The 201441-nt window shown below is 55.7% G+C and carries 201 protein-coding genes and 5 pseudogenes (1 of these 206 only partly in view); 77 read left to right on the forward strand and 129 right to left on the reverse strand.

Annotated elements, in window-relative coordinates:
• From IM317_RS16450 to IM317_RS16650, 41 genes and pseudogenes are all read right to left on the reverse strand, one after another.
• Window positions 1-532, reverse strand: partial view of an Ig-like domain-containing protein gene (locus IM317_RS16450; RefSeq protein WP_193362492.1) — the 5' portion only. It extends 230 nt beyond the left edge of the window; only the first 532 of its 762 coding nucleotides appear in the window; the start codon lies at window positions 530-532; its stop codon lies beyond the left edge, outside the window.
• 58 nt (window positions 533-590) lie between these two features.
• Window positions 591-974, reverse strand: coding sequence for a hypothetical protein (locus tag IM317_RS16455; protein WP_193362493.1), 384 nt, complete (start codon window positions 972-974; stop codon window positions 591-593).
• Window positions 971-1339 carry a hypothetical protein gene (locus tag IM317_RS16460; protein WP_032671069.1) on the reverse strand — a complete coding sequence of 123 codons (369 nt, stop codon included), beginning with the start codon at window positions 1337-1339 and terminating at the stop codon, window positions 971-973. Before IM317_RS16460 ends, IM317_RS16455 begins: the two co-directional genes overlap by 4 nt.
• Window positions 1340-1341: 2 nt before the next feature.
• Entirely contained in the window at window positions 1342-1701 is a 360-nt protein-coding gene (locus IM317_RS16465; RefSeq protein ID WP_193362494.1) for a hypothetical protein, read from the reverse strand.
• Entirely contained in the window at window positions 1701-1874 is a 174-nt protein-coding gene (locus tag IM317_RS16470) for a hypothetical protein (RefSeq protein WP_006820518.1), read from the reverse strand. Before IM317_RS16470 ends, IM317_RS16465 begins: the two co-directional genes overlap by 1 nt.
• The gene (locus IM317_RS16475; RefSeq protein ID WP_193362495.1) at window positions 1874-2254 is read right to left on the reverse strand and encodes a hypothetical protein; all 381 of its coding nucleotides are present in this window, start codon (window positions 2252-2254) and stop codon (window positions 1874-1876) included. The genes IM317_RS16470 and IM317_RS16475 overlap by 1 nt, the downstream gene beginning before the upstream one ends.
• 2 nt (window positions 2255-2256) lie before the next feature.
• Window positions 2257-2544 (reverse strand): hypothetical protein, encoded by a 288-nt coding sequence (locus IM317_RS16480; RefSeq protein WP_193362496.1) that lies wholly within the window; start codon window positions 2542-2544, stop codon window positions 2257-2259.
• A gap of 39 nt (window positions 2545-2583) precedes the next feature.
• Window positions 2584-3615: a major capsid protein gene (locus IM317_RS16485; protein ID WP_193362497.1), complete on the reverse strand. Its 1032-nt coding sequence runs from the start codon at window positions 3613-3615 to the stop codon at window positions 2584-2586.
• A gap of 11 nt (window positions 3616-3626) precedes the next feature.
• Window positions 3627-4061: a hypothetical protein gene (locus tag IM317_RS16490; RefSeq protein WP_047633508.1), complete on the reverse strand. Its 435-nt coding sequence runs from the start codon at window positions 4059-4061 to the stop codon at window positions 3627-3629.
• The gene (locus tag IM317_RS16495) at window positions 4061-5443 is read right to left on the reverse strand and encodes a DUF2213 domain-containing protein (RefSeq protein ID WP_193362498.1); all 1383 of its coding nucleotides are present in this window, start codon (window positions 5441-5443) and stop codon (window positions 4061-4063) included. The genes IM317_RS16490 and IM317_RS16495 overlap by 1 nt, the downstream gene beginning before the upstream one ends.
• 15 nt (window positions 5444-5458) lie before the next feature.
• Window positions 5459-6451 (reverse strand): phage minor head protein, encoded by a 993-nt coding sequence (locus tag IM317_RS16500; RefSeq protein WP_370650853.1) that lies wholly within the window; start codon window positions 6449-6451, stop codon window positions 5459-5461.
• Window positions 6387-7628: an anti-CBASS protein Acb1 family protein gene (locus tag IM317_RS16505; protein ID WP_227010937.1), complete on the reverse strand. Its 1242-nt coding sequence runs from the start codon at window positions 7626-7628 to the stop codon at window positions 6387-6389. Before IM317_RS16505 ends, IM317_RS16500 begins: the two co-directional genes overlap by 65 nt.
• A 221-nt stretch (window positions 7629-7849) precedes the next feature.
• Window positions 7850-9418 (reverse strand): terminase, encoded by a 1569-nt coding sequence (locus tag IM317_RS16510; RefSeq protein WP_126802476.1) that lies wholly within the window; start codon window positions 9416-9418, stop codon window positions 7850-7852.
• Window positions 9415-9903, reverse strand: coding sequence for a DUF2280 domain-containing protein (locus IM317_RS16515; protein ID WP_126327761.1), 489 nt, complete (start codon window positions 9901-9903; stop codon window positions 9415-9417). Before IM317_RS16515 ends, IM317_RS16510 begins: the two co-directional genes overlap by 4 nt.
• Window positions 9904-9934: 31 nt before the next feature.
• Window positions 9935-10573, reverse strand: coding sequence for a putative metallopeptidase (locus IM317_RS16520; protein WP_126327760.1), 639 nt, complete (start codon window positions 10571-10573; stop codon window positions 9935-9937).
• Window positions 10574-10739: 166 nt separating this feature from the next.
• A complete protein-coding gene (locus IM317_RS16525; protein ID WP_126327758.1) occupies window positions 10740-10958 on the reverse strand; it encodes a hypothetical protein in 219 nt (72 codons plus the stop codon).
• 93 nt (window positions 10959-11051) lie between these two features.
• The gene (locus tag IM317_RS16530) at window positions 11052-11243 is read right to left on the reverse strand and encodes a hypothetical protein (protein WP_126327757.1); all 192 of its coding nucleotides are present in this window, start codon (window positions 11241-11243) and stop codon (window positions 11052-11054) included.
• Window positions 11244-11355: 112 nt separating this feature from the next.
• On the reverse strand, window positions 11356-11880 hold the full coding sequence (locus IM317_RS16535; protein WP_090138278.1) for a Rha family transcriptional regulator: 525 nt from the start codon (window positions 11878-11880) through the stop codon (window positions 11356-11358).
• A 165-nt stretch (window positions 11881-12045) separates the two neighbouring features.
• Window positions 12046-12597: a hypothetical protein gene (locus IM317_RS16540; protein WP_075202197.1), complete on the reverse strand. Its 552-nt coding sequence runs from the start codon at window positions 12595-12597 to the stop codon at window positions 12046-12048.
• Entirely contained in the window at window positions 12594-13037 is a 444-nt protein-coding gene (locus IM317_RS16545; RefSeq protein WP_193362499.1) for a lysozyme, read from the reverse strand. Before IM317_RS16545 ends, IM317_RS16540 begins: the two co-directional genes overlap by 4 nt.
• Window positions 13021-13362: a phage holin, lambda family gene (locus IM317_RS16550; RefSeq protein ID WP_023311421.1), complete on the reverse strand. Its 342-nt coding sequence runs from the start codon at window positions 13360-13362 to the stop codon at window positions 13021-13023. Before IM317_RS16550 ends, IM317_RS16545 begins: the two co-directional genes overlap by 17 nt.
• A gap of 103 nt (window positions 13363-13465) precedes the next feature.
• Window positions 13466-14089 carry a hypothetical protein gene (locus IM317_RS16555; RefSeq protein ID WP_052697505.1) on the reverse strand — a complete coding sequence of 208 codons (624 nt, stop codon included), beginning with the start codon at window positions 14087-14089 and terminating at the stop codon, window positions 13466-13468.
• 335 nt (window positions 14090-14424) lie between these two features.
• Complete coding sequence (locus tag IM317_RS16560; protein ID WP_172421332.1) at window positions 14425-15114, reverse strand: bacteriophage antitermination protein Q; 690 nt, start codon at window positions 15112-15114, stop codon at window positions 14425-14427.
• Window positions 15111-15227 carry a hypothetical protein gene (locus IM317_RS16565; RefSeq protein WP_154816981.1) on the reverse strand — a complete coding sequence of 39 codons (117 nt, stop codon included), beginning with the start codon at window positions 15225-15227 and terminating at the stop codon, window positions 15111-15113. Before IM317_RS16565 ends, IM317_RS16560 begins: the two co-directional genes overlap by 4 nt.
• Window positions 15224-15583, reverse strand: a complete 360-nt coding sequence (locus tag IM317_RS16570; RefSeq protein WP_032665721.1) for a RusA family crossover junction endodeoxyribonuclease — start codon at window positions 15581-15583, stop codon at window positions 15224-15226. The genes IM317_RS16565 and IM317_RS16570 overlap by 4 nt, the downstream gene beginning before the upstream one ends.
• The gene (locus tag IM317_RS16575; protein WP_000048136.1) at window positions 15580-15864 is read right to left on the reverse strand and encodes a hypothetical protein; all 285 of its coding nucleotides are present in this window, start codon (window positions 15862-15864) and stop codon (window positions 15580-15582) included. Before IM317_RS16575 ends, IM317_RS16570 begins: the two co-directional genes overlap by 4 nt.
• Entirely contained in the window at window positions 15857-16525 is a 669-nt protein-coding gene (locus IM317_RS16580) for a serine/threonine protein phosphatase (protein WP_054829860.1), read from the reverse strand. Before IM317_RS16580 ends, IM317_RS16575 begins: the two co-directional genes overlap by 8 nt.
• A complete protein-coding gene (locus IM317_RS16585; protein ID WP_193362500.1) occupies window positions 16522-16692 on the reverse strand; it encodes a NinE family protein in 171 nt (56 codons plus the stop codon). Before IM317_RS16585 ends, IM317_RS16580 begins: the two co-directional genes overlap by 4 nt.
• Entirely contained in the window at window positions 16692-17129 is a 438-nt protein-coding gene (locus tag IM317_RS16590) for a recombination protein NinB (protein ID WP_032180568.1), read from the reverse strand. Before IM317_RS16590 ends, IM317_RS16585 begins: the two co-directional genes overlap by 1 nt.
• 212 nt (window positions 17130-17341) lie before the next feature.
• On the reverse strand, window positions 17342-18202 hold the full coding sequence (locus tag IM317_RS16595; RefSeq protein WP_172421327.1) for a hypothetical protein: 861 nt from the start codon (window positions 18200-18202) through the stop codon (window positions 17342-17344).
• Window positions 18202-18876, reverse strand: a complete 675-nt coding sequence (locus tag IM317_RS16600; RefSeq protein WP_227010931.1) for a DUF551 domain-containing protein — start codon at window positions 18874-18876, stop codon at window positions 18202-18204. Before IM317_RS16600 ends, IM317_RS16595 begins: the two co-directional genes overlap by 1 nt.
• Complete coding sequence (locus IM317_RS23985; protein ID WP_227010932.1) at window positions 18873-19334, reverse strand: ead/Ea22-like family protein; 462 nt, start codon at window positions 19332-19334, stop codon at window positions 18873-18875. Before IM317_RS23985 ends, IM317_RS16600 begins: the two co-directional genes overlap by 4 nt.
• Window positions 19331-19552 (reverse strand): hypothetical protein, encoded by a 222-nt coding sequence (locus IM317_RS16610; protein ID WP_172421324.1) that lies wholly within the window; start codon window positions 19550-19552, stop codon window positions 19331-19333. Before IM317_RS16610 ends, IM317_RS23985 begins: the two co-directional genes overlap by 4 nt.
• Entirely contained in the window at window positions 19549-20070 is a 522-nt protein-coding gene (locus tag IM317_RS16615; protein ID WP_193362501.1) for a hypothetical protein, read from the reverse strand. Before IM317_RS16615 ends, IM317_RS16610 begins: the two co-directional genes overlap by 4 nt.
• Window positions 20067-20366 carry a protein ren gene (locus IM317_RS16620; RefSeq protein WP_193362515.1) on the reverse strand — a complete coding sequence of 100 codons (300 nt, stop codon included), beginning with the start codon at window positions 20364-20366 and terminating at the stop codon, window positions 20067-20069. The genes IM317_RS16615 and IM317_RS16620 overlap by 4 nt, the downstream gene beginning before the upstream one ends.
• 4 nt (window positions 20367-20370) lie before the next feature.
• A complete protein-coding gene (locus tag IM317_RS16625) occupies window positions 20371-21744 on the reverse strand; it encodes a replicative DNA helicase (RefSeq protein WP_193362502.1) in 1374 nt (457 codons plus the stop codon).
• Window positions 21741-22766: a replication protein gene (locus IM317_RS16630; RefSeq protein WP_375336434.1), complete on the reverse strand. Its 1026-nt coding sequence runs from the start codon at window positions 22764-22766 to the stop codon at window positions 21741-21743. The genes IM317_RS16625 and IM317_RS16630 overlap by 4 nt, the downstream gene beginning before the upstream one ends.
• A gap of 52 nt (window positions 22767-22818) precedes the next feature.
• Window positions 22819-22965: a hypothetical protein gene (locus IM317_RS16635; RefSeq protein ID WP_015571544.1), complete on the reverse strand. Its 147-nt coding sequence runs from the start codon at window positions 22963-22965 to the stop codon at window positions 22819-22821.
• A pseudogene (locus IM317_RS16640) lies at window positions 22960-23052 on the reverse strand (replication protein); the annotation flags it as partial. The gene IM317_RS16635 and the pseudogene IM317_RS16640, both read right to left, overlap by 6 nt.
• Window positions 23049-23612, reverse strand: a complete 564-nt coding sequence (locus IM317_RS16645; protein WP_193362504.1) for a toxin YdaT family protein — start codon at window positions 23610-23612, stop codon at window positions 23049-23051. The gene IM317_RS16645 and the pseudogene IM317_RS16640, both read right to left, overlap by 4 nt.
• A 30-nt stretch (window positions 23613-23642) precedes the next feature.
• Window positions 23643-23864 carry a helix-turn-helix domain-containing protein gene (locus IM317_RS16650; protein ID WP_193362505.1) on the reverse strand — a complete coding sequence of 74 codons (222 nt, stop codon included), beginning with the start codon at window positions 23862-23864 and terminating at the stop codon, window positions 23643-23645.
• Between the two features lie 117 nt (window positions 23865-23981).
• Here IM317_RS16650 and IM317_RS16655 point away from each other — a divergent pair, with 117 nt between their 5' ends.
• Window positions 23982-24692, forward strand: a complete 711-nt coding sequence (locus tag IM317_RS16655; protein WP_193362506.1) for a helix-turn-helix transcriptional regulator — start codon at window positions 23982-23984, stop codon at window positions 24690-24692.
• Between the two features lie 73 nt (window positions 24693-24765).
• The gene (locus IM317_RS16660; protein WP_193362507.1) at window positions 24766-25146 is read left to right on the forward strand and encodes a hypothetical protein; all 381 of its coding nucleotides are present in this window, start codon (window positions 24766-24768) and stop codon (window positions 25144-25146) included.
• A 41-nt stretch (window positions 25147-25187) separates the two neighbouring features.
• Here IM317_RS16660 and IM317_RS16665 read toward each other — a convergent pair whose 3' ends face one another.
• Window positions 25188-25397 carry a hypothetical protein gene (locus IM317_RS16665; protein WP_193362508.1) on the reverse strand — a complete coding sequence of 70 codons (210 nt, stop codon included), beginning with the start codon at window positions 25395-25397 and terminating at the stop codon, window positions 25188-25190.
• 424 nt (window positions 25398-25821) lie between these two features.
• On the opposite strand from IM317_RS16665, the gene IM317_RS16670 reads away from it, so the two are divergent.
• The 24 genes and pseudogenes from IM317_RS16670 (at window position 25822) to aspC (ending at window position 41265) form a co-directional block, all read left to right on the forward strand.
• Complete coding sequence (locus tag IM317_RS16670) at window positions 25822-26163, forward strand: hypothetical protein (protein WP_172421319.1); 342 nt, start codon at window positions 25822-25824, stop codon at window positions 26161-26163.
• Between the two features lie 128 nt (window positions 26164-26291).
• Complete coding sequence (locus IM317_RS24305; protein ID WP_075202194.1) at window positions 26292-26513, forward strand: DUF551 domain-containing protein; 222 nt, start codon at window positions 26292-26294, stop codon at window positions 26511-26513.
• 162 nt (window positions 26514-26675) lie between these two features.
• Window positions 26676-27185, forward strand: a complete 510-nt coding sequence (locus IM317_RS16680) for a hypothetical protein (protein ID WP_047642407.1) — start codon at window positions 26676-26678, stop codon at window positions 27183-27185.
• On the forward strand, window positions 27182-27340 hold the full coding sequence (locus tag IM317_RS16685; protein ID WP_193362509.1) for a hypothetical protein: 159 nt from the start codon (window positions 27182-27184) through the stop codon (window positions 27338-27340). The genes IM317_RS16680 and IM317_RS16685 overlap by 4 nt, the downstream gene beginning before the upstream one ends.
• Window positions 27337-27843, forward strand: a complete 507-nt coding sequence (locus IM317_RS16690; protein WP_181530438.1) for an HNH endonuclease — start codon at window positions 27337-27339, stop codon at window positions 27841-27843. The genes IM317_RS16685 and IM317_RS16690 overlap by 4 nt, the downstream gene beginning before the upstream one ends.
• Complete coding sequence (locus IM317_RS16695) at window positions 27821-28075, forward strand: cell division protein FtsZ (protein ID WP_049015640.1); 255 nt, start codon at window positions 27821-27823, stop codon at window positions 28073-28075. Before IM317_RS16690 ends, IM317_RS16695 begins: the two co-directional genes overlap by 23 nt.
• Window positions 28062-28508: a hypothetical protein gene (locus tag IM317_RS16700; RefSeq protein ID WP_139152886.1), complete on the forward strand. Its 447-nt coding sequence runs from the start codon at window positions 28062-28064 to the stop codon at window positions 28506-28508. The genes IM317_RS16695 and IM317_RS16700 overlap by 14 nt, the downstream gene beginning before the upstream one ends.
• Before the next feature lie 70 nt (window positions 28509-28578).
• Window positions 28579-29496 carry a hypothetical protein gene (locus IM317_RS16705; protein WP_193362510.1) on the forward strand — a complete coding sequence of 306 codons (918 nt, stop codon included), beginning with the start codon at window positions 28579-28581 and terminating at the stop codon, window positions 29494-29496.
• 8 nt (window positions 29497-29504) lie between these two features.
• Window positions 29505-29702 carry a hypothetical protein gene (locus IM317_RS16710; protein WP_001303341.1) on the forward strand — a complete coding sequence of 66 codons (198 nt, stop codon included), beginning with the start codon at window positions 29505-29507 and terminating at the stop codon, window positions 29700-29702.
• Window positions 29699-29857, forward strand: coding sequence for a hypothetical protein (locus IM317_RS16715; RefSeq protein WP_000122968.1), 159 nt, complete (start codon window positions 29699-29701; stop codon window positions 29855-29857). The genes IM317_RS16710 and IM317_RS16715 overlap by 4 nt, the downstream gene beginning before the upstream one ends.
• Window positions 29854-30579 (forward strand): Rad52/Rad22 family DNA repair protein, encoded by a 726-nt coding sequence (locus IM317_RS16720; protein ID WP_049015610.1) that lies wholly within the window; start codon window positions 29854-29856, stop codon window positions 30577-30579. The genes IM317_RS16715 and IM317_RS16720 overlap by 4 nt, the downstream gene beginning before the upstream one ends.
• Entirely contained in the window at window positions 30580-31074 is a 495-nt protein-coding gene (locus tag IM317_RS16725; RefSeq protein WP_063448427.1) for a single-stranded DNA-binding protein, read from the forward strand.
• A gap of 686 nt (window positions 31075-31760) precedes the next feature.
• Entirely contained in the window at window positions 31761-31913 is a 153-nt protein-coding gene (locus IM317_RS16730) for a DUF1317 family protein (protein WP_172421309.1), read from the forward strand.
• The gene (locus IM317_RS16735) at window positions 31910-32461 is read left to right on the forward strand and encodes a phage N-6-adenine-methyltransferase (RefSeq protein ID WP_172421307.1); all 552 of its coding nucleotides are present in this window, start codon (window positions 31910-31912) and stop codon (window positions 32459-32461) included. The genes IM317_RS16730 and IM317_RS16735 overlap by 4 nt, the downstream gene beginning before the upstream one ends.
• The gene (locus IM317_RS16740) at window positions 32458-32676 is read left to right on the forward strand and encodes a hypothetical protein (protein ID WP_023300422.1); all 219 of its coding nucleotides are present in this window, start codon (window positions 32458-32460) and stop codon (window positions 32674-32676) included. The genes IM317_RS16735 and IM317_RS16740 overlap by 4 nt, the downstream gene beginning before the upstream one ends.
• Window positions 32673-33020 carry a hypothetical protein gene (locus tag IM317_RS16745; RefSeq protein WP_172421305.1) on the forward strand — a complete coding sequence of 116 codons (348 nt, stop codon included), beginning with the start codon at window positions 32673-32675 and terminating at the stop codon, window positions 33018-33020. Before IM317_RS16740 ends, IM317_RS16745 begins: the two co-directional genes overlap by 4 nt.
• A gap of 91 nt (window positions 33021-33111) precedes the next feature.
• Window positions 33112-33228: pseudogene (locus IM317_RS23990) on the forward strand (TraR/DksA family transcriptional regulator); the annotation flags it as partial.
• Window positions 33229-33433: 205 nt separating this feature from the next.
• Window positions 33434-33634: a hypothetical protein gene (locus IM317_RS16755; protein ID WP_193362512.1), complete on the forward strand. Its 201-nt coding sequence runs from the start codon at window positions 33434-33436 to the stop codon at window positions 33632-33634.
• An 8-nt stretch (window positions 33635-33642) separates the two neighbouring features.
• Complete coding sequence (locus IM317_RS16760; RefSeq protein ID WP_045328197.1) at window positions 33643-33888, forward strand: excisionase family protein; 246 nt, start codon at window positions 33643-33645, stop codon at window positions 33886-33888.
• A 45-nt stretch (window positions 33889-33933) separates the two neighbouring features.
• Window positions 33934-35226: a site-specific integrase gene (locus IM317_RS16765; protein WP_172421299.1), complete on the forward strand. Its 1293-nt coding sequence runs from the start codon at window positions 33934-33936 to the stop codon at window positions 35224-35226.
• A 184-nt stretch (window positions 35227-35410) separates the two neighbouring features.
• On the forward strand, window positions 35411-36613 hold the full coding sequence (gene pncB, locus IM317_RS16770) for a nicotinate phosphoribosyltransferase (RefSeq protein ID WP_033145108.1): 1203 nt from the start codon (window positions 35411-35413) through the stop codon (window positions 36611-36613).
• A 166-nt stretch (window positions 36614-36779) separates the two neighbouring features.
• Window positions 36780-38180 (forward strand): asparagine--tRNA ligase, encoded by a 1401-nt coding sequence (gene asnS, locus IM317_RS16775; protein WP_033145107.1) that lies wholly within the window; start codon window positions 36780-36782, stop codon window positions 38178-38180.
• Window positions 38181-38786: 606 nt separating this feature from the next.
• Window positions 38787-39890: a porin gene (locus IM317_RS16780; RefSeq protein ID WP_047651295.1), complete on the forward strand. Its 1104-nt coding sequence runs from the start codon at window positions 38787-38789 to the stop codon at window positions 39888-39890.
• A gap of 184 nt (window positions 39891-40074) precedes the next feature.
• Complete coding sequence (aspC, locus tag IM317_RS16785) at window positions 40075-41265, forward strand: aspartate transaminase (protein ID WP_033145106.1); 1191 nt, start codon at window positions 40075-40077, stop codon at window positions 41263-41265.
• A gap of 49 nt (window positions 41266-41314) precedes the next feature.
• On the opposite strand, the gene IM317_RS16790 is transcribed toward aspC, so the two are convergent.
• The 7 genes from IM317_RS16790 to cmoM all read right to left on the reverse strand — a co-directional run bounded on the left by IM317_RS16790 (window position 41315) and on the right by cmoM (window position 51952).
• The gene (locus IM317_RS16790) at window positions 41315-41962 is read right to left on the reverse strand and encodes an MBL fold metallo-hydrolase (protein WP_033145105.1); all 648 of its coding nucleotides are present in this window, start codon (window positions 41960-41962) and stop codon (window positions 41315-41317) included.
• Between the two features lie 20 nt (window positions 41963-41982).
• Window positions 41983-42534, reverse strand: coding sequence for a YcbK family protein (locus IM317_RS16795; protein ID WP_033145104.1), 552 nt, complete (start codon window positions 42532-42534; stop codon window positions 41983-41985).
• 174 nt (window positions 42535-42708) lie between these two features.
• Window positions 42709-44532 (reverse strand): L,D-transpeptidase, encoded by a 1824-nt coding sequence (gene ldtD / locus IM317_RS16800; protein WP_033145103.1) that lies wholly within the window; start codon window positions 44530-44532, stop codon window positions 42709-42711.
• Between the two features lie 178 nt (window positions 44533-44710).
• The gene (gene mukB, locus IM317_RS16805) at window positions 44711-49162 is read right to left on the reverse strand and encodes a chromosome partition protein MukB (RefSeq protein WP_033145102.1); all 4452 of its coding nucleotides are present in this window, start codon (window positions 49160-49162) and stop codon (window positions 44711-44713) included.
• Window positions 49162-49866 (reverse strand): chromosome partition protein MukE, encoded by a 705-nt coding sequence (mukE, locus tag IM317_RS16810; RefSeq protein WP_008499954.1) that lies wholly within the window; start codon window positions 49864-49866, stop codon window positions 49162-49164. Before mukE ends, mukB begins: the two co-directional genes overlap by 1 nt.
• Window positions 49847-51169 carry a chromosome partition protein MukF gene (gene mukF, locus IM317_RS16815; RefSeq protein ID WP_033145101.1) on the reverse strand — a complete coding sequence of 441 codons (1323 nt, stop codon included), beginning with the start codon at window positions 51167-51169 and terminating at the stop codon, window positions 49847-49849. The genes mukE and mukF overlap by 20 nt, the downstream gene beginning before the upstream one ends.
• 3 nt (window positions 51170-51172) lie before the next feature.
• Complete coding sequence (gene cmoM, locus IM317_RS16820; protein WP_033145100.1) at window positions 51173-51952, reverse strand: tRNA uridine 5-oxyacetic acid(34) methyltransferase CmoM; 780 nt, start codon at window positions 51950-51952, stop codon at window positions 51173-51175.
• 124 nt (window positions 51953-52076) lie between these two features.
• Between cmoM and elyC the strand changes: the two genes are divergently transcribed.
• The gene (elyC, locus tag IM317_RS16825; protein ID WP_033145099.1) at window positions 52077-52856 is read left to right on the forward strand and encodes an envelope biogenesis factor ElyC; all 780 of its coding nucleotides are present in this window, start codon (window positions 52077-52079) and stop codon (window positions 52854-52856) included.
• On the opposite strand, the gene IM317_RS16830 is transcribed toward elyC, so the two are convergent.
• The 13 genes from IM317_RS16830 to IM317_RS16890 form a co-directional block, all read right to left on the reverse strand.
• Window positions 52833-53726: a YcbJ family phosphotransferase gene (locus IM317_RS16830; protein WP_033145098.1), complete on the reverse strand. Its 894-nt coding sequence runs from the start codon at window positions 53724-53726 to the stop codon at window positions 52833-52835. The genes elyC and IM317_RS16830 overlap by 24 nt on opposite strands.
• 142 nt (window positions 53727-53868) lie before the next feature.
• Window positions 53869-54615, reverse strand: coding sequence for a 3-deoxy-manno-octulosonate cytidylyltransferase (gene kdsB, locus IM317_RS16835; protein WP_033145097.1), 747 nt, complete (start codon window positions 54613-54615; stop codon window positions 53869-53871).
• Window positions 54612-54794 carry a protein YcaR gene (gene ycaR, locus IM317_RS16840; protein ID WP_006174474.1) on the reverse strand — a complete coding sequence of 61 codons (183 nt, stop codon included), beginning with the start codon at window positions 54792-54794 and terminating at the stop codon, window positions 54612-54614. The genes kdsB and ycaR overlap by 4 nt, the downstream gene beginning before the upstream one ends.
• Window positions 54795-54839: 45 nt before the next feature.
• Window positions 54840-56069, reverse strand: a complete 1230-nt coding sequence (locus IM317_RS16845) for a winged helix-turn-helix domain-containing protein (RefSeq protein WP_033145096.1) — start codon at window positions 56067-56069, stop codon at window positions 54840-54842.
• Between the two features lie 44 nt (window positions 56070-56113).
• On the reverse strand, window positions 56114-57091 hold the full coding sequence (gene lpxK, locus IM317_RS16850; RefSeq protein WP_033145095.1) for a tetraacyldisaccharide 4'-kinase: 978 nt from the start codon (window positions 57089-57091) through the stop codon (window positions 56114-56116).
• The gene (gene msbA, locus IM317_RS16855; protein ID WP_033145094.1) at window positions 57088-58836 is read right to left on the reverse strand and encodes a lipid A ABC transporter ATP-binding protein/permease MsbA; all 1749 of its coding nucleotides are present in this window, start codon (window positions 58834-58836) and stop codon (window positions 57088-57090) included. The genes lpxK and msbA overlap by 4 nt, the downstream gene beginning before the upstream one ends.
• Window positions 58837-58872: 36 nt before the next feature.
• On the reverse strand, window positions 58873-61137 hold the full coding sequence (locus tag IM317_RS16860; protein WP_033145093.1) for a ComEC family protein: 2265 nt from the start codon (window positions 61135-61137) through the stop codon (window positions 58873-58875).
• Between the two features lie 214 nt (window positions 61138-61351).
• Complete coding sequence (gene ihfB / locus IM317_RS16865; RefSeq protein WP_008499965.1) at window positions 61352-61639, reverse strand: integration host factor subunit beta; 288 nt, start codon at window positions 61637-61639, stop codon at window positions 61352-61354.
• Window positions 61640-61809: 170 nt separating this feature from the next.
• On the reverse strand, window positions 61810-63483 hold the full coding sequence (rpsA, locus tag IM317_RS16870; protein ID WP_014169387.1) for a 30S ribosomal protein S1: 1674 nt from the start codon (window positions 63481-63483) through the stop codon (window positions 61810-61812).
• 111 nt (window positions 63484-63594) lie between these two features.
• A complete protein-coding gene (gene cmk / locus IM317_RS16875) occupies window positions 63595-64278 on the reverse strand; it encodes a (d)CMP kinase (protein WP_013097305.1) in 684 nt (227 codons plus the stop codon).
• A 185-nt stretch (window positions 64279-64463) separates the two neighbouring features.
• The gene (gene aroA, locus IM317_RS16880) at window positions 64464-65747 is read right to left on the reverse strand and encodes a 3-phosphoshikimate 1-carboxyvinyltransferase (protein WP_033145092.1); all 1284 of its coding nucleotides are present in this window, start codon (window positions 65745-65747) and stop codon (window positions 64464-64466) included.
• A 69-nt stretch (window positions 65748-65816) separates the two neighbouring features.
• Window positions 65817-66905: a 3-phosphoserine/phosphohydroxythreonine transaminase gene (serC, locus tag IM317_RS16885; RefSeq protein WP_033145091.1), complete on the reverse strand. Its 1089-nt coding sequence runs from the start codon at window positions 66903-66905 to the stop codon at window positions 65817-65819.
• A 162-nt stretch (window positions 66906-67067) separates the two neighbouring features.
• Window positions 67068-67760: a DUF421 domain-containing protein gene (locus IM317_RS16890; RefSeq protein WP_033145090.1), complete on the reverse strand. Its 693-nt coding sequence runs from the start codon at window positions 67758-67760 to the stop codon at window positions 67068-67070.
• A gap of 127 nt (window positions 67761-67887) precedes the next feature.
• Between IM317_RS16890 and ycaO the strand changes: the two genes are divergently transcribed.
• The 4 genes from ycaO to pflA all read left to right on the forward strand — a co-directional run bounded on the left by ycaO (window position 67888) and on the right by pflA (window position 74191).
• Entirely contained in the window at window positions 67888-69648 is a 1761-nt protein-coding gene (gene ycaO, locus IM317_RS16895) for a 30S ribosomal protein S12 methylthiotransferase accessory factor YcaO (RefSeq protein ID WP_033145089.1), read from the forward strand.
• 406 nt (window positions 69649-70054) lie between these two features.
• The gene (gene focA / locus IM317_RS16900; protein ID WP_008499974.1) at window positions 70055-70912 is read left to right on the forward strand and encodes a formate transporter FocA; all 858 of its coding nucleotides are present in this window, start codon (window positions 70055-70057) and stop codon (window positions 70910-70912) included.
• A gap of 51 nt (window positions 70913-70963) precedes the next feature.
• Window positions 70964-73246, forward strand: coding sequence for a formate C-acetyltransferase (gene pflB, locus IM317_RS16905; RefSeq protein WP_060568788.1), 2283 nt, complete (start codon window positions 70964-70966; stop codon window positions 73244-73246).
• Window positions 73247-73450: 204 nt separating this feature from the next.
• Window positions 73451-74191, forward strand: coding sequence for a pyruvate formate lyase 1-activating protein (gene pflA / locus IM317_RS16910; protein WP_023310991.1), 741 nt, complete (start codon window positions 73451-73453; stop codon window positions 74189-74191).
• Window positions 74192-74226: 35 nt separating this feature from the next.
• Here pflA and IM317_RS16915 read toward each other — a convergent pair whose 3' ends face one another.
• From IM317_RS16915 to lrp, 10 genes and pseudogenes are all read right to left on the reverse strand, one after another.
• A complete protein-coding gene (locus IM317_RS16915; protein ID WP_023310990.1) occupies window positions 74227-74748 on the reverse strand; it encodes an anti-virulence regulator CigR family protein in 522 nt (173 codons plus the stop codon).
• A 123-nt stretch (window positions 74749-74871) separates the two neighbouring features.
• On the reverse strand, window positions 74872-76020 hold the full coding sequence (locus IM317_RS16920) for an MFS transporter (RefSeq protein ID WP_033145087.1): 1149 nt from the start codon (window positions 76018-76020) through the stop codon (window positions 74872-74874).
• Between the two features lie 275 nt (window positions 76021-76295).
• Window positions 76296-77159: a dimethyl sulfoxide reductase anchor subunit family protein gene (locus tag IM317_RS16925; protein ID WP_033145086.1), complete on the reverse strand. Its 864-nt coding sequence runs from the start codon at window positions 77157-77159 to the stop codon at window positions 76296-76298.
• A gap of 1 nt (window position 77160) precedes the next feature.
• A pseudogene (locus tag IM317_RS16930) lies at window positions 77161-77779 on the reverse strand (DMSO/selenate family reductase complex B subunit).
• Between the two features lie 10 nt (window positions 77780-77789).
• Complete coding sequence (gene dmsA, locus IM317_RS16935) at window positions 77790-80234, reverse strand: dimethylsulfoxide reductase subunit A (RefSeq protein ID WP_033145085.1); 2445 nt, start codon at window positions 80232-80234, stop codon at window positions 77790-77792.
• A 211-nt stretch (window positions 80235-80445) separates the two neighbouring features.
• Window positions 80446-81738 (reverse strand): serine--tRNA ligase, encoded by a 1293-nt coding sequence (serS, locus tag IM317_RS16940; protein ID WP_008499983.1) that lies wholly within the window; start codon window positions 81736-81738, stop codon window positions 80446-80448.
• A gap of 92 nt (window positions 81739-81830) precedes the next feature.
• The gene (rarA, locus tag IM317_RS16945) at window positions 81831-83174 is read right to left on the reverse strand and encodes a replication-associated recombination protein RarA (RefSeq protein WP_033145084.1); all 1344 of its coding nucleotides are present in this window, start codon (window positions 83172-83174) and stop codon (window positions 81831-81833) included.
• A gap of 9 nt (window positions 83175-83183) precedes the next feature.
• Window positions 83184-83798: an outer membrane lipoprotein chaperone LolA gene (lolA, locus tag IM317_RS16950; RefSeq protein WP_023310983.1), complete on the reverse strand. Its 615-nt coding sequence runs from the start codon at window positions 83796-83798 to the stop codon at window positions 83184-83186.
• 128 nt (window positions 83799-83926) lie between these two features.
• Entirely contained in the window at window positions 83927-87628 is a 3702-nt protein-coding gene (locus IM317_RS16955; RefSeq protein ID WP_033145083.1) for a DNA translocase FtsK 4TM domain-containing protein, read from the reverse strand.
• A gap of 135 nt (window positions 87629-87763) precedes the next feature.
• Complete coding sequence (gene lrp / locus IM317_RS16960) at window positions 87764-88258, reverse strand: leucine-responsive transcriptional regulator Lrp (protein ID WP_000228469.1); 495 nt, start codon at window positions 88256-88258, stop codon at window positions 87764-87766.
• A 544-nt stretch (window positions 88259-88802) separates the two neighbouring features.
• On the opposite strand from lrp, the gene trxB reads away from it, so the two are divergent.
• From trxB to infA, 5 genes are all read left to right on the forward strand, one after another.
• The gene (gene trxB, locus IM317_RS16965) at window positions 88803-89771 is read left to right on the forward strand and encodes a thioredoxin-disulfide reductase (protein WP_023616696.1); all 969 of its coding nucleotides are present in this window, start codon (window positions 88803-88805) and stop codon (window positions 89769-89771) included.
• Between the two features lie 114 nt (window positions 89772-89885).
• Entirely contained in the window at window positions 89886-91652 is a 1767-nt protein-coding gene (gene cydD / locus IM317_RS16970; protein WP_033145082.1) for a cysteine/glutathione ABC transporter permease/ATP-binding protein CydD, read from the forward strand.
• Window positions 91652-93373, forward strand: a complete 1722-nt coding sequence (gene cydC / locus IM317_RS16975; protein WP_033145081.1) for a cysteine/glutathione ABC transporter ATP-binding protein/permease CydC — start codon at window positions 91652-91654, stop codon at window positions 93371-93373. Before cydD ends, cydC begins: the two co-directional genes overlap by 1 nt.
• 45 nt (window positions 93374-93418) lie before the next feature.
• A complete protein-coding gene (aat, locus tag IM317_RS16980; RefSeq protein ID WP_033145080.1) occupies window positions 93419-94123 on the forward strand; it encodes a leucyl/phenylalanyl-tRNA--protein transferase in 705 nt (234 codons plus the stop codon).
• A 284-nt stretch (window positions 94124-94407) separates the two neighbouring features.
• Window positions 94408-94626 carry a translation initiation factor IF-1 gene (infA, locus tag IM317_RS16985; protein WP_002211347.1) on the forward strand — a complete coding sequence of 73 codons (219 nt, stop codon included), beginning with the start codon at window positions 94408-94410 and terminating at the stop codon, window positions 94624-94626.
• A gap of 170 nt (window positions 94627-94796) precedes the next feature.
• Here infA and IM317_RS16990 read toward each other — a convergent pair whose 3' ends face one another.
• Window positions 94797-96323, reverse strand: coding sequence for an aryl-sulfate sulfotransferase (locus IM317_RS16990; RefSeq protein WP_033145079.1), 1527 nt, complete (start codon window positions 96321-96323; stop codon window positions 94797-94799).
• 22 nt (window positions 96324-96345) lie between these two features.
• Window positions 96346-97899 (reverse strand): bifunctional UDP-sugar hydrolase/5'-nucleotidase, encoded by a 1554-nt coding sequence (locus tag IM317_RS16995; protein ID WP_033145078.1) that lies wholly within the window; start codon window positions 97897-97899, stop codon window positions 96346-96348.
• A gap of 122 nt (window positions 97900-98021) precedes the next feature.
• On the opposite strand from IM317_RS16995, the gene IM317_RS17000 reads away from it, so the two are divergent.
• On the forward strand, window positions 98022-99296 hold the full coding sequence (locus IM317_RS17000) for an IS1 family transposase (RefSeq protein WP_126327549.1): 1275 nt from the start codon (window positions 98022-98024) through the stop codon (window positions 99294-99296).
• 157 nt (window positions 99297-99453) lie between these two features.
• On the opposite strand, the pseudogene IM317_RS17005 reads toward IM317_RS17000, so the two are convergent.
• The 3 genes and pseudogenes from IM317_RS17005 to clpS all read right to left on the reverse strand — a co-directional run bounded on the left by IM317_RS17005 (window position 99454) and on the right by clpS (window position 103000).
• A pseudogene (locus IM317_RS17005) lies at window positions 99454-99891 on the reverse strand (hypothetical protein).
• 481 nt (window positions 99892-100372) lie between these two features.
• Window positions 100373-102652 carry an ATP-dependent Clp protease ATP-binding subunit ClpA gene (gene clpA, locus IM317_RS17010; protein WP_008499992.1) on the reverse strand — a complete coding sequence of 760 codons (2280 nt, stop codon included), beginning with the start codon at window positions 102650-102652 and terminating at the stop codon, window positions 100373-100375.
• Window positions 102653-102679: 27 nt separating this feature from the next.
• Entirely contained in the window at window positions 102680-103000 is a 321-nt protein-coding gene (gene clpS / locus IM317_RS17015; RefSeq protein WP_006174393.1) for an ATP-dependent Clp protease adapter ClpS, read from the reverse strand.
• 267 nt (window positions 103001-103267) lie between these two features.
• Between clpS and cspD the strand changes: the two genes are divergently transcribed.
• Window positions 103268-103489 (forward strand): cold shock-like protein CspD, encoded by a 222-nt coding sequence (cspD, locus tag IM317_RS17020; RefSeq protein WP_006809408.1) that lies wholly within the window; start codon window positions 103268-103270, stop codon window positions 103487-103489.
• Between the two features lie 70 nt (window positions 103490-103559).
• Here the strand turns inward: cspD and macB are convergent, their stop codons facing one another.
• Both macB and macA read right to left on the reverse strand, forming a co-directional pair.
• On the reverse strand, window positions 103560-105500 hold the full coding sequence (macB, locus tag IM317_RS17025) for a macrolide ABC transporter ATP-binding protein/permease MacB (protein WP_033145077.1): 1941 nt from the start codon (window positions 105498-105500) through the stop codon (window positions 103560-103562).
• On the reverse strand, window positions 105497-106612 hold the full coding sequence (gene macA / locus IM317_RS17030; protein ID WP_033145076.1) for a macrolide transporter subunit MacA: 1116 nt from the start codon (window positions 106610-106612) through the stop codon (window positions 105497-105499). The genes macB and macA overlap by 4 nt, the downstream gene beginning before the upstream one ends.
• Before the next feature lie 159 nt (window positions 106613-106771).
• Between macA and IM317_RS17035 the strand changes: the two genes are divergently transcribed.
• Window positions 106772-107728 (forward strand): VirK/YbjX family protein, encoded by a 957-nt coding sequence (locus IM317_RS17035; RefSeq protein ID WP_033145075.1) that lies wholly within the window; start codon window positions 106772-106774, stop codon window positions 107726-107728.
• Here IM317_RS17035 and IM317_RS17040 read toward each other — a convergent pair.
• On the reverse strand, window positions 107725-109383 hold the full coding sequence (locus IM317_RS17040) for an ATP-dependent endonuclease (protein WP_033145074.1): 1659 nt from the start codon (window positions 109381-109383) through the stop codon (window positions 107725-107727). The genes IM317_RS17035 and IM317_RS17040 overlap by 4 nt on opposite strands.
• 372 nt (window positions 109384-109755) lie before the next feature.
• Between IM317_RS17040 and aqpZ the strand changes: the two genes are divergently transcribed.
• From aqpZ to hcr, 4 genes are all read left to right on the forward strand, one after another.
• A complete protein-coding gene (gene aqpZ, locus IM317_RS17045) occupies window positions 109756-110451 on the forward strand; it encodes an aquaporin Z (RefSeq protein WP_033145073.1) in 696 nt (231 codons plus the stop codon).
• Between the two features lie 178 nt (window positions 110452-110629).
• The gene (locus IM317_RS17050; protein ID WP_033145072.1) at window positions 110630-111529 is read left to right on the forward strand and encodes a lysine exporter LysO family protein; all 900 of its coding nucleotides are present in this window, start codon (window positions 110630-110632) and stop codon (window positions 111527-111529) included.
• 144 nt (window positions 111530-111673) lie between these two features.
• The gene (gene hcp / locus IM317_RS17055) at window positions 111674-113326 is read left to right on the forward strand and encodes a hydroxylamine reductase (protein WP_033145071.1); all 1653 of its coding nucleotides are present in this window, start codon (window positions 111674-111676) and stop codon (window positions 113324-113326) included.
• Between the two features lie 10 nt (window positions 113327-113336).
• Window positions 113337-114305, forward strand: a complete 969-nt coding sequence (gene hcr / locus IM317_RS17060) for an NADH oxidoreductase (RefSeq protein ID WP_033145070.1) — start codon at window positions 113337-113339, stop codon at window positions 114303-114305.
• A 90-nt stretch (window positions 114306-114395) separates the two neighbouring features.
• On the opposite strand, the gene IM317_RS17065 is transcribed toward hcr, so the two are convergent.
• A complete protein-coding gene (locus IM317_RS17065; RefSeq protein WP_033145069.1) occupies window positions 114396-114830 on the reverse strand; it encodes a DoxX family protein in 435 nt (144 codons plus the stop codon).
• A 151-nt stretch (window positions 114831-114981) separates the two neighbouring features.
• Between IM317_RS17065 and poxB the strand changes: the two genes are divergently transcribed.
• The 4 genes from poxB (at window position 114982) to IM317_RS17085 (ending at window position 120293) form a co-directional block, all read left to right on the forward strand.
• Window positions 114982-116700: a ubiquinone-dependent pyruvate dehydrogenase gene (poxB, locus tag IM317_RS17070; protein ID WP_033145068.1), complete on the forward strand. Its 1719-nt coding sequence runs from the start codon at window positions 114982-114984 to the stop codon at window positions 116698-116700.
• A 38-nt stretch (window positions 116701-116738) separates the two neighbouring features.
• Window positions 116739-117740 (forward strand): low-specificity L-threonine aldolase, encoded by a 1002-nt coding sequence (ltaE, locus tag IM317_RS17075; RefSeq protein WP_033145067.1) that lies wholly within the window; start codon window positions 116739-116741, stop codon window positions 117738-117740.
• A 10-nt stretch (window positions 117741-117750) separates the two neighbouring features.
• On the forward strand, window positions 117751-119187 hold the full coding sequence (locus tag IM317_RS17080; RefSeq protein ID WP_033145066.1) for an SDR family oxidoreductase: 1437 nt from the start codon (window positions 117751-117753) through the stop codon (window positions 119185-119187).
• A gap of 92 nt (window positions 119188-119279) precedes the next feature.
• On the forward strand, window positions 119280-120293 hold the full coding sequence (locus tag IM317_RS17085) for an NAD(P)-dependent oxidoreductase (RefSeq protein WP_033146514.1): 1014 nt from the start codon (window positions 119280-119282) through the stop codon (window positions 120291-120293).
• A gap of 77 nt (window positions 120294-120370) precedes the next feature.
• Here the strand turns inward: IM317_RS17085 and IM317_RS17090 are convergent, their stop codons facing one another.
• The 15 genes from IM317_RS17090 to gspC form a co-directional block, all read right to left on the reverse strand.
• Entirely contained in the window at window positions 120371-122206 is a 1836-nt protein-coding gene (locus IM317_RS17090) for a chitinase (protein ID WP_033145065.1), read from the reverse strand.
• A 142-nt stretch (window positions 122207-122348) separates the two neighbouring features.
• Complete coding sequence (gene iagB / locus IM317_RS17095; protein WP_029739471.1) at window positions 122349-122801, reverse strand: type III secretion system invasion protein IagB; 453 nt, start codon at window positions 122799-122801, stop codon at window positions 122349-122351.
• A gap of 133 nt (window positions 122802-122934) precedes the next feature.
• Window positions 122935-125703: a glycosyl hydrolase family 18 protein gene (locus IM317_RS17100; RefSeq protein ID WP_033145064.1), complete on the reverse strand. Its 2769-nt coding sequence runs from the start codon at window positions 125701-125703 to the stop codon at window positions 122935-122937.
• 259 nt (window positions 125704-125962) lie between these two features.
• Window positions 125963-126751, reverse strand: coding sequence for an A24 family peptidase (locus IM317_RS17105; protein ID WP_033145063.1), 789 nt, complete (start codon window positions 126749-126751; stop codon window positions 125963-125965).
• Window positions 126748-127233 carry a type II secretion system protein GspM gene (gene gspM / locus IM317_RS17110; RefSeq protein WP_033145062.1) on the reverse strand — a complete coding sequence of 162 codons (486 nt, stop codon included), beginning with the start codon at window positions 127231-127233 and terminating at the stop codon, window positions 126748-126750. Before gspM ends, IM317_RS17105 begins: the two co-directional genes overlap by 4 nt.
• Window positions 127230-128375 (reverse strand): type II secretion system protein GspL, encoded by a 1146-nt coding sequence (gene gspL / locus IM317_RS17115; RefSeq protein ID WP_033146513.1) that lies wholly within the window; start codon window positions 128373-128375, stop codon window positions 127230-127232. The genes gspM and gspL overlap by 4 nt, the downstream gene beginning before the upstream one ends.
• Before the next feature lie 15 nt (window positions 128376-128390).
• Window positions 128391-129410, reverse strand: a complete 1020-nt coding sequence (gene gspK / locus IM317_RS17120) for a type II secretion system minor pseudopilin GspK (protein WP_033145061.1) — start codon at window positions 129408-129410, stop codon at window positions 128391-128393.
• On the reverse strand, window positions 129407-130087 hold the full coding sequence (gspJ, locus tag IM317_RS17125) for a type II secretion system minor pseudopilin GspJ (RefSeq protein ID WP_033145060.1): 681 nt from the start codon (window positions 130085-130087) through the stop codon (window positions 129407-129409). Before gspJ ends, gspK begins: the two co-directional genes overlap by 4 nt.
• On the reverse strand, window positions 130080-130463 hold the full coding sequence (gene gspI, locus IM317_RS17130) for a type II secretion system minor pseudopilin GspI (RefSeq protein ID WP_023310955.1): 384 nt from the start codon (window positions 130461-130463) through the stop codon (window positions 130080-130082). Before gspI ends, gspJ begins: the two co-directional genes overlap by 8 nt.
• Complete coding sequence (gene gspH / locus IM317_RS17135; protein WP_023310954.1) at window positions 130456-130941, reverse strand: type II secretion system minor pseudopilin GspH; 486 nt, start codon at window positions 130939-130941, stop codon at window positions 130456-130458. Before gspH ends, gspI begins: the two co-directional genes overlap by 8 nt.
• On the reverse strand, window positions 130941-131390 hold the full coding sequence (gene gspG, locus IM317_RS17140; RefSeq protein ID WP_072196680.1) for a type II secretion system major pseudopilin GspG: 450 nt from the start codon (window positions 131388-131390) through the stop codon (window positions 130941-130943). The genes gspH and gspG overlap by 1 nt, the downstream gene beginning before the upstream one ends.
• 2 nt (window positions 131391-131392) lie before the next feature.
• Complete coding sequence (gene gspF, locus IM317_RS17145; protein ID WP_033145058.1) at window positions 131393-132601, reverse strand: type II secretion system inner membrane protein GspF; 1209 nt, start codon at window positions 132599-132601, stop codon at window positions 131393-131395.
• The gene (gene gspE, locus IM317_RS17150; RefSeq protein ID WP_033145057.1) at window positions 132601-134079 is read right to left on the reverse strand and encodes a type II secretion system ATPase GspE; all 1479 of its coding nucleotides are present in this window, start codon (window positions 134077-134079) and stop codon (window positions 132601-132603) included. Before gspE ends, gspF begins: the two co-directional genes overlap by 1 nt.
• A 12-nt stretch (window positions 134080-134091) precedes the next feature.
• A complete protein-coding gene (gspD, locus tag IM317_RS17155; protein ID WP_033145056.1) occupies window positions 134092-136017 on the reverse strand; it encodes a type II secretion system secretin GspD in 1926 nt (641 codons plus the stop codon).
• A gap of 13 nt (window positions 136018-136030) precedes the next feature.
• On the reverse strand, window positions 136031-136762 hold the full coding sequence (gene gspC / locus IM317_RS17160; protein WP_033145055.1) for a type II secretion system protein GspC: 732 nt from the start codon (window positions 136760-136762) through the stop codon (window positions 136031-136033).
• A gap of 300 nt (window positions 136763-137062) precedes the next feature.
• Between gspC and IM317_RS17165 the strand changes: the two genes are divergently transcribed.
• Window positions 137063-138637: an ExeA family protein gene (locus tag IM317_RS17165; RefSeq protein WP_033145054.1), complete on the forward strand. Its 1575-nt coding sequence runs from the start codon at window positions 137063-137065 to the stop codon at window positions 138635-138637.
• Window positions 138637-139251 (forward strand): hypothetical protein, encoded by a 615-nt coding sequence (locus IM317_RS17170; protein WP_033145053.1) that lies wholly within the window; start codon window positions 138637-138639, stop codon window positions 139249-139251. The genes IM317_RS17165 and IM317_RS17170 overlap by 1 nt, the downstream gene beginning before the upstream one ends.
• 18 nt (window positions 139252-139269) lie before the next feature.
• Here the strand turns inward: IM317_RS17170 and IM317_RS17175 are convergent, their stop codons facing one another.
• The 3 genes from IM317_RS17175 to IM317_RS17185 all read right to left on the reverse strand — a co-directional run bounded on the left by IM317_RS17175 (window position 139270) and on the right by IM317_RS17185 (window position 141304).
• Complete coding sequence (locus IM317_RS17175) at window positions 139270-139893, reverse strand: helix-turn-helix domain-containing protein (RefSeq protein ID WP_033145052.1); 624 nt, start codon at window positions 139891-139893, stop codon at window positions 139270-139272.
• A 260-nt stretch (window positions 139894-140153) separates the two neighbouring features.
• Window positions 140154-140984, reverse strand: coding sequence for an N-acetylmuramoyl-L-alanine amidase (locus IM317_RS17180; protein WP_033145051.1), 831 nt, complete (start codon window positions 140982-140984; stop codon window positions 140154-140156).
• Window positions 140981-141304 (reverse strand): heavy metal-binding domain-containing protein, encoded by a 324-nt coding sequence (locus IM317_RS17185; RefSeq protein ID WP_023310944.1) that lies wholly within the window; start codon window positions 141302-141304, stop codon window positions 140981-140983. The genes IM317_RS17180 and IM317_RS17185 overlap by 4 nt, the downstream gene beginning before the upstream one ends.
• A gap of 97 nt (window positions 141305-141401) precedes the next feature.
• Here IM317_RS17185 and IM317_RS17190 point away from each other — a divergent pair, with 97 nt between their 5' ends.
• The 6 genes from IM317_RS17190 to artJ all read left to right on the forward strand — a co-directional run bounded on the left by IM317_RS17190 (window position 141402) and on the right by artJ (window position 145944).
• A complete protein-coding gene (locus tag IM317_RS17190; RefSeq protein ID WP_033145050.1) occupies window positions 141402-141920 on the forward strand; it encodes a lipoprotein in 519 nt (172 codons plus the stop codon).
• 226 nt (window positions 141921-142146) lie between these two features.
• Window positions 142147-142875: an arginine ABC transporter ATP-binding protein ArtP gene (gene artP, locus IM317_RS17195; RefSeq protein ID WP_023310942.1), complete on the forward strand. Its 729-nt coding sequence runs from the start codon at window positions 142147-142149 to the stop codon at window positions 142873-142875.
• A gap of 19 nt (window positions 142876-142894) precedes the next feature.
• Window positions 142895-143626: an arginine ABC transporter substrate-binding protein ArtI gene (gene artI / locus IM317_RS17200; protein WP_033145049.1), complete on the forward strand. Its 732-nt coding sequence runs from the start codon at window positions 142895-142897 to the stop codon at window positions 143624-143626.
• 6 nt (window positions 143627-143632) lie between these two features.
• Window positions 143633-144349, forward strand: a complete 717-nt coding sequence (gene artQ, locus IM317_RS17205; RefSeq protein WP_023310941.1) for an arginine ABC transporter permease ArtQ — start codon at window positions 143633-143635, stop codon at window positions 144347-144349.
• Window positions 144349-145017, forward strand: coding sequence for an arginine ABC transporter permease ArtM (artM, locus tag IM317_RS17210; protein WP_033145048.1), 669 nt, complete (start codon window positions 144349-144351; stop codon window positions 145015-145017). Before artQ ends, artM begins: the two co-directional genes overlap by 1 nt.
• 195 nt (window positions 145018-145212) lie before the next feature.
• Window positions 145213-145944 carry an arginine ABC transporter substrate-binding protein ArtJ gene (artJ, locus tag IM317_RS17215; RefSeq protein WP_033145047.1) on the forward strand — a complete coding sequence of 244 codons (732 nt, stop codon included), beginning with the start codon at window positions 145213-145215 and terminating at the stop codon, window positions 145942-145944.
• 80 nt (window positions 145945-146024) lie between these two features.
• On the opposite strand, the gene IM317_RS17220 is transcribed toward artJ, so the two are convergent.
• The 11 genes from IM317_RS17220 to nfsA all read right to left on the reverse strand — a co-directional run bounded on the left by IM317_RS17220 (window position 146025) and on the right by nfsA (window position 156871).
• Window positions 146025-147494, reverse strand: coding sequence for an ATP-binding protein (locus IM317_RS17220; RefSeq protein ID WP_033145046.1), 1470 nt, complete (start codon window positions 147492-147494; stop codon window positions 146025-146027).
• On the reverse strand, window positions 147478-148185 hold the full coding sequence (locus IM317_RS17225) for a response regulator transcription factor (RefSeq protein ID WP_033145045.1): 708 nt from the start codon (window positions 148183-148185) through the stop codon (window positions 147478-147480). The genes IM317_RS17220 and IM317_RS17225 overlap by 17 nt, the downstream gene beginning before the upstream one ends.
• A 72-nt stretch (window positions 148186-148257) precedes the next feature.
• Complete coding sequence (gene rlmC / locus IM317_RS17230; RefSeq protein ID WP_033145044.1) at window positions 148258-149385, reverse strand: 23S rRNA (uracil(747)-C(5))-methyltransferase RlmC; 1128 nt, start codon at window positions 149383-149385, stop codon at window positions 148258-148260.
• A 40-nt stretch (window positions 149386-149425) separates the two neighbouring features.
• The gene (locus IM317_RS17235; RefSeq protein ID WP_023310935.1) at window positions 149426-149899 is read right to left on the reverse strand and encodes a YbjO family protein; all 474 of its coding nucleotides are present in this window, start codon (window positions 149897-149899) and stop codon (window positions 149426-149428) included.
• A 65-nt stretch (window positions 149900-149964) separates the two neighbouring features.
• Entirely contained in the window at window positions 149965-150810 is an 846-nt protein-coding gene (potI, locus tag IM317_RS17240; RefSeq protein ID WP_029739447.1) for a putrescine ABC transporter permease PotI, read from the reverse strand.
• Entirely contained in the window at window positions 150807-151760 is a 954-nt protein-coding gene (gene potH / locus IM317_RS17245) for a putrescine ABC transporter permease PotH (RefSeq protein WP_033145043.1), read from the reverse strand. The genes potI and potH overlap by 4 nt, the downstream gene beginning before the upstream one ends.
• Window positions 151761-151770: 10 nt before the next feature.
• A complete protein-coding gene (gene potG, locus IM317_RS17250; protein ID WP_024907855.1) occupies window positions 151771-152904 on the reverse strand; it encodes a putrescine ABC transporter ATP-binding subunit PotG in 1134 nt (377 codons plus the stop codon).
• A gap of 143 nt (window positions 152905-153047) precedes the next feature.
• Entirely contained in the window at window positions 153048-154160 is a 1113-nt protein-coding gene (gene potF, locus IM317_RS17255; RefSeq protein WP_023335062.1) for a spermidine/putrescine ABC transporter substrate-binding protein PotF, read from the reverse strand.
• A gap of 351 nt (window positions 154161-154511) precedes the next feature.
• Window positions 154512-154988, reverse strand: a complete 477-nt coding sequence (locus tag IM317_RS17260; protein ID WP_014169308.1) for a YbjN domain-containing protein — start codon at window positions 154986-154988, stop codon at window positions 154512-154514.
• Between the two features lie 188 nt (window positions 154989-155176).
• On the reverse strand, window positions 155177-156079 hold the full coding sequence (gene rimK, locus IM317_RS17265; protein WP_033145042.1) for a 30S ribosomal protein S6--L-glutamate ligase: 903 nt from the start codon (window positions 156077-156079) through the stop codon (window positions 155177-155179).
• A gap of 69 nt (window positions 156080-156148) precedes the next feature.
• On the reverse strand, window positions 156149-156871 hold the full coding sequence (nfsA, locus tag IM317_RS17270) for a nitroreductase NfsA (RefSeq protein ID WP_033145041.1): 723 nt from the start codon (window positions 156869-156871) through the stop codon (window positions 156149-156151).
• Between the two features lie 184 nt (window positions 156872-157055).
• On the opposite strand from nfsA, the gene IM317_RS17275 reads away from it, so the two are divergent.
• Entirely contained in the window at window positions 157056-157325 is a 270-nt protein-coding gene (locus IM317_RS17275) for a GrxA family glutaredoxin (protein ID WP_006809455.1), read from the forward strand.
• 30 nt (window positions 157326-157355) lie between these two features.
• Here the strand turns inward: IM317_RS17275 and IM317_RS17280 are convergent, their stop codons facing one another.
• Window positions 157356-157730 (reverse strand): inner membrane protein YbjM, encoded by a 375-nt coding sequence (locus tag IM317_RS17280; protein WP_033145040.1) that lies wholly within the window; start codon window positions 157728-157730, stop codon window positions 157356-157358.
• A 273-nt stretch (window positions 157731-158003) separates the two neighbouring features.
• On the opposite strand from IM317_RS17280, the gene IM317_RS17285 reads away from it, so the two are divergent.
• The 5 genes from IM317_RS17285 to IM317_RS17305 all read left to right on the forward strand — a co-directional run bounded on the left by IM317_RS17285 (window position 158004) and on the right by IM317_RS17305 (window position 162927).
• Complete coding sequence (locus IM317_RS17285; RefSeq protein WP_014169303.1) at window positions 158004-159689, forward strand: aspartate:alanine antiporter; 1686 nt, start codon at window positions 158004-158006, stop codon at window positions 159687-159689.
• A gap of 254 nt (window positions 159690-159943) precedes the next feature.
• Window positions 159944-160264, forward strand: coding sequence for a metalloregulator ArsR/SmtB family transcription factor (locus IM317_RS17290; protein WP_033145039.1), 321 nt, complete (start codon window positions 159944-159946; stop codon window positions 160262-160264).
• Between the two features lie 40 nt (window positions 160265-160304).
• Window positions 160305-161594 (forward strand): arsenic transporter, encoded by a 1290-nt coding sequence (locus tag IM317_RS17295; protein WP_033145038.1) that lies wholly within the window; start codon window positions 160305-160307, stop codon window positions 161592-161594.
• Between the two features lie 12 nt (window positions 161595-161606).
• Entirely contained in the window at window positions 161607-162038 is a 432-nt protein-coding gene (gene arsC / locus IM317_RS17300; RefSeq protein WP_033145037.1) for a glutaredoxin-dependent arsenate reductase, read from the forward strand.
• A 118-nt stretch (window positions 162039-162156) separates the two neighbouring features.
• Window positions 162157-162927 carry an SDR family NAD(P)-dependent oxidoreductase gene (locus IM317_RS17305; protein ID WP_033145036.1) on the forward strand — a complete coding sequence of 257 codons (771 nt, stop codon included), beginning with the start codon at window positions 162157-162159 and terminating at the stop codon, window positions 162925-162927.
• Here IM317_RS17305 and IM317_RS17310 read toward each other — a convergent pair.
• A complete protein-coding gene (locus IM317_RS17310; RefSeq protein ID WP_033145035.1) occupies window positions 162924-163475 on the reverse strand; it encodes a TetR/AcrR family transcriptional regulator in 552 nt (183 codons plus the stop codon). The genes IM317_RS17305 and IM317_RS17310 overlap by 4 nt on opposite strands.
• A gap of 81 nt (window positions 163476-163556) precedes the next feature.
• Between IM317_RS17310 and IM317_RS17315 the strand changes: the two genes are divergently transcribed.
• Both IM317_RS17315 and IM317_RS17320 read left to right on the forward strand, forming a co-directional pair.
• Window positions 163557-164771, forward strand: coding sequence for an MFS transporter (locus tag IM317_RS17315; RefSeq protein WP_033145034.1), 1215 nt, complete (start codon window positions 163557-163559; stop codon window positions 164769-164771).
• Window positions 164761-165573 carry a Cof-type HAD-IIB family hydrolase gene (locus IM317_RS17320; RefSeq protein ID WP_033145033.1) on the forward strand — a complete coding sequence of 271 codons (813 nt, stop codon included), beginning with the start codon at window positions 164761-164763 and terminating at the stop codon, window positions 165571-165573. The genes IM317_RS17315 and IM317_RS17320 overlap by 11 nt, the downstream gene beginning before the upstream one ends.
• Window positions 165574-165640: 67 nt before the next feature.
• Here the strand turns inward: IM317_RS17320 and IM317_RS17325 are convergent, their stop codons facing one another.
• Window positions 165641-166873, reverse strand: coding sequence for an MFS transporter (locus tag IM317_RS17325; protein WP_029739435.1), 1233 nt, complete (start codon window positions 166871-166873; stop codon window positions 165641-165643).
• A 168-nt stretch (window positions 166874-167041) separates the two neighbouring features.
• Here IM317_RS17325 and IM317_RS17330 point away from each other — a divergent pair, with 168 nt between their 5' ends.
• From IM317_RS17330 to deoR, 3 genes are all read left to right on the forward strand, one after another.
• Entirely contained in the window at window positions 167042-167770 is a 729-nt protein-coding gene (locus tag IM317_RS17330) for a phosphatase PAP2 family protein (protein ID WP_033145032.1), read from the forward strand.
• Between the two features lie 7 nt (window positions 167771-167777).
• Window positions 167778-168386, forward strand: a complete 609-nt coding sequence (ybjG, locus tag IM317_RS17335; RefSeq protein WP_033145031.1) for an undecaprenyl-diphosphate phosphatase — start codon at window positions 167778-167780, stop codon at window positions 168384-168386.
• Window positions 168387-168453: 67 nt separating this feature from the next.
• On the forward strand, window positions 168454-169212 hold the full coding sequence (deoR, locus tag IM317_RS17340) for a DNA-binding transcriptional repressor DeoR (protein WP_033145030.1): 759 nt from the start codon (window positions 168454-168456) through the stop codon (window positions 169210-169212).
• A 96-nt stretch (window positions 169213-169308) separates the two neighbouring features.
• On the opposite strand, the gene dacC is transcribed toward deoR, so the two are convergent.
• Window positions 169309-170514, reverse strand: coding sequence for a serine-type D-Ala-D-Ala carboxypeptidase (dacC, locus tag IM317_RS17345; protein WP_032661393.1), 1206 nt, complete (start codon window positions 170512-170514; stop codon window positions 169309-169311).
• Window positions 170515-170754: 240 nt separating this feature from the next.
• Between dacC and IM317_RS17350 the strand changes: the two genes are divergently transcribed.
• The gene (locus IM317_RS17350) at window positions 170755-171381 is read left to right on the forward strand and encodes a glutathione S-transferase family protein (RefSeq protein WP_033145029.1); all 627 of its coding nucleotides are present in this window, start codon (window positions 170755-170757) and stop codon (window positions 171379-171381) included.
• Here the strand turns inward: IM317_RS17350 and IM317_RS17355 are convergent, their stop codons facing one another.
• The 5 genes and pseudogenes from IM317_RS17355 to IM317_RS17375 all read right to left on the reverse strand — a co-directional run bounded on the left by IM317_RS17355 (window position 171382) and on the right by IM317_RS17375 (window position 175384).
• Window positions 171382-172500, reverse strand: a complete 1119-nt coding sequence (locus tag IM317_RS17355) for a PQQ-dependent sugar dehydrogenase (RefSeq protein WP_033145028.1) — start codon at window positions 172498-172500, stop codon at window positions 171382-171384.
• A gap of 106 nt (window positions 172501-172606) precedes the next feature.
• Window positions 172607-172990, reverse strand: coding sequence for a biofilm formation regulator BssR (gene bssR, locus IM317_RS17360; RefSeq protein WP_023310914.1), 384 nt, complete (start codon window positions 172988-172990; stop codon window positions 172607-172609).
• A gap of 391 nt (window positions 172991-173381) precedes the next feature.
• A pseudogene (locus IM317_RS17365) lies at window positions 173382-173637 on the reverse strand (bacteriocin immunity protein).
• Complete coding sequence (locus IM317_RS17370) at window positions 173631-173888, reverse strand: hypothetical protein (protein ID WP_126802266.1); 258 nt, start codon at window positions 173886-173888, stop codon at window positions 173631-173633. Before IM317_RS17370 ends, IM317_RS17365 begins: the two are co-directional and overlap by 7 nt.
• Window positions 173885-175384 carry an S-type pyocin domain-containing protein gene (locus tag IM317_RS17375; protein WP_033145026.1) on the reverse strand — a complete coding sequence of 500 codons (1500 nt, stop codon included), beginning with the start codon at window positions 175382-175384 and terminating at the stop codon, window positions 173885-173887. Before IM317_RS17375 ends, IM317_RS17370 begins: the two co-directional genes overlap by 4 nt.
• A 265-nt stretch (window positions 175385-175649) precedes the next feature.
• On the opposite strand from IM317_RS17375, the gene rimO reads away from it, so the two are divergent.
• Window positions 175650-176975 carry a 30S ribosomal protein S12 methylthiotransferase RimO gene (rimO, locus tag IM317_RS17380; protein WP_033145025.1) on the forward strand — a complete coding sequence of 442 codons (1326 nt, stop codon included), beginning with the start codon at window positions 175650-175652 and terminating at the stop codon, window positions 176973-176975.
• Between the two features lie 63 nt (window positions 176976-177038).
• On the opposite strand, the gene gsiD is transcribed toward rimO, so the two are convergent.
• The 5 genes from gsiD to iaaA are packed head-to-tail and all read right to left on the reverse strand — an operon-like array spanning window position 177039 to window position 183261.
• The gene (gene gsiD / locus IM317_RS17385; protein ID WP_024908682.1) at window positions 177039-177950 is read right to left on the reverse strand and encodes a glutathione ABC transporter permease GsiD; all 912 of its coding nucleotides are present in this window, start codon (window positions 177948-177950) and stop codon (window positions 177039-177041) included.
• A 1-nt stretch (window position 177951) separates the two neighbouring features.
• Complete coding sequence (gene gsiC / locus IM317_RS17390) at window positions 177952-178872, reverse strand: glutathione ABC transporter permease GsiC (RefSeq protein WP_023310911.1); 921 nt, start codon at window positions 178870-178872, stop codon at window positions 177952-177954.
• 5 nt (window positions 178873-178877) lie between these two features.
• Window positions 178878-180416, reverse strand: a complete 1539-nt coding sequence (gsiB, locus tag IM317_RS17395) for a glutathione ABC transporter substrate-binding protein GsiB (protein ID WP_033145024.1) — start codon at window positions 180414-180416, stop codon at window positions 178878-178880.
• Between the two features lie 23 nt (window positions 180417-180439).
• Entirely contained in the window at window positions 180440-182311 is a 1872-nt protein-coding gene (gene gsiA, locus IM317_RS17400) for a glutathione ABC transporter ATP-binding protein GsiA (RefSeq protein WP_033145023.1), read from the reverse strand.
• 11 nt (window positions 182312-182322) lie between these two features.
• Entirely contained in the window at window positions 182323-183261 is a 939-nt protein-coding gene (iaaA, locus tag IM317_RS17405) for a beta-aspartyl-peptidase (RefSeq protein WP_033145022.1), read from the reverse strand.
• Between the two features lie 188 nt (window positions 183262-183449).
• Between iaaA and moeA the strand changes: the two genes are divergently transcribed.
• Window positions 183450-184682, forward strand: a complete 1233-nt coding sequence (gene moeA, locus IM317_RS17410) for a molybdopterin molybdotransferase MoeA (RefSeq protein WP_033145021.1) — start codon at window positions 183450-183452, stop codon at window positions 184680-184682.
• Window position 184683: 1 nt separating this feature from the next.
• Complete coding sequence (gene moeB / locus IM317_RS17415) at window positions 184684-185436, forward strand: molybdopterin-synthase adenylyltransferase MoeB (RefSeq protein ID WP_033145020.1); 753 nt, start codon at window positions 184684-184686, stop codon at window positions 185434-185436.
• A gap of 89 nt (window positions 185437-185525) precedes the next feature.
• Here the strand turns inward: moeB and fsa are convergent, their stop codons facing one another.
• The gene (fsa, locus tag IM317_RS17420; RefSeq protein WP_033145019.1) at window positions 185526-186188 is read right to left on the reverse strand and encodes a fructose-6-phosphate aldolase; all 663 of its coding nucleotides are present in this window, start codon (window positions 186186-186188) and stop codon (window positions 185526-185528) included.
• Between the two features lie 128 nt (window positions 186189-186316).
• On the opposite strand from fsa, the gene IM317_RS17425 reads away from it, so the two are divergent.
• From IM317_RS17425 to IM317_RS17440, 4 genes are all read left to right on the forward strand, one after another.
• Complete coding sequence (locus tag IM317_RS17425) at window positions 186317-187216, forward strand: glycyl-radical enzyme activating protein (protein ID WP_033145018.1); 900 nt, start codon at window positions 186317-186319, stop codon at window positions 187214-187216.
• A gap of 4 nt (window positions 187217-187220) precedes the next feature.
• Entirely contained in the window at window positions 187221-189653 is a 2433-nt protein-coding gene (locus IM317_RS17430; RefSeq protein ID WP_033145017.1) for a formate C-acetyltransferase/glycerol dehydratase family glycyl radical enzyme, read from the forward strand.
• A gap of 166 nt (window positions 189654-189819) precedes the next feature.
• A complete protein-coding gene (locus IM317_RS17435) occupies window positions 189820-190635 on the forward strand; it encodes a Cof-type HAD-IIB family hydrolase (protein WP_033145016.1) in 816 nt (271 codons plus the stop codon).
• Window positions 190636-190784: 149 nt separating this feature from the next.
• Window positions 190785-192041 (forward strand): DUF1479 domain-containing protein, encoded by a 1257-nt coding sequence (locus tag IM317_RS17440; RefSeq protein ID WP_033145015.1) that lies wholly within the window; start codon window positions 190785-190787, stop codon window positions 192039-192041.
• Here the strand turns inward: IM317_RS17440 and IM317_RS17445 are convergent.
• Window positions 192038-193111, reverse strand: a complete 1074-nt coding sequence (locus tag IM317_RS17445; RefSeq protein ID WP_033145014.1) for a LacI family DNA-binding transcriptional regulator — start codon at window positions 193109-193111, stop codon at window positions 192038-192040. The two genes, IM317_RS17440 and IM317_RS17445, sit on opposite strands and share 4 nt — an antisense overlap.
• A 288-nt stretch (window positions 193112-193399) precedes the next feature.
• Here IM317_RS17445 and IM317_RS17450 point away from each other — a divergent pair, with 288 nt between their 5' ends.
• Together IM317_RS17450 and IM317_RS17455 are read left to right on the forward strand one after the other, a co-directional pair.
• Window positions 193400-194701: an MFS transporter gene (locus IM317_RS17450; RefSeq protein ID WP_023335029.1), complete on the forward strand. Its 1302-nt coding sequence runs from the start codon at window positions 193400-193402 to the stop codon at window positions 194699-194701.
• A 17-nt stretch (window positions 194702-194718) separates the two neighbouring features.
• Entirely contained in the window at window positions 194719-197082 is a 2364-nt protein-coding gene (locus tag IM317_RS17455) for a glycoside hydrolase family 31 protein (protein WP_033145012.1), read from the forward strand.
• A 91-nt stretch (window positions 197083-197173) separates the two neighbouring features.
• Here IM317_RS17455 and IM317_RS17460 read toward each other — a convergent pair whose 3' ends face one another.
• Entirely contained in the window at window positions 197174-198769 is a 1596-nt protein-coding gene (locus IM317_RS17460) for an ABC-F family ATPase (RefSeq protein ID WP_060568790.1), read from the reverse strand.
• 222 nt (window positions 198770-198991) lie between these two features.
• On the opposite strand from IM317_RS17460, the gene ldtB reads away from it, so the two are divergent.
• Complete coding sequence (gene ldtB, locus IM317_RS17465; RefSeq protein ID WP_023310896.1) at window positions 198992-199912, forward strand: L,D-transpeptidase; 921 nt, start codon at window positions 198992-198994, stop codon at window positions 199910-199912.
• Window positions 199913-199954: 42 nt separating this feature from the next.
• Here ldtB and IM317_RS17470 read toward each other — a convergent pair whose 3' ends face one another.
• Both IM317_RS17470 and IM317_RS17475 read right to left on the reverse strand, forming a co-directional pair.
• On the reverse strand, window positions 199955-200671 hold the full coding sequence (locus IM317_RS17470; RefSeq protein WP_033145008.1) for a GntR family transcriptional regulator: 717 nt from the start codon (window positions 200669-200671) through the stop codon (window positions 199955-199957).
• A gap of 15 nt (window positions 200672-200686) precedes the next feature.
• Window positions 200687-201441, reverse strand: a 755-nt coding sequence (locus IM317_RS17475) for a PTS sugar transporter subunit IIC (RefSeq protein ID WP_193362513.1), incomplete at its 5' end; no start/stop codon positions are given.

Genomic DNA, 201441 nt, shown 5'->3' on the forward strand with positions numbered 1-201441 from the left:
CAGATGCACTGGTAGGCGTGACGCTGACGCCAGTAGCGGGCACTTCATCATCGGTGTCAATAATCTGTATAGTGTCAGCAGCAGCCACTTTGAATTCAGTGGAAAATGTGACGATATCATTACTTCCGCCATCTGAGCTGAGCGCATTAATCAGCATGTAGCCGATGAAGGTGATCGGCCCGAACTCCATACGTACCCACAGTGTCGGCTGGCGGGCAGCCTGGATTTCAGTATTGAAATATTTGATCAGGCGCCCGACACCGTATTGGTCGAGTTTATCGTTACGTCGCACCTCACCCTCAAATGAAATGGTGAAGTCGGCATTCGTCACGATATTTTCGACATACCCTTTGGTATCGTCGGCGTCCGAAGTAACGCTGTTCGGCGAGAAATCGAAGCCTTTGCTGGTTCCGGCGGCCAGCGCCTTCCAGTCCTGTTCATCCGGTAACTCATCGGCACAACCATCTGCAACTTCCAGCACGATAGCGCGACCAAACAGCTTTGTATTGTCCGTAGGGCAATTTGCTGCCATGGGGGAACTCCTCTCTGTAAATAAAAAAGGCCGCCGAATGGCAGCCTGTTGATTTTGCTTACTCCCCGTAGAGGCAAGCGAATTGAAGTCGAAACACGATCCTTCCCTCTTCGGTTAATACTGGCGGCGGGATGCCCCCCATATTCTCGATATGGCCGACACAGCTATCACTGATGGGATTGTCCTGGACGTAATCAACGATATGCTGAACAGCATCCAGTGCGGCCTTACGCTTATCTTTCGCGCCGATGACATCAACCAGAACGTGATACTCCGATCCAAGCTGATTACGGATATTAGCCCCACCGTTTGGCCTGAAGACCATAATCGCCTTCGACAGGTCTTTCGGGTCGTCGTACATCAGTTGCTGAACGGTGAAGCCAGCCGTTAGTCCTGCATTAACGAACAGGTTTCGGACCCGCTCGTACATCATGGGCGTCATAGCGAGAGCTCCTTACGAACAACATCATCAATAGCTCCGCGCTCTTCCTCAAAACCAGCAGTGAGGAATTCTTTTTTAGCAGTTGAACGACGGAAAATCTGTGGGTTGGCCGGGTCATGAACATAAACGGCATAGTTGGTCGAGTAACCAACCCTGCCTGTGATTACAGCTCCGTCAGTTACGATTTCGCGAAACTGGCTATTCAAAAGTGCTGAGGTATCGATCGGCGTGTAAAGTGCCGCTCTAGCCGCCCCAAGAATCATCGCAGACTGGAGCGCTCGAATGATTTTCCTACCCTGAATATCATTCAGAATTCTGTCAATATTGCGCTCAACACGTGCCGCGCCACGAATTTTTATGCCCATAATTACACTCTGCTTGAGGCCGTTATAATGGCGTAATCATCCGTCAGTCGCTCGAACGTATCGGCGTAACGGATAACCTGACGCACCTCGTCAGCACCTGCCGCAACCGGGTTTGCTTCATTCGATACGCCAATCATGATGTAATCACCAGCGGCCGCCAACGCGAACTCCGTCCAGACAGTGTTCTTCACGACGATTTCAGCGCCCAGGCTGGCTAACTTCTTGCTGAGCCCGCCCTCGTAATCGCAGAGGATTTGCTCAGGTTCGGAATAGCCCAGCGGATCGCCGTATTCGTCATTTCCTTCCAGCTTTCGCCAGATGGTCGCCGTCGCGGTGTAAGACCAGTTCGCTACCGATGACATCAGCCCTCCTTCCAGCGCAGCACCTTCGCGCCGGTCGCCCGGATGCGCGGGCAGTTGATGAACCACTCTCCGTCCGATTTCACATAGCCGGTAGTCTCCCGCCCGGTGTCGGTCATCACCCAGACGCGGGTGAATGAGCGCGGCAGGCCGTGCTTAACTGATTTGTACGTCATCAGCAGCCTCCGACCACCATGAACAGGCCGACGCTGTTACCGGCGCTGATCGGTAGCTCGCCGGTGCAGCCGCTGGTATCAAGCCGGGCCAGCGAGTCGCGCAGCCAGGTAATGCTGTCATCGCCATATTCAAATGAACGGGAGGCGCCAGACGGCGCCCCCTGCGATTTGATGCGGCGCGCGCCTGACGACGTAGCCATAAGCGCGGCGGCATACATCAGGATCAGCTTCGCGGTGCAGTCGTCATACCCAGAACCATCGAGGCACGGGATAATCTTGTTCACCGCACAGAGGACCGGCTCCAGCAAGGCGCCCGGGATGGAATAACCCAATTCACCGAGGTATGCCTGCACTTCTGCCGCTGTGATTGGGTCAGCCATGGTTATTTCGCCTTTTTCTTCAGCTCGTCGATTTGCTTCTGAGCCTCGTCGAGGTCAGCCTGCAGCTTAGCGTTGTCAGCGGTCAGCGACTCCACTTTGCTATTGGCCTCGTCGAGGTCAGCCTGCAGCTTTTGAACGTCGGCGGGTGTCGCCACTTCCAGGACCTGGTCGCTGACCTGGATAGCTTTTCCTGCCAGCCACAGTGGAAGAGTCTCGCCTTTGTAGACTTCACCCTTTTTCAGCTCGTGGCTGTCGTGGGTGAGCAGCCATTTTTGTTCTTTACCAGCCATACGGCCTCCGTAAAAAAGATGGGGCCTGAGCCCCATGAGTTATGCTTTGGTCAGCTGGGCGTAACCGGCCTGGCCATTCGCGTCGTGTTTGAACTGCGGCGCCGCAGCAGCCAGTACTGAGAAGACATAATCGTCTTCCGGATTCTGGCGAGCTTTCGGGCGCATGGTCATCGGCATGCCGTTGAGGATCTGCACGACGTCAGGGCGCTTAACCACGCCCAGCAGTTCGTTTTGCGGTACCTTCGAACCCGGAACCAGCGCCGCAACACCAGGGATTTCCATGATGCGGGACAGGATGGTCTTCGGATAGTTTGCCGCGTAGTCGTTCACAGACGCGTAGAACCAGTCTTTGTAGTTCACATAGATGGTTACCGGGCCGTAGAAATTCTTGGACTGCAGCAGACCAATCAGCGCGGAAATTGCGCCGACCCACTGAGCGCCGGTAGCGCCGTTCAGGTCAAGACCATGCGTGCCGGTTGCGCGGTTTGGCGCAGTGCGCAGGCCGTAAATGGTCGCGCCCCCGACGTTGATGTTTGGATCGCCGTTCAGCACCATGTCTTCCAGCTTCTCAGCCACTTTGCGCTGATGGTTGGAGATGGCGTCGCTGTCCAGAGAGTAGCCTTCAGTCTGCGCTGCCAGCATCTGCCGCCAGCCAAAAGTCAGCTCACTGTCGATGATAGGCAGTGGCGTACCTTCGTAATCCATGACAGGCTGATCGCCCTTCGCCTTGCCGCGGCCATCCAGGCTGATGTTTACATCACCGGAATCTGACAGAGTCATGAAGTAGTGAACGATCTTACCGAGTGCCATCGGGCGGGAAACGCTGGCGGCCAGGTCGTTAAACACTGACAGCACGTCGCGCTGAACGGTAATCGCAGAGCGGTCCCATTCGCCCCAGACATCTTTCGGCAGCACAGAGGCGTTACCGACGAGATCATCAAACGCAATGAACTGACCGCCAGCTTCGTTGACTGCAAAGCCATGCTGTGCAGCCATATTGCGCTGCATCATGTCCCAGCGACGGCGGGCATTGAGAATCAGCTTCTGCTGCTGTGGAGTAAACTTTAACATTCTTGTTTTCCTTATGCCTTGGCGTACGGAGTGGAGAGGATCACCACGTCGGCGAAACCTTCCGCCGCCAGAGTGCGCCCTGCTTTTTCGTCGAACGTTGCGACTACCTGGTTGCCGGTTGCAGCCGCTTTGAATACGCCGCCGGTACCGATGGTCAGCTCCTGACCTACCGTATAGGCCGCTGCAGCCAGGCGAACGTTGTATTCCTGCTCACCTTCAACGCGGTACGCCACGCCGGTTTCATTGGCTGCGTATGCGGTGGTGATTGCCTGTCCGATGAAACGACGGTTGCCGAGGATGAGCCAGCGGCCGGTAGTATCAGCGGCTGCTGCCAACTTGCCTGATGCAATCTTCACTGCCACGCCTGGATTAAGCGCCGCAGCAACTGGCAGGTTGATGGTTTCCGGCTCACGCTCGACCGGGCCACGATAGATGACGTTAGCCATTATTTTTTCTCCTGATCGATGCCAGCGTTGAGGTCGTAGTCTTTCCACTGGTCGTTTTCAGAGTTGACCAACTGGAATGATGGGTTCAGCGGAGTGCTGGTCTGGCACTGTGAGTACATGTCGTTCAGCGCTTCGCCGGAAAGCGAGTTGATCGCTGCTTCGGTCATGAACGAGAATTTCGCTTTAACCGCGTCACGTTTGGTTTTCAGGTCGCTCTCAGCATTCGCCTGCAGTTGGGTTTCCAGCTTGCCAAGCTTTTCATTCAGCGGGGTAAGCGCCGCATTAACAGCCGCAGTGATCACATCAGAGTTAATCTGAGCCTGGCCCGGGCCGCCGCCATCTTTCTTCTGCATCTGCTGGTTGTAGGCATCCCAGACCTGATCGTCGGTCAGCCCCTCGGTTTTAACGCCTGCGGCATTGAGCGCGGCGATCATCTTCTCTTTCATCGGGTTTGTTTCTCCGTTGGTTTTGACTTCGTACTCAGTTGGTTTGCGCACGACTTCTACAGGCTCGCCGACCAGCGTCACTTCGCTGTCATCGATGAGATATTTTTGCTGGAAGAGTTTGTTGCCCTCTTCGTAGATGAATTTGTCCGGCCAGACTGTCACTACGTAGCGATAGACATCACTGCCGGATTGCGCGCGGATAGCCTCGCGCAGCATCTGGTAGATTTCGTCGAATGAGGCGTCGGAGTTGTGGGCGAAGAAGAACTTCACCTTGTTCAGCAGGCCGTCTTTCATGCTGTTTGCAGCATCGATGAGGCTCGTCGCTTCAACATCAGCCTCTTGTCCGTCAGCGTTGACGAACATGCCGACGCCTTCATCCGGAGTTCCGGCGCCAGGCTCATCAAGCAGGATCGCGATGTGGTCGAACTGCATGTTGTGAGCGACCCAGGAGTATTTCTTCTGCTTCGACTCCCCGGCCTTTTGCTCTTTGTTCAGCAGCAGACCGGTAGAGACATGAATCGGGTCGGCGTTATTGCCGGAAATCATTTCGTCCAGGCGCTGAATGAGGCGCTTACCGTCAGGTTTGGTGTCTGCCACGGCCTTATTGACGTAAACGTCCATCACGACTTTGTCGTTGGCCTTGCTGACGTTCTGAGCCCATGCCCCGGCGTAGTAATCGTTGACCGCCTGCGGGTCGTTGGCGCTGACGTATTTGCCGTTCACCATCGGGTGGCCGATCGGCATTAACTTGCGCTCCATCGTCTGGTAGCTGTTGTTAATCTCCTCCGCCGGGTACAGCCCACCATTCATCACGATGTCATCGACGATCGGGACCGCACCACGAATGACGTAGTGTTCCTGGCCGTTGATGGTGGTCGTTGAGATGTTGGAGGCGTTGATGGCGAGGGATTTAACGTGGATGCTGGATAGCTTCACGTTGCGTCCTCTGGTTTAGGCCGCTTTAGGCCACTGTTTGCGTTCTTTCGCCAGCTTATCAGCCAGCCCTTCGTTGAAAATGCTGCCGTCGTCGTTGAGCAGCACCGGAATCTGGCTGCAGTAGCAGTGGTATTTGTTACCATCTACTGCATACCAGTCGCGCACCTCTTGCACGGTTCTGACCTTTCCATGCCAGAATGCGTGCGTTGTCCTGGTGGTAGGCTTCAGCGCAGAAAGATGGAGAAGACCAGTATTCAGCCCGAGCCTCTCGGAAGCCCAGTCCGTCTCATTCCATTGGGCTTCGCGCAGCGCGCCGACCTGCTCGGTCTGAGCGATGTTCTTCGCCTTCGACATCGACACATCAAGGCGCTTGCTGATGACGCTGGCCGTCTCGCGAGGGTTTACCCCGCGCGCTACCGCATCGGTGATGATGTTGGTCAGGTCGCCACGGGCTGTATCGCTGATGACCTTCCAGTCGCTGAACGTTGTCAGCCTGGCGGCTGCTATCTGGTTTTGATAACCGGGACTGCTTAAAAGCTGCTGAAGCGTTGTCTGGCTGGCGTACACCTGCGACTGCTGCGAGAGATTATTGAATGCCTCCAGCGTGCCGCGCTGCGCTTCGGCGACGACGTAATCCATCGCCCAGAGGTTTTGCTCGCCACCTTCAAGCAGGTAATCATCCAGAATCGACTGCACCGCTTCCAGCAAATCAGCCAGTTCCTGCGCCGACATGTCGTAGATGAACTTGCCAGCGTTAACCTGGTAGAGCCGCATATCCGCGCCGTTATCGTGGCACAGGAAATGCCAGTTATGGCTGTTTCCTTCTCGCTCTCTCCCGGTCAGGCGCTGGTCAAACAGGGCTTTCAGCGCCACCTTTATCGCGTAATACCGATCCTCAATGTCGCGTCCCATCCTGCTTACGGACTTTCTCGACATCGTGGGATCAACTTTCGACCGTGGTATCACCGGACTTTTCGGCTTCTGACTGAGGGTCGGCCAGAGGATCAGGTTTTGGTTTGTTGCCATCAGGCGGAACCTCATCATCAAGCTCAGGTAGTGGTTGCAGTTCACCAGCTGCGCGGATCTCGTTCTCTTCGATAGCCGAACGGCCAAACGCGTTTGTCGACTTAACGGCCACGTCTGCGAGTTTGTCCATGTTGGCAATCTTCTCTGCCTGGCTTGGTGCCAGCAGATCAGACCAGCCTACGGTGATTTCTTCATTCTGAGCCGGTGGAATAATGCCAAGCGTCCAGAATCGCGAAACCACATCGTTGATCACGTCGGTAAGAAAGCCTTTCCGGCGGCTCATCCTGGTGCGCCCCCAGCCTTTGGCATCCTCGGTGCTGGCGCGCTCACCCGTCTGCATCCCAACGAGCTCTTTCACAGGGATAGGAACGGTCGCGCAGAACTCGCTCAGCGCGGTACGCCAGGTCGGCTCTGGGTCAGCAGCTGCAACACTCAACACCTCAGCGGTACCAGCCTGCATAAAGCTGGCGCTGTCAGTGCTGTCGTTAAGGCGACGGACCTGCTGATCAAGCGCTTCAGCAAGCTGCCCCTCAGCAACACCAAGGGCTTTGGCAAGTGCGGAGAAGTTCGTCTTCTCACTGAACGAGTAGTTGAGCTGGCGACTGGCGTTTTTCAGGAAGCCCTCAGACGCGCCACCGCTAACCTTCTCGATGTCCAGCAGCTTGTTGAAGCCAGCCTCAAGCAGCGACTTGCCCGACGTCATCACGCCATCATCAGATCCCTCGGCCAGGATGATTACGCGATCTGGGTGGACGTTGATGATTCGGCCCGGGCGGGCGTCATGGTTTCCGTCAACTGGCAGCTCTGTGAACGAGTACATCGTCACTTCGCCGAATGTTTCACTGTCAGGGTTATCATCCCAGTTAACCGGGTCGATTTGCGCTTCCCATGCAGGAATTAGCTTAACGAGTGCCTTTTCCTGAAGCCTGCCTACGATGGTGGTGTCAACAGGTTCAGACCACTTCTTGCTGTCCTTAATCTGAAGAAGAATCGCCGAGTAACGGCCAACCAGATTTCGGCGGTCAGCGCCTTTAATCTGCTCCCAGCAGCGCTTCAGGAGCTTGTTGACGCGCTTGTCCCACTCTGTTTGCTTCGATGCGTCCTTTGTCTGGTCGCCTTCGTAGACATCAGGGTAGTCTTCCCAGCACCCGTCTAGCATGCGCGTCACAGCGGCACCAGCCACCGCATTACGCCGGTACGCCCGGTAGAAGTCATCAAACGTGAGTTGCAGCGGGTAACCGAACTCCTGATAGAGTCTCTGGCGTTTGGTATTACTGGTGCCGTTAAACAGCATTGATAGGTTTTTATTCCGCTCCCTCTCAACACTGGAGTTACTGGCGCGCTGTTGTTTCATTTCGCTTTCGGTCACGATGTCCTCCGTCAGCGCGATCGCACCAACATGCCGGTGATTTTTTGTGGTGAATGCAGTACGCGATAACGTGTTCCATCCCAGTCGTGGTCTTCCTGCTGGGTGTCGACGTCATCGGGGTTTTTATCGTCACGAACCAGCACCGGAATGCGGCTTATCCAGCCACGGCAATAGTCAAAAACGTAGAATGCTGGCTTCTCAGGCATGCCTGATTCCTGCTTCACGCCTTCAACCACCGCTTCGAGCATATCCGCAAAAAGAGATGCGCCATTGATACGGGAGCCAGGCTTCTTATCAGCTGGCAACCAGGTAACGCCCTGCGCTTCCATCTTCTGAGCTATCGATAACTCGTTATCGCCGGTGTTGAATATCGCCCCGTCAGCTGGTCCTGGGATCACTTCGCTACAGATGCCCGGCATAATGTGAAGCTGGCCCTGCGTGACACCGTCGATTTGAATCTCTTCCGGCTCGTCGACGTCTTCGCCCACCAGTCGCTTGTCAATCCACGCCACGCCTTTAGCGACGTTGGTGGATGACATATTCAGGCCTTTGTTCAGCTCGTCAGGCGGGCAGCCGTACCATTCTCCGATCAGGATTATCGAACCTGCAGGCGGGCAGAATTGTCGACCATCAGGCAACTCGGCGGCGGTGCCATCGGCCTGTGCCCACCAGAGGTTAGAGAACGGCTTCGACTCGCCCCAGTCGTGAGAGCGGTCGACGGTCCAACTATCAGGTATGCGGAACGGCTTAATGACGTGCAGCGCTTCATTCCACAGGTGGTCAAAGCGTCCGCCACTGGTCACATCCCATGATCCCTCTACCCACGCTTTGCGTCGGTTCGGGTCTTTGATGGCCATCAGGGTAGCGATGTACTGCGGGTCGAGGTAAGGGTTCTCTTTAAACGATCCGTGAATGGCCACGCGGGTAAGAGTCACATCCTCTTCGCGCTCAGTCTGCGGGTTGAAAACCTTCTGCGTTTCTCGAATGATGGTGCCGCGCGGTGCTGGCTCAATGAAGCGTTTCTTCACCCAGGTATGACCAATGCCAAACGGGTTGGTCGTGCTAAATGTCTCCAGTGGGATTGGCTTCAGCATGCTACCGTCAGGCAGAGGGTAGTTTTCTGGCCGGAACGACGAGCGACGACAGGAGAACATCATTTCGTAGAACTCGGCAGATTGCTGTTTTGTAAGTTCGTTAAAGCCGATAAACGGGAACTCCTGTCCGTGATAGTCCCAGTAGTCGCTCTCTTCTTTCCCGAAGCGGAAAAGCAGCTCCTCTCCGGTCGGCCAAACCCAGCGCAATTCACTAGCGGATGCAAGATAGCGAGCCCCGTCGTTAAACAGGCGATACATACGCTTTGACTGCGTGATGATATCGGTTAGGTTTTTATATTCTGTATCGAAAATGACGCCACGCCAGAACGAACCATACCCAAGGCCAACGAGGCGACGGAAGCGAGCCAGTTGCGCGGCTGTTTTTCCAGGTCCGCGCGTCCCCTCGTAAAGGATTTCGTTACACGGGCAACTCAGTGACAGTGATTGCGAGCCAGGCAGTGGCTTCCATACTGCTTTGTAATTCATCCACCTAATACCTCGCCCTGCTGTTTCTGCGCCGCTTTTTCCCAGTCATCCACGTTGTCGCATGACGGAACCGGCATTACGTTATGTGTGGCGATGACATTTTGCTCCACCTTCTGCTTATTGGTGTAGACGTCACCTACTTCCTTCGCTGCCTGCTCCATAAGTGCGGCAGTGAGCGCCATGTTTTTCATCCCTTCTGCTCTCGTAGCCATGCGATCAAGAACGCGCAGGCGATATGCTTTGTTCGCGATAGGGATTTCGGCTATTTCGGTTTGAAAACGGGTCCTTGTCGCATTGAATAGCGCAACCCATTTTTTCGCCAGGCCGCGACCGCTAACCTTCGTCGGATCGTGCGTCTCAACTTGCTGCGGGGTGATCTTTATGCCGAATTCTTTCTGGACGGAGTCGACCACAATCGATGGAGTGTCAAAGCATGCAAGCTGTTGAATGATGAAGGCTTTCACTTCCGGTTTTAACGCAGCCATAAATCACCATTCGTCCAGAACAATCCAAAAGTTAAGCCAACTTCAGCATGCACGTCCCGCATGACCTGGCTATATCGATGTGAGCCACTTCTGCTGGCGCATTGGCCGCATCAACGAGCTCCTGCACTTCTTTGCTGGCACCGTATCGACGTACGACACCAGTGAATTCTTCGACGTCGTGGCCGCGCAGTGTTAGCACCGGCTGCCCGGTCTCTTTGTTGAACTTAGGCGCGCCGAAATCATCGGTGGCCTGGGCGATGTGGTAAAGCTCATGCTCTACCAGCGCGCAGAACTCTAGGTCACTGCATTGTGAGCAGTAGTCAGCTGCCAGCGTGATGATGAACTTCGGGATGCGTCCGAACCATTCATGCATCTGCTGTTCCATTCTGGCTTTCTGCCAGCCACCGGCGCGCAGCATTACCTGCTCGGCCTGACCGAGCACTAAACGCCCTTTCTTCGCGAACGAATCGGACGCCCACATGACGCACAAGTCAGCATCAATCAGGTGTTCGTGGTCAGGGTTATGGATGCTTCCGATATCGCTGAGGATTTGCCGGCTTATCCAATCATGCACTTCGTGGGCGGGTATTAACCTGGTGTATGGCTGCCAGTTGTCGGAGTCGATGAAGTTTACTGGCGGGTATGGCCTGCGCTCGTCATCGTTAACCATGGGTTACTCCGTTTTGTATTTTACCGGGTCCGCCTTCACCTTCTGGCTGATGCCGCGCTTTACGATGAAATCAGCAACCTTTCTGTAATCCGGTTCGCAACGCATCATCATGCAGAACAGTGTCAGCGTCCTGAGATAGACAGGAACCCACCACCTGCTCTTGATTTCAACTGACAGTCTGCACGTCGCCATTGGTTTCTTCCTCTTCCGGTACTGGCGAGAACTGCACGCGCTTCACATCAACAGGCGCGAAATACAGCCACTCGCCCGTCTCTGTCGCCAGCGGCACAAATCCATTAACCAACTCAGGCTGACGTCGCGACATCTTGCCAGTGAAGGTTTCGCCTGTTTGGGTGGTTAAAGTGATTTGGTAGATGTCGGACATTGAGAACCTCTTTATCCGCTTATGGGAATATTGCCATTACGATAGGGATACTCATTGTGATGGCAACAAAAAACCGCCCGAAGGCGGTTTGTTTCATGCTTTTGGAAGAGGCATCCAGCGCTTAACTTCAAAGTGAGAGTGGCTAACGGTGCCTACAAACCCAAAAAGCGCTTCTTTAGGTTCTCCGAAAGGATCAAAACACCCAACTGCAACACCTTTATCAGTGTCTAAAATGACCATTTCAAAGCCTTTTGGTTTTTGATCTTCAACATTGATCCATTCCATGTATATCTCCTCTTTTCGTATGGAGATAACAAGATATCAATGGAATCAACTTTAACAAAATTTGTACTGCATTATCGAAGCCCCTCAGTGAAGGGCTCCTGTAATGCCGCGATCAGCCAATAAGTAATTCCGGCTGCGTTACCTGCATGATGTGCTCATGCTCGAGCTCCAGAACGCGCTTCTCTTTCTTCCGCTCATTCATCAACCGGCTGCCGATCGTGCCTTTCAGCTTTGAGCGCGTTTCTTTAATGGCGTAGCGGTGCTGCATTTCTTCACCCATCGCCATGCGGCGGCTAAGTTGTTCGGCCATCCAGTTAAAGGCGGCGATGTATTGCTCTTTAATCGCGGTCGCCGTCTTTCCAGTGAAACCCATTACAAGCATCATCCAGCCATCTTTCGTGATGTTGTACATCAGGCGCATCTCGCCTTTTTTATCGAGGTATTCAACGGGCTCAAAATTGAGCCGGTTAAAGTCAGGGGAGCAATCAGACTCCAGCCGCTTGATAGTGCGAAGAACGTTTTTATGCGCCTTGCCGAAATAGCGGGCGATCTTCATGGACGTTGTGATGACCTTTCCGTTGGATGGCAAAACCATTTCGCGGAAGTCGAAGGCCGGAATAACTGACGGATTATTCATAGCGTATACCTTTCTTTGAGATGAACCTTTGCCGCATAGGAAATCAGCCCGTCGAGGCTCGCCAGCACTAACTGACTTCCTCAAAGGCTCATTTCAAAGGGTATGGTTCGACGTGGGTTGAATGCGCTGCGGTGCGCGGTGAAATTCGGGCATAAAAAAGCCCCGCTATTGCGAGGCTCTGGTTTTCTCTATTTCACGTATTCCAGCCAGCTGGTTATTCGCTTTTTCAATGGCTGCCAGTAGTGGCTTGATCCAGAGAACGGCCTGGCAATACGTCAGCGTGCCGGGGGTAGTGGCGCTATCACCGGCTGCGTCAGCGTTCCCGGAATCGGCGTGCATTGCGCTGGCACGTAAACTGTCCGCGTAGCTGAGCAGCCCACCAGCGACATCAGCAGGAACAGGCAGATCACAGGTTTTTTCACGGCGGAGGATCTCCCGATATTCGATAACAGTTTTATCGGAGCTGGCATCAATCAGTGAATTTAGTCGGCTGGCGCTTTCGGCCATTTGGTTAAACCGGTTGAAGCTGAAAGCCTGAGCAGCAATAACCGTCCCCTGCAGGGTGTTGTCACTGCGCAGAACGTCGTTTGCACTTTTCAGCGTAGCGACGTCAGATCGGCTGTTTGCCAGTAGGATACACAGCCCGGATACTACCGCAATGACGGCCACCAGTAGTATCAGACGCCATGAGGCTTTAATATCAGCAAGGGTAATCACGACATGAACAGAGCACGCTCCGCCTCACGCCGACGGGTTAGCCCAGTCAGGACTTTGCCACCGGCTTTATTCCAGCGCAGGAACTCTTCGGCAGCGCCAGTGTAATCACCAGCGTTAAGTTTGCGCAGAAGAGTCGATGTTGATAATGACCGGGCTCCGAGGTTATACGTGAACGACACCAGAGCATCGAACTGCCCTTGAGTCAGCCCCACCTTAACCAGGCGGGACACGTCGCTTTCGTAGCTGACCAGTCCGGTCTTCAGCAGACGTTCTGCTGTTTCCTGCTTAATCGTCATCCCGGCGCGGATTGGTTTCCCGTCGACAGGCTGAGTCCATCCATAGCCGATCGTCCAGACGCCGACGCTGTCCTGGTAGGCGGTGAGCTTGCAACCTTCGAACTGTTTGATCAGGGAAATGCCTTTATCACTGGTTTGCATCACCACCCCCAAAGCGAGAATTAAATACCCGGGAAGCCATAACCTTAACCTGCTCTACGCCAACAAATCCGAGCGCGCCGCCGATAGCAATCGACAGGGACTGTGGGAGGTTGAAGTAATCAAGGGCTGACACAGCAGTAAGGGTCAGAGCCCCACAGATCGCCCCCTCAAGGAGCATTTTCTTCCACCCGCCACCGCCGTAAGCGATTCGCAATGCGGCCATGGCAACCGATAGCAATACGGCACCCATCGGCGTTTCGCCACGCCACCAACTGTGGAGTAGTTCGATAAACTCCGTCCAGGAGTGGGGATCGTTATGCATTTTCATAGTCTCTAACCTCCGGCTTAAAAGCGGGGGCTGTGTGTTTAAAAGGAGTCAGGCCCTCGGGACGATTTAACAAGAAGGCATGTCGAGGATGGTTCCCGGGACCTTAATATTTACCTCTAAGAGGTGCATTTTGATTTTGGCAGGCCTGCTGGCTCACTTTGAGTGACTCAATCTTCTTGATGAGTCCGCTGTAGAGAAATGGGTGCAACTGATCGCATAGGCTCTTATAGCCTCGTGCAAGACTCATTTTTTCATTAAACCAAGCCAGATGGGCAAGGTAAGGATCATGAAACATACCTAGGTGCTTGTTCTTACCATTAACCTTTATACCGGCCTGAAACTTTGTAGAACCTTTTTTAAGGCAAACACCAATAGGATAATCGCCCCTCATGGCATCCCCAGAAGTAACGAAGCTATTGAGCGCTTGCGGGATAAAGATGCAGGTTTTACCGGAATAAACTTTGTTTCCCGGGAAAAGAAGGTCCTTATCAAGCTCGAATCCTGGAAGATAATTCTCGTCGTAGAACTTTTTAAATGCACTAAAGAGATGCCACTCTTCATCAACCACGCACCCATCATAGCTAGGCCTGTAAGAACTACCTTTCCCATAGCATCTCTTGAGCATCCCATGCCAAACTCTAAATGCTCTTATTTTCTTCCCACCCACAAAAACAGGATGCACATCTAGCTTACCGACTCCGAAAATAAGACTTCCTTTTGGTTTCATGGTTACGTTTGCCTTCTTTGAGATGAACCTTTGTCGCATAGGAAATCAGCCCGTCGAGGCTCGCCAGCACTAACTGACTTCCTCAAAGGCTCATTTCAAAGGGTATGGTTCGACGTGGGTTGAATGCGCTGCGGTGCGCGAAAAAAAAGCCAGCGACAGGCTGGCAATGTGAGGGTAAGGCAATGCCGGCTCTCTGGCCGAAGGGTCCCAGGCAGTGGGTTCTGTGTGCGGCGTACCGCAAATAAAAAAGCCCCGCACGATGGCGAGGCTGTTAATTTTTTGTCGACCTACGAAGCTATGGCGACGATATCAGATTTACATGAAATATATGCGTTTCAGTTCGGTTTTGCAAGAGTTGCGTGTGAATTTGTCGCCTTTTGTTGTGAACGTGATCGCGTTACTGAGATAAGCGCACCGCTATCGAGTCGCTTAAAGCTGTTACGCATAGCCATCCAGTGAGGCAGATAGGTTTCTGTCCAAGTGGATTTCGCAACGCCAGCCAGTTCTGCCAGCGCCTGATATTCGTACGTCTCACGCCCTGCCAGATCCGCTTTGACGTCCTGCGCCGCCAGCCAGATAAGCTTTTTCAGACGCTCCATCGTCTTGCCGGCCACCCTCTTCGCGCCGAGCTGCTCCCGGAACTCTGCCCACGCCCACTGGGTTATCGCCACCTGGTACTCGAACCGGATATTCTCGCTGTAGTTCCAAAGCAGCCATGCCTTCTGGTGGTCTTCCAGCGACAGGACGGCGCGGCGCCAGGATGCGGTTACGAACTCAACCGGGCCAACCAGCGCGATGGATGAACCCTTAGCGCGGGACTGGCTGCCACTCATCGCCGGTCCATCAGGGTTAACTTTGCGGCCGGTGACCGGATCGGTGATTTTCTTTCGGCCCCGGCTGCGCGCCGTCGCAGTGAACTGCGCGTTCTCGGCGAAAGCTACCAGCTGCCCTTTCGTCGCCCCGCTCAGATCTGCGGTCGCCACAATGAGCTGCTGACGTACGTATTCCAGTTGCTGACTGTTCATGCGGCTTCCTTTTGTGGCTGGTTGGTTTTGGTCTGGCTGTGCTTTGCTACTGGCGGCATGTTGGCGCGCTTAACGCTATCAACCTGGTATCGGGTTATCTCGTCTCTGGTCACGGCGCGCACTCCCCAATAATGATCTGCCCCTTCTCTCCCCAGACCTTTGTGATGCGGCAATCCCAGATGTGAGCATCATCCTCATAAAGCGCATCCATCAGGGCTTTCAGCATGTTGTCGCAGTCTGGCTTGGCCTGGTGGGGCTTCCCGGCGAACTCCGCTCGTTTCTTCTTACTCCAGCTTGGTGGCATTGGTAGGACGAATGTCACATGTGATCCGTATTCAGGCATGGTCAGCTTGCGCAGGCGGACCTCATCGCAAAAAGCGCGATAACGCATTACAGGTGGACGCTGCTTCCACTTATCCGCGCGGGTCATGCGAGGCTTGCCGATTGGTGTGATGTCGTAGATTTTCATGCAGGCACCACCAAGCCACGACGGGCAATCTGAATAATGGTCAGGACGATGGCGCGATCCATTAACTGGCGGCGCTCGTCACGGCTAAGCCCCTTCCCGTTATCAATCTCTGAATGGCAGGTGACACAGATAGCGGCGGTGGCGCAGTCGTCTGTCTTCATGCCAATTCCCTTACCTTCATTGCGGTGTGCTACCTGTACGCCCCACGCTCCGCAAAGGACGCATTGCTCAATCTGGCCGACTGCGGCGAGCCACTTCTTGCTGCGGTAGGTTTTACTCATGGTCACCACCTTGCACCTGAACCAGCGTGAGGTTTCCGCAAAACACCGCTCCTGTGTCGATGTACATCTGGTTGGCATACTTCAGGGGCTGGCGCGCAGGGGTGTGGCCGAAGATAAACAGATCAGCACCGGCTATCGGCGAGACGATGCCGCCCTGAGCGTCGCTAACCCGCTCACGATTCCAGATGACCATGTCTTTCGGGACCGGCTTCTCGAACGCATATTCGTTATGCGGGTAGTCAGCGTGGCAAATTACGATTTTCCGATCGGAGGTAACCAGCTCGATGATGAGTGGTAACTCAGCTGCCTTGTGAACCAGAGCCTTAGCCAGCACCTCTTTGTCATAGTCGAGATTGAAGAACCAACCGCCACCGTTTACCAGCCAGTGATTGACGTTTCCATGCTCTGAAAGCCCATCAACCATCATCTGCTCATGGTTACCGCGCACTGCCCTGAACCACGGCATAGTAATCAGATCCAGGCACTCGACGTTTTCCGCGCCGCGGTCAACAAGGTCACCAACCGAGATCAGCAAATCACGCGCAGGGTCGAACGAAACCTTTTCGAGCTCATTCATCAGCAGCGTGTAGCACCCATGCAGATCGCCGACGACGAAGATATTGCGCCAGTCAGCGCCATTAATTCGTTGATACATGCTCATGCTGATTTTCTCCTCGCTGCCAGGCGCAGCCATTTCTGATCGACGAGACGGGCGGTGTAGCCCTTGAGGGTTGGGATTTCAGATGGCTTGAGTTCCGGCTTGCGCTTGCGGCGAGTCCGGACCCGGTAGATTTCGTTGGTGATGATGCGATCGAGAGGGCTAGCCATTACGCAACCCTCCCGAAGTAATCACCTGAGTAGCGAACTTCACGGAGTTGCACGCCGTTTTGCACAGCAAATGCCTGGCTGTATTCGATGAGACTGGTCATGCGACGGATGCCCATCTTCGCAGTGCTTTCCCGGATGGCGCAGAACTCCCCTTCCAGACCCGGCACCACTTCACCAGGCTTACCGGTGGCAATGGCATGGCCTGAGACATACAGGACTTTCCATGAAGCGAGGTCGCGCGACTTGCCAGCCCATTGCAATTGCTTCGCTGTATCGCCACAGAGAGCGTGGAAGAGGTCGTTTTGGGCGAGAGTGCGGTCAGCCTCAGAAAACTTCACCACGAGCGGCAGAGCGTCGTTAACAGGCAGCTTCCTGATGTAGTCGATGAGGTTATCGCGAACGCGTTCGTCGCGGAGGTAGAAAACAGGCTGTTTCATACGCCACCTCCGAGAGGTAACGCAGAATACAGAAAATCGCAGGTGCATTTCTGCATCTGTGACAAGGTGATACGTTCAAGTTGTGGTCGCATTTAAGTCCCCTTAAATGCGCAGAAGTCACCAACGGGTGTTCAGGCCATCAGCACAGATAGTATGGACGGTTGATTCAACAAAATCAACGCGAGAAAAAGGCCTCCGGAGAGGCCTGGATGTTACTGCTGGCTGCGCTTTACCGGCTCAATAATTTCAAATCTAATTCCTTCCCAAGTAAATGCTGTGGCCCCACGCAAATGCTTTTTCACATCCAAATCGGTTCCGCTGCGCATCCTGCGCCTGTGCGAGGAAACCCAGTGCAATATGGGTGAGTGTCTTCCCGTCCGTGTGAGTGGCGTACTCATCGCGTAAAATAGGGATTTAATATGCTCCTTAGTAATGCCAAAACCAATTTCTTTCCCTTCGGCTTTAGCAATTACGCACCAGTCTTCAAAAATCTCGTCCATCGACTGTAAGTGCATGGCTGTAATAAGGGTTTGACGATTGACGGGATGGTTTACGTCTAACATATCGTCATCATGAAAATCCCAATCAATATCACCGCGCTTGTCAGTTGGGCGAAAAATGTAACCATTCTTCATTCTGGTAAGGCAGTTATGAAGCACGCCATCTTTTGTTAGGGTTAGATAAAAAATCTCATTCCTTACCTCACCATCCTGAAGGATATTCAGTGTAGTTTTTAGAGCTTCACCACCACCCGTGCGAATAATATTTTTTGGCAGTTGGTTTACAAACTCAACCGATGTTAAACCAAGCGCATCGCACCCGGGAACATATGAAATAGTAGATGAGAACCGTTTCGCTGGCTTAGCTAAGCTTACGCCATTTAAGATGAACTCTCCTTCATCGTAAGGGATATAAACCCTGTTGGAAATTGCCTTCTTGAATGACTCCATGCCATTTGAATTTTCTTTTGACGAGCCTTTCCTGCCAGAGATTCCGCAATAAGTACCCGAGGTAATCATAAGCAATGATGCTATCAGCCTTTCCTCAAACTCATCTTTAGTCCATAAATCCATCACCTCACCTCCTGCTGCGGTGCTGCTGGCAGTGGCATCCAGTGGGTGACTAATATGTGTTCGATGCAGCATGCGGCAGCTACGTCAATCCTGTCGAAAAACAGCCCTGAATGCTCATCAAAGAACGATACAAAGCAATGGCCCATCTTGTTTCTGGTGAGAACCTCCTGCTCGTCCTCAGGCATCCGCTCACTGCAAGCCACCCAACCATCCGGAATCACCGGAGAGTTGCCATCGGCACCCTGAAGCATGGCGGCGCGGCAGGCTACCCACACCTCCCATCTTGCTTGTGTTGCCTTATCAGCGTATCCAATACCGTATTTGTGCAGGTTAAATCCATGGTCTGATTTACGCTCAGAAGCTTCGAACAGAAGGCGTAATGCGTCGAAATCAGGCGCGGATACCGGCGCTGGCGGGGCTGTGTAGAGATCCCCAACAGTCCGCTCCATCGCCTCTCCTAAATCGCGATATGCTGGCGTTGATATAATGCTGCTATCCTTCAGATCATCAGCCATAACAAACGCCACAGCCTCCGCTTCGAGCGATGACAGCGCGATACGCAGGGCTTCAAGCGTGTTGCTGTCATCTTCGTCCAGGCCGAACGGTATTTCATCTCGCATGCTTTCGTGCTGGCTAATGGCCTTCTGCAGCCATTCTTTGGTAATAGTGCTCATGATGCCTCTCCTTTACCGGCTGCAGCGCGGTCGATCCGTTCAATTTCAGCCAGAATAAGTGCGCCAGCTTTCACAAGGTCACGACGCGGCCCAGATTGCTTCCACCAATCAGGAGCCCACGGCCAATGCGCTGGCGTTGAGAAGCCTTGATTGTGTGCGTTAATCGCATAGCAAGCTGCAGCATCTGCCAGCTCACTGTTTTGATAGGCGTCGTCATGCTCCGATGTCCAACCCTCAACAGCCCTCTGCCGCTGACGCTCTGATATCACATCCAGAAGTGCAGGATTGAACGCCAGCACCTCCAGCTCCGCAATACGCTTGTCTTTGGCTTCCAGCTCATCCAGCAGCGCCTCTGCCGCGATGTAAATAACTTGGCGCTCTCTGTCTGCCGGGTCGCTGTAGCACTCCTGCATCATCTTGAACTCTTCACGCAGCTTCTGTTTGTCGATGTTGCTCATTGGGCGGCTCCGGGCTTGCGAGTTAATTGATTGATGTAGCGCTGCAATTGATTCCAGATACCTACATGAACGTTGTGGGCATCCACGCAGATGTTGTGAATTTCCACATCCTTAACTCCCTGCACGCCGACCATGCCGACTTCATTAAGTTCATGCATTTTTGAAGCGCTGACACGCTGAGCCTTGCGCATACGGTTTACTATTTTGCGATGTGTCATGACTGCACTCCTTTGCGAAGCTGGGCGGCGAAGTCACCGCAAATAGTTGCCGCTGCATCAAGGCCGACCTGTTCGTCCTGATAGCAATTAACAATTGCATTGCTAATTTTCAGGCAAACTTCATCTACTGCGGCGGCCCGCACTTCAGCCAGGAAAGCGTCGGTGGCTGGGGTTTCGATTTCTGGCTTGGCATATACCGGCCAGCAATCAGTTCCATCGGAGTTTTTGTGTCCTGCCTCGTCATGAACATCAAGATATTCACCGCATGGGAGCGGGTCTTCCCAGGTTGGTGGAATAGCGTGCCAGGATAGATATGCTTGAGGCTTATCAAACGCACCCTTCAGCCCCGCATTCTCCGCAGCCAACGCCGCGCATCTGGCTTCACCTTCAGCCACGCCAGCCTGGTACGCTTCGAACATGTGCTGCGTCATCTCGTACACAAAGCTTCTGTCGTCTTCCATCGCTGGCGAGCAGCCGTTGTTGTTCTTGGTAAACCACTCGATAAATTTCTGTTTCATACCCCTACCCTCCCCCAAACCATCAATACCCTTCTCATCGCCGGACTGTTCCGGCACTCCTGAAATATTCCGTTTGTGCAGCTGCGCGCGGTGCCGTCCTGCTCTTCCGGCGTCGCCAGGCGATAAGTCACCGTTCGCCAGACCTTGCTCACCCGGACAATCTTGCGGGCCCGCTCCAGATCGATCGCGCTCTTCGTGATGCAGTTGATGGTCATGCCGCACTCTGTGGCCACATCTTTCGCGGTGAAGGTCCGGTGCGTTTCGAGATAACGCAGAATTGCCTGTTTGCCTTTCATCGTCTTAGCACTCATAGTCAGCCTCCTGTTGCATCTGGCCGCTGTAGGTGAAATCTACCGGGTCCAGGCCGGAGTAGCGGCTGCTGAAGTGGTAGGTTTTTTCTGCCCCCGGCGCATGGCGGGACTTCACACAGATGATTTCTGTGATGCCTTTCAGTTCGGTGTTCGGGTTGTATTTCTCATCCCGGTAGATCATGAAAATCACATCGGCTTCCTGCTCGATAACACCGGACTCGCGGAGGTCAGCTGCGACCGGGCGCTTATTAGCACGTTCTTCGACCTTACGGTTAAGCTGAGCCAGTGCGATGACCGGGCAACGCAACTCTTTCGCCAGGTTTTTCAGGCCGGTGGCGATCTCCCCTACGCTGCGGTTCATGTTCTCAGGGTCAGACATGCGCATCTTCTGGAGGTAATCGACAATGACCACACCAAGTCCACCCAGTTTCTTGCTCATTCGCCTGGCTTCCGCTCGCACCTGATGAACGCTGAGGGATGGCTTGTCGTTGATATAGATCGGGGCTTCGATGAAATCCTTCATGCAGTGGCCGACCTTTCCCCAGGCACCATCCATCACGCCGCTCTGCTTGCTGAGTAAATCCTCTTTGCTCACCCGTGCCCGGTGGAACGCGACACGTTCGGAGATCTGATCAACTGGCATTTCCAGGCTGAAGAACAGCACCGGCTTTTTGTTTTTCAGGCCTACGGTTTCTGTCACTGTGGTGCTAAACATGGTTTTCCCCATGCCAGGACGTCCACCAACGACGATAAAATCGGTGTTGTTGAACCCGCCAAATGCGCTGTCGATGGTCGCCATGCCCAGCTCGGTTTTGTGCTTCCAGATATCGCCACTGATAATCGACTGGATAGTCTCAAGAGACATGTCGATCCCGGTGGTGATGTGTTCAGTTCCGTAGTCAGCGTTGTGCTCAATTCCAGAGATGTCGGCCTGAATGCTGCCAATGATGTCAGCAATACCCTCGGTAGTTGGTTCGGACAGCTTCTGGATCCCGACCTGTAACGCCAGGGTCATACGGCGACCAAGGTACATTTCCCTAAGCTTCTCGCAGTAGCTGGCAAGGTTAGCGAACGATGGCGTGTTTTTGCTGCATTCAGCCAGGTAAGCGAATCCCCCGGCACTTTCCAGCGCGCCAAGCCGTTCAAGGTCGCTGGTCAACGTCAGCAGGTCTATCTTCTCCCCGGACTCGTTGAGGCGTTTGTAGGACCGCAGAGCAACCTTGTGAGGCGTTGCTGTGAAGTGGTCCTCAGTCAGCCCCTCAATCGCGTCAGTCGCCATGTCAACGCCGTCTGTGCGGCCCGCTGCGAGCATGATCCCGCCGATGACGGCCTGCTCAACGTACAAATCGATAAAACGGCTCATGCTTTGACTCCCTTGCGCTCACGGTGCTCGTTGATGGCCTGCTCGTAGACAGATCCCCAGTTCTTCGGATTCAGTATCCAGTCGAGAGTCAGCCATGGCTGATCGCCTCGGGTGCCGAACAGGGAAGACTTGCTAATCAGCTCGAAGGCCATTCCCATGTGCTTCAGTTCTCGCCAGTTGCCCTGGGTGGTTTTGCCGTTCCACACAGCTTCCAGGTCTCGATAGGCCGGACGGCGGCGGTTCCACTCATGCAGCGAAACGGCCTTTGAAGGGAATTTTTCATTCCAGAGCTTGATGATCTCTTCGTGCGGACAGGCTGCCGGATTGCTTCCCTGGCCATCAGCCCATATCAGGGCGTCTGACAGGTATCCATCAAAGCGGGTCATACGGCACAGGTTCTCTGGCTTGAAGCTGTGACCCCAGTTCACATGGGCCCAGCGAATAACGAGTTTCAGCTCTTCAGCGGTGTAGCACTGGTCTTTGCTCTTCACCGTGGAGAGAGCTTTCTCGAAAGGTGCCAGCGCAGCACAACGACTACCAGTTAGCTCGTTGAAGTAATCCATCACCTCCTGAGCGAGTGAGTTTTCCCCCTGGGGGGATTTAGGGGGATCTTTTCTTTCTTTCTTTTGAATAGTTTCTTTTGTGTTTAGCTGAGTTGGCTTATGGGTATTAGCTGACTTGGCTAATGTTTCATTAGCTGTTTCGGCTAATGATTTGCAATTTTGGCTAATGCTGAAATTCCAGTCAGAAATCACCTTATTCACCCCGATCGCCAGGCCGTTGGTAACGATGATGTTCATTGCAATCATCTCGTTCTTGGCCTTGCAGACATGCGTATGGTGAATGCCGGTCATTGCTGCAATCTGGGTATTGGTAATGCGGTCAAACTTTTTCCCGAACCCGTAAGTTTTGCGGATCACCGCCAGAACGACCTTCAGCTGGCGAGCCGTTAAATCAGCAGCCATAACCGCTTCCAGCAGCTCGTTAGCGATGCGGGTATACCCATCATCGATATCTGCCACCTGACGCTCCACGACCGATACAGACGGTCTGAAAGGTATTACTTTTGCGAGATTACCCACGGCCACTCTCCTTACGTTTCAGCTCTTCCAGGATGGCGCGCATCTTCTCTGCCACAATCGGGTTAACCGAGCGGATGAAGCGGTCGCGGGTTATGTTTTTATGTACAGCGGTATGGTAATAGCGTGGATTTTTTGCCATTATTCCTCCTGCAACTACTCTCGTTTTTGCACCAGAAAGTCGGTTCTGTTCGCGCAGACCGGCTTTCGCCATTTCTGTAGTTCTCATATAACCCCCAGCATCGACGTCACCATCGTCATCAGCGGCCCTACTTGCTCCGGCATGAGGCGGAACAGCGACGCTATACCCTCGCTTACCTCTTTCATCTTCTGATGCTCTGGAGCGCCGAGGAGAACAGCCTGCTTTGCTTCAGCGCACTCTTTCATGGCCTCCGCAATCAACTCCTCTTTCGTCTTGCCTTTCACCAGACCGAACTGACGGGCCACCTGCTCGTTATCCCGAGCCATCACATCGACAATGACGGGGATCAACAGCATCAGCCCTTTGTCGTTCTTCGGGCCCGGATCGTTAATCATCCGGAAGAAGTTCTGCTTCGTGTTGTGTTCAGAACCTGCCAGTAACAACCCCTTCCCGCCGCGCGCCAGCCACTCTTTCGCAACCAGCTGAGAAATGTGAACCTGAGACTGGCCCGGCGTAGCTTTTTGCCATGCCTTAACTGCCTCCCGTATTCGAATTAGCTTACGGTTATTGCGCGGAACACTTTGATAAATCGAAATCAACGGACGTTGTTCAAGTCCGGTACTCTGTTGATACGCAAGTGAATGCATTGCTTTCCCTTTCGTTGTTAAGGCCGCCGGTTAGGCGGCAAAGATACCTGGATATAGAACTTCGCGAGGAAGCCCCGTCACTTCTTCGTACTTACGCATTTTTGTTACTGGAAGGCTGCCACCTCGCTTCTTAAGCATATTGATGGCCTGTGGCGTTACGCCGACCTTTTCAGCAAGCACCTTTTGAGAGCCGCCCACTGCATTAATGGCTTTCTCAAGCGGGGTGCTGACGTTGGATTTTTTGTTGATCATGTTTTGCTCCGCTCATGTGTAATCAACACCATGTTAATTCATGATGTGGATTAAATCAACATTATGGTGATGGAAAAAATCCACATGTTGTTTACCATGCATGGAGCGGAGGGTTTTATGAGTAGCATTTCTGAAAGAATTAAATTTTTACTGACAAGGGAAGGCTTGAAACAGCGGGATTTAGCTGAGGCTTTATCGACCAGCCCTCAGACCGTAAACAACTGGATTAAGAGAGACGCGTTAAGTCGTGAGGCTGCGCAACAAATATCTGAAAAGTTCGGTTATTCTCTTGACTGGTTATTAAATGGAGATGGCTCTCCAAAGAAAGATCAGGAGAGCAATATCCCTCCAGAGTCTGAGTGGGGCGTTGTTGATGCTTGGGATAAAGACACACCACTTCCTGCTGACGAGGTTGAAGTGCCGTTCCTGAAAGATATTGAATTTGCGTGTGGTGATGGTCGCGTTCATTGCGAAGACCATAATGGATTTAAGCTCCGATTCTCTAAAGCAACGCTTAGGCGAGTTGGTGCAAATAGCGATGGGTCTGGAGTGCTTTGCTTTCCTGCGTCTGGTGACAGCATGGAGCCAGTAATTCCTGATGGCGCAACGGTAGCTGTAGACACAGGCAATAAGCGGATTATTGATGGCGAGCTCTATGCCATCAACCAAGGGGAATTGAAGCGCATAAAGCAGCTTTATCGAAAGCCTGGCGGCAAGCTTTTAATACGTAGCATCAATCGCGATTATGACGATGAAGAGGCTGAAGAGACTGAGGTGGAAATCATCGGGTTTGTGTTTTGGTACTCTGTTTTAAGATACAGAAGATAACAAAATCAATAATATTTCACTCAACTTTTTGTGATGTTAAGATGCTTCCGATTGCAATCAATGGAAATGAAACATGAAAAAAATAGTTCTGGCAGTGATTATAGCTACAGGCCTTGTTGGGTGCGCATCTTCTGGAAATCAGAAACTTAAGAACGAAACTGAAACCAGTGTTCAGACAAAAATTCAGGAAGGAAAAACCACCAAGGCAGAAGTTAAATCCTACTTTGGATCACCTGATGCCGTATCATACACTGATGGTGGCAATGAGATCTGGAAGTATGCATTCGCCAACGTGAAAGTGAACGGCACTACCTTCATTCCGTTCTATGGACTTTTCCATAATGGAACAAATGGCACTAAGAAAGAGCTGACCATCCTCTTCAAAGACGACAAGGTACAGAAATACACCATGTCAGAATCAGCGATTAATACAAAATCTGGATGGGCTGATTAACACCCGCCATTATCCATGCCCGGCCTCCCGGTCGGGTTTCTTCACCTTAGCGCTTTTCTGCCCTTCCTTACGATCTCCGCAGCATCCCTGTTAATCCCTTTTCCGATGACATTACCCGTCTCCCTGCGGTACTGCTCCAACTTATTGATGATGGTCTCCTGAGTCACAGGCAGATCCGCCAGCGATAATTCCATCACAGCCCGCCCGACAGCATGAGCCATCATGTTCAATCTTTCTTCATCCAAGTCCATCGCACACTCCTTTTTGATGTTTTTTGCAGCATATCACTTATGCCACCAAAAAATAAATAAACATACAAATCAACAAGAAACCATTAAATCAACAAAATAAATCCACAAGGTGTTGACCTATAAATCCACATGATGTTTAATTACTCCATCGAAACGACATCGACAGCTGAGCGAAGTTAGCCAGCGGCGGACAGCAAGTCGCCTGCTCATTAAGAATTCAACCAAGCAGCAAATCACCCGGAGCGCTCCTGGCAAATTGAAATGGCGCCCAATGGGATTGAGGCAGGTGTGTAACGCGTGGCGGGTATAGCACACGAAGAGGACTCCGCACCGGAATGGTTTGCTGCTCAGTTCCCGAACATCGGGGAAGCTTTACCAGCAGCTCTTTGCGAGGGGCTGACGGTAAACAAAGAGAGGAGTGTGTATGGCAGATAAAAAAACGGCGCCACTACTGCTTAACGTAGACGCCAGTGAGGTTCTCACTCAGTTCGGGGAGCTTTTAAAGTTACTTGAACTTCCAGCCAGTTCCTTTCAGGGAATTCCTGAGCATGTCGTCGATCTGTTTTTTGACCGTGTCCGTAGCCTGATTGACAACATCGTCCTTAGTGATTTCTCGACCACAGTCAGCACAACTGACGCCGGTGAAATTTGTCTCAAAGTCAAAATCATCGGGCTGGTTGAACATCTCACTTCCGCAGTCAGGGCACACGGTCCGCATGGTTTGCATGAATATATCCTTTCTACTGTTGGGGAGATTAAAGAGTAAGCGATTTCTTGCTGTTGGGGAATAGCGGGAAAGCGCGCGCCGGGCGCGGATAAATACCCCGGCACTCATTCAAGTTGAGGCTGCCAGGTAGGCGGCCTTTTTTGCGGGTAATTACAGAGGGTAAGGGTATGGAGTGGATTAAGTGCAGCGAGCGAATGCCACCTACCGGGAAATATGTATTGGCTCTTCACATTGAGAAATATCAGGTGGTTGTCTGCTGGCTCCCGAAGGAAGAGGTTTATGCGGGAGAGCATTTACGCGGCACCGGTTGGTGGGAAAGGGATGGGGATTTAGAACCGCGACCTTCTTATACGCACTGGGTGAACCTCCCCGCCCCACCTGATGAATAGACCCGCTCCGGCGGGTTTTTTATCGGCCATACATAGGCAGATTTTCGAGTCTGCCCATTTATGACAACCGGCGGCCATCCACCGCCCATTGAAACACTGAATAAATGCGTTGAAGTCTTGTATTAACCGTTCGGCGGCGCGGCCTTAAGCGCGGAGATGATTATGACTCTTATCGAATTGACCAAAAAGAAAATGGCAATTGAAGCCGAACTGGCTCAGTTGAAGGCGAAGTTTGTTGATGACACCTCACGCATCGGTAAAGAGCTGATTGCCGTGTCTGAAGGTATCAACCAGGCCAATAAAGGCCTAACGGTTGAGATGGTTAGGCATGGCATGACGATCATTAACTTCGGTGACCCGAAACAAAGCATGGAGCGGCGCGGGTGTGTTGAAGACGCGATTAACGACATTGCGTCGGGGTTCAACCGTCTGAGCGAGCGTTATTTTGGCACAAAAAACTACGCCCAATGGAGCGATCAGCGTGAAGACCATCGCTATGGATATGGCCCTAAACACGGCTCTATCTGCTTCAAGATCGGTTTAACTGGCACCGCACTTAATAAGCTGGCAAGCGGCGGGTTGAGTGATTACGACGCTGAATGCGCTATCTACTGCCTGATGAACATTGACGCCATCAATGCGGCAAACGCCAAAGCCCGGGAGGCATCATGACCGTAACCCACCACGGCAAGCAGTACACCGCCAAAAAGCTTAACGATAACGAGTGGCAGCTGACGTCGGTATCCAACCCGCGTGAAAAGCTGACGCTCAACCGCTGGCACATGAAGCTGGCTGGCCTCCTGGAGCAGGTTGAGGTGAAGGTATGATGCGAAAGCACAAGTTGCCAAGTGCTGAGGAGATAGATTCCTTGCTGGATTACAACCCTGAAACCGGAGTATTTACGTGGAAAGTGACGAAATCAGGATGGGTTGTAAAGGGGCGGCCTGCTGGTTCAAAAAACAATAATGGCTATCTCCGAGTTGGTATTGCAAGAAGGCACTACTTCCTTTCTCGAATCGCATTTTTCTTATGCACCGGGGAATCACCTGAAGAAGTAGACCATATCAATGGTGACAGAACAGATAACAGGGCGTGCAACTTAAGAGCCGCAAGCCGTCATGAAAACTGCCTCAATAAGTCGGTAAGAAGCGACAGCAGGACTGGTGTAAAGGGCGTCTCATGGCGACCGGATGTTAAAAAATGGTCTGCACGATCAACTGATTCATCGGGGAAGAGAGTGTTTTTAGGTTACTACCGCACCATCAGAGATGCGGTGGCTGTCCTTAATGATTTTCGGAGAGAACAGCATGGTGAGTTTGCAAAAAATTAGCAGCAACTTGCACTACGGCACCACCCCGCTCATTCGCCAGTGCGTTACGCCCGGCATGATGGCAATGCATGAAGGCCGCACTTATCGCGTCTCAGCAGTCATTCAGGAGCGTAAATGGGTCTACCTTCACACCGATGCAGAAATAATCCGCCTCAGTGACTGCGTGATTGACGTCCTTCTCGATGGCACAGGTCTTCCAATTCAGCGCGGAGGTGAGCATGCAATGGGTTAAATACTCTGAACGCAAGCCAGATGCCGCCGGTGTTTATATGTGGCGAATGGGTAGCCGAAAAGTTAAAGGGCTTGTCGTTATTGCCCGAGCTAAATTTCGCCTTCGTGGCGCTGGTTACGAAGATGTTCTTTCTCCTGAATTTGACCGTTGGGACGGATATTCGGTTGTTGTGCCAGGCGAACTTCAATGGGCTGAAGATGATGGATCGCTGCCGGACATTTCTTTCGAAAATCTCCCTGACGCAACAGAGTGTCCATTTTGCAAGCGACAGCCAGCAATTAAAGCGTTCGAATGGGATCGCGGTTGCAGGATTGGTCCAGAGCCATACATCCTCAATCAGTTCCAATTGAAGTGCTGCGGATGGATCGCTCCTGTTACCTTCGACTCACCAATTTCTGCCATAGAGTCCTGGAACTCAAAACTTTCTAAGTAACCACCCTATTCAACCGATCGGCCTGGCTTTCTGCGGGCGGGATCTGCACATCCAAATTTCAGGAGAAACCATGAGCGAAGTAACGGATTTAGTCGTCATTGAGAAACAGAACGCAATGGCGGTATTCACCACCAAAGAGCAGCTCGACCCTATTATTGAGGCGATCGAGAAAGAAGCTCGCAGCCTGGTACCGGATGTGTCGACCCGCAAAGGCCGCGACGCGATCGCATCCATGGCGCATAAGGTTGCCCGCTCCAAAACCTATATCGACAACGCCGGCAAGGATCTGGTTGCCGAGCTTAAAGCCCTGCCGAAGCAGATCGACGAAAGCCGCCGCATTGTGCGTGAGCGGCTGGACGCGCTGAAGGATGAAGTACGGCGCCCGCTCACAGAATGGGAAGCCGAGCAGGAACGCATTAAGGCTGAAGAAGCCATGAACGCGATGCACGCCGAAGCGCTGGAGATGAACATCAGGTTCGATCAGGAGCTGGCTGCCAAGTTCGAAGCGGACCACGAAATGGCCCTGCTGATGAACAAGGATTTCGACCGCGACCGCGAAGAGCAGCGCCGCCAGGCGGAACAGGCACAGCGTGAGCACGAAGAGCGCATTAAGCGTGAAGCGGCAGAACAAGCCCGCCGTGATGCCGAAGCTAAGCACAAAGCAGAGATTGAAGCCGCAGCACGCCGTGAAGCCGAAGAAAAAGCTCGCGAGAAGCAGGAAGCGGAAGAGCGTGCACGACGCGAAAAAGAAGAGGCCGTTGCCGCTGAGCGCCGCCGCCAGGAAGAGGCAGAGGCCGCCCGTCTGGCCGAAGAGCAGCGCAAAGCTGAAGAAGAAGCGCGTCGCGCCGCGGACAAAGAGCACCGCCGCACCGTCAACCGTCGTGTCTACGCAGACCTTATTGCTCAGGGCATCCCAGAAGAATTCGCACAGAAAGCAGTGCTGGCGATTGCTGGCGGCAAAGTGCAGGACGCGCACATCAAATATTGAGGCGAATCATGAATATCACATGCGAGTGCGTAGACATGCGCACATCTGTCGGCCCCCATAACACCATCAAAGTTGAGATGGAAGGCGTTGTGCTGGCCGGTACCGTTAAAACCCGTGACGTACTACCCCAGCTCGACGGCGCAGAAGTCATTGAGTGGCTGGCTGAGCAGGGTTACGTCATCACCCATCAGGAGCGTGCAGCATGACGGCAGCAGAACGGTGGGATGAAGAGTCATTCCTTCGCCTTATGCGCGACGAGCTGCCGGAAAAGCCGGAGGGTGATGACGAGCCAGTTAACCTGGCCGCCGAGCGGCAGAGCCCGGTCATTAGCTGGGATGAGTTTGTGGGGAATTACACATGAACCTTGATGATTTAGATGCGCCATTTGCAAGTGAGGATATTGAGTGGCGCATTCAGCAGGTGGGAAAAAACAATAACGGAATCTGGGCCAAGGTGCTGGCCTACGTAACTAACCGCGCAATCATGAAGCGGCTGGATGAAGTATGCGGCAAAGCTGGCTGGCGTAACGAATACCGCGATATTCCGAACAATGGCGGCGTTGAGTGCGGTATTTCCATCAAAGTTGACGGCGAGTGGATCACCAAGTGGGATGCGGCAGAAAACACACAGGTTGAAGCTGTGAAAGGTGGTCGCTCTGGCGCCATGAAGCGCGCCGCCGTGCAATGGGGGATCGGTCGTTACCTCTACAACCTGGAGGAAGGGTTCGCAGTGGTTTCAGCAACGCGCGCGCCCGGGTTCCAGTACGCGAAATCAAAAGAGGTTGGCGTTTTCTATTGGAAGGCGCCTGCTCTACCGGGATGGGCATTGCCATCAGGAACACCAACCGAGCAGGACCAACAACCGCATGATGGTCACCAGCGACGAGACCAGGCACCTCAGTCCGTGGATGCGGACAAAATCCTCGCCGAATTCTCTGCATACGCTGGCTCTGAAAACGATAGCGATCGGCTTAAGCATAGCTATGAAGACACATGGAAATTGCTTAACGGATTTACTGAGCACCAGAGCAAATGCAAAGACGTTACTGGCATTCGACTCAAAGAACTTAAACAGGCGGCTTAAATGGCAAAGGGCATCAACAAAGTGATCCTCGTCGGCAACCTCGGGCAAGACCCCGAGGTCCGTTATCTTCCGTCCGGCGGCGCAGTGTGCAGCCTGACACTGGCGACATCTGAGTCATGGCGAGATAAAGCCACTGGCGAGCAAAAAGAGCATACGGAATGGCATCGCGTTGTTCTGTTCGGAAAGTTGGCTGAGGTGGCCGGAGAATACCTGCGCAAAGGATATCAGGTCTATATCGAGGGTCAGCTGCGCACCCGCAAATGGACAGATCAGGCTGGCGTCGAGAGGTACACCACAGAGGTGGTGGTAAACGTCGGCGGAACGATGCAGATGCTTGGTGGCCGTCAGGGCGGTGGAGCGGCATCGGCAGGTGGAAGCACGGCGCAGGGCGGAAATCAGTTTAGCGGCGGCGCGCAGTCTCGCCCGCAGCAGCAGTCTGCACGTGCACCTTCTAACGAGCCACCAATGGACTTTGACTCAGACATACCATTCTAGGAGCCGAATATGAAGACCTGTTCCAGATGCAATCAGCAGAAGGAAGAAAGGGAATTTCAGATTAGAAGAGCATCCAACGATGGACTTTCAGCAGCATGTAAAGCCTGCTTATCAGATTACGATCGCAGTAGAGCAAACCTTCCCCAGCGAGTTAAGGCTCGCGCTGAGTACCAAAAATCTGACAGAGGAAAAGCCAGAGGCAATGCTGCAAAAGTCAGGTTCTCATTAAGAAACCCATGGAAAAGAAAAGCCCACATCATCGTGGGCAATTTTTTGCGCGATGGGAAGTTAATCCGGCCTGTGACATGTGAGACCTGTGGCGTTAAGTGCAAGCCGCAGGCCCACCACTGCGATTACAGCAAGCCAACCGAAGTTATGTGGCTCTGTACTTCATGTCACAGCAATTGGCACAAATTCAACACACCAATTTACCCTTTTGAATCATCTCCCGGTCAGGAGAAACCAATGAACAAATTTACCCACGAGTATCGAAAATATCTTCTCCGGCCAATCCCTGACCGGAAGCTTTCACCCTCTGAGCGAGCCGATCGCAAAGAGCTTTACCTAATCATCCAGCAAGAAAGAGCCAACGACGATTCACCCCCTTCCCCATCCAACTACACGCCAGCTGACCCATACCTAAACGACAACCGCAAAGGCCTCGGTGGCGCTTCAAGGAGTGACTAATGACTCACGCTCACGAAGACATCAGGGTTGGCACACTGTGCCTTCCCTTCTTTGGTAACGGCTGGCTAATACCATGGGGTGAAGTGGTCAGCAATCCATTAAAGGCGCAGCGGCTCGCTGAGGAATATCGGGAAAGGCAGGAGGCGGCATGACAGATTTCACCGGCAGCAACACGCCAGCGGATCAGCGCGACCTCTGGCGCACTCCACCAGCCCTTTTCGCTTCCCTTGATGCTGAGTTCTGCTTCCAGTTGGACGCCGCTGCGGCTCCGCATAACGCGCTGTGCCGGAGGTTCATCACCGCCGAGCAGAACACGCTGGAAACGCCCTGGGCTGATTACCTGAGCATTCCGGGCTACGTCTGGCTGAACCCGCCGTACAGCGACATCACGCCGTTCGTTAAGAAGGCCGCCGCCGAGAGCGCCAATCAGATCGGGACGGTCATGCTGGTACCGGCAGACACTTCGGTTGGCTGGTTCAAGGAAGCTATCCAGACCGCCAGCGAGGTTCGCTTCATCACCGCCGGGCGGCTGGCATTTATAAACCCAGTCACCGGTAAGCCAGTCAGCGGAAATAATAAAGGCAGTATGCTCATCATCTGGCGACCGTACCCGCGTACACACTGCCACTTCGCAACTGTGGACCGGGACGAGCTTATGGCTTTCGGAGCGAAACTTCTCGCCCGTCGGGAGGCCGCATGACGCCAGAAACAGACAACGCTATCCGCGCCGCCTGCCGCCGCTGCACCGAGGAAATCCAGCAGGCCATGCGCAAGAAGCCAAAGCCAAACTGGAACGAAACGGTGCCTCCCATCATCAATAAGCATCACAAGAAAATTGAAGCTCTGGGAGTTAGCCTCCTGGAGTTCGTAGTCAAAACTGGCCGCCTTAACGGGCGGTTTGGAGCCGAACAATGAGTAAATACAGAAAAGGCGCGGTATACCTCCGAAAAATGAAAGCCGGCGATAAATCGAATGACTTTCGCACTTATATGCGCATGGCGATGTTCAGTGACAAAAAAGCGTGGAAACACCCCGAGAAGATTAAGCCTGTCGTGCTCGTTCAGTATGGGATGAAGAATATCGTAAGTGTCTTCATGAATATGGATGACGCTACCGGTTGCCTGTTCAGTGGGGCGATTGAAAAGCGTGCGCGTAACTCCCGACACAATCCTCGCCGCGGCATGCCTTACACAAAAGGCGACCTGAAGAAAGCTTTCCGAAAGTGGGCATTCAAACACAATGCGGAGCGTGCCGCATGAAGGCACTAATCACCAGGGAGCTTAAGGCTCCCTTTTTATTGCTGGCGTTCACCTTCAACCGAATTAACAGACAGTTCCGGGAGCATTGACCATGGCCGATATAATAGATACCGCAGCAGAGATTGAAGAGCTTCAGCGTAACGCTGCCCTTTCCGCTCACCGCATCAACCGAAACGCCGTATCAGCTGAGCATTGCAGTGAGTGCGGAGCTGCTCACTGGCGAAATTGGCGTTCATACAGAAGAGTTCCTGAAAGACTAATCCCACCACCATCACCCGATGTGACGGCCGCCTGACAAGCGGCTTCTTTTTTTGGGAGTAAATCATGCAAATGAATCCAATCATCATGTTCATCGCGTTCTTTACCGCGCTGGGCGCTCTCATATCATTTCTTCACGAACCGGAAGGTGTGCAATGGCTGCTTTTAATGTGGGCGCATTAGTCCAGAAGAAGACCTGCGGTATACATGGCGTGGTGGATAGCCAACTGGAGCCGGAAGGCGATCACCAAAAGGCCTGGGTGCGTTGGGATGACGGCAATTATTCAGTGCACGCGGAAAACGAGTTACGCGCGGCCACGCCAGACGGCCCGAAGTTTTATAAAACGATGTCATAGGAGCGACCATGAGCGAAATGACCTTAATCGTGCCCAACGACTGGGTAACCGAAGAAAAGCTCGTCGAGATTACCGGCCTTCGCCCGGGCACTATTCAGCGGGCCCGCAAAAAATGCTGGATGGTCGGTCGGGAATATCTGCATGTTTCCCCGGACGGAGTGCCGAAGAAAAACAGCGAATGCATGTACAACCGCAAGGCTGTCGACCAGTGGGTTGAGAGCATGTCAAAGAAACAGCCGGGTGCGCGCCAATGAAGAACCGTTTATGCTTAGCGGGCTCTTGGACGTCAGGAGGGAATAATGGCTAAGTCAGCATACCCAACAGGCGTGGAGAATCATGGCGGTACGCTCCGCATATGGTTCATCTATAAAGGCAGCCGGGTTCGTGAAAGCCTCGGCGTGCCGGATACACCAAAAAATAGAAAGGTCGCTGGCGAGCTGCGCGCATCGGTGTGCTTCGCGATAAAAACCGGCAACTTCAACTATTCCGCCCAGTTTCCGGATTCGGCAAATCTGAAGAAATTTGGGGTTGAGAGTAAGGAGATAACTGTCTTAGAACTGGCAAATAAGTGGTCAGACCTAAAGCGAATGGAGATCAGTTCAAACACGATGAGCAGGTATGAATCCATCGTGAAAAACATGCTGCCGCGTATCGGCGAGAACAATCTCGTTTCGTCTGTCACTACTGAAGATTTGCTGTATGTAAGAAAGGAGTTGTTGACCGGTTTTCATGTGATGAAGAAGGACCACCGCCATCAGGTAAAAGGAAGAAAGTCATCCACGGTGAATAATTACATGATGCTGATGGCCGAAATCTTCCAGTTCGGCGCTGACAACGGCTACACAAAGGAGAATCCGTTTAGCGGAATTAACCGTCTCAAGAGGGCAAAGGGAGAACCAGACCCTCTTTCTACAGATGAGTTCATCAGGTTTATACGGGCGTGTGGCCACCAGCAGATGCAAAACCTCTGGTCTCTGGCGGTCTATACCGGCATGAGGCACGGGGAATTGTGCGGTCTGGCATGGGAGGACATTGATCTGCAGGCGGGCACTATCACGGTGAAACGCAATCTGACCCAAACGGATGAGTTCACCCTGCCAAAGACTGATGCTGGTACTGACAGAGTTATCTATCTTATTCAGCCAGCTATCGACGCACTGAAGAGCCAGGCGCATCTTACTCGACTTGGCCGGCAGTACGAAATAGAGGTGAAACTGCGCGAGTATGGACAGGCAGTTATGCATCCATGCACATTCGTTTTCAGCCCACAATGCATCAAACGTGGTCCGCGAAGAGGTTATCACTACGCGGTTAATTCTATTAACAAGATTTGGGCTCCAATTATCAAGCGCGCAGGCATACGCTACCGGAACGCGTACCAGTCAAGACACACTTACGCTTGCTGGTCATTGTCTGCCGGGGCAAACCCAAACTTCATAGCTACGCAGATGGGCCACACAGATGCCCAGATGGTTTATAAGGTTTACGGAAAGTGGATGTCGGAGAAAAGTGCCGAGCAGGTGTCCATTCTGAACCAGGCTCTTTCGCATTTTGCCCCACCCATGCCCCAGACCATTACACAGGTTCTCTAAAAACAATTAAAATCAGATGATTAGCAATGTTACTGCTACATTTGTATAACACGGGGCACAAAATGCCCTCGACCATAAAACGCGCTTATGTTGTGATCGGGGTTCAATAAATCACTAAACAAGGTATACTCCGGAGTTGTTTATTGTACTAAACGCTCCTGTGAGAGGATGCTACTGCGCACCTATGACTCAATTCGCTTCTCCAGTTCTGCATACGTTGCTGGATACCGACGCGTATAAACTGCATATGCAGCAAGCCGTTTTCCACCATTACTATGACGTTCACGTCGCGGCGGAATTCCGCTGTCGTGGCGACGACTTGCTCGGTATCTACGCAGACGCCATTCGTGAACAGGTCGATGCTATGCAGCATCTGACGCTGCAGGACGAGGAATATCAGTGGCTTTCTGGCCTGCCCTTCTTCAAAGCCGACTACCTGAACTGGCTGCGCGATTTCCGCTATAAGCCGGAGCAGGTCAGCGTGGTTAACGATAATGGCAAGCTGGATATTCGCCTTGAAGGTCCGTGGCGGGAAGTGATCATGTGGGAAGTGCCGCTTCTGGCGGTGATCAGTGAACTGGCTCACCGCTACCGTTCGCCGGAAAAAGGCGTCGAGCAGGCGGTCGCCGCGCTGGAAAATAAACTCGCAGCCTTCTCCACGCTGACCGAAGGGCTGGACTTGTCCCGCTTCCGCCTGATGGACTTTGGCACGCGTCGCCGTTTCTCGCGTGACGTTCAGGAGGCCATCGTTAAACGTCTGCAGCAGGAGCCATGGTTCGTGGGCACCAGCAACTACGATCTGGCACGACGCCTCAGCCTGACGCCAATGGGCACCCAGGCGCACGAGTGGTTCCAGGCGCATCAGCAGATCAGCCCCGATCTGGCTAACAGCCAGCGCGCGGCGCTGGCCGCATGGCTTGAAGAGTACCCGAATCAGCTCGGAATTGCCCTCACCGACTGTATTACGATGGATGCTTTCCTGCGCGACTTTGGTCCCGAGTTCGCTGAACGTTACCAGGGATTACGGCACGACTCCGGGGATCCGGTTGAATGGGGCGAGAAAGCCATTGCCCATTACGAAAAACTCGGCATTGACCCGATGAGCAAAGTGCTGGTCTTCTCGGATAATCTCGACCTGGCGAAAGCGGTCGACCTCTATCGCCATTTCAATACCCGTGTGAACCTGAGCTTCGGGATTGGTACCCGTCTGACCTGCGATATTCCTCAGGTAAAACCTCTGAATATCGTCATCAAACTGGTGGAATGTAACGGCAAGCCGGTGGCGAAACTCTCCGACAGCCCGGGTAAAACCATCTGCCATGACAAAGCATTTGTCCGCGCATTGCGTAAAGCGTTCGACCTCCCCTTGATCAAAAAAGCCAGTTAAGCGCTTACGGGAGCCTTTATGGCTCCCTTCTTATTATTTATTTCTCAATTCTTCTCTTTTGACTGCGAAATTTACTTGTCTGATAGCGGATGGCAGGTAACATAGATATCCCCCCATAAGGGTGGACAAGTGTTTATTTTTTCCGACTATTAACAGAGAGAATATTATGAGCGTTGTGCCTGTAGCCGACGTACTCCAGGGCCGTGTCGCCGTTGACCAGGAAGTCACCGTGCGCGGATGGGTGCGTACCCGCCGAGATTCTAAAGCTGGCATCTCCTTCCTCGCCGTCTATGACGGTTCCTGCTTTGATCCTGTACAGGCCGTCATTAATAATTCTCTGCCCAATTACAATGATGACGTTCTGCGACTGACAACGGGTTGCTCCGTCATTGTTACCGGCGTGGTTGTGGCTTCACCGGGTCAGGGCCAGAGCTTCGAAATTCAGGCCACTGCGATTGAAGTCACCGGCTGGGTTGAAGATCCGGATACCTATCCGATGGCGGCAAAACGCCACAGCATCGAATATCTGCGTGAAGTCGCCCACCTGCGTCCGCGTACCAACCTGATTGGTGCGGTGGCGCGCGTGCGTCATACGCTGGCGCAGGCGCTGCATCGTTTCTTCGATGAGCAGGGTTACTTCTGGGTGTCTACCCCGCTGATCACCGCGTCCGATACGGAAGGTGCCGGTGAGATGTTCCGCGTTTCGACGCTGGACATGGAAAACCTGCCGCGCACGCCTGAAGGTAAAGTGGACTATGACAAAGACTTCTTTGGTAAAGAAGCCTTCCTGACGGTATCTGGTCAGCTCAACGGCGAAACGTACGCCTGTGCGCTGTCAAAGATCTACACCTTTGGCCCAACCTTCCGCGCCGAAAACTCCAACACCAGCCGTCACCTGGCGGAATTCTGGATGCTGGAGCCTGAAGTGGCGTTCGCCAACCTCGACGATGTCGCTGGCCTGGCAGAAGCCATGCTGAAGTATGTGTTCAAAGCGGTGCTGGAAGAGCGTCCTGACGACATGAAATTCTTCGCAGAACGCGTAGACAGCGATGCTGTAGCGCGTCTGGAGCGTTTCGTCTCTGCCGACTTTGCGCAGGTGGACTATACGGACGCGGTGGCGATCCTCGAGAAATGCGGTGAGACGTTCGAGAACCCGGTTTACTGGGGCGTTGACCTGGCGTCTGAGCACGAACGCTATCTGGCCGAGAAGCATTTCAAAGCGCCGGTTGTCGTTAAAAACTACCCGAAAGACATTAAGGCCTTCTATATGCGCCTTAACGAAGACGGTAAAACCGTGGCAGCGATGGACGTACTGGCGCCTGGCATTGGTGAAATCATCGGTGGCTCTCAGCGTGAAGAACGTCTTGACGTGCTGGACGCGCGTATGGAAGAGATGGGCCTCAACCCCGCTGACTACAGCTGGTACCGCGATCTGCGCCGTTACGGTACCGTACCGCACGCCGGTTTTGGTCTGGGCTTCGAGCGTCTGATTGCCTACGTTACCGGTGTTCAGAACGTACGAGACGTGATCCCATTCCCACGTACTCCACGTAACGCCAGCTTCTAATCGGTAAAAGACTGAAATGGCCAGCAGATGCTGGCCATTATTTTATTCTGTATTGTCAGTTTTCGTCAGCGCAAAGTCAGCGTCTTTAAACCTTCCCCCCGTCACAACCACTACCTGTTACGTTTTGTTTCCGCGAAATATCCAGCCACAAAAAATAAACCCCATTCTTATTGCGATTATTACACCCTCAAGCGATAGCACAAATTTCGACCAATCTTACAGCCATCCGGAAGGCCTTTTGCAGTCATAAGAAAAAACGAGCCGTTTAAGGTCTGTTTATACGAATCGCCTTTATCTCAATTAATCATAAGGAATTCATATATATAGGATAGCCCTTGCTGTTTAATTCGCCAGGGAGTTCTGAAGTTTGAGATGGTTCACAAAGTTCCCAAAAATACATATTTAGTTACACATATTTTCTTTCTGTTACTTAATCTTGAGAATTGTAGCACTTTCAGGCTAGCGAAACGCTTCGCCGAATGGAAAGATGCCTGTCAGATACATAAAGACACCAAACTCTCATCAATAGTTCCGGAAATATTTATTGACAGAATTTATTGACGGCAGTGGCGAGTGTCATAAAAAAACCAATGAGGGTAATAAATAATGATGAAGCGCAATATTCTGGCAGTGGTAATCCCTGCCCTGCTGGTAGCCGGTGCAGCTAACGCTGCAGAAATCTATAACAAGAACGGCAACAAACTGGACTTCTACGGTAAAGTTGTGGGCGAACACGGCTTCACCACTTCTGGCGTACACAAAAACGCTGACTCCTCTTACGGCCAGATCGGCTTCAAAGGCGAAACTCAGATCAACGACCAGCTGACCGGTTACGGTCAGTGGGAATACCGTGCACGCGCCGGTGCAGCTGAAGGCGATCAGACTAACGTAACTCGTCTGGCTTTCGCTGGCCTGAAAATCGCTGACGCGGGTTCTCTGGACTACGGTCGTAACTACGGTATCGTGTATGACGTAGAATCCTACACCGATATGGCTCCGTCCTTCTCTGGCGAAACCTGGGGTGGCGGCTATGTTGATAACTACATGACCAGCCGTTCTACTGGCCTGCTGACCTACCGTAACAACAACTTCTTCGGTCTGGTTGATGGTCTGAACTTTGGCGTTCAATACCAGGGTAAAAACGATCGTAAAAACCTGAATGAAGCAAACGGCGACGGTGTTGGCCTGTCTCTGGGCTACGAGTTCGGTGAAGGCTTCGGTCTGATCGGTGCCTACAGCACCGCTAACCGTACGCTTGAGCAGAAAAAAGATGGTAAAGGCGATAAAGCTGAATCCTGGGCTGTTGGCGCGAAATACGACGCGAACAACATCTACCTGGCGACCGTTTATGCAGAGACTCGCAACATGAGCCGCCTGGGTAACAGCGGCGAAAACTATGTTCCGAATGATGATGGTAATGTTTATAACATTGCTAACAAGACCCAGAACTTTGAAGTTATCGCTCAGTACCAGTTCGACTTCGGCCTGCGTCCTTCCGTTTCTTACGTTCAGTCCAAAGGTAAAGACCTGAACGGCATCGGCGACCGTGACCTGGCGAAATACATCACCACTGGTGCGACTTACTACTTCAACAAGAACTTCAACGTGTACGGTGACTACCGCTTCAACCTGCTGGACGACAAAGATGCGTCCACCAGCTGGGTTGGCTCTGACAACCAGGCTACCGTTGGCGTAACCTACCAGTTCTAATCAGTACACCACTTTGTTATATGCTTAATGAACAGGGCTTCGGCCCTGTTTTTTTATGCGTGACAGAAAATAATGGCGACTTTTGAAAAGCCGCACGCTTTTCGTCGCAAACGGTTGGCATTTTGTAAATCTACCGTTAACCTGATAGCGGATTTCACTTCTGTAATCACAATGGAACTTCGTCATGTTTGAGAACATTACCGCCGCTCCTGCCGACCCTATTCTGGGCCTGGCCGATCTGTTTCGTGCCGACGACCGCCCTGGCAAAATCAACCTGGGTATTGGTGTATATAAAGATGAAACCGGCAAAACTCCGGTACTGACCAGCGTTAAGAAAGCTGAGCAGTATCTGCTGGAAAACGAAACCACCAAAAACTACCTCGGTATTGATGGTATCCCTGAGTTTGGTCGCTGCACCCAGGAGCTGCTGTTCGGTAAAGGCAGCGCAATTGTGAGTGACAAACGTGCCCGTACAGCACAGACCCCAGGCGGTACCGGTGCGCTGCGCGTAGCGGCGGATTTCCTTGCGAAAAACACCTCTGTTAAGCGCGTATGGGTGAGCAACCCAAGCTGGCCGAACCACAAGAGCGTGTTTAACTCTGCGGGTCTGGAAGTGCGTGAATATGCATACTACGACGCGGCAAACCACTCTCTCGACTTTGACGGTCTGCTGGCGAGCCTGAGCGAAGCGCAGGCAGGTGACGTGGTTCTGTTCCACGGCTGCTGCCACAACCCAACCGGTATCGATCCGACGCTTGAGCAGTGGCAACACCTGGCGAAACTGTCCGTTGAAAAAGGCTGGCTGCCGCTGTTTGACTTTGCCTACCAGGGCTTCGCCCGTGGTCTGGAAGAAGATGCCGAAGGCCTGCGCGCGTTCGCAGCCGTTCACCAGGAGCTGATTGTCGCAAGCTCGTATTCCAAGAACTTCGGTCTGTACAATGAGCGCGTGGGTGCCTGTACGCTGGTTGCCGCTAACGAAGAGACCGTCGATCGTGCGTTCAGCCAGATGAAATCGGTTATCCGCGCGAACTACTCTAACCCACCGGCGCACGGTGCGTCTGTTGTTGCCACTATCCTGAGCAACGATGCGCTGCGCGCTATCTGGGAACAAGAGCTGAACGATATGCGTCAACGTATTCAGCGCATGCGCCTGCTGTTTGTGAACACACTGGCTGAGAAAGGCGCGGACCGCGACTTCAGCTTTATTATCAAACAGAACGGCATGTTCTCGTTCAGCGGCCTGACCAAAGAGCAGGTTCTGCGTCTGCGTGAAGAGTTTGGCGTGTACGCCGTGGCCTCAGGCCGCGTGAACGTTGCTGGCATGACGCCTGACAACATGGCGCCACTGTGCGAAGCGATTGTCGCCGTACTGTAATTTGCGTCCATAAAAAAAGCCTGCGTTATGCAGGCTTTTTTTATTCTGGTTACCAGACAGGCATCTCATCCTGAAGGAACGGATTATGGAGCCGTTCGTAGCCCAGCGTCGACATCGGACCGTGTCCAGGGATAAACGTAACGTCATCACCCAGAGGCAATAACTTTTGTTTAATCGACTGAATCAGCTGCCCGTGATCGCCGCGCGGAAAATCGCTGCGTCCTACGCCACCTTTGAAGATCACATCGCCGGAAATCAGCAGACGGGACTGGTCATCAAAGAAGACGATATGGCCTGGCGTATGCCCAGGACAATGCAACACCTGTAAAGTCACATTCCCTACGTTAACTCGCTCTCCTTCGTTCAGCCAGCGATCGGGCGTCAGGGGCTGACACTCATCAAGGCCAAACATGCGGCTTTGGGCGGGTAACCCCTGCAGCCAGAACTCATCTTCTTTTTCCGGACCGACGATCGGCACACCGTAGTGTTTAGCGAGTTCAGCCGCTGCACCCACATGGTCGAGGTGACCGTGCGTCAGTAAAATCTGCATGAGCGTCACGCCGCTGTCGGCGACTTCCTGCTTGATTTTCTCAGCGTCACCGCCGGGATCGACAAGCGCGGCCAGTTTAGTCTGTTCGCACCAGATCAATGAACAATTCTGGGAGAACGCGGTAACCGGAATAATACGATAGTTCATACTGCTCCTGTGTTTCGTTATTACCAGTGCCGAACCGGACCGGTATCAATATGCACAAAATTGCTGCTGGGGTAATATCCTACACCACCTGCGCGCATAGATAACGCGGCTTTGCGAATATTGGCTAACGAAACGCCTTCAATATGGAAATCCATTGCCTGTCCCTTCGTGTGATAGCTTTTTTTGGCTACCCCGCGACTGTGGGCGCGCAGTTCATTATTGGTATCAATCGAACGATAGCCAGAAATGAGCTGCACCGGCCTGCTGGTGCCCAGCAGGCCCTGAAGGCGGAAAATCTGATCAAACAGTCCTGGATCGATGGCTTTTATTTTATTCGCGCGGAAATCACGGAAAAAATGGTTAAGTCTTGCTAATTCATCCTGAATATAGCCTCTGCCATCGAAAAACTCCGCTTTTAGCGACTCACCGGTATGCAGGTTATTGAGCGTTAAAACTCGCGGACGAGGTGTCGAGAGGGTGGCAAATGCTGGCGTCGGCAAGATGGCCGCTGCGCCAAGCGCAACACCACCTAACGCCAGCAGTTTGCGGCGATTAGCGTCAAATTTGTCCATGATAATCAGGTCTACAGGTAAAAGAAATCGTAATATGCTTAGCGCACGAAGGGCACCTTAACTGGCAAAACCAGGTACGTCAAGGCGCCCAACCCCAGTGAATACGCGGCTTACAGCGATATTGCCCCCTATTCACCCTAACTTACGACAATCATTTTTCCCGAACTGCTTCATTTACCTGATTAATTGTTCCGCTTTTGGCAAAATTTGTGCGCCGGATCGCGCGGTGAGATCATAATTGTAAATATCTGTACGATACTGGGTACGCCCGTCCTCACCCACAAATGCCGTCAGATAGTAAAGATTGACCGGAATATTGTGGCGAATATTCACGTAACGCGTATCCCCCTGCTTCAGGGCATCCGAGATACGCGTATCGTTCCAGCCCGCATCCTGCAACAGCATATTGGCCAGCTCTGAAGCTTTGTTCACGCGCACACAGCCAGAACTCAGCGCGCGCGTATCTTTCTGGAACAGATTGTGGTTCGGCGTATCGTGCAGATAGATCGCTTCTGAACTCGGCATGTTGAATTTGTAGCGCCCTAAAGAGTTATGCGCTCCGGGAGCCTGCTGGAAGCGGAACGGCAGATTCGACGCTGTGATGGTCGACCAGTCGACCATATAAGGATCGATGGCCTCTTTACTGTTCCATCCACGCATCACCGTGTAGCCATGACGCTCCAGATAACCCGGATCGTTCCAGACTTTCGGCAGAATGTCTTTACGCGCCAGCGTCGGCGGTACGTTCCACGGCGGGTTAACAACCACGTTATTCAGCGCGCTGCTCATCATCGGTGTTTTACGATCCGGACGCCCGACAATCACGCGGGACGCCAGCACTTCGCTGCCGTTCTGGTAATAGACCAGGGAATACGCCGGGATGTTAACCATAATTCCGGTAGAGAGCGTTCCCGGCAGCAAGCGCAAACGCTGGATATTGAGCGCCAGCACCCCTGCCCGCTGCGCAGGCGATACGTTCAGCCAGTCGCGCGTCGTCTGGCCAATGACGCCATCGGCCCCCAGCCCCTGAGCGGCCTGGAACTGTTTAACGGCCGCAACCAGCTCGCGATCGTAAGCAGCGGGTTTGTTGCTCAGGGCAACGGCTTTCTTCTCTTTAACTGGCGCTGACGGGCTGACGGCGACGTTTTGTGGATCGTCACCCGGGAGAACAATCTTTGGCCCGCCGTCAAGAAGACCAGAACGCGTCAGGATCTCGCGCAGGGCAGGAACATCGCTGCTCCACTGCCCCGGACGCAGCGTCGCGGTGCCGCGCATCTGCGGCCATGGACGCGTGTCCCCCACCAGCGTGAGGAGCGACTGGTGCAGAGTGGCATAGTGTGGATGCGCCGGTGCCAGGCTGGCAATAAAGCGCGGCAGTTCGCCATTGTCCAGCGCGAGCTGCCACTGGTTAATCACCGACAGCGCCGGCGTCGCCAGCTTGTACGGCTTATCGCTGTACAGCCAACGGTTGCCGTTGACCGGAATACCCGCCACGAACTGCAGGTAGCCCATCATGGCATCGGAAAGCACCACGTCCCGCGCCTGCCCGGTGACGGCAGGATCGGTTAACAGCTCAACCCACTTTGTAAACTGCGGCTGAAACCCTGCAATCGCAACCTCTGCCAGCTGCTGCTGGAAGGCGCGCACGGCATCGCGATTTTCCCACATCGGTTTCATATCGCGGGCAGCATAGAGGAGCGTGAGCTGGTTGATATAGACAGGCGTGTAGCCTGACGGCAGCTCCGACTGCAGCTGCTGGCTGAGCGATTCCGCGTCGATGCCTTCCGGCAGCGGTTTAATTCCGGCCATGATAGCCGTCGCCGGAGACTGCTCCAGCGGCTGGGACAACGACGTTGGCTGCGCGCCTGTCGTTGCCGAGCTGTCAGTCGGCACAATTTCAGGCTCGTCGGCCTGGGCGGTTAACAGCGGAGCAAACATCACTGCCAGGCATAAACTCAGCGCAGACAGCTGACGACCACATTCTTTCTTTAGCAACATCCCTTGCCCCCTGTTATCACGACATGCCCATCACGCTGGGGCTTTCTTTCATTATAGGTAGACGGCTAAGCTGTTGCCTTACCTTATGTAAAGAAGTTTAAAGATAACGCAGCCCCAAGCACAAGTTAAGTTTAAAAAAAAAGCGGCGCCAGTGCGCCGCTTCGGGTCAGAAGACGCTTCAGGAAGCGTCCGCCGTGGTTTCCGGCAACGACTCCGGCGGCTGCGGCGCAAAGCCGCGCAGCCCCACAACGTGAACGTGTTCGCTGTTCTGGAACACCTTACGCACCAGTTTGTAGGTGGTGCCCTTCTCGGGGCTGATGTTCTCCGGCGCCGCGATAATGAGCTGCATATCGAGACGTTCGCAAAGCTCGAACAGCGTGGCAATCGAGCGGGCATCAAGTCGCGCCGCCTCATCCAGGAACAGCAGTCGGCATGGCGAGATATCTTTGCCGCGCAGGCGGCGCGCTTCATCTTCCCAGCTCTGTACGACCATCACCAGAATTGACATCCCGGTACCGATCGCTTCACCGGTAGAGAGCGCCCCGGATTCCGCACGCAGCCAGCCATCTGAGCCACGGTTTACCTCAACTTCCATTTCCAGGTAGTTACGGTAGTCCAGCAGCTCTTCACCGATGGTTTGTGGCGTACGCTGGCCCATATCAATCTGCGGGTTCAGGCGCTGATACAGCTTCGCCAGCGCTTCGGAGAAGGTCAGACGGTTGCTGTTGAACAGATCCTGATGCTGCTCGTGCTGCTCTGAGAGCACTTCCAGCAGCGTCGCGTGGGCCTCACGCACGTTGACGTTGAGGCGCACGCTGTTCACCTGGCCAAACGACACGCTCTGCAGACCCTGGTTCAGCTGGCGGATACGGTTCTGCTCGCGCTGAATGGTTTTACGAATAATGTTCGCCACGCTGCGGGAGCTGATCGCCAGCTTCTGTTCGCGGGAGGTCAGTTCTTCCGTCAGACGGCCCAGCTCGATTTCCATCTGTTCGATGGCTTCGACCGGATCGTCGGTACGGATGATGTCCTGACGAATACGCTCGCGCAGGTGCTGGTAAACTGCCACGAAGAACTGGATTTTACGTTCCGGACGTTTCGGATCCTCCGACATGCGCAGCACGTCGCGCAGGTGTTCGTTATCCGCCACCGCCAGACGCAGCGCACCCAGCGCCTTATCCGACATGGAGCGCAGCTCATCGGCAGAGAGATACGCCAGCTCGCGGCGGTGCAGACGACGCTCAACGTTATTGTCTTTCACCATGCGCATCACCGCGCACCAGCCCGCCTTGGCGGTCACGACCTGCTCGCGCATTTCGTGATAGTCGCGTTCCAGCTTGCGCAGGCGACGGGTCAGGTTATCCATTTCGGCTTCGCAGAAGGTCAGCGCTTTTTCCAGCTGATTACGACGCGCGCGGTTATTGCTGAGCTGCGAATGCAGCTCGTCACGACGAATACGCGCGCGCTCTTCTGCCCCGCTGTCGGCACGAACGCCGATGTCCTGAAGCTCTTTCTGCAGATCGTTTAACAGCTCTTTCTTGGTGTCGAAGGAGCTTTTCAGCGAGGCCAGCACCTGGTTGTACTGGTTTAGCTGAGCGGAATGGCTGCGCATTGCTTCGCGGGCGCGAGTACGTTCCGCCTCCGCCTGCTCAAGGCGCTGACGCAGTTTTTCGTTCAGATCGCTGTTACCGCTCAGCATTTCAGCCGAATCGGAGTAGCCAAAGTGGGCCCGACGCTGCACCACTTCCGTCAGGGCAAACGCCTGCTGACGCGCTTCGCGCTGCACCTGCTGCGACCAGGCATAATCTTCTTTTAACTGCTCGAACTGTTCCGGGTCGCTCTGCAGGACAGACACGACGGGCTCCAGCTTCGCCAGCTGATTGCCATGCTGCTGAACGAAACGCGCGGCTTCCTGCGCTTCATCCAGACGCTCCTGGATCTCATCCACACGGTCAGCCAGCGTGTCATCCGCCAGCAGATTCAGGCGCGGCAGAATGCGGTTAAGGGCAGCGACGCCCTCTTTCGCCTGTTCAAACTGAACGCGACTTTGCTGGTTATCACTTTCATGGCTTGCAATCGCACGTTCCAGCTCGCCACGGCGGGTATTGAGCTTGCGGATTTCGGCTTCCGGATCCGCGTCAAACGCTACGGCGAGATGGCTGCCGATAAAGCGGCTGAACGACTGGTGCAGACGCTGGGTTTTCTGCACGTCAAACGACAGGGTCGCAAAACGTTCAGACAGCGTTTCACGCTCGGCGTGCAGGCTCTCGATGCGGCTTTCGCGCGCGGCGCGGCCAAACAGCGGCAGCTCCGGGAAGCGGGAATAACGCCACTGGCGGTCGGCAATTTTCACCACCACCGCTTTTTCCAGCTCGTCGACGCTGAATACGCTGTCATCGAACGACTGCGGATCCCCTTCGATCAGGTAGAGATCTTCCGGGCAATCTTCCAGGCCGGCAAGCTGCTCAGAAATCAGCGACAGATCCGGGACCACAATCGCGTTGCGGGATGGACCGTACAGCGCGGAGAAGTACGGGGCATCGTCCAGGCCAACGTCGTCATAAATCTCGGACAGCAGCACGCCGCCAAAACGCTCGGCTAATGCATTCAGGCGCGGATCTTCTGACCCGCCCGGCTGGCTTAAGCGCTCAATTTCCTCATCGACGTCGCGCTTGCGGGCGCCCACTTCATCACGCTCAACGATGGCTTCACGTTCGCGCTCCAGCAGCTGCTGCAGGTATTCGGTCACTTCCTGACTGGATTCGAACTGCTCGCCGCACTGCTCGCTGAGCTGGTTCAGGCTGCTTTGAGCCGCCAGCCAGACCGGCGCACGCTCCAGGAGCGTCTTCGAACGGGACTGAATCTGCTCCAGCTCCTGACGCAGGGTCATACGCTGTTCGCTGGCGTTTGATACGGTATCGGACAGGGCCGCAATACGCGCTTCCAGCTCCTGATGCAGGGCCTCAAGCTCGTCGAAATCGTAATTTTTTCCCTGACGCTTGCAGAATTCCGCCAGCAGACGCTCGGCTTCCTGCTGCTCGCGCAGGCGCTGCTCCAGCTCGTTCAGACGCATACGCAGCGGCTGAACCTGCTCGGCCAGATGGCGCTGGTTCACACCCTCGCGCAGCAGCTCACGGGCAACGTCCCAGGCTTCGTTACGCGCCAGTGGGCCGTTAATCGCGACCACCAGCTGATAAGCCTGTTCAAACTGGCTGTGCGCCGTTTGCGCGACGCTCATTTTCTGTTCAAGGGAGAGCAGTTTCTCGGTGGCTTCCTGCTCTTTGGCCTGGAAGGTATCCAGCCATTCGTCGGCGCTGTCCGGCGTAAGGTCAGGCAGATGGCACAGCTCTTTTGCACGCTGTAATGCCTGCAGTGCCTGGGTGTACTGAATCGCTCGCGTCTGCTGCACGTCGAGTGCCTGCTGGTAATCGGCAAGCTGGCTTTTCAGCTCATCCACTTCCAGCTCGGCCGCTTCGGCGCGGGCTTCGTTCTCTTCCTGCATGTCGGCGGCTTCAGCCACCACTTCATTTTGCTCTTCGAGACGAATCTGCAGCTCATCGAGGTCCGCTTCATAGCGCTCGATTTTTTCCTGCTGACGCAGCGCGGTCTGCACCAGGTTCAGATGATCGCTGGCGGCCTGATAGTCGGCTTCCAGGTCGCCTTCAGCACCGTTGTGCTCGCCCAGCTCCCGCGCCATTTCAACGTGCTTGTACTGCTCGGCCACCAGCTGTTTACGGGAGGTAAACAGCTCGCGACGGTATTCTAATGCCTGATCGAGATGCACGCGGCGCTCGTTGGCGTGGCGCATGTAGTCCGCCGCCACGTAGTTGGTGGCTTCGCTGATCAGGTGTTTAAACAGGTCGCGGTCAGACTGGGTAACGCGAATCGCTTCCAGCGTCATGCGGTTTTCGCGCAGCGCCGCTTCCATATCCTGGAAGGCCTTACGCACGCCGCTGTTTTCCGGCAGCAGGTAGTCGCGCAGGGAGCGGGTAATCGCGCTGGAGATACCGCCGTACAGAGACGCTTCAATCAGGCGGTAGTATTTGCTGCGGTCTGATGCGGTGCGCAGACGACGCGCCACCACGCCCAGATCGAACATCAGCGAGTGGTAGTCGGTAATCGAGTTGAACTGCTTGAACTGCACGCCTTCGATGGCTTCAAGCTTGTCCTTCAGCTCCTGCAGCGTCAGCACGCGCGCCTGGCGTTCGTTCAGGGTTTCCGTCAGCAGCGCCGTCGGCTGCACGGAGGTCGGCAGCCCCTGGATCGCAAACGGCTTGATATCCACTTTACGGTCGCGACCGGCGACCTGCTGCAGGCGCACGCCCACCACAACGCGCTGATGACGGGAGTTAATGATGTCCAGAACCGAATAACAGACACCGGCCTTCAGCTTACCGTGCAGACCTTTATCACGGGAGCCGCTTGTGGCTCCCGCTTCGGTGGTGTTACGGAAGTGAAGCAGCGTCAGATCGGGGATCAGCGCCGTAACAAAGGCCGCCATGGTGGTGGATTTACCCGCACCGTTACCGCCGGAGAGCGTCGTGACCAGCTCATCCAGATCGAACGTTCGGGCAAAGAAGCCGTTCCAGTTAATCAGCGTCAGTGAGCGAAATTTACCGCGTTCAATCATTACTCTTCCTCCCCGCTATCCGGCAGATTCTCTTCATGCTCGTCATTGAGCTGCAAATGGTTTTCCACCGGCATCGCTTCACCGTCGCGGATCATGCGGAGCTGCGCTTCACGCGCGTCATCGCCCGCGCGCACGTCGGCGCCGAAGCGGAAGACAGATTCCGTAATGCGGAATTTGCTGCTGTCGTGGCCCATAAACCAGACCATCCCCAGACGGCGCAGACGGTTCAGGGAAGAGCGAACTTTTTCCTGTAATTTCTGACGGTCAAGATCCGACCCCGTGGAGCGGTTGTTCACCAGCTTCAGCAGCTTGCTCTCATCTGCCAGCGTCAACAGCTCGTCGTAAAGTTCCTGCTGGGTGAAGATCCCTTCATTCGCCAGACGTTCCGGGCTGAGGTAGAGGTAGCAAAGAATTTTGCCGACCATCATATCCAGCTCGGAGAGCACGGAACGCGGAATAAGTGTTGTGGAGCGCGGGCGCAGGTAGAAAAAACCTTCCGGCGCGCGGATAAGCTCCACGTTATAGCGTGCGTAAAACTCTTCCAGGTACTCCTGGAAGTCCATCAAAAAGGCGTGATTATCCAGCTCGTCTAATCCAATGTGACGACCGGCACGCAGCTGGCTGTCCAGCGCCGGAAATAACGGATTCGCCAGCGCCTGTGCCAGCTTAACTGGCATCACTTGTTCAATATTTGTCAATGACATGCGCCTGTACCTTGGCTCCGTAATCGTTGATTGGCTGCCACTTCGGCGGCAGTCCGGTGAAATCTGCTTGCGCAACGCCCAGGCGCACCGCCTGGTCTACCACAATGCGGGCAATGTCGAAGTGGCGCGCGCGTGGATATTGCGCCAGATAGTCGCGCACCACGAGCCCAAGATCCAGCGGCACTTGTCTGGTTTTGTAGACAGCGAGCTGTTCTTCAATCATCGCCGCAAGCTGCTCGCGAATTTCGTTAAATTCTTCGTATTCCAGATCCGGCGGCAGTTCACCGGTCACCTCTTCATCGCGCAGCGCCATCTCTTCGTCGCGCATATCCAGCAGACGATCGGCATTGGCGTAGGTCAGCGCCCACGGCGCATCGAAATAGGTCTGCACCGACTGACGCAGACGCTGAGCAAAGACGCGGTTTTTATCCATATCAATCGCGGTACGGATAAATTTATGCACATGTCGGTCATAGCCGATCCACAGGTCGATCGACTGCTGGCCCCAGCTGATAATGCGATCGAGTTTGCTCTGCAGATCGAACACCAGGCGGTCGACAAAATGCAGATCGTCGTGTGCCAGCGTCGCATCCTGGATACGCAGCAGGTTAGCCTGCAGCTTGTCTCCTGCGGCTTCCAGCGTATCCTGGAGCTCACGCAGCGTGCCGGAGGTTTCTGACAGCAGAAGTTCACAGCTGGAGATGGCCGCTCGCCAGTCTTTATTCAGCAGCTGGGCGATATCGTCTTTCACCTGCTGCTGCTGTTCGTCCATCAGGCGCTGGGTGAGATCGATACTGTCGAAAATCTCGGCCACCGAATATTTCAGCGGCGCGTAGACGTTACGGTGCCAGTGGAATTCGTCACCGTTTTCATCCGCCGCGTCGGCGGCGCGCTTAAGCTCACCCGCCACGATCGAGAGCTGCATGGAAAGACGCAGCGTAGAAAATTCACGCTGGCGAATATAGTAATCGGTGATGCCGATGCCCAGCGGCGTCAGGCGATAGATGGCGTTTCCTTCCGCCTGCTCGCTGGTAAAGCGGTTCAGCAGACGTTGACGCACCATATCGTTGATTGCGTTGTTAGCACGCACGCTAATGGTTTCGCTGGTTTGCTCAAACGCATCACTGACATGGCGGAACGCATCCACCAGTTCACCCTCGCTCATTTCACCGTCCAGCCGTTCGCCGTTCAGCGTGGCAACCGCCAGCAGGAAAGAGAGTCTGTCTACCGGCAGCGAGATGGAGAAATCGTTTTTCCTGGCCCAGGCAACCAGTTCGGGGACTGTCTGGGAAAATTCACTCATAGGTTATCCTTGCATCTGCGGCTTGTGCGCGGTGACGTGAATATAGCGGCCAAGGCTGATAAAAGGCTCCTGACGGCAATACCGCGTTTCTAATTCTGTTAAGGTGTCAAAACAGTCACGCTGTTTGTGTTTTTCACGCAGATAATCATGAAACACCCTGACGCCCGTCTTCCCGACGATCTGCCAGCCAATCGCTTCCAGCCAGCCATAAACCTGCTGTGGATCGCGCGGATAGTCCGGGGAAAGCGTGCGCTTTTTCTTTTTGGGCATCCCGACCTGCACATAGTCGAAGTTTCCTGCAACCATGTTGTGCATCAGGAAGCCGTTAGCATTGTAGAACATCAGCGACAGCGTGCCGCCCGGGCGCAACATAGACCACAGGGTTTGTAACACGCTTTGCGGATCGGCAACCCACTCCAGCACCGCATGAAACAATATCAGATCAACCTGTGTTTCCAAATGCTGTGCGATGTCCTGAGCGGCGCATTGTATAAAATGCATGTTGTCGCTCACACCTTTCTCTTCTGCAGCACGCGTCGCGCGGGCGACCATTTCAGCAGAAAGATCGCAAAGCGTGACGTGATGACCGCGCTCGGCCATTTTTACCGCCGTCTGCCCTTCACCGCCACCGGCGTCCAGCACGCGCAACGTTTGACCACCAAAGGTAGCCAGAATGGTGTCCAGATCCTGCCAGAGGATCGTCTGACGGAGCTGACCTTTCGTGGTGCCATAAATGTTGCGCGAAAACTTTTCCGCGATGTCATCAAAATTGCGATCCCGCATTGGGAGAGTTCCACTCGCTAACTGCAAAACCGCTATTTTGTCACACCCGCGCGGAGAATGAACCTCTCTGGTGTAATATCACGGGTAATCACCTGCTATATGGTCAAAAAAGGAACCAAAAAGGATGCTTTTTACCCTTAAGAAATACATTGGAGGGATGATGCTTCCCCTTCCGCTGCTGCTCATCACCATCGCGCTGGGGCTGGCGCTGGTGTGGTTCAGTCGCTTTCAGAAGAGTGGCAAAACGCTTATCTCGCTCGGCTGGTGTGTCCTGCTGCTGTTGAGCCTGCAGCCGGTCGCGGATGGTCTGCTACGCCCCATCGAAAACAAATACCCAACATGGCAGGGAAATCAGAAAGTGGCGTACATCGTGGTGCTGGGCGGCGGATATACCTGGGATCCTGACTGGGCCCCCAGTTCAAACCTGATCAACAACAGCCTGCCGCGGCTAAACGAAGGCATTCGCCTCTGGCTGGCGAACCCGGGTTCAAAAATGATCTTCACCGGCGCGGCGGCCAAAACGAACCCGGTGAGTACGGCTGAAGCGGGCGCCAGGGTCGCAGAATCACTCGGCGTGCCGCGTTCCTCGATTATCACTCTGGACAGTCCAAAAGATACCGAAGAAGAGGCTGCCGCAGTGAAGCAGGCAATTGGCGATGTCCCGTTCTTACTGGTGACCTCCGCCTCACACCTGCCCCGCGCGATGATTTTCTTCCAGAAGCAAGGCCTGCACCCGCTTCCCGCACCGGCAAACCAGATGGCCATCGACGCGCCGCTTAACCCGTGGGAACGGGCGATCCCATCCCCGGCCTGGCTGATGCATAGCGATCGCGTCGGTTATGAGACGCTCGGGCGCCTCTGGCAGTGGCTGAAAGGATCGTCAGGCGAGCCAGGGCAAGAGTGATTTTGTTGCCAGGTCGAAATTTGCGCGATTAAAACGTCCGGTGTTGACCAGCTGCGCGACTTCGTCCCAGAGCAGGTAAAGCCAGCGCCGCCAGAGAAACGCTTCTGCAACGGGCGCGCGTTGAAGGTAGTGCCACAGTAAACCTTCCGCCGCCCCGCTGTCGCTGAGCCTGAACAGCTCGTATTCGCGCGGAGCCCAGAGCATGATCCCCGGCCCGAGCATCGCCAGAAGCTGATCGCTGCGGGAGTCCTTGAGCATGCTGCGCAGGGTGAAATTACCGTGGATCAGCACGCAGTTGTCATTAAAACCGTCGAATAGCGCCGGTAAGCACTCGCGGGTGCGAAACAGAATACGTTTGTCCTGCATGGTTAAACCGGTATTGTTGAACTGGTTAAGCGTTCCCCACAGCACTTCCACCCGCTGGCGATACCACAGCGGCCACAGGTTTTCCTGAGTGCTGTCGACCGGACCGACAAGCCCGCGGCTATCCTGACGGTGCCAGGCCAGCAGCGCCTCGACAATCTGGTCTTTTAAGTGCTCCCAGCGTTCAGGCGTGCGCGCTGGCGCTTCAACGGGCACGCCGCGTAAACGCTCAATCAGCAACACATCCGGGCCGGGGTGTTCCTCGTGGGTCATCACGCCGTACACCGTCGGCATACGGACGGTTCCCTCCCGCGCCAGCATCGACATTTTCCATGCCAGCTGCCTGGCAACGCCCGGCGAGGTGAAACTTCTGGCCATCAGCGGCATTGGGTTGCCCTGACTGTCATACAACGACCAAAGCGCGGTATCGGCCTTTTCACTCACGCATTCGACCCGGCTTAATTTCTCACCCAGCAGATGGCTAAGTTCGGCACGCAGCTGTTCCATATGAGATTACCCCCATTAAGACTACTGCTTTTATAATGAGCGTCCTGAAGGGAGATGTCACCCGGAAGAGAACAATTAGGAAAAAGAAAGGGGAATTAGCGAGGGAGAGAACATCCCTCCGACAGGAGGGATGCAGGCGGGATTAGCGCAATTCGGCGCGAACGCGCTCAAGATCTTCCGGCGTATCAACGCCCGTTCCAGGCACTTCGCTGGCAACGGCAACGTGAATTTTTTCGCCGTACCAGAGCACGCGAAGCTGCTCCAGCATTTCGATCTGCTCCAGCGGACTCGGCGCCCAGGTAACATATCGACGAATAAAACCGGCCCGATAGCCGTAGATCCCGATATGACGCAGGAAAATATCACCGATTGTCTCTTTAGAGAGCGCAAAGCGATCGCGATCCCACGGGATCGTGGCGCGGGAGAAATAGAGCGCATAGCCTTCGGCATCCATGACCACCTTCACCGCATTGGGATTGAATGCCTCTTCAGCGTGGTGAATGGGCACCGCGAGCGTCGCCATACCGACCTGACGCTGAGCCAGGTTTTCTGCCACCTGACGGATAATCACCGCCGGGATCATCGGCTCGTCACCCTGCACGTTCACGATGACCGTATCATCACCGAAGCCACATTTTTCAACCACTTCCGCCAGACGCTCGGTGCCGGACTGGTGATCGGCGCGGGTCATGCATACCTCACCGCCTGCCGCCTCAACCGCACGGGCGACGTCAGGATGATCGGTAGCAACAATCACGCGATCGGCACCGGATTCACGCGCACGCTCAAGGACATGCACAATCATCGGCTTGCCGTTGATATCCACCAGCGGTTTACCCGGCAGACGCGTTGAGGCATAACGCGCAGGAATAATGACAACAAAACTCATGGTTTGCTCTCTTCTGCCACCAGGGAACGAGCTTCATTTTCCAGCAGTACCGGAATGCCGTCACGCAGCGGGAAAGCCAGGCTGTCCAGCTTGCAGATCAGCTCCTGTTTGTCCTGGCTGTAGTAGAGTTTGCCGTTGCATACCGGGCAGGCAATAATTTCAAGTAAACGGTGATCCATAGTTCCTCCGTATGGGTAATCGCTAAAGCTTAACACATTCCCTTTTCAGGGAGTGCCTGTTTCCCAGCCACTTCGACAGGATGTAAACAGTCCGTCGGGCACCCGGCCCAGCGTCACGTCGCGGGCACCCTGCCAGCGCGCGAATTCGCTAATGGCGAACGTTAACCCTTTTTCCAGGCTCGCCGTCACCCTGACGCCCTCTTCCAGATAAAGCGCAATGATTTCAAGCGTGCCGGTCTTGCGGTGCATTTTGGCGTCCATGCGCCCGACCAGTTGCCCCTTATGCAGCAGCGGGAGTACAAAGTAACCATACTGGCGCTTTGGCGCCGGGGTATAACATTCCAGCCGGTAGCTAAAATCGAACAGCTGCTCGGCGCGTTTTCTGTCCCAGACAACCGGGTCAAAAGGCGACAACACCGCACTGTGGGTTGCCTGAAGTTTCCCCTCCTGGGCCAGAGGCAGTAGCGGGAGGAGATCCGCATGCAGCCACATTTCGCCCAGCGTTTCCACCGTGACGGGGATGACGCGCTGTTCGCGTTGCCAGATGTCCAGCAGCGGTTTCAGCGCGGGCTGGCGAAGGCGATAGTAATCAGCCAGCCATTGCGGGCGGAAAATCCCCAGGCTGCGGGCGCTGTTTTCGAGCATGATAGCCTCGGCCGCCTCCTGGGTAAGCAGGTCACGCTCGTCGTCCCAGTGCGGCATCACGCGATGCGTCAGGTCGTAGACGCGCTGAAAATTACGCCGCTCAATCACCATGACTTTGCCTGAGGTAAACAGCCCTTCGAGATGACGTTTATGCGGTTTCCACTCCCACCAGCCGCTGGTGCCTTTGCGCGGGTGTTCAAAATCGGCGGAGCGTACGGGGCCGTTTTCCTGAATATGCGCGATAAGCTGCTCAATTTCAGCCGCATGTTCCAGCATCCACGCCTGGCGATACTTCCAGCCCATCTTTTCAGGGGCAAGCATACGGTGGCGAACCAGGGCAAAATCACTGCGGGGCAGGAAGCAGGCTTCGTGCGCCCAGTACTCCATTAACTCTCCCTCGCTGAGCGCCTCATCCAGCCACTGTGAAGGATAATTCCCAAGGCGGCTAAACAGCACCAGGTAAGGACTGCGGGCCACAATGTTAATGGTGTCGATTTGAAGCAGCGACATGCGCTGGACGGTCGAGAGAATATCGGCAGGCTGCGCGTGGCGGCGGGGCTTTTTAAGCAGCCCCTGCGCGGCAAGGTGTAAATGACGTGCGGCTGAAAGCGAGAGTTGCGGTAAAGACATGCGTTTTCCTGTCAGTCAAAGCGCCACCAGAACCGCGTAAGCCTTTACTGCACCAACGCAATCAGTTCCTTGAGCAAACGTTCCGGCTGATCGCCGCTGAGTTCAGCGTCAACCGGCAGATACCACCAGTTATCTTTCGCAAAGGCACGGCATTTCACCGCATCTTTTTCGGTCATGATCAGCGACTGCCCGGGTACGGTCAGGGCGTCTACCTCCCCTTCCACCAGCGCCTGGTGGTCGGCCAGCGGAACGCGTTTTTCCAGCCGGGCCCCACACTGCTCCAGCGTCGCGAAGAAGCGCGGCGGATGGCCAATACCCGCCATCGCCACCGGTGAAGGCAGCTCAGCAACCGACCGGCGCTCACCCGTCACCAGGTTGATCGCCAGGCCTGGCTGCAGGTACATCGGGATTTCACCCGCTTTTGCCTCACCACCGTTCACAATCACCGCATCAACGGACTTAAGGCGCGAAGCGCGTTCGCGCATGGGCCCGGCCGGCAGCCACCAGCCGTTACCGAAGCGGCGAACCCCGTCGATGACCACAATCTCTTTATCACGCGCCAGGGCGTAATGCTGCAGGCCATCGTCAGTGATAATGATTTGTACCGCGTGTTCGGCAAGCAGTGCCTGAACGGCGTCGCTGCGCACCGGGGAGACCGCAACCGGCGCGCCGGTACGCTGGAAAATCAATACCGGCTCATCACCCGCTTCGGCAGTCGTGGTTTCCGCCGTCAGCAGCAGTGGATAACGCGCCGCTTTACCACCATATCCGCGCGATACCACCCCCGGGCGGATACCGCGTTTTTGCAATTGCTCCACCAGCCAGATCACCACCGGCGTTTTACCGTTGCCACCCGCCGTAAGATTACCGACCACCACCACCGGAACCGGCGCGCGCCAGGCACGCTTCAGCCCCAGACGGTAAAGCAGACGAATTGTGCCGCTCACCAGGCCGTAAAGCCAGGAGAGCGGCAAAAGCAGCAGCCACAGCGGGGATTCACCGGACCAGATGCGTGCAATCATTCGCCAAACTGCATCTTATGAAGCTGGGCGTAAACGCCGCGGTGTTCCAGCAAATCAGCATGGCTTCCGCGTTCAACAATGATACCGTCCTCAACCACGACGATTTCGTCAGCCTGCTCGATAGTCGACAGACGGTGAGCAATCACCAGCGAGGTACGGTTCTTTTGCAGCTCATCCAGCGCAGACTGAATAGCGCGTTCAGATTCCGTATCCAGCGCGGAGGTCGCTTCGTCCAGAATCAGAATTGGGCTATCGCGCAGCAGCGCACGCGCAATGGCGATACGCTGACGCTGACCGCCGGAGAGCAGCACCCCGTTCTCACCGATTATCGTATCCAGACCGTTATCCATCTTGTTGATAAAGTCCATTGCGTAGGCCATACGCGCGGCATTCTCAATCTGCTCACGGCTGTATTCATCCGTGCGCGCATACGCAATGTTGTTTGCCACAGTATCGTTGAACAGGTGCACGTTCTGGGAAACCAGCGCCACCTGGTTACGCAGCGACTGCAGGGTATATTCCCGCAGGTCATGACCGTCCAGGAGGATCTCACCTTCGTTAATATCGTAGAAACGGGTGATCAGGCTGGCAATGGTCGATTTACCCGAGCCGGAACGGCCCACCAGCGCCACGGTTTTACCCGCCGGAATGGACAGGTTGATATTACGCAGCGCCGGCGTTTCACGTCCAGGATAGGCGAAAGTGACATTGCGAAATTCAACGTCGCCACGGGCGCGCTCAATCTCGCGTGTACCTTCATCTTTTTCCTGTTCGGAATCCAGAATGCTGAACAGCGTCTGACAGGCGGCCATCCCGCGCTGGAACTGGGCGTTCACGTTCGTCAGGGATTTCAGCGGACGCATCAGGGCGATCATTGAGGAGAAGACCACGGTGATAGTACCCGCCGTCAGCGTCTCCATCACGCTAGGGAAACTTGCCGCATAGAGGACGAATGCCAGCGCCAGGGACGCAATCAGCTGAATAATCGGGTCAGAGATGGAAGAGGCCGAGACCATTTTCATCCCCTGCAGACGCATTTTATTGCTGACTTTATCGAAGCGTTTGGTTTCGACGTCCTGACCGCCAAAAATCAGAACTTCTTTATGCCCTTTCAGCATCTGTTCCGCGCTGGTCGTCACCTGCCCCATCGTGTTCTGCATATTCTTACTGATATTGCGGAAGCGCTTTGAGACGACGCGGATAGCAATAGAAACTATCGGCGCCAGAACGATAAGGATGATCGACAGCTGCCAGCTGTAATAGAACATCATCGCGAACAGGCCGATGATTGACGCGCCCTCACGCACAACGGTGATCAGCGCGCTCGAGGACGAGGAGGCAACCTGCTCTGAGTCGTAGGTAATACGGGACAGCAGCGTCCCGGTAGACTGCTTGTCAAAGAACGAAACCGGCATGCCCATCATGTGGCTGAACAGGCGACGGCGCATGGTCATCACCACTTTCCCTGATACCCAGGAAATACAGTAGCTGGAGATATAGCTGGTGATGCCGCGTAAGATCATCAGTCCGATAACCACCAGAGGCATCCATAGCAACACTGAGCGATCCGTTTTACCAAAACCGTCGTCCAGTAACGGTTTGAGAAGCGATAGCATAAAAGTATCGCTGGCTGCGTTGAGGATTAACGCTACTCCCGCCACGATCAGGCCTGTTTTAAAGGGCGCAATCATCGGCCAGAGTCGGCGGAAGGTTTGCCACGTGGAGAGATCTTTGTCGTTATGCATTCAAAAAACCAGCATTCGTTGAAATAGCCGCATATTCTACCCGTTATCGACGGGCTCGCCAAACCACTGATGATACCAAACGGGTAAAAATTGCTCTCGCAAGCGCCGGATTTGCCAGTGATGTTGCGAGAATGTCACCGATATTTGTCCAGAATGAGGGGTATCGTGCCAGATGTACCCCTCTTTTCGGTAGCGTCGGACAACTTTTGCCGACGGGAATCGCCATGCGTTATAGCGGGCCGCTGAATCCAGGGCGATCTGACCTTCCACCCGCTGCACCAGCGGCAATGACGACGAAGTATTGCTGCCATGATGGGGCACCTGTATAAGCGTAGACGTCAGATAACGCCAGTAATGGCTAAGCATAGCCTGTTCCGCTTGCGCTTCAATGTCCCCCGTTAGCAGAACGCTCTGCTCACCGTCGTCCACCTTTACCACGCAGGAATGGTTGTTTCCCTGCGCCGGGTAATTTTCGGGGGGCCAATGGACGGTGAAGGAGAGTCCCTGCCATTTCCATCTCTGCCCGCGAAAACAGGGGCGATGCCCCGCCTGGCGCAATGGGCTTCTTACCCACGCGTCAGGCCACGCTTTTTGCAACGATGCGAGTCCTCCCGCATGGTCGAGGTGCTCATGACTGAGAATAACGCCTTCAGGCCGCAGGTGATGCCAGCGAAGCCACGGGATAATCAACCGCTGCGCGCTATCCCCGCCCGGCCAGGCGAGCCCGGTATCATAGAGAATGGCTTTCCCCTGCCGTTCAATGACCATCGCCAGCCCCTGACCCACATCCAGCATATGCAGCGTCCAGCTCTCGTTTTTTTCCGTTCGCCACAGAGGAAATGTCAGTAAGGCACTTCCTGCAAGACAAACGGCTGGAAGGGTTTTCCAGGCACGAAAGCGCCAGCCAATGATGATAAGCCAGGGCAGTAATGTCATGTACTGCCAGCGTTGGTCGACATTTTGCCAGCCGTCAGGCAGGCGCATGAGGAGCCAGAACAGCCCCGCAAGTGATTTATCGGCTGCGAACCAGACAACGCTTTCAGGTGCCGCCAACGGCAACAGATGAAGCAGCATACCGAGCAGAATCAGCGGCACGGAGACAAACGTCACCAGGGGAACGGCAAAGAGATTCGCGACCAGAGAAGAAATGCTGAAGCCGTGGAAAATCAGAACCTGTAACGGCATCATCAGCATCAGCATGCCCACCTGCAGATAGATCAGGTTCAGCAGCGGCCGTAGACGTCGTGCCCTGCGCCAGCCAGGAAGAGGCAGCCACTGAAACCAGAAAATCAGCGCGGCGACGGCAAATGCAGACAAGAGCAGACTCTGCGAGAGTATGGCTAAGGGATCGCTTATCAGGATCGCCGCGATACAGCAGACCCACACCTGCCAGGGAGACCACTGACGGGCAACGATCCGCAACATTGCAAGCACAGCAAGCGCGATGACCGTTCGTAGCGCAGGCGGTTGAAGACCGGTAAGCCAGGCGTAGAAAGCGGCAAAGCATAACCCGGCCAGAAGAGGCATTTGCCAGTGGATCCGGTGGCTGGGTAATAAAAACTGGAGCCCACGTGCGAGTAACCAGGCGAGGGATGCCGCCAGCGCGATATGCAGTCCCGAAATCGCCATCAGATGCAGCGTCCCGGTTTCACGCATCAGGTCTTGTATTTCCCGGGGCACATCCAGACGTTCACCCATTCCCAGTCCGAGGATAACTGCCCCCCATCGGTAAGCAGAAAGGCGGTTTTGCAGTGACATGAGATATTGCGCTCGCAGGCTGCAGCGTCCATCAACGAGTTCCGCACGGGTGAAACGCCCGCTCAGCGTTTGATGGCGGGCAAAAGCGCTGCGCTGAGAATCATAACCGCCGTCGTTCAGCTCGCCGTGGGCAGGCCTGAGCCTGAGCGTCATGGTCCAGCGCTGACCGGCACACGCTTTCTGTGGCAGATAATTGCCATACAGCGTTATGCCGGTAGAGGCCCACCAGCGCTTGCCATCAATGCTAAGAATGTTTCCCTGATGCTGCGTTGCGCCATCTGTGGCGGTGATCGCTACCTCAGCCTGCACGGCCCCCGTGGTTAAATGCTGCATCGGCCAGACGCTCTCCTTCGCAGCCAGAATACCCCACACGCAACATAACAGCGTGATACCCGCATACTTCAGTCGTACGTTTCGCCGTGCGGCCAGCACGATCCCGCCAACAATCATTATCCACACGGTGTGACGTGATGGCAGTTCAGGTAACCAGAGTAACGGGGCTATCGCCAGAATGGCGCAGATACTAAGCGCGGGAATTCCCATTGCTACCTCCCTGTTTCAGAGGGGCAGTATGTAATCAGGTAGAAGGAATTGTCAGATGGTAAGAATGCGTTTTACAGCGCGCGCTGTGCTGTTTTTATCGGTTTGCAGAAAACGAAACGGAAAATGCGGGGTATCTTCAGAATGAAAGCGACAGAGACAAAAAAAGCACCCGCAGGTGCTTTCTTTCGAACCCAGTTTAACCGACTGGCTAAACTCAGTTACCGTAAATATTGGCGCGATCGCGCAGTTCTTTACCCGGCTTAAAGTGTGGAACGTACTTACCTTCCAGCTCGACTTTATCGCCAGTTTTCGGGTTACGCCCGGTACGTGGAGCACGATAGTGCAGAGAAAAACTACCGAAACCGCGGATTTCAATGCGCTCGCCCTGGGCAAGAGTGGAGGCCATATGCTCCAGCATCTCTTTTACGGCATCTTCCACTGCCTTGGCAGGGATATGCGGTTGCTGACTGGCAAGTCTTTCAATCAATTCTGACTTGGTCATGATTCCTCCGGTTCCTTTCAAACCAATTAGCTGAACAGCTCATTAAACAAGGGCGGCCGTAGCCGCCCTTTGTTATTGATTACAGGACGAATCCTGCAATCTGTCAAGTTTGCTCCTCATCCTTCACGCTGTAAATGCGTTACAGCGCAAATGATGCTGAGAACCTGATATTACTCGCCTTTAGCTGCTTTGAAAGCTTCAGCCATTGCGTTGTTAGAGAAGTTTGCATCTTCCTGTTTGTTAACAGTTGCGATTGCATCTTTCTCATCAGCTTCGTCTTTAGCACGAACAGACAGGCTGATTGCACGGTTCTTACGGTCAACACCGGTGAACTTAGCTTCAACGTCGTCGCCTACGTTCAGAACCAGAGTGGCATCTTCAACGCGGTCACGTGAAGCTTCAGAAGCGCGCAGGTAACCTTCAACGCCGTCAGCCAGTTCTACGGTTGCGCCTTTAGCGTCAACTGCAGTCACTTTACCGTTTACGATTGCGCCTTTCTTGTTCAGTGCAACCCAGTTGTTGAACGGATCTTCTGCGAGCTGTTTAACGCCCAGGGAGATACGCTCACGCTCTGCGTCAACCTGCAGAACAACTGCAGCGATTTCGTCGCCTTTTTTGTATTCACGAACTGCTTCTTCGCCTGCAACGTTCCAGGAGATGTCAGACAGGTGAACCAGGCCATCGATGCCGCCGTCCAGGCCGATGAAGATACCGAAGTCAGTGATAGACTTGATTTTACCTTCAACACGGTCACCCTTGTTGTGGGTTTCCGCGAACTGCTGCCATGGGTTGTTTTTGCACTGTTTCAGGCCCAGGGAGATACGACGACGTTCTTCGTCGATATCCAGAACCATCACTTCCACTACATCACCAACGTTAACAACTTTGGATGGGTGGATGTTTTTGTTGGTCCAGTCCATTTCGGAAACGTGCACCAGGCCTTCAACGCCTTCTTCGATTTCAACGAAGCAGCCGTAGTCAGTCAGGTTGGTTACGCGACCAGTCAGTTTAGTACCTTCTGGGTAACGCTTAGCGATAGCTACCCATGGATCTTCGCCCAGCTGTTTCAGGCCGAGGGATACACGAGTACGCTCGCGGTCGAACTTCAGCACTTTAACAGTGATTTCGTCGCCCACGTTCACGATTTCGCTTGGGTGCTTAACGCGTTTCCACGCCATGTCGGTGATGTGCAACAGGCCATCAACGCCGCCCAGGTCAACGAATGCGCCGTAGTCAGTGAGGTTCTTAACGATACCTTTGACTTCCATGCCTTCCTGCAGGTTTTCCAGCAGCTGATCGCGTTCTGCGCTGTTTTCGGATTCGATAACGGCACGACGGGATACAACAACGTTGTTACGCTTCTGGTCCAGCTTGATTACTTTGAACTCAAGCTCTTTGCCTTCCAGGTGCAGAGTGTCACGAACTGGACGAACGTCTACCAGAGAACCTGGCAGGAACGCACGAATACCATTCAGCTCAACAGTGAAGCCACCTTTAACTTTGCCGTTGATAACACCGACCACAGTTTCAGCTTCTTCGTAAGCTTTTTCCAGCGTGATCCATGCTTCGTGACGTTTAGCTTTCTCACGAGAAAGCAGGGTTTCACCGAAGCCGTCTTCTACTGCGTCCAGAGCAACGTCAACTTCGTCACCTACCTGGATTTCCAGCTCGCCCTGGGCGTTTTTGAACTGCTCTGCCGGAATGGCGGACTCAGATTTCAGACCGGCGTCAACCAGTACTACGTCTTTGTCGATAGCAACAACAACACCGCGAACGATGGAACCCGGGCGGGTTTCGATTGTTTTTAAGGATTCTTCAAACAGTTGAGCAAAAGATTCAGTCATGTTTAATCTTCAGGTTAATATTAACGTCCACCTGGCTCCGTGCCGGATGGGGTTGTTTCACATACCCGCCGTCAATCCCTTGCAGCGGGGGTACTGCTAAATCGGTCGCGATTACGCGAGTGCCAGTTTTTGGCGCGCATATTGTAGCGCTTTTTCAATCACTTGCTCAATAGTTAAACTGGTTGAATCCAGAACTAATGCATCTTCTGCAGGAACAAGTGGGGCGACGGCGCGGTTACGATCGCGGTCATCGCGCTCTTTTATCTCGGATAAAAGGCGATCAAAGTTAACACTAAACCCCTTTTCCTGCAACTGAAGCATGCGGCGTTGAGCACGTTCTTCCGAAGAGGCGTCAAGGAAAATTTTCACTGGCGCATCAGGGAATACCACCGTTCCCATATCGCGTCCGTCAGCGATCAGCCCGGGGGCTTCACGGAACGCGCGCTGACGACGTAACAGCGCCTCGCGAACGCGCGGGAACGCCGCGACCTGAGAGGCCGCATTAGCCACTTCCTGCGTACGGATTTCGCCGCTCACGTCTTCCCCTTCAAGGATGACTTCCAGGTTGCCATCGGTCGATACGAAACGCACATCCAGATGCGCAGCCAGCGGAACCAGCGCTTCTTCAGACGCGACATCCACATGGTGATGCAGCGCGGCCAGCGCCAGCACGCGATAGATTGCTCCCGAATCTAAAAGATGCCATTGCAATGCTTCCGCCATCGCTTTGCACAGAGTACCTTTCCCTGCGCCACTCGGCCCATCAATGGTGATTACCGGGGCAACTGCCGTCATCTTTTTCTCCTTAAATAAGGCATACCGTTTACATGAACGCCGCGCATTATACGCGCCAACGTGCGCAACTGTTACCTTTGCGTGCAAATTACGGAATGATTGAAGCAGAGTGTAGAAGAAATGAGCGGAGGTGTTCGTAATGAAGCGTAAGCAAATGCCGCATCGGGCGATGCGGCAAGGCGTTATCAGGCCAGCGTGCTAATGCGTGCCAGCTGTTCGAAGTAGTCCGGAAAGGTTTTCGCGGTACATTTCGGATCAAGAATGGTGACAGGCGTGTCTGACAGCGCCACCAGCGAGAAGCACATCGCCATGCGGTGATCGTTGTAGGTGCCGATTTCCGCAAACTGCAGTTTTGCCGGAGGGGTCACGCGAATGTAGTCTTCGCCCTCTTCCACCTCGGCACCGACTTTTCGCAGCTCTGTCGCCATTGCGAACAGGCGGTCCGTCTCTTTTACGCGCCAGTTGTAGATATTACGCAGCGTGGTCGTGCCTTTGGCAAACAGCGCCGCCGTGGCAATGGTCATCGCCGCATCCGGGATATGGTTCATGTCCATGTCGATGGCGTTCAGCTCGCCGTGGGTACAGGAGATGAAGTCATCGCCCCAGGTGACAATGGCGCCCATCTTTTCCAGCACGTCCGCAAAACGGATGTCGCCCTGCACGCTGTTACGGCCAATACCGGTCACTTTTACCGTGCCGCCTTTAATCGCCCCCGCAGCCAGGAAGTAAGACGCGGATGACGCATCCCCTTCAACCAGGTAGTTGCCCGGAGACTGGTACTGCTGCGCCCCGCGCACCACGAAGCGCTGATAAGACTGATTTTCCACCTCAACGCCGAAGGTTTTCATCAGGTGCAGCGTGATATCAATGTACGGTTTGGAGACCAGCTCACCTTTAATGGTGATAACCGTATCCTGCGGTGCCAGCGGCGCGGTCATCAGCAGTGCCGTCAGGAACTGGCTGGAAACGCTGCCGTCAACCTCGACGTTACCGCCGGTAAAACCGCCGCGCAGACGCAGTGGCGGATAGTTTTCCTGCTCCAGATACTCAATCTGCGCGCCGCCCTGACGCAGGGCGTCCACCAGGTGACCAATCGGACGCTCCTTCATGCGCGGCTCGCCGGTCAGCACGATGTTGTTGCTCCCCAGGCACAGGGCCGCCGCCAGCGGGCGCATCGCGGTACCCGCGTTGCCCAGAAACAGCTCAAGCTCTTCGCCCGAACGCAGCGCGCCGCCGTTGCCGGTCACTTCGCAGCGGGTACGATCGTCGGAGAGAGTGTAATGAACGCCCAACGCTTTCAGCGCATTGAGCATATGGCGCACGTCATCGCTGTCCAGCAGGTTTGTGAGGACGGTGGTGCCGTTTGCCAGAGCTGCCAGCAGCAAAGCGCGGTTCGAGACACTTTTTGAACCAGGCAGATTAATGGTGCCATCTACCCGCGCGATAGGTTGTAACGTCAGGGATTCCATGAAAACTAAACTCTCAACTCAACATAATAAAAACCCCGCAGGGACGCTGCGGGGGTGAAAAACAGCAAATTAACCGTGACGACGTTCGAAGTCGATCATGAAATCCGTCAGGGCTTTAACGCCTTCCAGCGGCATCGCGTTATAGATGGAGGCACGCATGCCGCCAACGACACGGTGACCTTTGAGCGCATGCAGACCTGCCGCGAAGGACTCTTCCAGGAATACTTTGTCCAGGCTGCTGTCCGCCAGCTGGAACGGCACGTTCATGCGGGAACGGTTAGCGTTCGCCACATCGTTGCGGTAGAAATCGCTCTTGTCGATCACGCCATACAGCAGTTCGGCTTTCTGCTGATTCACCTTGTCCATCTGCGCCACGCCGCCGTTTTGCTTCAGCCATTTGAAGACGAGGCCGGAGAGATACCAGGCAAACGTTGGTGGAGTGTTGAACATCGAATCGTTATCGTTCAGCACGGTGTAATCGAGAATCGACGGACAGGATTTATGTGCTTTACCCAGCAGGTCTTCACGCACAACGACGATAGTCAAACCGGCCGGGCCGATATTTTTCTGCGCGCCCGCATAGATAACGCCGTAGCGGCTGACATCAATTGGCGCAGACAGAATGGTGGAGGAGAAGTCGGCGGCAACCACGACATCGCTACCGAAGTTTGGCGTCTCGTCGATGGCAATCCCGTCAATGGTTTCGTTCGGGCAGTAGTGCAGATACGCTGCGTTATCGGAAAGCTGCCACTCGCTCATGGGCTTCACGGCGCGCAGACCGTCAACGGTCACTTTGGCGTCGATAACATTCGGCGTGCAGTATTCATGCGCTTCTTTAACGGCGCTTGCCGCCCAGTAACCTGCGTCAACGTAGTCAGCCGTCGTTTTGTCACCGAGGATATTCAGCGGAACGCCTGCAAACTGGCCGCGTCCACCGCCGTGACAGAACAATACTTTGTAGTTCGAGGGAATATTCAGCAGATCGCGAAAATCCTTTTCTGCCTCTTCCGCCACCTGAATAAACTCTTTACCACGGTGGCTAATTTCCATCACCGACGTACCGAGACCGTTCCAGTCACAGAGTTCCTGTTGAGCCTGTTTAAGCACGTCTGCCGGTAACATCGCCGGACCTGAACTGAAATTAAAGACTTGAGCCATTTCCCCTCACCACGCTAAAAGCCATAAGTTATAACTGTGGATATCGGTTTTATCATTCAGTGACACGCGCCGCAATGTCTAAAACTTATGACCCGTGAAATGTGCCCCGCGTCACACAAAACAATCTGCCGCCTCGCCAGGACAAAACCGACAAAATGGCTGTCAGGTGATACGTTTGGCCCGGCTAACCTTCGTCCATTCCGGATTTGCACAGCGGGGGCATAATTGGCGATCCCCCGGCTGCATCGCGACTACATGGCTACATCTTACGCAAGCATACTCGCCGGATGCCGGTACCGTTCTGAAACGCTCAATGAGCATATCCGGCAGGATACACAGTCCCGGCTTCACCTCGTCGTCAGGATAGTAATAGACGCTGATCTGCCCGTTGGTTTCCATGATTGCCAGACGCACCTGCCCGAGCTGTTCAACGCTGTTCAGGCGAAGCTCCATAAAGAACTCAAACTCGGTCATATTGGCGCTTTGTACATTTTCCCAGGCCAGCTGTCCGTCCTCGACGATAACGACCGGCTTCCCTTCAAGCAGATCTTCCAGCTTTTCGCTTTTCGACATCAGCCACATGACAAGACGGTAAAGTAGCGCCAGTGAGACAAAAACGATAAACACCGGCACCATCGGCACGTCGTCATAAAAGGCGACGTCACCCGCCGCCGAGCCCAGCGTCAGGATGATCAACACCTCAAAGAGCGACATCTGCCGCACGCCTCGGCGGCCGGTGATTTTAAGAAACAGGAAGACGAGGACGAAGGTATACAGGCTGCGCAGCGCCACTTCGCCCAGAAATTCAGGAGGAACTTTATCAAACGCCATCCGCTGGAGATCAAATGCTTTCATTTTTCTATGCCTTAACAGTCAGTTACTGCCACTAAGCATAGCCCAGCCATTTATTTTCGCCGAAGATAGCACCCGTCACGCAAAACCCGTATCATTGCGCGCTTTACGTACGATAAAAGTGAACGCCATGACTCAAACGTTTATCCCCGGCAAAGACGCCGCTCTGGAAGATTCCATCGCTCGCTTCCAGCAGAAACTGACCGACCTGGGTTTTAACATCGAAGAAGCCTCCTGGCTCAATCCGGTACCTCACGTCTGGTCCGTGCATATTCGCGATAAAGACTGTGCCCTGTGCTTTACCAACGGTAAAGGCGCGACAAAAAAAGCGGCACTGGCCTCTGCGCTGGGTGAGTATTTTGAGCGTCTGTCCACCAACTATTTCTTCGCTGACTTCTGGCTGGGCGAAACCATCGCTAACGGCCCGTTCGTTCACTATCCAAATGAAAAATGGTTCCCGCTGACCGAAGATGACGAGCTGCCGGAAGGTATTCTCGACGCGCGCCTGCGTGCCTTCTACGATCCAGACAGCGAACTGACCGCCAGCATGCTGATCGATCTGCAGTCTGGCAATGAAGACCGTGGGATCTGCGCCCTGCCGTTCACCCGTCAGTCTGACGAGCAGACCGTGTATATTCCGATGAACATCGTCGGCAACCTGTATGTGTCCAACGGTATGTCCGCCGGTAACACCCGCAATGAAGCGCGCGTGCAGGGTCTGTCTGAAGTTTTCGAACGCCACATTAAAAACCGCATCATCGCTGAATCCATCAGCCTGCCAGAAATTCCGGCAGACGTGCTGGCGCGCTACCCGGGCGTAGTAGAGTCCATCGCTAAGCTGGAAGCCGAAGGTTTCCCAATCTTTGCCTATGATGGCTCGCTGGGCGGCAAGTATCCGGTTATCTGCGTGGTGCTGTTTAACCCGGCCAACGGTACCTGCTTCGCCTCATTCGGCGCGCACCCTGACTTCGGCGTGGCGCTGGAGCGTACCGTTACCGAGCTGCTGCAGGGCCGTAGCCTGAAAGATCTCGACGTCTTCACCCCGCCAACGTTTGACGATGAAGAAGTGGCCGAGCATACCAACCTTGAAACCCACTTCATCGACTCCAGCGGTTTAATTTCCTGGGATATGTTCAAGCAGGACGCCGACTATCCGTTCGTGGACTGGAGCTTTGCCGGGACCACGGAAGAAGAGTTCGCCACGCTGATGGCGATCTTCAACGCGGAAGATCGGGAAGTTTATATTGCCGACTACGAACACCTTGGCGTCTACGCGTGCCGCATTATTGTTCCAGGCATGTCCGACATCTACCCGGCTGAAGATCTGTGGCTGGCGAATAACAGCATGGGCGCGCACCTGCGCGAAACGCTGCTGGCTCTGCCGGGCAGCGAGTGGGAGAAAGAAGATTATCTGAACCTGATCGCCCAACTGGACGAAGAAGGCCACGATGACTTTACCCGCGTACGCGAACTGCTGGGCCTGGCGACCGGTAAAGACAACGGCTGGTATACCCTGCGCATCGGTGAGCTGAAAGCGATGCTGGCCCTGGCGGGTGGCGATTTGGATCAGGCCCTGGCCTGGACCGAGTGGACCATGGAATTCAACCAGTCGGTCTTCTCTGCCGAGCGCACCAATTATTACCGCTGCCTGCAAACCCTGCTGCTGCTGGCCCAGGAAGAGGATCGCGAGCCGCTGCAATACCTGAATGCTTTCGTGCGGATGTACGGAGCTGAGGCCGTAGAAGCAGCCAGTGCAGCCCTGAGCGGCGAAGAGCCGTTCTATGGCCTGCAGGCTGTTGATAGCGATCTGAAAGCCTTCCCGGCGCATCAGTCGCTGCTGAAGGCCTACGAAAAACTGCAGAAAGCAAAAGCCGCTTACTGGTCAAAATAAGCGCACATAACATTACCAGCAGTAGGCGTATTCAATCGTCTGGGCTATATTACGGGGCAATTTCATTGCCCCGTTTTTTATTTTCTTCGGCAATGACTGTTGATTGTAATAATAAAGTTAAACATGGGTAAATATAATAATATTTACCTGAGCTTTACTGTTACTTTTTATGGTAAATACTCCATATTAATTAACTGCGTCAGGGGTGGCTGAACGAAAAAATTCAACTCTTTTCATAACTTTTAAAATTTATTTTTATACGGATAATCAAATACTTACTCCGCATTTGCTGTAAAACCATACACACTGCGGGCCTATAAGCCAGGCGAGATATGATCTATATCAATTTCTCTTCTATAATGCTTTGTTAGTATCTCGTCGCCGACTTAATAAAGAGAGAGTTAGTGTGAAAGCTGACAACCCTTTTGATCTTTTACTCCCTGCTGCGATGGCCAAAGTTGCCGAAGAAGCGGGTGTCTATAAAGCAACGAAACACCCGATGAAGACGTTCTATCTGGCGATCACGGCTGGTGTGTTCATCTCTATCGCTTTCGTCTTCTACATCACCGCCACCACCGGTACTGCCGGAATGCCTTTCGGCATGGCCAAACTGATTGGCGGCATTTGCTTCTCACTGGGTCTGATTCTCTGCGTCATCTGCGGCGCCGACCTGTTCACCTCAACGGTGCTGATTGTCGTGGCAAAGGCCAGCGGAAGAATTACCTGGGGTCAGCTGGCACGCAACTGGCTTAACGTCTACGTGGGTAACCTGGTTGGCTGTCTGCTCTTTGTTTTGTTGATGTGGCTTTCTGGCGAGTACATGACCGCCAATGGTGGCTGGGGCCTTAACGTCCTGCAAACCGCCGACCACAAAATGCACCACACATTTATCGAAGCCGTTGCTCTCGGCATCCTCGCTAACCTGATGGTCTGCCTGGCTGTATGGATGAGCTACTCGGGTCGTAGCCTGATGGACAAAGCCTTAATTATGGTTCTGCCGGTTGCGATGTTTGTTGCCAGCGGCTTTGAGCACAGTATCGCGAATATGTTCATGATCCCAATGGGCATTGTCATCCGCGACTTTGCAAGCCCGGAGTTCTGGACCGCAGTTGGTTCATCCCCGGAAAGTTTCTCTCACCTGACTATTATGAATTTCATTACTGATAACCTGATCCCTGTCACTATCGGGAACATTATCGGTGGGGGTCTGTTAGTTGGGTTGACATACTGGGTCATTTACCTGCGTGGCGACGATCATCATTGATGGTTTTCTCAGGCAGTAAATAAAAAATCCACTTAAGAAGGTAGGTGTTACATGTCCGAGCTTAATGAAAAGTTAGCCATAGCCTGGGAAGGTTTTGCGAAAGGTGACTGGCAGAATGAAGTAAACGTACGTGACTTCATTCAGAAAAACTATACCCCGTATGAAGGTGACGAATCCTTCCTGGCTGGCGCAACTGACGCGACCACCAAGCTGTGGGACAGCGTAATGGAAGGCGTTAAACTGGAAAACCGCACTCACGCGCCAGTTGATTTTGACACCTCCGTTGCTTCCACCATCACTTCTCACGATGCTGGCTACATCAACAAAGCCCTTGAGAAAATCGTTGGTCTGCAGACTGAAGCACCACTGAAACGCGCAATCATCCCGTTCGGTGGTATCAAAATGGTTGAAGGTTCCTGCAAAGCGTATAACCGCGAGCTGGACCCAATGCTGAAAAAAATCTTCACCGAATACCGCAAAACCCACAACCAGGGCGTATTCGATGTTTACACCAAAGACATTCTGAACTGCCGTAAATCTGGCGTTCTGACTGGTCTGCCAGATGCGTATGGCCGTGGCCGTATCATCGGTGACTACCGTCGCGTTGCGCTGTACGGTATCGACTTCCTGATGAAAGACAAGTACGCGCAGTTTGTTTCCCTGCAGTCCGATCTGGAAAACGGCGTAAACCTGGAAGCGACTATCCGTCTGCGTGAAGAAATCGCTGAACAGCATCGCGCGCTGGGTCAGATCAAAGAGATGGCAGCAAAATATGGCTGCGATATCTCTGGTCCGGCTACCAACGCTCAGGAAGCTATCCAGTGGACCTACTTCGGCTACCTGGCCGCAGTTAAGTCTCAGAACGGTGCAGCAATGTCCTTCGGTCGCGTATCCACCTTCCTGGATGCGTACATTGAACGCGACATCAAAGCAGGCAAAATCACCGAGCAAGACGCTCAGGAAATGATTGACCACCTGGTCATGAAACTGCGTATGGTTCGCTTCCTGCGTACTCCTGAATACGATGAGCTGTTCTCTGGTGACCCAATCTGGGCAACAGAATCAATCGGTGGTATGGGCGTAGACGGCCGTACTCTGGTAACCAAAAACAGCTTCCGCTTCCTGAACACCCTGTACACCATGGGTCCTTCTCCGGAGCCGAACATCACCGTTCTGTGGTCTGAAAAGCTGCCTCTTAACTTCAAGAAATTCGCCGCTAAAGTGTCCATCGATACCTCTTCTCTGCAGTACGAGAACGATGACCTGATGCGTCCGGATTTCAACAACGACGATTACGCTATCGCTTGCTGCGTAAGCCCAATGGTTGTTGGTAAACAAATGCAGTTCTTCGGTGCGCGTGCAAACCTGGCGAAAACCATGCTGTACGCAATCAACGGCGGCGTTGATGAAAAACTGAAAATGCAGGTTGGTCCTAAGTCTGAGCCGATCAAAGGCGACGTTCTGAACTTCGACGAAGTGATGGAACGTATGGATCACTTCATGGACTGGCTGGCTAAACAGTACGTCACTGCACTGAACGTTATCCACTACATGCACGACAAGTACAGCTACGAAGCCTCTCTGATGGCACTGCACGACCGTGACGTTATCCGCACCATGGCCTGTGGTATCGCTGGTCTGTCCGTTGCTGCTGACTCCCTGTCTGCAATCAAATATGCGAAAGTTAAACCAATTCGTGACGAAGACGGCCTGGCTGTAGACTTCGAAATCGAAGGTGAATATCCGCAGTTTGGTAACAACGACTCTCGCGTTGATGACATGGCGGTTGACCTGGTAGAACGTTTCATGAAGAAAATTCAGAAACTGACTACTTACCGTAACGCTATCCCGACTCAGTCTGTTCTGACCATCACTTCTAACGTTGTGTATGGTAAGAAAACCGGTAACACCCCAGACGGTCGTCGTGCTGGCGCGCCATTCGGCCCAGGTGCTAACCCAATGCACGGTCGTGACCAGAAAGGTGCGGTTGCCTCTCTGACTTCAGTTGCTAAACTGCCGTTTGCTTACGCGAAAGATGGTATCTCTTACACCTTCTCTATCGTGCCAAACGCGCTGGGTAAAGACGACGAAGTGCGTAAAACTAACCTCGCGGGTCTGATGGATGGTTACTTCCACCACGAAGCGTCCATCGAAGGTGGTCAGCACCTGAACGTGAACGTCATGAACCGTGAAATGCTGCTCGACGCGATGGAACACCCTGAGAAATATCCTCAGCTGACCATCCGCGTATCTGGCTACGCAGTACGTTTTAACTCCCTGACTAAAGAACAGCAGCAGGACGTTATCACCCGTACTTTCACTCAGTCCATGTAACTGGAATTGACTGAAATCACGCGTTAAAAAGCGTACAATAAAGGCTCCACGTCAGTGGGGCCTTTTTAGCACCCTCTCCACCTCAGTCTCTTTTGTCCGCTATCTATACTCTATGGATATCAGCCAAAACAGACTTCAACACAGCCGGCTTTGAGCTGTGCATACTCAGGCCCCGGACGGGCCGATGCTGGAGATATCACCGCAATGTCAATTATTGGTCGCATTCACTCCTTTGAATCCTGTGGCACCGTCGATGGCCCGGGTATCCGCTTTATCACCTTTTTCCAGGGCTGCCTGATGCGCTGCCTGTACTGCCATAACCGTGACACCTGGGATACGCACGGCGGTAAAGAAGTGACCGTTGAAGACTTGATGAAAGAGGTGGTGACCTACCGCCACTTTATGAACGCGTCCGGCGGCGGCGTCACCGCATCCGGCGGTGAAGCCATTCTGCAGGCCGAATTTGTCCGCGACTGGTTCCGCGCCTGCCATAAAGAAGGCATTCATACCTGCCTCGACACCAACGGCTTTGTGCGCCGCTACGATCCGGTTATCGACGAGCTGCTTGAAGTGACCGATCTGGTGATGCTCGATCTTAAACAGATGAACGATGAGATCCACCAGAACCTCGTTGGCGTCTCAAACCACCGCACGCTGGAATTCGCCAAATACATTGCCGATAAAGGCATCAAAACCTGGATCCGCTACGTGGTGGTTCCCGGCTGGTCAGATGACGACGACTCCGCGCACCGCCTGGGGGAATTTACCCGCGACATGGGCAACGTCGAAAAAATCGAGCTTCTCCCCTATCACGAGCTGGGTAAACATAAATGGGTGGCGATGGGCGAAGAGTACAAACTTGATGGCGTGAAGCCGCCAAAAAAAGAGACGATGGAACGCGTCAAAGGTATTCTTGAACAGTACGGCCACAAGGTGATGTATTAAAGAAAAGCCCGGTGAAAACCGGGCTTTTTTATATTCTATTTAAAGACGCCGTTAATAACGGACGTCACAATGGCTGTACTCAGCGCAATTAAGACCAGGTCGTCTCCGACCACGCGCCATTCATAGCCAGGGTAGGAAGGAAGCTGACCCAGCATTGAGGCCGGCACGGTTTTCTTCGCAATGCCCGGAGGCAACGGTTTACCGCGCGCCAGGTTTTTCGCGATACCCGGAGGCAGAGAGTCATAGCCCGTTAGGCCATAATTCAGCGCCAGATGGCGGGCATGATCGAAGCTCACGCGAGCGTCGACATCGTTACCGACATCTTTACTGCTTTTAAAGCTTTTATCCGATTTTCCAGGGTTATCCTGACCGTTATTTTGCTTATTGCCATGGTTACCAGAATTTCCGTTACCATGATTACCGCCATTACCTTGCCCGCCACCGTTTCCGTGACCACCGCCATTCCCGTTTCCAGGATTAGCCATGACCGGAGCCGTTGCAAACGTTAAAGACAACACTACGGCAAGTGCGGTAGTGGAAAAACGACGAATAGACATGATTGCTGCCTTATAGTGGTAGGACTCACATGAATTATCGCCTGGCGCAATAAACAAACAATAAGTAAAACTCTTAGTTGTGACAGGGACAAAAAAGCCTGTCATCGACAGGCTTTTAATTAATCAGGCATGAGCCACAGGCGTTGGGTGTTCTCCCACTTTGCGCAGCAGCATTAAGAGATAAATAAACGATACGCTGGCGATCATGATAAACAATAAGTTATCAGAGTAATTCTGCATCAGCATCGCGGTAAACGTCGGCCCTAATAAGCTGCCGATGGTATAGCTCAGTAACAGCGCCTGGTTCATTGCCACCAGCTGGTGATGTTCAACTTTCTCACAGGCCCAGGCCATCGCGACCGGATAGAGCGTAAAGCCGGCCGCCCCGAGAATAAACAGCGCAGGCGCCATCGCGGCGTTGCTGAGCATGGCAAGGCATCCCATGATGACCACAAAGACCTGAACGCGCAGCACCAGCAGACGGCCGAAACGATCCGCCAGTCGGCCAATCGGCCACTGCCCGACGATCCCCGCACTCACCATGACCGCCATCCAGAAACCAATTCCGGAATCGCTGACGCCCTGATGATTTAGATAGAGCGGCATCAGGCCGTAGAGCGAGCCCAGTACAATCCCCGAGATAATGCAGCCGTTAACGCCAAGACGCGCCTGACGGAGTCTGAGCATCGGCCAGACGTGGGTCGCTTCCTGATGCTCGCTGTTCTGATTCACAATGCGCGTGAAGAGCAGCGGCAGGATCGCGGCCAGCACCATGCCCGTGACCCACGGCAGAACGCTCATCAGATCGGTTGGCAGCTTGCTGACCATCAGTTGACCCAGCACGGTGCCGACGTAATAAACCATCATATAGGCTGCCAGCAGGCGTCCACGGTTGCGCGAAGTGCCGCTGCACATCAGCGCGCTTTCAACCACCACCCAAATCATCGCGCAGCCTACGCCTGCGATAAAGCGCCATGCCATCCAGCTCCAGAAGCCGACCATCAGGCCCAGCCCGGCACACCCGGCGGCGAAAATCAGCGAAGCCAGATAATAGCTGCGATTAAAGCCAAAGCGCTTAATCAGGCTCCCGGTCATTAGCGTACCCAGCAGGTTCCCGGTAAAAAAGGACGAGCTGACCATACCCACCTGCCAGGTCGGTAAGTTTTCATGGGCGAGCCATAGCGGGACGAGCGTATTTAACACTGCGATCGCCAGGGTCAACAGAAGCAGGCCACAGAGCAACAGAAGCACTGGCCGGGTATAGGTGGTCATGGATTAAAAACCGTGAGGAAGTTCAGATTTCGTGCGCATCATGCCACTGGCAAAAACAAAGTCAATCCACTGATTTAGCCGCCTCGCACAATATGTTCCCTGTCGATTTAAAAAACTTATCCTGCTAATGCCACGCCTGCTGTAGATATTAATTATGTGTCTGTTTTTATTTATTAATGGGCGAAATTAAAACAAAACGACAGTCGAAAAATTTCATGATCGAAAAAAGAAAAAGCCGGGCACTCAGGCCCGGCTTGATATAACTCAATGCAACGTTAACTGGCGATAGCCATACCAACGGTCATATGCAACCCGTAGAACACACCGCGGCCAATCAGTTCACCCGCCAGGACCAGCACAAAGGCCAGTGACAGCAGCGGCAGCGCGGGCTGATAACCTTTAAGCTGAGGAGCGATCCAGAATACCAACGCCGCGACCAGCAGAACGATGCGCCAGGCCATCAGAGAACCGTAGTCCGGCACCAGGGCAGAAGCCTGCTGGATAGAGCTGTGAATGGTTGCCAGTTCTGCCCCCTGCATCAGGGCGACCATCGCACTCACCACCAGCGCCAGCAGCGAAACAGCCGGCAGCAAACGCATTGCCCACCCGTCTACTCCCGCCACGCGCAGCAGCAGGTAGCCCAGCAGCGGCCCGCCGATAAACATCGTCAGGAAGAAGCTCATCGGCGTCCAAACGCTGTACCAGGTTGGAACGGTATCGATGGTGTTATAGACGCGCACCATCATCCACACGAACACCACGCCCAGCACCATGGTCACGATCAGCCACAGGCTGCGCAAACCCGCAGGCAACTTCTTCATAGCGGCCAGTAGCCAGCCCAGCCCACCGACGGCAAAGAAAATTGCCCCGCTGGCAATCTCGTTACTGAGGGAAGAGGCCCCCACGCGGTTCAGAGAGTTAAACGCGCGCATCGGCGAACCCAGGTGCAGCGTAGAGGCTATAAAGCCAATCCCCATCAGCACCCACAGGCCAAACATGCTCAACACTAAACGCTGCTGCTGTTCGGCATTGAGGTTCCCTTTTAACAGCGCCAGCGCGAGCACAATGAAACCGCCCGCCACGCACTGGCCAAAGACCGTGAAGATCATCAGCGGCCATTCATGCCATCCACTTCCCATCTCACACCTCCTTCGGATTTGCCAGGTAGCCGGTGGTGTCACCTGTAGGACGGCTGTTGGCGTTAGGTTTAATCACAATGCTCGGCTTCGTGACAGTGCGCAGACGGCAGCGGTGCCACTGCGGCAAGCTGACCGTGTTTTTGACGCAGCTCTTCAATCGGGCCGAAGTCCAGCGCGCGCAGCGGACAGGACTCGACGCAAATCGGCTTTTTGCCGTCCGCCACGCGGGTGTGGCAACCGTCGCATTTGGTCATATGACCTTTGGCGGCGTTGTACTGCGGCGCGCCGTACGGGCACGCCATGTGGCAGTATCGGCAGCCGATGCAGACATCTTCGTCCACCACCACAAAACCGTCTTCACGCTTGTGCATCGCCCCACTCGGGCAGACCTTGGTGCAGGCCGGATCTTCACAGTGGTTACAGGCAATCGACAGGTAATACGCAAAGACGTTCTGATGCCAGACGCCGTTATCTTCCTGCCAGTCGCCCCCGGCGTATTCGTAAATACGGCGGAAGCTGACGTCAGGAGTCAGGTCTTTGTAATCTTTACAGGCCAGCTCGCAGGTTTTGCACCCGGTGCAACGGCTGGAATCGATAAAAAATCCATACTGGGTTGTCATCGGCTACTCCTTAAACCTTTTCAACCTGGACAAGGTTTGTGTGGGATGGGTTGCCCTTCGCCAGCGGCGACGGACGCTGCGTGGTCAGCACGTTAATACTGCCCGCCTGGTCGATGCGGTTGGCATCAGGGCTGTACCAGGCCCCTTCCCCCAGCGCCACCACGCCAGGCATCATGCGCGGTGTCACCTTAGCTTCAATGTGCACCTCGCCACGGCCGTTGAAGATACGCACGCGATCGCCATTGCTGATGCCGCGTGCTTTGGCATCCATCGGATTGATCCACATCTCCTGACGGCAGGCGGCCTTGAGTACGTCGACGTTACCGTAGGTGGAGTGCACGCGCGCTTTGTAGTGGAAACCGGTCAGCTGCAGCGGGAATTTCGCCGTCAGCGGATCGTTATAGTTCTCGAAACCTGGCGTGTAGATCGGCAGCGGATCGATAACGTCCCCTTCCGGCAGCTCCCAGGTCGACGCGATTTTTGCCAGCTCTTCGGAGTAGATTTCGATTTTGCCCGACGGCGTGGTCAGCGGGTTCGCCTGCGGGTCTTCACGGAACGCTTTGTACGCCACGTGGTGCCCTTCCGGATCGCGCTGTTTGTACATACCCTGCTTGCGGAAGGTATCGAAATCAGGCAGGTCAGGGACCGCCTTACGGGAGAGTTCATGCAGATGGCGCATCCAACCTTCCTGTGTACGCCCCTCGGTAAACTGCTGCTCAACGCCAAGACGTTTCGCCAGCTCAGAGGTCATCTCATAAATGGTTTTGCACTCGAAGCGCGGTTTAATCGCCTGGTCGGTAAAGATCACGTAGGACATGTTGCCGCAGGAGGCATCCAGCGCGAAATCCATCTGCTCAGAGGCCGTGCAGTCCGGCAGCAGGATATCGGCATATTTCGCCGAGGAGGTCATGTGGCAGTCGATGACCACAATCATCTCGCACTTCTTATCATCCTGCAGGATTTCATGGGTGCGGTTGATTTCGGAGTGCTGGTTGATGAGACAGTTACCGGCATAGTTCCAGATCATCTTGATCGGCACGTCCAGCTTGTCCTTGCCGCGCACACCGTCGCGCAGGGCGGTCATTTCAGGACCACGTTCGATCGCATCGGTCCACATAAACATGGAGATGCTGGTCTGAACCGGGTTATCCAGCGTCGGCATACGTTCAAACGGCACTTCATACGAGCCTTCACGCGCGCCGGTGTTACCGCCGTGAATACCGACGTTGCCGGTCAGAATGGAGAGCATGGAGATGGCACGGGTCGCGATTTCGCCGTTCGCATGGCGCTGCGGTCCCCAGCCCTGGCTGATGTAGGCCGGTTTGGCCGAGCCAATCTCACGCGCCAGCTGAACGATACGCTCGGGCGGAATACCGGTGATGGTGGACGCCCACTCGGGTGTTTTCGCCACGCCGTCGCTGCCCTGCCCGAGAATATAGGCTTTGTAATGACCGTTAGCAGGCGCGCTGGCTGGCAGGGTTTTCTCGTCATAGCCGACGCAGTATTTATCCAGGAAAGGCTGATCGACGAGGTTTTCTGTGATCATTACCCACGCAAGCGCCGAGACCAGCGCTGCATCGGTACCCGGACGGATTGGGATCCACTCATCTTCACGTCCGGCGCCGGTGTCGGTATAGCGCGGATCGATAATGATCATGCGGGCATTGGATTTGGCGCGGGCCTGTTCGAGGTAATAGGTTACCCCGCCGCCGCTCATGCGGGTTTCGCCCGGGTTGTTACCGAACAGGACGACCAACTTACTGTTTTCGATATCGGACGGGCTGTTGCCGTCCGCCCAGCCGCCGTAGGTATAGTTCAGGCCCGCAGCAATCTGCGCCGATGAGTAGTCGCCGTAGTGGTTGAGATAACCGCCGCAACAGTTCATCAGGCGTGCCACCAGCGTTTTACCCGGTGGCCAGGAGCGGGTCAGCGTACCGCCGAGCGTCCCAGTGCCGTAGTTCAGGTAGATGGATTCGTTGCCGTACTCTTTGATAAGGCGCTGCATATTGGTGGCGATAATGTCGTAGGCTTCATCCCAGCTAATCCGCTCGAACTTCCCTTCCCCACGCTTACCGACGCGCTTCATCGGATATTTCAGGCGGTCCGGATTATACACGCGACGACGCATTGAGCGGCCGCGCAAACAGGCACGAACCTGATGTAACCCTTCATAGTTATCGTCCCCGGTATTGTCGGTTTCGACATATTTTATTTCGCCATCCACCACGTGCATACGCAGCGGACAACGGCTACCGCAGTTTACGGTACAGGCACTCCACACCACTTTTTCCGGAGCTGAGGCTGGGGATAGTGCATCAGCCGCTGAGGCCAGTCGGGTAAAAGGAAGCGTGAAGGCGCTGCTGGCTACGGCCAGGCCGCCTATTGCCGTGGTTTTCATCAACCCACGGCGAGTGACCTCGGCAGCCATTAATGCTTCAGGCGCGTTGATTTTCATAGAGACTCACTTTGGTTGCTCACAAAGAAAAGAGTGGCGGCGCAAACCGCTATGTAGTTTTATATACAACGAATTTTTACGTAATCAGCTTTTTATGCTGACTTTCATTCGGAGGAGTATTACTACTTTAGAGGGAGGGGGTATTGCGTCGTGTCAATTCAGAGGCATAAAAAAAGCGCCCAAAGGCGCTTTTTTGTTGTGAGGCAAAGAATTAGCCGATGTACTGCTGGCCTTTCATGTATGGACGCAGCACTTCAGGGATCTCAATACGACCGTCTGCCTGCTGGTAGTTTTCCAGCACGGCAACCAGCGTACGGCCCACAGCCAGACCAGAACCATTCAGGGTATGCACCAGACGGGTTTTCTTGTCAGATTTGCTGCGGCAGCGTGCCTGCATACGACGCGCCTGGAAATCCCAGACGTTAGAGCAGGAGGAGATCTCACGATAGGTGTTCTGAGCAGGCACCCACACTTCCAGATCGAAGGTTTTGCAGGCGCCAAAGCCCATATCACCGGTGCACAGGGCCATACGACGGTACGGCAGGCCCAGCAGCTCCAGCACTTTCTCAGCGTGGCCGGTCATCTCTTCCAGCGCGTCCATGGACTCTTCAGGGCGGACGATCTGCACCATCTCAACTTTGTCGAACTGGTGCATACGGATCAGACCGCGCGTGTCGCGACCGTAAGAACCTGCTTCAGAACGGAAGCACGGTGAATGTGCCGTCAGCTTAATTGGCAGATCGTCTTCATCGATGATCTCATCACGCACGAGGTTAGTCAGCGGCACTTCAGCGGTTGGGATCAGCGCGTAGTTGCTGCTGTCTGCTTCCTCGTCAAGCGGACGGGTATGGAACAGATCGCCGGCAAATTTCGGCAGCTGGCCCGTACCGTACAGCGTATCGTGGTTGACCAGATACGGCACGTAGGTTTCGCTGTAGCCATGCTGCTCGGTGTGCAGATCCAGCATGAACTGCGCCAGCGCGCGGTGCAGATGGGCAATCTGGCCTTTCATCACCACAAAACGGGAGCCGGTCAGCTTAACCGCTGCCGCAAAGTCCAGGCCCGCGTGCATTTCGCCCAGCGTCACGTGATCGCGCACTTCGAAGTCAAACTCACGAGGCGTACCCCAGCGTTTCACTTCAACGTTGTCGTTTTCATCTTTGCCGACAGGCACGCTGTCGTCAGGAATATTCGGGATAGCCAGGGCAATATCACGAATCTCGGCCTGAAGAACGTCCAGCTCAGCTTTTGCCTGATCCAGTTCTTCACCCAGTTTGTTCACTTCCAGGCGTAATGGCTCAATATCTTCCCCGCGCGCTTTCGCCTGGCCGATGGATTTCGATCGAGAGTTACGCTCTGCCTGCAGATTTTCAGTTTGTACCTGCAGAACTTTACGACGCTCTTCGAGAGCGCGCAGCTTATCTACATCCAGCTTAAAGCCCCGGCGTGCCAGTTTTTCAGCGACTGCGTCTGGCTCATTACGCAGCAGATTGGGATCGAGCATGCTTATCCTGTGCTTATCGAATTAAAATAGGAAAATGTGACCACAGCCTGCGGCCACAAGGATACATTGCCAACATTACCGCAACGATTGAACTAACGGTAGCGTTTTATGGGGCTATTTTGATCCTGTCCGGCGAGCCAGGTGAGCTTTTCACCAATCTTGCCTTCAAGACCTCTGTTTGTGGGGTGATAATAGCGCGTTTGTGCCATCTCCTGCGGGAAATATTCCTCCCCGGCAGCGTAGGCATTGGGTTCATCATGAGCGTAACGGTACTCCTGCCCATACCCCATCTCTTTCATCAGTTTGGTCGGCGCGTTACGCAGGTGAACCGGCACATCGTAGTCAGGACGTTCACGCGCGTCGGACATCGCCGCTTTAAAGGCGGTATAAACCGCATTGCTTTTCGGCGCGCAGGCCAGATAAACAATCGCCTGCGCAATGGCACGTTCGCCTTCCGCAGGTCCAACGCGGGTGAAGCAGTCCCAGGCCGACAGCGCAACCTGCATGGCGCGAGGATCGGCATTGCCGACATCTTCTGACGCAATCGCCAGACAGCGACGCGCGACATATAAAGGATCGCCGCCCGCAGTGATAATGCGCGCGTACCAGTAAAGCGCCGCATCCGGCGCGCTGCCGCGCACGGACTTATGCAGCGCCGAGATCAGGTCGTAAAAACGGTCGCCTTTGTTATCGAAACGCGCGCTGCGCTCCCCCGCAATCTCGGTGAGCAGTTCCGGTTTCAGCACCCGCTTCCCGGCATCGTCGATTTCGGCCATATCGGCCATCATTTCCAGCGTGTTCAGCGCACGCCGCGCATCACCGTTGACCAGCTCGGCAATCGCACGACGCGTGTCGTCAGGCAGAACGATATCCTGCCCGCCGTAGCCGCGCGCTTTGTCGTCCATCGCCTGGGTGAGAACCTTTTCGATATCCTCGGTGGTGAGCGATTTGAGCAGGTAAACGCGCGCGCGGGAAAGCAGCGCCGAGTTCAGTTCAAACGATGGGTTTTCGGTGGTCGCACCGATGAAGAAGATCGTGCCGTCTTCAATATGCGGCAGGAAGGCATCCTGCTGGCTCTTGTTGAAGCGGTGGACTTCGTCCACGAAGAGGATGGTACGCCGCCCGGCGTTGCGGTTCTGCCGCGCACGCTCGATCGCCTCGCGGATCTCTTTCACGCCGGAGGTGACCGCCGAGATACGTTCAACGTCCGCGTTGGCATAGCGGGCGATAACTTCTGCAAGCGTGGTCTTTCCGGTGCCCGGGGGGCCCCAGAGGATCATGGAGTGAAGATGCCCGGCCTCAATGGCGCGCGGCAATGGCTTACCGGCAGCCAGCAGATGTTGCTGGCCGATGTACTGCGCTAAATTTTCTGGCCGCATACGGGCGGCCAGAGGTTGAAACGCGTTATCTGAAAAATCGAGCGACAGATTGCCCACTCACGCCTCTTACTTATTGCGTTGGTCGTCCACCGTTACGCCCTGCGGCGGGGTAAAGGTGAATTTCGATGCATCAACGGCGCCGTTTTGCTGAGACTTGAGCTGGTAGCTGCTGCGCTGATCGTCCTGCTCAACCGCGCCAAACTGATTAATCGTACCGTTGGTGCTTACGTTAATGGTGAACTGCTTCAGGTTGCCGTTACTGCCTTTCGGCGTCAGGACAAACTCGTCACCCGTCTGTTTAATATTGTACTGCTGCCAGTCGCTGGACTGGTTACGGGCAATCAGCATAAAAGGCGTATTGCTGGTGGCATCTTTCAGCCAGGTCGCCGTTGCCTGCTCAACGAACGGGTTGAAGAACCATAAGGTTTTGCCGTCAGAGACCAGGATGCTCTCATCCGGCTGGGTCATGTGCCAGTTGAACAGATTTGGGCGTTTTACCCACAAATCTCCCTGACCTTCCTGCACCGCGTTGCCGCTGCCGTCAGTCACTTTTTGCGTGAAGCTGGCGTGGAAGCTGCTTACTTTATCCAGTCGGCTTTTAAGGTCGCTGGCTGCATCAGCCCAGACGCTGCTGGCGACAAAACTGGTGAGTAATGCACAGGCGATGGCGATTTTTTTCATTGTTATTCCTTAAAATACGTCTTCCCGATATGGGGTTTCCGTCTTCTATTCTGGACCTGCCCGAAGGCAGGCGACAGAAGAAAATGCTTAATTTTGGCTGATTTACCCTTCTTTGCAATCGCTGAAGGTTAATCAAACGGCGGCGGTGCCAGCACCTCGCGGTTACCGTTATGCCCCTGCTCGCTCACAATGCCCTGCGCTTCCATCTGCTCGATGATGCGCGCCGCGCGGTTATAGCCGATGCGGAACTGACGCTGCACGCCAGAGATGGACGCTTTGCGTTTTTCGGTAACGAAGTTAACCGCCTGATCGAATAACGGATCCAGCTCTTCGCCGCCGTCGAAGCCACCGCCGCCGCCTTCGCTTTCCGTGTCGCTGGTAATACCGTCAACGTATTGCGGACGACCGCGCGCTTTCCAGTCCTGCACGACGGCGTGAACTTCCTCATCGCGGACGAACGCACCGTGGACACGCACCGGAGAGGTGGAGTTCGGGCCGGAATAGAGCATGTCACCCATACCCAGCAGCGACTCTGCGCCGCCCTGGTCAAGAATGGTACGGGAGTCAATTTTACTGGATACGGTAAAGGCGATACGCGTCGGGATGTTCGCTTTGATAAGACCAGTGATCACGTCCACGGAAGGACGCTGGGTCGCCAGCACAAGGTGAATACCGGCCGCACGCGCTTTCTGCGCCAGACGGGCAATCAGCTCTTCTACTTTCTTACCGACGGTCATCATCAGGTCAGCGAATTCATCGACCAGCACGACGATATAAGGCAGTTTTTCCAGCACCGGATGCTGGGCATCCATGCTGTCACCCGGCTTCCAGTAAGGATCCGGGATCGGACGCCCCATGCGCACTGCCTGGGCAATTTTCTCGTTATAACCGGCCAGGTTACGCACGCCCAACGCAGACATCAGCTTGTAGCGGCGTTCCATCTCGTTGACGCTCCAGCGCAGGGCGTTGGCGGCGTCCTTCATATCGGTGACCACTTCGGTCAGCAAATGCGGGATGCCTTCGTAGACCGACAGTTCGAGCATTTTCGGGTCGATCATAATGAAACGCACATCTTCCGGCTGCGCTTTATAGAGCATGCTGAGGATCATGGCGTTCACACCAACAGACTTACCGGAACCTGTGGTACCCGCTACCAGCAGGTGAGGCATTTTGGCGAGATCCGCGACTACCGGATCGCCAGCGATATCTTTACCCAGCACCACCGTCAGCGGAGATGGGTTATCCCGGAATTTGGTGTTATCCAACACTTCACGCAGGTAGACGGTCTGACGTTTCTTGTTCGGCAGCTCAAGGCCAACGTACGGTTTGCCCGGTATCACTTCCACCACACGTACCGCAACGGTCGAGAGAGAACGCGCCAGGTCGCGGGACAGGTTGGAAATACGCGCGGCTTTAACGCCGGGCGCCAGGTTCAGTTCAAAACGGGTGATCACAGGACCCGGTGAGTAGTTCACCACGTCCGCTTTGATGCGGAAGTCAGCCAGACGCGCTTCAACCAGACGCGCCATCTGCTCCAGCGCGAAGGTATCGACCGGCTCCACTTCTGACGGCGGAGGCGTTAACAGATCCAGCGACGGCAGCGGAGTGCTTGGACGCTGCAGCGGACGGCTGTCACCGTTACGCATCAGCAGCGGGTGAATCAGGCTTTCCTGCGGCTGAGGCGCAGGCTGCTGGAACTGCGGTGGCTGCTGCGGTTGCTGAACAGGTTGATGCGGCTGCGCATACGGCTGCTGAACAGGCTGCTGCGGCTGCGCGTAGGCCTGTGGTGCCGGCTGCTGGCGCACAGGCTCCGCTTCCGGCATCACGCTCGGGATAAATAAAGGCTCGCTAGGGCCATCATCCACCAGATCCTTCATCGGCGAGAATTCAAAATCAGACAGCGAGAACGGATTTGCACCAGCCGGTTGTTCACCTGAATAGCGCTGCTGCTGGGTGGCGGCAAACTGGCGCGCCAGTTCTGCTTCAGCCGCGTCCTCTTCGTCTTCCAGCATAGGTTCATCGTGCTGGTATTCATTACCGTAGCGCTGATTCTGCTGCGCGGCGAACTGACGGGCCAGCTCGTCCTGCTGCATTTCATCGGCGTCATCTTCGTACTCAGGCTCGCGCGCTTTCTCTTCCGCCATACGCTGGGAAGGCAGCTTGATGCCATAAGAGGCAAGCTCACGGCGGGTTGGAACGCGAACGCGGTTAGGGCGAGGCAGTTGCGGACCAATCCCCTCCTTCACCTGAGGACGTGGCGCGCCCCCTGTTGCCAGGCTAAAGACAGGTGCAGCCACGGCAGCGGCCGCGGTAGCCTGCTTCACGCTTTCCGCTACGGGTGCGACTGCAGGCGTCGGGTCGATCGGTGGAACGGAAACAGAAGGCGCTTTCGTCACCGGCTCCTGCACCGGTTCAGGCACAGGCTGGTACCAGGCCGCCAGCTGCTCGCGTTCACGCGCACGACGCTCTTCAACTTCTTCAAAATAGTACATTGGTGGACGAGAGGGTTTTACCTCTTCCACGATTTCAGGTTCAGGCTGCGGCTCTACATAAGGCTGCACAGGTTCAACCGGTTCAGGCACATACTCCTGATAAGGTTGGGCCACAGGCTGTTCATAGTGCGGGGACTCTTGCGGTTCATACGCAGGCTGCGGCGGCTGATATGGCTGCTGCCACTGCTCCTGCTGCACAGGGATGTAGCTTTCAGGTTCAGGCGCGATAACCGGCTCCGGCGTGTGAACGCCTGGCGCAGTCTGCCAGTCAACCTGAGGCTGCTGAATAACGGATTCCGGCGGCGAAACCGGCGCGGATGGCATCACGGCGTCGACAGGCGCGGCATACGCCTGCGCAGCGGTCGTCGCGGCTGCGGCGGCTGCAACCGGCTCGGTAACCGAATGGCCATTTAACAGCGGATCGTATTCGTCGAAGTCACCCGGAGTGGCCCGGCTGCCGGAGAAGAGCACATCGTCAGGATCGACGGCGACACCCGCAGCGCGATACGCCACCTGCTCGTCTTCATCCATGCGTTTACCGGAGAAGAGCGCCGCATCAGTTTTACGACCCAGCGGGTTGGCAAATTTCTCTGCAACACGCTGACGACGCGCCAGCGCGCCGCGCAAAATACGCGCACGACGAGACTCGCGACGCTGCACAGGCGCGTCATCTTCCTCTTCATCTTCGTATTCGTCTTCATCAACCCACGTATCGTCACGGCGGGTACGGTTGCTGGCGAAAGTCAGAATGGTGAGGATAAAACTTCCGATCTTCTCAGCAATGCTCACCCAGGACCAGCCGGTAAACAGCGTCAGCCCGGCCGCCCAGATGCAGAGCAGCGCCAGCGTGCCGCCGCTGCTGTGCAGCATCGGCTGCAGCGCAGAACTGAGTAAACTGCCGATCACTCCGCCAGAGGCGAAGTACCAGATATCATCCGCATTGATTGCCGCCAGCCCGCACGAGGTGAGGATCAGCGCCAGCGCGCCAATCAGGCGCAGCGACACGGCAAAATAGTCGATGTAATCATCGTTCTGACGATGACGCCACGCAAACCAGCATCCGCCAATGATAATGACGGGAAGGGTGTAGGCCATCACACCGAAAATGAAGAACAGCGTGTCCGCAAGCCAGGCACCGGGGACACCGCCTAAATTATGGATAGGCTCATGCCATGCAGTTTGTGACCAGCTGGGATCTGAGGGGTTGAAACTGAGTAAGGCTGCCATCAGCCAGACGGCAAAAAGGGCAATAACAATCAGCAAAGCCTCGAGGAGACGACGTCCGCTGCTTAGCTTCGATAGTGTGACTTCTTTGTCTTCAGTGTATTCCTGGCTCAAAAAAGGCTCTCCAGGTATCAGGCATATCCTGCCTTTTTGCTAAAACGGACAACAGCGCCGGGACTCCCCGGCACTGTTGCTGTATGGATTAACAGGAGTGTAATCAAACTACGCTGATTTTGCACCTGTTCCGTGTTAGCGCGTCTTAATAACCAGACGATTGCTCTGTTTGACCTCTTCCATCACCACATATGTACGGGTGTCGTTCACGCCTGGCAGACGCAGCAGGGTTTCCCCCAGCAGCTTACGGTAGGCGGACATATCAGGCACACGGGTTTTCAACAGGTAGTCGAAATCACCGGATACCAGATGACACTCTTGAATTTCTTCAAGTTTTTGTACAGCGGCGTTAAATTGCTCAAACACATCCGGCGCACCACGATTCAGAGTAATCTCAACAAATACCAGAAGTGAGGCATCCAGATAATGCGGGTTCAGCAGAGCAGTATAGCCCTGAATGAAACCCTGTCTTTCCAGTCGGCGCACACGCTCAAGGCACGGCGTCGGGGAAAGTCCCACACGTTTTGAAAGCTCGACGTTGGAAATACGCCCATCCTTTTGCAATTCATTAAGAATGTTACGATCGATACGGTCGAGATCTTTGCCAGGGCGCTTCTTGCTATCTACCATTATTATTGTCTCTCTGTATTCCTTCCCTACTCCTGCCTGGACCCTGTGCACATCACTGTTCAGAGCCTGTACCCGTTAGTCATCACATCGCCTGGTTTTGTATTAGACGCGATGCGGATTCGGGTTCTGTTGGTAAGAAGACCGTTGCCCGAAGGCAGTCACCGACATCACGTATGGCGTCTGTCCACGCCATGCGTAGATTTCACTGACCCGGTAAAAATGGCATTTACGTGCATGCCTATGCGGCATACGGTTAACGCGGTTTTTTTTCTTCCTTGAATGTTTTCGCAAAAGCGCAGGGGATTGTCAAAGCAAAACATCGTTTTTTAGTACAACATGCCGGATATTCATTACGGCAGGGTATTAATCCTCATTTTATTGCCTTACAAACGACCGGTTTTCAGGCGAAAGCGTGATGTTATAGCGCCTCATTCATCGCTCGTGGCTATTACACAGATTGATATCAAAATTGCTGCGCTCTTTTTTTACGACAACAAATTCCCTACAATCCAGCCAAATGTCTGCCAACAACAATGGGGATCTCATGGGCACGGCCAAACACAGTAAGCTGCTAATCCTTGGTTCTGGACCTGCGGGATATACCGCAGCGGTCTATGCTGCACGCGCTAACCTGCACCCGGTACTCATCACCGGCATGGAAAAAGGCGGTCAGCTAACCACCACCACCGAAGTGGAAAACTGGCCAGGGGACCCGAACGACCTGACCGGGCCGCTGCTGATGGAACGTATGCACGAGCATGCCGCTAAATTCGAAACTGAAATTCTGTTCGACCACATCAATAAGGTCGATCTGCAGAACCGTCCGTTCCGCCTGACGGGCGACAGCGGCGAATACACCTGTGACGCGCTGATCGTTGCCACCGGCGCCTCTGCCCGTTACCTCGGTCTGCCATCTGAAGAAGCGTTCAAAGGCCGCGGCGTCTCTGCCTGCGCAACCTGTGACGGTTTCTTCTACCGTAATCAGAAAGTCGCGGTCATCGGCGGCGGCAACACCGCAGTGGAAGAAGCGCTCTACCTGGCGAACATTGCCTCTGAAGTGCACCTGATCCACCGTCGCGAAACCTTCCGCGCGGAGAAGATCCTGATCAAACGTCTGATGGATAAAGTGGCCAGCGGCAACATCGTGCTGCACACCAACCGTACCCTGGAAGAGGTGACGGGCGACCAGATGGGCGTTGCCGGTCTGCGTATCCGTGATACCCAGAACACCGATAACGTCGAAACGCTTGAAGTGGCGGGTCTGTTCGTGGCGATCGGTCACAGCCCGAACACCGCGATCTTCGACGGTCAGCTGGAGCTGGAAAACGGCTACATCAAAGTGCAGTCCGGCATTCACGGTAATGCGACCCAGACCAGCATCCCGGGCGTGTTCGCGGCTGGCGACGTGATGGACCACATTTATCGTCAGGCGATTACCTCTGCGGGCACCGGCTGTATGGCCGCTCTGGACGCTGAACGCTACCTCGATGGACTGGCTGAACAAGGTAAATAATCTTTACAAGTCAGTAACAAACGTAAATAAAGGCGGCGATAAGTCGCCTTTATTGTCTCCCCGTTGTAACATTGCGCTGCCCAATTTCTAATAACGTCACCTGCAAAGTACGCAATGGAAAAAACCCGTCAACAAGAGTTAACACGCTGGCTGAAACAGCAAAGCGTTATTTCCCGCCGCTGGCTTACGATTTCCCGTCTCCTGGGGTTCGTTAGCGGTCTGTTGATTGTTGCCCAGGCATGGCTGCTGGCCCGCATTCTTAATCACATGATCATGGAGAACATCCCGCGCGAAGCGCTGTTGCTGCCTTTTATTGTCCTGATCCTGATTTTTATCCTGCGCGCCTGGGTGGTGTGGCTGCGTGAGCGCGTCGGTTTTCACGCCGGACAGCACATCCGCTACGAGATCCGTCGTCAGGTGCTCGATCGTCTTCAGGAAGCCGGGCCCGCGTGGATCCAGGGTAAACCGGCCGGTAGCTGGGCGACGCTGATCCTTGAGCAGATTGACGATATGCACGACTACTATGCGCGCTATCTGCCGCAAATGGCCCTTGCCGTCTTCGTTCCGCTGCTGATCGTGATCGCCATCTTCCCGGTGAACTGGATGGCTGCGCTGATTCTGATGGGCACCGCCCCGCTGATCCCGCTGTTTATGGCGCTGGTCGGCATGGGTGCAGCGGATGCCAACCGCCGTAACTTCCTGGCACTGGGTCGCCTGAGCGGTCATTTCCTCGATCGTCTTCGCGGCATGGAGACGTTACGCATTTTTGGCCGCGGTGAAGCGGAAACCGAAAATATTCGCCAGGCATCGCAGGACTTCCGTCAGCGCACCATGGAAGTGTTACGCCTCGCCTTCTTGTCTTCCGGCGTACTGGAATTCTTTACCTCGCTGTCGATTGCCCTCGTGGCGGTCTACTTTGGCTTCTCCTACCTTGGCGCGCTGGATTTCGGCCATTACGGCACGGCGGTGACCCTTTCTGCCGGGTTCCTGGCGCTGATCCTGGCCCCGGAGTTTTTCCAGCCGCTTCGCGATCTGGGGACCTTCTATCACGCCAAAGCGCAGGCGGTTGGCGCAGCCGATAGCCTGAAAACATTCCTGGAAACGCCGCTGGCACACCCGGAGCGGGGTGACGTGACGCTGAATGCTAAAGACCCCGTGACGATTGAAGCGCAGGACTTTTCTATTCTGTCACCCGAAGGCAAAGTGCTCGCGGGTCCGCTGAACTTTACCTTACCTGCCGGACAACGGGTGGTGCTCGTCGGCACCAGCGGTTCCGGTAAAAGTTCTCTGCTGAATGCGCTATCCGGCTTTATGACCTACACGGGTTCACTGCGGATCAACAAAACCGAACTGCGTAACCTCGATCCAGACGCCTGGCGTAAACAGCTCAGTTGGGTAGGACAAAACCCGCAGCTTCCAGCCTCTACGCTGCGTGAAAACGTCCTGCTGGCGCGCCCGGACGCGCGTGAAGATGAACTGCAGTCGGTGCTCGACCGCGCCTGGGTCAGCGAGTTTCTGCCCCTGCTCCCGCAAGGTGTAGATACCGTGGTCGGCGACCAGTCCGCCGGGCTGTCGGTCGGACAGGCGCAGCGCGTGGCCGTTGCCCGCGCGTTGTTGAATCCTTGTCAGCTGATGCTGCTGGATGAGCCCGCCGCCAGCCTGGATGCCCACAGCGAGCAGCGCGTAATGGAGGCCCTGAACGCCGCCTCCCGGCAGCAAACCACCCTGATGGTTACCCATCAGCTGGAGGGGATTGCCGACTGGGACCAGATCTGGGTCATGGAGAACGGCCGTATTGTTGAGCAAGGCGATTACGCCTCTCTCGTTGCCGCCCAGGGACCGTTTGCCGCCCTGCTGGCGAACCGTCAGGAGGACATCTGATGCGTGCTCTGCTGCCTTATCTTGCGCTCTATAAACGCCACAAATGGATGCTGACGCTGGGGATTGTGCTGGCGATTGTCACGCTGCTCGCCAGCATTGGCCTGCTCACGCTTTCCGGCTGGTTCCTGTCGGCCTCGGCCGTCGCGGGCTTTGCCGGTTTATACAGCTTCAACTATATGCTCCCGGCTGCGGGTGTTCGCGGTACCGCCATCACGCGGACTGCCGGACGCTATTTCGAACGCCTGGTCAGCCACGACGCCACTTTCCGCGTGCTGCAGCACCTGCGCATCTACACCTTCAGCAAACTGCTGCCCCTCTCCCCTGCCGGGCTGGCGCGTTTTCGTCAGGGTGAGTTACTTAACCGTGTCGTTGCGGATGTCGACACGCTGGATCACCTTTACCTGCGCGTGATTTCCCCGATCGTGGGCGCGTTTGTGGTGATTGTGGTGGTCACGCTGGGGCTGTCTGTTCTGGATGTTTCCGTTGCGCTGACGCTGGGCGGGATCATGCTGCTGACGCTCATCATTCTGCCGCCGCTGTTTTACCGCGCCGGGAAATCCACCGGGGAAAACCTGACGCGCCTGCGCGGAGACTACCGCCAGCAGCTCACCTCCTGGCTTCAGGGGCAGGCAGAGCTGACGATTTTTGGCGCCAGCAAGCGCTATCGCGCCCGCATGGAAAGTACGGAGCTTAACTGGCATGAGGCCCAGCGCCGCCAGTCGGAGCTGACGGCCTTTTCTCAGGCGCTGATGATGTTAATCGGCGGCGTGGCGGTGATTGCCATGCTGTGGCTGGCTTCCGGCGATGTCGGGGGGAATTCACAGCCGGGTCCTCTTATTGCCCTTTTCGTCTTCTGCGCGCTGGCGGCGTTTGAGGCGCTGGCCCCGGTAACGGGCGCCTTCCAGCATCTGGGCCAGGTGATCGCCTCTGCCCTGCGCATCACGCAGATTGCCGAGCAGGAGCCTGAAGTCACGTTCAGTGCCGGGCAGACCGCGGTACCAGAGCAGGTTGCGCTGACGCTTGAAGATGTCACCTTCGCCTATAACAAACAGGCGCAGAACGCGCTGGACGGTATCAACCTTTCTGTTAATGCAGGACAGCGGATGGCGATCCTCGGCCGTACCGGCTGCGGTAAATCGACGCTGCTGCAGTTGCTGACCCGCGCCTGGGATCCGCAGCGCGGCCAGATTCGTTTTAATAACACGTTGCTGACTGATTTCAGCGAGCAGGCCCTGCGCAAGACGGTGAGCGTCGTTCCGCAGCGCGTGCATCTGTTTAGCGCCACACTGCGCGATAACCTGCTGCTGGCCGCGCCAGAGGCCTCTGATGATGCGCTTCGCGCCGTGCTGGAGCAGGTCGGACTGCAAAAACTGCTTGAGGACGACGGGCTAAACAGCTGGCTGGGCGAAGGCGGCCGTCAGCTGTCCGGCGGTGAACTGCGCCGTCTGGCAATTGCGCGCGCGCTGCTGCACGATGCGCCGCTGATGCTGCTCGACGAACCCACCGAGGGGCTGGATGCCACCACCGAGAGCCAAATCCTTGATTTGCTGGCGAATGTCATGACCGGCAAAACCGTGCTGATGGTCACACACCGCCTGCGCGGACTGGCGAGTTTTGATCGGATAATTGTGATGGACAACGGACACATTATTGAGCAAGGTAGTCACGCAGAGCTGTTGGCGAAACAGGGTCGCTACTACCAGTTTAAACAGCGTCTGTAGACTATATTTGTAGCGTCCTTACTCGCGTACTGGAGTTTTGCTGTCATGCGCCTGGTCCAGCTTTCTCGTCATAACATCGCGTTCCCTTCTCCGGAAGGGGCGCTGCGTGAGCCCAACGGGCTGCTGGCCCTTGGTGGTGACCTCAGTCCCGCACGGCTTTTAATGGCGTACCAGCGCGGTATATTCCCCTGGTTTTCTCCCGGCGATCCGATTTTATGGTGGTCCCCCGATCCGCGTGCCGTGCTGTGGCCAGCGCAGTTTCACGCGAGCCGCAGCATGAAGCGTTTCCATGCGAAATCACCCTACCGCGTCACCCTCAACCACGCCTTTGGTCAGGTCATTGAAGGCTGCGCTGAAGACCGCTATGAAGGGACATGGATAACCCGCGATATCATTACTGCCTACCACCAGCTCCATGAGCTTGGCTACGCCCACTCCATCGAGGTGTGGGAAGGCGGAGCACTCGTCGGCGGCATGTACGGCGTGGCGCAAGGCACGCTATTTTGCGGCGAGTCGATGTTCTCTCGTGCGGTTAACGCCTCGAAAACCGCACTGCTGGTCTTCTGCGAGGCGTTTGCCCAGCGCGGTGGACGCCTGATCGATTGTCAGGTGCTCAACGAGCACACGGCCTCGCTGGGTGCTGTTGAAATCCCGCGACGCCAGTACATCGAACATCTCGATACCTGCCGTCAGGAGAAGCTCCCGCGCGACTTCTGGATACCGAGAACGCTCTTTATGCCCAATGCCTAAATGTTTTCCGCATATTTTTTGTGAGGGTGTTATAATTATGCCGCAGAGTAGCTTCTGCCTGTTGCCCCGCCGCCGTTTGGGACCCTCGCTTCAGATAACGTCCTGACGTTTATCCTGTTGTCTCCCCTTTACGAATGCGCTTCCTGTTCGGTTGTACCGTGACGCTTGGGCAATGCGCCGAAACTGTTTTGCTGCGTTTTAATCGCGCAATTCTTTACTTAATTGATGAATTTCGGCATTATCTTGCCGGTTCAAAACTTGGTAGTGATACCCCAGAGGATTAGATGGCCAAAGAAGACAATATTGAAATGCAGGGTACCGTACTTGATACGTTGCCTAATACCATGTTTCGCGTAGAGCTGGAAAACGGTCACGTGGTAACTGCGCACATCTCCGGTAAAATGCGCAAAAACTACATCCGCATTTTGACGGGCGACAAAGTGACTGTTGAACTGACCCCGTACGACCTGAGCAAAGGCCGCATTGTCTTCCGTAGTCGCTAATTGTTTTCGCCTGTAATGGCAGATGAATATTAATTAAGGCCGGGATTTTCCCGGCCTTACTTTTTTGTGCTGCAGGCTATTATTTGAACAATTATTTGTCCGTTCGATTCAGCGTCAGGGCTGTCTGTTCGACAGCAATGCCCTTTTAATGGCTGTGTCTTGCTAAGCTATCAGCCGTTTGCCACCTGATAACCTATATTTATCAAAGCATCAAGCTCGTCTTTTGCAAACAACCTTGCCCGGTAGCATTCACCAGGGAACTCTGGATAGCCATCCATCGAGCAAATCAGATCGTAGATTGTGGCAATAATATGGCCTGTTGCATCGCTGATAAAGAAAGAGCGTGCGTGGTTGGTGTAGATGCCATAGTAGTCACCATAATCTATTGCTGCCCCCATAAAATCAGTGACCTGAGGAACACGATCGGAGGGTAACTGGATAATGCTACCTGCCTGGGTTGCTGTATTGGCGACGAGATCAACAGCATAGAACATGACTCTCGCAGGATCGGTTTTGTAAGAATCAGTCGTTGAATCACGTGTAATATCTCGAGTAACCGCATTGCCTTCATTATCAACGCAGGAGCGATTATCAAAGAGCGAAAGAACAAATTTTCCTTCAGTCTCATTGCTTAACCCAGCAAAAGCGCTATTTTTAGTGACGAATACGGTATGAGCGCCATTTTCAAAACTCTCAATACTGGAAGTATCTATCTGCGTAACGCCCTGTCCTGCTGCAAAATTACTGTTAAATCCCCCGGTATTAATACTCCATAATATCTTGCCGTCGGCAGGAGAAATACCAAACGTCAGGCCTGCAGAGCGAGTATGGACAACAATCGCTTCAGCATTTGCCTCGCCTGCGGGGATCCAGGAAAGCGAGTTAAGGTGAGCATCGTTTGTGGGGCTGTTATTCAGGATCTGAGTATTATCAAATGCACGGGTATAATTTTTTGCCCACAGCATCACGCCTGTCTTTTCATCAAATTTTAAAATTGATGCGTCCTGTCTCATCGTGTTGGTCGAACGGTCCGGGTTATCATTACCAATCATGAAAAGATTATCGGCGGAATCCCAAATCAGATCGTGTGTGTTAGCATAGCGGTTACCATCGCGGTCACGTAAATCAAACTCCAGAATCTCGTTGCCCAAAATATCGATTTTGAAAAAGCGTCGCCCATACCAGTGTTCATCTTCATCACTGCCGATATAGAAATAACCATTATGCGTTTTTAGCATCTGATTACGGTAGGGCTGAGCATAATAGCAGCGAAGATCGCCGTTCCGGTCGTAGCCATCACAATTGGTAGTCATTAACCAACTGTTTCCCCATACGGTCGTGAAGTTAGCGGGATCCGTTTGCTCAATATCGATATGGAAAATTGTCCCATCGCGGTAGAGTTGTTCCTGTGTGCTTACCTGGATGGTTTGATTAAAAACTTCCACTCCGCTAAGGTTTTTAAAGATAACCTGCACATGGTTAAGGTAGTTTGCATACAGTCCAATAACCGGAATTTTTATCTCAGGTAAAGAGACAATGTCATTTGATGAATACGTAAAGTCTAAACTTGTCGTGCTAGTCGATCTTCCCAGTACCGTATAGGAATATGTTATCGCCTCATCAATTATAAACTTCAGATAGACCGCAAGCTGGTTGTTAGCAGGGGCGAGTTCCATTCCAAGATAGGTAATTGCCATATTATTCACCTGTTGTTAATTATTACTGTGTAACTTCTTTTACTCGCATCTCATTCACCTGTTGGGGAATGATCTTATTTCCTTTCACCAGATAATCAATAACCGCATTGGAAAGGTTATATCCACCTTTTACCTGTTTGTTCTGACCATCAATGAATGCAGTAAAGCCATCGCCACCAGGAGCAAGGAAACTATTTGTCGCTACGCGATAGGTTTCAGAGTCTACAATTGGCTTGCCATTAAGCGTAAGTAGCACAACGCGTTGCCCGACAGGTTTATGTTGGTCGTAGCGCATCTCCAGTCCTTTCGACATCTGCAAAACACCGTTAGTGAGTGACGCACTATGCTCCATAAGATTTCGTAAGGATTTCCCATTCAAATCCATTACGGTTAGCTCATTTGGAAAAGGGAACGCGCTAATAACATCGCCGAGGGTTATCGGACCGGCATTCAAATCAGCCCGCAGACCACCTGAATTAGTGAGCGCCAGTTGCGCATCAGGCGCAGCGGCAAGCATTGCATCGGTAAATAAATTGCCCAGCGAAGATGATTCCCCGTAGGCGCGCGTAAGCGTAACAGGCGTCTCTCCAACTTTTTGGCGAACCGTTTCGGAGAGCTTTTTATTCCAGCTATCAATAACACTCTGAGTTGCCGGATCGGGTTTCCATTCATCAGCATAAAGGGTCTTAAGTTCGAAGCTTTTTATTTTGTTGTGATGTTTTTTTAGATCCACATCCAGGACCAGTTTACCAATATCAATCCCACCACTGTCAGTCGAAAGCACCAGCGTGTTACCTACTTTAAGCGGCTCCGGCGTTCCAACATGCGCATGTCCGGTAATCAGAATATCCAGTCCTTTCACCTGCTTCGCCGTCTGGATATCCTTATCAAGGGCGCGTTTGACATCAGTATTGCCGATACTGGACTGGCGTGCAGGGAAACCTTCATGCATGAGTGCAACGGTTATATCTACTTTTCCACGTAGTTCATCCAGATAACGCTGGAGATATTTCACCTCGTCACGCGCTTCAATGCCCTGACGCATTGACGATGAAACGGTGTCATCGAAAGCAAACACGCCATGCAACCCAATGACCCCAATTTTAACGCCATCCTTTTCAAGGATTGTATACGGCTTATTCCAGAAAAGGACATTACTATTTTTATAAAACACGTTACCTAACAGTATCGGGAATTTAGCCTGGCTGAGCTGTATCAGCGTATTATCCCAACCATGGTCGAACTCATGATTGCCGACAGACGCAGCATCAAATGACATTGTATTCATAATATCTATGATTGCCCGCCCTTTTGTCAGGCTGCTAATGTATGGACCGGTAAAGTAATCTCCAGCATCGAAATAAAAAGTAGCCTTATTCTTTTGCTTTTCTTGCTTGACGTAAGTCGCAATATTTGCGAAGCCACCGACAGCTCTTTTACCTTCTGCAACATAAGGAAGTTTATAGGGCTCAACATGTGCATGCAGGTCATTGGTATAAATGACGGTAACGTCCTGCGCTGGACTTAGCGAAGCATATCCCGATAGTAATAAAACCGCGATTACTGTTTTTTTCATTTTTTAACTCTCGAATTAAAGAAAGAACTTCATTATCGATTAGCAAAAAACAGATTTTGTGAACCTTCTCACGACATATGGAAAAGGGAGACGCGAAAATTTGCGACTAACAGAATCAGTTGGTGAAGCACATGGAATCCGCTCCAAAAATAGATCTCAATGTTTGTAAAAGCTGGTCATGTCCAAATCTCGGAATACCAGATGCGAGTGATTATGTTTTTCCTGTTTATCGTCTGGGCTACGCTGCACTTGAATGTCAAAAATGTGGCAGTCTTCCTCCACTGTTTAATACCAAAGAATGTGACGAGTGGTTCAGTCAATTCATGCAACGAAAATTAGGAAATACAGGACAAGGTTGTCCCCGCTGTTTTACAGCGCACATCATTCGCTATGGATACACAAAAGCCAGAACACCCCGCTTTCAATGTTGCACCTGCCGTTATGTATTTACTCCACACTATGACAATGCTGTAGGCCTGAATAAAAATATCACCCTTCTTTCCCAGCTCGAACAAGGGGTGCACTCTGGTGAAACGACAAACCAAAGGGTCCTTGCGCAAGCGGTTAACGGTTTCGAACACGATCTGCATGTTTCACTCCCTGCGCTAACAAGGGTGTCAACGACCACAATGGTTATACCGTTTCAGGGTCATTCTGCGAGGCAGAAACTGTATGTTGTGATCAGTGCCGATGCTGACTCCGGCAAAATTATTCAAGTAACAACCAACTATTGCGACTGGAAGGCAGGTAATTCATTGCTCTATCAGGGTTCTAAGTCTTTCCCTTCTTCGATACTACCGTCGAGCGATACCGATCTTATTCGGGAGCAAGAGATGCAATTTCTTAAACGGAGCCAATTTGATGAAATTCAGTACGGTAGTGCCGAGCTTAAGCGAAACGACCGGGGAAGCATGGTCCGTCCTGTCATTACCATACACAGTCATTTCCAGAGATTAAAACGACGCTTCCCGGGTGTAACCGATCATTATCTCGCCCATGAGTGCGTTTTGCGCGGCGGCGCTATAACTGCCTGGTCAACAGAAGTCCGACTTGGGAAAACCGATCTTTGGTTTGTGTCTGAAAATATTGAAAACGCCAACCTCTCTGACAAAGCATTTTGCCTTACTGGTAGCTGGAAAATGGGATGGTGGAAAAATGTGTGGCAGCGTTGGGATAATGGCGAGATATGCAAGATGATTGGCCTGCTGACCGGACAGCAAAGTACAGCGGAGCCCGCGTTGATTTCACTTGCATCCTGCACTGCATTTGCTGTCTGGCTGAAATCCCATCCATGGTCATTACAGTGTCATAACTTTGGGGCGCGGGTAGTGAGCCAGCATTTAGTGGGTCTTGGCTGTATTTATAACCAACAGATAAAGGAAAATTCAGGCCGTTAAGGGCTACATAACGCGAGCTGTACGGCAGCGAACTGAAAGCGAACTGCACTATTTTTTATTGTCATCAAAAGTTATTAACGTCTTCCTGTAACACCTACTTTTCCGAAGATTAATCCATTTGGCGTCAGAGGAACTCCCCCGACGCCTCGGATCGACGTCAGGAAATAATGTGAATTACCGTTTTTGCACTTTGAGGTGCAACGACATCTGCGGCCATCGAATGCGTTATGTCATGCAGCAGTCCCGTCAGGTGCGGCAACATATCGCGGTCAAAATGCGATACCAGCAGTATGTGGTTTAACGCCCGGCAGTAATCACACTGTGCTTCGGTGTCTTCCAGCAACCACTCTTTTTGTCGCGGTTGTTCTGCTTCATCCTCAAATTCCACCACCTGAAAATCACGCATTGATTCTTTGAGGCCGGATTTCATTTCTTCCAGATACGCTCCCAGGCAGCGACAGACGGGCTGCGTTTGTGGGAGTTATGTGCAGTCGAGGAGGATTTCAGTGAGCAATTTGCAGCGCTCTGCAAGGGTTGGGAGATCGGGGTTGAGGGAGAGTTCGCTGTAAAGCAGTGAAAGATTGTTATGTTCCATTTGATTTTGACTCCGTGTGAAATGATGAGATCTCCACCCGAACGCCAACTCAGGTGGCAGACTGAACCGGTTTGGCGTACCGACCCACACGGGAAAATCGGCGCTTCAAAAGAAGCCCCGGTTCAGCCCACCATAATTGAGTCTGCGGATTATATCGCTAGCTTTCAAAAGTGTGCACGAACCTGATGATAGTTGACGTATCAACATCATTTCTCATGTGTAATCAGGACGCCAATCCCGGCACCTGATTTTGCAGGTGCGCCGCCATTTTATTACTGTAGATTTATCCAGCAACTGACTTCGAAAGAAACTGGAAAGCGCCTCGCAAAATTCCTCTGCGGCCTGATGCCCTCACCCCCGCCCTCTCCCACAGGGAGAGGGAGAAAACACTAGAAACGACAATACTGTTGTCGTTTTGTTTTTACCTTGGCAGGCATAAAAAAACCGGGCAAATGCCCGGTTTTTAACATTAACGTTTAACTCAGTGAGCCGCTTCCGGCTTGTGCTTCGCCGCACTCTGGAAATCATACGTCAGTTCGTTCTTCGCCTGGTCCAGCGCCACGGTCACCTGACCGCCGTCCACCAGCGAGCCAAACAGCAGCTCGTTCGCCAGCGGTTTCTTCAGGTTGTCCTGAATCACGCGCGCCATCGGACGGGCACCCATCGCACGGTCGTAGCCTTTCTCGGCCAGCCAGTTGCGGGCCTCCTGGCTCACTTCCAGCGACACGCCTTTCTGATCCAGCTGAACCTGCAGCTCGACGATGAACTTGTCCACAACCTGATGGATCACCTCGGTAGACAGATGATCGAACCAGATAATGTTGTCCAGACGGTTACGGAACTCCGGCGTGAAGATCTTCTTGATCTCCTCCATCGCATCGGTGCTGTTATCCTGGTGGATCAGGCCAATGGATTTACGCTCGGTTTCACGCACGCCGGCGTTGGTGGTCATCACCAGCACCACGTTGCGGAAGTCCGCCTTGCGCCCGTTGTTGTCGGTCAGCGTCCCGTTGTCCATCACCTGCAGCAGGATGTTGAACACGTCCGGGTGCGCTTTCTCGATTTCATCGAGCAGCAGGACCGCGTGCGGATGCTTGATCACCGCGTCGGTGAGCAGGCCGCCCTGGTCAAAGCCCACGTAGCCCGGAGGCGCACCAATCAAACGGCTGACGGTGTGACGCTCCATATACTCGGACATATCAAAGCGCAGCAGCTCAATGCCCAGCGCTTTGGAGAGCTGAACCGTCACCTCGGTTTTCCCTACGCCGGTCGGGCCAGCGAACAGGAAGGAACCGACAGGCTTGTGGTCATGCCCCAGCCCGGCGCGGGCCATCTTGATCGCTTCGGTTAAGGCCTCAATGGCTTTATCCTGACCAAAGACCAGCATTTTCAGGCGATTGCCGAGGGTGCGCAGCGTGTCGCGGTCGCTCTGAGAAACGCTCTTCTCAGGGATACGCGCGATGCGGGCCACCACGGACTCAATATCCGCCACGTTGACGGTTTTCTTACGCTTACTGGCCGGCATCAGGCGCGCACGCGCCCCTGCCTCATCAATCACGTCAATCGCCTTATCCGGCAGATGACGGTCGTTGATATATTTCACCGCCAGCTCCACCGCCGCACGGACCGCTTTCGCGGTGTAACGCACGTCGTGGTGCGCTTCGTACTTCGGCTTCAGGCCGTTGATGATCTGCACCGTTTCCTCGACGGACGGCTCGGTCACGTCGATTTTCTGGAAGCGACGCGCCAGCGCACGGTCTTTCTCAAAGATGTTGCTGAACTCCTGGTAGGTCGTGGAGCCAATCACGCGGATCTTGCCGCTGGAGAGCAGCGGTTTGATCAGGTTCGCGGCATCCACCTGGCCACCGGAGGCCGCACCTGCGCCGATGATGGTGTGGATCTCATCGATAAACAGGATGCTGTTGGTGTCCTGCTCCAGCTGTTTCAACAGCGCCTTGAAGCGTTTTTCAAAATCACCGCGGTATTTGGTGCCCGCCAGCAGCGAGCCGATATCCAGCGAGTAGATGGTGCAGTCGGCAATCACTTCCGGCACGTCGCCCTGCACAATGCGCCAGGCAAGCCCTTCGGCAATCGCGGTTTTACCCACGCCTGACTCACCCACCAGCAGCGGGTTGTTCTTGCGGCGACGGCACAGCACCTGGATCGCGCGCTCCAGCTCTTTATCGCGACCAATCAGCGGGTCGATACCGCCAACGCGAGCAAGCTGGTTAAGGTTGGTGGTGAAGTTTTCCATACGATCCTCCCCGCCTGCTTGCTCTTCATTGTTATTGACCTGATTGCTGGAATCCGATGCCTGGTTAGGCTCGTCTTTGCGCGTTCCGTGAGAAATAAAGTTAACCACGTCGAGGCGGCTGACTTCGTGTTTGCGCAGCAGGTAGGCAGCCTGTGACTCCTGCTCGCTGAAGATGGCGACTAAGACGTTTGCGCCAGTCACTTCGCTACGCCCGGAAGACTGGACGTGGAATACCGCGCGCTGCAGCACGCGCTGGAAGCTGAGCGTCGGCTGCGTGTCGCGCTCTTCTTCACTGGCTGGCAGCACCGGTGTGGTTTGTTCGATGAAGGCTTCGAGTTCCTGACGTAGCGCCACCAGATCCACGGAGCAGGCTTCCAGCGCTTCGCGGGCAGATGGGTTGCTAAGCAGTGCGAGCAGTAAATGCTCGACGGTCATAAACTCATGTCGGTGCTCACGCGCTCTGGCGAAAGCCATGTTTAAACTGAGTTCCAGTTCTTGATTGAGCATAGGCACCTCCCCCAATTTTATGCCTTATCAGGCCTTTTCCAGCGTACACAGCAACGGATGCTCGTTCTCCCTCGCATAGTCGTTCACCATCGCCACTTTGGTTTCCGCCACTTCGGCTGTGAAGATGCCGCAGATAGCTTTGCCACGATAATGAACGGTAAGCATCAGTTGCGTTGCACGTTCTACATCATAAGAAAAGAACTTTTGTAGCACGTCAATAACAAATTCCATCGGCGTGTAATCATCGTTCATTAACATAACTTTATACATAGATGGCGGTTTTAGCGCGTCGCGCACTTTGTCTTCCGCCAGCTGGTCGAAATCCAGCCAATCGTTGGTCTTACCCATTATGCATAACCACTTTGAATCTACCTCAGATGTTAGATAACAATCATCTATTACTGTCATCCGCGATGTCTGTCACAAACTGTTGCAATAGCGTTAACTGCTTCAAACTTTGGTTGATTATTGTCCCATCTCCAGCGCCAAACGCTTGACGACTTCTTTCGTTTCTCTAAATTGTACAAGCGTGAGATGGCGAGGTTTTGAACAGCCCCCACTCCACCACCGGTTCATTCCATCTTAACTTATAAGATTTACGAAGGATGTCGAAGCATGGAAATGGGTACTGTTAAGTGGTTCAACAACGCCAAAGGGTTTGGCTTCATCTGCCCCGAAGGCGGCGGCGAGGATATCTTCGCTCACTATTCCACCATTCAGATGGATGGTTACAGAACGCTCAAAGCCGGGCAGTCCGTCCGGTTCGATGTACATCAGGGACCAAAAGGCAATCATGCCAGCCTAATCGTACCCGTTGAAGCAGAGACGGTTGCATAGCTCTCTGTTTTATTGTGTACATCCCGCAGTCAAAATGCCAGCCCGATCGGCTGGCATTTTTATTTTCGGGTTATTCCCGAGCCAGCGCGTCCACCGGATCCAGCCGCGCCGCGTTGCGGGCGGGCAACCAGCCAAACAAAATGCCGGTGAAGGTCGAGCACAAAAATGCGGTAATAATGGCAACCGGCGAGAAGCCAATCTCCCAGCCGGGTAAAAAGAGCTGAAGCGCAAACGCGATCATCATCGAGAGCGAAATACCCATCGCCCCGCCAACCAGACACACCAGCACCGCTTCAATCAAAAACTGCTGCAGCACGTCGCTGGCCCGGGCCCCGACCGCCATGCGAATGCCGATCTCCCGGGTACGTTCGGTGACCGACACCAGCATGATATTCATCACCCCGATACCGCCGACGACCAGCGAGATCACCGCCACCAGCGTGAGGAACAGCTGAAGAGTACGTGTGGTCTTTTCCGCCGTTTTCAAGAGGCCGTCCATATTCCAGGTGAAGAAATCTTTCTTCCCGTGGCGCAGGGTTAACAGCCGTTCAAGCTGCTGTTCGGCCAGCGCGCTGTCGTAGCCCTCCTTCACGCGTACGGTGATGGAGTTGAGCCATGACTGCCCCATAATCCGCCCTGAGATGGTGGTGTAGGGCAGCCAGACGCGCAGGATCTTACTGCTGCCAAACATCGACTGCTTCTCTTCCGCCACGCCGATGACCGTGGCAGGCATGTTGCCGACCAGAATCACTTCGCCCACCACGTTGGCTTTGTTTGGGAAGAGCTGCCTGCGCGAGTTCGCGTCCAGCACCACCACCTGCGCCCTGCCCGCCAGCTGCTCGGCGTTGAAGGTAGCGCCTTCGCTGAAGGTCATGCCGTAGACGTTGAAGTAGTCTCCGCTCACGCCGTTAGCGCTGGCGGCCACGTCAACGTTGCCCACTCGCAGACGCAGGTTCTGCGAAACCGCAGGCGTGGCGGAGTTCACCCACGGCTGCTTCTGAATCGCCGCCAGATCGTCGTATTTCAGCGCCTGCTGATACTGCGGCTCGTCGTCGCCAAAGTCTTTGCCGGGATAGACGTCAATGGTATTGGTGCCAATGGCGCGGATATCGGCCAGCACCAGCTGCTTCGCCGCGTCGCCCACCACCACGATCGACACCACCGAGGCGATACCGATAATGATGCCGAGCATCGTCAACAGGGTACGCATTTTATTGGCCGCCATCGCCAGCCAGGCCATGGTCAGCGCTTCGCGAAAGCCGCTGGAGAACTGCCCCCAGCCGGTTGATGCCGGCAGCGCTTCTTTCGGCGCCGCTGCCCTGGACTCACGCGGCGGCGGATTGCTGACCAGCTCGCCGTCGTGGATCTCAATAATGCGTTCCGCCTGCGCCGCCACCTGCGGATCGTGGGTAACAATGATGACAGTGTGGCCCTGATCGCGAAGCTGGTGAAGGATCGCCATCACCTCTTCGCCGGAATGGCTGTCAAGTGCCCCGGTCGGTTCATCCGCGAGGATCACCTGCCCGCCGTTCATCAGCGCACGGGCAATACTCACGCGCTGCTGCTGGCCGCCGGACAGCTGCGAGGGCTGGTACTCCACCCGCTCCGCCAGCCCCAGACGCGTCAGCAGCATCTGCGCGCGCTCAAGTCGCTTTTTCCGCTCGACGCCCGCATACACCGCAGGCACTTCCACATTCTGCGCCGCATTCAGGTGAGAAAGCAAATGGTAACGCTGGAAGATAAAGCCGAAATGTTCCCGACGCAGCTTCGCCAGCGCGTCGCCGTCCAGCGTGGAGACATCCGTCCCGGCCACGCGATAGGTACCGCTGGTCGGTTTATCCAGACAGCCGAGAATGTTCATCAGCGTCGATTTACCGGAACCCGATGCCCCGACAATCGCCACCATCTCGCCCGCTTCCACGCGCAGGGAGATGCCCTTCAGCACCTCCACCGGACCGTCGCCTGACGGATAGCTGCGACGAATGTTATTCAGCTCAAGCAGCGCCGTCATTTAGCGGCTCCGGGCAGGCTTTCGCTGACAACAACCTCCTCGCCCTCTTCCAGCCCTTTCACCACCACCACGTCGGTGTCGTTGCGCGCGCCGATCACGACCTCGCGCTCGCGCGTTTCGCCGTTGCGCAGCACTTTCACTTTATAACGGCTCTCCCCGGCGGACTCGCCGAGCGCAGAGAGCGGAATGGTCAGCACGTTCTTCACGCCGGTCAGCTGGATATGCACTTGTGCGGTCATGTCCAGACGCAGCACGCCCTGCGGGTTTGGCACCTCAAAGCGGGCATAGTAGAAGATAGCGTCGTTAACTTTTTCCGGCGTCGGCAGAATGTCTTTCAGCACGCCTTCGTAGCGCGTCTGCGGGTCGCCAAGCACCGTAAACCAGGCGTTTTGTCCGGGCTTAAGATGGATAACATCCGCCTCTGAGACCTGGGCTTTGACCAGCATGGTGCTCATGTCAGCCAGCGTCAGAATGTTTGGCGCCTGCTGCGCGGCAATCACCGTCTGGCCCTGCAGCGTGGTGATCTGGGTGACTTCGCCCGCCATCGGCGCGACGATTTTGGTGTAGTCGAGGTTGGTTTTTGCCGTATCCAGCGAGGCCTGATTGCGTTTGATTTGCGCGTCAATCGTGCCAATCTGCGCCTGTTTCACCGCCAGTTCTGTGGTGGCAGTATCTAAATCCTGTTTCGAAATAGCCTGGGTTTTGGCCAGCGCCAGCTGACGGGTCAGCGTTACATGAGCCAGGTTACGTTCTGCCAGCGCCTGCGCACGCTGCGCGCGCAACTCCATCAGCGTGGCTTCCACCTCGCGGATCTGGTTCTCAGCCTGCTCAGGATCGATAACGCCGAGCAGCTGGCCTTTTTTCACCTTGTCACCAATCTCAACCGACAGCGTTTTCAGCTGGCCGCTTACCTGAGCGCCGACGTCAACCTTGCGCAGCGCGTCAAGCTTGCCCGTCGCGAGGACGTTTTGCTGCAGTTCGCCCGGGCGAACAATCAGCGTCTGATACTGCGGCACCGGCGCATTCAGCACCTGCCATAGCCAGTACCCACCGGCTAAAATCACGACCGCCAGCAGCAGAAACAGCGTTCTGCGTTTTCCCTTGAGGTTCATAAATATTCCAAATAAATGTTCTGGCAATTATAAATGTTGATTCTATCTAAACGACTCCTCAACGAAACCCCTGTTCTCCGAAATCGCCCTAATTTGTTTACGAGACGTTGACATTTCCCCTGTTGAAATAGCGATATTCCAAAAGGATCAGGATCTACCATGTCTTCTATCGTCGATACATCACTTTCAAACCTGCCGCAGCCAAAAACCGGCTGGCAGCTCTTCAAAAACCTGGCTTTTGGTGAGATCGCACCCGGGCTGGCATGGGAAAAAACCGCCTACCGACGTAAGTTCATGCTGCGTTCACTGGCGACACCGCTCAGCACCGCTCGCCTGCTGTCTGATCTTGCGAAACATCCGCACCTGATGCAAATGCTCCAGGTTCAGCCGGGGCTGCCGTGTCGCCTTCATCGTCCGTGGCTGACGGTCAATATGGATCGACAGCGTGCGCTGGAATCGCTGTCCTGGCACTATCAGATGATGTGCCGCCAGCTGCCGGCAACGCTGACAAAGGGTTACCTTTCAAAACAGGGCGTGACTCTGCTGACCTTAACCGGAAAAGATGAACAGCAATTTACCGTCCGCCTGTGTGCCGACGCGTTTATGGATAAAGAGGGAGAAGCTACCCTCGTTTTCTGTGACAGTCAAAATACGGCGCTGGCGGAGATGACCTTTACGCTATGCCCGTTTGAGGGAAAATCGACGCTGTTCATTGGCGGTTTGCAGGGTGCAAAAGCGCATGTTCCCCACGAGCTGATCCAGGGTGCGACGAAAGCCTGCCACGGTCTGTTCCCGAAACGTCTGCTGGTCGAGGCCGCAATGACGCTCGGCGCCGCGTTCCCGGTAGAGCAGATTGTCGCCGTCAGTAACGCTACCCACATTTATCGCAGCTGGCGCTACCGCAAGAAAAAAGAGGGCAAACTGCTGGCCGATTACGACAGTTTCTGGAGCTCCATCGGCGGTGAAAAGCAGGACAACGGTAACTTTATGCTGCCGCTCGTCATGCCGCGTAAACCGATGGAAGAGATCGCCAGCAAAAAACGCTCCGAATATCGCCGCCGCTACGAGCTGCTGGATAGCCTGATTCAGCAGGTGAAACAGGCGACCCAGCGCTAATCCGCTTTCCCGCGTGCCAGCCACAGCACGCGGGAGAACATCTTCCGCAGCAGGGTCGGTACCGCCTCCACGCCGCGCCTTCCCGCTTCCGTCGCCACTTCAATGGCTAAATCCGGTTTTGACGAACGGTGAATGGCTTTGGCGATCACCCGCCGCATGTTCATTGGGACATCGACCGGCACCATGGCAATTCGGTGGAAGACGTCGTCGAACCCCTGGCGATACATAAAGTGTTCCATGTCCATCGCGGGCAGCATGGTTAAATGGTCGCGCTCTTCCTCGCGCTCGTTATTCAGCAGGCTCCGCACGGTCGAGGCATATTTTTTACCCGCCTCATCACCGTCTACCAGCACGTGCCACTCGATCCCCATCCGGCGGGCAAATTTTATCAGCGGCTTTAATCCCGACTGGGCGAATTCGATCACCTTAATGCCTTCCGCATCAAAATGGTGGCCGCACTGGCGCGCCAGTTCGTTGATGACCCAGGTTTCCGTCTCCCCCTCCACCAGCAGCCAGCAGCGGGCAAAGAGCGACGACGCCCGGTTAAAGCGAATATGAAACGCGATGCGCCGCCCGTCTTCCGCGTTCAAACCGCCCGGCCCAAGCCGGAAAGCGGAGACGCGGGAGGATTCACGCACCAGGCGACAGACGTGTTCTACCGGCGTCAGCGATAATAATTCCCCGGAATTGGTGGTCGTGATGCGCTGGAGCGGCAGCAGGTTCAGCAGATGCCATGCCACGGAGAGCATGATGGGATGCAGGCGCGTTTCCGGGTCTTCCACCAGCAGCAGCGGCCGGGCGTCCCGGTCCAGACGAACGGTGCCTTTGGCCTGCAGAAGCGTTGAAAACAGCCCCAGCAGAATCACCCGATGGGTGCGACCGCCGGGCCGGTCGATCATCCGGTTAATGATGTCGAGGTAACGCCAGCTTCGCTGCTCATCATGAGAGCGGCGGCGCATCAGACGGTGGCGCGATTCCGACGTGCCCTGCTCGGAAAAATAGTGCTCAAGGAGTTGCACCATTGCGGACAACCCCTGACGAATTTGGCCATCGGTCAGATTCTGCGGACGCGACACCAGCTCTCTGGCCAGAAAATCCAGCTCGCGGGCGGTGACTTCCACTTCCGGCATATTGGGTACGGTACCGTTACGAATACGCCGCATAAAGCGCGCATCGCGCAGGCGTAATACCGGCGTCAGGCGGATCAGGTGGCGGGCCAGATCGTCGATATTGTCCAGTGGGATCGGGTTGGCTTTCTCATCGAGAAAATCACGCAGGGTGAGTACCCCTTCGTTCTCCGCCATCTCGCCTTCCAGCCGATAGAAAATCCGGTAGAAACCGTCATCGCACGGCACCCAGCAGGGTGACAGCGGGCGGAAGCGACGCACGCGGTGACGTCCGGGTTCGGATTCGCGGAACGTCAGGATGATATGCAGGTGCTTCTCGCGCCCCGTCACGTCGCCGGGCGGGAACCAGAAATCGTCGCGGACGAAGTGATACAGATCGTCCTCGGGCGAAAGCAGTAGCGTCAACGCATCCAGCAGGCTGGACTTACCCCACGCGTTCTCGCCGATCAGGACGTTGTTTTGCTCCAGCTGCAGCGACAGGCGGTTAATACCGCGAAACCCGACAATTTCCACACGTTCGAGAAGCATAAATCCCCCGCGATATGATCACTTTTTCCTTCAAGTTATCAGCAGTATAGCGGGATGCAGACGGGCTTGACACTGCAATCCGCCTCCATAACCTGGCGGAAGCACGAAAAATTCAGAATTTATCCATCAGGTTTCATTTGAAATAACCCACATCTCGCAAGATACTACCGCCCGCAAATTGGACTATGCTCTATTTACCTCCAGTTTGAACAAGGATTGACATCACATTGCCTTAAATCAAATTAATCGAATTTATTTAAGTGGCGAAGGGGTGTTGTTGGTTTTTAAAATACGGGCTCTTTGAGTCGTCATCCCTTTATGGCGATATATCCCGCACGCGGGAAAGCGTGCGGATAATTATTTGAGGTGGTTATGTTTAGAAAATTGGCAGCAGAATGCTTTGGTACATTCTGGCTGGTATTTGGTGGCTGCGGTAGCGCCGTTCTGGCAGCAGCATTCCCGGAATTAGGTATCGGTTTTGTCGGCGTTGCGCTGGCTTTTGGTTTAACCGTATTAACCATGGCGTTTGCCGTGGGACATATTTCCGGCGGTCATTTTAACCCGGCAGTAACGTTAGGTTTATGGGCGGGCGGCCGTTTCCCGGCGAAAGACGTGATTGGCTATATTGTGGCGCAGGTGGTTGGCGGTATTATCGCGGCGGGCGTTCTGTACGTGATTGCCAGCGGTAAAGCCGGCTTCGACGCGGCGGCCAGCGGCTTTGCCTCTAACGGCTTTGGCGAACACTCTCCGGGCGGCTACTCCATGCTGTCTGCCATCGTGATTGAAATCGTGCTTACCGCCGGCTTCTTGCTGGTGATCCACGGCGCAACGGACAAACACGCCCCGGCCGGTTTTGCCCCGATTGCCATTGGTCTGGCGCTGACGCTTATCCACCTGATTTCTATTCCGGTCACCAACACCTCCGTTAACCCGGCACGCAGTACCGCCGTCGCCATCTTCCAGGGCGGCTGGGCGCTTGAGCAGCTGTGGCTGTTCTGGGTGATGCCAGTTATCGGCGGTATTCTGGGTGGCGTGCTGTATCGCACCCTGCTGGAAAAACGCGATTAATCTTTCCTCTCTCTCCCCGTGGGAGAGGTCCGGGGTGAGGGCTTCAGGCCACACACCCCACGTAGACACAAGCCGGGTAAAGCGTAGCCGCCCGGCTTTCTTTTGCCGCTTTACTGAACAGCCTTTATTGGGTAGTGTCACTGGCGCTTAACCGATACTCAAAAAGGACCGGCTGTTCATGTTTTCAGGACTCCTCATCATTTTGCTGCCCTTGATCGTGGGCTATCTTATTCCGCTGCATCGTGAATCCGCATTAAGGCTCATTAATCGATTCCTGAGCTGGATTGTCTACGTTATTCTTTTCTTTATGGGGATTAGCCTGGCATTTCTGGACAACTTATCGGCGAATTTACTCTCCATCCTCCATTATTCTGTCGTCACCGTAGTGGTTATTTTGCTGTGCAATATTGCCGCGCTGCTGTGGCTGGAACGCACTATTCCATGGAAAAATCACCATCATCAGGAAAAACTCCCTTCACGAATTGCAATGGCGCTTGAATCATTAAAATTATGCGGCGTCGTGGTGCTCGGTTTTCTTCTTGGGCTGACCGGTTGGGCATTTTTACAGCACGCGACTGAGGCCAGTGAATATACGCTGATCTTCCTGCTGTTCCTGATCGGTATTCAGCTGCGAAATAATGGCATGACGCTGAAACAAATTGTCCTCAACCGTCGGGGAATGATGGTTGCGGTTATGGTTGTTGCCAGTTCAATGGTGGCGGGCGTCATCAACGCCTTTATTCTCGATCTGCCGCTGAAAACCGGCCTGGCGATGGCGTCCGGTTTTGGCTGGTATTCGCTCTCCGGTATTCTGCTGACCGAATCATTCGGACCGGTGATCGGCAGCGCCGCCTTCTTTAACGATCTGGCGCGCGAGCTGATTGCCATCATGCTGATCCCGAGCCTGGTTCGCCGCAGTCGTTCTACCGCGCTGGGTCTGTGCGGCGCGACGTCGATGGACTTTACCCTGCCGGTACTACAACGCTCCGGAGGTCTGGAGATGGTTCCCGCGGCTATCGTGCACGGCTTTATTTTAAGCCTGCTGGTTCCGGTCCTGATGGCCTTCTTCTCTGCCTGATACTTCTTTGGCGGTAGGTTTCCTGCCGCCAAAATTGCGCTAAATCAATCTCCCTCTATTTTGTAGCAGAAAGCCCTTTTCTCCGTTCTGGCACAGGCATAACCTTAAACATGTATATCAAATATAACTTTAACAGGTGTGATTATGTTTTGTGTGCAATGTGAACAAACCATCCGTACCCCGGCAGGCAATGGCTGCTCTTACGCACAGGGTATGTGCGGCAAAACCGCAGAAACATCTGACCTGCAGGACCTGCTGATTGCGGCTCTGCAAGGCCTTTCCGCATGGGCGTTCAAAGCCCGCGAATACGGTATTGTCGACCACTACGTCGACAGCTTCGCCCCGCGCGCGTTTTTCTCCACGCTGACCAACGTTAACTTCGACTCTCCGCGCATTGTCGGCTACGCCCGCGAAGCGATTGCCCTGCGTGAGGCGCTGAAAGCCCAGTGCCTGAAGGCGGATGCCTCCGCTCGCGTGGAAAACCCGATGTCAGAACTTCAGCTGGTCAGCGACGATTTGGGCGACCTCCAGCGTCAGGCGGCAGAATTCACCCCGAATAAAGACAAAGCGGCGATTGGCGAGAACATTCTCGGCCTGCGCCTGCTGTGCCTGTACGGCCTGAAAGGCGCTGCGGCCTATATGGAGCACGCGCACGTTCTGGGTCAGTACGACAATGAGATTTATGCCCAGTACCACAAAATCATGGCGTGGCTGGGCACCTGGCCTGCCGATATGAACGCCCTGCTTGAGTGCTCAATGGAAATTGGCCAGATGAACTTCCGCGTGATGAGCATTCTGGATGCCGGTGAAACCAGCACCTACGGCCACCCGACGCCGACGCAGGTCAACGTCAAGGCAACCGAAGGCAAGTGCATTCTGATTTCCGGTCACGACCTGAAAGATCTCTACAACCTGCTGAAGCAAACCGAAGGTACCGGCGTTAACGTTTATACCCACGGCGAAATGCTGCCGGCGCACGGCTACCCGGAGCTGCGTAAATTTAAGCATCTGATCGGTAACTACGGCAGCGGCTGGCAGAACCAGCAGGTGGAGTTCGCCCGCTTCCCTGGCCCTATTGTGATGACCTCTAACTGCATCATCGACCCGACCGTCGGCGCGTACGATGACCGCATCTGGACCCGCAGCATCGTCGGCTGGCCGGGCGTGAGCCATCTTGAAGGTGACGATTTCGGTCCGGTTATCGCCCAGGCGCAGCAGATGGCAGGCTTCCCGTACAGCGAGATCCCGCACCTTATTACCGTCGGCTTCGGTCGTGAAACCCTGCTGGGTGCCGCTGATTCGCTGATCGATCTCGTCAGCCGTGAAAAGCTGCGCCACATCTTCCTGGTCGGCGGCTGCGACGGCGCGCGCGGCGAGCGTAACTACTTCACCGATTTCGCCACCAGCGTGCCGGAAGACTGCCTGATCCTGACCCTGGCGTGCGGCAAATACCGTTTCAACAAGCTGGACTTCGGCGACATCGAAGGTCTGCCGCGCCTGATCGATGCGGGCCAGTGTAACGATGCTTACTCGGCCATCATTCTGGCGGTCACCCTGGCGGAGAAACTGGGCTGCGGCGTGAACGACCTGCCGCTGTCGCTGGTGCTGTCATGGTTCGAGCAGAAAGCGATTGTCATCCTGCTGACCCTGCTCTCGCTCGGCGTCACCAACATCGTGACCGGCCCGACCGCGCCTGGCTTCCTGACGCCGGACCTGCTGGCGGTGCTGAACGAGAAATTCGGCCTGCGTTCCGTGACCAACGTTGAAGATGATATGAAACAGCTGCTGAGCGCGTAAGGAGTAATTCATGACCATGCCAACCTCACAATGTCCGTGGCGGATGCAGGTTCATCACATCCATCAGGAGACGCCGGATGTGTGGACGCTGTCGCTGCTGTGCCATGACTACTATCCGTACCGTGCAGGCCAGTACGCGCTGGTCAGCGTTCGCAATTCGGCGGACACGCTGCGCGCCTACACGATCTCCTCCACGCCGGGCGTGAGCGAGTACATTACGCTCACCGTCCGCCGCATTGACGACGGCGCGGGCTCTCAGTGGCTGACGCGGGACGTCAAGCGCGGGGATTATATCTGGCTGTCTGACGCGCAGGGGGAATTCACCTGTGACGACAAAGCAGACGATAAATTCCTGCTGCTGGCGGCGGGCTGTGGCGTAACGCCAATTATGTCGATGCGCCGCTGGCTGGCAAAAAATCGCCCGCAGGCCGATGTGCAGTCGATCTTCAGCGTCCGTTCCCCGGAAGATGTGATTTTTGCCGGGGAATGGCGTGATTATCCGGTGACGCTGGTGGCGGAGCACAACGCGACCCACGGCTTTGTGCCCGGTCGCCTGAGCCGCGAGCTGCTGCAAAGCGTACCGGATATCGCGAACCGCACCGTGATGACCTGCGGCCCGGCGCCGTACATGGATATCGTGGAGAAAGAGGTGAAAGCGCTTGGCGTGACCCGCTTCTTCAAAGAGCAGTTCTTCACGCCGGTGGCGGAAGCGGCAACAAGCGGCATTACCTTCACCAAACTGCAGCCTGCGCAGACCTTCTTTGGCCGCGTGGGGACCACGCTGCTGGAGGCGCTGGAAAGCAACCAGGTGCCGGTAGTGGCTGCCTGTCGTGCGGGCGTGTGCGGCTGCTGTAAGACGAAGGTGGTTTCCGGGGAGTACACCGTCACCAGCACCATGACGCTGTCCGACGCGGAAATTGCCGAGGGTTACGTGCTGGCATGCTCATGCCATCCACAGGGCGATCTGGTCCTCGCATAAACGGTAAGCGTTCGATCGTAGGCCCGGTAAGCGTCAGCGCCACCGGGCTTTTTGTCGGGTGACGCTGCGTTTACCCGACCTACAACAACCTCACCGCCACGCGGGCGCTTTACCCAGCGCAAACCGCCCCGCCCCTAAAAACGCGACCGCCAGCGAGCCGATAAAGAAGTACACCAGGCTTTCAATCGCCCATGCGCCTACCTTATCGAGGGCAAGCGTTTCACCCATTCCCACCATCAGCCACGCCACAATCATCGTAAAGGCCAGCACCAGCGCGGCCGGACGCGTAAAGAGCCCGACAATAATCAGGATCGGCGCCACCACTTCGCCAACTAACACCCCGTAGGCGATAAATCCCGGCAGCCCTTTTTCCACCAGCATGCCGCTAATAAAGCCCACGCCGCCAAAAAGCTTGTGTAAACCGTGAAAAAGCATTAGCCCGCCGACGGCAAGTCGTAACAAGAGTTTGCCAAGATCGTCGCACGATAGCTTTTCATTAACAGCGATTAACAATGATTTAACCATTTGAAATATTTCCTGTTTTTACTGAGATATCACCAGATTATGCCGAATACTTGCGCGTGAAAAGCACCTTTTAATTGGGGGCATGCGACGGGCAATACGGAGACTTTCTTCTAAGCTTGTAAGCGATATCACAAAAAGGAGACGGACAACCATGAAACAAACCGTTGCTGCATATATAGCGAAAACGCTCGAACAGGCTGGTGTGAAACGTATCTGGGGCGTAACCGGCGATTCCCTGAACGGACTTAGCGACAGCCTCAACAAGATGAAGACCATCGAATGGATGCCCACGCGCCATGAAGAGGTTGCCGCCTTCGCCGCAGGCGCTGAAGCACAGATCATGGGGGAACTGGCCGTCTGCGCCGGCTCGTGCGGTCCCGGCAACCTGCATCTGATCAACGGCCTCTTTGACTGTCACCGTAACCACGTGCCGGTGCTGGCAATTGCCGCCCATATCCCCTCTTCCGAAATCGGCAGCGGCTATTTTCAGGAGACGCATCCGCAGGAGCTGTTCCGTGAATGCAGCCACTATTGCGAGCTGGTTTCATCCCCGGAGCAGATCCCGCAGGTGCTGGCGATCGCCATGCGCAAAGCCGTGCTGAACCGCGGCGTTTCTGTGGTCGTTATCCCGGGCGATGTGGCCCTCAAGGCCGCGCCGGAAGGGGCCAGCACCCACTGGTATCACGCCCCGCAGCCGGTGGTGACGCCTGCGGAAGAGGAGCTGAAAAAGCTGGCTCAGCTGCTGCGTTACTCCAGCAATATCGCCCTGATGTGCGGCAGCGGCTGCGCGGGCGCGCACAAGGAGCTGCTTGAATTCGCCGGTAAGCTTAAGGCCCCCATTGTTCACGCCCTGCGCGGCAAAGAGCACGTCGAGTACGACAACCCCTTTGATGTGGGGATGACCGGTCTGATCGGTTTCTCCAGCGGCTTCCACACCATGATGAACGCCGACACGCTGATCCTGCTCGGCACCCAATTCCCGTATCGCGCGTTCTACCCGACGGATGCGAAAATCATTCAGATTGATATCAATCCGGCCAGCATCGGCGCGCACAGCAAGGTCGATATGGCGCTGGTGGGCGATATCAAATCCACGCTTGCCGCCCTGCTGCCGCTGCTGGAAGAAAAAACGGACCGCAAGTTCCTTGATAAGGCCCTGAGTGACTATCGCGACGCTCGCAAGGGGCTGGACGACCTCGCCAAACCGAGCGACAAAGCCATTCACCCGCAGTATCTGGCGCAGCAGATCAGCCATTTCGCGGACGACGACGCCATATTCACCTGCGACGTGGGCACGCCAACCGTCTGGGCGGCACGCTATCTGAAGATGAACGGCAAGCGTCGACTGCTCGGCTCGTTCAACCACGGCTCGATGGCCAACGCCATGCCGCAGGCGCTGGGCGCAAAAGCGACGGCCCCGGAGCGTCAGGTGGTGGCGATGTGCGGCGACGGCGGGTTCAGCATGCTGATGGGGGATTTCCTGTCGGTGGTGCAGATGAAGCTGCCGCTGAAAATTGTAGTTTTCAACAACAGCGTGCTGGGCTTCGTGGCGATGGAGATGAAGGCCGGAGGCTATCTCACGGACGGCACCGAGCTGCACGACACCAACTTCGCGCGCATCGCCGAGGCCTGCGGCATCACCGGTATTCGCGTGGAGAAAGCCTCAGAGGTGGACGAAGCCCTGCAGCGCGCATTTTCCATCGACGGTCCGGTGCTGGTGGATGTCGTCGTCGCCAAAGAAGAGCTGGCGATCCCGCCGCAGATCAAGCTTGAACAGGCCAAAGGCTTTAGCCTGTATATGCTGCGCGCCATCATCAGCGGGCGCGGCGACGAGGTGATCGAACTGGCAAAAACCAACTGGCTCAGGTAAAACATTTCGCATGACCTCTTAAAATAAAGGGATGTGAAATGATTGATTTACGCAGCGATACCGTAACCCGCCCGAGCCGCGCCATGCTCGAAGAGATGATGGCCGCCCCGGTCGGGGATGACGTCTACGGCGATGACCCAACGGTCAACGAACTGCAGCGTTACGCGGCAGAGCTGAGCGGCAAGGAAGCGGCCCTGTTTCTGCCGACCGGCACGCAGGCTAACCTGGTGGCGCTGCTCAGCCATTGCGAGCGCGGGGAAGAGTATATCGTCGGCCAGGGCGCGCATAACTATCTCTATGAAGCAGGCGGCGCGGCGGTGCTCGGCAGCATTCAGCCGCAGCCGATTGACGCCGCGCCGGACGGCTCCCTGCCGCTCGATAAAGTCGCGGCGAAAATCAAAGCTGACGATATTCACTTCGCCCGCACCAGGCTGCTCAGCCTCGAAAACACCCACAACGGCAAAGTCCTGCCGCGCGAATACCTGAAAGCAGCGTGGGAATTCACCCGCGAGCGCAGGCTCGGCCTGCACGTGGACGGCGCGCGCATCTTTAACGCCGTCGTGGAGTATGGCTGCGAGCTGAAGGAGATTGCGCAATACTGCGACTCGTTCACCATCTGCCTCTCTAAAGGCCTGGGCACGCCGGTGGGCTCTCTGCTTGTGGGCGACGCGGACTACATCAAGCGCGCCAACCGCTGGCGTAAAATGACCGGCGGCGGCATGCGTCAGGCGGGTATTCTGGCGGCTGCCGGGCTGTATGCCCTGAAAAATAACGTGGCGCGCCTGAAGGACGATCACGACAACGCCGCGTGGATGGCGGCGCAGCTGCGCGAGATTGGCGCCGACGTGATGCGCCACGACACCAACATGCTGTTCGTACGCGTGGGCGATGACCGCGCCGCCGCGCTGGGTGAGTTTATGAAATCACGTGGCGTGCTGATCAACGCCTCACCCGTCGTGCGCCTGGTCATGCATCTCGACGTGAGCCGCGAACAGCTGGCGGACGTGGTGAAACACTGGCAGGCGTTTTTACAGCGATAAGGAGCATCACGTGCCGCAACGAATTCTGGTGCTCGGCGCCAGCGGGTACATCGGTCAGCATCTTACCGCGGCGTTAAGCCAGCAGGGACACCAGGTGCTGGCAGCGGCACGCAACACCGAACGCCTGCAAAAGCTCAGTTTGCCTGGCGTTACCTGCCACAGCGTTGACCTCAACTGGCCGAAGGAACTTCCCGCCCTGCTGGAAGGGGTCGACACGCTTTACTACCTGGTGCACAGCATGGGCGAAGGCGGGGATTTCATCGCCCACGAGCGGCAGGTGGCGATGAACGTTCGCGACGCCCTGCTGCAAACCCCGGTGAAGCAGGTCATTTTTTTAAGCTCGCTCCAGGCGCCCGAACACGAGCAGTCCGATCACCTGCGCGCCCGCCAGCTGACGGCTGACACCCTGCGCGGGGCGAATATCCCCGTCACCGAACTGCGCGCCGGGATCATCGTCGGCGCAGGCTCCGCCGCCTTCGAAGTGATGCGCGATATGGTTTACAACCTGCCCGTACTCACGCCGCCGCGCTGGGTACGCTCGCGCACCACGCCGATTGCGCTGGAGAATTTACTGCATTATCTGGTGGCCCTGCTGGATCGCCCGGCGGAGCAACACCGCGTGCTGGAGGCGGCAGGCCCTGAAGTGCTGAGCTATCAGGAGCAGTTCGAACATTTCATGCGCGTCAGTGGCCGCCGCCGCTGGCTGATCCCCATCCCCTTTCCAACCCGCTGGATTTCGGTGTGGTTTTTGAATGTGATCACCTCCGTGCCGCCGACGACCGCCAAAGCGCTGATCCAGGGGCTCAAACATGATTTACTGGCGGACGATCGCGAACTGCGGGCACTCATTCCCCAGGATCTGATCCGCTTTGATGATGCCGTGCGCAATACGCTGAAAGAGGAAGAGCAGCTGGTGAACTCCAGCGACTGGGGCTACGACGCCCAGGCGTTTGCCCGCTGGCGGCCGGAGTACGGCTATTACCCGAAACAGGCGGGCTGCACGGTGAAAACTTCCGCCAGCCTTGCAGATCTGTGGGAAGTCGTGAACCAGATTGGCGGCAAAGACGGTTATTTCTTCGGTAATATCCTGTGGCAAACGCGCGGAGCAATGGATCTGCTGGTGGGGCACAGGCTGGCAAAAGGCCGCCCGGCACGCCCGTATCTTGAGGTGGGCGACGCGGTCGACAGCTGGAAGGTCATCATCGTCGAGCCGGAAAAACAGCTGGCGCTGCTGTTCGGTATGAAAGCCCCGGGGCTGGGCCGACTCTGCTTTACCCTGAAAGACAAAGGCGATTGTCGTGAACTGGACGTCCGCGCCTGGTGGCATCCGCACGGAATGCCGGGTCTGTTCTACTGGCTGTTGATGATCCCCGCCCACCTGTTTATCTTCCGCGGAATGGCAAAGCGGATTGCGCAACGGGCAGAACAAAAGACGGAAAAGATCTAAATAAAACTCTCTTTCTTTCACCTTTCCCATTGCATAGCGCCGTAATTCACGAAAGAATGCGCACGAAATTCTTTTCAACACAGTGGATTGATATGAAGGTACTGGTTACCGGGGCGACCAGCGGCTTAGGCCGAAATGCGGTCGAATTTCTGCGCAACAAGGGCATTAGCGTCAGGGCTACCGGTCGCAACGAAGCGATGGGAAAACTGCTGCAAAAAATGGGCGCGGAGTTCGTCCATGCTGACCTGACGGAGCTGGTCTCCTCTCAGGCGAAAGTGATGCTCGCCGGTATCGACACGCTGTGGCACTGCTCCAGCTTCACCTCCCCGTGGGGTACCCAGGAAGCCTTCGATCTCGCCAACGTGCGGGCAACCCGCCGTCTGGGCGAATGGGCCGTTGCCTGGGGCGTGCGTAACTTTATTCATATCTCGTCACCTTCACTCTATTTCGACTATCACCACCATCGTGACGTGCAGGAAGATTTCCGTCCCGCTCGCTTTGCCTGCGAGTTTGCCCGCAGCAAGGCGGCCAGCGAAGAGGTGATTGACCTGCTGGCACAGTCGAACCCGCACACCCGTTTTACGGTCTTACGTCCGCAGAGCCTGTTCGGGCCGCACGACAAAGTGTTTATTCCGCGCCTGGCGCAGATGATGCACCACTACGGCAGCGTGCTGCTGCCGCGCGGCGGCGATGCGCTGGTGGATATGACCTATTACGAAAACGCCGTTCACGCGATGTGGCTGGCAAGCCAGCCGGACTGCGATAAGCTGATCTCCGGTCGCGCCTACAACATCACGAACGGCGAACCCTGCACGCTGCGCAGCATTGTGCAGCGTTTAATTGACGAGCTGCAGATCGACTGCCGCATCCGTTCAGTCCCTTACCCAATGCTGGATATGATTGCCCGCAGCATGGAGCGTTTTGGCAGTAAATCGGCCAAAGAGCCTGCGCTGACGCATTACGGCGTATCGAAGCTTAACTTTGATTTCACGCTGGATATTTCGCGGGCGGAGAACGAGCTTGGGTACAAACCGATCGTAACGCTGGATGAAGGGATTACGCTTACGGCAGCGTGGCTGCGGGATCACGGGAAGTTGCATCGGTAGATCGGGTCCTGCATTTTTACGATGAGAAAAAAACGGCAACCCGAAGGTTGCCGTTTGTCATTTTGCTGTTTTGCTGATTACAGCGCAGTCCACGCGTCCTGCCATGCAATCCCTTTACCTGGCTCGTAGTAGGATGGCGCGTTATTGCACCAGCCGCTGTACGGATAAGGTTTGCACTGGAACAGCTGGCCGCGGTTGTTAACGATATCGCCTGCTTTCCATTTGGTTTTGGAAGTCCAGGTCGGGTAAGTCCCGGTCTGGCCGCCGTTGGTCTGCTTAGCCTGTACGTTCAGCGTATAGGTGGTAGTGCTGCTCAGCTCGCCGTCACTGACGGTAAGGTTGATCGGATACTGCGTCGCCGCCGCCACTTCCGGTGCATTGAACGTAATAATCGCTTTATCATCGCCGCTTACGGTCTGGCCGTTCGGAGCCGTCCAGGTATAAGTCAGGTGGTTACCGTCTTCGTCGGTCGAGCCAGACGCATTCAGAGAAACAGATTTACCCGCTTCAACCGCCCCCACCGGACCGGCGATTTTTGCTATCGGCGCATGGTTTACCGGCGCTGGCGTATTATCTTCCGGAGCCGGGGTGTTATCGTCCGGCACCGGCGTGGTGTTGCCTTCGTCCGTTGGGTCGACAGGGGTCGGGGTCGGGGTCGGAGCTGGCGTGACGCTACCGCCGTCGGAAGTGCCGTCTTCACCCACCACGTTGACGTTGAAGTAATGCTTCACGCATTTGGTGTAGTCACCCTCTTTAAAGGCGCTGAATGGCGTCTGGTAACCCACCAGCTGGCAAGAGTAGGTCTGGCCTGACGGGGTATCCGCGCTCCATCCCCAGTCCTGTTCCCAGTAGATCTTCAGCGCGCCGGCACCGCCTTCGTCGAACTGCTTCATGTTGGCGCAGCCCAGCACTTCGTTAGACGGAACAGGCACCTTCAGGTAGTTGGCAAACTCTTTGTAGTATTTGATACGGTTTTGAGACTGGGCGATCTCAGTCGGGCCACCGCACTCCACGCCGCCGTTGATGATCTGCGTGGTCACGCCGAAGCCCGGAACCAGACCATTCGCCTTATCGTGATCGTTCGGCTGCCAGGTGCCGTCGATAACCTGCAGCATGCTCGGTTTTGGCGGCTGCGGGTAGGCGAAGAAGAAGATCGCGGAAGCAAGGTTCAGCCAGGTGTCCGCCACCAGCTCAGGTTTGTCCAGCAGTACGCGGACGTCGCCGTACATCGCTTCAGAGAACGGGCCGTAGTTGTAGTTATAGGAGAGCTGTTTCGCACCGCGACCAAAGTAGCTAACGAAATCGCCATCTTTGTCTTTACCGCACGGCCAGGTCTGACCCTGCCAGACATCCGGGTTACATTCGCCGTTATAGCCGCCCTTCTGACCTTCGCTCCAGCCCATCTCACGCACGTAAACCAGCGCCTGACGCCACTCGGCTTCCGGACGCCAGGACTCGTGGCCGCCGGTTTCCTGCGCGAAGTGCGCGAACATGGTCGCCAGAGACTTACGGCAGATGGCATCGCTGTTACGACCATCGGTATAGGTCTGGCACAGTGCCGGGAATTTACCGACCGCTTTCAGGAAGTTGCTGTAGGTATATTCCGGCGCACGCAGTGGGAAGAGATATTCCCAGTCGCTGGCCTTGATAATCCCTTCCACGCGCTTGACGTTTTCCGGGTTTGTCGATTTACCCGGCTCAATTTGTTCCACCAGGCTGTTGTCCAGCGTGCGGATGGTTGACTTCACTGAAGCCATCAGCGGGAAGTTGGTCAACTCCTGCTCTTTCTTCTGCAGATCGCTGGCCTTAACGGTGTAAGGTTCGCTGCTGGCCTGCAGCTGGGTTGCCTGAGCCATAAACGGTGCAACACATGCGCCCGCGATAAGAACACTGAGTAATGTTCTTTTGTTCATGTCAATGGTCCTCTTAATTATATTAAGGGTATATAAAAGTTAATTTGTTTCGCGGTTTATTTATTAATCATTTAATAAATAAACCCGGGAGCAGTTTTCGTTTTATGAAGAACACCAGTCGGTACTCTTCAAAAAACAAAAATCAATAATAATAACGGTTACGGGTGCTACGTTTTAATTTCTGATATTTATTCCAGACCTTACGGGCATAGACCATGCGCTGCGGGTAATTTTCTTTTTTTAGACCCGCGTTATAGGCGCCGACCGCCTCCCAGTTATAGCCATAAACTTTAATCATTCCGGATAATATCGATGCGCCAACCATAATTGAGGTGCAGGGCTCGGTAATTAACCGGTACTCATTAATGCCTTTTCGCTCCAGCTCGGAAAAATGTGAACTGTTAATCTGCATCAGGCCCACATCACGCGTGCCATCATTATTCTGTCCAATCGCATTGGGATTCATTCCCGATTCAACATTAGCAATGGCATACAACAGATAAGGATCCACATGGTAATAACTGGCGGCTTTATCCCAGCAGTTGGCAAAGACGCTATGGCTTATTATCAGCAACAATAAAAATAACGTTTTCATTTTCAGTCCGGCTCTTTTTCATTGTCTCCTTACGCGCTTATCGCGCTGTTTCCTGATTTACGGCCCACGCCCGTCTCGGGACGTGGACCGTGATGGCGGGCAAGTTACTTACCCGCATCGTTATGGCTGTGACTTACTGGCAGTCAGCCGCAGGGCCTTTTTTCACCCATACATCGCTGCTACCGGGTTTATCACCCTTCGTCCACCATTTCGCGGTGTAGGAGTAACCGTTGTAGGTAGTGGTGTCGCCGCCGTTATAGACCACGTCGGAGCGCCAGTTGAATTTCACCTGACTGACCAGCTCCCATGCATCCACACCGAAGCCCGGCTGGTTGCCCTGAGTCCAGTATTTTGCTTTCCAGACCAGGTTGTCGAAGCTGACGGTATTGCCCGCGTTGTAAACCTTGCTTGCACTCCAGGCAGCGTATTTGCTGGCGTTGGCGTCAACAGGCTTATCGCAGCTACTGGTGGCAGAACCTTCGTCAGACGGCGTATTGCCTTCATCGGATGGGGTGTTACCTTCGTCAGACGGCGTGTTGCCTTCATCGGATGGGGTATTACCTTCGTCAGACGGCGTGTTGCCTTCATCGGAAGGGGTATTGCCTTCGTCAGACGGCGTTTCCGCCGCTTTAGGCGTTACCGTCACCTGCACGTTAGTCTGTACGCTGGACTTGCCATCGCTTACCACCACGGTCAGCGTGTACGTTGATTCCGCGTCCACGTCCGGCGCGGTGATGTTCAGGTTCGCGGTGTCTGCGCCTGTCGCCTGCATATTCGCAGGAACGCTCCAGGAGTAGGTCAGCGCGTCGCCATCAGGATCGTTAGCCTGAGCGTGCAGAGAGTAGCTCTGGCCCGCTTCCAGCGTCACGGCTTCCATCTGGTTCACGACCGGCGCCTGGTTTGCTTTCGGCGCTTTGTTCACGACCTGGACGTCAGCGGTGCTGCTCAACCCTTTCGCATCAGTGACCGTCAGGCGGAACGCCAGAGTCTGGTTACTGGTGACAGCGGCAACGTTGAAGGTCGCTTTCGCTTTGGTGCTGTTGGTGAGGGTCACCGACGGGCCAGAGATCTGCGTCCACTTGTAGGTAATGGCATCGCCATCCGGATCGGTAGAAGCCGAGCCATCCAGGGTCACCGTCGCCGGACCGGTTACGCTCTGGTCCGCGGAAGTCGCCACCGGCGCATGGTTGGTCACCACCGGATCAACCGGCGCAGCGCCGCCGCCTGTCAGGCTTTCATTCATCGCGTTCAGAATGTCTCCGGTATCGGAGTCGATAGACCAGGCAAACAGACCGCCCAGGTTTTTCGCCAGCACATACTGACCTTTCGCCGTTGCGGAACGCGCATCTTCATAGGTGATCAGATCGCCGGTGGTTTTGTTAAACAGATACGGCGCTTCAGCGGTAGCATCATAGTTGTATTCCCAGCCCGGTTTGCCTTTGTACTCGTTAACGATCTGACGATAGTCAACCACGCCCGGTTCCCAGGTCCCTTTCACCATGCCCGTTGCCGTGCCGGTGAACGGGTTGTTATTGCTGTAACCGTGAACGCCGGTCCAGCCGCGGCCATACATGGCCGTCCCCACGACAATTTTGCCGGGCTGTACACCCTGCGCCAGCAGCGCATTGACGCCGTTTTCGGTGGTGTAATTGGTATCCGGTTTGTTCGCCGGCGCACGCAGTGCCGCCTGGTGACCCAGATCGGTATTGCTCCAGCCGCCGTAGAAGTCGTAGCTCATCAGGAAGATGTGATCCATGTACTGCTGGGCAGTGGTGTAATCAACGTCTTCAATTTTGTCGCTGCCTGAACCGATTGCTGAGGTCAGTTCAAAGGTACGGCCGGTTTCGGCTGACAGTTCATTCATCATGGCGCGCAGTTCGCGCATCAGTGCGGTATACGTCTCTTTATCCTGCTGCGGGTTGCCCAGCGTTTCGTTCTGACCGCCGCCGCCCGGGAATTCCCAGTCGATGTCCACGCCGTCGAAGAATTTCCAGGTTTTCAGGAAATCTTTCACGGAAGCCACGAAGCGATCGCGGATCGCTTTGTCATGCATTTTGAAGAACGGATCGGAGAGGGTCCAGCCACCGATAGACGGCAGCACTTTCAGCCCTGGATTGGCTTTCTTCATTGCCATCAGCTGGCCGAAGTTACCTTTGTAGGGCTCGTCCCAGCTGTCGAGGCCAGTCCGGGATTGCTGCAGTGCGGCCCACGGGTCGTGAATCGCCACCTGGAAGTCCTGACGGCCCGCACAGGCGCGCTTCAGCGCTTCGAAGCTGTTACCCCCTTCGATGGTTTTCAGGCTGTCGTTGATGCCATCGCCGCCGCAGATTGGAATGAAGCCATACAGAATGTGGTTAAGGTTAGCTGCCGGGATTTTATCCACCGGGAATTTACGGTCATAAACGCCCCACTCAGGGAAATAGGCACCGACCACTTTATCGGTATGCTTAGAGAGGGTTTTATTATTTTCCTGCATGGTGGTGTTAAGCGGCAGCAGATGGCTACCGTCGGTATCCGCGACGATAATCAGTTTGCTGGCGCTGGTGCTGCACCCGCTGGCATTGCAGAGTTCAACCGTTTCCTGATAGCGACCGCCTTTGGTCACTTTAAATGTTGCCGTGCCGGACATGCTGCCTGCACCGGTCCAGACGGTTTTGCCGTCGAGCAACACTTTCGCTGAAGTCGGCGCCGCGCCGCTCCAGACATCCCACTGCACTTTAACATCGGCGCCATCATGGACTTTGACGAGGTTGTTGTAAGCAGTAGCAGACTGATCAACTTCGACAATGGCAAATTTATCATTACCACTGGCGATAGTTGCTTTACCTGGCACGGCTGCGAACACCGGGCTTGCAGCCGCTGCAACGAAGAGTGCCAGATATTTAGGCTTCAGAAATTTCATTATTTGATCCTGATAATACGATTTGTGAAATTAAATACCCATGCTTTTCCATTAAACATGGACAAACGTTATTTACTGATAAATTAATCGTGAACGTTTCTGGTTCGCGAAAGACCTGCTTATTATTGCGTTGTACCTTCCTCCACTAATAAAACCTTCGACAAATGTTTTATTGCGTAGAGAAGAATACAGCGGGGAATTTATTTTCGCCTTTCATTCCCCCGATGAAAAAATTTCAAAAAAAACTTGACTGCATTATTTAAAAGATGAGGTGTGGGATTTGCGCGATAAATACAGCCAGCCCGGAAAATGCAATATATGGACCAAAGGAAATAAGGTTATTTTTATTCTCAAAGGGCTTTAACAGGCAATGCATGATAATGCCCCCCAGCGCCGCGATCAGCACAATAGAGGGCAACGCTTGCCAGCCGCACCAGGCGCCCAGCGCCGCCAGCAGCTTAAAATCACCATAGCCTAATCCTTCCCGGCCGGTCAGCAGGCGGAATGCCCAGTAAACCAGCCAGAGCGACAGATATCCCGCCACCGCGCCATAGATAGCATCGGTCAGCGGTAGCGTACGGAACAGGGCATGGAACATCAGCCCCGTCCACAGCAGCGGCTGGGTCAGGCAGTCCGGCAGCAGCATATGGCGCGCGTCGATCACCACCAGCGGCAGCAGCAGACTCCACATCACCCACAGCGCAATCAGCGCCAAAAACGACGGCGCCAGCGCAGCGCTGGCGGCAAAGAAGAGAGCGCTACATACTTCCACCAGCAGCAGTCGCAGCGGAATCGCGCTATGGCAGTGGCGGCAGCGGCCGCGCAGCGCACACCAGCTAATGATGGGAATATTTTCCCACGCGCTCAGGGCGTGGTTGCATTCCGGGCAGTGAGAGGCGAGATTGCCTGCCCCCTCTTCTTCCATTACCAGCGGCGGAATACGCTCCGCCACTACGCCGAGGAAACTGCCGAGGATCGCGCCCAGCGCTCCGCTCATGACGCACAGACCCGGCAGATTCGCCTGCTGCAACAGCATTAGTGAGTTCATGCGCTTTTCGCCCAGCTCAGCGTAATGTGCGCTTTCACGTCACTCTGACGATCCACCGGCGTTAACGCGAGTTTCTCCAGATGGATACCGGAAGAGACGTTCATTTCACGCAGCCAGTTTTGCAGGGCAGAAACGCTGACGCGCTCGACATCAAAGGTCAGCGACTGCTCTTCCTGACGCACGTTTGTCAACGCGACGTGCACGACTTTGGCACTTTCTTCCACCACGCTGCGCGGGTTCGGGGTATTGACGATTCTGGACTGGAGATGGTTTTTATCAATTTCCTGGCGCATCCAGTTCAGCGTCTGCTTCTGCTTAAATAACACGGCCTCGTTATTTTTGATGAGAGTATCGAGCGGCATCATCGCGCCGTAATAAACCATCGCGCAGCAGAGTGCCCCGCCGCAGAGTTTAAATAAATTACGCTCGCGTGGACTGTAATGTTGCCAGCGGTTTTTTAACTGGGCTATTTGCGTTTTCATTTATAGCTCCCGGTAATAATGGCGGTATAAGGCGCCTCGCCGGAAATCGGCTGCATCGTAAATTCAAAGGTTTCGGCGCTGCGGGCGACAAAATCCTGCAGGGTCTGTTTATCCATGGATTTCACATTCAGCGTCAGCTGATTTTGCGTTTCGTCATATTCCACGTTATTGATCTCCAGCGACGGCAATGACTGCCTGATTTGATTCAGCGCTTCGAGCTGCAGGAATATCCCTTTCTTCGCCTTGCTGATATGTTGCCCGACGTAGTATTTCAGGTTGCTGGTCTGGCGCAGGGTCGGGAAATAGTGCTGCGCTACGGTGGTCATCTCCCGGTGGATCTCGTTTTGCTGATGAGTGAGCATCCACGCCATACCAACGCGGGGGCCGATCAGCAGTCCGACGCAAAGCAGCGCCGCCGCCGCGAGGGCCTTTTTCGCGTGGCGAAAACGCGGACCGCTGGCGCTGCGCCCGGAAAACTCCCCGTGCAGCATGTTGAGACGACAGCTCTGCCACTGGGGCTGGATCAGCACCAGCGGATGCTGCCACGCCAGCCGTTCATCCACCTGTACCTCCTGCGGCGCATCGCCGTAGCAGCACACCTCACCCGCCCGGCATTTACTCAGTAGCAGCGGAAGCAGAACCGTATCGGCTTCGCCAGCGCTGCCGGGGGAAAAGCGCAGCCAGTAGCTCTCCTCGAGGCTCACCAGCGTCGTGCCCCCTTCGCTCACCGGCAGCAGCCAGGCATCCGGCAGCGCCTGGGCCACCGCGAGCCCCGCCTGAGCGAACAGCTCCAGCCAGTGGCGCAGACGTTCAGCGTCGATGGCCACGGCATCCACTTCCGCCCCCTTTTTGTTCAGCACCGTCCAGTGCAGCGTATCTACCTCGCCGAGCAGCGTCTCTTCCGCCATCCACGAGAACTGCGCCGTCTGGGCGGAAAGTCCTTTTTTCGGCAGGGTAAAATGACGAAAGATCGTCTCGCTCGCCGGCAACAGCAGGCATACCTGCTGAGAAAGCGGGTGGCAGGAAAGTTCGCTCAGTGCGCTCCAGCCCGTCAGATATTCCACCCGATCGTTACCGGATTCACACCACCAGATTTTGCCGTCCTCACGGGTGTCGGGACGAATAAAAAGCACTTTTTTCATTATCATCTACTTATCTTATTCAACCATTCGGTAGCGGCGTTGCCAGGTCACGACCTTGCCAGCCTCACTGTCAACGTGAAGCTGGCTGACGACGCGCAGCGTTAAATCATCGGTATTGCCGGTGGTTTCCACCCGAAAATAGCGACTGTTGACCGCAACCCTGTCCTGAATCTGCGCCAGGATATCTTTGGTCTGCGGATAGTTGCTCTCCAGCACTTTGCTGAATGCCTCCAGCGACGCCCACCCCTCCTCCGGGCGTGAATCGATCAGGCGGGCAGCGTCGTCCGTGTTTAGCACGCCGGTAAAAACCGCCGCCAGCAGCGGCGCCTGTTCGCGTGTTAAGGTATTGACATTTATGGTGCCATCCGTATCCGGCAAGGCGCACAGCAGCTTGCCAGCCTTCGGCCACGCAGCCTGCGGAAAGGCGGGCAGCAGTCTGATTTCGTTGATGGTGCGCATCATTTGATTCGCCGGACCGCGGGCGGGCGTCACGCTCGCCCAGGCGTCGGCCTCCTGGCCCTGTTTCGCCGTCACGTCGTCGGCGTCAAGATAATCCACCAGCTGCTGGTAAATCTCTTCTGCCGCCAGCGTACCGACGCCACTTTCAGCCAGCAGTTGTTCGATAATCTGCTCTTTGACCGGTTTTTCCGGCAGCGCAGTTGGGTCGGCCGGGGCCGCAGGCGCCTCGTCACCGGCCAGCAAACTATTGACGTTAAAGCAGGTCCGGGCATCCTCTACCTGACTCAGCACGGTGTAATTCTCCCCGAGGGTTTTCAGCGGCTGTGCCCAGTCACCTTGCGGCGACAGCCCCGCCCCTTCTGAACTGGCCGCTTTCTGCAACACGTTTTCCAGTACCTTCTGTTGACGGGCAATGGCCCAGCGCAGCGTCTGCTGGCTGACCTGATAATGCGTTTTTTGCAGGTGGCGGCAGAACTGCTGACTGATTTTCGCCGCCAGGGCGGACATCATCACCAGCAGGATCAGCACCACCAGCAGCGCTACGCCACGCTCTTTTCGCGCTGTTTTGCCGCTCATGAACTCACTCCTGGATCGGCTGCCGTATCGGGCTGCGGGGTTGTTACGGGCTGGGCCGCATTCTCCGCTGCCGGCTGCGCCGGGTCCGCATTCGTCTCTTTTGGCGCGGTCTGGATCTCAGGCATATCGCCGGGAGTGAGAAAAACCCAGCGCCAGGTTTCGCCGTTTTCCATGGTCAGATTCAGCTCAACGCCATCAGGCTGATGGGCGATGTCGGTCCATTTTTCCTGCCAGCCTTCGTGCCAGAAGCGCCATTTCATCTCTTTCACATCGCTCAGAATCGGCACTTCTTCCGGCTGCGCGCTGGCGGGACCGTCGATAGCAGCCCAGACGTTGCGCCACAGGCGCTTGTCCTTTAACGTCCAGCTAACCCGCTCCAGCTGCACCTGGCCGCTGATGCCGTTCAGGGTTGTCATTTCCACACCATTCTGCTGCTGGACGAACACCTCGCCGCTGTTGCGCGGCGCGCGCGCCTGTTGCTGATAAAAGTCACGCGAGAGGAGGTTGTACGTGCGCTGAAGCGCCGTCACTTTTGTCGCCGCCTCGTCGCTGGCCGTCGAGGTGCGCATCGCGCCGTCGAGCGTTTGCCAGGCGAGAATGCTGATCACCGCGAAGATGGCCAGCGCAATCATAATTTCCAGCAGGGTAAAGCCCTGCTGACGCTGCACCTTACTCACGATCCACCTCCGGTTCGGCGAGCTGAAGCGCCACCACCGGTTGCGCATCGCTTGCTTCGCTGTAAACCCGTACCTCATCGGCAAAGGTATTTTCGGCGGTTTTCACCCGCTGGATATGCCAGGTCCAGGTTTGTCCGCCCATGGTTTCGGTACCCACCTGCTCGGCGTCCGGGAAGTCGGTCTGAGCCAGCTGCGCTTGCGCCAGCTGATTTTCCGCCACCCATCCGGCCTGCAGCGTTTCCGACAGGCTGTGGGTAAAGCGCACGTTCAGGGTGACGGAGTTCATCAGCGCCAGCGCCGCGGTGGAGAAAATCACCAGTGCCACCATCACTTCCAGCAGGGTCATCCCCTGCTCTTTGGTTTTGCGTTTAGTCATCGTTTTCCACCACCACGGGAACTGAGCCCTGTGACGTCACGTGAAAGCGCTGCTTTTTATCCAGGCTTTCGAGGCTGAGCGTGAAGCGGCTAAGCTCGCCGTCCGGCAAAAAAATGATTTGCGGTTCATCGTCCAGCGTGGCCGCCAGCGTTCGCGATGAGAGGGAGACATGCATCTCCTCAGGAAACTCGCCGCGGGTGGCGATCCGCCCCGACTTTAACGGTGCCCAGTGGCGCTCGCCGTTATTTACAACCTGCGTCACCAGTTCAAATTCTGACGAGGTCATCACCAGCCCGACAATATTTCCGTCCATTACCGCACGGTCAGAACCATATTCAACGAGGGATTTTAGCTGCTGACCGAATGTATCTGCGCCGCTGCGTGATGGAATGGTGGTGACCACCATCATGGCGCTCAGGGCGAATATCACCAGCGCCACGATAATTTCCAGCAGGGTAAATCCACGTTGCTTATTCATTACTTAGCTTTTTTATCAAAAGACCAGTTGCTGATATCGTCGGCAGTATTAGCCTCTGCATCCGGACCGGCTGAGAAAATATCAACAGCGCCATGCTCGCCCGGGCTAACCAGAATATAGTCATTGCCCCATGGATCCTGCGGCAGGCGACGAATATAGCCATCGTCACGGTAGCCTTTCGGAATAGGCGCAATTTCAGGTTTGGTCACCAGCGCCTGCAACCCCTGCTCGGTGGTCGGATAGCGATGGTTGTCGAGTTTGTACATATCCAGCGAACCTTCCAGCGCCACAATATCGCTGGTCGCTTTCTGAATATCGGCTTTTTCTTTATTGCCCATTAAATTAGGCACAACCATACTGGCCAGCACGCCGAGAATAACGATAACTACCATTAATTCGAGCAGCGTGAACCCCGCCTGACGCTTCAGGCTATTTTTTTTCAAAGACATGATTAACCCACCATATTATTAAGTTGAAGAAGCGGTTGTAATATTGAAAGAACGATAAATAAAACAACGGTCGCCATAGTTACTACCAGTGCCGGCTCAAATACCGACAGCGTTAACGTAATTCGATGCTGCAATGCAGATTCCTGGTTTTCCGCCGCACGATCCATCAGCGAGCCCAGCTCGCCGCTCTCCTCCCCGGAGGCCACCATGTAGAGCATGGTGGGTGGAAAAATTCTCGCCTGTTCCAGCGCGTTGTAGAGGGATGCCCCCTGGCGCACGGTGTCCGCCGCCTGCTCAAGCACCTGCCGGGCATAGAGGTTTTCAATCCCGTCCATCGCGATGTACATCCCTTCCAGCAGCGGAACGCTGCTGGCCTGCAAAATACTCAGCGTACGGATGTAGCGCGCGCTGTTGATGGCGCAGACCAGTTTTTTCAGCGGTGACTTTAGCAACAGCCACCGATGATAAACAAATCGGTTCTTTTCTACTTTTATCCAAAATTTAAAGCTCGCCGACGCCCCGAACAGGCCGCCGACGATAACGATACCCCAGGCCTGTAGAAAGTCGCTCACCGCAATCAGCGTGCGGGTGGTCACCGGCAGCTCTTGTTTCATGTGGGTGAACTGGTCGATGACCTGCGGCACCACGGCGACCAGCAGAATGGAGATCACCGCGATCGCCACCACCGTCAGGGTAATGGGGTAGACCATCGCCTGGGTGAGCTTGCTTTTCATCTTCTGGCGCTGCTCGTTGTACTCGGCGAGCTTTTCCAGCACGCCACCGAGATGACCGGTCTTTTCACCGGCCATCACCAGGGTGCAGTAGAGCTTGTCGAAGCTGCGCGGAAACTGGCTGAAGGCGTCGAACAGCGTGTGACCTTCCACAATCTTGTCGCGGATCTCGGTCACCATCGCCGCCAGGGTTTTATCTTCCGTCTGCTTCGCAATCGCCTTCAGCGCACTCTCCAGCGGCAGCGCGGCATTGACCAGCGTCGCGAGCTGTCGGGTAAACATCGACAGCACCGGAATCGACAGCTTTGCCCCTTTACGGGCGTTTTTTCCCGCCGCCGGATCGCTGGTCGGCGCAATGTTCACTGGCATCAGCTTCTGTTCGCGCAGCATCTGGCGCACCTGCTTTGGCCCTTCGGCCTGCAGGGTGCCGCGCTGGGTTTTCCCCGCGGCGTCCGTCGCGGACCACGCATACCAGGCCATTACGCATCCCCCCCGCGCTCGGCGGTGACGCGCATCACCTCTTCCAGCGAGGTCACGCCGGAGATCACCTTCAGCAGACCGTTTTCACGCAGGCTGTAGGCCTCTTTGAAAAGCTGCGTTTCGATGGACATCTCATCTTTGTCTTCATGGATCGCACGGCGCATGGCGCTGTCGACCACCAGAAATTCATGGATGCCTGCGCGTCCCTGGTAGCCGCTCTGGCGACACTGTTCACAGCCCACGGCGCGATAAATCGCTTTCGGCGGCGTTTCCATAAAGGTGAACAGCGCTTTCTCATTGTCATCCAGCGGACTGGACGTGCGACAGTGCGGACACAGCCGACGCACCAGACGCTGGGCAATGACGCCAAGCAGCGACGAACCGATTAAAAATGACTCCAGCCCCATATCACGCAGACGGGTAATAGCGCCCGCAGCGCTGTTGGTGTGCAGCGTGGACATCACCAGGTGACCGGTGAGCGAGGCCTGTACCGCGATTTGCGCGGTTTCCCCGTCACGAATTTCCCCGATCATCACCACGTCCGGGTCCTGGCGCAGAATCGCGCGCAATCCGCGCGCAAAGGTCATATCCACGCGCGGGTTGACCTGGGTCTGCCCGACCCCTTCCAGTTCATACTCGATCGGATCTTCCACGGTCAGAATGTTGCGTTCATGGCCGTTAAGCGCCGAGAGCAGCGCGTACAGGGTGGTACTTTTCCCCGAACCGGTCGGGCCGGTCACCAGGATGATGCCGTGCGGACGTTCAATCAGTCCCTTTAACTTCACCAGCTCTTCGTCAATCAGACCGAGCTTGTTGATGTCCGGCTTAAGGTTGCTTTTGTCCAGCAGACGCATCACCACGCGTTCGCCGTACTGAGACGGGATAGTGGAGACACGCACGTCAATGGCCTTACGACCAATGCGCAGCGAGATACGACCGTCCTGGGGAAGACGTTTTTCGGCGATGTCCAGTCTGGACATCACTTTGATACGCGACACCAGCAGCGGCGCGAGCTTGCGCGCCGGCTGCAGCACCGGACGCAGCACGCCGTCAACGCGAAAACGAATGCTCAGGGTGCGCTCGAAGGTCTCGATATGAATATCGGAGGCCCCCTCTTTCACCGCTTCGCCCATAATGGCGTTGATCAGGCGGATCACCGGCGAGTTCTCGTCGTTATCGAGCAGATCTTCGTTGTCAGGGATCTCCTCGGTTAACGCCATCAGGTCAATATCGGCGTCCATGTCGTCCACCAGCTGCTGCGAGACGCCGCTGTTCTGCTGCCAGATGTTGGTCAGCAGTTCGTCAAACGCTTCCGCCGTCAAGATCGTCGGGGCATAGGAGCGCCCCAGCACGCGGCGCATCTCCAGCAGGGCATATGCCTGCGCATCCTCGCGGATATAAACCTCACCGTTATAGAACAGGACCCCGTTCTCTTTCGCCCAGGTGCTGGTACAGAGCGCATTACTCATCTCGGTCATGTCGCTTGCACCTTACTCTTTAAACGGGTTGCGGGACGACACCGGCGCACTGGCGCTCACCGGCGCGGCATGGCTCTGGGACGGATAGGCTGGCAGCATCGGTGAATCCGCATTCTCTACGATGCCCAGCTTGTGCTCTTCCATACGCTGCTGCTGACGCGCCTGGATCTGCTCATATTTTTCTTTCGACGCCGCGCCGTAGTTGTCGTCGTCGCGCAGTACGGTGGTGTGGATAAACACCATCAGGTTACGTTTGGCGCTGTCCTGGGAGGTATAGCGGAACAGCTGACCCACCACAGGAATATCGCCCAACAACGGCACTTTCGAGACCGACTGTTTGGTGACGTTTTCCATCAACCCACCCAGCACCACCGTCTGCCCGCTGTGGACCATCACTTCGTTGTTGATGGTGCGGGTGTTGAACGTTGGGCCCAGGCTGGCATCGGCCGTGGAGGTGTTATCCACGCTGGAAACTTCCTGCTCGATCTTCAGATGGATCATGTCGCCATCGTTGATCTGCGGTACGATTTTCAGCTTCGTACCGACGGTTTTACGTTCCACCGAGTTAAAGACGTTATCGCCGCTGGTGGTCTGCGAACCGGAGAGGACCGGAACATCCTGACCGACGTTGAACGACGCCTCTTTGTTATCCAGCGTCACCACGCTCGGCGTCGACAGAATGTCGTTTTTGCCGTTAGTGGACAGCGCCGTCATCAGCGCGCCAAAGTCGCCGTTAAAGAAACCGGTCGCCAGGCCCGTATAGCTGCCAATGACTTTTGACTTCTTGATCTGGCTGATCGGCAGGCCGGTCGAACCAAACTGAACCCCACCGTGTTTACTGGTCCACTGCACGCCCAGATCCAGACCGTTACCGTCCTGAACTTCGGCGATGATCGCCTCCACCAGCACCTGCGGACGGCGGATATCCAGCTTGTCGATCACTTTTTCCAGCGAATTCATGACGTTTGGCTGAGCGGTGATCACCAGCGAATTGGTAGACTCGTCGGCGGAAATATTCAGATCGCCTGCCATCGGCGCGGCTTTGCTCTTGCCACCGCCCGCTTTATCCTTCAATTGCTCGCCGATCCCCGTCAGCACCGGCACCACTTTGCTGGCGTTGGCGTATTTCAGGTAGAAGACGCGGGTGTTGCCCTCGTTGTTCTGCTCGCGATCGAGCTGGGAGATCAGCGTCCGGGTGCGCTGACGCGCCTCCGGGCTGCCGCTGATCACCAGGCTGTTGGTTTCATCGTCGGCAACCACTTTGGTCGCCAGCTGCGGGGCGTTTTGCCCTTTCTGCTCTTCGTTGTTGAGGTTGTTCAACATGTCAGACAGCTCTTTGGCCGAGGCAAAACGCAGTGGCACGATTTCACGGCGCTGGACGCCGCTTTGATCCACACGCTGCACCAGATCCACCAGGCGGTTAACCACCGAGGCTTTGCCGGTTAACAGCAGCACGTTTGACGGTTCAAAATGGACCACGTTGCCGATGCCGGAGGCGTCGTTCAGCTGACGCAACAGGGGGGCCAGCTCACGTACCGGAACGTTCTCCATCCGCACCACGCGGGTGATGACTTCGTCGCCTTTGCCTGGGTTTTTGCTGTCGGCAATGGGTGCGCCCGACATGCGCGCTACCGAGGAGCGCACGACTTTCACCATCCCGTTATCCATCGGAATCACCGACAGACCATAGAGATCCAGCACGCTCAGGAAGAACTGGTAATATTCATCTTCCGTCAGTACGTTGTAGGTGCGAACCGACACCGTTCCCTGAACGGAAGGATCGACCAGAATGGTTTTATTGAGGTTACGCCCGACGGTATCGATAAATTCGCGGACATCGGTATTTTTAAAACTGGCGCTAAAGTTCGCCGCGAACAGCGAACCTGAATATAACGACAATGCGGTCAGCGCTACGCACGCCCATGGAAATTTCTTCATGTCTGTACACTTATTAATTGTTAAGAACATTGACCCGAATATTTTCAAGGTGAGCGTGACGCCGGATAACGACATCCGCTTCTTTCATTTTTGACCAGCGGGCAACAATCTCTTTTGCCTGCGCCTCTTTAGTCATATCCACATCGTCAACTTTTACCACCACATCACCTTTTTCCAGGCCAGCATGGCTGTAGAAAGGCGACGCATTGCGTGGATTAATGTTGTAGCCTTCCAGCTGGCCTTTTTCGATTAATGGTTTTAACACCAGATAATCATCCAGATGCAGATTATCTAACCCTGCATCTTTCTTCGATTTGGTTACCGGGGCGCTGTCAACGCCGCCTTTGAAATAGTCTGGTTTTTTAAGTGAAATAACCTGCGGCGCGCCTTCATAATTCACCACCACATTATCAGGATGAATTTCGGCAATATAGGCATTGTCAAAACCGGCGAGCATTTCGCCCTCGCGATAGCTCTTTTGTCCTGCGGGAGTTTTTATCACCGCAAAGGACAGCCAGGCTTCATCGCTGCTGAGAATACCTTCGATTTCCGCACTGAGCGGCTTTTTCACCGCCGCTGGCTGTTTCGCTGGCATCACCGCCGGCGTAAAAAGCACAAACTGGGTTTCATCGTGACTTTTTTTTTGCATAGTCTTTTTTGAATCAGACAACCTGTTCGTCACTTTTTTATAATCTTTATAAACCATATACCCTTGCTGGCCGCAGAATATAAGCAGCACAAACATGACGCAGGGCATAATCAATTGAGTAACAAATGACATCCGCATTTTTTAACGAGCCTTTCTGCCAGTCAGTAATTCACAGCACAGGGCTGTATGAGTAAGTGGCGTAAATACTAATGTGTATCCTCACTCCCGACTATTCACACTTCCGCTAACAATAATTTAGAAAAATATTGATCGTTAAATAAACCTATGGTAGAGACGCAGACAGAATATTTTTATCCTGCATTCAAATTGCCCCTTCCGCCTGTATCCTTTACTTTTCCGGCTCCTTGCTATGAATCAAAGAGACGGTAATACGCTATGTATATGCGCCATTTTAATTTCACTACCCAGCCTTTCCGGGCTATCACCCGGATGTCAGGTGATTTTTTTGTTCCGTATCATCAGGATGTGTTCGGTTTGCTGAAAGAGAAGTGCCAGACAACAGGCGTCACTGCGCTCTTTAGCGACGACAGCTATCTCGCCTCGCAGTTTTGCGATGCGCTGAAAAAGCATGACGGCACGCTGCTTGCCATTAACGCCTTCCCAAAACTCAGCGCCAGCGGCCTGCTCTATAAACTCAACGCCACCACTAAAGAGAGCAAAACCCGGATCCAGGCTATTGATGCCGTGCTGCGTCAGTGGCAGGACGAGATGGTGTCCCGCAAAACCACGCGTAAAGTGCTGGTCATTTCGCATATTCAGTCGATGAAAGCGAATTGCCATGAGGCACTGTCCATGTTGTTAACCCGCGCGCAGGAGTTGGATGTGCCTCTGTCGGTTGTGCTGATGGGATCGGCCGACCAGGAAGCCGCCCTCCAGCAGTCCGGGTTACGTGAATCTCTTCATACGCATCACACGCTCCGGCCCCTCACCTGCCGCGAGTCCCTGAGCTATGTTCAGGCCCAGTGTGAAGCGCATGGCAGCGACGCGACGCCGTTCACCCGGGCCCGCATGCGCAGGATGCATGTTCTGACCAAAGGACAGACAGGCAAACTCAACGAGCTGGCGCACCTTGCGATGCTAGCCGCCTGGACCGAGCGTTCAGCGCAGGTATCGCCTCGCCATCTGCGCCTCGCCGCAGGAGAAGTTCTGCCGGCGAAACCAAAAGGCAAACGCCTTGCCGTTATGGGCCTTTTTGCCTCAGTACTGTTTGCCGCCTGCGGCTGGACATTGATGCCCACCATTACCGCCAGACTGCCGGTACAGCTGCCCGTGATGGCCAGCTGGAAACCGCAGACGCCAAAAACCGACGCCCCAGCGGTGCCGGTTATTGATAATGAAGTGGTGAATAAGCCCGATGCGATGCATCAGCTCTATACCATGTGGGGTTATGACGCCACGATGGAAGAGGCGCTCTGCCAGAACGCCGGGCAGGTCAACCTGATGTGTAAGGAGGGCAGCGCTCCGGTCGAGGAGCTGGCAAAAGAGGGTTACCCGTGGATCGGCGAGATCAAAACAGGCGATCACCTGAACTATGTCGTGGTGGCCAGAGTAGATGATAACTCGCTGGATCTGCTGATGAATAATCGCACCTGGCAGGTGAGCCGCAGCTGGTTTAACCAGCATGCGACCGGCAATTACACCCAGTTGCACCGCCTTACGCCGCAGGGGAAAGATGCCGTGAGCGCCGAAAGCAGCGCCAAAGATCTGGGCTGGATGGATCAGCAGCTTAGCCTGGCGCTGAATCTACCTGAAACCCATACAAAGGCGTGGACGGCCGAACTGATGCAACGTACCCGCGAGTTTCAGCAGAAAATGCATCTTCACGTGGACGGGATTGCGGGTGAAGATACATTGATGCAGTTAATGCGTGAAACCCGGACTACGCCAAGCGCACTTATTCAGTCCGCAAATGTATCTGCGACCTCCACCACGCAGGAGAAACATTCATAATGTCGACGATTACTCTGGCTGCCCAGCGCAGCTATACCCTTAACGCACCGGTCTGGTTTTCTTACCGGCGCCCCTCGCTGAAAAAAGCGGTCTGCTCCACCCTGCTCTGGGGGGTGGGAATAGTGATGACGATCGCTGCGGGACTCTACGCTCATCTCTACTGGGATCTGCGCCATCCGACACCTGAGCCAATAAAAGCGAGCGCCGTTAAGCCAGAAACGACGCTATCGGATATGCATTATGTCTATGTCAGTAAGCCGTTCCCGCAGCCTGAACCAAAGCCAGAACCGGTAACAAAAGAGATGCCGCCGCTGCAGGAGATGCCCATTGATAGCGGCGATGCCGACTGGCAGCAGGCGCCCGACAGTGAAATGCCGAATAATCTTTCCCGGGATACATTGCCAGGGACAGAAGTGAGCCATTCTGCTATCCCCGAACGGGATAATACCGGTCAGACAGTTGATGACGGGGCGATCAAGGCATTATTGATGAAGGCGTTAAAAGAGCAGGAAAAAGATTATTCGCAAGGGAAAATGCCCGCGCCTCCTGTAGATGAATCCACGGCAGGAACGCAGGCAAATAATGTAATGAAACATAGCCCTCCTTTCAGTTAAAAAGGAGGTAAATAGCGATTAATATTTCTCTGGCAATACTGATAAATACATAAGGCGGCCTTTCTCAACCTGAATATAATTACCTTTTTTCAGGTCGGCTAGGATTTTAATAATGGTACTGCGGGCCAGGCTGGTATATTCCTGAATATAGTCATAAATATTGATATCGCGCTGATGGTGCACAATCAGTTCGTTAATTTCCAGCAAGAACTCGCGAACAATCGAGTACGCGCTGCGGGCCACCAGCACTTCGTCACGCTTGCTGAGCAGGCAAACGTACCAGGAGAGGACTTTACTCAAGGCTTCCCACAGGTTTTTTTCGCTTATCAGACGGACAAAATCATCTTTTTTAATGGTGCGCACCACGGTATTGGCACGAACCAGGCCGTACATATGCGTTGAGTTGTAATAAATAGAGGAGAGACCAAAAATACATTTATTCTGTAAGGTGAACATACACAGTTCATCCGACTCGCGGCGGAATTCAACTTCACCGCTCACGATAAAATGAATATCTTCGTTGTTATCGGTACTGATACGCTGCCATTTGCGTAAGGTTCTTTCTTCAAAACCTTCAGTTGCCGCGATAAGGGCGTCAAGTTCTGCTTGTGGACGGCTATTTTTACTGTAGATACTTAACATTGTTATACCTATTAATATTAAATTGAAAAAGGTGAACGTGTGCAATCACAGCGCATAAATGCGTAGTCCATTTAACAAATGTAAAGTAAAGCTAAGACCTTAGAACATCCGTATTTCTTATTTGTCGTGCTGATATATTGTCAACCACGTTTGCGAGTAATTTCGACTGAGGAAACTATAAAACATTTACGCCGTGAATGTGATTTAAAAATCAGTCCAAAAGAAGACCCTATAAAGGTGAAGTCGGGTAACCCGAAGGATTACCCCTGCCCGTAGCGCTCCAGCAGCGCCTCCGCGATAGCCAGCGTTTCGCGATCGGCCACGCCGTCCCAGCGCGCCGGGCGAAAATGCATCTGAAACGCGACGATAACGCGCTTCTGCTGCGCATTCGTCATGTTATCGGTCACCTCATAGCCGTAGCGCGCCAGCAGATCGAGCAGCACCTTCGGCTCCACGAGCTCATCGCGCGACTTGCCGTTCAGGTAAAACGCCACCCGCGCCGGGTCGGGCCATGCACCAATCCCCTGCTGCGCCAGCTCACGCCACGGGAACAGCGGGCCGGGATCGTCTTTGCGCTGCGGGGCGATGTCCGAATGGGCCACCACATTTTCAGGTCTGATGTTGTAGCGGGCAATAATGTCTTTGGCGAGCGGAACCAGCGCCGCAATTTGCGCAGGCTCAAACGGCGTAAAATGCTTAACGCCCGACGTTTTTTGCCAGCCGCGGTTCTCCAGCTCAATGCCGACAGACGTATCGTTAATCCGGTTGGTGCCGCGCCAGAAGCTGATGCCCGCATGCCAGGCCAGTTCGCTTTCGGGCACCAGCTGCCAGATACGCGGCTTACCGTCCGGTGCCGGGGGTTTAGCCGGGATCAAATAGTGAGAGCTGACGTTCTTATCCGTCAGCGTGGCCAGCGAGCTGTCAAAGTCATCTGCGGTGTAGTGGATCACCAGCACCTTGATGCGCGGGTAAGCCGCCTGCGCCTGATGACGCGTGTCCAGCTCGTAGGCGCCTTTGTCGATAATCCCTTTTTCCGTGGCACACCCTGCCAGCAGCAGCGCCAGCAGGAGCGTGGCAAACGAACGCGTCATCGGAGGGTTTTCACCGCCGTACCGCTTACGCTCACCATCAGCATGCTGGCATCTTTCCCGACCGTTTCGTAGTCGATATCAATCCCCACAACCGCATCAGCGCCGAGGGCTTCCGCCTGCTCGCCAAGCTCTTTAAAGGCGATTTCGCGCGCTTTACGCAGCTCTTTTTCGTATGCGCCCGAGCGGCCGCCAACGATATCGCGGATACCGGCAAAAAAGTCACGGAAGATATTGGCGCCGAGAATGGCTTCGCCGGTAACCACACCGCAATACTCGGTTATTGTCTGCCCTTCCAGGGTTGGCGTTGTTGAAAACTGCATGGTTTCTCTCCTTCTTTAGCGTTCAATGCCTTAGGCACAGCATTATCGGTTCGTTACGCTATGATTGAAAGGATAGTTAATAAATAAGGAAATCAACATGCGCTATTCTGCTTTAACACTTTTGGTGCCCTGCGCGCTGGTGCTCAGCGCCTGTACCACCACGGTCACGCCAGCCTTTAAGGATATCGGTACCCGCAGCGGCCCTTGCATTGAGGGCGGCCCGGACGCCGTGGCGCAGCAGTTCTATGATTATCGCATTCAGCACCGCAGCAACGATCTCATCGGCCTGCGCCCGTATCTGAGCGACGGTCTGGCAAAACTGCTTAACGACGCTACCCGCGATCCGCAGCATAACGCCCTGCTGAAATCCGATCCGTTCTCCAGCCGCACCACGCTGCCGGACAGCGCCGAAGTAGCCAGCGCGTCAACCATCCCGAACACGGATGCGCGTAATATTCCGCTGCGCGTTAAGCTGACGCAGGGAACCCAAACCTGGCAGGATGAAGTGCTGATGATCCGTGAAGGACAGTGCTGGGCGGTAGACGACGTGCGCTACGTTGGCGGCAGCGTTCATGCCCCGGCAGGCACGCTGCGCCAGTCGATTGAGAATCGCTAAACCCGCCGATACAACCCGGTAACCCCCGTAAAATGTGCGGCATTTCATGCGGAATGCCGACATTTATTCTCGCCGACCTTACCGTTCGCTATTTTGTGCTATGTTTAAGAGGAAACACGGGTTATATTTAACTTTTAACGCATAAATATTGCATAACTATTCTGTCAACGGTACTATCTGCGGCCTCAATTGCTATAGATTGCCTGGATGAGTAAAGACTGCCCCGATGAGTATTAAACTAAACGGCATTAACTGCTTCTACGGCGCACACCAGGCGCTGTTTGACATCACGCTGAACTGCCCGGAAGGCGAAACGCTGGTTTTGCTTGGCCCAAGCGGTGCAGGCAAAAGCTCCCTTCTGCGCGTCCTTAATCTGCTTGAAATGCCCCGTTCAGGTACGCTGGCAATTGCCGGTAACCATTTTGACTTCGCGAAAACGCCGTCTGATAAAGCGATTCGCGAACTGCGTCAAAACGTCGGCATGGTCTTCCAGCAATACAATCTCTGGCCGCATCTGACCGTCCTGCAAAACCTGATTGAAGCGCCGTGCCGCGTGCTGGGGTTAAGCAAGGATCAGGCGATCGCGCGCGCTGAAAAGCTGCTGGATCGTCTGCGCCTTAAGCCCTACAGCGACCGCTATCCGCTGCACCTTTCCGGTGGTCAGCAGCAGCGCGTAGCCATTGCCCGCGCGCTGATGATGGAGCCTGCGGTATTGCTGTTTGATGAGCCAACCGCGGCGCTGGACCCGGAAATTACCGCCCAGATCGTCAGCATCATTCGCGAGCTGGCGGAAACCAATATTACGCAGGTTATCGTCACCCACGAAGTGGAAGTGGCGCGTAAAACCGCCAGCCGTGTGGTCTACATGGAAAACGGGTATATCGTTGAGCAAGGTGATGCGAGCTGCTTCGCGAACCCGCAAACCGATGCCTTCAAAAACTATTTATCTCATTGATTGTGTCAGGGGAAATATAATGAAAAAAGTATTACTTGCCGTGCTGCTTGCTGGCGTTACCCTTTCCGCTACCGCAGCTCAGACCATTCGTTTCGCCACGGAAGCCTCTTACCCTCCGTTTGAGTCCATTGATGCGAACAACAAAATTGTTGGCTTCGACGTGGACCTGGCTAACGCCCTGTGTAAAGAGATCGACGCGACCTGTACCTTCAGCAACCAGGCGTTCGACAGCCTGATTCCAAGCCTGAAGTTCCGCCGTATCGACGCCGTGATGGCCGGTATGGACATCACCCCGGAGCGTGAAAAGCAGGTTCTGTTCTCTACGCCTTACTACGACAACTCCGCCCTGTTCATTGGTCAGAAAGGGAAATTCACCTCTGTCGATCAGCTGAAAGGCAAAAAAGTTGGCGTGCAGAACGGCACCACGCACCAGAAATTCATCATGGATAAACATCCGGAAATCACTACCGTTCCGTATGACAGCTACCAGAACGCGAAGCTGGATCTGCAAAATGGCCGTATCGACGGCGTATTTGGTGATACCGCGGTCGTAACCGAGTGGCTGAAAGCCAACGATAAACTGGCGCCAGTGGGCGACAAAGTGACCGATAAGGATTACTTCGGTACCGGTCTGGGGATTGCCGTTCGTCAGGGCAACACTGAGCTGCAGCAGAAATTCAACGCTGCGCTGGAAAAAGTGAAGAAAGACGGCACCTACGAAACCATCTACAAAAAATGGTTCCAGAAGTAATTCCTGATGAATGAAATTTTTCCTTTAGCAAGCGCCGCCGGGATGACCGTCGGCCTTGCCGTTTGCGCACTGATTATCGGCCTCGTGCTGGCGATGTTCTTTGCGGTGTGGGAATCCGCGAAATGGTTCCCCGTCGCCTGGACAGGCTCCGCGCTGGTCACCGTGCTGCGTGGGCTTCCGGAAATTCTGGTGGTCCTGTTTATCTATTTCGGCTCCTCACAGCTGCTGCTGACGCTGTCGGACGGTTTTACGATCAATCTTGGCTTTGCGCAGATCCCGGTGCAGATGCAGATTGAAAACTTCGACGTCAGCCCGTTCCTGTGCGGCGTGATTGCCCTCTCCCTGCTCTACTCCGCGTACGCGTCGCAAACCCTGCGCGGTGCGCTGAAAGCCGTGCCGCAGGGTCAATGGGAGTCGGGTCAGGCGTTAGGCCTGTCGAAATCAGCGATCTTCTTCCGTCTGGTCATGCCGCAGATGTGGCGCCATGCCCTGCCGGGCCTCGGCAACCAGTGGCTGGTGCTGCTGAAAGATACCGCGCTGGTGAGCCTGATCAGCGTTAACGATTTGATGCTGCAAACCAAAAGCATCGCCACCCGTACGCAGGAGCCTTTTACCTGGTACATTGTGGCGGCGGCTATCTACCTGGTGATCACGTTGCTCAGTCAGTACATCCTCAAGCGTATTGACCTGCGTGCGACGCGCTTTGAACGGAGACCAGGCTGATGCTTGAATATTTCCCCGAGCTGATGAAAGGGCTGCACACCAGCCTGACGCTGACCGTGGCGTCCATTATCGTGGCGCTGATCCTGGCCCTTATCTTCACCATCATCCTGACGCTGAAAACGCCGGTGCTGGTGTGGATTGTGCGCGGCTACATCACCCTGTTTACCGGTACGCCGCTGCTGGTGCAGATCTTCCTGATTTACTACGGCCCGGGCCAGTTCCCGTCGCTGCAGGAGTATCCGGTTATCTGGCATCTGCTTTCTGAACCGTGGCTGTGTGCCCTGATTGCCCTTTCGCTGAACAGTGCGGCCTATACCACCCAGCTGTTCTACGGGGCGATCCGCGCCATTCCGGAAGGACAATGGCAGTCCTGCGGAGCGCTGGGCATGAGCAAGAAGGACACGCTGGCGATCCTGCTGCCGTACGCCTTTAAGCGCGCGCTATCCTCTTACTCCAACGAAGTGGTGCTGGTGTTCAAAAGTACCTCTCTGGCCTACACCATCACCCTGATGGAGGTGATGGGTCACGGACAGCTGCTCTATGGGCGCACCTATGACGTGATGGTGTTCGGCGCGGCAGGCGTGGTTTACCTGGTGGTTAACGGCCTGTTGACGCTGATGATGCGCCTGATCGAGCGTAAAGCGCTGGCGTTTGAGCGCAGATCGTAGGCCGGGTAAGCGCAGCGCCACACGGCAAGAAGTGCATAAATGTGATTAATCAATGCGGGTAACTTTCTGGTTATCCGCTTTTTTTTGCCATAAAAATAATATTTAATCATTTTTATTGCATATAAATTCATTAAATGGCATTGTACATCCATGCCGCAGACACGGCGCATAAATAAGACAGACGGGAGTATTACAATGAAAAAGTTAGTTCTGGCCGCATTGCTCGCCACCTTCGCCGCTGGCGCATCCGCAGCTGATAAAATCAATTTTGGCGTGTCCGCCACCTATCCGCCGTTTGAATCGCTGGATGCCAGCAACCAGATCGTGGGCTTCGACATTGACCTGGCGAAAGCGCTGTGCAAACAAATGCAGGCCGACTGCACCTTTACCAACCATGCCTTCGACAGCCTGATCCCGTCGCTGAAATTCAAAAAATACGACGCGGTGATCTCCGGGATGGACATCACGCCTGAGCGCAGCAAGCAGGTTGCGTTTACCGACCCGTACTACGCCAACTCGGCGGTCGTGATTGCGAAGAAAGGCGCCTATACCTCTTTCGATCAGCTGAAAGGCAAACGCATCGGGATGGAAAACGGCACCACGCACCAGAAATACCTCCAGGACAAACATCCTGAAGTGAAAACCGTGGCTTATGACAGCTACCAGAACGCGATTATCGACCTGAAAAATGGCCGTATCGACGGCGTGTTCGGCGATACCGCCGTGGTGAACGAATGGCTGAAAACCAATCCGCAGCTGGGCACCGCAACCGAGAAAGTGACTGATCCGCAGTACTTCGGCACGGGTCTGGGCATCGCGGTACGTCCGGATAACAAGGCCCTGCTGGAAAAACTGAACGGCGCGCTGAAAGCGATTAAAGCTGACGGTACGTATCAGAAAATCAGCGACCAGTGGTTCCCGCAGTAAGATTTTTTTGCCGGGTGGCCCGGCCTACGGGGGTGGTAGTCTGTAGGCCGGGTAAGACGAAGCCGCCACCCGGCACTCTCTCACAGTGGCACAAAGAACCTGAACCGCGCCCCGCTCACCGACTCCATCAGCCTGATCCCACCGCCGTGCAGCTCCAGCATACGTTTCACGATTAACAGCCCCAGTCCGCCGCGATTCTCCCGCGATGCCTGGGTGTTCAACGCCGATGGCCGCTGGAACAGATCGTCGCGCAGCGAGGCATCCACGCCCGTTCCGCTGTCAGCCACTTCGACCTGAAGCCGTTCATTCTCCTGCCAGACCGCCAGACGAATTTCCCCGCCAGATGGCGTATGGCGCATCGCGTTATCGAGCAGGTTGGTCACCACGCGTTCGATCATCGACACGTCGGCGTTAATCAGCGGCAGCGGTCCCGGCACGTCAATATGCAGATTCACTTCGCGCGTGCGGGCGGTGAGCTCAAACTTCTGCGCCACGTCGGAAATCAACTCCCCCATCGCGAAACGCTCGCGCTGCGGCTTAATGCCGCCGTGCTCAAGGCGCGCCAGCTCGAACAGCTGCTGCGATAGATGACGGACTTTTTGCCCCTGACGCAGCGCGGTGGCGAGATACTGCTGGTGCTCCTGCGGCGTCAGCGTGGCGGATTTTAGCGACAGGGTTTCCAGATAGCCCAGCAGCGAGGTCAGCGGCGTACGGAGATCGTGCGAAATGTTGGCGATAAACTCCCGGCGCTGGCGATCGCTGTCGGCCAGCTGGTCCCACTGGCGGGTGATTTTGCGCGCCAGCTCGATAAAGCTGTTGCGCAGGATCGCCACTTCATCCTTGGCCGCCGCGTCCGACGGCTGCGCCGCCAGCTGTCTGATAGCGCTGATGCTGTCCTGCTCCAGCCCGGCGACCTCCACCGTCAGCAGTTTTACCGGGCGCGTGACCCAGTACCAGACCAGTAAACCTGCCAGCAGGCCAAACAGCGCGACCCACAGCAATGACCACAGCACCGTGCTCCACAGCGCCTTATGCCAGGCCATTTCCGCCAGGGCGTTTGACTCTTCGCCCTGCAAAATAATGTACAGATAGCCCTTAAGCTCGCCGTCCTGCCGCAGCGGCGTGGCGCTAAAAACCTTTTTATTTTGACTGCGAGGATCGTCGCCCAGGACCGGTATGGCGGTACCGCTCAGGAAGGTCTGAACCGGGGCCAGATCGATTTTTTGCCGCTGAATGTGGCCCGGCGGTGCGGCATCGGCCAGGATATCGCCGTCCGGGGAGACAACGTACAGCTCAACACTCGGATTAAAGGTCATCAGCCGATCGAACAGCGGCTTGAGCGCCGTTCGGTCGACCCTGCCCTGCGCGTTAAGAATCGGTTCACGCAGGACTATCTGCTGTGCCAGCCCGCCCGACAGCCGCTGCACCATCGCGTTGCCGTACTGCGTACTGGTGTAGAGCTGTACCGCACAGGCGACGGTGGCGCAGAGCATCATCAGCAGGATAAATAGCAGCGTCAGGCGCTGGCCCAGGCTAAAGCGGCGCATCATGATTTGGCTCCGCAAATTTATAGCCCTTGCCCCAGACGGTGCGAATTATCTCCGGCTCGGCGGCGTCCTTCTCAATCTTGATGCGCAGGCGGTTGATATGGGTGTTAACCGTATGCTCATAGCCTTCGTGCTGATAGCCCCAGACCTGCTCCAGCAGCGCCAGACGCGAAAAGACCTCGCCGGGATGACGGGCAAAGAAGTACAGCAGCTCGAATTCACGCGGGGTGAGATCCACCACCTGGCCGTGAAGCAGCACGCTGCGCGCCAGCGGATCGATGGTCAGACCGTGGGCCTGAATTTGACCGTCGGTTTGCGCCTGCCCCATCGCCTGCTGGCGGCGGAACAGCGCTTTGATGCGCGCAATCAGTTCCTGCACCGAGAACGGCTTAGCCAGATAATCATCGGCGCCGGTTTCCAGCCCGGTAATGCGGTCGGTCTCGCTGCTGCGGGCGCTGATGATGATCACCGGCAGGTAGCGCGTCATCTGACGGATGCGGCGGCAAATCTCCAGACCGTCAACGCTGGGCAGCATCAGGTCGAGGATCACCGCATCCCACGGCTGTTTTTCAAGACGCAGTAAGGCCTTGCCCCCGTCGGGCTCGTGGGTGATGGCGTAGCCTTCGTCTTCTAAATTGAGTCGCAGAAGCGCCGCGATATCGTGGTCGTCTTCCACCAGCAGGATCTGCTTCATGGGTAAGCCTTTATTCATCTCTTATGACGTAAGCTTACCTGATTTCGAGCGGGGGAAGAGTTCACATTTTGTTTAAGATTTCACGAGCAACGTCAGCACTTCGTAATGCGCGGTATGCGGGAACATATCGAAAAGCTGAACGCGTTCAATGCGGTAGCCCGGCAGGCTGGCGATGTCTTTCGCCATGGTCTGGGCTTTACAGCTGGAATAGACGATGTACTCGGGTGCCATCTGGCTCAGGTAGTCGCACAGCGCCTTGCCGATGCCGCGGCGCGGCGGGTTGACCAGCACCAGCTCCGGCACGTTGCCCTGGCCGGTCGCAAACTGCGTGGAATCCAGCGCCTGGAAGTGCAGATTCGTTAACCCCAGCCCGGCGGCGGACTGTTTCGCGCAGGCAATCGCTTCGGCAGAGATCTCAATGCCGGTGAGCTGCATCTCTGGCGTGGCGCAGTGCAGACCAAAGCCGCCCACGCCGCAGAAGAGATCCCACATATGATGGACGTTTAACGCACGAACCCAGTCGCGGGCGGTGGCGTACAGGCTGCTTGCCACGGTCGGGTTGGTCTGGAAGAAGCTTTGCGGGCGGATCCACAGCGGCACGCCGTTGAAGCTTTCGGCCAGCGCGTGCTGGTCGGTGAAGAAAATCTCTTTCTCCCCTTCCATGATCGCCATATGCACCGGCTGAATATTTGCGGTAATGACCTTCAGCTGCGGCAGCTGTTCCTGCAACCACGGCAGCGCCGCGCGCAGCTGCTCCAGCTTGGCTTCCGAGCGCAGCACGAAGCGCAGCATCATGCCGCCGTCGAGTTGGCTTTCCGTCAGCAGAAGGTATTTCAGCTCGCCGCGCCTGCGGGCGACGCTGTAAGGCGTTAATCCTGCACGCGCGATAAACGGTTTCAGCGCGGCAAAGACGGGTTCAAACGAGGCGGGATACAGCGGGCAGCCGGTCAGGTCTTCCGGTGTGCCGTCGCGGTGCAGCATTCCCAGCAGCGGTTTTTCAACGCTGCCGCTGACCACCATTTTGGCCTTATTACGAAAGCCCAGCTCCGGGCCACTGACGGGTGCGCACCACTCGCCCACCGCGTGTGCTGCCAGCAGCTGTTGCAGGTCGGCCATTTTGGCGGTGAGTTGTTGAGAGACCGGCTGTTCTATCCACTGACAGGAGCGGCAGCGTCCGGCGTCATAGAGTGCGCACTGCATATGAAAACCTTAAGAATCACGAGGGCTGCGATTATACACATTATTGCAGGCGGAAGAACCGCCGGCTTGAGGCCGGAACGAAGAGTAGACAGAGCACCAGCATATCCGGAAGTTTTTGCATAAACAGCGCGCGCAGGATCTCGCGTTTGGATTCCCCGGCAATGCTGAACAGCTCCGGGTAACCGTATCCCAGCGAGGCGGCCCACAGATAGCTGGCGGCGGTAATTTGCGTCAGCAGATAGACCCAGCGCGCCCAGTTGCGCCCTTTGACCAGCGAAAACGCGCAGTAGATCTCGATAAACACCAGCACCAGGCTGCTCAAAAAGACCAGCGTCAGATTCCACGTCTGCACGCTGCGGTGAATGAATTCACCGATGCCGCGCACGCCCAGGGTGTTCAGAATCATTAGCACGTCCAGGCAGCGGATCATAATAATGGCGAGCGCCGCCACCTGAACCAGAGCAGGTACGTTAGGACGCGCGTGCGTAGTACGTGATTTTTTTAATAATCCCAATGTTTTACTTCCCTGAAAAACAGTGCCGCGTCATGCGCGGCACTTCACTGGAAATTTTAAATCCTTCAGCCGCGTCTTGCACGCTGGATATCGCGCACGCGCTGTTTTTCCGCGCGCGCCATCAAATACCAGGCGATAAATCCGACAATTCCGACCACGCCGAGGATGATGGAAGCCAGGGCGTTGATCTCCGGGTTGACTCCCATGCGCACGCTGGAGAAGACCAGCATAGGCAGCGTCGTCGCGCCCGGTCCGGAGACAAAGCTGGCGATAACCAGATCGTCCAGCGACAGCGTAAACGCCAGCAGCCAGCCGGAGATCACCGCCGGCATAATCATCGGCAGGGTAATGATGAAAAAGACCTTCAGCGGCGTCGCGCCAAGATCCATCGCCGCCTCTTCAATGGAGCGATCCAGCTCGCGCATGCGCGAGGAGATTACAACCGCCACGTAGGCCGTACAGAAGGTGACGTGCGCCAGCCAGATGGTGAGCATGCCGCGATCCGCCGGCCAGCCGATGGCGTGCGCCAGGGCCACGAACAGCAACAGCAGCGCGAGACCGGTGATCACGTCCGGCATGACCAGCGGCGCGGTGATCATAAAGGCGAACCCGTTTGAGCCACGAAAACGCCCGAATCGCACCATCACCAGCGCGGCGATCGTGCCCAGCACCGACGCCATTGTCGCCGCAAGGGCAGCAATGGTCAGACTCAGCCCCACCGCGCTCATCATCGCATCGTCGTGGAACAGCTCGCTGTACCAGCGCGTCGACCAGCCCGCCCAGACCGTTACCAGCTTAGAGCTGTTGAACGAGTAGATCACCAGCATCAGCATCGGCGCATACAGGAAGGTAAAGCCGATAACGAGGATCGCAATTCGCCACGGGGAGCGCACTACCGGTAAGTTGTTCATCCGTGATCTCCCATCTGTTTCTGCTGATGCTTGTGGAACCACATAATCGGCACGATCAGCAGCAGGAGCATCACGATCGCCACCGCCGAGGCCACCGGCCAGTCGCGGTTATTGAAGAACTCCTGCCACAGCACGCGGCCAATCATGATGCTGTCAGGGCCGCCGAGCAGTTCCGGGATCACAAACTCCCCTACCGCCGGGATAAAGACCAGCATTGACCCGGCGATAATGCCGCCTTTGGTCAGCGGAACAATGACGCTGAAGAAGGTTTTTAACGGACGGGCGCCGAGATCGAGCGACGCTTCCACCAGCGAGTAATCAATGCGCGTAAGCGCCGTATAGATCGGCAGCACCATGAACGGCAGATAGGCGTACACAATGCCGATATAGACCGCGAGGTTGGTGTGCAGGATCGTCAGAGGCTGATCGATAACCCCGAGCCACATGAGAAAGTTATTCAGCACGCCGTTGTTTTTCAGGATCCCCATCCAGGCGTAAACGCGGATCAGGAACGAGGTCCACGACGGCAGGATCACCAGCAGCAGCAGGATGTTGCGCGTCGACGGTTTGCTGTGCGCCACCGCCCACGCCAGCGGGTAGCCCATCACCAGACAGCAGAGCGTCGAGATCGCCGCCACCTGCAGCGACTGCAGATAGGCTTCGAAATAGAGCGGATCGTCGGTGAGCTGCAGGAAGTTGCCGAGATTAAGCGTCAGCGTCAGCTGCCCGTCGGCCCAGTCCAGCAGGTTGGTGTAAGGCGGGATCGCCCGCGCCATTTCCGCCAGGCTTATCTTGAAAACAATCAGGAACGGCAGCAGGAACAGCAGGATCAGCCACACATACGGCATGGCAATCACCAGCTTGCGGCCGTGGTTCATCTGCAAGCGCGTTAGCCACTGGGCAAAACCGCCCGGCTTTTCTGCGCGAGCTGGAGGTTCAAGTGCACTCATTTGCCGCTCCTTATACCGTCAGCACGACGCAACTGTCAGCATCCCAGCACAGGCGCACTTCGTCACCCCATGTTGGCTGCCCCTTGCGGTAGCGATGTTCGTTCTGTAGCTGCGCGCTGAGCATCTGCCCGCTTTTCAGCCGCACGTGGTAGATAGACAGATCGCCCAGGTAGGCAATGTGCACCACTTCGCCCACGGCAAAATTATAGCCATCGGCAGGCGGATCCTCACAGAGCATGATCTTCTCCGGACGCAGCGCGACGTAGACCGGCACGTTATCCACCACGGAGTTATCCGGATCGACCTTAAGCGGATGCTGCAGCCCCGGCGATTCGATGACCAGGCCATCCTCCTGACGATCTTTCAGCAGCCCTTCGAAGACGTTGACCGAGCCGATAAACTCCGCGCTGTAGCGGGTGGTCGGGTGCTCATAAATCTCTTCCGGCTCGCCAATCTGCACGAACTTCCCGCGGTTCATGATCGCGATGCGTCCGGCCATGGTCATCGCTTCTTCCTGGTCGTGGGTCACCATCACGCAGGTCACCCCCACGCGCTCGAGGATATCCACCACTTCGAGCTGCATACGGTCGCGCAGTTTTTTATCCAGAGCGCCCATCGGCTCATCGAGCAACAATAATTTCGGGCGTTTTGCCAGACTGCGGGCCAGGGCCACGCGCTGGCGCTGGCCGCCGGAGAGCTGGTGCGGCTTACGCTTCGCGAACTCCTGCATGTGCACCAGGCTCAGCATCTCGGCCACGCGCGCGGTAATTTCGGCCTTCGGCAGCTTGTCCTGCTTTAGGCCAAAGGCGATGTTCTGCTCCACCGTCATGTGCGGAAAGAGCGCGTAGGACTGGAACATCATGTTAATCGGGCGCTGATACGGTGGCACGCTGGAGAGATCCACACCATCGAGCATGATTTGCCCGGCGGTGGGCTGTTCAAAACCGGCCAGCATACGCAGCAGGGTCGATTTACCGCAGCCAGAAGCCCCCAGAAGGGCAAAAATTTCGCCTTTATAGATAGTCAGGCTGACGTCGTCCACGGCATGCTGGCCATCGAAAGATTTGGTGAGGTTACGAATTTCAAGAAGCGGGGTCAGCGCTTTACGGACTTTCGCCTGCGGGCGGGGGATCGCGTCATTCACGGGGTGTTCTCCGGCATAGATCAGTACTGGTGCAAACGCACCGTCAGGGTGCGCATCGCCGGGCGGCGCTAACGCTTGCCCGGCCTACGGGTTGTACAGGCCCGGTAGGCGACAGCGCCACCGGGCAACAATACCCAACGCCGTTATTTACCGCTTTTCACCTTGGTCCACGCGCGGGTACGCACGCGGTCAATTTTTGGATCCTGAACTTTCAGGGTGAAGAGCTTGGCGAACACATCCGCTGGCGGATAGATAGCCGGGTTGTTACGGATTTCTTCGCTTACCAGCGGCACGGAGGCCTTGTTACCGTTCGCGTAGTAAACGTGGTCGCTGATGTGGGCGATCACCTCAGGACGCATCAGGTAGTTGAGGAACTGATAGGCTTCGTCTTTGTTCTTCGCATCAGCCGGCATCGCGAAGACGTCGAAGAAGGCCAGCGCCCCCTCTTTCGGAATGAAGTAAGAGACGTTCACGCCGTTTTTCGCCTCTTTCGCGCGGTTAGCCGCCTGCCACACGTCCCCTGCCCAGCCGATCGCGACGCAGATATCGCCGTTCGCCAGGTCATTAATGTACTGAGACGAGTGGAAGTAACGAATGTTTGGACGCAGCTTCAGCAGCAGATCGGTCGCCGGGCCGGTGTAATCATCGGCTTTACTGCTGTTCGGGTCTTTGCCCAGGTAGTTCAGCACGGTGGCGAAAATCTCTTCCGGCGCATCGAGGAAGGAGACGCCGCAGCTTTTCAGCTTCTCCAGGTTTTCCGGCTTCAGCACCACGTCCCAGCTGTCCAGCTTGACGTCCGGCCCCAGCACCGCTTTGACTTTATCCACGTTGTAGCCGATACCGGTGGTCGCCCACAGGTAAGGCATGGCGTATTTGTTGTCCGGGTCATGCTTCGCCACCAGCTTCAGCACTTCCGGATCGAGGTTTTTCCAGTTCGGTAACTTGCTCTTGTCCAGCGGCTGGAAGACGCCTGCCGTCAGCTGGCGCTCGAGGAAGCTTGCGGAAGGCACCACGAGATCAAACCCGGTGCTGCCCGCCATCAGTTTTCCTTCCAGCACTTCGTTGGAATCGAACACGTCGTAGACCACTTTAATGCCGGTCTCTTTTTCAAAATTCGCCACCGTGTCCGGCGCGATATAGTCAGACCAGTTGTAAACGTGCAGCGTTTTTTGTTCCGCAGCGAGCGTGCCGGCAGAGACGGCCATCAGAGCACCCGCAACCAGACCCGATAACCATTTTTTATTCAAGGCGATCATATCTTTATTCCTTCTGAAAGCTCGTTAACAAACGAACTAAAACTGTGCAATCTGAAGATATGCAATAATCATGCATAGTTTGTCGCTCTGCCCAAAATAAAAAGAAACCTCTTTACCCGGCAGCTTCCGCTCGCTTTTTTAAGCATCGCAAGAATAACTGTAGCCCGTGTCTCCGGCTATAGCCCAGACGAAAAAACGCCTTTTATCAATTTTTTATGCAGGTTATGTCTACGTGATAAGCCGAAACGGCCTTCAGGGAGGTGAAAAATTCTTTAAAGAAAGGTTAAAAGCAGCAGAAAAAATGGCCTTCTGCAGCCGCTACGGCAGCGACTGCGCAAAAGTCAGACAGGTTCAGTGAAGAAAATTGGGAGATGCATCATTATTCTCTGCATCATCTTCCGCGCTATACAGCAGATGGTGTGCATTGGCTTCCATCATGACCATGGAAATTTGCTCTTCGCTCAAGCGCATAAACCAGGAGAACTGCTTGAACGACAGCCCGGCACCGGAGAATAAAGACTGGCAAACGACCAGTTTTGGCAGATTATCATCCTGTATGTCGAGAAATGCTTTCACCGTCAAAGAACTGGCGTTGATCGCTGACAGGTCGGAGGCCAGCGCCAGCAGCGCGGAGGGCTTCACTTCGGCCAGCGCGGAGAAAAGGATCACGTCGTTAATGAGATCGATTTTGGCATCGAAAATGCCGTCGAAATTCTGCATATGAGGCAGATGCAGCGCCTGGCAGGAATCGCATTCGAAGAACGTAATTCCGGCATCATCAAGCCATTGACGTAACGTATCCAGTGTAGGTACGACCTGTAAATCCATCGCTGTGCAGCCTCTTAATTAAAAACTTCGCATATACCCGTCATACTTCAAGTTGCATGTGCGTTGGCTGCGCTCGTTCACCCCAGTCACTTACTAATGTAAGCTCCAGGGGATTCACTCCCTTGCCGCCTTCCTGCAACTCGAATTATTTAGGGTATAGATTACGCAAAAAGTGCGTTCAATACCATTTAACCGCCCGTTTTCAGACAGTAGCCTGGCGTGGCATGACGCTCGATCCATGCGATCATTTTACCTGCAATATCGACACCTGTGGTTTTTTCTACGCCTTCCAGCCCCGGCGAAGCGTTCACCTCCATGACCAGCGGCCCGCGCGTCGCCCGCAGAAGGTCTACGCCCGCCACGTCCAGCCCCAGGGTTTGCGCCGCTTTGACGGCAATTTCCCGTTCGCGATCGCTAATATCAGCTACCCGCGCCACGCCGCCGCGGTGAAGGTTAGAGCGGAAATCGCCCTCTTTCGCCTGGCGCTCAATGGCCGCCACCACTTCATTGCCGACCACGAAGCAGCGAATATCGCGCCCTTTCGCCTCTTCGATGTACTCCTGCACCAGGATGTGCGCATTGAGACCCCGAAAGGCATCAATCACGCTCTCCGCCGCCTGACGCGTTTCAGCCAGCACCACGCCAATGCCCTGCGTGCCTTCCACCAGCTTGATGACCAAAGGCGCGCCGCCCACCATGTCGATAAGATCGCTGGTGTCGTCCGGTGAATGGGCAATCCCCGTGACGGGGAGATCGATCCCCTGACGGGCGAGGAGCTGCAGCGAGCGCAGCTTGTCGCGGGCGCGCGAAATGGCGACGGATTCGTTGAGCGGATAGCTGCCCAACATCTCGAACTGGCGCAGCGCGGCGGTGCCGTAATAGGTGATCTGGGAGCCGATGCGGGGGATCACCGCATCAAAGTGCGGCAGCTTGCGGCCTTTGTAGTGAATCGACGAGGCGGCCGGGTCAATGTTCATATAGCAGGACATCGGGTCGAGGATCTCAACCTGATGCCCGCGTTTCGCCGCCGCATCTCGCAGGCGCTTACATGAATAGAGCGTTCCATCCCGGGACAATATGGCAATTTTCACCCTGCACCTCTCTGAAGACATGGAAAAAGCCTGCATATCATATACGCAGGCAGGCGCAGGCGGAATGGACTATCGCGTCGCCCAGCCCTGTTTGTGCAGGTAATCAAGAATAAACGGGCGGTTTTCTTTAATGATGGTGCGACGAATATGGTCAGTCCAGGTATCGCGACGGTTATTGCTGCCGCGCGTCAGGTAGTAGTTCGCCAGCTCTTCATCATATTGATTCAGGACGTCCTGATCGACCGGCTGGTAGTGGTTTTCGTGCACCAGCATGGCGGCAGGAATACGCGGCTTCAGATCCGGGTTATCCGCAGGCCAGCCGAGGCACAGGCCGAACAGCGGCAGGACGTGTTTTGGCAGCTTCAGCAGCTCGGTCACGCTTTCAATGTTGTTACGCAGGCCGCCGATGTAGACGCCACCTAATCCCAGCGACTCCGCCGCCGTAAAGGCGTTTTGCGCCATCAGCGCGGTATCCACCACGCCCAGCAGCAGCTGTTCGGCCAGCCCCAGCTCGGCCTCAGGGCAGATCTGCAGGTGGCGGTTAAAGTCGGCGCAGAACACCCAGAACTCCGCGGCCTGGGCCACATGCTTCTGTCCGCCGGTCAGCGCGACCAGCTGTTCACGCATGGCCGGGTCGGTAATGCGGATAATCGAGCTGCACTGCAGAAAGCTGGAGCTGGAGGTCGCCCTGGCGCTGTTAATAATCGCTTCGCGCTGCGCCTCGGTAATCGGCTCGTCGGTGAAGTGGCGAATGGAACGGTGGGATGTGAGCAGGTCTATGGTTGGCGTCATCTTGTCTCTCTTTGTCTTGCTTAAACCTTATGGCAGCCAGTATAGGCAATGATTTGCGCGGTGTAATTGGCGAAACATAGCCTTACTGTATCAAAGCGACAGGCGAAACCTTCTTTAATGGCGGCAGGTTATCGGGCACTATATGTCCTATTCGCCGTCAGGCTTGTTTTTTGAGGAGAGAGAAATGTTTGCAGTAATTTTTGGTCGTCCAGGGTGCCCTTACTGTGTGCGCGCGAAAGAGCTGGCTGAGAAACTGACCGAAGAGCGCGATGACTTCAACTTCCGCTACGTGGACATCCACGCGGAAGGCATCACCAAAGCGGATCTCGAAAAAACCGTCGGTAAGCCGGTTGAAACCGTACCGCAGATCTTCCTCGATCAGAAACACATCGGCGGTTGCACTGACTTTGAAGCTTACGCCAAAGAGCATCTGGGCCTGTTTGCCGCCCAGTAATGCGAAGACGCCCTCACCCGGAGGGCGTTTTTATTTGTGGTGCCGTCGATGCTTAATCAGGCTGCATACAAACAAATAGCACAGCGCGCCGAGGGCGCACCAGAAGACGCCGCTCAGCAACCACGCCATCTCCTGCCAGAAACTTCGCGTTGATACATACAGCATGCGCATCAGCAGCAGACACAGCGGTGCCGCCAGCATTGCGCCAATAAGCGGCTTGACCACCTCCCCTTTACGGGAAAGAAAACTGGCTGCCGCTCCCGGCAGGGTAAAAAAGAGCAGCCCCAGCTCCGGGTGTCCGGCAGCCCTGAATGCCCCCTTCACATTAAAAGCGAGCGACATGCACACGACGGTAAACAGCAAAAAGCAGCTGATCACCCCCGCCCAGTTTCGTTTAATGTTCAAACTATCCTCCTGACTTATCTCTATCAAATACACCTTCGTCGGGTAGACGCCCAGTCAGATAAAGCAATGCGGCAATCCTTGCCAAAGTACGCACAGGGTGATGCGATAATAGGTAGCTGTCAGTAGCTAATACGATTAAACTATCGGCCAGCTAATGTTTTAGGGAATAAATTAGGTAACAGGGAGGGTTGAACACGTTCCCTGGCTCAGAAAACAGTAGCCCAAATAGTCCTTTCATTCAACAACTTACTGGTAAACAAGAAGTTAGCCTCCGTGAATATAAACGTCGCAGACTTGTTAAATGGGAATTACATCCTGTTATTATTTGTGGTACTGGCGCTGGGCCTCTGCCTGGGTAAATTGCGCCTGGGTTCAGTTCAACTTGGTAATTCCATTGGCGTTTTAGTCGTCTCCTTATTATTAGGCCAGCAGCACTTCAGCATTAACACGGACGCGCTCAACTTAGGCTTTATGCTGTTTATTTTTTGTGTTGGCGTGGAAGCGGGACCGAACTTTTTTTCAATTTTCTTCCGCGACGGCAAAAATTATCTGATGCTGGCGCTGGTGATGGTCGGCAGCGCGCTGCTGATCGCGTTAGGACTGGGTAAACTGTTTGGCTGGGATATCGGGTTAACGGCCGGTATGCTGGCAGGCTCCATGACCTCCACCCCCGTGCTCGTGGGTGCCGGTGATACCCTGCGCCATTCCGGCATGGCCGGCGCGCAGCTTTCTACCGCCCTCGACCACCTGAGCCTGGGCTATGCCCTGACCTATCTCATTGGTCTGGTGAGCCTGATCGTCGGCGCGCGCTACCTGCCAAAACTTCAGCACCAGGATCTGCAGACCAGCGCCCAGCAAATCGCGCGCGAGCGCGGTCTCGATACCGATTCCAAACGTAAAGTCTATCTCCCGGTGATCCGCGCCTATCGCGTCGGTCCAGAGCTGGTGGCATGGGCTGACGGCAAAAACCTGCGCGAGCTGGGGATTTACCGCCAGACGGGCTGCTATATCGAACGTATCCGCCGCAACGGCATTCTGGCGAACCCGGACGGCGACGCGGTGCTGCAGATGGGCGACGACATCGCGCTGGTGGGTTATCCGGACGCCCACGCCCGTCTCGACCCGAGCTTCCGTAACGGCAAAGAGGTGTTCGATCGCGATCTGCTCGACATGCGTATCGTCACCGAAGAGATCGTGGTGAAAAACCATAACGCCGTTGGCCGCCGTCTGGCACAGCTGAAGCTGACCGACCACGGCTGCTTCCTCAACCGCGTGATCCGCAGCCAGATTGAGATGCCTATCGACGATAACGTCGTGCTCAACAAAGGCGACGTTCTGCAGGTCAGCGGCGACGCGCGACGCGTGAAAACCGTTGCCGACCGCATCGGCTTTATCTCCATTCACAGCCAGGTCACCGACCTGCTGGCCTTCTGCGCCTTCTTTATCGTTGGCCTGATGATCGGGATGATCACCTTCCAGTTCAGCAACTTTAGCTTCGGCATCGGTAACGCCGCCGGGCTGCTGTTTGCCGGGATCATGCTGGGCTTCCTGCGAGCCAACCACCCGACCTTCGGCTACATTCCGCAGGGCGCGCTGAACATGGTGAAAGAGTTCGGTCTGATGGTCTTTATGGCAGGCGTCGGCTTAAGCGCGGGAAGCGGTATCGGCCACAGCCTGGGCGCCGTTGGCTGGCAGATGCTGGTTTCCGGACTTATCGTTAGCCTGGTGCCGGTGGTGATCTGCTTCCTGTTCGGCGCCTACGTGCTGCGCATGAACCGCGCCCTGCTCTTCGGGGCAATGATGGGCGCGCGTACCTGTGCGCCGGCCATGGAAATCATCAGCGATACCGCGCGCAGCAACATCCCGGCGCTGGGGTATGCGGGCACGTACGCTATCGCTAACGTGCTGCTCACGCTGGCGGGTACGCTGATCATCATCATCTGGCCTGGACTCGGATAACTCCTAAGTTTGCGCGCGGGGAAAATTATTTTCGTTACGCGCAGAACTTTTTTATCAGGGGGCAGTCATAACTAGTGCCACTGCTTTTCTTTGATGTCCCCAATTTGTGGAGCCCATCAACCCCGCCGTTTTGGTTCAAGGTTGATGGGTTTTTTGTTGCCTGAAATTCCCGTACCGCTCATCTCCGCTTCTATCCTGCAATCAAAACATATATGATTAAACATATATAAATCATTCCACCTGCAGGAACGCCCATGCTCCACCCACTCCAGCTCTTCAAAACTCTCTCCGACGAAACGCGGCTCGCCATCGTCATGCTGCTCCGCGAAGCGGGCGAGCTGTGCGTATGCGATCTCTGCTCCGCAACCACCGAGTCGCAGCCTAAAGTCTCCCGCCACATGGCGTTGCTGCGCGAGTCCGGGCTGGTTATCGACCGTCGCGAGGGGAAGTGGGTCTATTACCGTTTGTCTCCCAACATGCCTGCATGGGCGGCAACCGTTATCGACAACAGCTGGAACTGCCTGCGGGACGAGACGCGCATGAAGCTTAAAAACCGACTCTCAGGCTCGTGCTAGGCAAAACACATTCACAAAAACAGATATAACGGAGTAGAAGATGTTTCTGGCAGGGGCTATTTTTCTGTTTACGCTGGTACTGGTCATCTGGCAGCCCAAAGGGCTCAGTATCGGCTGGAGCGCCAGCATTGGCGCCGTGCTGGCGCTGGCCAGCGGCGTGATTCACATTAACGATATACCTGTGGTGTGGAATATCGTCTGGAACGCCACGGCAACGTTCATTGCCGTCATCATCATCAGCCTGCTGCTGGATGAGTCCGGCTTTTTCGAGTGGGCGGCGCTGCACGTTGCCCGCTGGGGGAACGGTCGCGGGCGATTGCTGTTTACGTATATCGTGCTGCTGGGCGCAGCCGTGGCGGCGCTGTTTGCCAATGACGGTGCGGCGCTGATCCTGACCCCTATCGTCATCGCCATGCTTCTGGCGCTGGGGTTCAGCAAGCAGGCCACGCTGGCGTTTGTGATGGCAGCAGGTTTTATCGCCGACACCGCCAGCCTGCCGCTGATTGTGTCAAACCTGGTCAACATCGTGTCGGCAGACTTCTTTAAGCTGGGGTTCAGCGAGTACGCCTCGGTGATGATCCCGGTAGATATCGCCGCGATTGCCGCAACGCTGGTGATGCTGCATCTGTTCTTTCGCAAGGAAATCCCCCCGGAATATGACCTTGCAAAACTCCGCGAGCCCGCGCGGGCCATTCACGACCTCCCGACGTTCAGAACGGGCTGGATCGTCCTGCTGCTGCTTCTCGTCGGTTTCTTTGTGCTTGAACCTCTCGGCATTCCGGTCAGCGCCATCGCGACCGTCGGCGCGCTGATTTTATTCGCTGTCGCAAAACGCGGACATGCGATAAACACCGGAAAAGTGCTGCGCGGCGCGCCGTGGCAGATCGTTATCTTTTCGCTGGGGATGTATCTGGTGGTGTATGGCCTGCGCAATGCCGGGCTGACGGACTCTCTCACAGGCGTACTGGATAGCCTGGCCGGACACGGGCTGTGGGCCACCACGCTGGGAACCGGGTTCATCACCGCGTTTCTGTCATCCATAATGAACAATATGCCCACGGTGCTGATTGGCGCGCTCTCCATCGAGGGCAGTACAGCGACAGGACTAATCAAGGAAGCGATGATTTACGCCAACGTGATTGGCTGCGATCTGGGGCCGAAAATCACGCCTATCGGCAGCCTCGCCACCCTGCTCTGGCTCCACGTGCTGGCGCAGAAAAACATGACGATCACCTGGGGCTACTATTTCCGGACGGGCATCGTTATGACGCTGCCGGTCCTGTTTGTGACGCTCGCCGCGCTGGCGCTACGTCTCTCCTTCACACTGTAATGAGCCACTGATATGAGCCACATCACCATTTATCACAACCCGGCCTGCGGAACCTCGCGCAACACGCTGGAGATGATCCGCAACAGCGGCACGGAGCCAGAGATTATCCTTTATCTGGAAACCCCGCCGTCGCGCGATAAGCTGACCACCCTGATTGCCGAGATGGGCATTTCAGTGCGGGATCTGCTGCGTAAAAACGTGGAGCCCTATGAACAGCTCGGCTTTGCCGACGATAAGTTCACCGACGACCAGCTTATTGATTTTATGCTGCAGCACCCGATCCTGATTAATCGTCCGATCGTGGTGACGCCGCTGGGTACCCGCCTGTGCCGACCGTCTGAAGTCGTCCTCGACATCCTGCCGGATGCGCAGAAAGGGGCGTTTACGAAAGAGGATGGCGAAGCCGTCGTGGACGCCAGCGGCAAAAAAATCTCGCCAAAGTAACCCGTTGATAATGGCTCAGTAAGGCCTTCCAGCCGCATACCCCACCCATCTGCCAGGTTGCATCAGCCGAAACCCGGCACATACTTCTGAGGGTTAATCCTGGTGAGGGTATGCAGCTATGGGCTTTAAGAACAAAACCGCCGTTATCTTTGGCGGAAGCGGCGTCATCGGCAGTTCAGTGGCGCACGCTCTGGCGCGTGAAGGGGCGGATGTGTACTTCGCCGCACGCGACCACGCCAGGCTGGAGCAGGTCGCCAGCAGCATTCGCGCCGCGGGCGGTTCTGCCAGCACGTTTGTTTTCGATGCGCTCGAGGAGTCCTCGCTGCTCCCCGACCTTGCCCGCATTGATATCGTCGTCAACGCCACGGGCTTTATGCACGATCAGGGCAAACGCCTTGAGGCGTTAACGCTTGATGAGTTCAGGCAGGGTTTTGATCCCTTCCTGGCTGCCTACTTTAACATTGCGAAAGCCGTGTCGCCCCGCATGGGCGGCGAGCATGGTGGAGTCATTATTACCGTCGTCGCGCCTGCCGCGAACATGACGATCGCGGGCCACCTCGGGCATATCGTCGGCTGCGCGGGAACGGAAGCCTTGACCCGGGCGCTGGCGGCGGAACTGGGGACAAAAAATATTCGCGTGCTGTGCGTGCGTTCGCACGCGATAGCAGACGCGGTGCAGGCGGGTTCGTATGTGGGAGCCATTTTCGCCGCCAGGGCGCAGACGATGGGGATTACGGTTGAGCAGTTTCTCAGCGGTGCCGCGCAAAGCACCCTGACGCGTCGCCTGCCGACGCTGGCACAGGTGGCAGACACGATTACGTTTCTGGCCTCAGATGCGGCAGGCGCTATGACGGGAACCACCGTCAATATGACCGCGGGCGCAACCTAGCGGCCACCCTCGCCCGCAATTCTCCCCACCATCGCCCGGATCTCTTCGCGCGTTAACGGCGCCCGGTCGGTGACATAGTGCAGCGTCATCCCTTCGATAAACGCGTCCAGGGCGCGGGTGGTAACCGGGTCGAACCACTGCTCCAGCGTGGTCTGGCTCATTTTCATCCAGTCCTGCATCACCGTTTTGAGCGCCGCGCTGCGGTGCATAAAGGCGTAGAGCTGATACATCAGCGCCATGTTGTGCGGCGTGGTCACCTGCGAGCTGTGGATCAGGGTGGTGATGGATTCGCACGCCATTTCCGGCCCGGTGACGCCGGCGAAGAAATCCCGGTACTGCTGCGACATCTGCCGGGTAAACCACGTGAAGGCCTCCTCCAGCAGCGGCTCCATGCCGTCGAAATAGTAGGTCATCGACCCCAGCGGCACGCCCGCGCAGGTGGCGATTTTACGGTGCGTGACGGCGTGAATGCCGTGCTCGGCAATGGTATCGAGCGTTGCCTGCAGGATCTTCTCCCGGCGATGCGGATCGTTCGGTGGTCTGCTCATAAATTCCTCACGTGGTTTGTGTACAAATGTACACAAACTTGCTAGTGTTGTCGCTATTGTTGTACTTCTGGTGCTACCCCAATGACGAAGACCTCTCCCCGTAAAGCCCTGCAGCGACGCCTGTGGGCGCTGTTTATGTTCTTCTTTATTCCCGGCCTGCTGATGGCCTCCTGGGCCACGCGCACCCCCGCCATTCGCGATATTTTGTCCGTTTCTACCGCCGAGATGGGCATCGTGCTGTTCGGCCTGTCGATAGGCTCCATGAGCGGCATCCTCTGCTCCGCGTGGCTGGTAAAGCGCTTTGGTACGCGAGCGGTGATCCGCACCACCATGTGCTTTGCCGTGTTCGGGATGGGCATATTAAGCGTGGCGCTGTGGTTTGCCTCGCCGGTGCTGTTCGCCCTGGGCCTGACGGTATTTGGCGGCAGCTTCGGTTCGGCGGAAGTTGCCATCAACGTGGAAGGGGCGGCGGTCGAACGTGAGATGAATAAAACCGTGCTGCCGATGATGCACGGTTTTTACAGCCTCGGCACGCTGGCCGGTGCGGGCGTGGGGATGGCGCTGACGGCCACCGGCGTAAGCGCGAATCTGCATATCCTGCTGGCGGCGCTGGTGTGCATCATTCCGATCCTGACCGGCATCCGGGCCATCCCGGACGGCACCGGTAAAAACTCCGCTGACGAACAGCACTCGGCTGAAAAAGGGCTGCCCTTCTACCGCGACTTCCAGCTGATGCTGATCGGCGTGGTGGTGCTGGCGATGGCGTTCGCGGAAGGTTCCGCCAACGACTGGCTGCCGCTGCTGATGGTGGACGGTCACGGCTTTAGCCCGACCTCCGGCTCGCTGATTTACGCCGGGTTTACGCTGGGGATGACCGTCGGGCGCTTCACCGGCGGCTGGTTTATCGACCGCTATAGCCGCGTGGCGGTGGTGCGCGCCAGCGCCCTGCTCGGCGGCCTGGGTATCGCGATGATCATCTTTGTGGACGTGGACTGGATTGCGGGCGTTTCCGTGATCCTCTGGGGACTGGGGGCATCACTTGGCTTCCCGCTGACCATTTCCGCCGCCAGCGACACCGGCCCGGATGCCCCGACGCGCGTCAGCGTGGTGGCGACCACGGGCTATCTCGCCTTCCTGGTCGGGCCGCCGCTGCTCGGCTTCCTCGGCGAGCACTACGGGCTGCGCAGCGCCATGCTGGTGGTGTTAGGGTTGGTCATCATCGCCGCGCTGGTGGCGCGCGCGGTGGCAAAGCCGGAAACGAATCAAACGACACTGGAGAAGGGATATGAGCGTTAAACTGATCGCCGTCGACATGGATGGTACTTTTCTGAGCGATGCCAAGACCTATAATCGGCCGCGCTTTCTGGCGCAGTACGCCCGCATGAAGGCGCAAGGAATCCGCTTCGTGGTCGCCAGCGGCAACCAGTATTACCAGCTGATCTCCTTTTTCCCGGAGATTGCGCATGAGATTGCGTTCGTCGCCGAAAACGGCGGCTGGGTCGTGAGCGAAGGTGAAGATGTCTTTAACGGCGAACTGTCGAAAGCCCATTTCGAGACCGTCGCGAACGTGCTAAACGAGGTTCCGGGCATTGAGATCATCGCCTGCGGGAAAAGCAGCGCGTACACGCTGAAATGCTATGACGAGGGCTTTAAGGATATCGCGGCGAAGTATTACCACCGCCTCGAAATGGTCAGCGATTTCGATAACCTGAACGATATTTTCTTCAAGTTCGGGCTTAACGTCTCTGACGATGAAATTCCGCGGATTCAGGCGCTGCTGCATGAAAAGCTGAGCGACATCATGGTGCCCGTCACCACCGGTCACGGCAGTATCGATCTGATTATCCCCGGCGTGCATAAAGCTAACGGCCTGCGGATCCTGCAAAAGCGCTGGGGCATAGACGACAGCGAAGTGGTGGCCTTCGGCGACAGCGGCAACGACGTGGAGATGCTGCGCCAGTCCGGGTTCAGCTTTGCGATGGCGAATGCCAGACCGCACATCAAAGAGGCGGCGCGTTTTGAAGCGCCGCACAATAACGATGAAGGCGTTTTAAACGTGATTGAGAAGGTGTTGAACGGGGAGGCACCGTTTAATTGACCGCGTGCGGTCTGGCGCCCTCGCCCCTCACCCTGGCCCTCTCCCCAAAGGGGAGAGGGAAAAAAGATTATGGTTGCAGGGCGTTCCCGACGCGTTTGTCTTTCAGGAACACCACCATCAGTCCAACCCACAGCACGCCGTTGGCGAGGTTAAACAGGCTGAACAGCCCGTTGCCGCCCATCGCGTAGGCATGCTTGCTCACTTCAATACCGACGGTAAAAATCAGCATCTGCAGCATTCCCATCGCCGCTGACACCGTGCCTTTACTCATCTCGCTGGCAAACAGCGTCAGGCGCACCAGCCCGGCGTTGGCCACGCCAATCCCGAAGGCATAGAGGCTGAGCCCCGCCGTCATCCACAGGTAGGCGTGGGATGACGCGACGGTCGCCACCGCAGCCAGAATCAGCCCTGCCGCAATCGGCCAGCCGCCCATGATAATCAGTGAACGCACGGTGCGGCGTGACGTCAGGCGTGCCAGCACCAGGTTCCCGATAATCAGCGCGCCAAAGATCGGCACCTGCAGCAGGCCATACTCGTAGCTGCTGAGCTTTTCACCGCTGATGATAATGACCGGCGACTGCGCGATCCACGCCAGCAGCGGCAGGCTAACGAACCCGGTCGCCAGCGCGCCCGCCACAAAGCGGCCATTCTTCAGCACTTCTTTGTAATCCCGACCCAGCTCTTTCAGCGAGAGTTTCTCGCCGATGCGGGTGGCAGTTTCCGGCATCGCCCGGTGCAGGCCAAAGAACGCGAAGGCGGCGAGAAGCGCAAAGAGCACAAACATCCCTTCCCACGGCGCAACGTGCACCCACGCGGCCCCCACCAGCGGCCCGAGTAAGGGAGCGATCAGCGCGACGTTCGCCATCAGCGCGGTAATTTTGATACACACCGCCTCTTCAAACGACTCCTGAATGGCGGCATACCCCACGGCGCCGATAAAGCACAGGCTCACCCCCTGCAGGAAGCGCAGCAGGGTAAATTGTTCAATGTTTTGCGCCAGCAGCGTGGCGAGACAGGTGACGATGAACCACACCACGCCCGTCAGCATTACCGGACGACGGCCAATACGATCCGACAGCGGGCCTAACAGCCACTGTAAAAACATGCCGCCGGCCAGATAGGCGGTCATGGAGGTCGGCACCCACTCAATACCCGCGTTGTACTGCGCCACAACGGCCAGCATACCGGGCTGGATCATATCGTTGCCGATATAGGTAGAGAATTCGTAGAGCACCAGACACAGAGGGAAAAGCAACGCCTGACGACCCAGACGTGAACCAGAAGAAGAACGGTTTAACATGCAATCTCTTTATAATGACAAAATCGCGACGAGTTTAATGAAATGCCGCAGCCCGAGATAGTGATTTATTGAGGATAAACAGAAATAAAGCACATATCGTCTTCGTTTAAGGTTTCCTTAAGTTGACACTTTTATGATAGCGCGATTACTCGTCAACGATCCCAAATTATGGCACTCACCTCCAGCCGTTCAGAATTGTCTAACTTACAGACAAATAAGACAAAACGACTTTACCGCTTGCCGACCCGCTTTTATGGTTATCAGCTTTTCGTACTGATTGCCCTTGCCGTGGTCTTTACGTGGCTATCGCGCAGTGAAGCGCTCGACAGATGGATCACCGGCTTTTGGTATGACGCGGCAACGCAGAGCTTTCCGCTGCAGAAGGACCACCTGCTGGATCTGCTGAACCACCGCCTGGCGAAGTACATCGCCATCGGCTTAGGTGCCGTGGCGCTGTTTTACGGCGCCTACAAGCGCAACGCAAGGCTGGTGACGGCGGCGCTGCTGATGGGCGTTGGCGCGCTGGTGGTAGGCGCGCTGAAAAGCGTGAGCCATCACAGCTGCCCGTGGGATCTGGTGGAATATGGCGGTAAGGCTATGTCTTATCCCCTGTTCAGCGCCGTCCCTGCTGACAGCGGTCCGGGGCGCTGTTTTCCCGGCGGTCATGCCTCCAGCGGCTTTATGGTGATGGGGCTGTTTTTTGCCTTCTGGCGCGAGCGTCCGCGTCTCGCCTGGTGCTTCGTCGCGCTGGGCGTGGTGTTAGGTCTGGCGATGGGCTACGGCCAGGTCATGCGCGGGGCGCATTTTTTCTCTCACAACCTGTGGGCCGGGTGGTGGGTCTGGTTTTCCCAGGTGGTGGTCTACGGACTTATTTCCATCCGGTTTGCTAAAGAGTGATAACGCTATGTTAGAGAATCTGAATTATCAGCTGTTTTATCTGATCAACGCCACGCCAGCCTCGCCTGAGTGGTCGATCGATTTTGCCACCTTTCTGGCAAAAGATCTGATCAGCATCGTGCCTGCACTGGCTGCGATTCTCTGGCTGTGGGGTCCCCGCAGCCAGGTGAAGGCGCAGCGCCAGCTGGTGATCAAAGTCGCGATGGCGCTCGGGGTAAGCGTACTGCTGAGCTACATTCTGGGTCACGCCTTCCCGCACGATCGTCCTTTTGTCGATCATGTCGGCTATACCTTCCTGCACCACGCGCCGGATGACTCGTTCCCGAGCGATCACGGAACGGTGATCTTTACCTTCGCGCTGGCTTTCCTGTTCTGGCATCGCCTGTGGTCCGGTGCGGTCCTGATGGTGGCGGCCCTGGCTATCGCCTGGTCTCGCGTTTACCTGGGCGTTCACTGGCCGCTGGATATGGTGGGCGGTTTCCTGGTGGGGCTGATTGGCTGCGTGAGCGCGGCTATCCTGTGGAGCCTCTTTGGCGAAGCGCTTTACCGCACGCTGTCTTCGCTCTACCGCGCCATTTTCGCTATCCCGATCCGCAAAGGCTGGATACGTGACTAACCCCAACCTGACAGGTTACACTTGAGCCCCCGCCCTGCGGGGGTTCACTTTTTTATCCCGAGGAACTATGGAAACACGTCGCGATGACCGCATTGCTCAGCTGCTACAGGCGCTGAAGCGCAGCGATAAGCTGCATCTTAAGGAAGCCGCCAACCTCCTCGGCGTCTCAGAGATGACCATTCGTCGGGATCTGAACAGCGAAAGCGCGCCCGTCGTGCTGCTCGGCGGGTATATTGTGCTTGAGCCGCGTAGCGCCAGCCATTATCTGATCAGCGACCAGAAGACGCGCCTGGTGGAAGAGAAGCGCAAAGCCGCCCGGCTTGCGGCCTCACTGGTACAGCCGCACCAGACGCTGTTTTTTGACTGCGGAACCACCACACCGTGGATTATCGAAGCCATCGACAACAGCATCCCTTTTACCGCCGTGTGCTACTCCCTGAACACCTTTCTGGCGCTTCAGGAGAAACCGGAGTGCCGGGTGATCCTCTGCGGCGGCGAGTTTCACGCCAGCAACGCCATCTTTAAGCCGCTCAACCTGCAGGACACGCTCAGCAATCTCTGCCCGGATATCGCGTTTTATTCCGCCGCAGGCATCAACGTGCGTCAGGGTGCGACCTGCTTTAACCTGGAAGAATTACCGGTGAAGCACTGGGCGTTAAGCGCGGCGCAGTACCATGTGCTGGTGGTCGATCACAGCAAGTTTGGCAAGGTGCGTTCGGCAAGAATGGGCGAGCTGGCGCAGTTCGATGCCATCGTCAGCGACTGCCGCCCGGACGACGAGATCGTGGCCCACGCGAAGGCGCAGCAGGTGAAGTTAATGTATTAAGGGGGTGCGGTCTGATGCCCTCACCCCGGCCCTCTCCCACAGGGAGAGGGAGAAAAAACGTAGGCCGGGTAAGCGCAGCGTCACCCGGCAAAAAACTTAGCTAAACCAGCTGCCAAACCACCCGTGGAATTTCATCATCACGAAATCCCACATCCGGCTGAAGAAGCCGCCCTCTTCCACCGCCTCCATTACAATCAGCGGACGCTGTTCAATCGACTTACCGTTTAGCTGGAAATCAATCGTCCCGACCACCTGGCCTTTTTTCAGCGGAGCCGTAAGCTGCGGGTCGGTCAGGGTATAGCTGGCCTTCAGGTTTTTCAGCTGACCGCGCGGAATGGTCACCGAGCCGCCTTCACCCGCCCCGAGATTAACTTCACTCTTGTCGCCAAACCAGACGCGCTGGCTGACGAACGTGGCATCCGGTTTAATCGGCGTCACGGTTTCATAGAAGCGGAAGCCCCAGGTCAGCAGTTTTTCTGACTCATTAAAGCGAATACGGTCGGTTTTGGTGCCCAGCACCACCGAAATCAGGCGCATGTCGCCCTGGGTCGCGGAGGCCACCAGGTTATAGCCCGCGCCCGCCGTAGTGCCGGTTTTCATTCCGTCCACGTTAACGTTGCTGCTCCACAGCAGGCGGTTGCGGTTCGGCTGGCGGATTTTATTGAAGGTAAACTCTTTCTCTTTATGGATGGCGTATTCATCCGGCACGTCGTGGATCAGCGCTTTCCCCAGCAGCGCCATGTCGCGCGCGGTACTGAACTGTCCCGGCGAATCCAGACCGTGAACCGTTTTGAACGTGGTGTTGGTTAAGCCCAGTTTCTGCGCGTAGCCATTCATCAAGCCAATGAAAGAATCCTGGCTGCCGGCAACGTAATCGGCCAGAGCGATGCACGCATCATTTCCCGACTGAATAATTACCCCTTTGTTCAGATCGGAAACGGAAACCTGATCCCCCGGCTTCAGGAACATCACCGAAGAGCCCCGCAGCGCCGGGTTGCCGGTCGCCCAGGCATCTTTCCCGATGGTGACCATATCGTCCAGCTTGATCTTGCCCGCTTTCAACGCCTGGCCGACCACATAGCTGGTCATGATTTTGGTCAGGCTTGCCGGATCGAGTTTCTCATCCGCGTTGCCTTCCGCCAGCACTTTACCGCTGGAGTAGTCCATCAGGATCCAGGCGCGCGCATCCACAGGCGGCGCTTCGGGCGCAGCCTGTTCAGCTGCGTAGAGCGTTGGTGCAAAAAGGAAAAGGAGCGCAGAGCCTGTCGCAAGGCTGCGCAGAGAAGTCATTTTACGCGTCATAAATGCCACCCGAGTGTCCATTCAAAAATTACGTCACATCACCGTGTCGCAAGAAGCGATGAGTAATAGCGCACTAAAACGGTTAAAGAAACCCAACGAGGGTAAAGTTATTAAAGTTTATGCAATAACATTCAGATACGCTTTGATTCAGACGATTTTTTTGTCTTCTGTTGCGTAATTGTTAGGTTTATCTCACCATGGCGAAAGCTGACCCGGATTCACAACTCATCAGGAGTAAATATGATTACGCTTTGGGGCAGGAACAACTCGACCAACGTTAAGAAAGTGCTCTGGACGCTCGAGGAGCTGGATTTACCGTTCAATCAAATCATGGCCGGCATGTGGTTCGGCGTGAACAAAGAGGCCGACTATCTGGCGATGAACCCGAACGGCCTGGTGCCGCTGCTGCGCGATGATGAAACCGACGCGACGCTTTGGGAATCCAACACCATTGTCCGTTACCTCGCCGCCCAGTACGGTCAGGGCCGCCTGTGGGTTGAAAGCCCGGCCCGTCGCGCCCAGGGTGAAAAGTGGATGGACTGGGCGAACCAGACGCTATCGCCAACCCACCGCGTGATCCTGATGGGGTTAGTCAGAACCCCTGAAGCCGAGCGCGACTACCCTGCCATTCATGCCGCTCAGGATGCGTGTGAAAACCTGTTTGCGATGATGGATGACGAACTGGCGAAGCACGCCTGGTTCTCCGGTGAGGCGTTCGGCGTGGGCGATATTGCCGTGGCGCCGTTCGTCTGGAACCTGACCAACCTCGGCCTGAAGTGGACGCCGCGCCCTCACCTTGAGCGCTGGCTAAAACAGCTAAGCGATCGCCCGGCGTACCGCAACGTGGTAATGATCCCGGTCACCTGATTACGCACCGGACGGGCTGACTTTTAACAGCTGCCCGTCCGTCTCGTCGGTCAGCACATATAAATAGCCGTCCGGCCCCACCCGCACATCACGAATACGTTTATCCCGATCGCCCAGAATTCGCCCGTCCTCCGTCACCTTATTGCCGTCCACGCTCAGCACGATAACGTCCTTTTCCTTCAGCGCGCCGATAAACAGCTTGTTTTTCCACTGCGGGAAGACGTCGCTGTTGTAAAACGCCATACCGCTCACGGCAGGCGACACTTTCCAGACGAACAGCGGTTTTTCGGTTCCCTCAACGTGCTCGCCTTTGGCTTCCGGAATTTTCAGACCGCTGTAGTTAATGCCGTGCGTCGCCAGCGGCCAGCCGTAGTTCTTTCCTTTCTCCGGGATGTTGATCTCATCCCCGCCGCGCGGACCGTGCTCGTTCAGCCACAGCGCGTCGCTCCAGGGATTCATCGCCATCCCCTGCGGGTTGCGAATGCCGTAAGACCAGATTTCGGGTCGCGCGCCGGGGGTATTCACAAACGGGTTATCCGGCGGCACTTTTCCGTCTTCGGTGAGGCGCACCACTTTACCCTGCAATTTATCCAGATCCTGCGCCGTCGGACGCTGGTTATTCTCGCCGAGTCCGATAAAGAGCGAGCCTTTGCCGTCGAATACCAGTCGCCCACCAAAATGGTTACCGGTGGAGAGTTTCGGCATCTGGCGGAACACCACCTGGAAGGCTTCAATGCGCGTCAGATCGTCGCTCAGCCGGCCATAGCCCACCGCCGTTCCGGCCTTGCCGTCACTCCCGGCTTCGGCGAAGCTCAGCCAGATGCGGCGTGATTTTTCAAAATCCGGGTCGAGGACCACGTCCAGCAATCCTCCCTGACCGTTTGCCCAGACCTTCGGCACGCCGACAATCGGATCGGACAGCCCTTTTCCGGCCTGCCAGCGTTTGAGCTGACCGCCCTTCAGGGTTACCAGCAGGCCTTTATTGTCCGGCAGAAACGCCAGAGACCAGGGATGATCGAGTTTGTTTTGCAGCACCTCGACCTTGACTGCCTCTGGGGCCGCAAGAAGCGAAAACGGAATGAACAGCGCAGGCAGGGAAATTAGCGAGGATCGAGGCATAACACGCTCCTTTATCGGCATATGGCATAAAGGTTAGCCACTGCATCCGGGCGCGTTACCACTTTTACAAAAGCTTAATCAGAAGGGGGAGTTGCCTCCCCCTGGGTCAGTGCTGTTCAAGCTTCTCGTGCTCGTTCAGGCACATGATGCATAGAGAGAGCGTGGTCAGGCAGTTTTCAAGCTTCTCCGCGTTAACAGCGATAAAATTCGGGCAGTCGTGGCGTCCGTTCATCAAACATACCCCAGCGATGGAAAGTACCTCAGCGGCGCGGCGCAGGGCGATCAGCTCACTTTCGCCGTATTTCGCCTTCAGGGTCGGTGCTTTTTCACGCATGAAATTGCAAAGTTCAAACAGGTTATCACGCAGATGTTCGCTTTCGCTGACTGACATATACCCTTTTGCCTTCCTCAACTGCAGGTACGCGGCCAGGTCGATTCGGGCGTTGATCAGCTTGTTAAGCAGATCGCGTTTTAGTCTGTCAACGGTCATGCTCTTTCCTCCTCTGTCAGCCATTGTGCATAATCAGGATAAGTACATTTTTTGTACAGTTTAATGCCTGGGATCAATTTTTATTAACTGATTAACATTATTTACAATGTTACAACGTCTGCCCGGCGCATCCGCCTTGCAAAGAGTGTATAAATCCCCCGCGATACGCTGTAAAATCCCGCCCTGATAACTCCATAATTGATGAATTTTTAACCTATGAGCAATGTTACGCACCAGCCTAAAATCGGCTTCGTCTCCCTGGGCTGCCCGAAAGTCTAAAATAATACATTGCTGCTTTTTTTCTAATCCCCAGTATGACTGGCTTAGGCGAAAAAAAGCCGGGATAAAAACCCGGCGCTTGAATCAATATTTAATGCTGTCTCCCGCAAATTCATTCTTCACGAAAGCCGGGTTTACCGTTGGCTTTACGCCATGCTTTAACCTCTTTACCCCCCCTTCAGGACTATCTTCACGGTCATCTCGGGGGTAGTAGATAAGGTCAGACCCGTCAGGGTGCTCGGTCAGGTGCTTAAACTCCAGTATGTTTTTATATCTTCACTTTCTGAAATGTCCGCAACGTTAAAGAATTTACGGACGAACTCCAGGAACTCGTTTTCTGTGTAGTCACTGAATGACCGCTTCAAGATGTTTCCCCGCCAGCGATTTGCACGATAACGTCTTCCGAATAGAATTTTTCGCCGAGTAAATTTTCTAAATCCAATGCCTGTTTTTGGCTAACATTGAACCCTGCGATGCCTTTGACAAATGCATCTTCGTCATCCGGCCCCCACCCCATGACAGCAGCAACTCCTTTCAGTTTGCTCTTAGGGATCTCAACCTCTAAAACCAACTCTTCGCTTTGTTTATCAAAAACTTCCACAGAATAAATTATCATCACTTTTCTACCTTTCTGGTTGGATCTGCTGGCTTGGTTTGCTCACCTGTTATGTGATTGAACTCGCCTAAATGGTTGCGGCCCGAACGATCATAAACTTCGACTGTGCCATGTTGAGAGTCCCATTCATAAATTTTACCTTTGGCATCTTTCCATCTTGCCCGAAGTTGTCCGCCACCTTGAATAGCTGTCTTACGTGGTGCTCTTTTCGCATCAGGGAATGCTGGTAATGGTGGGGTCCCTTTTGGTGCTGTGTGGTATTTGTGATCCGCATTCAGATAGACGTAAATCGGATCAAAGGTCCCTGCTGGATGCACCAGAATATAATCCCGGAATGAACGTTCTCCCGGTGCTGGGTTAACTGTTGACCACGGGCTGTTGATTTCACTTTCCGGGTAAACCAGTACATTCGGAGGAATATAGACATTGTTCTGGTTGCCAGTGTTGGTCGGGGAAGAATATCCCGGATCGTCAGGAGTCCAAACGATTGTCGGCTTATCTGCGCCATCCTCCCAGAACTCATAGTTCCCGGTGGTGGTGTTCTTCTGAAGCATGCGCACAGGCACTTTGTCCTGTCCACCTCTGGCGCTGACGTGGAAGCCTTTCGGCCTCATGGTGCCGAACTGGTCAGCTTCCCAGCGAAAGCGAACACGGGTCAGAACATCTTCTTTATTCCGTGCGGCCTGCTCAAGGCGCATTTTATCAATGTAGTCCTGTTCGCCACTGTTGAGCTTTGGCGAGTAGAACATGCCAAATAGAAAAACGGTTGGAGGACTCGGGGCTATCCAGCGACCAGCCGTTGAAAGATTTCCTCCGATTTTTTGCACTGCTGCGTATCCGGCCTCAGTTGCTGCATCAGTGGCGATCCCTGCGCTCGCAGCCGCTTTCGGGGCATCCGAGGAACTGTAAAGGCGCTTATACCACGGGCGGTTATCTTCTGGTGGTGGAGTCGGTTCGGCTGGTTTGAGTTTCTTTGCAGCCTGCGCGTGTTGGACGGGTTCCGATTCTGTTTGTTCCGGTTGAGGAAGTGCTCGGTAGTAGCCAACATGACCGAAATTATCAACAGATTCCTGATCAGTTCCTGCGTCAGTGCAGCCTTCACCTCGCAAACATGATTTTGCAAAAACGGGTAGAGCACTAAGGGCAGTAACGGCAACAGCATTGTTTACTGGAGGTTCTGACATACCGAACGGATCGCTGATCTCCACAGTGCCAGGGGCGATCAGGAAGTTCGATCCACTTGGACAGTCACAATGGATGATTGAACCATCAACGGCGACCGCTTCGCCGTTCGTTTGTCGGTGATCTCCACTAACAATGACTCCGATTTTCCCACATTTCGGGCAAGGTGTGGTCTTATCGCCGATATAGAGTTTCCACTTTCCCATGACAGACATACCAGGGCGTGCGGCTATGCATCGTGAGCCTGTAGAGGTTTTATCCCCGTCTAGCCCAACATTTTTACCGTGAACAATACAGCCTCTGTTTACAGATGCCATAGTGACCGCCTTAGTTCAGAAAATTCTCTTTTGTACTGTTGCATAAGTCCCTCTACTTGTTATAAAAATAATCCACTAGGCCATTTTACAAGCAATAACCAGACATAAAATAGGCATTAGTTCTAATCAAAACATCGTTTCTTAATCAGAAGAATCGGTTGGCACCGAAAACCTGCCGCGAGCACAATTCTTCAGTACAAATTTCCCCCCAAACTCTGTAGAATCCCTGCCCTGACCATTCCAAAAATCGAACAATTTTTAACCTATGAGCAATGTTACGCACCAGCCGAAAATCGGCTTCGTCTCCCTGGGCTGCCCGAAAAACCTCGTGGATTCCGAACGCATCCTGACCGAACTGCGCACCGAGGGCTATGACGTGGTGCCAAGCTACGACAACGCCGATATGGTGATCGTGAACACCTGCGGGTTTATCGACAGCGCGGTTCAGGAATCACTGGAAGCCATCGGTGAAGCCCTGACGGAAAACGGCAAAGTGATTGTTACCGGCTGTCTGGGCGCGAAAGAAGACCAGATCCGCGAAGTGCACCCGAAGGTGCTGGAGATCACCGGCCCGCACAGCTACGAGCAGGTGCTGGAACATGTTCATCACTACGTGCCAAAACCAAAGCACAACCCGTTCCTGAGCCTGGTGCCAGAGCAGGGCGTGAAGCTGACGCCGCGCCACTACGCTTACTTAAAAATTTCCGAAGGCTGCAACCATCGCTGCACCTTCTGCATCATCCCGTCCATGCGTGGCGATCTGGTGAGCCGTCCGATTGGCGAAGTGCTGGCGGAAGCTAAACGTCTGGCCGACGCGGGCGTGAAGGAGCTGCTGGTCATCTCCCAGGACACCTCGGCTTACGGCGTGGACGTTAAACACCGCTCCGGTTTCCACAACGGCGAGCCGGTGAAAACCAGCATGGTAGGCCTGTGCGAACAGCTGTCTAAACTCGGTATCTGGACGCGTCTGCACTACGTCTATCCGTATCCGCACGTTGACGACGTGATCCCGCTGATGGCGGAAGGCAAAATTCTGCCGTACCTGGATATCCCGCTGCAGCACGCCAGCCCGCGCATCCTGAAGCTGATGAAGCGTCCTGGATCCGTTGATCGCCAGCTGGCGCGCATCAAGCAGTGGCGCGAGATCTGCCTGGATCTGACCCTGCGATCCACCTTCATCGTCGGCTTCCCGGGTGAAACCGAAGAAGACTTCCAGATGCTGCTCGACTTCCTGAAAGAAGCCCGTCTGGACCGCGTAGGCTGCTTCAAGTACAGCCCGGTTGAAGGCGCTACCGCCAACGAGCTGGCGGACCAGGTGCCGGAAGAGGTGAAAGAAGAGCGCTGGAACCGCTTCATGCAGCTGCAGCAGCAGATCTCTGCCGAGCGTCTGCAGGAAAAAGTGGGCCGCGAGATCATGGTCATCGTTGACGAAGTGGACGAAGAAGGCGCGATTGGCCGCAGCATGGCGGACGCCCCTGAGATCGACGGCGCGGTGTACCTGAACGGCGAAACCAGCGTTAAGCCGGGTGATATTATTCGCGTGAAGGTTGAAAATGCGGACGAGTATGACCTGTGGGGTAGCCGGGTTTAATATTCCCACTCCTCTGTTGTAGGCCGGGTAAGGCGTCGCCGCCACCCGGCACATTTCACTGCCCTATCCCTTAATCCTCGGATCCAGCGCGTCGCGCAGCCCGTCCCCCAGCAGATTAAACGCCAGCACGGTCAGGAAAATCGCCAGACTCGGGAAGATTGCCACATGTGGCGCAATCACCATATCCGCCCTCGCCTCGTTCAGCATCGCGCCCCACTCCGGCGTCGGTGGCTGCGCCCCTAACCCCAGAAACGACAGGCTCGCCGCCGAGATAATCGACACGCCGATACGCATGGTGAAATAGACCACGATGGACGACACCGTACCCGGCAAAATATGGCTGAACAGGATCGTGGCATCGCTGGCCCCCATGCTGCGGGCGGACTCGATAAAGGTCTGCTGTTTCAGCACCAGCGTGTTGCCGCGCACCAGCCGCGCGAACGCCGGAATCGAAAAGACCGCGACCGCAATGATGACGTTCGCCATGCCGCTGCCCATGATCGCCACCACGGCAATCGCCAGCAGAATGCCGGGAAAAGCAAACAGCACGTCGCAGATGCGCATGATGATGCGGTCCCACCAGCCTTCGTAATACCCGGCAACGAGGCCCAGCACGGTACCGATGGCCGCGCCAATCAGCACCGCGAACACCCCGGCGGCAAGCGAGATCTGCGCCCCCACCAGCACGCGGCTAAAGATATCGCGCCCGAGGGAGTCCACGCCGAACCAGTGCAGCATCGACGGTCCGTCGTTCAGACGGTCGTAGTCAAAATAGTTTTCCGCATCAAACGGCGCCACCCACGGCGCAATCACCGCCACCGCAATCAGCAGCAGCACAAACAGCCCCGCGGTCATCGCGACCGGCTGACGGCGGAAACGCCGCCAGAATTCAGACCACGGGGTGCGGACGTGGTCCGGTTTTAGCCCCGGCATCGCGTTTAAAACGGCCTGACGTCGCCAGTTCAACAATCGCATCTTACTTGTACCTGATGGCCGGGTTAATGGCGGCGTAGAGCACGTCCACCACTAAGTTGATAAGAATAAACTCCAGCGAGAAAAGCAGGACTTCCGCCTGAATCACCGGGTAGTCGCGCATCTCGACGGAATCGACCAGCAGGCGTCCCAGCCCCGGCCAGTTGAAGACCTTTTCCACGACGATCGAGCCGCCGAGCAGGAAGCCAAACTGCAGCCCCATCATCGTCACTACCGGGATCATCGCATTGCGGAATCCGTGCTTGAGAATGACCCACTTCTCGCTGACCCCTTTCGCCCGCGCGGTGCGAATATAATCTTCGCTCAGCACGTCAACGAACGAGGCGCGGGTAAAGCGGGCCATCACCGCCGACACGGCAGCGCCCAGCGTCATGGAAGGCAGGATGTAATGCTTCCAGGTATCGGCCCCGACGGTCGGCAGCCAGCCCAGTTCGACGGAGAAGATCTGCATCAGCAGCATCCCCAGCGCGAACGCCGGGAAGGAGATGCCGGTCACCGCCAGCGCCATGCCAAGCTTGTCCGGCCAGCGGTTGCGCCAGACGGCCGCGATAATCCCGGCGCCAAGCCCAAACACGACCGCCCAGCTCATGCTGGCTATCGTTAACCAGAACGTCGGCATAAAGCGGCTGGCAATCTCCTCCGACACCGGACGGCGCGACACCATCGAGATACCAAAATCGCCCTGCAGAACGTTGCAAATGTAATGGATGAACTGCATATACAGCGGCTGGTCGAGGCCAAGCTGCTTACGCACCAGGTCAATAACGGTGGCATCCGCCTCAGGCCCGGCGACCAGACGCGCCGGATCGCCCGGCAGCATATGGACAAACAAAAACACCAGGACCGCCACAATCAGCAGCGTCGGAATAAGCCCCAGCAGGCGTTTACAAACATAATTCAGCATGAGGTTTATTTTAAATCCGCATCGTCAAAGCTAAAGCCCGTGTCCGGCATGATGTAGAACCCGGTCAACGCTTTGTTATGGGCTGACACCAGTTTCTCCACCACCAGCGGCACCCACGGTGACTCTTTCCAGATAATATCCTGCGCGTCTTTATAGAGACGCGCCTTCTCTTCCGGTTTGGTGGTTTTCAGGGCATCGGCCAGGTCTTTGTCCACCTGCGGGTTGCTGTAAAAGGCGGTGTTGAACAGGGTTGGCGGCCAGTTCTGCGAGGCAAACAGCGGCGACAGCGCCCAGTCGGCCTCACCGGTCGACGCCGTCCAGCCGGTGTAGAACATCCGCACGCCGCTCTCTTTCTGCCCTTTCCCCTCCACTTCTGCCGCACGCTGTCCGGCATCCATTGCGGTGACCTGTACCTTGATCCCCACCTGCGCCAGCTGCTGCTGGGTAAACTGCAGCACCTTCTGGGCGGTACTGTGATTATGCGAGGACCACAGCGTGGTGCTGAAACCGTTCGGGAAGCCCGCCTCTTTCAGCAGCTCGCGCGCTTTAGCCGGATCGTACGGCCACGGCTGATAGCTTTGCGCATAGGCGATCGCCGGCGGCAGCACGCCGGTGGCCGGAGTGGCATAGCCGGCAAAGGCGACCTTCACCAGCGCCTGACGGTTAATGGCGTAGTTGATGGCTTCACGCACCTTCGGGTTATCGAACGGCTTTTGCGTGACATTCATGCTGATGTAGCGCTGCATGATTGACGGGCTGGCGACCAGCTCCAGCTTGCTGTTTTTCTGCAAAATGGCGGCCTGCTCATAGGGGATCGGGAAGGCAAACTGCGCCTCGCCGGTTTGTAGCATCGCCGCGCGGGTGTTGTTGTCCACCACCGGGCGCCAGGTGATGGTGTCGAGCTTCGGCAGCCCCTGCTGCCAGTATCCCGCGAATTTCTTCACCTTCACAAAATCGGTCTGGTTCCAGGTGAGCAGTTCGTAAGGGCCGGTGCCAACAGGGTGGAAGCCGATCTCCTTGCCGTATTTTTTCAGCGCGGCAGGGGAAATCATCGCCGTTGCCGGATGCGCCAGGATATTGATAAACGCGGAGAACGGCTCTTTCAGGGTGATTTTGACCGTCGCCGGGTCGACCACCTCGGTGCTGGCGATATTTTTATACAGGTTATAGCGCTTGAGGCTATTTTCCGGATTGCTGGCGCGGTCCAGGTTAACCTTCACCGCCTCCGCATTGAAGTCTGTCCCGTCCTGGAACTTCACGCCGGTCCTGAGCTTGATGGTATACACCAGCCCGTCGTCGGACACGGTGTACCCCTCCGCCAGCACGTTTTTGAGCTTCATCTCTTTATCGAGGCCAAACAGGCCCTGATAGAACGATTTCGCCACCGCCTGAGAGAGCGTGTCGTTGGCGTCATACGGATCGAGCGTGGTGAAATTGGAGCCGACGGCGACCACCACATCTTTGGCAGCGAACGCGGGGGCAGCGGCCAGGGCTGCCGTCACGCTCGCGGCTAACAACCATCTACGCGCTACAAATGTAACCATTGTGTTCTCCTGCCTGTTGTAAGTTATAACCGCGAAAAAGCGTTGTCCTGACGCGGGGGAGCGACGAAATGACCCGGCCCGACCTCGCGCAGCGTCACGCGCTCCACGGCCTCGCCGCGTTTATGAATATTGCTCGGCATTTCATCCTGCAGCAGCACGCGCTGGCCGTGACGATGCGCCGGATCGGCTACCGGGACCGCCGCGATAAGCTTGCGGGTGTACGGGTGCTGCGGGTTTTCAAACACCGCCCTTCGCGGCCCAATCTCCACGATCTGCCCCATAAACATCACCGCCACGCGATGGCTGATGCGCTCGACCACGGCCATATCGTGCGAGATAAACAGGAAGGCGATGCCCATATCCCGCTGTAAATCCAGCAGTAAGTTGATGATTTGCGCCCGGATAGAGACATCCAGCGCCGAGACGGACTCATCGGCAATCACCACTTTCGGGTTCAGCGCCAGCGCGCGGGCGATGCAGATACGCTGCCGCTGTCCGCCGGAAAACTCGTGCGGATAACGCCATGCGTGTTCCGGCTTCAGGCCGACGCGCTCCAGCAGCCAGGCCACGCGACGCTGGGCCGCTTCGCCGTCGAGCAGGTTATGTACCCGCAGCGGCTCCATGATCGAATACCCCACCGTATGGCGCGGATCGAGGGAGGCATACGGGTCCTGGAAAATAAACTGAATATCCCGCCGCACCGCCTGCAGCTTGCTGTCCGGAAGGGTATCAATGCGCTCGCCGTTAAAGGTAATGCTGCCTTCCTGTGATTCCACCAGACGGAGCAACGCGCGCCCGGTGGTGGATTTACCGCAGCCGGACTCCCCCACCAGCGCCAGCGTTTCGCCCGGCCAAAGATCGAAACTGACGTTTTCCACCGCGTGCACTTCGCGCTTAACGCGGTTCAGTACGCCGCTGCGCAGCGGAAAACGGGTGACCAGATCGCGCACTTCCAGAATGGGTTTACCCGGCACCACGGTGTCCTGCTCGCGCTCCTCCTCCTGTAGCTCAGACGCCTCAAGAGAAATCAGCGGGAAGCGGCGCGGCAAATCGCTGCCGTTCATCGCCCCCAGGCGCGGAACCGCCGCCAGCAGCGCTTTGGTGTAAGGATGCGCGGGCGCGTGAAAAATCTGCTCAACCGGGCCGGTTTCCACCGCGCTGCCCTTGTGCATCACCAGCACCCGATCGGCGATATCGGCGACTACGCCCATATCGTGGGTGATGAATATCACCCCCATCTCCATCTCCTGCTGCAGCACTTTGATGAGCTGCAGGATCTGCGCCTGAATCGTCACGTCCAGCGCCGTCGTCGGTTCATCGGCAATCAGCACCGCCGGACGGCAGGAGAGCGCCATGGCAATCATCACCCGCTGGCGCATGCCGCCGGAAAGCTGATGCGGGTAGCGACCCAGAATGGCCTGCGCCTCCGGGATGCGCACCAGCTCCAGCATCCGTCGGGCCTCTTTGAGCGCTTCATCGCCGCTCAGCCCCTGATGCAGGCGGATGGACTCGGCGATTTGTTCCCCGACCGGGAAAACCGGGTTCAGGGAGGTCATCGGCTCCTGGAAGATCATCGCAATATCCGCCCCGCGCACGCCCTGCATCTGCGAACCGCTCAGCTCATTTAAATCAATGACCTGACGGTTACGGCGGCGCAGGAGCATTTTCTCGCTGCTGATTTGCCCGCCCGTCTGTTCCAGCAGGCGCATCAGCGCCAGCGCGGTGACCGATTTACCGGAACCAGATTCGCCAACTATCGCCAGCGTCTCGCCGCGCCTGAGCGTGAACGATAAATTCTCTACTGCGGGGATGAACTGCCGCTCTTCCTGAAACGCAATATTGAGCTGATGGACAGCCAGCACTTCGCGGTTGTCCAGTTCTTCACTGTGCGGCACGCGCTGCCCCCTTATTCACGATAGATGCCCGTGCTCGGTTCATCACCGGCATAGCCCCAGGCGCGGTACATACCTTCGCTGTTGAACGGCAGGGCCACGTTGCCCTCACGATCCACCGCAATGAGCCCGCCGACGCCGCCCAGGGCAGGCAGTTTCTCCATCACCACGCGCTCGCAGGCTTCGCTGAGGCTTAAACCGCCGTAATCCATCAGCGCGGTGATGTCGTAGGCCGCGAGGGCGCGAATAAACACTTCCCCGGTGCCGGTACACGACACCGCCGCCGTCGCGTTATTGGCGTAGCAGCCGGCGCCCGGCAGCGGGCTATCGCCGACGCGTCCGGGCAGCTTGTTGGTCATCCCGCCCGTTGAGGTTGCCGCCGCGAGGTTTCCGGCCTTATCCAGCGCCACCGCGCCGACCGTGCCCATTTTGGTGGTTTCATCAAGCGGCGCTGTATGGTCAAGCTGCGTCATGCCCGCCGAACGGGCTTCCAGCAGCTGCTGATAGCGCTCCTCCGTGGAAAACAGATCCGGCGATACCGGTTCCATTCCGTGCCCGAAGGCAAACGCCTCTGCCCCGGCCCCTGTGAGCAGGACGTGCGGACTCGCCTCCATCACCAGACGCGCCGCCAGCACCGGATTGCGCAGATGACTCACGCCCGCCACGGCGCCCGCTTTCAGGGTGACGCCGTCCATCACGCAGGCATCCAGCTCGTGCGTTTCATCCCGGGTAAAGACCGAACCGATCCCCGCATTAAATAACGGACACTCTTCCAGCAGGCGCACCGCCTCGGTGACCACGTCCAGCGCGCTTTCGCCCGCTTCCAGCATTTTCTGACCCGTTTCCACAATGGCGTACAGCGCGTCGATATAGCGCTTTTCCTGCTCGGGACTGAGCTGTGCTCGGGTGATTGCCCCGGCGCCACCATGAATTGCGATTACCGCATTAACCATTCGCATCACCCGTTAGCCTGATTTGCGGCTTTTTCTATAAATATCATTATCGTCGATGAAACTTCAGATGATTTTTGAATATAGAAAGACGTAACTGTGATGTAAAGCGTACACCCATCGGGTCATACAGTTAGCCGCACTTTTCTGCCATAATGGCCGCTTTCGTTGTTACTCCGCAGGAGCCCACCATGGATTTTACCGCCGGACTGATGCCGCTTGAGACGGCACTCACGCAGATGCTTGACCGAGTTTCCCCGCTGCATGACGTTGAGACGCTGCCCCTCGTGCGCTGTTTTGGCCGTATTGCCGCGCGCGATATCGTCTCTCCGCTTAACGTGCCGGGGTTTGATAATTCCGCGATGGACGGTTACGCGGTACGCCTGGCGGATCTCCAGACGGGTAACGCCCTGCCGGTGGCGGGTAAAGCCTTTGCGGGCCAGCCGTTTAACGGTGAATGGCCTGCGGGCACCTGCGTGCGCATCATGACCGGCGCGCCGGTTCCGGCTGGCTGCGACGCCGTGGTAATGCAGGAAGAGACCGAACAGACCGACGACGGCGTGCGTTTTACCGCGAACGTCAAAGCGGGCCAGAACATCCGCCGCACGGGCGAAGATATCACCCTTGGCGCGACGGTCTTTTCTGCCGGGCAGAAGCTGACGGTAGCGGAGCTGCCGGTGCTGGCGTCGCTCGGCATCGCGGACATTGAGGTGATCCGCAAGGTTCGCGTCGCCGTCTTTTCCACCGGCGACGAGCTGCAGCTTCCGGGCCAGCCGCTGCAGGACGGCCAGATTTACGATACCAACCGCCTGGCGGTACACCTGATGCTGGAGCAGCTGGGCTGCGAGGTCATTAACCTCGGCATTATTCCTGACGATCCGGAAAAACTGCGCGCCGCGTTTATCGAGGCAGATAACGCTGCCGACGTGGTTATCAGCTCCGGCGGCGTCTCCGTGGGCGAAGCGGATTACACCAAAACCATCCTCGAAGAGCTGGGGGAAATCGCCTTCTGGAAGCTGGCCATCAAGCCGGGAAAACCGTTCGCGTTTGGCAAGCTCACGCGCGGCTGGTTCTGCGGCCTGCCGGGTAATCCGGTCTCGGCGGCACTCACCTTCTACCAGCTGGTGATCCCGCTGCTGGCGAAGCTTTCCGGCAACAGCGCCAGCCCGCTGCCGGAACGCCAGCGCGTGCGCGCCGCCACGCGCCTGAAAAAATCGCCGGGCCGCCTCGATTTTCAGCGCGGCATTCTGGCGCGCAACGCGGACGGAGAGCTCGAAGTGAGCACCACCGGGCATCAGGGCTCACACATTTTCAGCTCCTTCAGCCAGGGTAACTGCTTTATCGTCCTGGAGCGCGAGCGCGGCAATGTGGAAGCAGGCGAGTGGGTTGAGATCGAGCGTTTTAACCACCTGTTCGGAGGCTGACATGACGGTGGAGCTGAGCGACCAGGAGATGATGCGCTACAACCGCCAGATTGTGCTGCGCGGGTTTGATTTCGAAGGCCAGGAAGCGCTTAAGGCAGCAAGCGTGCTGGTTGTTGGTCTGGGCGGCCTGGGCTGCGCCGCCGCGCAGTATCTTGCGGCGGCGGGCGTGGGCAGAATGACGCTGCTGGATTTTGATACCGTGTCGGTGTCAAATCTCCAGCGCCAGACGCTGCACAGCGACGCGACGGTTGGCCAGCCGAAGGTGGACTCTGCCCGCACGGCGCTGGTGCGCATCAACCCCAACGTTCAGTTCACCCTGATTGACGCGATGCTGGATGACGAGGCGCTGTCCGCGCAGATGGCGCAGCATGACCTGGTGCTGGACTGCACCGATAACGTCAACGTCCGTAACCAGCTGAACGCGGGCTGTTTCGCCCACAAAATCCCGCTGGTCTCCGGCGCGGCGATCCGCATGGAGGGGCAAATCAGCGTTTTCACGTACGCGGAAGGTGAACCCTGCTACCGCTGCCTGAGCCGCCTGTTCGGCGAGAACGCGCTGACCTGCGTTGAAGCGGGCGTGATGGCGCCGCTGGTCGGCGTGATTGGCTCCCTGCAGGCGATGGAAGCGATCAAAGTGCTGGCGCGCTACGGCACGCCTGCGGCGGGGAAAATCGTAATGTATGACGCGATGACCTGCCAGTTCCGCGAGATGAAGCTGATGCGTAACCCGGAGTGTGAGGTTTGCGGAGGTTAAAGCAAACGGCAACCTTCAGGTTGCCGTTTTAGTGTGTGCTCCCTCTCCCTGTGGGAGAGGGTTGGGGTGAGGGCATCAGGCCGCACCCGTCAGATCGACATCCGTCCAAACGCGCCCTGCCAGTCCTGCTCAAACTTCACAATCGCCGCATCCACGGCCGGAGAGGTAATAAACTGCTGCGCCACGTCCAGCGGCAGCGTGATGGACTCGCAGCCCGCCAGCAGGCAGTCCAGCGCCTGACGCGGCGTTTTGAAGCTCGCGGCCAGCACCTTTGACTGCGGGGCGTGCAATGTCAGCAGCTGTTGCAGTTCAACCACGGTCTGGATCCCGTCCCCGCCCTGCGCGTCCACGCGGTTAACGTAAGGCGCTACATACTCCGCCCCCGCCAGCGCGGAGAGCATCCCCTGCGCAGCACCGTAAACCGCCGTACCCAGCGTCGGGATCCCTTCCGCTTTCAGCATCTTGATTGCCGCCAGTCCTTCTGCGGTCACCGGCACTTTCACCACCAGATCGTTGATGATGGCGCGCAGCTTGCGCGCGTCCTCCACCATCCCTTCAGCGGTGGTCGCCATCACCTGGGCGAAAAGACGGCCTTTGCCGCCCAGCGCGTCGTGCAGCGCTGGCAGCAACACGTCCAGCGGCGTTTTACCTGCCGCCACAATGCTTGGGTTGGTGGTTACGCCCGCCAGCGGGAAAATGCGCGCCAGCTTTTTGACTGCCGCAACGTCAGATGTGTCGAGATAAAGTTCCATGATGTCACCCTCAAATTTAGCCTGCACTTACCCTATCACGACAAAACCTGCTCAGTAGTTGACCTGCATCAAGATAACTTTCATTCGAAAGTAATTTAATCTTCATATGCAATACGAGAGGCGAAATCATGATCTTCAATATTCAGCGTTACTCTACCCACGATGGCCCCGGTATTAGAACCGTGGTGTTCCTGAAAGGCTGCTCGCTGGGCTGTCGCTGGTGCCAGAACCCGGAAAGCCGCTCCCGCAGCCGGGACGTGCTGTTTGATGCGCGCCTGTGCCTGGACGGCTGTGACCTGTGCCAGCAGGCGGCACCGGGCTGCATCGAACGCGCGCTGAATGGCCTGCTTATCCACCGCGAGAAGCTTGATGAAGCGACGCTCAACGCCCTTAGTGACTGCTGCCCGACGCAGGCGCTGACCGTCTGCGGTGAAGAGCAGCAGGTCGAGGAGATCATGGCGACCGTACTGCGCGATAAACCCTTTTACGACCGCAGCGGCGGCGGGATCACCCTCTCCGGCGGCGAGCCGTTTATGAACCCTGAGCTGGCGCACGCCCTGTTTAAAGCCAGCCACGAACAGGGGATCCACACCGCCGTGGAAACCTGCCTTCACGTGCCGTGGCACTACATCGAGCCGTCATTACCGTACGTCGATCTGTTCCTCGCCGACCTGAAGCACGTCGACGGTGAGGTGTTCAAACAGTGGACGGACGGCTCGGCTAAGCGAATCCTGGACAACCTGAAACGCCTTGCCGTCGCCGGAAAAAAAATCACCATCCGCGTGCCGCTAATCCAGGGCTTTAACGCTGACGAAGCGTCCATCACCGCCATTACCAACTTCGCCGCCGACGAGCTCGGCGTCGACGATATTCATTTTCTGCCGTATCACACGCTGGGCATGAACAAATACACCCTGCTCGGCCAACCTTACTCTGCCCCTGACAAACCGCTGGATAACCCTGCCCTGCTGGACTTCGCGCAGCAATACGCCTGCCAGAAAGGGTTAACCGCGACCTTACGAGGATAAACCTATGACAACCCTGAATCTCAACACCCTCAGCGAGCGCATTAAAGCGCACAAAACGGCGCTGGTGCATATCGTTAAGCCGCCGGTCTGTACCGAGCGCGCCCAGCATTACACCGAAATGTACCAGCAGCACATGGACAAGCCGATCCCGGTGCGTCGCGCTCTGGCGCTGGCGCATCACCTGGCCGAGCGTACCATCTGGATCAAACACGACGAGCTGATTATCGGTAACCAGGCAAGCGAAGTGCGCGCCGCGCCGATTTTCCCGGAATACACCGTTTCCTGGATTGAGAAAGAGATTGACGATCTGGCGGACCGCCCGGGCGCGGGCTTTGCGGTGAGCGAAGAGAACAAGCGCGTGCTGCACGACATCTGCCCGTGGTGGCGCGGCCAGACGGTGCAGGACCGCTGCTACGGCATGTTCACCGACGAGCAAAAAGGCCTGCTGGAAACCGGCATTATCAAAGCCGAAGGCAACATGACCTCCGGCGACGCGCACCTGGCGGTCAACTTCCCGCTGGTGCTGGAAAAAGGCCTCGACGGCCTGCGCGCTAAGGTGGCCGAGCGCCGCACGCGCATCAACCTGACGGTGCTGGAAGACCTGCACGGCGACCAGTTCCTGAAGGCGATCGATATCGTGCTGGAAGCCGTAAGCCTGCACATCAAACGCTTTGCCGATCTGGCGCGTGAAATGGCGTCCACCGAACCCCGCGAAAGCCGCCGCGACGAGCTGCTGGCGATGGCGGAAAACTGCGACGTGATTGCCCACGAGCCGCCAAAAACCTTCTGGCAGGCGCTGCAGCTGTGCTACTTCATCCAGCTGATCCTGCAGATTGAGTCCAACGGCCATTCCGTCTCCTTCGCGCGTATGGACCAGTATCTCTATCCGTACTACCGCCGCGACGTCGAGTTGAACCAGAGCCTCGACCGCGAACACGCTATCGAGCTGCTGCACAGCTGCTGGCTGAAGCTGCTGGAAGTGAACAAAATCCGCTCCGGCTCGCACTCCAAGGCTTCCGCCGGTAGCCCGCTGTACCAGAACGTCACCATCGGCGGCCAGAAGCTGGTCAACGGTGAGCCGATGGACGCGGTGAACCCGCTCTCCTACGCGATTCTGGAATCCTGCGGCCGCCTGCGCTCAACCCAGCCGAACCTGAGCGTGCGCTACCACGCGGGCATGAGCAACGACTTCCTCGACGCCTGCGTGCAGGTGATCCGCTGCGGCTTCGGGATGCCCGCGTTCAACAACGATGAAATCGTCATTCCGGAATTCATCAAGCTCGGCGTTGAACGAGACGACGCCTACGACTACGCGGCCATCGGCTGTATCGAAACCGCGGTTGGCGGCAAGTGGGGCTACCGCTGCACCGGCATGAGCTTTATCAACTTCGCCCGCGTGATGCTGGCCGCGCTGGAAGGCGGGCGCGACGCCACCAGCGGCAAGGTGTTCCTGCCACAGGAGAAAGCGCTCTCCGCCGGTAACTTCGACAACTTCGACGAAGTGATGGCGGCGTGGGACAGCCAGATCCGCTACTACACCCGCAAATCCATCGAGATTGAGTACGTGGTGGATACCATGCTGGAAGAGAACGTCCACGACATTCTCTGCTCGGCGCTGGTGGACGACTGCATCGAGCGCGCGAAAAGCATCAAGCAGGGCGGCGCGAAGTATGACTGGGTCTCCGGCCTGCAGGTGGGCATCGCCAACCTCGGCAACAGCCTGGCTGCGGTGAAGAAGCTGGTGTTCGAACAGGGCACTATTGGTCAGCAGCAGCTGGCGGCAGCGCTGGCGGATGACTTCGACGGGCTGACCCACGAGCAGCTGCGTCAGCGCCTGATCAACGGCGCGCCGAAGTACGGCAACGACGACGACAGCGTGGACATGCTGCTGACGCGCGCCTACCAGACCTACATCGAAGAGCTGAAGCAGTACCACAACCCTCGCCACGGCCGCGGCCCGATTGGCGGTAACTACTACGCGGGCACCTCTTCCATCTCCGCAAACGTGCCGTTCGGCGCGGCAACGATGGCCACCCCGGACGGACGTAAGGCGCACACCCCACTGGCGGAAGGAGCAAGCCCGGCCTCCGGTACGGACCACCTCGGCCCGACGGCGGTAATTGGTTCGGTGGGTAAACTGCCGACGGAAGCGATTCTCGGCGGCGTGCTGCTGAACCAGAAGCTGAACCCGTCGACGCTGGAAAACGACAGCGATCGCCAGAAGCTAATGGTGCTGCTGCGCACCTTCTTCGAGGTGCATAAAGGCTGGCATATCCAGTACAACATCGTCTCGCGCGAAACGCTGCTGGAAGCGAAGAAACATCCTGACCAGTATCGTGACCTGGTGGTGCGCGTCGCGGGCTACTCGGCGTTCTTCACCGCCCTGTCGCCGGATGCGCAGGACGATATTATCGCCCGTACTGAGCATACGCTGTAACGGCATATCCCCTCATCCCGACCCTCTCCCACGGGGAGAGGGAGAAAACACTAACAACGGCAACCTCGGTTGCCGTTTTGCTTTTACTTTCGAATGAAATTAAATTTGTGCTCCCCGTCACCTTGTTATTAGAATGTTTCAAAACGCAGTGACCCAGGAGCACAGTATGACCGTTAAAGTTATCGTCACCGATATGGACGGAACTTTCCTTGATGATGCCAAGCAGTACGATCGTGACCGCTTCCAGGCACAGTTTGAACAGCTTAAAGCCCGCGACATTGAATTCGTTGTCGCCAGCGGCAACCAGTATTACCAGCTCATCTCCTTCTTTCCGACGCTGAAAGACCGGATCTCCTTCGTGGCGGAAAACGGCGCGCTGGTGTTCGATCGCGGCGAACAGATTTTCCACGGCGAGCTGACGCGTCATGAATCACAAATCGTGATTGGCGAACTGCTGAAGGACAAAGGACTGAACTTCGTGGCCTGCGGTCTGGAGAGCGCCTGGGTCAGCGACCAGGCTCCTGAAGAATTCGTGGCGCTGATGTCAAAGCACTATCACCGCTTAAAGCGCATCAGCGATTACCGCGAAATTGACGACGTGCTGTTTAAGTTCTCCCTGAACCTGCCGGACAGCGATATCCCTAATCTGGTGGATAAACTGCACGTCTCCCTGGACGGCATCATGAAGCCGGTCACCAGCGGCTTTGGATTCGTGGATTTGATTATCCCCGGCCTGCACAAGGCCAACGGCATTAGCCGTCTGCTGAAACGCTGGAAAATCTCCCCGCAGGAGTGCGTGGCCATTGGCGACAGCGGCAACGATGCCGAGATGCTGAAGCTGGTGAAATATTCCTTTGCGATGGGCAACGCGGCAGAGAGCATCAAAGAAATCAGCCGCTACGGCACCGACGACAACAACCATCAGGGCGCGCTGAACGTCATTCAGGCCGTGCTCGACAACCATTCCCCGTTCGACGTCTGATCCTTTCCTCGCCGGAGCGTCGCTCCGGCCTCTCACTCTTTTTCCGTCCTGTGGCTTGCGTCAAGTTTTTAAACTTGCATTAACTTATTTTTAACTTAAAGTATCACTTGTAGACATTTTTACTTTCGAATGAAAGATGCGAGGCAGTTATGACCTTTACCAGTGAAACTTTGCCAGCGGATCACAAAGCGGCAATCCGTCAGTTAAAACGTGAGATGCGCGCGCAGATCGGCGACGTGCAGGCAGTGTTTAATAAGCTCAGCGACAAAATTGCCACCCGCGTGGCGGAAATCAACGCGCTTAAGAACAAAGGCGAATCCGTCTGGCCGGTGATCCCGTTTGCGGATGTGAAAAACGGCACCATTACCGACGCACAGCGCGAGGCCGTTAAACGCCGCGGCTGCGCGGTGATTAAAGGTCACTTCCCGCGCGAGCAGGCGCTGGCGTGGGATCAGTCGATGCTCGACTACCTCGATCTGAATAAGTTTGACGAGGTCTACAAAGGCCCGGGCGATAACTTCTTCGGCACCCTGACGGCCTCTCGTCCGGAGATTTACCCGATTTACTGGTCTCAGGCGCAGATGCAGGCGCGCCAGAGCGAAGAGATGGCGCAGGTGCAGTCGTTCCTGAACCGTTTATGGACATTCGAGAGCAACGGCAAGCAGTGGTTCAACCCGGACGTGAGCGTGATTTACCCGGACCGTATCCGCCGCCGCCCGCCGGGAACCACCTCGAAAGGACTGGGCGCGCATACCGACTCCGGCGCGCTGGAGCGCTGGCTGCTTCCGGCTTATCAACAGGTGTTCGCCCGCGTGTTTGACGGCAACGTTGAGAAATACGATCCGTGGAACGCCGCGCACCGTACCGAAGTGGAAGAGTACACCGTCGATAACACCACTAAATGCTCGGTGTTCCGCACCTTCCAGGGCTGGACGGCGCTGTCGGATATGATCCCAGGTCAGGGGCTGCTGCACGTGGTGCCAATCCCGGAAGCGATGGCCTACATTCTGCTGCGGCCGCTGCTGGACGACGTGCCGGAAGACGAGCTGTGCGGCGTGGCGCCGGGGCGCGTCCTGCCGGTTTCCGAGAAGTGGCACCCGCTGCTGATCGAGGCGCTGACCAGCATTCCGGCACTCGAGGCGGGCGATTCCGTGTGGTGGCACTGCGATGTGATCCATTCCGTCGCGCCGGTGGAAAATCAGCAGGGCTGGGGCAACGTGATGTACATCCCTGCCGCGCCGATGTGCGAGAAAAACCTCGCCTACGCGAAAAAGGTCAAGGAAGCGCTTGAAACCGGCGCGTCGCCGGGAGACTTCCCGCGCGAGGATTATGAAAAAAGCTGGCAGGACCGCTTTACCGTGAACGATCTCAACATCCACGGCAAGCGCGCGCTGGGCATGGTTTAACTGTCGTACAGCCCTTCCCGCTCTACGGCGGTGCGTCGTTTCCCCTGACGTATCCGCCGTACCGATTCCCGCACGGCCAGCGTGCCGTTTAGCAGCAATGTTCCCACCGGCGCGTCCGGGCGCATCAGCCGCTGCTGGAGCATATATACCGCTTCGGTTCCCAGCTCATCGCGCGGAACGTGCACCGCCGTTAATGGAACATCCTGAATCGCCGCCAGGTTAAAGCCGTCAATGCTCATCACCGACACGTCCTGCGGCACGCGCAGGCCGTGGTTTTGTAATGCGCTAATGGTGCCCGCCGCCATAAAGTCGCCGCCGACCAGGAACGCGGTAGGTAAATCCTTCCCCTGCACTTCACTGAGCCAGCTGCTGACCATCTGTTCCGTTTCGCGCGCGCTGAAGCTGGGCACCACCAGCAGATCGCGTTTATCGTTGAATTTCAGGTTGTGAGACTGCCACGCGTCGCGGATCCCCGCCAGGCGCAGCTCCATGGTGTAGCGGCGCAGGCACAGCACGTTCATCACCTCACGGTGTCCCATTTCGAACAGATATTCCGCCGCCCGTTCGCCAATGGCGCGATGATCCGGCGCGACGGCAGGCAGACGCATGTGCCGGTCGCGGCAGTTAATCAGCATGCAGGGTTTACCCACGTCCACTGCCAGATCGTGGATATGGGGATCGTCGATGCCAAGAAGGATTGCCGCCTGGGTGTCCGCTTCGTTCATGCGCGCCAGAAACAGCTGGGCGTCGCTGTCGTTCTCCTCCAGCGCGCAGTAGCGAAGGCGCACATCGTGGGACGCCAGGCCTTTACTCACGCTCTGGATCACGCGGTAGTAAAAGATGTCGGACCGCTCGTCAAACGCCCGCTGCGGGGCAAAAACCACCAGGCTGTTAAGCAGCAGACGCCCTGCCGCCATGCCGTCCATCACCCCCAGCTCCCGCGCGCACGCCAGCACCTTTGCGCGCGCTTTTTCACTGGTATTCGCTTTTCCCGCCAGCACTCGCGACACGGTGCTGATCGAGAGCTGCGTCCGGGCCGCGATTTCGGTGATTTTTAGCCTTTTGTCCATTTTGTGATCTGGCTCCATTTGCGAAATGGAAAAATTTTCATAGCGTATTGGTCAGGCAATAGCTGACATAAAGGCCATCATGCCAGAGGGTTTACGTCAGTTATGAGAAATTTTGCACAAAATCCACTTTTGCCCACTCATTTTCTTCCTTAAGGTGAACTTGTCACACAACTTCCATACTAGTTGTATACCAACTTAAGCATTTTAAACGGATAGAAATCAAAGGCATAAAAATCCGTGTGACACCTGAACCTCCGTCCCCTTACCGTCCGTCTTGTGGAGAGTAAAATGAGTCAGGACATCAATAACACCGTAGCGACAAGCAAAACCCGTCGCGTCATCAAGAACCTGCGCTGGTACGTGCTGGTGCTGTTCTTACTTGGCGTCACCGTTAACTACATCACCCGTAACTCACTCGGGATCCTCGCCCCGGAACTGAAAGAGAGCCTCGGGATCACCACCGAGCAATACTCCTGGATCGTCGGCGCGTTCCAGATCGCCTATACCATTTTCCAGCCCCTGTGCGGCTGGCTGATTGACGTCATCGGCCTGAAGATTGGCTTTATGGTCTGCGCCGGGATCTGGGCGCTGATGTGTATTTTTCACGCGGGCGCCGGAAGCTGGCTGCACCTCGCTATTCTGCGCTTCTTTATGGGTGCCTCTGAGGCGGCCGCTACCCCGGCGAACGCCAAAACCATCGGCGAATGGTTCCCGAAATCAGAGCGACCCGTTGCCGCCGGCTGGGCGGGCGTAGGCTTCTCCATCGGCGCGATGCTGGCCCCGCCCATCATCTATTTCGCTCACGCGTCGTTCGGCTGGCAGGGCGCATTTATGTTTACCGGCGTGCTGGCGCTGCTGTGGGTGATCCTCTGGTGGGCGTTCTACCACAACCCGGAGCAGCACCCGAACCTGAGCAAGGACGAGCTGGCGTTCATCAAGCAGGATAACGAACCGCCTGCGGTGAGACTGCCCTTCCTGACCGCGCTGAAAACCGTCTCGAAAAACAAACGCTTCTACGGTATCGCCATCCCGGCCTTTATGGCGGAACCGGCCTGGGCGGTGCTGAGCTTCTGGGTGCCGCTGTACCTCGCCAAAGAGCACGGCATGGATCTGAAGCAGATTGCGATGTTTGCCTGGCTGCCGTTCCTCGCCGCCGACCTCGGCAGCGTGGCGAGCGGCTACCTGACGCGTCTGTACACCCGTCTGTTCGGCTGCTCGCGCGTTAACTCGGTCGTTGCCAGCTCCGTGACGGGCGCGTTTCTGATGATCTCGCTGGGCATCGTGGCCATTACCCGCGACCCGTACATCACCATCGTGCTGATCTCCATCGGCGGTTTCGGGCACCAGATTATCTCCTGCATGCTGAGCGCCCTGGTCGTTGAGTCGTTCGACAAAGGCCAGATGGCGACCGTCAACGGCATGCGCGGCTCTGCGGCGTGGATCGCCAGCTTCCTGTTCTCGCTGTTAATCGGCGTGACCGCCGACAAAATCGGCTTTAACCCGCTCTTTATTGCCATGGGCTTCTTTGACCTGATTGGCGCTGTCTTCCTGGTAGCATTTATTGCTGAACGTCGCGCCAAGCGCGCCTGATAGTGGATGTATTGCATATGAAAACCCTGAAAAACTGGACCCTTGATACGCAGTCGGCAAACCATCTGGAACTGCTGGTCGATAACCAGCACCGCCTGTGCCTGTATGTGCTGGAAGAGAACCTGTTCCGCGTGCTGATTAAACGCAAAGGCGAGCTGGCGCTGGACCGCACCTGGAGCATCGCGCCGGAAAAAGACGTGCCGTGGGAAGGCCGCCGTCGTGAGGATATAAGCGGTTTTTCCTGCCCGGCCTGGACCCTGACGCAACAGGATGAGACGCTCACGGTGGCAACCGAACAGCTGCGCGTGACGGTCCACCAGCCGCTGTGGCTGGAGTGGCACTACCGCAATGAGGCGGGCGAGTGGCAGCCGCTGGTCAACGACCGTCCAACCAGCGCCTACCTGCTGAACGCCCACGGCGACGGCGTGGCGCACTACCTCAGCCGCCGCAAGGACGAGCGTTTCTACGGCCTGGGCGAAAAAGCGGGCGATCTGCAGCGCAACGGCAAGCGCTATGAGATGCGCAACCTCGACGCAATGGGGTACAACGCGGCCAGCACCGACCCGCTCTACAAGCATATTCCGTTCACTATCGCCCGCCGCGACGACGTCAGCTACGGCCTGTTCCACGACAACCTGAGCAGCTGCTGGCTGGATCTGGGTAACGAAATCGACAACTACCACACCGCCTACCGTCGCTGGCAGGCGGAAGCGGGCGATATCGATTACTACATTTTTACCGGCAAGCGCGTGCTGGACGTCACCAAAGCCTTTGTGCGCCTGACCGGGAAAACGCTGTTCGGACCGAAATGGAGCCTGGGCTACAGCGGCTCGACCATGCACTACACCGACGCGCCGGACGCGCAAAACCAGCTGATGAACTTCATCCGCCTGTGCGAAGAGCACGCCATTCCGTGCGACTCGTTCCAGCTCTCCTCCGGCTATACCTCTATCAACGGCAAGCGCTACGTCTTCAACTGGAACTATGACAAGGTGCCGCAGCCGAAGGTGATGAGCCAGGCCTTCCACGACGCGGGGCTGAAGCTGGCGGCAAACATCAAGCCGTGCCTGCTGCAAGACCATCCGCGCTATAACGAAGTGGCGGAGAGCGGCCTGTTCATTCGCGATTCAGAAACCGATGCACCGGAACGTTCCAGCTTCTGGGATGACGAAGGCTCGCACCTCGACTTTACCAACCCGCAGACGGTGCAGTGGTGGCAGAACGGCGTGACCACGCAGCTGCTGGAGATGGGCATCGACTCCACCTGGAACGACAACAACGAATATGAAGTGTGGGACGGGGAGGCGCGCTGCTTTGGCTTCGGCAAAGAGATCGCCATCAAGCACATTCGCCCGGTGATGCCGCTGCTGATGATGCGCGCCTCGCTGGAAGCGCAGCAGCGTTTCGCGCCGGAAAAACGTCCGTACCTGATCTCCCGCTCCGGCTGCGCCGGGATGCAGCGCTACGTTCAGACCTGGAGCGGCGACAACCGCACCAGCTGGGACACCCTGCGCTATAACATCCGCATGGGTCTGGGCATGAGCCTGTCCGGTCTGTTCAACGTCGGTCACGACGTCGGCGGTTTCTCCGGCGACAAGCCAGACGCCGAGCTGTTCGTGCGCTGGGTGCAGAACGGCGTGATGCACCCGCGCTTTACCATTCACTCGTGGAACGATGACCACACCGTGAACGAGCCGTGGATGTACCCGGGCGTCACGCCAGCCATTCGCGGCGCGGTTGAGCTGCGCTACCGCCTGCTGCCGTACCTCTATACCCTGCTCTGGCAGGCGCACGCCGACGACGAGCCGATGCTGCGCCCGACCTTCCTCGATCACGAGCATGATGCGCAGACGTTTGAGGAGTGCGATGACTTCCTGCTGGGCCGCGACCTGCTGGTCGCCAGCGTCGTCGAAGCCGGGCAGCGCGAGCGCCGCGTCTGGCTGCCGGATAACGCCACCGGCTGGTATGATTTTTACACCCACGCGTGGTATGCGGGCGGCCAGTCAATCGTCCTCGACGCGCCGCTGGAAAAACTGCCGCTGCTGGTGCGCGCCGGTGCCGCTCTGCCGCTGAGCGAACGCATTACGCATGTGAGTGCCGAAAACGATACGACCCGCGAGCTGAAGCTGTTCCCGGTGAAGGGCGTCGGCACGACCACCGGAATGCTGTTTGAAGACGACGGCGAAAGCTGGGGCTACCAGAACGGCAACGCGCTGTGGGTGGAGTGGGAAATGGTGTGCGACGGCGCAACCATCAACCTGAAGGTCAACGCGCGCGGGGATTATCGTCCGGCGTGGAAATCGCTTAAGGTGTCGCTGCCTGCAGGGGAAAAACGTACGCTGCTGGTGAACGGGGTCGAAGGGGGCGAGTGGGTGGTCTAGTGCGGCCTGATGCCCTCACCCTAACCCTCTCCCACGGGGAGAGGGAACAGAACGTAGGCCGGGTAAGGCGAAGCCGCCACCCGGCTTTTTTTTAGTTCTCGATACCTTTACTGCGCAGGTAATCTTCGTAATTACCGGTGAAGTCCACCACGCGCTCTGGCGTAATTTCGATCACGCGGGTCGCCAGCGAGCTGACGAACTCACGGTCGTGAGAGACGAAGATCAGGGTACCCTGATACATCTCCAGCGCCATGTTCAGGGATTCGATAGATTCCATGTCCAGGTGGTTGGTCGGTTCGTCCATCACCAGGATGTTTGGTTTTTCCATCATCAGCTTGCCGAACAGCATGCGGCCCTTCTCACCACCGGAGAGCACCTTAGCCGGCTTTTTGATGTCGTCCTGGCTGAAAAGCAGACGACCCAGGATGCTGCGCACCGCCTGCTCGTCGTCGCCTTCCTGCTTCCACTGGCTCATCCAGTCGAAGACGGTGAGGTCGTTTTCGAACTCATATTCATGGTCCTGCGCGTAGTAGCCAATCTGCGCGTTTTCAGACCACTTCACGGTGCCGTTATCCGGCTGCAGTTCGCCGACCAGGGTTTTCAGCATGGTGGATTTACCCACGCCGTTGGCACCGAGGATGGCAATCTTCTCGCCCACTTCCAGCAGCAGGTTGAATTTTTTAAACAGCGGACCGTTCTCAAAGCCTTTTTCAAGGGCTTCCACTTCCAGCGCGTTACGGAACAGCTTCTTGTCCTGCTCGAAGCGGATGAACGGGTTCTGACGGCTGGAGGCTTTGACTTCGTCCAGCTTGATTTTGTCGATCTGACGCGCACGCGAGGTCGCCTGACGCGACTTAGAGGCGTTGGCGCTAAAGCGGCTGACGAAGGACTGCAGGTCAGCAATCTGCGCTTTCTTCTTGGCGTTATCCGCCAGCAGACGTTCACGCGCCTGGGTGGCCGCCGTCATGTACTCGTCATAGTTGCCCGGGTAAATGCGCAGCTCGCCGTAGTCCAGATCCGCCATGTGCGTACAGACCATGTTCAGGAAGTGACGGTCGTGCGAAATGATGATCATGGTGCTGTCGCGATCGTTCAGCGTCTGCTCCAGCCAGCGGATGGTGTCGATGTCCAGGTTGTTCGTCGGTTCGTCGAGCAGCAGGATGTCCGGGTTAGAGAACAGCGCCTGTGCCAGCAGCACGCGCAGCTTCCAGCCTGGCGCAACTTCGCTCATCGGGCCGTAATGTTGTTCAACAGGAATACCCACGCCGAGCAGCAGCTCGCCCGCGCGCGCTTCCGCAGAGTAGCCGTCCATCTCGCCGTACTGCGTTTCCAGATCGGCTACTTTATAGCCGTCTTCTTCGCTCATTTCGGCCAGCGCGTAGATGCGATCGCGCTCCTGCTTCACTTCCCACAGTTCCCCATGCCCCATGATCACGGTGTCGAGCACGGTGAACTCTTCGAAGGCGAACTGATCCTGACGCAGCTTACCGATACGCTCGTTAGGGTCGAGCGATACGTTACCGAGCGTCGGCTCCAGGTCACCGCCGAGGATCTTCATAAAGGTGGATTTTCCGCTACCGTTGGCACCAATCAGGCCGTAACGGTTGCCGCCGCCAAATTTGACGGAAATGTTTTCGAACAGCGGCTTACTGCCAAACTGCATAGTGACGTTGCTGGTAACTAACACGGGGAGATTCCTGCGAAAAGTGTGATAAACACGGCATTATGCCACAATTCCGAATTGAGATCCCGTGTTGCGGCAATCCACTAAACTTTAACAAAATCGAAAAAAATGTGATTTCGTACACATCTGAATTCCCTGTTAGCGGGAATGCACATATAATGCGCTCCCATCACAGATTCAGACTTATCAACTCATCGCCAGAATGGCTTAGATACCTCGCACAACATGAACATGAAATTAACAACGCTTTTAGCGGCGGCGTTAGCCGTAGTAGGTTTTTGTAAGACCGCGTCTGCGGTGACGTATCCCCTGCCAACAGACGGTAGCCGTCTGGTAGGCCAGAACCAGGTTGTGACGGTACCAGAAGGTAACTCTCAGCCACTGGAGTATTTCGCTGCGCAGTACCAGCTGGGCCTGTCTAACATGCTGGAAGCGAACCCGGGCGTTGACCCGTATCTGCCGAAAGCGGGCACCGTGCTGAATATTCCTCAGCAGCTGATCCTACCGGATACCGTTCATGAAGGTATCGTGATTAACAGCGCCGAAATGCGTCTGTATTACTACCCGAAAGGCACCAACACCGTTATCGTGCTGCCAATCGGTATCGGCCAGCTGGGTAAAGACACCCCAATGAACTGGACCACCAAAGTTGAGCGTAAGAAAGCGGGCCCAACCTGGACGCCGACTGCCAAAATGCACGCGGAATACATCGCTGCGGGCGAACCGCTGCCAGCCGTTGTACCGGCAGGCCCGGATAACCCAATGGGTCTGTACGCGCTGTACATTGGCCGCCTGTACGCTATCCACGGTACCAACGCCAACTTCGGTATCGGCCTGCGCGTAAGCCACGGCTGCGTGCGCCTGCGTAACGACGACATCAAATTCCTGTTCGAAAACGTGCCGGTCGGTACGCGCGTGCAGTTCATCAACGAACCGGTGAAGGCGACCTCTGAGCCAGACGGCAGCCGTTACATCGAAGTGCACAACCCGCTGTCCACCAGCGAAGACCAGATCAACAACAACGAAATCGTCCCTGTTACGCTGAACAGCGCGGTGCAGGCGGTGACTTCTCAGCCAGACGTAGAAACGGCGATTGTTGACCAGGCCGTGCAGAACCGCTCCGGTATGCCGGTGCGTTTGAACTGATAGCGAAGCATTAAAAAAGCGGGCCTCGTTGCCCGCTTTTTTTTATCCGTTATTCACGATCACGATCCCGCCGTGGTCGTACCGATAGTGGCAGTGGGCATACTCCAGCGGCGTGCCGTCCTCCAGATAAATCACCTGCTCCACTTCCAGTACGGGATCGGTCTGCTCGCAGACCAGATGCTCCCTGTCCAGCGCGTTGGGCTTAAGCGCCCGCACAACTCGATACGACCCCATAATTTTCAGCCCCAGCGTCTCCTGCACGTACTGGAACACCGAACCTTCAAGATGGTTTTTCGTCAGGCCCGGCACCAGATTCATCGGCATCACCGTGGAATCCAGCGACATCGGTTCGCCGTTCAGCAGACGGAGGCGAACGAAGTCATAGATCGGCGCATCGGCGTTAATCATCAGCGACGCCTGCTCTTTTTCGTTCGGGAAGCGCAGCTCGAAATGCACTACCCGGCTGGTCACCGTGCCCAGATGCGCCCAGGTTTTAGTCGCGCCAAAGTAGTCGCTGCCGGAGAGGTCCCACTGCGAGAGCTGAAAGAAGTTTTTGCGGATGAACGTGCCCTGGCCCTGGCGGGTATAGACCAGACCTTCGACGATGAGCTGGCGCATCGCCTGCTGAATGGTCATCCGGCTGGAGTTGAACTCCGCCGCCAGCGCAAACTGGTCTGGCAGGGGTTCGTTGGCGGCGTACTGCTGGCTGATAATGCGTTTCTTAATTTCCCGCGCTATGGTGATGTACTTCGCCGCCATCGTTCTTCCTTTCAGTTAGTTTTCTATCCCGCTGTTTTTCAACGCCACTCTCTCGGCAATCTTGAGGAAAGGCAGGTAGAAGAATACACCAAATACGATGATTGCCAACTGCACCACCACCGCCCGCCAGTCCCCTGCCGTGGCCAGCCAGGCGCTGAGAATGGGCGGCGTGGTCCACGGGATCATCACCACGCAGCGCGACATTAACCCCAGCGTGGTACAGAGCCAGGCGAAGTAAATGCCGATGGCGGGCAGCAGCACAAACGGGATCATCAGCGGCAGGTTAAACACGATCGGCAGGCCGAAAATCACCGGCTCGTTGATGTTGAACAGACCGGGCGCCAGCGACAGACGCGCCACCTGCTTCGCCGATTTTTGTCGGGAGAAGATAAAGATGGCGATCAGCAGCGAGATCGTGCTGCCCGTGCCGCCCACCATGCCAAACGTCGGCACGAAGATGTTGTTGATGATATGCGGGATGGGCTGGCCGTTGGCGAAGGCCAGCATGTTCTCGTTGGTGTTGATCAGCAGGAACGGCTCCAGCACCACGCTGTTAACGACTGACTGATGAATACCGAGCGTGAACAGGAAGTTACCGAAGCTGTAGATGAAAATCGTCCCCGGCAGGCTGGTGTTAATCAGCCGCAGCGGCTGCTGGATAAAGGTGGTAATAAGATGGATCAGGTCCGTGTGCAGCACGTTTGCCAGTATCGCCGCCAACACCGCGAACAGGGAGAGCGTGAGAATGGTTGTTAACACCAAGCTGTAAT

Origin of the sequence: Enterobacter cloacae complex sp. S3, assembly GCF_014930495.1 — a bacterium.
Classification (GTDB): Bacteria; Pseudomonadota; Gammaproteobacteria; order Enterobacterales; family Enterobacteriaceae; genus Enterobacter; species Enterobacter asburiae_B.

Coding starts and splice junctions, on each gene's coding strand:
- IM317_RS16455 (WP_193362493.1), bottom strand. CDS start 974: ATGACGCCCATGATGTACGAGCGGGTCCGAAACCTGTTCGTTAATGCA.
- IM317_RS16460 (WP_032671069.1), bottom strand. CDS start 1,339: ATGGGCATAAAAATTCGTGGCGCGGCACGTGTTGAGCGCAATATTGAC.
- IM317_RS16465 (WP_193362494.1), bottom strand. CDS start 1,701: ATGTCATCGGTAGCGAACTGGTCTTACACCGCGACGGCGACCATCTGG.
- IM317_RS16470 (WP_006820518.1), bottom strand. CDS start 1,874: ATGACGTACAAATCAGTTAAGCACGGCCTGCCGCGCTCATTCACCCGC.
- IM317_RS16475 (WP_193362495.1), bottom strand. CDS start 2,254: ATGGCTGACCCAATCACAGCGGCAGAAGTGCAGGCATACCTCGGTGAA.
- IM317_RS16480 (WP_193362496.1), bottom strand. CDS start 2,544: ATGGCTGGTAAAGAACAAAAATGGCTGCTCACCCACGACAGCCACGAG.
- IM317_RS16485 (WP_193362497.1), bottom strand. CDS start 3,615: ATGTTAAAGTTTACTCCACAGCAGCAGAAGCTGATTCTCAATGCCCGC.
- IM317_RS16490 (WP_047633508.1), bottom strand. CDS start 4,061: ATGGCTAACGTCATCTATCGTGGCCCGGTCGAGCGTGAGCCGGAAACC.
- IM317_RS16505 (WP_227010937.1), bottom strand. CDS start 7,628: ATGCTAGACGGGTGCTGGGAAGACTACCCTGATGTCTACGAAGGCGAC.
- IM317_RS16510 (WP_126802476.1), bottom strand. CDS start 9,418: ATGAATTACAAAGCAGTATGGAAGCCACTGCCTGGCTCGCAATCACTG.
- IM317_RS16515 (WP_126327761.1), bottom strand. CDS start 9,903: ATGGCTGCGTTAAAACCGGAAGTGAAAGCCTTCATCATTCAACAGCTT.
- IM317_RS16520 (WP_126327760.1), bottom strand. CDS start 10,573: ATGGTTAACGATGACGAGCGCAGGCCATACCCGCCAGTAAACTTCATC.
- IM317_RS16525 (WP_126327758.1), bottom strand. CDS start 10,958: ATGTCCGACATCTACCAAATCACTTTAACCACCCAAACAGGCGAAACC.
- IM317_RS16530 (WP_126327757.1), bottom strand. CDS start 11,243: ATGGAATGGATCAATGTTGAAGATCAAAAACCAAAAGGCTTTGAAATG.
- IM317_RS16535 (WP_090138278.1), bottom strand. CDS start 11,880: ATGAATAATCCGTCAGTTATTCCGGCCTTCGACTTCCGCGAAATGGTT.
- IM317_RS16550 (WP_023311421.1), bottom strand. CDS start 13,362: ATGAAAATGCATAACGATCCCCACTCCTGGACGGAGTTTATCGAACTA.
- IM317_RS16555 (WP_052697505.1), bottom strand. CDS start 14,089: ATGAAACCAAAAGGAAGTCTTATTTTCGGAGTCGGTAAGCTAGATGTG.
- IM317_RS16560 (WP_172421332.1), bottom strand. CDS start 15,114: ATGAACAGTCAGCAACTGGAATACGTACGTCAGCAGCTCATTGTGGCG.
- IM317_RS16570 (WP_032665721.1), bottom strand. CDS start 15,583: ATGAAAATCTACGACATCACACCAATCGGCAAGCCTCGCATGACCCGC.
- IM317_RS16575 (WP_000048136.1), bottom strand. CDS start 15,864: ATGAGTAAAACCTACCGCAGCAAGAAGTGGCTCGCCGCAGTCGGCCAG.
- IM317_RS16580 (WP_054829860.1), bottom strand. CDS start 16,525: ATGAGCATGTATCAACGAATTAATGGCGCTGACTGGCGCAATATCTTC.
- IM317_RS16585 (WP_193362500.1), bottom strand. CDS start 16,692: ATGGCTAGCCCTCTCGATCGCATCATCACCAACGAAATCTACCGGGTC.
- IM317_RS16590 (WP_032180568.1), bottom strand. CDS start 17,129: ATGAAACAGCCTGTTTTCTACCTCCGCGACGAACGCGTTCGCGATAAC.
- IM317_RS16595 (WP_172421327.1), bottom strand. CDS start 18,202: ATGGATTTATGGACTAAAGATGAGTTTGAGGAAAGGCTGATAGCATCA.
- IM317_RS16600 (WP_227010931.1), bottom strand. CDS start 18,876: ATGAGCACTATTACCAAAGAATGGCTGCAGAAGGCCATTAGCCAGCAC.
- IM317_RS23985 (WP_227010932.1), bottom strand. CDS start 19,334: ATGAGCAACATCGACAAACAGAAGCTGCGTGAAGAGTTCAAGATGATG.
- IM317_RS16610 (WP_172421324.1), bottom strand. CDS start 19,552: ATGACACATCGCAAAATAGTAAACCGTATGCGCAAGGCTCAGCGTGTC.
- IM317_RS16615 (WP_193362501.1), bottom strand. CDS start 20,070: ATGAAACAGAAATTTATCGAGTGGTTTACCAAGAACAACAACGGCTGC.
- IM317_RS16620 (WP_193362515.1), bottom strand. CDS start 20,366: ATGAAAGGCAAACAGGCAATTCTGCGTTATCTCGAAACGCACCGGACC.
- IM317_RS16625 (WP_193362502.1), bottom strand. CDS start 21,744: ATGAGCCGTTTTATCGATTTGTACGTTGAGCAGGCCGTCATCGGCGGG.
- IM317_RS16635 (WP_015571544.1), bottom strand. CDS start 22,965: ATGGCAAAAAATCCACGCTATTACCATACCGCTGTACATAAAAACATA.
- IM317_RS16645 (WP_193362504.1), bottom strand. CDS start 23,612: ATGCATTCACTTGCGTATCAACAGAGTACCGGACTTGAACAACGTCCG.
- IM317_RS16650 (WP_193362505.1), bottom strand. CDS start 23,864: ATGATCAACAAAAAATCCAACGTCAGCACCCCGCTTGAGAAAGCCATT.
- IM317_RS16655 (WP_193362506.1), top strand. CDS start 23,982: ATGAGTAGCATTTCTGAAAGAATTAAATTTTTACTGACAAGGGAAGGC.
- IM317_RS16660 (WP_193362507.1), top strand. CDS start 24,766: ATGAAAAAAATAGTTCTGGCAGTGATTATAGCTACAGGCCTTGTTGGG.
- IM317_RS16665 (WP_193362508.1), bottom strand. CDS start 25,397: ATGGACTTGGATGAAGAAAGATTGAACATGATGGCTCATGCTGTCGGG.
- IM317_RS16670 (WP_172421319.1), top strand. CDS start 25,822: ATGGCAGATAAAAAAACGGCGCCACTACTGCTTAACGTAGACGCCAGT.
- IM317_RS24305 (WP_075202194.1), top strand. CDS start 26,292: ATGGAGTGGATTAAGTGCAGCGAGCGAATGCCACCTACCGGGAAATAT.
- IM317_RS16680 (WP_047642407.1), top strand. CDS start 26,676: ATGACTCTTATCGAATTGACCAAAAAGAAAATGGCAATTGAAGCCGAA.
- IM317_RS16685 (WP_193362509.1), top strand. CDS start 27,182: ATGACCGTAACCCACCACGGCAAGCAGTACACCGCCAAAAAGCTTAAC.
- IM317_RS16690 (WP_181530438.1), top strand. CDS start 27,337: ATGATGCGAAAGCACAAGTTGCCAAGTGCTGAGGAGATAGATTCCTTG.
- IM317_RS16695 (WP_049015640.1), top strand. CDS start 27,821: ATGGTGAGTTTGCAAAAAATTAGCAGCAACTTGCACTACGGCACCACC.
- IM317_RS16700 (WP_139152886.1), top strand. CDS start 28,062: ATGCAATGGGTTAAATACTCTGAACGCAAGCCAGATGCCGCCGGTGTT.
- IM317_RS16705 (WP_193362510.1), top strand. CDS start 28,579: ATGAGCGAAGTAACGGATTTAGTCGTCATTGAGAAACAGAACGCAATG.
- IM317_RS16710 (WP_001303341.1), top strand. CDS start 29,505: ATGAATATCACATGCGAGTGCGTAGACATGCGCACATCTGTCGGCCCC.
- IM317_RS16715 (WP_000122968.1), top strand. CDS start 29,699: ATGACGGCAGCAGAACGGTGGGATGAAGAGTCATTCCTTCGCCTTATG.
- IM317_RS16720 (WP_049015610.1), top strand. CDS start 29,854: ATGAACCTTGATGATTTAGATGCGCCATTTGCAAGTGAGGATATTGAG.
- IM317_RS16725 (WP_063448427.1), top strand. CDS start 30,580: ATGGCAAAGGGCATCAACAAAGTGATCCTCGTCGGCAACCTCGGGCAA.
- IM317_RS16730 (WP_172421309.1), top strand. CDS start 31,761: ATGACTCACGCTCACGAAGACATCAGGGTTGGCACACTGTGCCTTCCC.
- IM317_RS16735 (WP_172421307.1), top strand. CDS start 31,910: ATGACAGATTTCACCGGCAGCAACACGCCAGCGGATCAGCGCGACCTC.
- IM317_RS16740 (WP_023300422.1), top strand. CDS start 32,458: ATGACGCCAGAAACAGACAACGCTATCCGCGCCGCCTGCCGCCGCTGC.
- IM317_RS16745 (WP_172421305.1), top strand. CDS start 32,673: ATGAGTAAATACAGAAAAGGCGCGGTATACCTCCGAAAAATGAAAGCC.
- IM317_RS16755 (WP_193362512.1), top strand. CDS start 33,434: ATGGCTGCTTTTAATGTGGGCGCATTAGTCCAGAAGAAGACCTGCGGT.
- IM317_RS16760 (WP_045328197.1), top strand. CDS start 33,643: ATGAGCGAAATGACCTTAATCGTGCCCAACGACTGGGTAACCGAAGAA.
- IM317_RS16765 (WP_172421299.1), top strand. CDS start 33,934: ATGGCTAAGTCAGCATACCCAACAGGCGTGGAGAATCATGGCGGTACG.
- pncB (WP_033145108.1), top strand. CDS start 35,411: ATGACTCAATTCGCTTCTCCAGTTCTGCATACGTTGCTGGATACCGAC.
- asnS (WP_033145107.1), top strand. CDS start 36,780: ATGAGCGTTGTGCCTGTAGCCGACGTACTCCAGGGCCGTGTCGCCGTT.
- IM317_RS16780 (WP_047651295.1), top strand. CDS start 38,787: ATGATGAAGCGCAATATTCTGGCAGTGGTAATCCCTGCCCTGCTGGTA.
- aspC (WP_033145106.1), top strand. CDS start 40,075: ATGTTTGAGAACATTACCGCCGCTCCTGCCGACCCTATTCTGGGCCTG.
- IM317_RS16790 (WP_033145105.1), bottom strand. CDS start 41,962: ATGAACTATCGTATTATTCCGGTTACCGCGTTCTCCCAGAATTGTTCA.
- IM317_RS16795 (WP_033145104.1), bottom strand. CDS start 42,534: ATGGACAAATTTGACGCTAATCGCCGCAAACTGCTGGCGTTAGGTGGT.
- ldtD (WP_033145103.1), bottom strand. CDS start 44,532: ATGTTGCTAAAGAAAGAATGTGGTCGTCAGCTGTCTGCGCTGAGTTTA.
- mukB (WP_033145102.1), bottom strand. CDS start 49,162: ATGATTGAACGCGGTAAATTTCGCTCACTGACGCTGATTAACTGGAAC.
- mukE (WP_008499954.1), bottom strand. CDS start 49,866: ATGTCATTGACAAATATTGAACAAGTGATGCCAGTTAAGCTGGCACAG.
- mukF (WP_033145101.1), bottom strand. CDS start 51,169: ATGAGTGAATTTTCCCAGACAGTCCCCGAACTGGTTGCCTGGGCCAGG.
- cmoM (WP_033145100.1), bottom strand. CDS start 51,952: ATGCGGGATCGCAATTTTGATGACATCGCGGAAAAGTTTTCGCGCAAC.
- elyC (WP_033145099.1), top strand. CDS start 52,077: ATGCTTTTTACCCTTAAGAAATACATTGGAGGGATGATGCTTCCCCTT.
- IM317_RS16830 (WP_033145098.1), bottom strand. CDS start 53,726: ATGGAACAGCTGCGTGCCGAACTTAGCCATCTGCTGGGTGAGAAATTA.
- kdsB (WP_033145097.1), bottom strand. CDS start 54,615: ATGAGTTTTGTTGTCATTATTCCTGCGCGTTATGCCTCAACGCGTCTG.
- ycaR (WP_006174474.1), bottom strand. CDS start 54,794: ATGGATCACCGTTTACTTGAAATTATTGCCTGCCCGGTATGCAACGGC.
- IM317_RS16845 (WP_033145096.1), bottom strand. CDS start 56,069: ATGTCTTTACCGCAACTCTCGCTTTCAGCCGCACGTCATTTACACCTT.
- lpxK (WP_033145095.1), bottom strand. CDS start 57,091: ATGATTGCACGCATCTGGTCCGGTGAATCCCCGCTGTGGCTGCTGCTT.
- msbA (WP_033145094.1), bottom strand. CDS start 58,836: ATGCATAACGACAAAGATCTCTCCACGTGGCAAACCTTCCGCCGACTC.
- IM317_RS16860 (WP_033145093.1), bottom strand. CDS start 61,137: ATGGGAATTCCCGCGCTTAGTATCTGCGCCATTCTGGCGATAGCCCCG.
- ihfB (WP_008499965.1), bottom strand. CDS start 61,639: ATGACCAAGTCAGAATTGATTGAAAGACTTGCCAGTCAGCAACCGCAT.
- rpsA (WP_014169387.1), bottom strand. CDS start 63,483: ATGACTGAATCTTTTGCTCAACTGTTTGAAGAATCCTTAAAAACAATC.
- cmk (WP_013097305.1), bottom strand. CDS start 64,278: ATGACGGCAGTTGCCCCGGTAATCACCATTGATGGGCCGAGTGGCGCA.
- aroA (WP_033145092.1), bottom strand. CDS start 65,747: ATGGAATCCCTGACGTTACAACCTATCGCGCGGGTAGATGGCACCATT.
- serC (WP_033145091.1), bottom strand. CDS start 66,905: ATGGCTCAAGTCTTTAATTTCAGTTCAGGTCCGGCGATGTTACCGGCA.
- IM317_RS16890 (WP_033145090.1), bottom strand. CDS start 67,760: ATGAAAGCATTTGATCTCCAGCGGATGGCGTTTGATAAAGTTCCTCCT.
- ycaO (WP_033145089.1), top strand. CDS start 67,888: ATGACTCAAACGTTTATCCCCGGCAAAGACGCCGCTCTGGAAGATTCC.
- pflB (WP_060568788.1), top strand. CDS start 70,964: ATGTCCGAGCTTAATGAAAAGTTAGCCATAGCCTGGGAAGGTTTTGCG.
- pflA (WP_023310991.1), top strand. CDS start 73,451: ATGTCAATTATTGGTCGCATTCACTCCTTTGAATCCTGTGGCACCGTC.
- IM317_RS16915 (WP_023310990.1), bottom strand. CDS start 74,748: ATGTCTATTCGTCGTTTTTCCACTACCGCACTTGCCGTAGTGTTGTCT.
- IM317_RS16920 (WP_033145087.1), bottom strand. CDS start 76,020: ATGACCACCTATACCCGGCCAGTGCTTCTGTTGCTCTGTGGCCTGCTT.
- IM317_RS16925 (WP_033145086.1), bottom strand. CDS start 77,159: ATGGGAAGTGGATGGCATGAATGGCCGCTGATGATCTTCACGGTCTTT.
- dmsA (WP_033145085.1), bottom strand. CDS start 80,234: ATGAAAATCAACGCGCCTGAAGCATTAATGGCTGCCGAGGTCACTCGC.
- serS (WP_008499983.1), bottom strand. CDS start 81,738: ATGCTCGATCCCAATCTGCTGCGTAATGAGCCAGACGCAGTCGCTGAA.
- lolA (WP_023310983.1), bottom strand. CDS start 83,798: ATGAAAAAAATCGCCATCGCCTGTGCATTACTCACCAGTTTTGTCGCC.
- lrp (WP_000228469.1), bottom strand. CDS start 88,258: ATGGTAGATAGCAAGAAGCGCCCTGGCAAAGATCTCGACCGTATCGAT.
- trxB (WP_023616696.1), top strand. CDS start 88,803: ATGGGCACGGCCAAACACAGTAAGCTGCTAATCCTTGGTTCTGGACCT.
- cydD (WP_033145082.1), top strand. CDS start 89,886: ATGGAAAAAACCCGTCAACAAGAGTTAACACGCTGGCTGAAACAGCAA.
- cydC (WP_033145081.1), top strand. CDS start 91,652: ATGCGTGCTCTGCTGCCTTATCTTGCGCTCTATAAACGCCACAAATGG.
- aat (WP_033145080.1), top strand. CDS start 93,419: ATGCGCCTGGTCCAGCTTTCTCGTCATAACATCGCGTTCCCTTCTCCG.
- infA (WP_002211347.1), top strand. CDS start 94,408: ATGGCCAAAGAAGACAATATTGAAATGCAGGGTACCGTACTTGATACG.
- IM317_RS16990 (WP_033145079.1), bottom strand. CDS start 96,323: ATGGCAATTACCTATCTTGGAATGGAACTCGCCCCTGCTAACAACCAG.
- IM317_RS16995 (WP_033145078.1), bottom strand. CDS start 97,899: ATGAAAAAAACAGTAATCGCGGTTTTATTACTATCGGGATATGCTTCG.
- clpA (WP_008499992.1), bottom strand. CDS start 102,652: ATGCTCAATCAAGAACTGGAACTCAGTTTAAACATGGCTTTCGCCAGA.
- clpS (WP_006174393.1), bottom strand. CDS start 103,000: ATGGGTAAGACCAACGATTGGCTGGATTTCGACCAGCTGGCGGAAGAC.
- cspD (WP_006809408.1), top strand. CDS start 103,268: ATGGAAATGGGTACTGTTAAGTGGTTCAACAACGCCAAAGGGTTTGGC.
- macB (WP_033145077.1), bottom strand. CDS start 105,500: ATGACGGCGCTGCTTGAGCTGAATAACATTCGTCGCAGCTATCCGTCA.
- macA (WP_033145076.1), bottom strand. CDS start 106,612: ATGAACCTCAAGGGAAAACGCAGAACGCTGTTTCTGCTGCTGGCGGTC.
- IM317_RS17035 (WP_033145075.1), top strand. CDS start 106,772: ATGTCTTCTATCGTCGATACATCACTTTCAAACCTGCCGCAGCCAAAA.
- IM317_RS17040 (WP_033145074.1), bottom strand. CDS start 109,383: ATGCTTCTCGAACGTGTGGAAATTGTCGGGTTTCGCGGTATTAACCGC.
- aqpZ (WP_033145073.1), top strand. CDS start 109,756: ATGTTTAGAAAATTGGCAGCAGAATGCTTTGGTACATTCTGGCTGGTA.
- IM317_RS17050 (WP_033145072.1), top strand. CDS start 110,630: ATGTTTTCAGGACTCCTCATCATTTTGCTGCCCTTGATCGTGGGCTAT.
- hcp (WP_033145071.1), top strand. CDS start 111,674: ATGTTTTGTGTGCAATGTGAACAAACCATCCGTACCCCGGCAGGCAAT.
- hcr (WP_033145070.1), top strand. CDS start 113,337: ATGACCATGCCAACCTCACAATGTCCGTGGCGGATGCAGGTTCATCAC.
- IM317_RS17065 (WP_033145069.1), bottom strand. CDS start 114,830: ATGGTTAAATCATTGTTAATCGCTGTTAATGAAAAGCTATCGTGCGAC.
- poxB (WP_033145068.1), top strand. CDS start 114,982: ATGAAACAAACCGTTGCTGCATATATAGCGAAAACGCTCGAACAGGCT.
- ltaE (WP_033145067.1), top strand. CDS start 116,739: ATGATTGATTTACGCAGCGATACCGTAACCCGCCCGAGCCGCGCCATG.
- IM317_RS17085 (WP_033146514.1), top strand. CDS start 119,280: ATGAAGGTACTGGTTACCGGGGCGACCAGCGGCTTAGGCCGAAATGCG.
- IM317_RS17090 (WP_033145065.1), bottom strand. CDS start 122,206: ATGAACAAAAGAACATTACTCAGTGTTCTTATCGCGGGCGCATGTGTT.
- iagB (WP_029739471.1), bottom strand. CDS start 122,801: ATGAAAACGTTATTTTTATTGTTGCTGATAATAAGCCATAGCGTCTTT.
- IM317_RS17100 (WP_033145064.1), bottom strand. CDS start 125,703: ATGAAATTTCTGAAGCCTAAATATCTGGCACTCTTCGTTGCAGCGGCT.
- IM317_RS17105 (WP_033145063.1), bottom strand. CDS start 126,751: ATGAACTCACTAATGCTGTTGCAGCAGGCGAATCTGCCGGGTCTGTGC.
- gspM (WP_033145062.1), bottom strand. CDS start 127,233: ATGAAAACGCAAATAGCCCAGTTAAAAAACCGCTGGCAACATTACAGT.
- gspL (WP_033146513.1), bottom strand. CDS start 128,375: ATGAAAAAAGTGCTTTTTATTCGTCCCGACACCCGTGAGGACGGCAAA.
- gspK (WP_033145061.1), bottom strand. CDS start 129,410: ATGAGCGGCAAAACAGCGCGAAAAGAGCGTGGCGTAGCGCTGCTGGTG.
- gspI (WP_023310955.1), bottom strand. CDS start 130,463: ATGACTAAACGCAAAACCAAAGAGCAGGGGATGACCCTGCTGGAAGTG.
- gspH (WP_023310954.1), bottom strand. CDS start 130,941: ATGAATAAGCAACGTGGATTTACCCTGCTGGAAATTATCGTGGCGCTG.
- gspG (WP_072196680.1), bottom strand. CDS start 131,390: ATGTCTTTGAAAAAAAATAGCCTGAAGCGTCAGGCGGGGTTCACGCTG.
- gspF (WP_033145058.1), bottom strand. CDS start 132,601: ATGGCCTGGTATGCGTGGTCCGCGACGGACGCCGCGGGGAAAACCCAG.
- gspE (WP_033145057.1), bottom strand. CDS start 134,079: ATGACCGAGATGAGTAATGCGCTCTGTACCAGCACCTGGGCGAAAGAG.
- gspD (WP_033145056.1), bottom strand. CDS start 136,017: ATGAAGAAATTTCCATGGGCGTGCGTAGCGCTGACCGCATTGTCGTTA.
- gspC (WP_033145055.1), bottom strand. CDS start 136,762: ATGTTTGTGCTGCTTATATTCTGCGGCCAGCAAGGGTATATGGTTTAT.
- IM317_RS17165 (WP_033145054.1), top strand. CDS start 137,063: ATGTATATGCGCCATTTTAATTTCACTACCCAGCCTTTCCGGGCTATC.
- IM317_RS17170 (WP_033145053.1), top strand. CDS start 138,637: ATGTCGACGATTACTCTGGCTGCCCAGCGCAGCTATACCCTTAACGCA.
- IM317_RS17175 (WP_033145052.1), bottom strand. CDS start 139,893: ATGTTAAGTATCTACAGTAAAAATAGCCGTCCACAAGCAGAACTTGAC.
- IM317_RS17180 (WP_033145051.1), bottom strand. CDS start 140,984: ATGACGCGTTCGTTTGCCACGCTCCTGCTGGCGCTGCTGCTGGCAGGG.
- IM317_RS17185 (WP_023310944.1), bottom strand. CDS start 141,304: ATGCAGTTTTCAACAACGCCAACCCTGGAAGGGCAGACAATAACCGAG.
- IM317_RS17190 (WP_033145050.1), top strand. CDS start 141,402: ATGCGCTATTCTGCTTTAACACTTTTGGTGCCCTGCGCGCTGGTGCTC.
- artP (WP_023310942.1), top strand. CDS start 142,147: ATGAGTATTAAACTAAACGGCATTAACTGCTTCTACGGCGCACACCAG.
- artI (WP_033145049.1), top strand. CDS start 142,895: ATGAAAAAAGTATTACTTGCCGTGCTGCTTGCTGGCGTTACCCTTTCC.
- artQ (WP_023310941.1), top strand. CDS start 143,633: ATGAATGAAATTTTTCCTTTAGCAAGCGCCGCCGGGATGACCGTCGGC.
- artM (WP_033145048.1), top strand. CDS start 144,349: ATGCTTGAATATTTCCCCGAGCTGATGAAAGGGCTGCACACCAGCCTG.
- artJ (WP_033145047.1), top strand. CDS start 145,213: ATGAAAAAGTTAGTTCTGGCCGCATTGCTCGCCACCTTCGCCGCTGGC.
- IM317_RS17220 (WP_033145046.1), bottom strand. CDS start 147,494: ATGATGCGCCGCTTTAGCCTGGGCCAGCGCCTGACGCTGCTATTTATC.
- IM317_RS17225 (WP_033145045.1), bottom strand. CDS start 148,185: ATGAAGCAGATCCTGCTGGTGGAAGACGACCACGATATCGCGGCGCTT.
- rlmC (WP_033145044.1), bottom strand. CDS start 149,385: ATGCAGTGCGCACTCTATGACGCCGGACGCTGCCGCTCCTGTCAGTGG.
- potI (WP_029739447.1), bottom strand. CDS start 150,810: ATGAACAACTTACCGGTAGTGCGCTCCCCGTGGCGAATTGCGATCCTC.
- potH (WP_033145043.1), bottom strand. CDS start 151,760: ATGAGTGCACTTGAACCTCCAGCTCGCGCAGAAAAGCCGGGCGGTTTT.
- potF (WP_023335062.1), bottom strand. CDS start 154,160: ATGATCGCCTTGAATAAAAAATGGTTATCGGGTCTGGTTGCGGGTGCT.
- IM317_RS17260 (WP_014169308.1), bottom strand. CDS start 154,988: ATGGATTTACAGGTCGTACCTACACTGGATACGTTACGTCAATGGCTT.
- nfsA (WP_033145041.1), bottom strand. CDS start 156,871: ATGACGCCAACCATAGACCTGCTCACATCCCACCGTTCCATTCGCCAC.
- IM317_RS17275 (WP_006809455.1), top strand. CDS start 157,056: ATGTTTGCAGTAATTTTTGGTCGTCCAGGGTGCCCTTACTGTGTGCGC.
- IM317_RS17290 (WP_033145039.1), top strand. CDS start 159,944: ATGCTCCACCCACTCCAGCTCTTCAAAACTCTCTCCGACGAAACGCGG.
- IM317_RS17295 (WP_033145038.1), top strand. CDS start 160,305: ATGTTTCTGGCAGGGGCTATTTTTCTGTTTACGCTGGTACTGGTCATC.
- arsC (WP_033145037.1), top strand. CDS start 161,607: ATGAGCCACATCACCATTTATCACAACCCGGCCTGCGGAACCTCGCGC.
- IM317_RS17305 (WP_033145036.1), top strand. CDS start 162,157: ATGGGCTTTAAGAACAAAACCGCCGTTATCTTTGGCGGAAGCGGCGTC.
- IM317_RS17310 (WP_033145035.1), bottom strand. CDS start 163,475: ATGAGCAGACCACCGAACGATCCGCATCGCCGGGAGAAGATCCTGCAG.
- IM317_RS17315 (WP_033145034.1), top strand. CDS start 163,557: ATGACGAAGACCTCTCCCCGTAAAGCCCTGCAGCGACGCCTGTGGGCG.
- IM317_RS17320 (WP_033145033.1), top strand. CDS start 164,761: ATGAGCGTTAAACTGATCGCCGTCGACATGGATGGTACTTTTCTGAGC.
- IM317_RS17325 (WP_029739435.1), bottom strand. CDS start 166,873: ATGTTAAACCGTTCTTCTTCTGGTTCACGTCTGGGTCGTCAGGCGTTG.
- IM317_RS17330 (WP_033145032.1), top strand. CDS start 167,042: ATGGCACTCACCTCCAGCCGTTCAGAATTGTCTAACTTACAGACAAAT.
- ybjG (WP_033145031.1), top strand. CDS start 167,778: ATGTTAGAGAATCTGAATTATCAGCTGTTTTATCTGATCAACGCCACG.
- deoR (WP_033145030.1), top strand. CDS start 168,454: ATGGAAACACGTCGCGATGACCGCATTGCTCAGCTGCTACAGGCGCTG.
- dacC (WP_032661393.1), bottom strand. CDS start 170,514: ATGACGCGTAAAATGACTTCTCTGCGCAGCCTTGCGACAGGCTCTGCG.
- IM317_RS17350 (WP_033145029.1), top strand. CDS start 170,755: ATGATTACGCTTTGGGGCAGGAACAACTCGACCAACGTTAAGAAAGTG.
- IM317_RS17355 (WP_033145028.1), bottom strand. CDS start 172,500: ATGCCTCGATCCTCGCTAATTTCCCTGCCTGCGCTGTTCATTCCGTTT.
- bssR (WP_023310914.1), bottom strand. CDS start 172,990: ATGACCGTTGACAGACTAAAACGCGATCTGCTTAACAAGCTGATCAAC.
- IM317_RS17375 (WP_033145026.1), bottom strand. CDS start 175,384: ATGGCATCTGTAAACAGAGGCTGTATTGTTCACGGTAAAAATGTTGGG.
- rimO (WP_033145025.1), top strand. CDS start 175,650: ATGAGCAATGTTACGCACCAGCCGAAAATCGGCTTCGTCTCCCTGGGC.
- gsiD (WP_024908682.1), bottom strand. CDS start 177,950: ATGCGATTGTTGAACTGGCGACGTCAGGCCGTTTTAAACGCGATGCCG.
- gsiC (WP_023310911.1), bottom strand. CDS start 178,872: ATGCTGAATTATGTTTGTAAACGCCTGCTGGGGCTTATTCCGACGCTG.
- gsiB (WP_033145024.1), bottom strand. CDS start 180,416: ATGGTTACATTTGTAGCGCGTAGATGGTTGTTAGCCGCGAGCGTGACG.
- iaaA (WP_033145022.1), bottom strand. CDS start 183,261: ATGGTTAATGCGGTAATCGCAATTCATGGTGGCGCCGGGGCAATCACC.
- moeA (WP_033145021.1), top strand. CDS start 183,450: ATGGATTTTACCGCCGGACTGATGCCGCTTGAGACGGCACTCACGCAG.
- moeB (WP_033145020.1), top strand. CDS start 184,684: ATGACGGTGGAGCTGAGCGACCAGGAGATGATGCGCTACAACCGCCAG.
- fsa (WP_033145019.1), bottom strand. CDS start 186,188: ATGGAACTTTATCTCGACACATCTGACGTTGCGGCAGTCAAAAAGCTG.
- IM317_RS17425 (WP_033145018.1), top strand. CDS start 186,317: ATGATCTTCAATATTCAGCGTTACTCTACCCACGATGGCCCCGGTATT.
- IM317_RS17430 (WP_033145017.1), top strand. CDS start 187,221: ATGACAACCCTGAATCTCAACACCCTCAGCGAGCGCATTAAAGCGCAC.
- IM317_RS17435 (WP_033145016.1), top strand. CDS start 189,820: ATGACCGTTAAAGTTATCGTCACCGATATGGACGGAACTTTCCTTGAT.
- IM317_RS17440 (WP_033145015.1), top strand. CDS start 190,785: ATGACCTTTACCAGTGAAACTTTGCCAGCGGATCACAAAGCGGCAATC.
- IM317_RS17445 (WP_033145014.1), bottom strand. CDS start 193,111: ATGGACAAAAGGCTAAAAATCACCGAAATCGCGGCCCGGACGCAGCTC.
- IM317_RS17450 (WP_023335029.1), top strand. CDS start 193,400: ATGAGTCAGGACATCAATAACACCGTAGCGACAAGCAAAACCCGTCGC.
- IM317_RS17455 (WP_033145012.1), top strand. CDS start 194,719: ATGAAAACCCTGAAAAACTGGACCCTTGATACGCAGTCGGCAAACCAT.
- ldtB (WP_023310896.1), top strand. CDS start 198,992: ATGAACATGAAATTAACAACGCTTTTAGCGGCGGCGTTAGCCGTAGTA.
- IM317_RS17470 (WP_033145008.1), bottom strand. CDS start 200,671: ATGGCGGCGAAGTACATCACCATAGCGCGGGAAATTAAGAAACGCATT.